The sequence below is a fragment of the Ruegeria jejuensis genome, from assembly GCF_041537905.1.
In the GTDB taxonomy this organism is placed as follows: domain Bacteria; phylum Pseudomonadota; class Alphaproteobacteria; order Rhodobacterales; family Rhodobacteraceae; genus Ruegeria_C.
On the sequence record NZ_JBGRUO010000009.1, the window covers coordinates 1 to 179,053 of the forward strand.

General features: G+C 57.8%; 191 protein-coding genes, 1 tRNA gene, 7 pseudogenes and 1 riboswitch. Of the genes and pseudogenes, 82 read left to right on the top strand and 117 right to left on the bottom strand.

Features of this window, described 5'->3' with window-relative positions; all coding sequences use genetic code 11:
- Nucleotides 1-279 precede the first annotated feature (279 nt).
- Nucleotides 280-510: pseudogene (locus tag AB1E34_RS11935) on the top strand (IS3 family transposase); the annotation flags it as partial.
- 140 nt (nt 511-650) lie between these two features.
- Here AB1E34_RS11935 and AB1E34_RS11940 read toward each other — a convergent pair.
- The 14 genes and pseudogenes from AB1E34_RS11940 to AB1E34_RS12005 all read right to left on the bottom strand — a co-directional run.
- A complete protein-coding gene (locus AB1E34_RS11940; RefSeq protein ID WP_372572573.1) occupies nt 651-2,021 on the bottom strand; it encodes an aspartate aminotransferase family protein in 1,371 nt (456 codons plus the stop codon).
- Complete coding sequence (locus tag AB1E34_RS11945) at nt 2,015-3,514, bottom strand: NAD-dependent succinate-semialdehyde dehydrogenase (protein WP_372572574.1); 1,500 nt, start codon at nt 3,512-3,514, stop codon at nt 2,015-2,017. Before AB1E34_RS11945 ends, AB1E34_RS11940 begins: the two co-directional genes overlap by 7 nt.
- A 111-nt stretch (nt 3,515-3,625) precedes the next feature.
- Nucleotides 3,626-4,108: an Lrp/AsnC family transcriptional regulator gene (locus AB1E34_RS11950; protein WP_372572575.1), complete on the bottom strand. Its 483-nt coding sequence runs from the start codon at nt 4,106-4,108 to the stop codon at nt 3,626-3,628.
- Nucleotides 4,109-4,131: 23 nt separating this feature from the next.
- Nucleotides 4,132-5,124 (bottom strand): N(2)-acetyl-L-2,4-diaminobutanoate deacetylase DoeB, encoded by a 993-nt coding sequence (doeB, locus tag AB1E34_RS11955; protein WP_372572576.1) that lies wholly within the window; start codon nt 5,122-5,124, stop codon nt 4,132-4,134.
- A 5-nt stretch (nt 5,125-5,129) separates the two neighbouring features.
- Complete coding sequence (gene doeA / locus AB1E34_RS11960; RefSeq protein WP_372572577.1) at nt 5,130-6,317, bottom strand: ectoine hydrolase DoeA; 1,188 nt, start codon at nt 6,315-6,317, stop codon at nt 5,130-5,132.
- A gap of 14 nt (nt 6,318-6,331) precedes the next feature.
- Nucleotides 6,332-7,324 (bottom strand): ectoine utilization protein EutC, encoded by a 993-nt coding sequence (eutC, locus tag AB1E34_RS11965; protein ID WP_372572578.1) that lies wholly within the window; start codon nt 7,322-7,324, stop codon nt 6,332-6,334.
- A complete protein-coding gene (eutB, locus tag AB1E34_RS11970; RefSeq protein WP_372572579.1) occupies nt 7,325-8,314 on the bottom strand; it encodes a hydroxyectoine utilization dehydratase EutB in 990 nt (329 codons plus the stop codon).
- Nucleotides 8,315-8,333: 19 nt separating this feature from the next.
- Nucleotides 8,334-9,098, bottom strand: coding sequence for an ectoine utilization protein EutA (gene eutA, locus AB1E34_RS11975; RefSeq protein WP_372572580.1), 765 nt, complete (start codon nt 9,096-9,098; stop codon nt 8,334-8,336).
- Nucleotides 9,099-9,106: 8 nt separating this feature from the next.
- Nucleotides 9,107-9,544, bottom strand: coding sequence for a universal stress protein (locus tag AB1E34_RS11980; RefSeq protein ID WP_372572581.1), 438 nt, complete (start codon nt 9,542-9,544; stop codon nt 9,107-9,109).
- An 11-nt stretch (nt 9,545-9,555) separates the two neighbouring features.
- A complete protein-coding gene (locus AB1E34_RS11985; protein ID WP_372572582.1) occupies nt 9,556-10,842 on the bottom strand; it encodes a TRAP transporter large permease in 1,287 nt (428 codons plus the stop codon).
- 2 nt (nt 10,843-10,844) lie between these two features.
- Complete coding sequence (locus tag AB1E34_RS11990; protein WP_372572583.1) at nt 10,845-11,417, bottom strand: TRAP transporter small permease; 573 nt, start codon at nt 11,415-11,417, stop codon at nt 10,845-10,847.
- A 142-nt stretch (nt 11,418-11,559) separates the two neighbouring features.
- A complete protein-coding gene (gene dctP, locus AB1E34_RS11995) occupies nt 11,560-12,579 on the bottom strand; it encodes a TRAP transporter substrate-binding protein DctP (protein ID WP_372572584.1) in 1,020 nt (339 codons plus the stop codon).
- Between the two features lie 97 nt (nt 12,580-12,676).
- A complete protein-coding gene (gene ehuR, locus AB1E34_RS12000; RefSeq protein ID WP_372572585.1) occupies nt 12,677-14,071 on the bottom strand; it encodes a MocR-like ectoine utilization transcription factor EhuR in 1,395 nt (464 codons plus the stop codon).
- A 401-nt stretch (nt 14,072-14,472) separates the two neighbouring features.
- Nucleotides 14,473-14,676: pseudogene (locus AB1E34_RS12005) on the bottom strand (hypothetical protein); the annotation flags it as partial.
- 342 nt (nt 14,677-15,018) lie between these two features.
- On the opposite strand from AB1E34_RS12005, the pseudogene AB1E34_RS12010 reads away from it, so the two are divergent.
- Nucleotides 15,019-15,195 (top strand): annotated as a pseudogene (locus AB1E34_RS12010) (IS630-like element ISSpo6 family transposase); the annotation flags it as partial.
- A 141-nt stretch (nt 15,196-15,336) separates the two neighbouring features.
- On the opposite strand, the gene AB1E34_RS12015 reads toward AB1E34_RS12010, so the two are convergent.
- From AB1E34_RS12015 to AB1E34_RS12050, 8 genes are all read right to left on the bottom strand, one after another.
- The gene (locus tag AB1E34_RS12015; RefSeq protein ID WP_372572586.1) at nt 15,337-16,317 is read right to left on the bottom strand and encodes a bile acid:sodium symporter family protein; all 981 of its coding nucleotides are present in this window, start codon (nt 16,315-16,317) and stop codon (nt 15,337-15,339) included.
- Nucleotides 16,318-16,887: 570 nt separating this feature from the next.
- Nucleotides 16,888-18,087 (bottom strand): IS256 family transposase, encoded by a 1,200-nt coding sequence (locus AB1E34_RS12020; protein WP_372572587.1) that lies wholly within the window; start codon nt 18,085-18,087, stop codon nt 16,888-16,890.
- Nucleotides 18,088-18,411: 324 nt separating this feature from the next.
- Nucleotides 18,412-19,410, bottom strand: coding sequence for an IS110 family RNA-guided transposase (locus AB1E34_RS12025; RefSeq protein WP_372572755.1), 999 nt, complete (start codon nt 19,408-19,410; stop codon nt 18,412-18,414).
- Between the two features lie 188 nt (nt 19,411-19,598).
- A complete protein-coding gene (locus tag AB1E34_RS12030) occupies nt 19,599-20,255 on the bottom strand; it encodes an SGNH/GDSL hydrolase family protein (RefSeq protein WP_372572588.1) in 657 nt (218 codons plus the stop codon).
- Nucleotides 20,256-20,273: 18 nt separating this feature from the next.
- Nucleotides 20,274-21,212: an ABC transporter permease gene (locus tag AB1E34_RS12035; RefSeq protein WP_372572589.1), complete on the bottom strand. Its 939-nt coding sequence runs from the start codon at nt 21,210-21,212 to the stop codon at nt 20,274-20,276.
- Between the two features lie 3 nt (nt 21,213-21,215).
- On the bottom strand, nt 21,216-22,184 hold the full coding sequence (locus AB1E34_RS12040; RefSeq protein WP_372572590.1) for an ABC transporter permease: 969 nt from the start codon (nt 22,182-22,184) through the stop codon (nt 21,216-21,218).
- A gap of 11 nt (nt 22,185-22,195) precedes the next feature.
- Nucleotides 22,196-23,689: a sugar ABC transporter ATP-binding protein gene (locus AB1E34_RS12045; RefSeq protein ID WP_372572591.1), complete on the bottom strand. Its 1,494-nt coding sequence runs from the start codon at nt 23,687-23,689 to the stop codon at nt 22,196-22,198.
- 78 nt (nt 23,690-23,767) lie between these two features.
- Nucleotides 23,768-24,997: a substrate-binding domain-containing protein gene (locus AB1E34_RS12050; RefSeq protein WP_372572592.1), complete on the bottom strand. Its 1,230-nt coding sequence runs from the start codon at nt 24,995-24,997 to the stop codon at nt 23,768-23,770.
- Between the two features lie 112 nt (nt 24,998-25,109).
- Between AB1E34_RS12050 and AB1E34_RS12055 the strand changes: the two genes are divergently transcribed.
- The 3 genes from AB1E34_RS12055 (at nt 25,110) to tnpA (AB1E34_RS12065) (ending at nt 27,510) form a co-directional block, all read left to right on the top strand.
- Nucleotides 25,110-25,763, top strand: a complete 654-nt coding sequence (locus AB1E34_RS12055) for an SGNH/GDSL hydrolase family protein (RefSeq protein ID WP_372572593.1) — start codon at nt 25,110-25,112, stop codon at nt 25,761-25,763.
- 52 nt (nt 25,764-25,815) lie between these two features.
- Nucleotides 25,816-26,862, top strand: coding sequence for an ROK family transcriptional regulator (locus AB1E34_RS12060; RefSeq protein WP_372572756.1), 1,047 nt, complete (start codon nt 25,816-25,818; stop codon nt 26,860-26,862).
- 231 nt (nt 26,863-27,093) lie between these two features.
- Entirely contained in the window at nt 27,094-27,510 is a 417-nt protein-coding gene (gene tnpA, locus AB1E34_RS12065) for an IS200/IS605 family transposase (RefSeq protein WP_372572594.1), read from the top strand.
- Nucleotides 27,511-27,562: 52 nt separating this feature from the next.
- Here the strand turns inward: tnpA (AB1E34_RS12065) and AB1E34_RS12070 are convergent, their stop codons facing one another.
- The 3 genes from AB1E34_RS12070 to AB1E34_RS12080 all read right to left on the bottom strand — a co-directional run bounded on the left by AB1E34_RS12070 (nt 27,563) and on the right by AB1E34_RS12080 (nt 29,204).
- On the bottom strand, nt 27,563-28,042 hold the full coding sequence (locus AB1E34_RS12070; protein ID WP_372572595.1) for an SRPBCC family protein: 480 nt from the start codon (nt 28,040-28,042) through the stop codon (nt 27,563-27,565).
- 170 nt (nt 28,043-28,212) lie between these two features.
- Entirely contained in the window at nt 28,213-28,434 is a 222-nt protein-coding gene (locus tag AB1E34_RS12075) for a hypothetical protein (protein ID WP_372572596.1), read from the bottom strand.
- A gap of 224 nt (nt 28,435-28,658) precedes the next feature.
- On the bottom strand, nt 28,659-29,204 hold the full coding sequence (locus AB1E34_RS12080; protein WP_372572597.1) for a DUF6841 family protein: 546 nt from the start codon (nt 29,202-29,204) through the stop codon (nt 28,659-28,661).
- A gap of 389 nt (nt 29,205-29,593) precedes the next feature.
- Here AB1E34_RS12080 and AB1E34_RS12085 point away from each other — a divergent pair, with 389 nt between their 5' ends.
- Together AB1E34_RS12085 and AB1E34_RS12090 are read left to right on the top strand one after the other, a co-directional pair.
- Nucleotides 29,594-30,364: a hypothetical protein gene (locus tag AB1E34_RS12085; RefSeq protein WP_372572598.1), complete on the top strand. Its 771-nt coding sequence runs from the start codon at nt 29,594-29,596 to the stop codon at nt 30,362-30,364.
- Between the two features lie 53 nt (nt 30,365-30,417).
- Nucleotides 30,418-31,230: an SDR family NAD(P)-dependent oxidoreductase gene (locus tag AB1E34_RS12090; RefSeq protein ID WP_372572599.1), complete on the top strand. Its 813-nt coding sequence runs from the start codon at nt 30,418-30,420 to the stop codon at nt 31,228-31,230.
- A gap of 77 nt (nt 31,231-31,307) precedes the next feature.
- Here the strand turns inward: AB1E34_RS12090 and AB1E34_RS12095 are convergent, their stop codons facing one another.
- Entirely contained in the window at nt 31,308-31,835 is a 528-nt protein-coding gene (locus AB1E34_RS12095) for a winged helix-turn-helix transcriptional regulator (RefSeq protein ID WP_372572600.1), read from the bottom strand.
- Between the two features lie 438 nt (nt 31,836-32,273).
- On the opposite strand from AB1E34_RS12095, the gene AB1E34_RS12100 reads away from it, so the two are divergent.
- Complete coding sequence (locus AB1E34_RS12100) at nt 32,274-32,882, top strand: 2-hydroxychromene-2-carboxylate isomerase (protein WP_372572601.1); 609 nt, start codon at nt 32,274-32,276, stop codon at nt 32,880-32,882.
- An 11-nt stretch (nt 32,883-32,893) separates the two neighbouring features.
- Nucleotides 32,894-33,595: an SDR family NAD(P)-dependent oxidoreductase gene (locus AB1E34_RS12105; RefSeq protein ID WP_372572602.1), complete on the top strand. Its 702-nt coding sequence runs from the start codon at nt 32,894-32,896 to the stop codon at nt 33,593-33,595.
- 89 nt (nt 33,596-33,684) lie between these two features.
- On the opposite strand, the gene AB1E34_RS12110 is transcribed toward AB1E34_RS12105, so the two are convergent.
- Nucleotides 33,685-34,662 (bottom strand): IS5 family transposase, encoded by a 978-nt coding sequence (locus AB1E34_RS12110; protein ID WP_372572603.1) that lies wholly within the window; start codon nt 34,660-34,662, stop codon nt 33,685-33,687.
- A 116-nt stretch (nt 34,663-34,778) separates the two neighbouring features.
- Nucleotides 34,779-35,285, bottom strand: a complete 507-nt coding sequence (locus tag AB1E34_RS12115) for a hypothetical protein (RefSeq protein WP_372572604.1) — start codon at nt 35,283-35,285, stop codon at nt 34,779-34,781.
- A 14-nt stretch (nt 35,286-35,299) separates the two neighbouring features.
- On the opposite strand from AB1E34_RS12115, the gene tnpA (AB1E34_RS12120) reads away from it, so the two are divergent.
- The 3 genes and pseudogenes from tnpA (AB1E34_RS12120) to tnpC all read left to right on the top strand — a co-directional run.
- Nucleotides 35,300-35,716 (top strand): IS66-like element accessory protein TnpA, encoded by a 417-nt coding sequence (gene tnpA / locus AB1E34_RS12120; protein WP_372572757.1) that lies wholly within the window; start codon nt 35,300-35,302, stop codon nt 35,714-35,716.
- Nucleotides 35,713-36,060: an IS66 family insertion sequence element accessory protein TnpB gene (gene tnpB, locus AB1E34_RS12125; RefSeq protein ID WP_372572605.1), complete on the top strand. Its 348-nt coding sequence runs from the start codon at nt 35,713-35,715 to the stop codon at nt 36,058-36,060. Before tnpA (AB1E34_RS12120) ends, tnpB begins: the two co-directional genes overlap by 4 nt.
- Nucleotides 36,061-36,129: 69 nt before the next feature.
- Nucleotides 36,130-37,443: pseudogene (gene tnpC, locus AB1E34_RS12130) on the top strand (IS66 family transposase); the annotation flags it as partial.
- 315 nt (nt 37,444-37,758) lie between these two features.
- Here the strand turns inward: tnpC and AB1E34_RS12135 are convergent.
- The 3 genes from AB1E34_RS12135 to AB1E34_RS12145 form a co-directional block, all read right to left on the bottom strand.
- The gene (locus AB1E34_RS12135) at nt 37,759-38,778 is read right to left on the bottom strand and encodes an IS110 family RNA-guided transposase (RefSeq protein ID WP_372572607.1); all 1,020 of its coding nucleotides are present in this window, start codon (nt 38,776-38,778) and stop codon (nt 37,759-37,761) included.
- 378 nt (nt 38,779-39,156) lie between these two features.
- A complete protein-coding gene (locus AB1E34_RS12140) occupies nt 39,157-39,480 on the bottom strand; it encodes a hypothetical protein (protein WP_372572608.1) in 324 nt (107 codons plus the stop codon).
- 69 nt (nt 39,481-39,549) lie between these two features.
- On the bottom strand, nt 39,550-39,933 hold the full coding sequence (locus AB1E34_RS12145) for a hypothetical protein (protein ID WP_372572609.1): 384 nt from the start codon (nt 39,931-39,933) through the stop codon (nt 39,550-39,552).
- A 64-nt stretch (nt 39,934-39,997) separates the two neighbouring features.
- Here AB1E34_RS12145 and AB1E34_RS12150 point away from each other — a divergent pair, with 64 nt between their 5' ends.
- Nucleotides 39,998-40,333, top strand: a complete 336-nt coding sequence (locus AB1E34_RS12150; RefSeq protein ID WP_372572610.1) for a hypothetical protein — start codon at nt 39,998-40,000, stop codon at nt 40,331-40,333.
- Between the two features lie 4 nt (nt 40,334-40,337).
- On the opposite strand, the gene AB1E34_RS12155 is transcribed toward AB1E34_RS12150, so the two are convergent.
- The 3 genes from AB1E34_RS12155 to AB1E34_RS12165 all read right to left on the bottom strand — a co-directional run bounded on the left by AB1E34_RS12155 (nt 40,338) and on the right by AB1E34_RS12165 (nt 41,730).
- A complete protein-coding gene (locus AB1E34_RS12155; RefSeq protein ID WP_372572611.1) occupies nt 40,338-40,850 on the bottom strand; it encodes a hypothetical protein in 513 nt (170 codons plus the stop codon).
- Nucleotides 40,851-41,005: 155 nt separating this feature from the next.
- A complete protein-coding gene (locus tag AB1E34_RS12160) occupies nt 41,006-41,257 on the bottom strand; it encodes a DUF1127 domain-containing protein (protein WP_372572612.1) in 252 nt (83 codons plus the stop codon).
- Between the two features lie 224 nt (nt 41,258-41,481).
- A complete protein-coding gene (locus AB1E34_RS12165) occupies nt 41,482-41,730 on the bottom strand; it encodes a ParB N-terminal domain-containing protein (protein WP_372572613.1) in 249 nt (82 codons plus the stop codon).
- Between the two features lie 451 nt (nt 41,731-42,181).
- Between AB1E34_RS12165 and AB1E34_RS12170 the strand changes: the two genes are divergently transcribed.
- Nucleotides 42,182-42,703, top strand: a complete 522-nt coding sequence (locus AB1E34_RS12170) for a hypothetical protein (protein WP_372572614.1) — start codon at nt 42,182-42,184, stop codon at nt 42,701-42,703.
- A 249-nt stretch (nt 42,704-42,952) separates the two neighbouring features.
- On the opposite strand, the gene AB1E34_RS12175 is transcribed toward AB1E34_RS12170, so the two are convergent.
- From AB1E34_RS12175 to AB1E34_RS12205, 7 genes and pseudogenes are all read right to left on the bottom strand, one after another.
- Complete coding sequence (locus tag AB1E34_RS12175; protein ID WP_372572615.1) at nt 42,953-43,273, bottom strand: hypothetical protein; 321 nt, start codon at nt 43,271-43,273, stop codon at nt 42,953-42,955.
- Between the two features lie 133 nt (nt 43,274-43,406).
- Nucleotides 43,407-43,771 (bottom strand): annotated as a pseudogene (locus tag AB1E34_RS12180) (transposase); the annotation flags it as partial.
- Nucleotides 43,772-43,849: 78 nt separating this feature from the next.
- A complete protein-coding gene (locus AB1E34_RS12185) occupies nt 43,850-44,068 on the bottom strand; it encodes a hypothetical protein (protein WP_372572616.1) in 219 nt (72 codons plus the stop codon).
- Entirely contained in the window at nt 44,069-44,884 is an 816-nt protein-coding gene (locus AB1E34_RS12190; RefSeq protein WP_372572617.1) for an outer membrane protein, read from the bottom strand.
- A gap of 25 nt (nt 44,885-44,909) precedes the next feature.
- Nucleotides 44,910-45,608: a hypothetical protein gene (locus AB1E34_RS12195; protein WP_372572618.1), complete on the bottom strand. Its 699-nt coding sequence runs from the start codon at nt 45,606-45,608 to the stop codon at nt 44,910-44,912.
- Nucleotides 45,609-45,722: 114 nt separating this feature from the next.
- A complete protein-coding gene (locus tag AB1E34_RS12200) occupies nt 45,723-47,363 on the bottom strand; it encodes a sulfatase-like hydrolase/transferase (protein ID WP_372572619.1) in 1,641 nt (546 codons plus the stop codon).
- Between the two features lie 24 nt (nt 47,364-47,387).
- Nucleotides 47,388-47,630 (bottom strand): hypothetical protein, encoded by a 243-nt coding sequence (locus tag AB1E34_RS12205; RefSeq protein ID WP_372572620.1) that lies wholly within the window; start codon nt 47,628-47,630, stop codon nt 47,388-47,390.
- A 117-nt stretch (nt 47,631-47,747) separates the two neighbouring features.
- On the opposite strand from AB1E34_RS12205, the gene AB1E34_RS12210 reads away from it, so the two are divergent.
- Nucleotides 47,748-49,091: a tetratricopeptide repeat protein gene (locus AB1E34_RS12210; protein ID WP_372572621.1), complete on the top strand. Its 1,344-nt coding sequence runs from the start codon at nt 47,748-47,750 to the stop codon at nt 49,089-49,091.
- 15 nt (nt 49,092-49,106) lie between these two features.
- On the opposite strand, the gene AB1E34_RS12215 is transcribed toward AB1E34_RS12210, so the two are convergent.
- The 7 genes from AB1E34_RS12215 to AB1E34_RS12245 form a co-directional block, all read right to left on the bottom strand.
- The gene (locus AB1E34_RS12215) at nt 49,107-49,910 is read right to left on the bottom strand and encodes a bestrophin-like domain (protein WP_372572622.1); all 804 of its coding nucleotides are present in this window, start codon (nt 49,908-49,910) and stop codon (nt 49,107-49,109) included.
- A 133-nt stretch (nt 49,911-50,043) separates the two neighbouring features.
- The gene (locus tag AB1E34_RS12220) at nt 50,044-50,376 is read right to left on the bottom strand and encodes an ion channel (RefSeq protein ID WP_372572623.1); all 333 of its coding nucleotides are present in this window, start codon (nt 50,374-50,376) and stop codon (nt 50,044-50,046) included.
- Nucleotides 50,369-53,515, bottom strand: coding sequence for an efflux RND transporter permease subunit (locus AB1E34_RS12225; RefSeq protein ID WP_372572624.1), 3,147 nt, complete (start codon nt 53,513-53,515; stop codon nt 50,369-50,371). Before AB1E34_RS12225 ends, AB1E34_RS12220 begins: the two co-directional genes overlap by 8 nt.
- Nucleotides 53,512-54,858: an efflux RND transporter periplasmic adaptor subunit gene (locus tag AB1E34_RS12230; RefSeq protein ID WP_372572625.1), complete on the bottom strand. Its 1,347-nt coding sequence runs from the start codon at nt 54,856-54,858 to the stop codon at nt 53,512-53,514. Before AB1E34_RS12230 ends, AB1E34_RS12225 begins: the two co-directional genes overlap by 4 nt.
- Nucleotides 54,859-54,911: 53 nt before the next feature.
- Nucleotides 54,912-55,403, bottom strand: coding sequence for an enoyl-CoA hydratase (locus tag AB1E34_RS12235; protein WP_372572626.1), 492 nt, complete (start codon nt 55,401-55,403; stop codon nt 54,912-54,914).
- A gap of 24 nt (nt 55,404-55,427) precedes the next feature.
- Nucleotides 55,428-56,687, bottom strand: a complete 1,260-nt coding sequence (locus tag AB1E34_RS12240) for a ferredoxin reductase family protein (RefSeq protein WP_372572627.1) — start codon at nt 56,685-56,687, stop codon at nt 55,428-55,430.
- Between the two features lie 30 nt (nt 56,688-56,717).
- On the bottom strand, nt 56,718-57,203 hold the full coding sequence (locus tag AB1E34_RS12245; protein ID WP_372572628.1) for an EF-hand domain-containing protein: 486 nt from the start codon (nt 57,201-57,203) through the stop codon (nt 56,718-56,720).
- Nucleotides 57,204-57,353: 150 nt separating this feature from the next.
- On the opposite strand from AB1E34_RS12245, the gene AB1E34_RS12250 reads away from it, so the two are divergent.
- A complete protein-coding gene (locus AB1E34_RS12250) occupies nt 57,354-57,809 on the top strand; it encodes a MarR family winged helix-turn-helix transcriptional regulator (RefSeq protein ID WP_372572629.1) in 456 nt (151 codons plus the stop codon).
- A gap of 266 nt (nt 57,810-58,075) precedes the next feature.
- Here AB1E34_RS12250 and AB1E34_RS12255 read toward each other — a convergent pair whose 3' ends face one another.
- The 3 genes from AB1E34_RS12255 to AB1E34_RS12265 are packed head-to-tail and all read right to left on the bottom strand — an operon-like array spanning nt 58,076 to nt 59,619.
- Nucleotides 58,076-58,288, bottom strand: coding sequence for a hypothetical protein (locus AB1E34_RS12255; protein ID WP_372572630.1), 213 nt, complete (start codon nt 58,286-58,288; stop codon nt 58,076-58,078).
- Nucleotides 58,289-58,312: 24 nt separating this feature from the next.
- On the bottom strand, nt 58,313-58,888 hold the full coding sequence (locus AB1E34_RS12260) for a hypothetical protein (RefSeq protein ID WP_372572631.1): 576 nt from the start codon (nt 58,886-58,888) through the stop codon (nt 58,313-58,315).
- On the bottom strand, nt 58,885-59,619 hold the full coding sequence (locus AB1E34_RS12265; RefSeq protein ID WP_372572632.1) for a hypothetical protein: 735 nt from the start codon (nt 59,617-59,619) through the stop codon (nt 58,885-58,887). Before AB1E34_RS12265 ends, AB1E34_RS12260 begins: the two co-directional genes overlap by 4 nt.
- 162 nt (nt 59,620-59,781) lie before the next feature.
- Here AB1E34_RS12265 and AB1E34_RS12270 point away from each other — a divergent pair, with 162 nt between their 5' ends.
- Nucleotides 59,782-60,027 (top strand): helix-turn-helix domain-containing protein, encoded by a 246-nt coding sequence (locus tag AB1E34_RS12270; RefSeq protein ID WP_372572633.1) that lies wholly within the window; start codon nt 59,782-59,784, stop codon nt 60,025-60,027.
- Between the two features lie 117 nt (nt 60,028-60,144).
- Here the strand turns inward: AB1E34_RS12270 and AB1E34_RS12275 are convergent.
- The 4 genes and pseudogenes from AB1E34_RS12275 to AB1E34_RS12290 all read right to left on the bottom strand — a co-directional run.
- Nucleotides 60,145-60,285: pseudogene (locus AB1E34_RS12275) on the bottom strand (IS6 family transposase); the annotation flags it as partial.
- A gap of 459 nt (nt 60,286-60,744) precedes the next feature.
- Entirely contained in the window at nt 60,745-61,581 is an 837-nt protein-coding gene (locus AB1E34_RS12280) for an ergot alkaloid biosynthesis protein (protein WP_372572634.1), read from the bottom strand.
- Nucleotides 61,574-62,029 carry a nuclear transport factor 2 family protein gene (locus AB1E34_RS12285; protein WP_372572635.1) on the bottom strand — a complete coding sequence of 152 codons (456 nt, stop codon included), beginning with the start codon at nt 62,027-62,029 and terminating at the stop codon, nt 61,574-61,576. The genes AB1E34_RS12280 and AB1E34_RS12285 overlap by 8 nt, the downstream gene beginning before the upstream one ends.
- Before the next feature lie 69 nt (nt 62,030-62,098).
- The gene (locus tag AB1E34_RS12290; RefSeq protein ID WP_372572636.1) at nt 62,099-62,560 is read right to left on the bottom strand and encodes a DMT family transporter; all 462 of its coding nucleotides are present in this window, start codon (nt 62,558-62,560) and stop codon (nt 62,099-62,101) included.
- Nucleotides 62,561-62,666: 106 nt separating this feature from the next.
- On the opposite strand from AB1E34_RS12290, the gene AB1E34_RS12295 reads away from it, so the two are divergent.
- On the top strand, nt 62,667-63,284 hold the full coding sequence (locus tag AB1E34_RS12295; protein WP_372572637.1) for a TetR/AcrR family transcriptional regulator: 618 nt from the start codon (nt 62,667-62,669) through the stop codon (nt 63,282-63,284).
- Between the two features lie 22 nt (nt 63,285-63,306).
- Nucleotides 63,307-63,513: a hypothetical protein gene (locus tag AB1E34_RS12300; protein ID WP_372572638.1), complete on the top strand. Its 207-nt coding sequence runs from the start codon at nt 63,307-63,309 to the stop codon at nt 63,511-63,513.
- 111 nt (nt 63,514-63,624) lie between these two features.
- Here AB1E34_RS12300 and map read toward each other — a convergent pair whose 3' ends face one another.
- Together map and AB1E34_RS12310 are read right to left on the bottom strand one after the other, a co-directional pair.
- A complete protein-coding gene (gene map / locus AB1E34_RS12305; RefSeq protein WP_372572639.1) occupies nt 63,625-64,404 on the bottom strand; it encodes a type I methionyl aminopeptidase in 780 nt (259 codons plus the stop codon).
- A 134-nt stretch (nt 64,405-64,538) separates the two neighbouring features.
- Complete coding sequence (locus tag AB1E34_RS12310) at nt 64,539-65,936, bottom strand: aminotransferase-like domain-containing protein (RefSeq protein WP_372572640.1); 1,398 nt, start codon at nt 65,934-65,936, stop codon at nt 64,539-64,541.
- Nucleotides 65,937-66,068: 132 nt separating this feature from the next.
- Between AB1E34_RS12310 and AB1E34_RS12315 the strand changes: the two genes are divergently transcribed.
- A complete protein-coding gene (locus AB1E34_RS12315) occupies nt 66,069-66,458 on the top strand; it encodes a DUF983 domain-containing protein (RefSeq protein WP_372572641.1) in 390 nt (129 codons plus the stop codon).
- A gap of 131 nt (nt 66,459-66,589) precedes the next feature.
- Here the strand turns inward: AB1E34_RS12315 and AB1E34_RS12320 are convergent, their stop codons facing one another.
- Complete coding sequence (locus AB1E34_RS12320; protein ID WP_372572642.1) at nt 66,590-67,339, bottom strand: SDR family oxidoreductase; 750 nt, start codon at nt 67,337-67,339, stop codon at nt 66,590-66,592.
- Between the two features lie 95 nt (nt 67,340-67,434).
- Here AB1E34_RS12320 and AB1E34_RS12325 point away from each other — a divergent pair, with 95 nt between their 5' ends.
- Nucleotides 67,435-68,349 (top strand): AraC family transcriptional regulator, encoded by a 915-nt coding sequence (locus AB1E34_RS12325; RefSeq protein ID WP_372572643.1) that lies wholly within the window; start codon nt 67,435-67,437, stop codon nt 68,347-68,349.
- On the opposite strand, the gene AB1E34_RS12330 is transcribed toward AB1E34_RS12325, so the two are convergent.
- Nucleotides 68,289-69,431 (bottom strand): helix-turn-helix domain-containing protein, encoded by a 1,143-nt coding sequence (locus AB1E34_RS12330; protein WP_372572644.1) that lies wholly within the window; start codon nt 69,429-69,431, stop codon nt 68,289-68,291. The genes AB1E34_RS12325 and AB1E34_RS12330 overlap by 61 nt on opposite strands.
- A 114-nt stretch (nt 69,432-69,545) precedes the next feature.
- On the opposite strand from AB1E34_RS12330, the gene AB1E34_RS12335 reads away from it, so the two are divergent.
- On the top strand, nt 69,546-70,559 hold the full coding sequence (locus tag AB1E34_RS12335) for an alpha/beta hydrolase family protein (RefSeq protein WP_372572645.1): 1,014 nt from the start codon (nt 69,546-69,548) through the stop codon (nt 70,557-70,559).
- 96 nt (nt 70,560-70,655) lie between these two features.
- Here AB1E34_RS12335 and AB1E34_RS12340 read toward each other — a convergent pair whose 3' ends face one another.
- Complete coding sequence (locus AB1E34_RS12340; protein ID WP_372572646.1) at nt 70,656-70,997, bottom strand: ArsR/SmtB family transcription factor; 342 nt, start codon at nt 70,995-70,997, stop codon at nt 70,656-70,658.
- A gap of 48 nt (nt 70,998-71,045) precedes the next feature.
- On the opposite strand from AB1E34_RS12340, the gene AB1E34_RS12345 reads away from it, so the two are divergent.
- Nucleotides 71,046-71,876, top strand: a complete 831-nt coding sequence (locus AB1E34_RS12345; protein WP_372572647.1) for an alpha/beta fold hydrolase — start codon at nt 71,046-71,048, stop codon at nt 71,874-71,876.
- An 89-nt stretch (nt 71,877-71,965) separates the two neighbouring features.
- Here AB1E34_RS12345 and AB1E34_RS12350 read toward each other — a convergent pair whose 3' ends face one another.
- The 4 genes from AB1E34_RS12350 to AB1E34_RS12365 form a co-directional block, all read right to left on the bottom strand.
- Entirely contained in the window at nt 71,966-74,155 is a 2,190-nt protein-coding gene (locus AB1E34_RS12350) for a xanthine dehydrogenase family protein molybdopterin-binding subunit (protein WP_372572648.1), read from the bottom strand.
- 2 nt (nt 74,156-74,157) lie between these two features.
- Nucleotides 74,158-74,610 (bottom strand): (2Fe-2S)-binding protein, encoded by a 453-nt coding sequence (locus AB1E34_RS12355; RefSeq protein ID WP_372572649.1) that lies wholly within the window; start codon nt 74,608-74,610, stop codon nt 74,158-74,160.
- A gap of 92 nt (nt 74,611-74,702) precedes the next feature.
- Nucleotides 74,703-74,915 (bottom strand): tautomerase family protein, encoded by a 213-nt coding sequence (locus AB1E34_RS12360; RefSeq protein WP_372572650.1) that lies wholly within the window; start codon nt 74,913-74,915, stop codon nt 74,703-74,705.
- 24 nt (nt 74,916-74,939) lie between these two features.
- Nucleotides 74,940-75,677, bottom strand: a complete 738-nt coding sequence (locus tag AB1E34_RS12365) for an SDR family oxidoreductase (RefSeq protein WP_372572651.1) — start codon at nt 75,675-75,677, stop codon at nt 74,940-74,942.
- Between the two features lie 93 nt (nt 75,678-75,770).
- Between AB1E34_RS12365 and AB1E34_RS12370 the strand changes: the two genes are divergently transcribed.
- A complete protein-coding gene (locus tag AB1E34_RS12370) occupies nt 75,771-76,667 on the top strand; it encodes a LysR family transcriptional regulator (RefSeq protein WP_372572652.1) in 897 nt (298 codons plus the stop codon).
- Nucleotides 76,668-76,696: 29 nt separating this feature from the next.
- Here the strand turns inward: AB1E34_RS12370 and AB1E34_RS12375 are convergent, their stop codons facing one another.
- Nucleotides 76,697-77,668, bottom strand: a complete 972-nt coding sequence (locus AB1E34_RS12375; RefSeq protein ID WP_372572653.1) for an AraC family transcriptional regulator — start codon at nt 77,666-77,668, stop codon at nt 76,697-76,699.
- A gap of 187 nt (nt 77,669-77,855) precedes the next feature.
- On the opposite strand from AB1E34_RS12375, the gene AB1E34_RS12380 reads away from it, so the two are divergent.
- On the top strand, nt 77,856-78,851 hold the full coding sequence (locus AB1E34_RS12380; protein WP_372572654.1) for an NAD-dependent epimerase/dehydratase family protein: 996 nt from the start codon (nt 77,856-77,858) through the stop codon (nt 78,849-78,851).
- Here the strand turns inward: AB1E34_RS12380 and AB1E34_RS12385 are convergent.
- Genes AB1E34_RS12385 through AB1E34_RS12400 form a run of 4 tightly spaced genes read right to left on the bottom strand, consistent with a single transcriptional unit; the run spans nt 78,751 to nt 80,065 of the window.
- The gene (locus tag AB1E34_RS12385) at nt 78,751-79,062 is read right to left on the bottom strand and encodes a hypothetical protein (RefSeq protein ID WP_372572655.1); all 312 of its coding nucleotides are present in this window, start codon (nt 79,060-79,062) and stop codon (nt 78,751-78,753) included. The genes AB1E34_RS12380 and AB1E34_RS12385 overlap by 101 nt on opposite strands.
- Complete coding sequence (locus AB1E34_RS12390) at nt 79,059-79,283, bottom strand: hypothetical protein (protein ID WP_372572656.1); 225 nt, start codon at nt 79,281-79,283, stop codon at nt 79,059-79,061. Before AB1E34_RS12390 ends, AB1E34_RS12385 begins: the two co-directional genes overlap by 4 nt.
- Nucleotides 79,276-79,806 carry a hypothetical protein gene (locus tag AB1E34_RS12395; RefSeq protein ID WP_372572657.1) on the bottom strand — a complete coding sequence of 177 codons (531 nt, stop codon included), beginning with the start codon at nt 79,804-79,806 and terminating at the stop codon, nt 79,276-79,278. The genes AB1E34_RS12390 and AB1E34_RS12395 overlap by 8 nt, the downstream gene beginning before the upstream one ends.
- Nucleotides 79,793-80,065 carry a hypothetical protein gene (locus AB1E34_RS12400; protein ID WP_372572658.1) on the bottom strand — a complete coding sequence of 91 codons (273 nt, stop codon included), beginning with the start codon at nt 80,063-80,065 and terminating at the stop codon, nt 79,793-79,795. The genes AB1E34_RS12395 and AB1E34_RS12400 overlap by 14 nt, the downstream gene beginning before the upstream one ends.
- A gap of 578 nt (nt 80,066-80,643) precedes the next feature.
- Here AB1E34_RS12400 and AB1E34_RS12405 point away from each other — a divergent pair.
- On the top strand, nt 80,644-81,039 hold the full coding sequence (locus AB1E34_RS12405) for a hypothetical protein (protein ID WP_372572659.1): 396 nt from the start codon (nt 80,644-80,646) through the stop codon (nt 81,037-81,039).
- A 375-nt stretch (nt 81,040-81,414) separates the two neighbouring features.
- On the opposite strand, the gene AB1E34_RS12410 is transcribed toward AB1E34_RS12405, so the two are convergent.
- Nucleotides 81,415-81,765, bottom strand: a complete 351-nt coding sequence (locus AB1E34_RS12410) for a RidA family protein (RefSeq protein ID WP_372572660.1) — start codon at nt 81,763-81,765, stop codon at nt 81,415-81,417.
- A gap of 545 nt (nt 81,766-82,310) precedes the next feature.
- Here AB1E34_RS12410 and AB1E34_RS12415 point away from each other — a divergent pair.
- Complete coding sequence (locus AB1E34_RS12415; protein WP_372572661.1) at nt 82,311-82,958, top strand: hypothetical protein; 648 nt, start codon at nt 82,311-82,313, stop codon at nt 82,956-82,958.
- A gap of 252 nt (nt 82,959-83,210) precedes the next feature.
- Here AB1E34_RS12415 and AB1E34_RS12420 read toward each other — a convergent pair whose 3' ends face one another.
- Complete coding sequence (locus tag AB1E34_RS12420; RefSeq protein WP_372572662.1) at nt 83,211-83,753, bottom strand: hypothetical protein; 543 nt, start codon at nt 83,751-83,753, stop codon at nt 83,211-83,213.
- Between the two features lie 49 nt (nt 83,754-83,802).
- Nucleotides 83,803-84,144, bottom strand: coding sequence for a hypothetical protein (locus tag AB1E34_RS12425; protein ID WP_372572663.1), 342 nt, complete (start codon nt 84,142-84,144; stop codon nt 83,803-83,805).
- A gap of 64 nt (nt 84,145-84,208) precedes the next feature.
- Here AB1E34_RS12425 and AB1E34_RS12430 point away from each other — a divergent pair, with 64 nt between their 5' ends.
- The 3 genes from AB1E34_RS12430 (at nt 84,209) to AB1E34_RS12440 (ending at nt 85,914) form a co-directional block, all read left to right on the top strand.
- Nucleotides 84,209-84,529: a hypothetical protein gene (locus AB1E34_RS12430; RefSeq protein ID WP_372572664.1), complete on the top strand. Its 321-nt coding sequence runs from the start codon at nt 84,209-84,211 to the stop codon at nt 84,527-84,529.
- Between the two features lie 103 nt (nt 84,530-84,632).
- Nucleotides 84,633-85,181, top strand: a complete 549-nt coding sequence (locus AB1E34_RS12435; RefSeq protein WP_372572665.1) for a hypothetical protein — start codon at nt 84,633-84,635, stop codon at nt 85,179-85,181.
- Between the two features lie 82 nt (nt 85,182-85,263).
- Nucleotides 85,264-85,914 carry an SOS response-associated peptidase gene (locus AB1E34_RS12440; protein ID WP_372572758.1) on the top strand — a complete coding sequence of 217 codons (651 nt, stop codon included), beginning with the start codon at nt 85,264-85,266 and terminating at the stop codon, nt 85,912-85,914.
- Between the two features lie 498 nt (nt 85,915-86,412).
- On the opposite strand, the pseudogene AB1E34_RS12445 reads toward AB1E34_RS12440, so the two are convergent.
- From AB1E34_RS12445 to AB1E34_RS12465, 5 genes and pseudogenes are all read right to left on the bottom strand, one after another.
- A pseudogene (locus AB1E34_RS12445) lies at nt 86,413-86,571 on the bottom strand (hypothetical protein); the annotation flags it as partial.
- A gap of 30 nt (nt 86,572-86,601) precedes the next feature.
- The gene (locus AB1E34_RS12450; RefSeq protein WP_372572666.1) at nt 86,602-87,180 is read right to left on the bottom strand and encodes a hypothetical protein; all 579 of its coding nucleotides are present in this window, start codon (nt 87,178-87,180) and stop codon (nt 86,602-86,604) included.
- A 74-nt stretch (nt 87,181-87,254) separates the two neighbouring features.
- Entirely contained in the window at nt 87,255-87,743 is a 489-nt protein-coding gene (locus tag AB1E34_RS12455) for a hypothetical protein (RefSeq protein WP_372572667.1), read from the bottom strand.
- On the bottom strand, nt 87,743-87,970 hold the full coding sequence (locus tag AB1E34_RS12460; protein ID WP_372572668.1) for a hypothetical protein: 228 nt from the start codon (nt 87,968-87,970) through the stop codon (nt 87,743-87,745). The genes AB1E34_RS12455 and AB1E34_RS12460 overlap by 1 nt, the downstream gene beginning before the upstream one ends.
- A gap of 100 nt (nt 87,971-88,070) precedes the next feature.
- The gene (locus tag AB1E34_RS12465) at nt 88,071-88,214 is read right to left on the bottom strand and encodes a hypothetical protein (RefSeq protein ID WP_372572669.1); all 144 of its coding nucleotides are present in this window, start codon (nt 88,212-88,214) and stop codon (nt 88,071-88,073) included.
- A 55-nt stretch (nt 88,215-88,269) separates the two neighbouring features.
- On the opposite strand from AB1E34_RS12465, the gene AB1E34_RS12470 reads away from it, so the two are divergent.
- The 10 genes from AB1E34_RS12470 (at nt 88,270) to AB1E34_RS12515 (ending at nt 95,814) form a co-directional block, all read left to right on the top strand.
- On the top strand, nt 88,270-88,494 hold the full coding sequence (locus tag AB1E34_RS12470) for a hypothetical protein (protein ID WP_372572670.1): 225 nt from the start codon (nt 88,270-88,272) through the stop codon (nt 88,492-88,494).
- Nucleotides 88,491-88,769, top strand: coding sequence for a hypothetical protein (locus AB1E34_RS12475; protein ID WP_372572671.1), 279 nt, complete (start codon nt 88,491-88,493; stop codon nt 88,767-88,769). The genes AB1E34_RS12470 and AB1E34_RS12475 overlap by 4 nt, the downstream gene beginning before the upstream one ends.
- Nucleotides 88,766-89,035, top strand: a complete 270-nt coding sequence (locus tag AB1E34_RS12480) for a hypothetical protein (RefSeq protein ID WP_372572672.1) — start codon at nt 88,766-88,768, stop codon at nt 89,033-89,035. The genes AB1E34_RS12475 and AB1E34_RS12480 overlap by 4 nt, the downstream gene beginning before the upstream one ends.
- 527 nt (nt 89,036-89,562) lie before the next feature.
- Entirely contained in the window at nt 89,563-90,777 is a 1,215-nt protein-coding gene (locus tag AB1E34_RS12485; RefSeq protein ID WP_372572673.1) for a glycoside hydrolase family 19 protein, read from the top strand.
- 189 nt (nt 90,778-90,966) lie between these two features.
- Nucleotides 90,967-91,389 carry a hypothetical protein gene (locus tag AB1E34_RS12490; protein WP_372572674.1) on the top strand — a complete coding sequence of 141 codons (423 nt, stop codon included), beginning with the start codon at nt 90,967-90,969 and terminating at the stop codon, nt 91,387-91,389.
- Entirely contained in the window at nt 91,380-91,610 is a 231-nt protein-coding gene (locus AB1E34_RS12495; protein ID WP_372572675.1) for an HGGxSTG domain-containing protein, read from the top strand. The genes AB1E34_RS12490 and AB1E34_RS12495 overlap by 10 nt, the downstream gene beginning before the upstream one ends.
- Nucleotides 91,607-93,322: a hypothetical protein gene (locus AB1E34_RS12500; RefSeq protein ID WP_372572676.1), complete on the top strand. Its 1,716-nt coding sequence runs from the start codon at nt 91,607-91,609 to the stop codon at nt 93,320-93,322. Before AB1E34_RS12495 ends, AB1E34_RS12500 begins: the two co-directional genes overlap by 4 nt.
- Nucleotides 93,322-94,974 (top strand): hypothetical protein, encoded by a 1,653-nt coding sequence (locus AB1E34_RS12505; RefSeq protein WP_372572677.1) that lies wholly within the window; start codon nt 93,322-93,324, stop codon nt 94,972-94,974. Before AB1E34_RS12500 ends, AB1E34_RS12505 begins: the two co-directional genes overlap by 1 nt.
- The gene (locus tag AB1E34_RS12510) at nt 94,971-95,240 is read left to right on the top strand and encodes a RidA family protein (protein ID WP_372572759.1); all 270 of its coding nucleotides are present in this window, start codon (nt 94,971-94,973) and stop codon (nt 95,238-95,240) included. Before AB1E34_RS12505 ends, AB1E34_RS12510 begins: the two co-directional genes overlap by 4 nt.
- Nucleotides 95,241-95,424: 184 nt before the next feature.
- Nucleotides 95,425-95,814, top strand: a complete 390-nt coding sequence (locus tag AB1E34_RS12515) for a hypothetical protein (protein ID WP_372572678.1) — start codon at nt 95,425-95,427, stop codon at nt 95,812-95,814.
- Between the two features lie 448 nt (nt 95,815-96,262).
- Here the strand turns inward: AB1E34_RS12515 and AB1E34_RS12525 are convergent, their stop codons facing one another.
- On the bottom strand, nt 96,263-96,502 hold the full coding sequence (locus tag AB1E34_RS12525) for a helix-turn-helix domain-containing protein (RefSeq protein WP_372572679.1): 240 nt from the start codon (nt 96,500-96,502) through the stop codon (nt 96,263-96,265).
- A 73-nt stretch (nt 96,503-96,575) separates the two neighbouring features.
- Here AB1E34_RS12525 and AB1E34_RS12530 point away from each other — a divergent pair, with 73 nt between their 5' ends.
- The 4 genes from AB1E34_RS12530 to AB1E34_RS12545 are packed head-to-tail and all read left to right on the top strand — an operon-like array spanning nt 96,576 to nt 98,097.
- Nucleotides 96,576-96,845, top strand: a complete 270-nt coding sequence (locus tag AB1E34_RS12530) for a hypothetical protein (protein ID WP_372572680.1) — start codon at nt 96,576-96,578, stop codon at nt 96,843-96,845.
- A 14-nt stretch (nt 96,846-96,859) separates the two neighbouring features.
- Nucleotides 96,860-97,285: a hypothetical protein gene (locus tag AB1E34_RS12535; protein WP_372572681.1), complete on the top strand. Its 426-nt coding sequence runs from the start codon at nt 96,860-96,862 to the stop codon at nt 97,283-97,285.
- Nucleotides 97,282-97,545 (top strand): hypothetical protein, encoded by a 264-nt coding sequence (locus AB1E34_RS12540; RefSeq protein WP_372572682.1) that lies wholly within the window; start codon nt 97,282-97,284, stop codon nt 97,543-97,545. Before AB1E34_RS12535 ends, AB1E34_RS12540 begins: the two co-directional genes overlap by 4 nt.
- Before the next feature lie 60 nt (nt 97,546-97,605).
- Nucleotides 97,606-98,097 (top strand): hypothetical protein, encoded by a 492-nt coding sequence (locus AB1E34_RS12545; RefSeq protein WP_372572683.1) that lies wholly within the window; start codon nt 97,606-97,608, stop codon nt 98,095-98,097.
- A gap of 903 nt (nt 98,098-99,000) precedes the next feature.
- On the opposite strand, the gene AB1E34_RS12550 is transcribed toward AB1E34_RS12545, so the two are convergent.
- Nucleotides 99,001-100,122 (bottom strand): linear amide C-N hydrolase, encoded by a 1,122-nt coding sequence (locus AB1E34_RS12550; RefSeq protein WP_372572684.1) that lies wholly within the window; start codon nt 100,120-100,122, stop codon nt 99,001-99,003.
- A 396-nt stretch (nt 100,123-100,518) separates the two neighbouring features.
- Nucleotides 100,519-100,594 (bottom strand) — tRNA-Lys (locus AB1E34_RS12555).
- A 210-nt stretch (nt 100,595-100,804) separates the two neighbouring features.
- Here AB1E34_RS12555 and dapF point away from each other — a divergent pair.
- Together dapF and mtaB are read left to right on the top strand one after the other, a co-directional pair.
- Nucleotides 100,805-101,647, top strand: a complete 843-nt coding sequence (gene dapF / locus AB1E34_RS12560; protein WP_372572685.1) for a diaminopimelate epimerase — start codon at nt 100,805-100,807, stop codon at nt 101,645-101,647.
- A complete protein-coding gene (mtaB, locus tag AB1E34_RS12565; protein WP_372572686.1) occupies nt 101,644-102,897 on the top strand; it encodes a tRNA (N(6)-L-threonylcarbamoyladenosine(37)-C(2))-methylthiotransferase MtaB in 1,254 nt (417 codons plus the stop codon). Before dapF ends, mtaB begins: the two co-directional genes overlap by 4 nt.
- Before the next feature lie 160 nt (nt 102,898-103,057).
- Here mtaB and AB1E34_RS12570 read toward each other — a convergent pair whose 3' ends face one another.
- From AB1E34_RS12570 to AB1E34_RS12590, 5 genes are all read right to left on the bottom strand, one after another.
- Entirely contained in the window at nt 103,058-103,873 is an 816-nt protein-coding gene (locus AB1E34_RS12570; protein WP_372572687.1) for a cytochrome c1, read from the bottom strand.
- A gap of 18 nt (nt 103,874-103,891) precedes the next feature.
- Complete coding sequence (locus AB1E34_RS12575; RefSeq protein ID WP_372572688.1) at nt 103,892-105,238, bottom strand: cytochrome b; 1,347 nt, start codon at nt 105,236-105,238, stop codon at nt 103,892-103,894.
- 11 nt (nt 105,239-105,249) lie between these two features.
- Complete coding sequence (petA, locus tag AB1E34_RS12580; protein WP_372572689.1) at nt 105,250-105,810, bottom strand: ubiquinol-cytochrome c reductase iron-sulfur subunit; 561 nt, start codon at nt 105,808-105,810, stop codon at nt 105,250-105,252.
- A gap of 202 nt (nt 105,811-106,012) precedes the next feature.
- Nucleotides 106,013-106,621, bottom strand: a complete 609-nt coding sequence (locus tag AB1E34_RS12585; protein ID WP_372572690.1) for a glutathione S-transferase — start codon at nt 106,619-106,621, stop codon at nt 106,013-106,015.
- Nucleotides 106,622-106,700: 79 nt separating this feature from the next.
- On the bottom strand, nt 106,701-107,321 hold the full coding sequence (locus AB1E34_RS12590; RefSeq protein ID WP_372572691.1) for an FMN-binding negative transcriptional regulator: 621 nt from the start codon (nt 107,319-107,321) through the stop codon (nt 106,701-106,703).
- A gap of 55 nt (nt 107,322-107,376) precedes the next feature.
- A riboswitch (FMN riboswitch) is annotated at nt 107,377-107,525 on the top strand.
- 72 nt (nt 107,526-107,597) lie between these two features.
- On the opposite strand from AB1E34_RS12590, the gene AB1E34_RS12595 reads away from it, so the two are divergent.
- From AB1E34_RS12595 to AB1E34_RS12630, 8 genes are all read left to right on the top strand, one after another.
- The gene (locus tag AB1E34_RS12595) at nt 107,598-108,038 is read left to right on the top strand and encodes a 6,7-dimethyl-8-ribityllumazine synthase (protein WP_372572692.1); all 441 of its coding nucleotides are present in this window, start codon (nt 107,598-107,600) and stop codon (nt 108,036-108,038) included.
- Between the two features lie 78 nt (nt 108,039-108,116).
- Nucleotides 108,117-109,217, top strand: coding sequence for a chorismate synthase (gene aroC / locus AB1E34_RS12600; RefSeq protein WP_372572693.1), 1,101 nt, complete (start codon nt 108,117-108,119; stop codon nt 109,215-109,217).
- Nucleotides 109,218-109,736: 519 nt separating this feature from the next.
- Nucleotides 109,737-110,579 (top strand): 50S ribosomal protein L2, encoded by an 843-nt coding sequence (rplB, locus tag AB1E34_RS12605; RefSeq protein WP_372572694.1) that lies wholly within the window; start codon nt 109,737-109,739, stop codon nt 110,577-110,579.
- Nucleotides 110,580-110,582: 3 nt separating this feature from the next.
- Complete coding sequence (gene rpsS / locus AB1E34_RS12610) at nt 110,583-110,861, top strand: 30S ribosomal protein S19 (protein WP_008207545.1); 279 nt, start codon at nt 110,583-110,585, stop codon at nt 110,859-110,861.
- Between the two features lie 3 nt (nt 110,862-110,864).
- On the top strand, nt 110,865-111,245 hold the full coding sequence (gene rplV / locus AB1E34_RS12615; RefSeq protein WP_372572695.1) for a 50S ribosomal protein L22: 381 nt from the start codon (nt 110,865-110,867) through the stop codon (nt 111,243-111,245).
- Nucleotides 111,245-111,955: a 30S ribosomal protein S3 gene (gene rpsC, locus AB1E34_RS12620; RefSeq protein WP_372572696.1), complete on the top strand. Its 711-nt coding sequence runs from the start codon at nt 111,245-111,247 to the stop codon at nt 111,953-111,955. The genes rplV and rpsC overlap by 1 nt, the downstream gene beginning before the upstream one ends.
- 12 nt (nt 111,956-111,967) lie before the next feature.
- Complete coding sequence (rplP, locus tag AB1E34_RS12625; RefSeq protein ID WP_249710524.1) at nt 111,968-112,381, top strand: 50S ribosomal protein L16; 414 nt, start codon at nt 111,968-111,970, stop codon at nt 112,379-112,381.
- A gap of 311 nt (nt 112,382-112,692) precedes the next feature.
- A complete protein-coding gene (locus tag AB1E34_RS12630; protein ID WP_372572697.1) occupies nt 112,693-112,836 on the top strand; it encodes a hypothetical protein in 144 nt (47 codons plus the stop codon).
- A gap of 73 nt (nt 112,837-112,909) precedes the next feature.
- Here AB1E34_RS12630 and AB1E34_RS12635 read toward each other — a convergent pair whose 3' ends face one another.
- The gene (locus AB1E34_RS12635) at nt 112,910-114,601 is read right to left on the bottom strand and encodes an acyl-CoA dehydrogenase family protein (protein WP_372572698.1); all 1,692 of its coding nucleotides are present in this window, start codon (nt 114,599-114,601) and stop codon (nt 112,910-112,912) included.
- Nucleotides 114,602-114,744: 143 nt separating this feature from the next.
- Here AB1E34_RS12635 and AB1E34_RS12640 point away from each other — a divergent pair, with 143 nt between their 5' ends.
- Nucleotides 114,745-115,512: a sulfite exporter TauE/SafE family protein gene (locus tag AB1E34_RS12640; RefSeq protein ID WP_372572699.1), complete on the top strand. Its 768-nt coding sequence runs from the start codon at nt 114,745-114,747 to the stop codon at nt 115,510-115,512.
- A gap of 4 nt (nt 115,513-115,516) precedes the next feature.
- Here the strand turns inward: AB1E34_RS12640 and AB1E34_RS12645 are convergent, their stop codons facing one another.
- The 4 genes from AB1E34_RS12645 to AB1E34_RS12660 all read right to left on the bottom strand — a co-directional run bounded on the left by AB1E34_RS12645 (nt 115,517) and on the right by AB1E34_RS12660 (nt 118,744).
- Nucleotides 115,517-116,020: a hypothetical protein gene (locus AB1E34_RS12645; RefSeq protein WP_372572700.1), complete on the bottom strand. Its 504-nt coding sequence runs from the start codon at nt 116,018-116,020 to the stop codon at nt 115,517-115,519.
- A 74-nt stretch (nt 116,021-116,094) separates the two neighbouring features.
- Entirely contained in the window at nt 116,095-116,475 is a 381-nt protein-coding gene (locus tag AB1E34_RS12650) for a hypothetical protein (protein ID WP_372572701.1), read from the bottom strand.
- 252 nt (nt 116,476-116,727) lie between these two features.
- Entirely contained in the window at nt 116,728-117,129 is a 402-nt protein-coding gene (locus AB1E34_RS12655) for a nuclear transport factor 2 family protein (RefSeq protein WP_372572702.1), read from the bottom strand.
- A gap of 16 nt (nt 117,130-117,145) precedes the next feature.
- Nucleotides 117,146-118,744, bottom strand: coding sequence for a phosphoenolpyruvate carboxykinase (locus tag AB1E34_RS12660; RefSeq protein WP_372572703.1), 1,599 nt, complete (start codon nt 118,742-118,744; stop codon nt 117,146-117,148).
- Nucleotides 118,745-119,081: 337 nt separating this feature from the next.
- On the opposite strand from AB1E34_RS12660, the gene AB1E34_RS12665 reads away from it, so the two are divergent.
- The 7 genes from AB1E34_RS12665 to AB1E34_RS12695 are packed head-to-tail and all read left to right on the top strand — an operon-like array spanning nt 119,082 to nt 124,501.
- Nucleotides 119,082-119,786 (top strand): response regulator transcription factor, encoded by a 705-nt coding sequence (locus tag AB1E34_RS12665; protein WP_372572704.1) that lies wholly within the window; start codon nt 119,082-119,084, stop codon nt 119,784-119,786.
- Complete coding sequence (locus AB1E34_RS12670; protein ID WP_372572705.1) at nt 119,783-121,525, top strand: sensor histidine kinase; 1,743 nt, start codon at nt 119,783-119,785, stop codon at nt 121,523-121,525. Before AB1E34_RS12665 ends, AB1E34_RS12670 begins: the two co-directional genes overlap by 4 nt.
- Before the next feature lie 4 nt (nt 121,526-121,529).
- A complete protein-coding gene (locus AB1E34_RS12675) occupies nt 121,530-122,012 on the top strand; it encodes an HPr kinase/phosphorylase (protein ID WP_372572706.1) in 483 nt (160 codons plus the stop codon).
- Nucleotides 121,997-122,893, top strand: a complete 897-nt coding sequence (rapZ, locus tag AB1E34_RS12680; RefSeq protein WP_372572707.1) for an RNase adapter RapZ — start codon at nt 121,997-121,999, stop codon at nt 122,891-122,893. The genes AB1E34_RS12675 and rapZ overlap by 16 nt, the downstream gene beginning before the upstream one ends.
- Nucleotides 122,890-123,282 (top strand): PTS sugar transporter subunit IIA, encoded by a 393-nt coding sequence (locus tag AB1E34_RS12685; protein WP_372572708.1) that lies wholly within the window; start codon nt 122,890-122,892, stop codon nt 123,280-123,282. The genes rapZ and AB1E34_RS12685 overlap by 4 nt, the downstream gene beginning before the upstream one ends.
- A gap of 16 nt (nt 123,283-123,298) precedes the next feature.
- The gene (locus AB1E34_RS12690; protein ID WP_372572709.1) at nt 123,299-123,568 is read left to right on the top strand and encodes an HPr family phosphocarrier protein; all 270 of its coding nucleotides are present in this window, start codon (nt 123,299-123,301) and stop codon (nt 123,566-123,568) included.
- A gap of 39 nt (nt 123,569-123,607) precedes the next feature.
- Nucleotides 123,608-124,501, top strand: coding sequence for a lysophospholipid acyltransferase family protein (locus tag AB1E34_RS12695; protein WP_372572710.1), 894 nt, complete (start codon nt 123,608-123,610; stop codon nt 124,499-124,501).
- Nucleotides 124,502-124,574: 73 nt separating this feature from the next.
- Here the strand turns inward: AB1E34_RS12695 and AB1E34_RS12700 are convergent, their stop codons facing one another.
- Nucleotides 124,575-125,450 carry a 3-hydroxybutyryl-CoA dehydrogenase gene (locus AB1E34_RS12700; RefSeq protein ID WP_372572711.1) on the bottom strand — a complete coding sequence of 292 codons (876 nt, stop codon included), beginning with the start codon at nt 125,448-125,450 and terminating at the stop codon, nt 124,575-124,577.
- Between the two features lie 168 nt (nt 125,451-125,618).
- On the opposite strand from AB1E34_RS12700, the gene AB1E34_RS12705 reads away from it, so the two are divergent.
- Nucleotides 125,619-126,425: a DUF6473 family protein gene (locus AB1E34_RS12705; protein WP_372572712.1), complete on the top strand. Its 807-nt coding sequence runs from the start codon at nt 125,619-125,621 to the stop codon at nt 126,423-126,425.
- A 16-nt stretch (nt 126,426-126,441) separates the two neighbouring features.
- Here the strand turns inward: AB1E34_RS12705 and AB1E34_RS12710 are convergent, their stop codons facing one another.
- Genes AB1E34_RS12710 through AB1E34_RS12720 form a run of 3 tightly spaced genes read right to left on the bottom strand, consistent with a single transcriptional unit; the run spans nt 126,442 to nt 129,075 of the window.
- Nucleotides 126,442-126,846: a hypothetical protein gene (locus AB1E34_RS12710; RefSeq protein ID WP_372572713.1), complete on the bottom strand. Its 405-nt coding sequence runs from the start codon at nt 126,844-126,846 to the stop codon at nt 126,442-126,444.
- Nucleotides 126,847-126,856: 10 nt separating this feature from the next.
- Nucleotides 126,857-127,567, bottom strand: a complete 711-nt coding sequence (locus AB1E34_RS12715; protein WP_372572714.1) for a hypothetical protein — start codon at nt 127,565-127,567, stop codon at nt 126,857-126,859.
- A complete protein-coding gene (locus AB1E34_RS12720) occupies nt 127,537-129,075 on the bottom strand; it encodes a caspase family protein (protein ID WP_372572715.1) in 1,539 nt (512 codons plus the stop codon). Before AB1E34_RS12720 ends, AB1E34_RS12715 begins: the two co-directional genes overlap by 31 nt.
- 322 nt (nt 129,076-129,397) lie before the next feature.
- Between AB1E34_RS12720 and rpmI the strand changes: the two genes are divergently transcribed.
- Together rpmI and rplT are read left to right on the top strand one after the other, a co-directional pair.
- Entirely contained in the window at nt 129,398-129,598 is a 201-nt protein-coding gene (gene rpmI / locus AB1E34_RS12725; RefSeq protein ID WP_010443552.1) for a 50S ribosomal protein L35, read from the top strand.
- A 14-nt stretch (nt 129,599-129,612) separates the two neighbouring features.
- A complete protein-coding gene (rplT, locus tag AB1E34_RS12730) occupies nt 129,613-129,978 on the top strand; it encodes a 50S ribosomal protein L20 (protein WP_306201293.1) in 366 nt (121 codons plus the stop codon).
- Between the two features lie 69 nt (nt 129,979-130,047).
- Here the strand turns inward: rplT and AB1E34_RS12735 are convergent, their stop codons facing one another.
- Nucleotides 130,048-130,593 (bottom strand): winged helix-turn-helix transcriptional regulator, encoded by a 546-nt coding sequence (locus tag AB1E34_RS12735; protein ID WP_372572716.1) that lies wholly within the window; start codon nt 130,591-130,593, stop codon nt 130,048-130,050.
- Nucleotides 130,594-130,632: 39 nt separating this feature from the next.
- Between AB1E34_RS12735 and AB1E34_RS12740 the strand changes: the two genes are divergently transcribed.
- The gene (locus tag AB1E34_RS12740) at nt 130,633-131,010 is read left to right on the top strand and encodes a VOC family protein (protein WP_372572717.1); all 378 of its coding nucleotides are present in this window, start codon (nt 130,633-130,635) and stop codon (nt 131,008-131,010) included.
- A gap of 7 nt (nt 131,011-131,017) precedes the next feature.
- On the opposite strand, the gene AB1E34_RS12745 is transcribed toward AB1E34_RS12740, so the two are convergent.
- Complete coding sequence (locus tag AB1E34_RS12745; protein WP_372572718.1) at nt 131,018-132,199, bottom strand: YbfB/YjiJ family MFS transporter; 1,182 nt, start codon at nt 132,197-132,199, stop codon at nt 131,018-131,020.
- A gap of 119 nt (nt 132,200-132,318) precedes the next feature.
- Between AB1E34_RS12745 and pheS the strand changes: the two genes are divergently transcribed.
- The 6 genes from pheS (at nt 132,319) to AB1E34_RS12775 (ending at nt 138,562) form a co-directional block, all read left to right on the top strand.
- The gene (pheS, locus tag AB1E34_RS12750) at nt 132,319-133,392 is read left to right on the top strand and encodes a phenylalanine--tRNA ligase subunit alpha (RefSeq protein WP_372572719.1); all 1,074 of its coding nucleotides are present in this window, start codon (nt 132,319-132,321) and stop codon (nt 133,390-133,392) included.
- Nucleotides 133,392-133,913 (top strand): hypothetical protein, encoded by a 522-nt coding sequence (locus AB1E34_RS12755; RefSeq protein ID WP_372572720.1) that lies wholly within the window; start codon nt 133,392-133,394, stop codon nt 133,911-133,913. Before pheS ends, AB1E34_RS12755 begins: the two co-directional genes overlap by 1 nt.
- A 329-nt stretch (nt 133,914-134,242) precedes the next feature.
- Nucleotides 134,243-135,034, top strand: coding sequence for a CE1 family esterase (locus AB1E34_RS12760; protein ID WP_372572721.1), 792 nt, complete (start codon nt 134,243-134,245; stop codon nt 135,032-135,034).
- Nucleotides 135,035-135,092: 58 nt separating this feature from the next.
- On the top strand, nt 135,093-135,503 hold the full coding sequence (locus AB1E34_RS12765) for a cupin domain-containing protein (RefSeq protein ID WP_372572722.1): 411 nt from the start codon (nt 135,093-135,095) through the stop codon (nt 135,501-135,503).
- Nucleotides 135,504-135,584: 81 nt separating this feature from the next.
- Nucleotides 135,585-137,981, top strand: a complete 2,397-nt coding sequence (gene pheT / locus AB1E34_RS12770) for a phenylalanine--tRNA ligase subunit beta (RefSeq protein WP_372572723.1) — start codon at nt 135,585-135,587, stop codon at nt 137,979-137,981.
- A 254-nt stretch (nt 137,982-138,235) separates the two neighbouring features.
- Nucleotides 138,236-138,562 (top strand): DUF1330 domain-containing protein, encoded by a 327-nt coding sequence (locus AB1E34_RS12775; RefSeq protein WP_372572724.1) that lies wholly within the window; start codon nt 138,236-138,238, stop codon nt 138,560-138,562.
- A gap of 57 nt (nt 138,563-138,619) precedes the next feature.
- Here the strand turns inward: AB1E34_RS12775 and maiA are convergent, their stop codons facing one another.
- The 6 genes from maiA to hmgA all read right to left on the bottom strand — a co-directional run bounded on the left by maiA (nt 138,620) and on the right by hmgA (nt 144,835).
- Nucleotides 138,620-139,258, bottom strand: a complete 639-nt coding sequence (maiA, locus tag AB1E34_RS12780; RefSeq protein WP_372572725.1) for a maleylacetoacetate isomerase — start codon at nt 139,256-139,258, stop codon at nt 138,620-138,622.
- Nucleotides 139,255-139,452 (bottom strand): DUF2783 domain-containing protein, encoded by a 198-nt coding sequence (locus AB1E34_RS12785; RefSeq protein ID WP_372572726.1) that lies wholly within the window; start codon nt 139,450-139,452, stop codon nt 139,255-139,257. The genes maiA and AB1E34_RS12785 overlap by 4 nt, the downstream gene beginning before the upstream one ends.
- A 4-nt stretch (nt 139,453-139,456) precedes the next feature.
- Nucleotides 139,457-141,067: an FAD-dependent oxidoreductase gene (locus tag AB1E34_RS12790; protein ID WP_372572727.1), complete on the bottom strand. Its 1,611-nt coding sequence runs from the start codon at nt 141,065-141,067 to the stop codon at nt 139,457-139,459.
- Nucleotides 141,068-141,177: 110 nt separating this feature from the next.
- Nucleotides 141,178-142,128 carry an MBL fold metallo-hydrolase gene (locus AB1E34_RS12795; RefSeq protein ID WP_372572728.1) on the bottom strand — a complete coding sequence of 317 codons (951 nt, stop codon included), beginning with the start codon at nt 142,126-142,128 and terminating at the stop codon, nt 141,178-141,180.
- Between the two features lie 4 nt (nt 142,129-142,132).
- Nucleotides 142,133-143,395 carry a fumarylacetoacetase gene (gene fahA, locus AB1E34_RS12800; RefSeq protein ID WP_372572729.1) on the bottom strand — a complete coding sequence of 421 codons (1,263 nt, stop codon included), beginning with the start codon at nt 143,393-143,395 and terminating at the stop codon, nt 142,133-142,135.
- Between the two features lie 78 nt (nt 143,396-143,473).
- Nucleotides 143,474-144,835 (bottom strand): homogentisate 1,2-dioxygenase, encoded by a 1,362-nt coding sequence (hmgA, locus tag AB1E34_RS12805; RefSeq protein ID WP_372572730.1) that lies wholly within the window; start codon nt 144,833-144,835, stop codon nt 143,474-143,476.
- Nucleotides 144,836-144,906: 71 nt separating this feature from the next.
- On the opposite strand from hmgA, the gene AB1E34_RS12810 reads away from it, so the two are divergent.
- Both AB1E34_RS12810 and AB1E34_RS12815 read left to right on the top strand, forming a co-directional pair.
- Nucleotides 144,907-145,347 (top strand): MarR family winged helix-turn-helix transcriptional regulator, encoded by a 441-nt coding sequence (locus AB1E34_RS12810; RefSeq protein WP_372572731.1) that lies wholly within the window; start codon nt 144,907-144,909, stop codon nt 145,345-145,347.
- Nucleotides 145,348-145,413: 66 nt separating this feature from the next.
- Nucleotides 145,414-146,661, top strand: a complete 1,248-nt coding sequence (locus AB1E34_RS12815) for an adenylate/guanylate cyclase domain-containing protein (RefSeq protein ID WP_372572732.1) — start codon at nt 145,414-145,416, stop codon at nt 146,659-146,661.
- Nucleotides 146,662-146,781: 120 nt separating this feature from the next.
- Here the strand turns inward: AB1E34_RS12815 and AB1E34_RS12820 are convergent, their stop codons facing one another.
- From AB1E34_RS12820 to AB1E34_RS12880, 13 genes are all read right to left on the bottom strand, one after another.
- Nucleotides 146,782-149,427 carry a molybdopterin-dependent oxidoreductase gene (locus AB1E34_RS12820; protein WP_372572733.1) on the bottom strand — a complete coding sequence of 882 codons (2,646 nt, stop codon included), beginning with the start codon at nt 149,425-149,427 and terminating at the stop codon, nt 146,782-146,784.
- Nucleotides 149,427-149,759 carry a nitrite reductase small subunit NirD gene (gene nirD, locus AB1E34_RS12825; protein WP_372572734.1) on the bottom strand — a complete coding sequence of 111 codons (333 nt, stop codon included), beginning with the start codon at nt 149,757-149,759 and terminating at the stop codon, nt 149,427-149,429. Before nirD ends, AB1E34_RS12820 begins: the two co-directional genes overlap by 1 nt.
- Nucleotides 149,756-152,191, bottom strand: coding sequence for a nitrite reductase large subunit NirB (nirB, locus tag AB1E34_RS12830; RefSeq protein ID WP_372572735.1), 2,436 nt, complete (start codon nt 152,189-152,191; stop codon nt 149,756-149,758). The genes nirD and nirB overlap by 4 nt, the downstream gene beginning before the upstream one ends.
- A 4-nt stretch (nt 152,192-152,195) precedes the next feature.
- On the bottom strand, nt 152,196-153,875 hold the full coding sequence (locus AB1E34_RS12835) for an ABC transporter ATP-binding protein (RefSeq protein ID WP_372572736.1): 1,680 nt from the start codon (nt 153,873-153,875) through the stop codon (nt 152,196-152,198).
- Nucleotides 153,876-153,880: 5 nt separating this feature from the next.
- On the bottom strand, nt 153,881-154,963 hold the full coding sequence (locus AB1E34_RS12840) for an ABC transporter permease (protein ID WP_372572737.1): 1,083 nt from the start codon (nt 154,961-154,963) through the stop codon (nt 153,881-153,883).
- 79 nt (nt 154,964-155,042) lie between these two features.
- Nucleotides 155,043-156,413 carry a CmpA/NrtA family ABC transporter substrate-binding protein gene (locus AB1E34_RS12845; protein WP_372572738.1) on the bottom strand — a complete coding sequence of 457 codons (1,371 nt, stop codon included), beginning with the start codon at nt 156,411-156,413 and terminating at the stop codon, nt 155,043-155,045.
- Nucleotides 156,414-156,683: 270 nt separating this feature from the next.
- Complete coding sequence (locus AB1E34_RS12850; RefSeq protein WP_372572739.1) at nt 156,684-157,853, bottom strand: CmpA/NrtA family ABC transporter substrate-binding protein; 1,170 nt, start codon at nt 157,851-157,853, stop codon at nt 156,684-156,686.
- Entirely contained in the window at nt 157,850-158,434 is a 585-nt protein-coding gene (locus AB1E34_RS12855; RefSeq protein WP_372572740.1) for an ANTAR domain-containing response regulator, read from the bottom strand. Before AB1E34_RS12855 ends, AB1E34_RS12850 begins: the two co-directional genes overlap by 4 nt.
- A gap of 207 nt (nt 158,435-158,641) precedes the next feature.
- Entirely contained in the window at nt 158,642-159,715 is a 1,074-nt protein-coding gene (locus tag AB1E34_RS12860; protein ID WP_372572741.1) for an ABC transporter ATP-binding protein, read from the bottom strand.
- Nucleotides 159,716-159,727: 12 nt separating this feature from the next.
- Nucleotides 159,728-161,941, bottom strand: a complete 2,214-nt coding sequence (locus tag AB1E34_RS12865) for an ABC transporter permease (protein WP_372572742.1) — start codon at nt 161,939-161,941, stop codon at nt 159,728-159,730.
- 2 nt (nt 161,942-161,943) lie between these two features.
- The gene (locus tag AB1E34_RS12870; protein WP_372572761.1) at nt 161,944-162,963 is read right to left on the bottom strand and encodes an ABC transporter substrate-binding protein; all 1,020 of its coding nucleotides are present in this window, start codon (nt 162,961-162,963) and stop codon (nt 161,944-161,946) included.
- A 189-nt stretch (nt 162,964-163,152) separates the two neighbouring features.
- The gene (locus AB1E34_RS12875) at nt 163,153-164,046 is read right to left on the bottom strand and encodes a DUF5666 domain-containing protein (RefSeq protein ID WP_372572743.1); all 894 of its coding nucleotides are present in this window, start codon (nt 164,044-164,046) and stop codon (nt 163,153-163,155) included.
- Nucleotides 164,043-164,879 (bottom strand): DUF6502 family protein, encoded by an 837-nt coding sequence (locus tag AB1E34_RS12880; protein WP_372572744.1) that lies wholly within the window; start codon nt 164,877-164,879, stop codon nt 164,043-164,045. Before AB1E34_RS12880 ends, AB1E34_RS12875 begins: the two co-directional genes overlap by 4 nt.
- 152 nt (nt 164,880-165,031) lie before the next feature.
- Here AB1E34_RS12880 and AB1E34_RS12885 point away from each other — a divergent pair, with 152 nt between their 5' ends.
- Genes AB1E34_RS12885 through AB1E34_RS12895 form a run of 3 tightly spaced genes read left to right on the top strand, consistent with a single transcriptional unit; the run spans nt 165,032 to nt 168,746 of the window.
- Complete coding sequence (locus tag AB1E34_RS12885) at nt 165,032-166,663, top strand: AMP-binding protein (protein ID WP_372572745.1); 1,632 nt, start codon at nt 165,032-165,034, stop codon at nt 166,661-166,663.
- Entirely contained in the window at nt 166,660-167,973 is a 1,314-nt protein-coding gene (locus tag AB1E34_RS12890; RefSeq protein ID WP_372572746.1) for an FNR domain-containing protein, read from the top strand. The genes AB1E34_RS12885 and AB1E34_RS12890 overlap by 4 nt, the downstream gene beginning before the upstream one ends.
- Nucleotides 167,974-167,975: 2 nt before the next feature.
- Nucleotides 167,976-168,746: an enoyl-CoA hydratase-related protein gene (locus AB1E34_RS12895; protein WP_372572747.1), complete on the top strand. Its 771-nt coding sequence runs from the start codon at nt 167,976-167,978 to the stop codon at nt 168,744-168,746.
- Between the two features lie 99 nt (nt 168,747-168,845).
- Here the strand turns inward: AB1E34_RS12895 and AB1E34_RS12900 are convergent, their stop codons facing one another.
- The gene (locus AB1E34_RS12900; RefSeq protein ID WP_372572748.1) at nt 168,846-169,889 is read right to left on the bottom strand and encodes a LacI family DNA-binding transcriptional regulator; all 1,044 of its coding nucleotides are present in this window, start codon (nt 169,887-169,889) and stop codon (nt 168,846-168,848) included.
- 113 nt (nt 169,890-170,002) lie between these two features.
- Here AB1E34_RS12900 and AB1E34_RS12905 point away from each other — a divergent pair, with 113 nt between their 5' ends.
- The 5 genes from AB1E34_RS12905 to AB1E34_RS12925 are packed head-to-tail and all read left to right on the top strand — an operon-like array spanning nt 170,003 to nt 175,955.
- Nucleotides 170,003-171,514, top strand: a complete 1,512-nt coding sequence (locus AB1E34_RS12905; RefSeq protein ID WP_372572749.1) for a tripartite tricarboxylate transporter permease — start codon at nt 170,003-170,005, stop codon at nt 171,512-171,514.
- On the top strand, nt 171,511-171,966 hold the full coding sequence (locus AB1E34_RS12910; RefSeq protein ID WP_372572750.1) for a tripartite tricarboxylate transporter TctB family protein: 456 nt from the start codon (nt 171,511-171,513) through the stop codon (nt 171,964-171,966). Before AB1E34_RS12905 ends, AB1E34_RS12910 begins: the two co-directional genes overlap by 4 nt.
- 43 nt (nt 171,967-172,009) lie before the next feature.
- Complete coding sequence (locus AB1E34_RS12915) at nt 172,010-172,969, top strand: Bug family tripartite tricarboxylate transporter substrate binding protein (protein ID WP_372572751.1); 960 nt, start codon at nt 172,010-172,012, stop codon at nt 172,967-172,969.
- Between the two features lie 59 nt (nt 172,970-173,028).
- Nucleotides 173,029-174,450 (top strand): acylating sulfoacetaldehyde dehydrogenase, encoded by a 1,422-nt coding sequence (gene sauS, locus AB1E34_RS12920; protein WP_372572752.1) that lies wholly within the window; start codon nt 173,029-173,031, stop codon nt 174,448-174,450.
- Nucleotides 174,447-175,955, top strand: a complete 1,509-nt coding sequence (locus AB1E34_RS12925; protein WP_372572753.1) for an AMP-binding protein — start codon at nt 174,447-174,449, stop codon at nt 175,953-175,955. The genes sauS and AB1E34_RS12925 overlap by 4 nt, the downstream gene beginning before the upstream one ends.
- A gap of 25 nt (nt 175,956-175,980) precedes the next feature.
- On the opposite strand, the gene AB1E34_RS12930 is transcribed toward AB1E34_RS12925, so the two are convergent.
- On the bottom strand, nt 175,981-178,563 hold the full coding sequence (locus AB1E34_RS12930; protein ID WP_372572754.1) for a hypothetical protein: 2,583 nt from the start codon (nt 178,561-178,563) through the stop codon (nt 175,981-175,983).
- Nucleotides 178,564-179,053: the final 490 nt, after the last annotated feature.

A 179,053-nucleotide genomic window follows, 5' to 3' on the forward strand; every position in this document is an offset into this window, starting at 1 on the left:
GCAAGCCCTTCGTACAAATCCCCATAGCACAGCCGACCCAAAAGAACTAACCCCGCGATTTCCCGCCTGAGCGCTTCTCTGACGCCGGGAAACCCATCGCGCAACTCCCCCGCCAGCATGCGGCGTCCGAGAAACCTGCATCTTCGCGGTCACTCTCTGCGTTTTAAACGAAGCGCTGCTTACCGATGTGTTCAGCTAGAAATTCATGAATTTTAGAGTCCCAGAAATTCAAATCTCTAAGTGATTGATTTTGTTGAAACCCTTGTCTCACTATCAAAGAGATCCGACAAAGAGGCCACGGTCAAGCGATACCACTACGACAGCCACGATCAGCTTCGCAGCCATCTCGCCGACTTCCTCGACGCCTACAACTACGCGCGCCGCTTGATAACGCTAAGCGGTCTCACGCCATACGAATACATCTGCAAAATCTGGACTTCAGAGCCAGATCGATTCATTGTCGATCCGATCCACCAGATGCCGGGACTGAACACCTACGAATGTCTTTGACGACTCGTTCAGCCGTCGGTTTGTCGGTTCCAGCTTTCCGTCTCATCTTCTCTCCTTGACGGTTCAGATGAGCCAGAAACCTTCCGTCATGCAAATCCTCTAATCAGGCCCATAGGTGCTGATGTCAGACATCGGCAACACTAACCCAACACTGTTTTTACAGCTCTCAGAGTAGCTGCGATAACGGTATCGGCTTCTTGATGAGTCAGACAAAACGGCGGAGCGAAGCCCAGGATATCGCCCTGGGGCATGGCGCGGCCGATCACGCCGCTGGCGGCCAATGCGCCCGCAATTCGTACGCCCATGGTTTCGCTGGCGTCAAAGAAGCGTCGGCTATCGCGGTCTTGCACGAATTCGACGGCGCAGAGCATGCCTTCGCCGCGAATGTCGCCCACATTCGGGTGATCCCCAAGCGCATCGACCATCGCCTGATTGAGATAGGTGCCTGTGTCGCGGTTGTTGGCAATCAGGTTCAGATCATCCAGCAGCTTCAGGTTGGCGACCCCGGCCGCGGCGCCGATGGGATGGGCGGAATAGGTCCAGCCGTGGCCGATGGGGCCGTTTTCATCTGTGCCCTGCGCGAGCACCTGCCACATCCTGTCGCTGACAATACTGCCGGAGAGTGGCGCATAGGCCGAGGTCAGACCCTTTGCGATGGTGATCAGATCGGCCTCGATCCCGTAGTGATCGCAGCCCATCATCGTGCCTAGACGGCCAAACCCGGTCACAACTTCATCCGCCACCAGCAGAATATCGTGCTTATTCAGAACCGCCTGGATCGCCTGCCAGTAGCCGTCGGGTGGCGGAACGATTCCGCCGGTGCCCAGGACCGGCTCGCCAATGAACGCGGCGATGGTGTCTGCGCCTTCGCGCTCGATCAGCGCCTCAAGCTCGGCGGCGCAATGGGCCACAAATTGCTCTTCGCTCTGGGTCTGATCCTCGCGACGGAAGTAATACGGCGCCTCGGTATGGATAACCTGCGCCAGCGGCAGATCGAACTTCTTGTGAAAGAGCTCAAGCCCGGTCAGAGAGCCGGTCATGAGGCCCGAGCCGTGATAGCCGCGCCAGCGCGAGATGATCTTTTTCTTTTCTGGCCGCCCGAGGATGTTGTTGTAGTACCAGATCAGCTTGATGTTGGTCTCATTCGCGTCCGAGCCGCTAAGCCCGAAATAGACCTTGGACATGTTCGCGGGCGCCCGGTCCAGCACCATCTTGGCCAATGTGATGCTGGCCTCGGTTCCGTGACCGACATAGGCGTGGTAATAGGCCAATTCCTTGGCCTGTTCGGCGATGGCTTCGGCGATCTCGGGGCGGCCATAGCCGACATTTACGCAGTAAAGCCCGGCAAACCCGTCCAGGAGGCGTTTGCCGTTGCGATCTTCGATGTGACAGCCCGATCCGCCGGTGATGACCCGGTTGGGCAACTCGCCGCGCTCAAACTGCGCTAGGTGGGTTGAGGCGTGAAAGAAGTTGTCGCGGTCCCATTCCGCCAGTTGATCGTTTCTTAACATTTCTTAACTCCTTTGGCCCAATCGCGGCAGACGTATTTGATCTCGGTAAACTCTTCCATTCCAAGACGCGCCCCTTCGCGACCCAAACCGGATTGCTTGGTTCCTCCAAAGGGAATTGGCGCGCCGGTGACCTTGGTGCGGTTGACCGCCACCATGCCAAATTGCAGGGCACGCGTAACGCGGTAGATACGGCGCGGGTCATGGCTGTGCAGATAGGCAACCAACCCATATTCAGTGGCGTTGGCGCGGGCGATAACCTCGTCCTCGCTATCAAACGGGGCAATGGCCGCCACCGGGCCAAACGTTTCATCTGACATGATAGCGGCTTCGGCGGGTACGTCAGTCAGTACGGTCGGCTGATAAAAGAGCGGCCCAAGCGCGTCTCGCTTGCCGCCGCAGGCCAGCTTCGCACCTTTGGCCAGCGCGTCGGCGACGTGCATTTCCTGCTTTTGAACCGCTTTTTCATTCATCAGCGGACCGATGTCAGGATCATCCATGCCCATACCCAGCGACAGCTCACCGGTTGCAGTCGCAAAGCGCGAACAGAATTCATCATAGATCGCGCGCTCGACAAATATCCGGTTGGCCCCCAGACAGTCCTGCCCGGACGTGGCAAATTTGGCCTTGATGGTTTCGGCGACTGCAACATCGAGATCGGCGCCTTTGAATACAATCACCGGCGCATGCCCGCCCAGTTCCATTACAAGTTTCTTCACCGTGTCGGCAGACTGACGGTAAAGCAGCCGCCCGATCTCGGTTGACCCGGTAAAGGAGAGCGCCCGCACGCGGGTGTCTTTCGTCCAGGGATCCACCACGGTCGCTGCCTTGCCGGCGATCACGTTGAAGACACCTGCGGGAACGCCTGCTCGTTCGGCCAGCTCCGCCAAGGCGAGGGCCGAGAACGGGGTTTCACTCGAGGGATGAGCCACAACCGTGCAACCCACAGCCATGGCGGCCGCGGCCTTACGAGTCAGCATGGCGGCGGGAAAATTCCACGGGGTAATCAAGGCCGCCACTCCGACCGGCTCCAGCCAGACCTCGACCTCGACCTCGGCATCGGGCAGATGGCTCGTGACGCCTTCGATATTCGGACGCTTGGCCTCTTCGGCATAAAACTCCACGAAAGACGCGGCATAGTCAATTTCACCGCGCGCCTCGGACAGTGGTTTGCCCTGCTCCAGCACCATGATCCGGGCCAGATCTTCCTTATGCTCCAGTATCAGGTCAAACCAGCAGCGCAGAATCGCAGACCTGCCCTGCGGCAGAAGACCCGACCAAGCTGAAAACGCTGTCTGTGCGACATCAACGGCGGCGAGAGAGTCCTCGGCAGACAGGCTGGCAACCTCGCCGATGACATCGCCGGTCGCAGGATCGGAAACCCGGATGGTTTCCCCAGTGGTCGACCCACACCATTTTCCCCCGATATAGGAGAAGCTGCGCAGAAGAGACTTGTCAGAAATCTCGAACCTTGCGGCCAGTGCCGTGTTTATCATGAATGCCCTCCTTCGCTGTCCCGAGGTATCGGGGATAATGGCCGAAGAAAGAGACCAAAGTTCGGGCTGCAAGCAGAGGATTACTCTGCCTTCCGGTCTGCATACGCCGAATTACTCCTGTTCCCCCGCTATGAGCGAAATCGGTGGCGCGCCTCCGCCTTTTACAGGCTTTGTCACAACATAGGTGAAATAGCGCGCGAGGCCGATACGGGCATCCAGCATTTCGTCGATCAGCCGTTGGTAGGCATCAATGTCGCGGGTTACGATCTGGAGGATGTAGTCAAATCCCCCGCCGAGCGCCCAGCAGGCCAGCACCTCGTCAAAGCGCTGCATTGCGGCCTCAAACGCGCGAAAGCTCGCCGCGGTATGATCGGACAATTCAGCGGCGACAAAGATTGTCACATGCGGCCCCAACTTTTGCAGGTTGATCTCGGCCCGAAAACGCTCGATTAGCCCGGCTTTTTCCAGCTTTTTCAGCCGCTCCCAGCAGGGGGTGGGCGACAGTCCGACACGCGCCGCCAGCGCGGACTTGGTAATGCGACCATCTGTGGACAGCACCCGCAGGATTTCCAGATCGCGGGCATCGAGCCGCATGGCATCACCTCCTGAAACCTGCGCTAGTCGACCTGCAAGCCAACCACCGCCGCACAATCCCCTGCCTTGATCAGCCCTGGAAAATGGCGGCTGATCAGAAGGCCGGAGAGCTTGGCATGGTATTCAATCGGATCAACGCCGGTGCGGTCAACCGGCCAGACTCGAGCCACGATGTCTCCCTTGCGAATGTCTTCACCCAGATCGACCATGGGTTCATAAAGGCCATCGCTTTCCGAGAACACAAAGCAATCATCATCTGGCATACCGAGGCGGATTGTTGGGTCGACCTGCATCTCACCTTTCAGAATTCCGGCATGGATCAGCACATTGCGCAGACCCTTTTTGGCAATAGCGATGGATTTTGCCGTGGCGGACCCGCCGCCTCCCAGTTCGGTTGACACCAGAACCTTGCCCATATCTTCAACCGCTGTATCGTACATACCAACACTGTCGATCTCCCGAAGCTGCACGGAATAGGGCGCGTTAAAAGCTTCCATCGCCGCGAAACAGGCGGCCTCGTTGGCCTTGTCCTCAAGGATATGGGCTGCGGCAAAGGGCACAAAATCAAGTGTCTTGCCGCCCGAGTGGAAATCCACCGCCATATCGGCCATCGGCAACAGAAACCGCTGGAAGTAGTCGGCAATCTTCTCGGTGGGGGTGCCATCCGGACGGCCCGGAAAGCTGCGGTTCATATTGCCCTTGTCGATGGGCGAGGTGCGCAGACCCTCTCGAAACGCGGGATAATTGAAAGCGGGGACGATGATTAACCGACCGGTAATGTCTTCGGGTTTTAGCGAGACTGTCAGTTCCTGCAACGCCACCGGGCCTTCATACTCGTCACCATGATTGGCCCCGGTCAGAAGCGCGCTTGGCCCGTCGCCATTCCTGATCACCGTCAACGGGATCATAATCGACCCCCATGCGCTGTCATCCCGGCTGTAGGGTAGCCGCAGAAATCCGTGGTGAACACCGTCCTGATCCAACGGGATTGTCGGAGAAATCGAAGAGGGTTTCATGGGCTTCAGTCCTTCACAACCATTTTTCGTGGTACATCAGCCAGGCATTCCGGGCCGGTCTTACTGATGCGAATGCTTTCGGTGATCTCAAAGCCCCAGTCCTCCATCCAGAGGCCGGTCATGAAATGCAGGGTCATGTTTTCCTGCAGAACGGTCTTGTCGCCGGGGCGCAGCGAGAACGTGCGCTCACCCCAATCCGGAGGATAGCTGACGCCGATCGGATAACCGGTGCGGTTGTCTTTGACGATACCGTGTTTCTTGAGTACGGCGAAAAACGCGTTGGCGATATCTTCGCAGAGGTTGCCTTCTTTTGCAGTCTCCAGCCCGGCTTCCATCCCTTCAAGCACGGCCTTTTCAGCATCAAGGAAGGTTTGCGTGGGCTTGCCCAAAAAGACCGTGCGTGACAGCGGGCAATGGTAGCGTTTGACGACGCCAGCGACTTCAAAGAACGTGCCCTCGCCAGATTTCATCGGCTGATCGTCCCATGTCAGATGAGGCGCTGAGGCCTCCACGCCCGAGGGCAACAACGGCACAAGCGCGGGGTAATCTCCGCCAGCACCGATTTTGGGGTCATAGCGCAGCGCTGCGTCATAGATTTCTGCCACCAGATCGCATTTGCGGATACCCGGCTCGGCTTTTGCAAAGATGCGTTCATGCATCCGGCCAACGATACGGCCTGCGGCACGCATGTAGTCCAGCTCGGTTTCGGACTTTATCGCGCGCTGCCAGTTGACCAGCGCATTGGCATTGGAAAATGTGGCATCCGGCAGATGCTGCTGGAGTGCGGCATAGGCGGCGGCGGTGAACCAGTAATTGTCCATCTCGACCCCGATGCGGCCCCGGTTCAGCTTGCGATCCGCCAGTTGTGCCGAGAGATAATCCATTGGATGGCGTTCGGTCGATTGCACATAGTGGTCGGGGTAGCCGATGATGTTTGCGGAATCCATGAAACAGGTCCTGAGCGCGCCATTGGCGTCCTGCCCTCGGCCGTACCAGATGGGTTCACCAGAAAGCCCCAGGACCACGCATTGATGCACATAGAATGACCAGCCATCATAACCTGTCAGCCAGTTCATATTGCTGGGGTCAGTGACGATCAACAGATCAATTTCGCGCTCATGCATCGCAGCGCGGGTCTTTGCGATGCGTTGGCTGAACTCATCGCGCGAAAAGTGAAGTCTTGGCGTTGGCATGGAGAAGCTCGCGATTAGCTGGTGAATGTGGTGCCTTTGCCGAGGGCTTCGGCACGCTGCCGGGCCAGCGTGGCAATAGCCGTGTCCTGCACGCCGGTGCCGGTCAGATCGGCAATGATGATATCGCTGTCGGATTGACGGCCGGGCGCCTTGCCGCTGGTGACACCGCCCAGTTCTGCAAACGACTGGCCTGCTGGAACCACACCGGATTCCAAGGCGCTGCGGAGCTCCCCTTTGACGGCGCATTGTGATTGGCTGTCGGGCACGTATAGCGTTGCCTTGGCCAGACAACCGGGCTCCAGCTCTGCCTTGTGTTCCTGATCCGATCCCATGGCGATGATCAGCTGCCCGGGTTGCAGCCATTCAGCCTTGACCAACGGTGTGTCCGATGGGGTAGTGGTGATAACAATATCAGCCGTGGACACGGCCTCCGCTATGTCCTGGCTTGCGGTCACCTCGAGCCCCAGCTCATCCTGCAAGGCGGCGGCCGTCGCCTCGGCCTTGGCACCATTCCGCGCCCAGATCACCGCGCTTGTCACAGGGCGCACCAACATCAGCGCTTTAAGCTGCAAACGCGCCTGCACGCCAGCACCAATGACACATACCCGCGCCGCCTGCTTGCGACCGAGGTGACGCGCAGCGACGGCACCGGCAGCAGCAGTGCGCACATCGGTCAGGTAGCCATTGTCCAGAAGCAACCCCTCGAGCGTACCGGTTGTGCTGGAAAACAGCACGATCAGGCCGGAGGTGCTGGGCAGGCCAAGCTTGGGATTGTCGAAGAACCCGGGGCTCATCTTCATCGCGAAACTGTCGATGCCGGGCACATAGGCGGTTTTTACGCAGACCTCGCCATTATGGTCGGGCACCATCAGCGTCATGATCGGCGGCATCTCAACATTCCCCCCGGCCAGCGTGGTAAACCCCTGTTCGACGCAGTCCACCGCGTCAATATCCAGCGGCACCAGATCACGCAGCTCGGCTTCGGTCAGTATCCTGATATCTGGCATTTACCCCTCCGCCGTTACGTCCACATCCTCGCCCGAAACGATGCGATGATGCAGGCCCATGTCAATGTTCTGCCCCGAGATCAGCGCGACGCAACGGCCAGGATTTGTGATCTTGCCCGACAACAGAGCGGCAATACTGACACTGCCGGAGCCTTCGATGATCTGGCGTTCCCGCCAATAGGCATGCCGGATAGCAGCGGCGATCTCGGCCTCGCTCACCAGCAGGGTCTCGTCCACCAGATCGCGGGTCATGGCAAAGGTATGGGCGTTCTCTAGCCCGATCCCGCCGCCCAGAGAATCCGCCAGCGTAGCTTTTTCCTCGACCAGGATGGGTTTGCCGGCTTTCAGGCTTTCATACATGGCTGCCCCCCGCTGCATCGAAATGCCGATCACGCGGATCTCCGGGTTGACCGCCTTCATCACCATCGCAACGCCCGAGATCAGCCCGCCCCCAGAAAGAGGCACCAGCACAGTTTCCAGATCGGGACATTGCTCCAGTATTTCCAGTGCCACGGTGCCCTGGCCGGCAATGATGTCCGGATGATCAAATGGTGGCAGCATAACCATACCGTCTGCGACCAGCTTGTCGACCTCGACCTGGGCGTCGTCTTGACTGCGCCCGACAATCCGCACCTCGGCGCCGTGCGCCCTGATCCCGTCAACCTTGTTCTGTGGCACCAGTTCGGACATTGCGATGATGCAGCGCACCCCGGCCTGGGCACAGGCATAGGCCAGCCCGCGCCCGTGATTGCCGGTCGACACCCCCACAACCCCTGATTCACGCTGCTCCGGGGTCAGCGAAAGCACAGCATTCGTTGCCCCGCGCAGTTTGAAACTGCCGGTGATCTGCCCTTGTTCCAGCTTCAGCCATATATCGCCGCCGCTAAGCTCGCTCAACGATGCCGAGGCGGTTACAGGCGTTTGCCGGATCCGGTCCGCAATCCGCGCGCGAGCGGCAATGCTGTCCTGATGGGTGATCTGACTGTGCATCCTATTGTCCCGATACTTTTTATTTCCCGAATAGCCTGCCACCGGCGGTATAACCCAAAGTAATGCCGAGATACCGCATACAGCGCCACACCATCGCTTGGTTGGACGTAATCACCGGTTTGCCCAACCGTGCCTCAAGCCGTGCGATACAGGTGGCCGCCCGCAACGCGGTGCAGGATATGAAAAGCGCATCGGCATCAGGATCGCATGCGGCCAACCCACTTTCGATGATGCTGTCCTCCGACACGCGCGCCATATGGCGGTCATCACTCAGGCCAAAACAAACGGCGTTCACCACTTCCGGTCCGTGTCGCACGAAATAGGTGACCAGGGAATCCGTCACGTCCTGTGTATAGGGGGTCAGAACGCTCACCTTTTTTACTCCCAATGCACCAAAGGCATCGAAGGCTGCTGAGCTTGGGGTGATACAGGGCGTATCCGGCTTGGCACTGTTCATGTGTTCAGCCACCTTGTCATTGCCCAGCACCACCGAGGCCGCGGTACAACCATAGACCAGCACGTCCAGCCGTTCATCGGGAAGAATATCCGCCGCTGCTGCCGCAAGGCGCGGGCCGGTGCGCAACAAGCTTTCATGGGTTGTTGGGTTCTCAAACCCAATCCGGTTCACATAAACACCGACATCACACCCCTGGAGCATACGTGCAAAATCTATTTCGGTGGTATGATCCGTTGCCAGAGCCACCAACCCGATACGCTTAGCAATCGGGTGCGCATCCAACCGTGCGGGCTCCGATGAAAGCGAAGATTGAACATCCAACGCCATGGCCGCCCTCACACCACAAGAACCGGGCATTCGGAGAGGCTTGTCACTTTGTGGGAAACGCTTCCCAGCAAATACCCTTCAATTGATCCCAATCCTCGGCTGCCCAAAACGACCAAGTCGTTTTCATGCTGTTTTGAGAAGCTGACGATTGTGCGTGCGGTGGGTCCGCCTTTGACGAAGGCGCGGATTTTTTCACATCCCGCCTGCCGTGCGACGGTCGCCCCATGTTCGGCGATTTTCTTGGCATGGTTGCGCATGATGCCATCAATGTTATCGGGCTGTTCGACATCGGTTACATACATCGAACCCTCAAGCACGGAATGATGTCGGTAGAGCGTCAACACCGTCAGGTCTGCGCCGCACAGGTTGGCCAGCTCGATAGCTTTACGAAGGGCAGCTTCCGATCCTTCAGACCCGTCAAAGGCAGCGAGTATAGATTTAAACATGTCAGCTCCCCTTACTTGTTGAAGGCTATGTCGCGCAGGAACAGCGCTACCTGCGGGAAGAAAATCATCATTACCGAAACGCTTAGAAGCATGATCACGAATGGCGGTGTGCCTCTGATCACTTCTAGGTAGGGACGTTTGAACACCGCCACCGCGGTGAAAATATCACAGCCGAACGGGGGCGTGGCCGAGCCGATCGCTGCCTGCAGGGTGATCAAGGTGCCAACCAAAATCGGGTCCAGCCCGGTATTTTCAACCACGGGTGCAAAGATCGGAACAAAGATCAGGATCACCACGATCGGGTCCACGAACATACAGCCGATGAAGAACGCGATGGCGATAGTGAACAACACGCCAATCTGCCCCATCTCATAAATTCCAAGGGCACCCAGAATCTGCTGCGGGATCTGTGCGAATGACAGGACCCAGGCAAAGGCAGCGCCGGCCCCAACAAGGATGAACACCACGGCCGTCACCATGCCGGTTGACAGGGCAACCTGATACAGATCCGTGATCTTCATCGTTTTGAAAATGAGGACTTCCAGGAAGATCGCATAGGCCACGCTGATCGCGGCGGCCTCGGTCGGGCTGAAGATGCCGAAAAAGATGCCACCAATGATAAGAAACGGAAATCCCAGTGGCCATATAGCCCGCTTAACCGCTTTCGCACGCTCGCACCATGTCGCGGCAGGCTCGGTCGGAACATCGTTAATTTTGGCGTAGATCATGCTATAGATCGAGAACATGACTAGGATCAGCAATCCCGGTCCGATGCCGGCGATGAAAAGTTCGGGGATGGAGGCCTTGGCCACCACGCCGTAGATGATCATCCCAATACTGGGTGGAATCAGAAAAGCGATGTCGCTTGAGTTGACGATGAGCGCCAGAACGAAGGAATCATTGTACCCGCCTTTCAGCATACGAGGCCGGAGCGGTGTGCCTACTGCCACAACAGTGGCCTGAGTGGACCCGGATACTGCTCCGAACAGCGCACAGGCCGAGGCAGTACTGACGGCCAGCCCGCCGCGAACATGTCCCACAAAGGCCATGACCATGTCGATCAGCCGCCCTGCGGATTGGCCGCGTGTCATGATGTCAGCCGCCAGGATGAACATTGGAACAGCGATCAGGGATGAAGGCCGGATACCTCCCAGCATCTGCTGCACCATGAACTCGGTTTTGTCGATTGTGCCAAACATTTCCATCAGGCCGATGAAAGCCCCGGCGATCAGCGGCACCATCATCGGAAAGCCAAGCAACAACAGAATTACCATTGCGGAAAACATCATGAGTGCCATGACTAAAGCTCCAATTCCAATTCCTGCGCATCTGCTTCACGCAGATCCGTGGACAGGTAGATTTCCCGCTCCTGAAGGTTCTTGAGAAAGGTCAGCGCATATTGGATGCCCGTCACGAAAAGACCGATCGGCACCCAGAGGTAGCTGATGTAGATGGGGATTCCGAGCGCCGGGTATACCCGCCCCTTGGCATGCAAGCTGATGATGTACTGCACCGCGTACCAGGCCAGCAGCAAAAGCAGCGCGGCCGTAACAGCGGTGATCAGTATCATCAGCAGTTTGCGTGCCCGTTCCGGCAGCGCATCCGAGATCGCAGACATCCGGATATGGCGCCCGTGACGCGCGGCATAGCCAATCCCGGCAAATGTCACCAGCAATATGAATATGCTGTTCAGTTCTTCTGCGAAGATGATGGAGTGGTTGAACACGAACCGGCTGATGACATTGGCGATGGTGTTAATCGCCATCATGATCACGCCGGTCGCCATGATGACTCGTTCCAGCGCAGCAATCCCTTTGTCGATGCCGTTTATGACCCCGGTCAGGCCGGAATTGTTTTGCGGTGCTTCGCTCATGACACCTCCCAAGGCATTCGCTGAGTCAACATTTCCGAATGTCAGATCATTGTGCTGCGGGTCCTGATAAGTCTTCGGGACCCGCAGCATTTTCAGATCAGGCACAAGCGCTGCAACCGCGGCGCTCGCCTATCAGGAACATCTATTGCTGTGCGGCAATCACGTCCTTTTTCATCTGCTCAAGAATGGCAGCTCCACGTTCGCCTGCACGCTCGACAAAGGCCGCTTCGACCGCTTTGGCACGCTCTCTGAAAACGTCGCGCTCTTCTTCGGTCAGTCGGTTGATGATGTAGCCTGGGTTGGTTTCCTTGATTTTCGCCAGACCTTCGGCGTCCAGTTCGACGGCGACATCGAGGATATAGTCCAAAGCTTCTTGCGACGCTTTCTGAACAAGAGCCTTATCGTCATCGCTCAGCCCGTCGTAAAAGTCCGCATTAGCCATCACAGCAGTCGTGTATTGGCCGTGCCCGGTATAGGTCATGACATTGGTCAGGTTGTCCAGATCATAGGCCTCAATCCAGATCGTCGGATTCTCCTGCCCGTCAACCATCTTGGTTTTCAGACCGCCGATCAACTCGCCCCAGGGCATGGCGATCGGCGATGCACCGAAGGCCGTGTAGGTTTCCAGCAACAATGGCGACGTCATGGTGCGGATTTTCATCCCGGCCAAATCTTCGGGGGTGCGGAATTCTTCCATCGTGGTGACGACCATCTCGCCTTCCGGGAACATTGACAGAAGTTCCAGCCCCTGTTCGCGATAGATGCTGTGAAACATCTCATTAACCGCGACACCCTCCTTGAAGAACTTGCGCACCACTTCAGGATCGGTTGGCTGCACGTAGGGAACCAGGAAGGCTTCAGCCTCCGGGATCAGTGCGCCGGTGAAGCCCGGGGACTGATCGATGAACTGAAGCAATCCAGCCTGGGCCTGCTCCATGGCATCGGCTGACTCGCCTAGCGAACCAACCGGATAGATCTGAACCGTATGGTCGGAGTTGGCTTCGATTACTTCTTTGAATTTGGTGGCGTACAGCCCTTGCGGATCTGTCAGCCCCTCTTCCATGGCGTAGCGCCAGTTATCAGCGATCGCCGGACCTGCGGCCAGCAATGCGGCTGCCAATGGCGCAATAATGTGCCGTTTTAAATGCTTGGTTACAGTCATTACATCCTCCCAGATATCACGTTGCTTCGGCGCGGATGACTCACCAACTCCTAAAAATTGTACTGCATGTCAATTTTTTTATTGTCGCACTACAATATCAAAATGCGAATTGCGGCAGCGGTTCTTTTGGGCGTCGCATCAATCCTGCCAGCAATTTAAGGCCCTGGCGAAAACGGTCAGCTTCGCGAATGCTGCCCACTGAAACACGCACTGCATTTTGCGGCGGCGCCTTCGGAGAAAGAAAAGGGCTTTCGGGTGACACAGCCACGTTGAGTTCCCGCGCATGCGCCACGAAACTACTGGAATCCCAGTCCCCGTTTAGTTTCAGCCAAAGGTGCAAACTGGCAGGATGCCCTTTCCATTCAAGCCCGGCCAGTTCCCGAGTGGCTATCTCAAAACGTTCGCCAATTTCCTTGCGCTGCCATTCGCTCAGGTATCTTGCTGTACCATCTTCGACCCAACGCGACGCAAGTTCGCAGATCAGCGGAGTGGCCATCCAGCCAAATACGATCAATCGCGCCGTCATTGCCGGTATCAGATGGTCCGGCACGACTGCGTAACCTGCACGCAAACCACTGACTGTGCACTTCGTGAATGTTGTCAGATAAATGGCCAACTCCGGAACCAACGAGGATATCGGGAGCTGCCGATCAGAAGCAACCGGACCGAACGCATCACATTCGATGATGTATAGCCCATGTTTTCGTGCAACTTCTGCAATTTTCCTGCGCCTGGTTTCAGGCATCATGTGCACTAACGGATTCGCAAGAGATGGCAATATATACAGTGCCTTAGGTGACTTCTCAATGCAAGCTTGCTCTAGCGCATCAGGCCGAATTCCGTGCTCATCCGTTTCAAGACCCAAATGCCTGTAGCCAAAGTATGAGGCACTGGATGCCATGAGATGATGCGTCACCATATCTGACAAAACCACATCGCCGGGCCGCAGGATTGCAGACAATGCTGACGACAAACCGTGCGTGACGCCATTGGTCATCATAATCGAGTCTGCGGTGGTTTGGAGGCCGCAATATGATAGCCATTTCACTCCGGTTTTTCGATGTGACTCATGTCCCAGGTTGGGCCGGGTAGACAGGTACAGTGCGGGATCCAGTTTGGCCTGCATGTCTTTCAGCGTGGAATGCATTGCGTCCACGTGTTGGCTGTTAAACAATGGGCGTGAGATCGACATATCGAACAGGTTTTTCGGCTCGGATTCCAGTTTGAAGGGTTGATCGCCAGACCCGCCTGTATCGATGACATAGCTCCCGCGCCCGATTTGCCCGTCGATCAGGTTTTGGCGCCGCAGAACATCATAAGCCTTGCTGACGGTATTGATGCTCAAGCCCAGTTCATCGGCCAGCTTGCGATGCGTAGGCAGTCGTTCACCAGGTGGCAGCCTTCCATCCTCGATCGCACTCGCAATCGTTGCGGCAAGACTGTCATGCAGGGGCGAACTAAGCGAGTCTCGAGATGGCATCCAATTTGTCATGCGACAATATTAACCAAATAGAAAGCGCACACAAGAAGATCAATTCCAACAGGTTTGTTAGCATAAGGAAGTACTGGCACAGATCAGTGCCTCGCTTGAAGCTCAACAGGTTTTAGTATCCACGCTTTGGAGGAAACCCTCGGACTTCCAGTCGGATCTTCTCCTCCGCCGAATGGTGCTTGCGCGTTTTGCGGCGGATGTCTTTGACGACTCGTTCGACCGTCGGATTGTCAGTGCCAGCTTTCCGTCTCATCTTCACTACTTGACGGTTCAGATGAGCCATAAACCTTCCGTTATGCAAATCCTCTGATCAAGCCCACAGGTGCTGATGCCAGCAATGCGACGGAGCTGAGTGATTCGGTAATCAGTCTTATGGGCAACGACGAATGCACGTTTCGTGTTCATATCTTCGCTGCCCTTGAGGCGAAAAAAGCCGACGCTTTCTGCAGGATTTCATTCTCCAGCGCTAAGCGACTGTTTTCCTTTCGCAGACGATCCAATTCCGTCGCATCCGCCTGCTGCCTGCGCATTGCCGCTATCGATCCTGCCGTTTCAATCTCCAAGCGCCAGGTCTTCAACTGAGAACTCGTCACGCCCAGTTCCTTGGCAACTCCGGTCTGGGTCGCACCAGATTCATAAAGACGGCTAACGGTCGCTGCCTTGAACTAGTCTGTGAACGTCCTTCTTGATATGGGCCGCTCAGGAAACCTGAGTATTTCCAGCTAGATACGTATTCCTGCAGAAGCGTGGATTATCTGCTACTAGAGCGTCCGACCCAAAACCTGAATCACAGGATTCCCTTTGTTGCAGATCTGTGATTCATGCTTTTTGGGAGGATGGATCATGTCAGCACCATTGCCGGAGGCGCTGCGTGCGCGGTTTCAGAAGTTGATTGAATAAGGGTTAAGGGGACGTGCAGCGGCGTCGCGTCTGAAGCTTTCTCCTGCCACAGCCCGGACCTGAACCCGATCGAGATGGCGTTCTCCAAGCTCAAAGCGCACCTACGCAGGATCGGCGCGCGGACTTTCAACGATATGTTCCACGCACTCACGGAAATCTGCGACCTATACACGCCAGACGAATGCCGGAACTACTTCAAGGCTGCCGGATATGCCTCAAGTTAAAGGTCGGATGCTTTAAAAAATATTAACGATGTCAAAGAGTTACGTCAAAGTGACGATCTTCAATCTAGATCATATGTAAACCACGTGTTGAGGTTCTGGAGGGGTGCCTTTGTCACGCTTACGATTAAGCGGCCAGTTCCGCTAACTGTTGAAATTGACAGAGTTCGGGCGAGAGTTGGCCTTCCCAGCGTCTCTCCATGTCCAAAGCGACGCCAGAGCAGGACCTGAGACATTGTGCCAAACACCGAAAATGGCTGCCGCAACGGCGGCGGCTGGCGCGAAATGCAGTGTAGCCAAGGCGACTGCCAATGACGAGTTTTGCATACCTATCTCGAAACAAAAGGACTTCCGTTGCCGCGATGGGAGACCGACCAATCGAGCCACGCCATATCCGCCAAGGTATCCGAGGACATTGTGCGCCATAACGACAAAGAGGATGGTGATACTGACAGACGCGATAACATCTTTGTTGGCGCCTACAGTCGCACCGGTAAGACTCATGATCGAAAAGGTCGTCATGACCGGAAGCAGAACCTTCATCACATCGGTAAGATTTTGTCCGAAGATCATTCGGGCGATCAGTCCCATGCTAATTGGGAAAATGATGATCATCACAATCGAAGAAAGTAGTGACAGGGGTTGGACATCGATGTCCGACCCCGTAAGCAATATGACAATCAGTGGGGTCATGATCGGCGACAACAATGTGGAAACTGACGTGATGGAAACAGAAAGAGCCACGTCGCCCTTGGCCATCAGCGTAATAACGTTGGACGCAATGCCGCCCGGGCAGGCACCAACCAAGATCACGCCAAACGCAATTGTGTCAGGCAGGTCAACCAATTCGACCAATAGAAATGCTAGCAGCGGCATCATGATGTATTGCGCAGCAACTGCAGCAACGACGTGAAGCGGGTGCCTCGCTACATCCTTAAATTCTTCGAAAGTGAGCGTCGAACCGGCACCAAACATGAGTATGCCAAGCAAGAAAGGTATTTTGTCACCCGCCCATGCGAAGGCAGTCGGATTTTGCCAGCTCCACAAAGTGGAAACGACTACAAAAACGACAAAAAACTGGCCGATGAATGAGCTGATACGCTGGATCGGCGTGGGTATCTGCACGGATCGGCCTCCATCGTCTTGCTACCCGCAATGACACCAAGTCCGAGCGGCACGATCTAGTCGTGTCTTGAGCTCAGATTGACTGCTACTCCTAGAAAAAACAATCCATATTCAGTAAATGCGCCCTGCTTTCCAGATGTGGCGTGGCCAATCTGCGTTTGCTCTCAAGACCTTGCAATACAGCGCCAAAAAGTGAGGACCCCTCTTTTGAGCCGACCATTCAAGGTGAGCCCGTTTTATCGACCTCAATGACACCGCATATTTGATGTACACTTCCGTTACACACGCTGATACCTTACGCTACCGTCCTTCTTGGTACGTCCAAGCAAGAGTTTAATGGCCCGCAGTGTTGCATTCGCATGGTCACGATCGTTAGTTACTAATCGATCATATGAGGCCCAACCCGATGTGTTTGATGGTGCGATCCATTCGATGGAATGGAAGAACATATTACGGGACAGGTAGGACACGGCAGCGTTTTCAAAATGAGTCGTAAATAGTGTCGAGTGTGTGGTGTCCCGGTCACGTCCGTCAAGGTGGTGTAATTTGTCGGATGGCCTGAGGTCATGATCAGACGGCTTTGATGCTGAGAATGGGGTCGATCTCCTCGTGGTCGATTTGGGCGAAAGCTTCCACCATCATGTAACGGCTGGCGGTCTGCCATTCGTCGTTCTGTTCGAAGAGCACGGCGCCGATCAGGCGGGTGATCGAGGCTTCGTTCGGGAAGATGCCGACGACATCGGCGCGGCGCTTTACCTCCTTGTTGAGGCGCTCGATCGGGTTGGTGCTGTGCAGCTTGGTGCGGTGCTGGCGCGGAAAGGCCATGTAAGCCAAAACGTCGTGCTCGCTCTCGTCCATCAACTCGGCCAGCTTGGGCCAGCGAGGACGGAGCTGGTCGGCCACGCGGCGCCAGGTTTCGCCGGCAGATGCGCGGTCGGGTTGGTCGAAGGCTTGGCGGATCGCGGCAGCGACGACGGTGTGCTGGCCGCGGGAGACATGCGCGAGGGCATTCCTCATCCAGTGAACGCGGCAGCGCTGCCAGGTGGCCTCAAACACCCGCTCAATCGCGGCTCTGAGGCCGCTGTGGGCGTCGGAGATCACCAGCTTGGTGCCGTCGAGCCCACGCGCCTTCAATCCTCGCAGGAAGTCCATCCAGAAGGTCTCGGCCTCGGACGGTCCGAGTCCCAGGCCGATGATCTCGCGGCGTCCGTCGGTGTTGGCGGCCACGGCGATTATGGCCGCCACCGAGACGATCCGGCCACCCTGGCGCACCTTGAGGTAGGTCGCGTCGAGCCAGACATAGGGCCATTCGCCGGTGAGTGGGCGGTTGAGGAATTCGTTCACCCGCTCGTCGATATCCTTGCATAGCTTGGATACGGTGCTCTTCGAGATGCCGCTCAGGCCCATGGCCTGCGCCAGTTCATCGACACGGCGCGTGGAGACGCCGCCGATCCATGCTTCTTGAATGACGGCGACAAGGGCCTTCTCAGAAGTCTTGCGCGGTTCGAGAAAGCCAGGGAAGTAACTGCCCTGCCGGAGCTTGGGCACCTTCAAATTCAAAGTGCCCAAGCGGGTATCGAGCGCGCTCTCTCGATACCCGTTTCGCCAAGTCGCGCGTTCGGCACTACGTTCGTGCTTGCTGGCACCGATCAGTCCGTCAACGTCAGCCTCCAGAATCAGCTGCAAGACGGCTTCAGCGACAGAGCGTAGAAAGTCGCCGCCGTCCTGCTTGGCCAGAAGCTTGGAAAGGTCCATGGTTGGTTTGGTCATCGGGGTCCTCGCGTGGTTCGTGGTTGAAGTCGTAAAACTCCACCCGACCATACACCTCGATGGCCACCCGGCATTACACCGTTGAAGGCATGGAAATTACACCACGTGCTCGGACACTAACGTGATCAGTGCGGTCATATGTAAGGCCTCATTTTGTGACGCTGATGCGCCTCCGGCCGGTATGGATTGAGCGGGTCGGGTCCCTATCAAAGTCAAGAGCGCGAAGCTCGGTGTTGCACTCGGGTTCTCCCATCCTCTCATTGCCGATTTCTTACTCCCTAAGTCTCTCCAGACTCACACACACCGTAGATCCGGGTTAAGCGATCAAGTTGCTGCCGGAATTCGGTAGTTCTGTTTCCGAGTGACCGTGGCCCAGATCATGCGTGCCATTTTGTTGGCTAGCGCCACGGCCGCCACCAGGCTAGATTTGCGTGCGAGCAGCCTTGCGATCCAAGGGTTTGCATCATCACCCTTTCGGAATTCCCATCGGATCACAGCCATTGCGCCGCTTATGAGCAACTTTCGGATGTCGCGTTGCCCCATTTTGGAGACCTTACCCAACCGCTCTTTGCCGCCCGTCGAGTGTTGCTTTGGTACAAGTCCAAGCCAGGCCGCAAAATCACGACCGCGTCTGAAGCTATCCAGTGATGGCGCGAAAGCTTCTATCGCCGCTGCCGTAGTAGGGCCGACGCCTGGAACAGTTCTCATGTAAGCTGTCTTCTCATCAGCGGCGGTGACCTTTCGCAAGGTCCGGTCCAGAACGGCGATCCGGGCGGTCAATGTTTCGACCATGTCGATGTAATCGTGGGCCAGTTGCCGCTCAAGTTCGGGAAGTTCCGTTTCAGGAGCATCAATGACTGCGGTCAGCTTTTTGAGCTGCGTGATGCCTTGAGGTGCAACAACGCCGAATTCTGTCAAATGACCCCGTAGTGCATTGATCAGTTGCGTGCCTTGCCGAACCAGAATGTCACGCGAGCGATATACCATGGCTTGTGCTTGCTGCGCCAGAGGTTTTACTGAAACAAATCGCATCGTCGGACGTGAAGCCGCCTCGGCGTCGGCTGTGTCATTCTTGTGTCGCTTCATGTATTGCTTGGCATAAACAGGTGGAACCAGCCGCACCTCATGACCAAACTCCGCAATCAACTGACCCCAATGATGGGCGCTACCACAGGCCTCCATCGCAAAAATGCAGCGTGTGTGGCGTTCCATATAGCGACTGAACTGAGCCCGAGACAGCTTCTTGCGCAACACAACCGATCCATCTCTGGTAGCCCCGGGCAAATGAAAAACGCGCTTGGCCAACCTCTCATTGATCGCTATGCGATCAACTGCCGGTCAGTGATCGACCCCAATTAGTGTAACATCGTCTATGGATAACCTCCTCGTTGCTTTGTGATACTTCACCACTCTGGCACATTGCGATGCCTTAGAGCGGGGGTATCCACTCCATCACAATCCTCCCGTGGTTTGCGTATCAAAGCCGCCTCTCCTCGCGGGCGGCTCTGAGATCAGGCAAAGATCTCGGCTACTTTGGTGGCGACAGCCCTGCCGAGATCGCGGTTATTTTCGGGCGTGAAGTGAATGCCATCTACTCCATCGGTCGAAATGAAGTCACTCGCGTTCAGGAAATGAACCTTCATGAAATCGGCCAGATCGCCATAGAGCTTGCCCAACTCGCTCGACTTTTCGGCCCCGCCGCCAAAGAGCGACTGAAAGTAGGGATTCGGCATTGGTGTCAGCGGGGGCGGAGCCATGATTAAGACCTGCGGCGCAGGGTAGGTGGTGCCAACGCCGCCCGTCGATCCCAGGACCTGCCCGACCAGCTTGGTCATACCGGCCGAAATATCGAAGGCGGGCCGGTGGAAATAGGCCTTGGTGTCGTTCGTCCCCAGCATGATGATGACCAGATCCAGTGGGAATTGGCTGGCCAGAGCCGCTGGCAGGTAGGCACTGCCATCCAGTCTTGGGTCGATTGGATCGTCGAGGTTCGTTGTGCGTGCGCTCAGGCCTTCTTCGACGATCTCATACCCGTCGCCCAGCTCGTTCTGCAGCACACCGGTCCACCGGATATCCTTGGCATACCGCGTTGTTGGAACGCCTTCCACGACGGGTATCCAGCCCCAGGTTAAGGAGTCGCCAAAGCACATGATACGTTTCTGGGTCATCTAAGTCCTCCGCTCGAATTACGATTTTCCGGTGTTCAGGCCGTAAAAGATCGCGGCCAAAAGAATGATTGCGCCTCGGGCAATTTGCTTGCCCGGCTCGGGCACGCCAAAGCTGGTCATAACGACAAACAAAAGCGCAAAGCACAAAACGCCAAAGAACGGTCCCCAGGTTCCGCCGTCGCCACGCCCGAAGACAACGCCGCCCAGAATGGTTGCGGCCACTGCGTCGATTGGCATCTCCAGCCCCAGGCGCAGACTGCCCACAGCCACCGAGGATGACTGAACAATCGCCGCGCAGGCCGCCAGAAAGCCCGCCAGCACGTGGCACAGCATGACCGTGCGCGCGACCGGCACGCCCGAGAAATGCGCCGCGGTGGGGTTTTCCCCGATCGATGCAACGAAGCGGCCAAAGACAAACCGCGACATGAAGACAGAGACAACAACCGTGAATGTCACCCACAGGATCACCGGGGCCGGAATGGGGCCCATCCTGATGTTGTAGGCTTCGTTCATGATCTTAGGCATGTTGCCCGGGGGCTTGCCGCTGGCTAGAAATTGGACAAAGCCCATCAGGATGACCGTTACCGCCAATGTTGCAATCACCGCCGACACGCGCCGGTAAGCAACAAGATAGCCATTGAACAGGCCAATCGCGATGCCGATGGCCAGCGCCAGCAGGAGTGTTGGTGCAAGTGGAAGGTCGCCCAGTATTCCCGACGAAATCATGTAATTGACCAGCAACAGAACCCCGGCGCCCGACAGGTCAATGGATCGCACGCGCATCACGAGCATCTGGCCCAAGACAAGGATGCCCAGCGGGGCGACCTGTCGCACAAATACGCCTAGGACGTTGATGTTCATAAGCTGAGGCTTGGTGATCCAAAGCGTTGCAAGAAGCGCGGCAAAAACGAAATAGGCGGGCGGCACGCGGAGGATGCGGGAAACTGCTGTCGTCATTGGTCAGAGCCCCATTTTCTTGCGGGACTGTAGTGCCACGACCAAAAGCAGGATAACGCCCTTGATCGCCCCTTGCAGGAAGGCGGACAGATTTGCGAGATTCATGCCATTGGCCAGCAGGGCCATCAGCAGCGCGCCGAAAATCGTCCCGTGCAGGCTGCCGATGCCACCGGACAACTGGGTGCCACCGATCGCAACTGCGGTTACCGAGTCCAATGCGAATTGCGAACCAACACCGGGATCACCCGATGCAATCCGGCCTGCAATGAAGAAACCGGCCAGCGCGGCGAAAAGCGCGCTCAGCACATAGGCGAGGATGATGTTGCGCTGATCCGATAGTCCGAAGTTATGCGCGGCGTCATCCTGACCGGAAGAAACCCCGCCGCCGATTGCAAAAAGGTGTAGTCCGAACCGCGATCCGTGCAGCAGACGCCACGATATGCCGACCACGACAATGGCCCAGATGACCACTGCGGGTACGCCAAACAGCGATCCCGTCACCAACGTCACCACGATGTCGGGGACCGATCCGCCCGCAACTGGGCGCAATAGCTGTGCGATCCCGACCACCACGAATTGCATGGAAAGGGTCGCGATGATGGGGTGGACATTCAGCTTCACTATGGCAACGCCATTTATTGCACCAACCAGAGCTGCGGCCAGAAAGGCAAGGGGAATCAGGACAAGCGGGGACCCATCCAGCGCCAGAATGGCAGTGGTCATGCTCATCACAGATCCCACGGATAGGTCCATCCCCGCCAGCACAATGACGATCATCTGCCCGATCGCGACAATGATCAAAGGCATGGCCTGCGCAAGCAGGTTGGAGGCGTTCTGGGAGGTCGCAAAATCGGGCGCGGAGAACGCCAGCACAGAGGCAAACACACCGAAGATAATCAGAGGAACGTACCAGTTCCCCTGTCTGGAGTTCTTGCCGATCAGGCGGCTTGCAAACGAAGTTCTGTTGTTCATCACCGGGCCTTCTAGGTATTCAATGCGGCATCTAGGATGGCATGTTCGGTTGCGTCCTTGCCGGCCATTTCGACGGCGATGGCCTTATCATGTACGACCAGCAGACGATCACAGAGCCCGATCAGTTCCACCGTTTCACGGGATAGGACCAGGATCGCTTTGCCTGAGTCAGCCAGCTTGCGCAGCAGCGCATAGATTTCCGCCTTGGCACCGATATCGACACCGCGCGTCGGTTCTTCGATCACCAGCACGTTCATGTCAGCGGCCAGATACCGGCCCAAAAGAACCTTTTGCTGGTTCCCGCCGGACAGAGACGCGACAGGGGCAGAGGCGCTTGTCGCCTTGACCTTCAGCTTCTCCATCGTCTCGGCCACCAGCTTTCTGAGTTTGAGCGTGACGCTCAGAGCGCTGCGCCCGGATTGCGCCCCGATGTCGATATTGTCCCTGATCGATAGTCCGAGCAGCAGGCCCTCTTCCTTACGATCTTCTGGCACAAATCCAACACCCAGCGCCTTTTGCGTCCGGATGCCTTCGTTTTCTGCCAGCGGCAGGGTCGTTGTGTGCGTCCCGATTGTGACGCGCCCGGAGACCGGCGCGTAGTCTCCAAAGAAGGACCGTACGATTTCCCGTTGCCCTTGGCCTTCGAGCCCCGCGAGGCCCAGAATTTCTCCGGCATGAAGATCAAAGCTTACCGGTGCCGCGTTCTCGGACAGTTTGAGATCGACGCAGGACATCAGAACCTCAGCCGGATTTTCCCCACGCGCTGGGAAAAGATCGCTCAGCTCGCGGCCAACCATTAGGGCGATGAGCCCTTCGGGGGTGAGTTCTGCCAACGATCGCGAGGCAACATGCGCACCATCCTTCATCACGGTAACGTCGTCGCAGGTCTCAAAAATCTCTTCCATCCGATGCGAGATATAGACGATGGCCTTGCCAGCCTGTTTCAGCCGCGTGATCTGCCGGTTCAGAACCTCGACATCCGCCGCGTTCAAGGCCGCAGTCGGTTCGTCCAGAACAAAGACATACGCATCCGCCTTGATGCCATGCGCGATTTCGACGAATTGCCGTTGCGCGATCGACAATTCCGACACCAGTGTCGCCGGATTGAGATCGAGACCAAGTTCGGACAGGGCCGATGCGGTCTGCAGCTCCATCTCGTCTCGATCAAGGACACCAAACCGGTTCACGATCTCACGCCCAAGAAACATGTTTTCCGCAATTGTCAGGTTGGGCAGCAGCGACAGTTCCTGAAAAACCGTCGAGACACCGGCCTCGAGCGCCTGTTTCGGGTTGCTGAACGTCACAGGGGCGCCGTTGATCAGCACCTGCCCTTGGTCTGGTATGTGAACGCCCGCGAGCACTTTCATCAGCGTTGATTTCCCGGCACCGTTTTCGCCCATAAGCGCACGGACACGTCCGGCGGGGAGCGAGATGCTCACATCGTTCACAGCGATGTTCGCGCCAAAGGCTTTGGTGATGCCTTTCATTTCAACGACGTTTGTCATGCTCGGGAACTCACGCAGAAAGGACCTAAAAGGCTTCCGCGGGACGCGCCCGCGGAAGCAAGTCTGACGGGGAGTGCGTCAGTTGCCGTAAAGCTCTTGCAGCTTTTCTTCCGGCAGTTCTGTCGGCCACCACACATTGGCGGAAAGGTCAGACCGATAGAATTGTTTAGCCTTCTCTACATCCCAGCCTTCGGGCTCATAGATGTAGTGCTTGTGCAGCTCTTTGCCTTCCAGCAGCGCGACGGCTGCGCGCACACCAGCTGCGGCCTGCGAGGGGCTGTATTCGGCGACGATGGAAGGGTAACCCGTTTCAATCCACTGCCCGAAGAACCCATTGTTGCCTTCACCCGTAATCGGCGGGATGTCGGCGCCGAACTGCACCAGCACATCGACACAGGCACGTGTCATGTCGGCACCAGACGACCAGATGCCATCAACCTGCGGATCGTTGAGATAGAAGGTTTCGCAGAGCTTTTTACCAAGATCGTAGACCCAGCTACCGTGATCTTCCTGCGTGATCTCGATATTGGTGCCCTCAAGCGCCTGCACTAGGCCGTTGTAACGGTTGATGTCTTCGGGATGAGAGGGCAGGCCGCGTAGCACCCAGATTTTGCCCTCACCGCCCAGCTGGTCTACCAGAAAATCGCCCATGACACGGCCGAAATTCTCGGCACCACCCTGGATATCCACGGTGAAGTTCTGGTTCTCGGTCCGGCCGGTGTGAACCACCACAGGGATACCCGCATCAATGGCCTTTTGAATGCCCGTATCCGCAGAAGTGGACGTCACCGGCATCACGATCAGAACGTCGGGATCTTGCGCCAGCAGATCTTCGATATCCGCAACCTGTTTGGCTTGGTCGAAATTCGCGTCCAGCATGATAAAATCCGCGATCCGGTCGTCGCCATCGGCGATGCCCTGCGCCTCATGTGCGGTCTGGACGGTCCAGGTGTTCGCATTGACACCAAAATGGCTCATCGCGATTTTCCACGGACCTTCCTTTTGGAAGGTTCCCGCCTCGACGGTGCTGTTCCCCTCGGGGCGCGGCTCAACGCCATCCATCAGATTCACTTCGTCCGCCCATGATGGGCTTACGAATACGACAGCGACCAGAGCCGCAGCCGCAACTGTTGAGCTGAAACGTGTGATCATTTGGTATCCTCCCTTACACATTCCACGAAGACACAGCTCACCGCCGCCCGACACGCATGGTTTTCGCTTCAGGCTGTTGTGCATCCGGCGATGCAAATCAATGGAATCTGGTCTCCTCTTGCCTTCTATAAACACCGCGATTCCGACGCGCGTCAATACTTATTCATACTGAGTGAATAAGTCCAAAGCTTGCGCTGACAACATCTAGCTGCCATCTCTATGATCAGAGAGTACTCTGAGCGAAGCGTGAAGAGGGAAAAATATACACATGAAAACAGTGCTTTGCTATGGCGACTCCAATACACATGGCCAAGCCCCTGGCGGTACGCCTTTGGATAGATTTGGTCCTGATGAAAGATGGCCGGGCGTCCTCAGATCCGCGCTGGGTCCGGATTGGTATGTCATCGAAGAAGGCCTGAGCGGGCGCACAACGGTCCACAACGATCCTATCGAAGGGGACCTCAAAAATGGCCGAACATATCTCCGGCCTTGCCTCATGAGTCATGCGCCCATTGATCTGGTTATCCTGATGCTGGGTACCAACGACCTCAAGTCTCGGTTTGGCCAGCCCGCAACCGAAGTCGCTATGGGCATTGGCTGCCTGGTTCACGACATCAAAGAGCTTGCGCCGGGCCCCATGGGAAGCGTTCCCGAGATACTTGTTGTAGCCCCACCACCCATGTTGGATGACATCAAGGAATGGGAGGGGATCTTCGCGGGGGCACAACCAAAAAGTCACCAGCTTGCCCACGAGTTCGAAGTGATCGCGGATTCGCTGGAAGTTCATTATTTTGACGCCGGTAAAACGGTGCAGGCTGACCCGGCGGACGGGTTTCACCTAAGCGCCGCCGCCCATAAATCGCTGGGTCTTGCGCTTGCGCGGGAAGTGCAGATCATCGGTTGGGAGGCAGCAAATGCCTGACATGCGATTTGCACCTCCAAACCCGATCCGAATCGCCGACCGCTCGCCTGGAATGAATGCGGTGAGTGTTCGCAGCTATAATGAACGATTGGTTTTGTCCTTGCTGCTGCAGAGCAAAGGGCTGTCCAGAATGGAGATCGGAAAGCGGACCGGGCTGTCCGCACAGACCATTTCCGTCATTGTTCGCTCGCTTGAGCAAGAGGGACTGGTCGCAAAAGGCGAAGCGCAGAAAGGCAGAATGGGGCCGCCGACAATACCGCTGTCACTAAATCCGGACGGTGCCTATGCGGTTGGCGTCAGTCTGGGCCACCGGCATATTGATGTGGCGTTGCTGGATTTTGTCGGCGATGTGAAATTTTTCGCCACCCTGGATATCCCGCCTCAAAAGCCCGGCCAGAACGAGTCGGATCTGATTGACGCGGTCCGCGCAGCCATCGGCGCTCTGCCCTCGAATGCGAGCACGCGGCTGGCGGGGGTCGGTCTGGCCATACCGGAGGACCGGGAGGAACTCGCCCTTGTTCCTGAGGGACTCACGGAACGCTTTGAAAGCATCGGCAAGGAAATAGAAACGGCACTTGGGGTCGAAGTCTATGTACAAAACGATATCACCGCGGCGGCGGCGGGCGAGAGCATGTTTGGCGCGGCAAAGTCTCTGGACGACTATTTGTTCTTCTATCTGGGGGCGCGGCTTCATCACCGGCTGATCCTCAACCATCAGATATTTCAGAGCCCCAGCCAGACCAGCAGTCAAATTGGATTGCTTGATCTTGAAGCCAGACTTCGCAACGACGGTCGGCATCCCCTTGATGCGCTTTGGGCGCGACAGGCTGAATGGCCCGATTTTGGCGAGGTCGCGGAAAGCTGGGTGGATGATTGCATCGGCGAGTTGAGCAGATCGATTTCCTCAGCCTCTCAGTTTTTACCGGTGAATACGGTGATCGTATCTTCTTATGCGCCGGGCGAGATCTGTGAAAAGATCGCGTCCGAGCTTGGCATGAAACATTCAGGGATAGATGCGCGGGCCGGAGCGCTTCGTGCATCCCCCAAGGCCATGGGGGCGGCGTGCCTGCCGTTTAGCTCAAAGTTCACGGTGAGTTAACGACGGGCGTTCCAGACGGCTTCGGTTGTGCCTGACGTCACCATACCGAAAACCGGATCGAAACACGTACGCGCGGCTATCACAGGCCCGACCCTTTAGTATCCACGCTCTGGAGCAAACCCTCCGACTTCCAGTCGGACCCGCTTCAGCGTAAAGAATCGTGTAATGATCTTACCCTCTGGAAAATGAGCCGCAGCCGGGTCGAAGGCTCATTTTCCAGAGGGTAAGATCATGCAATATGACAGCGGCAAGCACTGCGTTTTCTATCATCGCTATCATATCGTCTGGTCGACGAAGTATCGCTACAAGGTGTTGACCGGGGCGTTGCGCTTGCGGGTGCGCGACATCCTTCGGCAGGTCTGTCGGGAGAACGAGGTCGACATCTTGCGCGGTGTGCTGTCGAGTGACCACGTCCACATGTTCGTGTCCGCGCCGCCGAAGATTGCCATTTCCGATCTGGTGCGCAAGATGAAGGGCCGTTCGTCCCACAAGGTGCAACGGGAATTCCCCGCGATCCGCAAGCGCTATTGGGGACGCCGGTTCTGGGGGCGAGGGTATTTCTCAACGACCAACGGCGCCATCACCGAAGACGTCGTGTTGCAATACCTCGAAAACCACATCGCCGATCCTACCGACGTCAGTCGGTAGTCGTTCAGTTGTGATCTGGAAACGACCAAAGCACTTTTGAATGAGCGATCTTTCAGTTGCCCTGGATCGCAATTTCATCAAGGCGCTCCAACCACATCTGGTGTGCATCATGCATCTTGTTGGGGGCGACCAGCTTGCCGATTCTGGGGATCAGGCCGTTCTGCGTTTCTTCCGTCACCACGTGACAGCCGCTTTTGCGCGGTGAAATCAGCCACGCGTGATACACTGACATACCAAAAGATTCAGCGGACCACGCCAGTCGCCGCTGCGGCTCGAACTCTTCGATTGTGCAGGTGATGGTCATCCCAAAGGTCTTCCAACGAAACTGCTCTCCAAGTTCCAGCGTCGAGCCTGACGGGCCCAACAACACGACGTTCGAGCAATTGGAATACCATTGCGGCCAAGCGGCGGCATGGATCAGGTGATGCCAAACCGCCTGGCTATTCGCCCGCATCTGCAGGCTGTTCACAACATGCACAGCGCTGAGTTTCGGGTCGTATTTTTCGGGCCATCTGATCGTATCCCGGGTCATTTTCATCGCTCGTGTCAGGTTTAAGGTTTGGGCCATCAGCGCAGCTTGCTCACTACCAGAACTGGTGGGCCGCACAAATTACAAGCCGCGTGTCGGAACGACATCTGACAAGCAATTCGCCGACAGTCTAGTGGCTTCTTGCACATCCCTGACTAGTTGCAGTTGCCTTGTCATTTTTGTAGCCTGTCACCCGAACAGCCGGTCTGGACAGGGCTTTCTGGATCATGACCTTTTGTGCCCTGCTGTGGCCATGGAAACGGGCGTTGATAGTTGCTTGCAAGAAAAACGTCGATCACGGATACGGGTCGTGAACAATCCCGACCTTTTGCTAAGACCAAGGCTTTGTCGATGGCTTGGATGCTTTCTTCCTCTGGGATGCCTTCAACAAACATCACGTCGGCACATTAAGATGCCTTGAGGCGGAGCGTCCATGCCATCAATAGAGCCCGCCGGTACCCTTATCCGACCAAATCTACTCCATTCACCTTTGCAAGCGGCATAGAAATAGCCTCCGCTCTATTCTGGCTAGAAAACGCGCCAATTGCGAGGCTGTGCTGTCTGCGATCGGGATCTCGTTCTACATTTAGCCGATGCAAGACAGCACAGTGCCGACCGGTTAATCGTCCTGCGCCCAGGCTCCAGCCACAGTGTTGTTGTCTTTCGCGAGGTCGGTCATACGCGTCTGCGTTCCGACAACACGCCATTTGCCACCCATTCGCGCCAACTCGAAGTGAACGACGATCCTGTGTACTTCGGATTCATCCGCCCGGCGCCTCGACCAGATCCCCTCCACGGCCGCACCATTCTTGTTGTATACAAAGACTTTCTCTTCGGGCGTGTAGGTGTGAGTGAAGCCTTCGCTCTTTAGGATGTTGTGCTGCATGGTGAGGAACATCATGACTTCTTCATCGGTCTTGAGCCACGTGGCGATTTCCGGTTCGTCATGCGTGGCGAACATGGGGCGGCCCCAGTATTCCAGAATGAACTCGGGACCTTCATCCCGGGTACCGTTCCCGACTTCCACCCAGCGTGGGTAGTATTCTTCGAAGAACCACTGGCGGACTTCTTCTTCGACCGCCTTGCGGTCAAACGAACTACTGGTTTCACCCGCTTCCATTCGCTTGCGCGCTGTTTTTTCTGCAACCGCACTATCAAATGACATTTTTGCTTTCCTCCGTTATTTCCAGGTGGCCATAGTTCGATGCTCGCCATGGCCTTTCTAAGTCGTGTTCAGCTCAACAAGTTACCGAGGGCATGTCCGCCTTAACGGACATACTCGGATTTCCAGCTGGGCGGCCCCTCTGTGCCCTCATACCCGTCACCTAGATGGCCATTGAACAAGATTTATGGTACAGAAAGTAAACTATATGTATAGGCTAACCTTACGTAATATTGGCGCGGAAAGGCGGTAGTCCAGAAATAAAACACTAAAAACAAAATCTTAACTTCAATCTGTATGCGAGAGACTGAAAGTGGCGTAGGGTCATCTATTGCTACAAAAATATAGTTTACTTATTGTACCATATCGAAGGCCGATTGGGAGGCTTAGCCGTGGATCATCTTTTCGAGAAACTGGAAGGCGGGTACATCCCGTCGTCTTACACCGCGGGACCATTTGGAAACATTCAAGGGGGGGCGGCTGCCTCGATCATGGCAACCGTTGCTATCGAAAATGCGCCAAAGGGGTACATACCGGTATCCCAACGCACAGAGCTTTTGCATTCTACCCCGCTTGCGCATCTCAACGTCGAGCTGTCTACTCTGAAAGAGGGTGCGGCGCACCGGGTGGTCGAAGCGCAAATCTTGAATCGGCAGTCACGTCGTTCAACAGCACGATCAACGATTGCCTTTTACAAGCCGACTCCAATCGCGGAGCTGACGCCGGCCGAAATCAAACCCTGGGGCGGCTTTGCGGACCCAAACACGTTGAGCGACGTGCCTCGCATGGCATCGCCGTCTGGTCAAAAGGAGTGGATGCTCAATGCGACCGTTGTGAGGGCGGATATGAAAGGTACATATTGGTTCCGTTGGAACGGGCCACTGCTGTCTGACGGATCATCTCATTGGTTTGCGCAATTGCTTGGTCCCTCGGATTGGGTGGGCGGGTTCATCGCGCCGGGCTTCCCGTCGTTCAAAGTCGGCCCATGGCCGAACACGGATCTTACAGTTCAGGTGAACCGCCCAATGGCTGGCGAATGGATCGGGCTGCGACCGAAAGGGCTTTACCGGGAAACGGGATTCGGTCTGGGACAAGGTGCGCTCATCGATCAGGACGGTGTTTTTGGCCACGCGATGGCGAGCACAATCTCGCCCGCACGGTGAGGTTTTAAGCCTTTCGAGGCTGCGTGAATGCAACAAATTGGAGGAGCAATCAGATGTTTGAGGGAAAGGTTGTATGGGTTACGGGGGCGTCTTCGGGCATAGGCAAGGCTTTTGCGGAAGCGCTTCATGCTCAAAACGCCAAAGTTGTTCTTTCTGCCTATTCAGAAGAAGAACTTAAACCCGTCCATTCTCAGTTGAGCGGTTCGGTCAGCTTGCCATTTGATTTGGCGGATTTTGATGCGTTCCCTCGTCATGTGGATGAAGCAATCGGTGCCTTTGGTCAGGTTGATCTGCTTATCAACAACGCCGGTATAACGCAGCGGTCGCTTGCGAAGGACACCTCGTTCGATGTGTATCAGCGCATTATCGGCATCGACTTGATGGCACCCATTGCTTTGACCCAAAGCTTGATGCCGCATATGCGCGCGCGTGGAACCGGCCGCGTGATCGCAGTGTCCAGTCTCGCCGGAAAGTATGGCGCGCCTCTGCGTACAGCTTATTGCGCGGCGAAACACGGAATGTTTGGGTATTTTGACGCCTTGCGTACCGAAGTGTCGCATGACGGTATTGATATTCATGTTATCGCTTCCGGTGCTGTGAAGACCAACCTTGCGCGCAATGCGTTGACAGGTGAAGGCGCTAACTTCGGAAGAACCGACGCATTTATCGAAGGTGGGTATGACGCTGATGAATTCGTCAATCGAGCTTTGAAAGCCATTGCCAACGGCAAGCGAGAGATCATTATCGCACGAGGCCTAGAGCTGATGGCCTATCGTTTGCGCCGGTTTCTCCCCGAAAAAGCGTTCGACCGGATTGCCAAGGCGACACCCGACGCGGTGCGGCAGTTGGAGGCGACAGCGTCATAGAATAGACGAGCCCGGTGCCGTTCGGCATGGCTCACGGTCTTTTGCGTTGCCGCTGATGTCACAAGCGGCAAAGCCCCTCAGTTTGACGGTTGGACCCGCTTGGGGAGTTTCTTTTTGCCCTCATGAAATGGGCTCGCTTCGACTCGTTCCCTTGCGAGTCGGTTCGAGCCCGGACCAACTCGGACCAGAATGTCACCCCATTTCATTTCTCGGCCATCCGTTCCCAGCGCTCCTATTTTTGGAAGCAGTTGATTGTGCTTACCATCAATCAGAAAGACGGGTTCTCCACCTTCGCCGTGGATGTGTTCGTTGCTCCACTGAACCATCGTGGCCAGAACCGGGATCAGGGACTTGCCTTTTTCGGTGAGGAAATACTCGTAACGCGGGCCGCTGGTACCCATGTCCTTGCGTTCCAGAAACCCTTCAGCGACCAGTTTGTTCAGCCGCTCGCTGAGCAGGTTTTTTGCGGCCCCCGTGTTGCGCTGAAACTCCCCGAAACGCGTTGCGCCATAGAATGCCTCGCGCACGATAAGCCAGGTCCATGCGTCGCCAAAGATATTCAGAAATGTGGCGACCGGGCAGGTTTGCGCGTGCGGCTTGGTCATATGTGTTCCCCAACGTCATGTGGTTTGCATCGGCAGTTATGGTTGAAAATTTAAACCGTATATACCTATGGTTTATTTATAAAACCAAATACCACGGTTTCCAAGCCCCATGACTAACTCACTTAGTGAAGAAGCAAAGCGCCGGGCCAGCAGAACCGAAAGGTCGCCCGTTTAATTGTGTGGGAGGACGCAATGGATATGTCATCAAGATCATTTCCGGGGTCGGTAACGGCCGAAACGATTCTGATCGGGAAGCATTGGACCGAGGAGCCGTTCGAACTGCGGCTGAAACCATAAATCCCTGACCCCAACCGTCGTGGGTTCAAGACTGTGCAGAAAGGTTTGAACAACACTCCTGCAAGCACGCTAGGGCAGTTCCCGGTGCCACAAAGTGACAACGTGAACACCGATCAACAAAGCTTTTAGGAAACACGAAAGATGACCAACAAAAACGCCAACGAGGTCAAATTCTACCTCGACTTTCGAAGCCCATATGCCTACCTGGCGCAAACCCGGTTCGACGACATCGCCGCTGCAACGGGCGCAGTTTTTGTGCCCAAACCTATCGTTGTGATCGACCTCATGAACCGTGTCGGCAACACGCCCACCAGTGTGGTATGTCCACCGAAAGCCAAATACGTCGGCCAGGATTTGATACGTTGGGCCAAAGCATACAGCGCCCCGTTGAAGTTTAACCCGGCCGCGCGTCAAATCGATGGACCGAGCCTTTTGCGAGGCGTGTTTGCAGCTGAGGTCCATGGGGCCAGGGATGCCTATTGTCGCGCGGTATTCAATGCGATTTGGACTCAGCAGGTCGCTCTTACCGATGACACGTCGCTGCTGGAAGTTCTGCAGAAGGCCGGAATCGATGCTGCTGAACATATTGTGGCCGAACGTGACGATCAGCAGGCGTCACTTGACGCGGTGCTTGAGGAGGCCATCGAAGATGGTGTCTTTGGTGCGCCCAGCTTTGTCTACGATGGGGCGCTTTATTTCGGAAATGATCGCCTGCAGTTTCTTGAGGCCGACCTCAAAGCCGCCGCCTGAAAGGATATCCAATGAACATAGGAACATGCATTATTACCGGGGTCGGCCCTGGAACGGGTACTGCTCTGACCCGCCGCTTTACTCAGGCGGGCTACACAGTTGCGATGATAGCCCGTGACGCGGACCGGCTTGAGGCGCTAAGCACGGAAATGGCTGATGCGCATGCCTACCCATGCGATGTCACTGATTTTGACGCTATCGACAAAACGCTCGCCGCGATCAAACAAACACACGGTCCGACAAAAATCCTGGTTCACAACGCGATCGGCGGGGCCTTCGGCGACTTTATGTCAATAGATCCAGCCATTCTTGATCGCAATTTCCGTATCAATACCTCAGCTCTGCTGCACCTGGCACGTGCCTTGGCGCCCGATATGATCGAAGCTGGCGAAGGCGCGATACTGGCGACAGGCAACACTTCGGCCTATCGCGGAAAGTCGATGTTTGCCGGTTTCGCTCCGACAAAAGCAGCGCAGCGCATTCTGTTGGAAAGTATAGCACGCCACGTGGGTCCACAGGGTGTTCATGCGGCCTATGTTGCGATCGATGCAGTCATCGACGTCCCGTGGACGCGCGAGCGCTTTGCCGACAAACCCGACGATTTTTTCTGCAGGCCCGACGACATCGCAGAAGTCGTCTATCAAACTGCGCATCAGCCACGCTCGGCGTGGTCCTCGGATATCGTGATCAGGCCCTTCGGCGAGATCTGGTGACCTACGGCCGTGTTGGATGGATCAGGATTTAGGGGGCGTTATTGCACAGATCAGTTGCAACTTGGAATACGCCCAACCCGAGACGGAATTCAGGCGGTGCGTTCGAAACTTGGGCGGCCAATTCCGGTCATCCGGTTGAGAACCCGGACGCCAATCCCGGCTTCTGTTTTCTGGTTTTCGAAGCCCCGGGCCTTTAGCTTGGGCGCAATGACAGTCTTCCAGCGACCCATGAGAGTTTCACCTCGGCTGCGTTGATTGTAGCCAGTGGCTTTCTGCCAAGCCATTCGCCCCCGGCTTTCGATCTCGACGATATGGCGGTCTCGTGCCGTTGGATCCTGGGCTGCATTGGGGCTCAGTATTGCATTTTTGGGAGGTGGGATCGTGACCTCAATCATCGATCCGAAACGAACGGCAAGCAAATCAGATGTGGGTTCCCCATCGTAAGCTCCATCTGCCAGAAAGAGAGAAACCGGGCCGTCGACCTGATCCAAGAGCTCTGGTAGCACCGTCGGATCGCCAACCTCATCGTTAGTGAGATCGGAGCAGACGATCTCGCCGCTGACAAGATCAAGACCGAGGTGGAGTTTGCGCCAAGAGCGCCGTTTGCGCTTTGTTTTATGCTTCTCCTCAAGCCACCCGCCCTCGCCGAAGACCTTCATGCCGGTGCTATCGACAACCAGATGGACCGGGTCGGATCGGTCGGTTTTGCGCGTTGCAGGCAAAGTCAGTCCCTTGCCCCGGCGCGAGAGTGTGGAGAAATCCGGCACCGCGATCTCAAACCCAAGCAGCCCTGCAATACTGCGCATCAGGCCTTGGGTTTGCCGCAGTGGTTGTTTGAAAACCATCCCCAATGTCAGGCACAACTCAATCGCCAGATCAGAATAGCGCGGCTGTCCACCACGCGTTGTTCGGCGCGGTGCCGACCACAGGCCAAGCGCGTCTTCGCTGACCCAGACTGTCAGATCACCGCGCTGCCGCAGGCCCTCATTGTACTCAGGCCAGTTGGTCACCCGATGCCTTTGCTTCGGGATCTTGTCACGACGAGCGGCGTTGACCTTATGCGGCATTTACAGCATCCTGAAAGGAACGGACCGCCTCGATATCAGCGCATGGGCGATCCGTGCAACAACGCCCCATAGATGCTATCGATCCTCGTCAAGAGCGATCCGAGAAGAGGCGAGATTCACCCGACAAATTCGCCAGACTCTAGTCCCTTAAGGAGCCTTTCTCCGAAGACTGCTTTTCCTTTGGTCACAGAGCCGTCTAGTGCATCATGAAGTCCTCCATTGTGACAAGAAAGCAGCGTAGTCAGGAGGAAAATAAAGCGCTCTTGCTGGTCGAAGCTTTGAAAGCAATTCATCCCGCTCACAGACGTCTTGGGCAATATGGAGATTACTGAAACCCAAGGATAAGACTCGGCATCAGGCAACTCGAAGTCGCGAAAAATGTGGTCCACAGGCCAAATCTGAGCGCCATCGGCAGTCTTCTCGCCAACATCTGGACTGAATGAAACTCGTTTTGGATCAGACGTTTGGCGCGTCAGGGTCACGAAATCGCCGTCAAAATGAAGTTTGGCGTAGCTATGCCCTTCATAGCCATGCGAATATAGCTGATGAAAGCTAAGATATATGGTATCCGTCCGGTTTCCCCGCTCTGACGGCTGATGGAGTGTGCTGATAGTGTCCACCATCGATAGTGGACATCATGGGGTACTCTATGGCGGGCAAGAAGGGGCAAAAGAAGCGGTTCTGGTCGGATGAGGAGAAGCGTTCGATCTGTGAGCAGACGCGGGCACCCGGAGTTTCGGTTGCGCAAGTTGCGCGTCGTTATTCGATGAACGCCAATCTGATCCACAAATGGCTCCGCGATCCTCGTTTTGCGCCGGAAGGAGAGACCGGTGAGGTACTGGATGCCGCTGAAGTGGGGTTTGTGCCTGTCGAGATTGCGGATGCCATACCGGTACCGTCGCATTGCGCTACTCCGGTTTCCGCCCCAGCATCGAGCGAGCCAGTCTCGGCGCAACGCGTGGATATCACGCTGTCAGATGGACGGCGCATTTTGGTGGAAGGCAGCACGGCGCTGTCGGCTGTTCTGGCCTTGGTCGAAGGGCTTATGCCGTGATCCCGGTTCCGTCGAACACGCGGGTGTGGCTAGCTGCCGGGGTGACGGACATGCGGCGTGGGTTCAATACGCTGGCCGCACAGGCGGAGAAGGTTTTGGAACTCGATCCCTATTCCGGGCATTTGTTTGTGTTTCGGGGGCGGCGCGGTGATCTTCTCAAGATTATCTGGTGGGACAGCCAGGGCGCCTGCCTGTTTAGCAAACGGCTGGAACGCGGGCGCTTTGTTTGGCCCGCTGCCAAGGACGGCAAGATCAGTGTGACAGCGGCGCAGTTGTCGATGTTGCTTGAAGGGATCGACTGGCGGATGCCGAAGAAGACATGGCGGCCCCTGAGCACCGGATAGGTCAATTTACTGGCGCGAACTGGCGTTTCTCGATTCACCTTTTTGCTGCAATGGGTTATATCCAAGGCTTTGTTGGACGCCCTTAAATCCTTGCCAGAAGACCCCGCAGAACTGCGGGCTGTCAGTGAGCGTTTGATGGCAGAGGTGCAATCCCAAGCCTATCAGATCGAGAAGCTGAAGTCCGAGCTTCATGGCCATCGCAAGGCGCGGTTCGGTTCCAAATCCGAGAGCTTGGATCAACTGGTCCTCGATCTGGCGGAAGACGCAGAGATTGAAGTCGCGGCTGAGGCACAGAAGAGCGAACCGACCGAGGCTGACAGCAAGCCACCCAAACGCCAGCACAGTCGCAAACCCTTGCCCGATCATCTGGAACGGCAAGACGAAGTGCTGTCGCCGGGTGAAGAATGCACTGACTGCGGCGGCTCCCTGCGCCAGATCGGCGAGGATATCACCGAGGAACTGGAGTATCTCCCGGGCCGCTTTGTTGTGCGTCGCATTATCCGCCCGCGCATGGCTTGCACCTGTTGTGAGGCTTTTGCCCAGGCAGCACTTCCATCGCGCCCGATTGAACGTGGTCGCCCCGGCCCCGGCCTTCTGGCCCACGTGCTGGTTGGCAAATATTGCGATCATCTACCGCTGGACCGGCAATCCAAAATCTTCGCCCGCGAGAACGTGCATCTGCCACGCTCCACGCTGACCGACTGGGTGGGCCGCAGCACAGCGTTGCTGGAACCATTGGCTTATCATATCGGCAAGCTGGTCAGGGCAGGCCCCGCGCTCTTTGCCGATGACACGCCGGTCAAACTGCAAAGCAAGCTTAAACCCAAGAAGACACAAACCGCGCGGCTCTGGAGCTATGTGCGTGATGAACGCCCTTGGTGTGGGGATGCCCCAGCTTGCGCATGGTATCAGTTCAGCACGGATCGCAAAGGCGAACACCCTGTCAATCATCTCTCGGGCTATACTGGCACCGCGCACGCCGACGGCTTTGCTGGCTTCAATGGCCTCTTCGGTGATGACAAAGCCGCCGAGATGGCCTGCATGGTGCATGTGCGGCGCAAGTTCGTGGATGAGTTCGAACGCACCGGTGCGGATATCGCAAAACACACCATCACGCAGATCGCAGAGCTTTACGTGGTTGAGAAGGAAGCCAAGGGCAAAACCCCTGAAGAGCGTGTTACCCTGCGGCAGGAGAAGGCCAAACCCATCTTTGATAAGTTGGAGGCCTGGCTGCAAGCACAACTCCCCAAGCTCTCGGGCAAAACCAAACTGGCCGGAGCCATTCGCTATGCCTTGGGCCGCATGCCCAAGGCCCGTGCTTATCTCAGCGACGGGCGGCTGGAACTCGACAACAACATTTGCGAGCGCTCAATCCGCCCCATTCTCACGGCGATGACCGCTTTGTCCTGTGTGGATGGCGTCTGCTTTGCAAGGAAAAAATGCGTTGATCGCGCGGCTGGTCAGTACAGTCCTGTGTCCGGCCTTTGATCGCGGCATTCGCTTGAGCCGCTGGCCTTGATGGGTTCCGTGAACCTGGCCCCATTCGGCGACGCGAACCTGAAAGTTCAGGACAAAGCTCGGGTTCCCGGGTTCTCGGATGACCGCACGTGCCATCCGTTGCCCGGCAGGCGATTTGCACAGCAAATCTGCCGAGAGGGGGCATTCGTCTTGCAATTCGGGTTTGTTCAGTTCCTCCGTTTATGCTGCTGCTTGCCGGTAATATGTTTCCTTGGTGAGGATCGCCCAGATGATCCTGGCCGTCTTGTTTGCCATCGCAATGGTCGCGAGGCGCATTGGTTTGCGCTCAAGTAATTGCATGATCCAGGGATGTACTCGCTCTGGGTATCCAAGGGCGCGCTGAACCTGAGAGGTCATGCCAATCACCAGCAGCCTTCGTAAGTATCGATCACCCTTTTTACTGATTCTGCCCAGACGCTCTTTGCCACCGCTCGATCTGTTCAACGGCGTAAGCCCCAACCAGGCGGCAAACTCGCGCCCGTTTTTGAACTGCTTACCGTCGCCGATGGTGGCGACAATGGCCGAGGCGGTGATGGGGCCGACACCGGGAACCGTCCTAATGCGTTTGGCACGTTCATCGATCCGGGAGTGATACTCGATCAGTTTGTCATAAAAACTCACCCGGTCATCGAGATCGATAACCTGGTCGCAGAGCGTTTTGAGCATACTCTTTGCCACGTCAGGGATGTCCGGACAGTCATCCGTCTGGAACGCCTTGACGAAGCGCATCGCGGCGACCGGTCCATTGCCGATCACATGGCCGAACTCACGAAGAAGACCCCGGATCACGTTCAGCATCTGGGCCTTCTGGCGCACGATCAGCTGACGCACCCGGTGCATCGTCAGCAGGGCCTGTTGCTCCTTCGACTTCACAGCAACAAACCGCATGGTGGGTCGTGTGACCGCTTCGCAGATCGCTTCCGCATCAACGGCATCTGTCTTGCCGCGCTTCACATATGGCTTGACGTAGAGCGTTGGCATCAGGCGCACATCGTGCCCGATTGCCAGCAACTCACGCGCCCAATGATGGGCCGACCCACAAGCCTCAATTCCAATAAGACAGCTTGGCAGCGTTTCGAAGAACTTGAGCAATTGTCTGCGCCGGATTGAGCGATTGAAGACAACCGTGCCGTCAGCGGTAATTCCATGGGCCTGAAAAACGTCCTTCCCAAGATCCAATCCTATTGTCGCAACTTCCATGGTGGGGCTCCTTTCCTGTCAGAAGATGACTTCCACAGTTTGCCGCAAAGCGCGACGATTGGGAGCAGACGCCATCCACTCCATCCGCCCTGTGTGAGTTCACGAGCAATGCAGCGAAGGGCAGATAACCAAATCTACTCCCAGGTTTTCTGAAAAGACACCTACGGCCTGATTCCATCTGGAAACACCACATTATGCTGATGTTTTTGGCATGATCGTCATAAGGCGCGGGCATCTGCCGTCTGATATCGGCATAATCAGCAAATCGGCATAATACAGATTGCACATGGATACCCCCGCGAGCAGACTAAGAACCGCTGCGGGGGTTAATCAAGCCATTTGCTTGCGTTCGCTAAGGGCAAAGGAGCTTCCACCCACCTAGTAGTCGATGGTTCCGATGTTGATTTGGACGGTCCGGCGTGCTCCGCTAGCGATGCAGTCCCACGTTGTTCCGCCATGCGCACTTGCCAGGTCATGCTCTGAGATTTCACCTTCAGACGGTGCCGCAGGGATATGCAGGTGCTTCACCTTGTCGGTGTCGCGCACCACTCTGAATTCGAAGCCACTCGGGATCGAACCCAGATACTCACTGATGGCTGCATTGGTGTCGGATTCCAAGAGCGCCATAAACTGTTCATCGTTCCAGGCGCGCTCACAGAGTCCCGCAAACACATTTTCCTGGCCTTCGTTCTGAGTACCCATTTTCTTTTCCGATCCTATTGCTTTTGGTCCTTGCATCGAGTGCGGCAAGTTTTGACCCTGCTGCACAGCCTATCTGGGTCGATTACTCATATGCCGGATGTAGCTGCGATTAATCCTGCTTAATGCTGCCCTCCACTCATCCCCCAGCATCACGGTCTTCCAAGTCTGGATGAGCTTTGCAGGACGGCGCACCGGCAGTTTCCCCAGGTCTTCCTGCTGCGGCAGTCGCGCCCGCGTGTCCACATACTCTCGCCCATGCTTGTGACAGGGCAGCACCGGCTCATGCATCGGCCAGTCTGGACCAACGATGTCAACAAGGTCAGAGGCAAGGAAATGCACCTTGCGGCGGCACAGGTTGCACCGAAGCGTGATGACCTGACCATCAGCCGCAGCATCCCGCAACGTGCGGCACTTGCCGGGGTATGGATGGGCTGGCGGATGTGAAACAGGCATAGAGAGAACATAATGGGAACATTGTAGCTTGCCCAAGCTGAAAATCGCTCCTAGCTTTCCCGTCATGCGAACCAAATCCCGTCCCCGCAAGAAAGCCGCTGACGAACTGTTCTATCCTCTGAGGGTCCGCGTGCTGGTTCCTTTAGATGGGTTCGGGCGGCGGTATGAGGAACTCTACAGGTCGATGGATGAGCGTGCAGGGCGGGGCCTTTGGGGCCACAACGCAGACTGTGTGCCTCGTTACGACCTCAGAGACACAACGGCCTTCTACATGGCCGTTCCGGGGCTAGTAGCGCCGTTTCTTGAGACGTTCGACCTCGAACTGGCACGGGGTGATCCAGAGCGCCCCGGTGAGAGTTCTTACAGGCTGATGGCGCCGAAGTCGGGGCTGTGCAAGTGACGCTTTAGCAGCGTATGTCCAGCAACATCGGTCGATCACGCAAGTGGTCACTTTGGCTTTCGGGTACGGTGATTGACACTGTCCCGCTCGCGCCGGAAAAATCCCCGGTTCCACCTGTGACTATCAATTCGATGATTTGTTGGTCTTCCCCTGAGCGTCCCGTATCCGTCGCATCGCCAAGGTAAACTACTTCGGTGACGAAGAGTTCGCCACTTGGAGCGGCAATGACGCCATCGGCCTGAACGTAGTGACCAAACTCGGCGCTACCGCCAAGGACTGTGGAAACTACGTCGAAGGTTCCAACAAAGCGGCCATCCAGGTCACTCAGAGACCAATACAAGATACGTCGGTCACCTGCCTCGGCGTTCTGTGGGTCCGCCCCGAGAAACTTGATCGATGTGTTGCTGTGAAGTAGTTCGGTTTGCCCACATCCAACGAGCGCCTCATCAGTTTGAGCAGCCGCACCCAATGGCAACACCAGCCCAACAGCGAAGATCCAATGGCGAAGGTTTCTCATGATGCGTCTCCCCAGTTCGTGATCCGTTCCTTGCGCGAAAAGTTTGGTGGTGTATTCGCCGTGCAAATGCCGATGACCCCAGACTTGGGGTCTGCGATGGCCCGGCCTCTGAAAGCCGGGCGTTGAGGCAAAACTCCAAGCCGCACGGTTGTTCTTCAGACGTGCTGCCTAATCACTTCGTCAATTTCGGAGCGATTGACCCCAATGTCTGCCAGTTCGTGATCCGTCATCCGATTCAGACGACTCGCGGCTTCGAGGTAAGCTTTCCGGTTGCTGAGAACGTATCTGGCTTGGTCAAATACCGAGAGCACCTGTGAAAAGTTGCGGCTACCAACGTTTGGCTCAACATATGACATGTGGCTGACCTTTCTATTTGATGTGACGGCTGTGCCACTAACAAAGTTCATCGAGCTTAACCCCTGAATACTGACAGATTAAAATTGCTTCATCGGCGCAATCTTGGCGCCCAAAGAAAGACCCCGCCGAAGCGGGGCCAGGAGAGTGAGTTCGATTGGACAGTGACACCACGCTAGAGGCCGGCCCATGCGATAGCCTGAACAGTGCGTTAAGTCTGGTTCATGTAGCAGAAGTAGCAGATGTAGCAGGGGGTCGGGGGCTGAAACTGAATGTCTCAGTGCAGCCTTGCACGGACTAGGACGCCTTCGATCATTTCTTCACCCAGCGCTCGAATTGCCTCAAGCCGGTGCAGCCCTTCGATCAACACAAACCTGTCACCATCGGCACGCAACTGGATCGGTGTAGTTTGACCGTTTTCCATGATGTCATATGCAATCGCTTCGACCTTCTCGGGATCCAGTGTTTTCGCGCGCTTGCTGGTGACGTATATCTTAGCAATCGGGAAGGAGCTTCTCTCTAACACTGACGAATGCCCTTCTTGTTGCCGGTCTATGGATACCCTTGCCTAGCACGGTTTCGAGGGATGGTTGTAAGAATTCGCAGGCGCAGCGGGGGTCGGTCGATTAGCATGAATAGCGGGATTAGCAGCCCCGTAGGGGATTTCGCGTGTTTTGGTCCACAGGCGCAGCTAAGGGCAAATCAAAACCTGCACCGTCGTCACCTCACGGAGAGCCAGCGCTCTATGGTGGCGGCGAAATTGTCCAAAATGGAACGCGGGAATCCTGATCTGAAATCCGCAAATTTGCGGAATAGGGAAACCTCTCAGGCAGAGGCCGCTGAGCTTCTGAATGTATCCGAGCGCAGCGTTAACACAGCCAAAAAGGTTTAGCGCCAAGGCGCACCTGAACTGGTTGAACTTTGAAGTCAAAAGTGGTTTGCCGGGCTTAGTGCTAATCTATCACTGGTTGGACTGAATGAAGAACAAGGCAAGCTTATCCGTTTGGAAGGCCGGGCTGGCAGGCGTGTTGCTTTCCATTTTCGCAAGCAACAGTGCCGCAGCGAACGTCTACGTGGTTATCGACAAGACATTCGATGTCACGACTCATGGTGCGCAGGTTAAAGAACTTGGGAAAAACTGGCACCAAGTCGTCGCCTTTCATAAAGTTGTAAGAGTGAAGGACAAGGCATACGCCTGCGTCGGATACCTAGGCGACGTCCCGAGAAAGGAATTCTTGCACAAATCTAAGCTCTATTCAGGAGACGCCTTAGTTAAGAAGCAACTCGGCGGGGCAACTTGGCTGGTGAATGAACCTAAGGTCGCCGCCGAGAGGAAGCGGTCGAAGATTGGCCTTCTCGGGGCGGTGGCGGCCCCAGCCGACATAAACTTGGTAACTGGCTCAAAAATCAAATGCCTCAAGGGTGGTAAGTGGCAAGACGGCTTTGCTTCTCAAGCATCGAGGCTTGAAATCCCGGAGTCGGTGATGGTTCGTCAGTGACAATTGAGTGGCCAACTTGGCCACTCTACCCGCATCGCTCTATCCATTGGAGGAAAGCCATACGCTCATCCTCGGGGGTCATTGCCCATGCAGCCCTGAGCTTATCCAGATGAGTTACTTTGGCCCTGCTAGGCTTTCATAGTGCGAGGTCGCGGGAAAACACTTCCCGCTGTTCGTCATGGGGCAATACCTTCATGCGGCCCAAATATTCGCCAATGGCCATAGGGCGCATTGGGCGACAAGAGGTTACTACAGCGGGGTTTTTGTCGCGTACAGCACGCATTTACTACCCGGATTGAGTTCAGCACATTGCGCCAGAGCGCCACTTTTGGCCGCTTCTAGGGATGGCTGGCCGCCAATTCTTCCGCCGCCTCCGCCCGTTTCAGTGACGTACAGAGCGCCATAGGGGTTTACTCGGTCAGTGAACTCTCGGAAGGCCCTTGGCATGGGGCCAACTAGTTCAATCTCACCAAATTTCTGGACCTCGGCGGTGTCTATAGTTTGAGCCTCATCGCAGCCAGCCAAAGCAAATGCGGCCACAAAACCACAGACTACCAAAGCAGTTTTCATTCTTCAGATGCTCCATTTCCGCAATACTGGTGTGCCGAAAGTACCCGACTCTTCGCGGTGGCACATTTACCGAGACAGTTCAGTAGGTCAAGTTGATCCCAATAGGTTAATCCAGCCATCATGCGCGCAGTGGTCTCCCCCATCCCCGAGCATGCTTTTTTTGAGCAGGCGGTTTTCCAGGGTGAGGTCCGCAACCGCCTCCTTCAGCGCTGCCGCCTCGGACCGCAGCTCTTTCACTTCGGGGCTCGTCGCTTGCCTGGCTGTGTCGCCTGCCAGCCGCTTCTTTCCGGCCTCCAGGAACTCTTTCGACCAGGAATAGTACAGGCTCGTCGCAATCCCCTCGCGACGGCAGAGCGCGGCGACGCTCTCCTCGCCACGCAAACCCTCCAGCACAATGCGGATCTTCTCCTCCGCAGAATGGTGCTTGCGCGTCTTGCGGTGAATGTCCTTGACGACCCGTTCAGCCGTCGGTTTGTCGGTTCCAGCTTTCCGTCTCATCTTCACTCCTTAACGGTTCAGATGAGCCAGAAACCTTCCGTTATGCAAATCCTTCAATCAGGCCCAGAGGTGCTGATGTCAGACATTGGATGGCCCGGCACCAGTAATTTGCCCGTTCATGGACGCGTCAAAGGCCAGGCTCATCGCAAAGGATCCAAGCCCCATCTTGGCCAGTGCCATATCGGCTCGCTGCCCGCCTGCACGAATGTCAGCCCGGACGTCGCCCAGCAAGGCGGCGGCCGGGCTGCGCTCAGCCATGAACCGCAGGATAGGGCAGTTCGATTTCGTGTCTTCCAACTAGAAGAAATACTTTAGGCCAAAGTACGGGCCATGCTGATCGACGTCGTAAGCAAAGTCGCCGGAATTCAATGTGTCGCTGTAGTCGATGCTGAAATAGCGATAACCAAATGTAAGTGCCGTTTTCTCCCAAGGTTGGTAGTCAAATCCTACATTCGCACCGATCTGCAAGTCGTTTCCGCCAGCTCCAAACCCGCCAAGTTCCAGAGAAGCAATCCCAGTCCATTTGGGGTTCAGCCGCCACATTCCGCGCACGCCAAGGACAGGTTCTATCCAATCCTGATCACCGCCTAATACAGGTGGATTTCCCGGACCTGGGGTGGTTATGTCGATTTCCTGACGGATGGAATTGTATCTGAGGCCGCCTTGGATATCGACTGCATAACGCAAGTTTTTCACACCATATACAGCATCTGCGACCCGATAAGCCGCCAGAAGACCAAACCATTTTTGACGAACATCGACGTTAACCCCGGCACCCAGAGGGCCGGGCAAAGTTGTATCTTGTTCTATACCGACGTAATTGGCATCGAGAATTATGCCAAAATCCCCTCGCCACGCTTCATATCGACCTGCCGCCGCGAAATCGAGCACATCCAGTACGTCGCCAAGGTCCAGATCCAGGTCGGCGGATTGTCCGGCCACGGTGGATGTGCCTGTGGTTCGCAAGGGTGTGAACAGATAGAACGCAACACCATGACGCCAGCCGGTTTCGTCCTGATCCGGCGCGGGCAGCGATTGAGCAGATGCAATCAAAGGCAGCGTTAGAAGGCTTGTCGCAAGCGCCATGGCGCTGAGAGATGAGGGGTGGGGCATGGCGGTTTCCTCTAGTTAAAAAGACCTAGTAATTGAATCTGAGACCGATCCCGGCTCCTTGGTCATAGGGTCGATCAGCACCAATCCCGATCAGCACATCTGCATAGAGGGCGATACCGGGGCTGAGATTTTTGCCAATCTGAAGCTCAGCGGTCGCGGGCCAGGCATCGTTTTCCCAATCATAGGGCGCTTTGATATCCGCTTTGGCCCAATACCCATCGCCAAACGGTTGAAGCGCAATCAGGCGCATAGCGGTTTGGCTGACATCGGTCGGGCCATTGTAGGACGCGAAATGCTGAACCAGAGGGATCAACGTCAGCCCGGTGTTCGTGTTTGCAAAGGCGAAACCGCCGAACGGGGCGATCTGATCGGACCCGGTACCGATGCCTTCATCGGGGTCGCCAAAGTCCAGGATCCATTCCAGCCCGAGCGCGGATTTGAAGGTCCAAGTGTTATTCAAAGGCTTCTGCGACGGAAAATAGATCAGTTTGAAGCTGGTTTTTTCAAACCCGTTGAACCGCTGGCCAGTCGCGTTTGTCGAATTGTAGTGGAGTTCGTACTTTAGCTTCAGATCAGGGCGCAGCATATATGCGCCATCGATGAACGCATCCTGACGGTCTGCCCCGCCTTCTAGATCAAAATATTGGTAGCGAATGTCCGTATTGTTGACCGCAGCCAAGGGGTTTGACGCGTTTTCCTCTGCTCCGGCAGCGAACCCTGCCATCAGAAACGCGGACGTCAGGATTGATTGGATAGTGAAGTGGCGGGCCATCGTGTACCTGAAAAGACTTCGTGCGATTGATGAGACGGTGGCTTTGCCACCACCGTCCCAGATTTGTTATTGCCAGCTGGAAAAGACTTCTCTGGTCAGTTCGCTTTCCGGGCGAAGGTTTTCGATCCCTTCATACGGAACACCCTTTCCAAGTGGCAGATGCGGGTGTTTGGCAATGGTTTTCTGGTGGCGCTTGACCATGTCCTGGAAGGACGCTCCGGACCACAGCGAATACCCGACAAGGGGATGTTCTTCACGTGGATCGCGGTAGACATTGAACACTGGAGCCGCCGCGCCGGGCTGGCCGGGGGCAGGCAGGTGCATTTTGAACTCCTGCTTGACTACAGAGCGCAAGACCGGCCCTTCGTACACATAAACGTAGTCACGGCGCGAATTGCCTTCGCCTTCGAGCAGCAGTGCTGTCTGGTCAATCCCATCGATCACCCGGTCGCGCGGAATACGGTCAGTCGCGCCTGCGATCCGTGCAAAGGTGGTGAACAGATCTGAGACATGCACGATATCGCCTGCCGCGCTTCCCGGCTCGATTACTCCGGGCCACCGGATAAAGGCATCCGTACGCACGCCGCCTTCCAGGTGCTGGGTCTTGCCGCCGCGATAGATCAGCTGGTTCAGGCCAGATGTCCCCTCGTAGTGATACATCAAGCCATTGTCAGCCATGATCATGACGACGGTGCTGTCTGCCTTGCCGGTCTCATCAAGCTTGGCCAGAACCTCACCAATCCAGCCGTCCAGAACCTGCAATTTGTCGGCATGGAACCCCCCGTTGCGGGAAACGGCCTCATCGGGGTAGGCAAAGTTCAGCGGATAAAGCGGCCAGTATTGCATGAAGAACGGGGCGTCCTGCGAGGCCAGCTGCTCCAGCTGTTCCAATGCCTGACGCTGATAGCGTAGGTTCATTTCTTCGTATTTCGCCTGTGTCCATTCCTCGCCCGGCGCTATGTCGACTTCGCGCGCAAGGCCGCCCGCTTCCCCTTCAACACCCGTTACCAGGCCATAGGGTTTGAACCGCTCATCCAACTGAAACTGGTTGGACTGACCCGACGCATGGTAGCCAAGCATGTTGTTGGCAACCATCGCATCCCGTGTCATGAGACTGAGCTGAACCTGCTGGTGCAAAGGAAAGGCGGCCCAATCAAACCCCTGATTGTGCGGGTAGGATTGTTCAATATCGCCCTGATGCCATTTGCCGACATGCGCGGTGTTGTACCCTTCTTCATTCAGGATCTCGGCAATCGTGACTTCCTCAGACGCAAGACCTTCGCCAACGAGTGCAACCTTGACCTCTTCGACACCCGCGCGCACAGGATGACGACCGGTGAGCATCGCTGTTCGTGTCGGTGTGCAGGAAGGCTCAGTATACATTCTCATCAAAGACAAGCCTTCCGTGGCAAAGTCGTTGATGTTGGGCGTATCGAAACCTGTGACGTAGTTCATCGTGCGGTTGCCCATCTGACCGAAGCTGACATCGTCGATCAGGATATAGAGGATATTGGGTGGCTTGCCGCCATTGGCGTCACGGATCTCTGTAAGCTTCGCTTCGATTTCCGTATCCTGAGCGTCCCATTGCTCGCCAAACTGCGCGCGAAGAAACTCGAATTCTCCATCATGAATGATAGGCGCATCCTGAGCATAGCTCGCGCCTGCCAAAAGCACCATGGCCGAGGCGGTTTTCAAAATTGATCTCATTGGCATCCCTTCCCCATTTTTGAACTACATCTTTCCTGCGCGTCGCAGCGCCTGGGCGATTTCATCCCGAAGACCATCAAGGGTTTCGCGAATGTCGCAGGCGAACTGGTATGATTGGCTTCCCGAAGCAGAGTTCATGGTGAGATACTCGTCGCTGAGAAGCTGATAGTCCCGGCAGATCTCATCGAATACCGTGTCCGCCCGTCGTAGGTCCGCAATCGCGGCTTGATGCTCAGGAAACAGGGTATCAAGACTGTAGCCTTCCAAATTCGATAGCTCGTTCGATGGATCAACAGATTCCCCGACTGTTCATCGAATTCACTTCTCACAAAAGGTTTACCGGGGCATAATACGGTATAATCATCGACGTAACTTGCGGAAAATATGGAATTATCCAAAAGCAGATCACCCCTTTTGAATGAGGGCGGCGATCCCGCCGCCAAGGATGTGCGGGCTGCCCTTCAGCGGCTTGTCAAGTCTTCGACTTTCGCGGGTTCACAGCGATTGCAGGACTTTCTTGTCTATGTGGTTGAGGAAACGCTCAACGGCAGGGCCGATGACATCCGCGCCAAAACCATCGCCATGGATGTCTACGGCGGAACTTTGTCCGAGATGGAACGTCGTGAAAACGTGGTGCGGGTGGACGCTGGTCGTCTACGTCGCAAGCTGGATGAATACTATGCCAAAGATGGGCGCGACGAAGGCACTGTTTTCGATCTGCCAAAGGGAGGTTATGCGCCGGAGATATCATTCAAGTCGCCCGAGCAGCCTGAACCAAAAACCAAGCCGCGCGGCTGGCCTCGCCCGGTCATTGGGATTGCAGGAGTTTTCGTTCTCCTCTGCGGCGCTGCGGCCATCACATTGATATCGATAAAGCGTGAAACTCCGGCCAACTTGTCGGTTGATGGCCTAAGCCTAGATGAGCGCAACGCAATATTTGATGCATCCCCTATGCGACTTCAGGCTGTGAACCTGGCCCACTCGGGCCGCGATTTGATCTTTCCAGCCCTGGAGCCCTCGCGCCTGGACGCAGCTTTGACCATATTCAAGGGTGCAATCGAAAACGACGACAGCTATTTCGGAGGTCATGCAGGGGCCGCGCAGGTTGCCGCAACGATAGCGCTGGTGACACCGAACGCCGATCAGACCGAGAGTTTGCTGCGCTACGCTGACGGAGAAGCCGACAGAGCGATTGAGCTGGCGCCAGAAACGGGTTGGAGCCAATCCGCAAAAGCCTGGGTTGAATTTGCGAAAGGAAATTGGCCAGAAGCTATCGAGCTTGCGAACAGGGCACAGCGTTTGGCACCAAACGACGTCCATGTGTTGGAGTTCGTGTCGCTAATCCTGCTCTATTCGTGTTCGTTTGAACAAGTTGTGGCGATCAGCGAAAAGGCGCTATCAAAAATAGATCTGGATCGAGGTTATGTGTTTCAGAACGCGATGGGCGCTGCGAAATTCCATCTGAAGGATTTCGAAGGCGCTATATCCGCATTTGAGAAGGTGACCGAAAAAGGCGGTCCCGTCGGCCCTGTGTCCGTTGCTTATCTGATGGCAGCTCATCAGATGCTGGGCAACGAAAGTGAAGCTCAGGCCTTGTCGGACAAACTCTCGCGCGAGTGGCCTGACAGCCGGGTGGATGTGCTATTTCAAAGATTGTTCGTTGAACCGGAATATGGGGAAGACCTCGGAGAAGCTATGGAACAAGCCGGTTGGCAACCAAAGGGTTAGCACTGACCGCCACTCTCAATCGCTGTTTGCCGCAGCGAAGCCGTCAACTGCCAGCTCTCGTACTTCAACAGTCAAAAACCGCTCGAAACCGGATGTTGGAGCCCGCCCAGGGGCTTCAAACGGATTGGAGAATGAAACGGTCATGAACAGGATCAGCCCGGAATAGGCTGCAAACATGGAGACCAGTGTCAAATTCAATGCCGTCGCGGGCCATGTAAAAAAGGCTGCTGATATCAGAACAATACCCACAAGAGCTGCCATACTGAACAACGCCCTTGATGCACCGCGCGCTGCATTCTCGCGCCGTTCCCGCAGTTCAGATATCTCTCGAACATCTTCAAGCATGAATTGGTGCAAACGGGTTTGTTCGGATGTTTCAGGGGTCATTTGCAGCAAAAGGACATATCCTTCCTCCCAATGCTGCCAAGCCAGTTCCGAAAGCTCTTTTTTGGTGGCGAGTTGTGGCCATTCTTCTTCCGTGACAACCAAGGCATATCGGGCAAAGCTCTGCCGCAACGCATGTGTTTCGGCATGACCGTACCGTTCGGCATCATGGTAGATGTCGCTGACCAGTGAAGCTTCTCGCGCCGCCGCTTGCGTAACATTGCGGACCCCCGCCAGGTCCTGCGCAAATACAAGCGCCAGAACCAATCCATGCAAGGCACCAATCCGGAACAGGACAGAAACTGCAAGCTCACGTGTTTCCTTCTCCACAATCCTGTTGCGAAAGGCCAAACGCGCCAAGAGATAGCTGACCAGCGCTAAAACTATGATTGAACCAACGAAGGCAAAGGCTGAAAAATACTCGAATGGACCCATTTTGAGCAGCCTTTATATCAATGCGGCATATAAGCAGGGCTTGGAAATGGTTGCGTGGCGCGCTCGTAAATCTCATTCCTTCGAATGCTGCGGCACGCACGCTCGACAGCTTTGGGGGTCACTCTACAACGCATCACTTTCGCACCTTAAAATTTCCGACAAAGATGGTGGCGATGGTTGTGATCGTTGCCACGAAAATCCCGATGCCAGCAATGGTGAAGACCATCGTGAAAACCTTGCCGCCCGGTGTGGTTGGGTAAACGTCCCCGTAGCCAACCGTGGACATCGTGATGACCGAGAAATACGCAGCGTCCAGTACGCTCCAACCCTCAACAAGGACGTAAAACGTGCTGCTCACAAAAACCAGCGAGGCGGACATGGCCAGGAGATGGAGGGATCGGCCGTCGAAGATTGCCGCCGCCAATGCCCGGAACAGGTTGAAATAGTTAAACAGGAAGTTACCCATTGCGCCAACGACCTAGGTCGATGTGCGAAGGGAACTCGGTCGCTTGCCCGTCTTTCTCCTGCCTGCTTTTCAACCATTTCCGGATGTCGGCAAAATCGAAATAGATACCGAGAATGCTGGGAAACACAAAGATCACCAGCAGCGTCGAGGCCAGCAGACCAAAGGCGACCGCAGCTACAAGCGGGACGAGAACCTGGGCCTGTGGGCTGGTCTCGAACAGCATGGGCAAGAGGCCTGCAAAGGTAGTGGCAAAGGACAGGATGACCGGTCGAAACCGATGCCGCACGGCTTCGACCGCAGCGGTCAGATAGTCATCGCCTTCGATCTCGGCCTCGAAGAAGGTCAAAAACAGAATGGCGTTGTTCACGACAATCCCAGCCAGAGACGCAAAGCCGATGAAGCTGGGCATGGAGATGTCAAGGCCCATTGCAAAATGGCCCAGGATCGTGCCGATCAGGGCGAATGGGATGCTCAGCATCACCATGAAAGGCAGCGTGTAGCTGTGGAACTGGAAGGCAAGGATCAGGTAAACGCCTACAAGTCCCATGAGCAGGGCACTGGAAATCGAAGACTGTGTTTTTTGCTGCTCCTCCGTCGCGCCGCCGATCCCGATGTTCACGCTGGGATACTGCGCCTGCAGCTTTGGCCCGATATCGTCGGTGATCAACGCCGAGAGGGCTGTCGAGGTGGTGGCCGATCGGTCAATCTTCCCGATGATGCGGGATACCGCCTGACCATTTTTACGGGTGATCTGCGCATAAGCCCCTGTCAGCTCAATCTCGGCAACAGATGCGAGGGCGACCTGCTGTCCTTCGGCGACAGTGATGGGGAATTGCTCCAAGTCCGAAAGTGTTGGCACGGTGTCCCCCAACTCGACGCGCACGCTAATCTCTGAGTTTTGCTGGCGGAAGCTGTCGGTTTCTGTTCCGGAGAAGGCCGCGCGGAGTTGTCCTGCTACCGCTTGTGGGTTCAGGCCGCTGACATATCCGAACTCGGTCAACGAGAGCCGGATTTCCGTGCGTCCTTTTGCGAAATCCTGATACGCCTCGGTTACATCGTCTCGCAGGACCAGCGTTTCCAGAAGGGCATTGCTGGCCGCTTCCAAGGCCTCCAGATCTCGTGAGGTGAGCTCCACATCCAGATCATCCCCACCCGGGCCTGCTGCGATCTGGGTAAAGTTGATCTGCACGATATCCGGCATCGGGCCGGTTGCCTGTTTCCAATGGGCCAGGACTTCATTGGCGCTGATGTTGCGGAGATCACTTTCCAGCAGATCTGCGGTGACTGTCGCAGTGTAGGGCCCGTTATCCTTGACGTCCTGATTGACCGAATACTGCACAAGCACACGCTCAACCAATGGCTGCCCATCTTCTGTGTTAGGCGTGAGCTCTCTGTCGACTTTTTCGAGACCCGCCATAATCTGGTCAACGGTGTCGCGGGTCCGCTCGATGGGCAGGCCGGAGGACAAAGCAAACCGGACCTCAACGGTATCCCCCTCGGTCTCTGGAAACCCGACCACCTTAACCAAACCGGATGCCAGAAAGCCGATGCTCAGGATCAGGATCGCGAAAACGGAACCCAACGTGGCATAACGCCATCGCAGCAAAGCAGCCGCGGTCGGAATGATGACGCGGTCCCTGATATGATCGAGCCATCTTGGCACGGCCCTCTGGGCGTTTTTCTCAGGATCAGTTTGCGTATGGCTCATATGATTGGGCAAGATGAGGAAGGCCTCAACCAGGCTGGTTATCATGGTCAGCAGCAGCACAATCGGGATGACCTGAAGGACCTTGCCGGTCTCTCCGGACAGAAACATCAGAGGCCCAAAGACACAGGCGGTGGTCAGGAACGATGAAATGACGCCGGGCATCACTTCCGTCGCGCCTTTGACGGCGGCCTCCTTTGGTCCGAGTTTGCGCCGCCACTTTGCGATATTGTCGGCAATGACAATGCTGTCATCCATGATGAGGCCAATCGCCATCAGCAATCCGATCAATGAGATGGTGTTGATCGTGACCCCGACCAAGCTCATCAGGAAAATGCCACCCAGGAAAGAAAAGGGCAGCGAGAAGGAAATCCAGATCGCCTCGGACATGGAAAAGAACAGGCACATGACCAGCACGACCAACAAGAGGCTTTGAACGGCGTTGCTGAGAACGAGGTTGATCCGGGTTTCCACGGTTTCGGTCAGATTTTTCACAACAGAGATGCGAAACGGGTCCGGGAATCGTGCTTCTTCTATGGCGATCCGTTCTACGACCTGCGCAAAGGCTTTGATGGCATCGTCGGTCTTGGTCTTGCTGACCTGAATAATCGCCGTGCGATCGCCGTCGATGTAGGATTGCAGGTCAGGCGTGACCTCTGTCAGGTGCACCTGGGCCACGTCCAGCAAGCGCACCACGCCCCCCTCCGGGTTTTCCAGCAGGATGAGGTTTTCCAGGTCATCAATTGAGCGGCGCGCATCGAAATAGCGCAATGTCACATCGCGCCCGGTGGTGGAGACGGTGCCAAGTGGCGCGCGCAGGCTCCGGGCCTCAACCGCATCCGCAACGTCCTTGGGGCTGATTCCGAAGCGGCGCAGGGCAAGCTGGTCGAAGGAAATCAGATATTCCGCGTCCGAGATACCGGTGACTTCGGCGGTTGCGATCATGGGCAGGGCCGCAAGATCATCCGCAAAGGCATCCGCGTATTGGATCAACGCGCTTTGCGTGTCGATTCCCGAGACGGCGATGGACGCAATGACCTCTGTTTGTCCAAGGATCGAAACAGAGGGAAGTTCCGCCTCATCGGGCAGGTCATTGATGCTGGAGACTTCAGAAGAAATGTCATTGTAGAACTGACCGATGTCGCCGCTTTCTGCCATCGTCAGCGTCGCGGTTGCCAGATTTTCCACGGACAGGCATTCAAAGTCTTCCAGATCGTTCACCGCACCCAGGGCATCATCGAGAACAAGGCAAACCTGTTCATCCACATCGCTGGCCGAGGCACCGGGATATTCGACGGAGACAGCGACTTCGCTCGCCGTGAACTCGGGAAAGCTTTCGCGCTCCATTTGCAGCAGGGATGAGATGCCCACAAAGCAAACCGCCAGCAAAACCAGGTTTGCGGCAATCGGGTGATGCGCAAAATACCGGATCATGAGCCCTGACCTGTCCCGGTGTCCAATGGCTCAAGGAGCATCCCAACAACGGCGGGCCGTGGGTCGGAAAGAACGACCTGATCACCGGGCATTAGCCCGGAAAGAATGACCACAAAGCCATCCTGTACGGAGCCAGTCTCGACAGGGCGTCGCTCAAGCCGCGATTGGTCATCAATGGTGTAGACAAAGCTTCCATCGCTGTTGTTGTGAATGGCCGATCGGGGCAGGCGCAGCGCGGTGACGGGTTCCGGCGCTGATAAGCGCACCTCTACAAACATGCCATTGGTCAATGGCGGGCCGCGCCGTTCGGGATCAGGGCCGCCGGGGTTCTCAATCCGAACCACCAGCCCAACAGTTCCGGTGGTTGGATCTGCGCTGCCGTCAAAACGGACAAGCTCAGCAGGCCAGACATAGTTTTCGCTACCGGTCGACATCACCACCTCTGCCTGTAAGTCAAACCTTTTGAGCAAAGCGAAGGCATCGGCCAGATCAAGGTCGGGATTCGCCTCCAAAGGGCGGATGCCATCCAGAACGGTAAACAGGTTGCCCAGTACCCGGGTCTGGAACTCTGCTGTGACCTCCGAGGCTTCGGTGCTTTCGAGTGTGGCAAGGGTGTCACCGACGCGGATAAACTGCCCCGGTGACACCGATTTGGCGACCACCCGTCCTACGAGGGGAGTGTTGACGGAGGTGTTCGCCAATGCGCGCTGTGCTTCTTCAATCTCCACAATACGCGTATTGATTGTTGCTTCGAGGGAGGCGCGTTGTGCTGGCAACAGCCGTAAAGCGTTTTCGAGATTCAGGACCAGCTTTTCCTGCGACAGCAAATCCCGGATGGCTGTGTCTACAACGGCCTGCGATGCGCTTCCCCGTTCCAACAAGGTTTCCTGCCGTTCCAGTTCGGCCTGCCGTACGTCTTTGATCCGACTTTCGAGCGCGATCGAGGCTTTGGTGTTGGCATCCGTCGCCTCCAGCTCATCCAATGCCGCCTGCGCGGTGTCTCGCGCCGCGCTCGCACGGGACAGATCAATCTCGTAGTCGCGCGGGTCAATGCGAGTGATCTCCGTGCCCACCGGCAAAACGCTGCCCACCGTCAGATTGTCGTCAACAAAAACCGCCCGCCCCTGTACCTGCGAGATGGCCTGCCAGGTGTCTTCGGCGACAACCCGGCCATACCCGGACGCAGAAGGCACGGCTTCGGTGGGTGTCAGTGTCATGGCGCGCACGACGGTCACAGTTTCCGTCGGAGGTGTCTGGGCCGTTTCGTCTGGACGGGTCATCCACATGAAGCCACCCACGCCAAGCGCGATTGGAGGCAGGAAAAGCAAGGGACGAAGATTCATGGCAGACCATTCCTCATGTCAGACGTGTCGGTGCAGGGTGATTGACTGCGGCCTCAAGCAACCCCGGCGGATTGGGCGCGTTCAGCTTTCGAGATCCGCGGCTTAAAGGCCCCCATGAGCATTTCCGTGATCAGCGGGATCACGTTGGACATCCCGACCAGTTTTTCTCTGTTTTCCAGCGTGATGAAGGCCTCGCTGAGCGCGCCTTCCGGGATTGACGCCTGCGCCAGGTCCAGAAGCTGGGGCATCATCGGCACCAGGAAAACAAAAGCGTTGATGGTCAGAAAAGCCGTCATCGCCAGCTTGATCCGCATCCACCAGGCGCGTTCGTTGAACCCAAAGAAGAGGATCAGGTCGATCAGGATCTTCAGACCCAGACCCGGCAGGATCAGGATATAGGCACTCTGCAGCTTGTAATCATAGATGAGCGCAGCCGTTTCGGGCGTCGGGTGTGCGTTGATCGCGCCGATGACAATGTGAGACAGGATACCGCCCACATACATGATGGTCCCGATCTCGGCGATGAAGGAGAGAAGCTTTTTCATGATAGGTCTGCCTGCAACTATGCGTTAACGGAACTCAAACGCCTCGGTGTGGATTTTGTGGCGTGGCACGCCTTCCGCTTTGAGGTCCTTCATGATCCCGTCGACCATGGGTTTGGGGCCGCACATGAAGTATTCATAGCTGTCCAGTGGATCGGGCAGTTTCTGCTTCATCATATCGACGCGGGCAAAATTGCCTTCATCCGAGAAGAGCGGCACCAGAGTGACGTTGCTCAATCGCCCGGCGTGGACCTTGAGCTCATCGAGGAAAATGGCCTCCTGTGCTTCGCGCGCTGCATAAACGAGATGAATCTGACGTTTGTCATCGGGCTCCATCGCCCGAATCTTTGACAGGAACGGCGTCAGGCCGATGCCACCCGCCAACCAGATCTGCTTGTCTCCCGCATTGGACGCATCAAATCGGCCATATGGTCCGCGCACCTTTACATCCACACCAGGTTGCAACTCTTCGCGGACCTTCCTGGTCCAGTCCCCCAGTACCTTCATGGTAAAGCGCAAGCGGTCTTCGCCGGGCGCGCTGGAAATTGTAAAGGGATGAGGTTCACTCCAACCTTTGGCGTCGATTTCGACAAAGGCGAACTGGCCCGGTTTGAAATCCAGAGACTGGCCCGCAGGCTTCAACACAACCTCAGTTGCCCGTTCCAGCGGGTTCACCGCCTCGATGTTGAAGGGAACAGCCGTGCGCCGGTTCATGCCAAACACCGAGTAAAGCATTGAGAGAATGCCCACGATCCCGGCCGCCAGAAGCATAAGGCCAGAGGGGCTGAATTGGGCGACAAAGACGGGCGGCGCCGTGAAGAAGTGACCAAAAACGAGAATGTAGACCAGCCCCATGATCTTGTGCGTGGGCCGCCAGAATGAATAGCGGATCTTACGGTTCAGCGCGATGAAGAGCCCGATCACCAGAAAAATCAGGCTCAACATGCCCAGTGGGGCCGATGGAACCAGAACGTTTACAGCCGGATCAGCGCCGTCGGGCAAAGCCTTTGGGACACCGAAGAAATGCACAAGCGCAAACAAGGCGGCCAAAACCCCCACAATGCGATGCACCTGATACATCCGGTCCAACCCGCCAAACCAATCCTCGAACATGGGCGCGCGCGTGGACAGGACGATCGAGCAAGTCATCAACAGAAAGGCGATACCGCCCAGCAACGTCGTCCCTGTTGTCCTTGAACTGTGGTCCTCGGGCGCAAAGCCCAGATGCAGGACCGCAAACAGCGCAATCAGGCCAATGATCGCAAAAATACCGTGCCGTTTGAGCATTTCATCAACTCCCCCTAACAGTTCAACTCATCAAAGATCGGGATCAAGGGCTGCGCGCAGGGCCACCATCACAGGAAACCCGTCAAGGAACTCCCGCTCTGTCAGGATGGCGTCACCGTTCAGGTCTGCGCGCTGGAAATCAAAATTCATCGACTGGCGATGCTCTGTCTTGCTGATCTCGCCATTTCCGTCCCGGTCGCGGAAGGCAAAGACGATCCTCAGAGCCGTCTCATAAGCATCAACCCGATTGCGATCTTCCGCAACCGAAGCCATTCCGTAGTCCCAAGCCAAATACTCTTCGAGAGAAATCTTGCCGCTGTCATCACTGTCCATCGAGACAAACACATCCGTCCCGAAATTGGTGAACTCGCCCATGTCGATGAACCCGCGATCTGCGCTGTCGACGGAGGCAAAGGCAAGTTCCGCAAGCCTGCGGCCCTCATTTTCATCTGCGGTGGCAGTCATTGGACTGGCGAAGAATATGCAAAGTGACAGGGCGGCCAGTTTTCTGGTCATGGCGAAAGCCTTTCGAAAAGTTCGACTCAAAGGTATGCTTGACTTGTAATCGCAATACTTGCAGATACAAGAATTGTAAATGCAAAACATATGCAACACTTGTACGCTGCAAGCTTCGGGGTTATTGCCATGATCAGGGGTGCATTCCTGATGACGCAGATCAAAAGAACAAAGCACATTCGGGAGGGGAGCTTCGGCTTTCTGATCCAGACGCTTGCCCGCGACATCGATACAAAAATGAAGCTTGCCCTGCAGGAGGTCGATGTTGACGTCAAAATCTTCGCCAACTTGATGCTGTTGGCGGATGAAGACGGTATCAATCAACGATCATTGGGAGAAAAACTGAATTTCCCGGAGTATTTTACCAGTCGAAATGTCGACGCGCTTGTCGAAGCCGGATTTGCAGAGCGTCGCCCAGATCCCAACAGCCGACGTTCGTTTCTGATCTATCTGACGGAAGCCGGGCGCAAGAAGGCGTCGGAGTTGCCTCGGATCGTGAAACAGGTGAATGACGATGTTCTCGCAGACCTGTCGGCAGATGAGCGCAAGCAGGTGATAAAGCTGCTTCAAAAGACCGCAGGGATTGTTCCAAGGGATGAGGGTTGAGCTTCTATGCTCTTTGGCAGCACTCAGGTCATTCAGCGCTGACTCGAGCCACTAGTCGCATTTAACACCGACGTTATGTGCCCCAGTGACGCGAGTTGGACGCGGCCCGAAGGCCTCCGTGCTTTGTTGTACATCTTGCCGGCACTTGTTTTTAGGCAGCGTCTTATCGCGGTGTTCGATTTCGCCGATCTTCATCAAGAAAGTAATCACTTTTCTTCGACGCTAAGAGGCTTTGTGCGGAGTTTACAAAGCCGCACGCAGGCCTTTCACTCACGGTCGGTCAGTGTTTCAATCATATCGGCAACTGCATGAAGCGCCTGCATCTGCTCAGGCGTATTGGCGCGTTTTTGAATCTCGACTGCCAAGTACTGGTACTTTTGAGCGCAATACACATGAGCACCACAGGCTTGCGCCAGTGTTTCTATGGCCAAGGCTTTCTCGTCCCATCCTTCGAATTGAGGCCATCGTTTCTCAGGCATGTGATTTTCCTAACTCTCGACCCACTAGGTTTCCAGCATCGCAGCTCTTTGTGATTGCTCAATCAAGCTGTCGATCTCATGGCGCAGCTTTTCCGTACGATCAGCATACCCTTTTGACCAAACAGTAAGACCAGAAAACACCGATACGCTCAGAACCAAAATGTAAATCTGCAACCCGACAGCCGAGAAGGCACTATCGCTAAGGCCAACTACGTCGAGAAGCGCATACCAAACAAACAGCCCCGGCAAAGCGCCAAGCAAGCTGAACCAGAAGGTATCGAACAAACGCGCTTGGACGGTGGTTTTGACCGTCAGTTCACGATCCTCATGAACAACTCCGGTCGTTAGATTGACAAAGGCAACCGGTTTCCCGCTGCTTTTGCGAACAACCACGGCCACGTCATGACCCGCCCGGGCGGCTTCGAACAGGTTTCCCTGATACCGATGCTCGGTTCCCGATGCGTCTCTCAACCAGAGCTCGAGAATTTTGTTGATCTTACCATAGCCGGTTTTGCGATCTACTCGGACTGAATCCAGCGTGTCACTACGGCTTGTTACGGTACCTCGAACCAGATCGAGTTGCCCACTAACTACCGTCATATCGCAAACACACCCGTAGGTGGGTGGCCAGCCAGTTGCTCTTGTCGAGGCATCAGTTCAACTACTTCATGCGCAAAAGCCAAGCAGGACGCTAGCCAGTCACCCATTTCAACATCATCGCTGAATGTTTCCCTGGCTGTCGCATGGGCAAACGTAGGGGTACAGGGCAACTCCGTCGCCAGCGTCATAAGCGGGGCAAATGCAGCGCGAAGTGCTTCTGAGCCATCTGAGCCGACAACCATACACCTCAACAAATGGTGTCGTTCAAGAAACTCCGGCGGGAGCGTTTCTCGCACCTCAATCGCATCGACTTGATATCGAGCAGGAATAATCAAAAGCGATGATTGCCCAGCGGCTTCAAATACGGATGCGGTTTGATGGGCTGGGGTGTCGACCACTGCGTAGTGCCAGTCCTCGCACCAGAGTTGCTCGATCACAGTCTCAAGATGTGCTGCCGTCGTGGCACGGATGTATTGAACGCGGCCATCGGTGTGATTGCTTCGCGCTATGCGCTCTGAAAACTTGAAGAGTGAGCTTTCCTCTGGTGGTAGTCCTCGGCCTCGTTGCTCGGACAAAATGTGTTCCTGCAACGGTACCGCGTGCCCGGCATCAACCAGAGCGACGTGATATCCTAGGGCCGCTAGCCCATGAGCTAAGGCCGCCGCGCTAGCCGACCGCCCAATGCCGCCCTTGAAGCCAAGAAATGTGATTGTGTGCAGTGTAGCATCCATTCTGCATCATCCTTCACCATCATTGTTTATTCGCAACGGGATGCCCGTCTCAGCGGGCAAAGTCCCAGTTCCCGCATGAAATTCGGGGGCGTCCTTTGTGACTATAGTAAATTGTTACTATAGTCATTAGAGTTATTTGCGCCGTTCCCTGACAGAGTTAGGATGGAACGGAAAAACCAAAACTTGGTGGCGGCTTACGCAAAGATACTTCGCGAGAAACGTAGAGCCGCAGGTCTGTCACAGGAGGAACTCGCATTCCGCACTGACCTATCCATGAGCTACATCTCGTTCTTGGAGACTTGTCGTAGACAACCGACCCTGACGGTGATGGACGCGATCTGTCGGGAGCTGGGCATGTCTTTAGCTGAGTTTATCGTTGAAGTAGAACGTCAAGTGTCAGCGGCTTAAATCAACTTTGGCGCTTCTGGCGTTATGCCAACTCAGCCGCGACTGAATTCGCTTGCCGCCACACCTTCTTCTGCCATTTCGTAAAACAATTCGATTGAGGCCCCGTACCTCGCCCCTCAGCGTCTTGTGATCTACCGCAACGCCACGCTCGGACATGATTTCTTCCAGATCACGGTCCGACACGCCGTATCGGAAAAGGAAAAACACAGCAAAGAAGATCACATCCTTGGGATATTTTGCGCCTTTGAAGGAGATTATGAGCTGGCTTTTGACTAATTGGGGCCAAAAGCCATCCAAGCGGTAAACCCAAGCGCGCCAACAGACAAAGCTTTGTAACAGAGCCCGCAAAGCATGATCAGAAAGGCACGCGAGACCCGGTCAGCGCCGCACATTCTGCGTTCGCAACACGTTGTTTTTCAACAGAATGGGCGGTAAGCAGTCATTTGCTGCGCAGGTGGATACGCATCCTGGTTTCCGTGAAGCAGACCTTCAATTTGGATTGTGAAGGCGTGCTTGCCACGAAAACGCGCCCCAACGTTGTTTCCAAATTTGGAGGTACTTTGAAGCGCGCGCTGTGATCCGTTGAAGCCCTTTTCCTCATTTCCTGTAGGAAAACAACTCGGTCGAAAGCTCGCTTACCTATAAGGATTCGTTGAATCATATAGTCGAAAGTTCAGCCAAGTTGTGTGGAGCACGGTCAGCAATGGGTCGCCTATGTCAATTTCGCCATGCATCCAGATTTTGCTGAACAAATTGATCGATTGAAGTTGGCAGCGCCTCGGTCAATTTAAGCACATTACTGGTTACACGATCTTCCGATCCGCCAGCGATTGCGCCGTCCATTGCCGCAAGCGATTTTGCATACTCTGCCGGCAATCCGTGGCTCTGATGGCGTTCTGCCAGTTCATCCACGGTTAGGCGATGGTGGATAATCTGCCGTCGAAGTTGACTACTTAGCGTCTCAGCAACGACGTCATAGGCAATGGCTTCGGGACCGGTAAGGATATAGTCAGTGTTTTTAATTGCGGGAGTGACCAACAGCGCCGTTGCGCAGGCGGCAATATCGCCCGCATCGATAAAGCCAATACGACCGTCATCTGTCGCTGTGTAGATAGCAGACTCGTCGCGAATGGGGTCTCGGTGGTGAAGTTCCGAGAAGTTCTGCATGAACCATGTTGGCCTCAACACCGCCCATTCTGGTGCATTGGAGCGAAGCCAGGCGTGCACTGCACCCATCATGGGCCCTCCTTCTTCCAGTGATGAGGCACTCAGCAGCACAAAGCGTGTGACGCCTGAATCAAGTGCGACCTCAAGGCCGGATTGCATTGCTCCCAGTGAATCCACGGTGTCTGTGGGAGCGACCAGGTAAACAGCTCTGACGCCTTCGAAAGCGTCGCTGAATGTCGACGTGTCTTTCCAGTCGAAGCGAGCCTCATCTTCACTTTGAGGGGCACGCGTCCCTACACGGGGGGCAAGGCCTTTTGCGCGCAATTGCTTAACTACGCGGCTGCCAGTCTTCCCGGTGCCGCCGGTGACAAGAATGGAGTTAGCCATCGATAAAGTCTCCCAGTTTCGCCTTCAGAACGTCGATCCCTCCAACCGCATTCAGCAGAACCAGAGGGTTCCAGTAGTCCCGGTATCGCACGATGCGTCCGTTTTTGACCTGGACGACCGAGATGTAATTTTGATCGTAGCGCCCAGCTTCGCCTTCACCCTTGCAGGAGAATTCCAACACAAAGGTCTCGCCGTCTTTGGACGCGTGCGTGATTGCGGGGGTCATGGATTCAAAGCTGATGAGAGACCCGACTTTGGGAAGATAGGCTTCCATAGCCGCGCGGCCACGTATCTCTCGCACGGACCCTTCCGGCTTAAATGGGAACTCGAACACAATGTCTTCATCACACATGTCCAGGAAGTTCTCGCCTGCGTCTGCGATGATTGCGTCTCCGAGGGCGCCACGCAGCATCGCGCCAAAGCTTGGTATGGTGTTAGTGTCAGACATGATCTCTCCTAACTTTGTGTGGATCTCTATCGAGGGGGTCAATGTTAGTGGTGTGAGTGACAGCTTGGGTCATGGGGCTTTTCCAAACTGCATGATTAAGACGCCTGCAATTGACAGCATTGCGCCTGTGATGCGGAAGAAGTCAGCGGGTCGAGAGTCGTTCCCCAATAGACCATTCTGATCCAGGATGAGTGCCATCGTCATTTGTCCGGCGACGACTGCGGCAATAAATGCGGCGGCCCCAAAGCGTGGGATCAGAACCATGGTTGCCATCACGTAAATGACACCGATCACACCTCCTACCCAAGCCCAGGGAGGAGCTGCATATAGAGAAGACAAGCTTGGCAATGTCGGGCGAAGCCATGCAAGACCGACCATCAGACACACGAATGATATTCCAAATGACAGCAGAGTTGCCCAAAGGGGGTGGCCGGATGCACGGCTAAGCTCAGCATTCATTCCGGCATGGATCGGTATCAGGGCACCGCAAAGCAGAGGCGCGAACCACAGAAGTGAGATTTTCGTATCCATCTTCGCGTCCTTTCTGCAAATGCCGCAAACGGGTTGCAGTATCGCTCGGATTGCATCAGAGTACGGCGGAACGATGCCGTCTCGTCCTATATAGGGGAGAATCGCGATGGAACGCAAGAGTTCCGACGTAAAAAATGTTGATCGCCCGCGTCGGAAGCCTGCCGGTGCCGCCGTTTTGCAAGACACGGTGACGGAAGCCATCCAGCGCGCCTTGTTCGAGGAGTGGGCGGAGACGGGCTACTCCGCGCTGCGTATGGAGCGCATCGCGGCCCGCGCAGGCGTCGGGAAGGCGGCGCTCTATCGTCGGAGTAAATCCAAGTTTGAACTGGTGACCGAAGCGGTGAAATCAACAGCGACAAGCATCACTCCAATTCCGGACACTGGTTCGTTCGAGAGTGACGTTGCCATGCTGTTGCGCCGGATGGCTGCAACTCTCCGGCACCCGCTTGTGCGTCGTATCCTGCCAGATCTGCATGCAGAACACGCTCGCTCTGAAGAGCTTGCCGAATTGCTTGAGAGTGTGACGCGTGATCGAAGGGCCCAAGCCATGATCATGCTGGGTAGGGCAGTTGAGCGGGGTGAGCTGTCAAAAGATATCGATCGACAGATGGTTCTGGATATGTTTATCGCACCGCTCTACTGGCACGTCATTGTCCAACACAGACCTGTCAGATCCGCTGACATCAGGCGATTTTTAAAACTTGTGTTTTGCGTAGCGAAGTGAGCGCGGCCGGAATCAAGTCTGAATGGCTGTTACCCCTGATGAAATGTATGCGATGATCGAAAGTGCCGGTTGGGGCAATTGGATGGCGGCGCTGACCCGTGACTACGGCAAGGCATATGCTTCTGGTTGGGGTGCATTCACGACAGCAAATGTGGAGAAAGTTACGGGTAAGCCACCGCGCAATTTCCGCGACTTTGCCAATGATGTGTTGCTGTCGAAACTCAAATAGTTACATAGAAACTGCCGCAGCACCGCGCGAATTGACCCAAACCCGATCTTGGATAGTTAAGGAGAGTAGCTGTTCGCAATCTGAAATGATCATGATTGCATGCTGCAATATCTACCCCTGAGCCCGCGCTGCGACGCTCTCGTTTCTGCGCAACGTCAGTACTTCAACTCCGGTCTTTGTTACGGCAACTGTGTGTTCGAACTGGGCTGAGAGTTTCCGGTCTTTTGTAACGACAGTCCACCCATCGTCTTTGGTCACCGTCTTACCACTGCCTTTGTTGATCATTGGTTCAATTGTGAAGACCATTCCCTCTCGAAGCCTCACGCCCGTTCCCGGTCTCCCATAATTTGTGACCTGAGGGTCCTCGTGCATCTTTCGGCCTATTCCATGCCCGCAATACTCGCGCACAACGGAACACCGGTTTTTCTTAGCATATTTTTCAATAGCAAACCCGATATCGCCGATGTAAGCGCCCGGCTTTACCGCTTTGATACCTTGCCACATGGCTTGTTGTGCAATTTGGACCAGTCGCCTGGTGGCTGGAGGTGTATTGCCAACCAAATATGTCTTGCTTGAATCGGCAATGAAGCCGTTCTTTTCGAGAGTGATATCAAAGTTCACGATGTCGCCGTCTCGGATAACGTCGTCAGTTGATGGCACCCCGTGGCAAACGACTTCATTGATTGAAGAGTTCAGAACATACTCAAATCCGTATTGCCCTTTGCTTGCGGGTCGGGCGTCCAGATCTTTGGTAATAAAGCTTTCAACCAGATCGTTGACCTGTAGGGTGGACATGCTCAGGAACTCCTGCTGATCCAGCATCTCAAATACCGAGGCCAGAAGCTTTCCAGATACCCGCATCAGGTCGATTTCTTCTGGGGTTTTAACCATTCTGCTTTGCCTTTTCTGATTGTTGTCGGTGCCATCGGATGTTTGATGGCAGGCTTGAGTTACGATTCGATTGCGTCGTGGGTTTGTGCAAGTCGGAATTGAGTTCAACGCCAGCAGAGAGAAGCCCGGATCACCTAAAGAACCCAATTCTGATGCGTTATTGCGTAGTTGAGCGCCTCGAGATCTTCACTCAGTTGACTGAATGTAATGGGTCCACCAAGGCATATCCTTACAGCTTCGGTAGTTGGGCCTGTAACTGTAAAGGCGTTGCTTGGCATGATCCCGATTTGCCGGTTGACCATATGACTCATCACATCAGCTCGACTGGAGCCGTCGGGTAGCGTCAGCCATATGTTGAAGGCCTCGTCGCTGGCTTGAAAGCTTTGGTTCGCCATTATCTTCGCCGCAAGTTTTTGACGACGCTTCGCTTCTTTGCGGACGAAGGCTTGGATAGCCGTGGCAGTTCCATCTTCAATCCAGCGACTCATGAGTGCTGTCGTTACGGGAGAAGCCATGACATTCGATGTTTGCAGTGCCCGCGTGTAATGACTTTTCGACAGACCTGACGGGACGACAGTAAGTGCCAGTCTCAAGCCGGCGCCCAAGCACTTTGAAAGGCCAGCGATGTACCATCCTAACTCGGGAACCCTCTTAGAAATCGGCGCTGGCGCATCTGAGCAAACAAAACGACAGGCGTCATCTTCAACCAAGGGCAGGCCATGCTTCGCCAATACGGATGCGATTTGATCACGACGGGATTCCGGTATTGTCAGGGTTGCAGGATTTTGCAGCGTCGGGTTCAAATAGAGAGCCGAGGGGGCGTGATCCTGAATGGAAGAGTCCAAATCGTCAGGAATAATTCCGTTGGAATCGGACTTCACTCCGATCAATTTAATGCCGAGTTGAGCCGCGATCGCACGGATACCAGGATAGGTTATGCATTCGCAGAGCACTGTTGCGCCGGGCTTCGTAAGCAATGTCAGGATCGAAAGAAGGCTGGCATGTGCCCCTGGAGTGATTACCAGCTGATCCACCAGAACATCGATGCCATTGATATTCATCCAGCGAGCAGCAGTTTCTCGATCTTGTTGACTACCGATGACAGATTGATAGCGAAGCAGTGGGACAAGGTTCGCCGCAACATGCGTAAGCCCTTGCTCCATGCGCGCCACGAGAGCTGGATCATCCGGCTCTGGGGGCATGTTCATGTTTGGATCTTCTTCAAGCGCTCGGCGCGGATCGGCTTTTTCTGCCGAAGGCTCCGGTGATCGAACAAATGAGCCGCGCCCGACAAAAGTTTCGATATATCCTCGTTTCGCAGCTTCCGAATAGCCGCGCGAAACCGTTGTAAAATCGAGGCCTATTGCCTTGGCAATGCTGCGCTGTGGTGGAAGACGGTCTTCGGGAGAGAGGGCACCTGACTCGACATCATCTCTGATCGCTTCCGCGATCTGAATGTAGAGTGGCTTTCCGTCGTCTCTGAGATTCGGCGTCCATGTTTTCAATGGATAGTTCCAGTCATTGTGGGTCATTGATGCATGTATACTTGCATATAAAGCCACCAATTTTCAAGGTCATGTCACTTTTGGAAGTTGATTGATTGCATATTGATTGCTTCTTGACAGGAGATGTGCTATCTGTGACGGGACAGAAGGAGATCGCAGATGTCCGAGCTTACGATTGCCAGTCATGATGAGAGCGAAGATCGCCCGATCAAGCCTGCGATCCTCAATGGGATGCGCTTGAAGTGTCCGCGGTGCGGTGAAGGCAAGCTGCTGCACAGCTATATCAAGGTGAACGATGAGTGTTCGAGTTGTGGCTTAGATTTGAGCCATCAGCGGGCCGATGATGGACCAGCTTATCTCACGATCCTGATTGTTGGCCACCTGATGGGGTTTGCACTGCACATAGCTTGGGTGACGTGGCGCCCGGAGCCTTGGGTCTTGGCCCTCAGCATGTCCGTGATTGCTGTGGTTGGCGCGCTGGCTCTCCTTCCAGTGATGAAGGGCCTGATCGTTGGCTACCAATGGGCCAAGCGTATGCATGGATTTTAACAAGCGGAAATAATCGAGTAGCACCACCCGCCCCCCAGAGAATGGCCGACCCGAAAGGGCCGGTCATTCTCACTTCTCGAGGGGGTCTTTTCGAGTCTTCGGTTTGGTTTTTCTTCTTGTTGGAGGCAGACTCAGGCCGCCAGGGTGACTGAATCCTTCCCGGCCGGAAGCCGCAGTGGACAAGTTTTGTCAGTTGCTGCTTTCCAGATTGCTTGAACGACATCCTCGGAGAAGGTGAATTCCTTCCCTTCTGCGTTCATGAACGCAGCCATGGTTTGATCGACGAACGGTTTGTAGTCGCCAGGCGTGTCGTTTGATGCAGACATCAAAGCCATAGCGTTTTTGCCGAAGTTTGTGGTCGGCGCCTGACCTGGCAATACGATGTGGGCTCGAATTCCGAGCGGAGCGAGTTCGAGTGCCAGACATTCGGTAAACGCGTTCACGGCAGCCTTGCTGGCTGTGTAAACCGGCGCGAGCGGCAGCGGCTTGAGGGTCACGCTGGAAGAGACGTTCACGATCACACCTGCTCCCTTGGCGCGCATTTGAGGCAGGACAGCTCGGACCATTTCCATGGTGCCAAACGTATTGGTCTCGAAGATTCGGCGCAGGTTTTCTTCAGAGGTGCCCTCGAACGGAGAGAGCCAGCCAACGCCGGCGTTGTTGACCAAGACGTCGATGGGTCCGGCGGCTTCAACGGCCTTCGCTATGCTATCGCTGTCTGAGATATCCAGCGGCAGAATTGTAAGACGATCTGAGGCCGGCAAGAGCGTTTCGTCGGGCTTGCGCATTGTCGCAATAACCGACCATCCATTTTCAAGGAAGAAGCGCGCGGTTTCCAGCCCAAAGCCCGAGGAGCATCCTGTGATCATTACGGTATTCATGGCATTGTCTCCTTTTTGTTGATGTCTATAAGGTAGACAGCTCATGTAGTATTATATATAATCAAAAGTCCTACAGTTTTTACCAAAGGTCCTAAATGGCAGATCCGTTTTCTGAAATCATCTCTCTGCTTCAGCCGAAGGCGTCGTACTCAAAGCTTGTGCATACTTCGGGGCCATTCCGAGTGTGTCGAGATGATGTGAGTGAAGCCTTCTATTGTTCGGTTCTGGAGGGGCGGGCCTGTCTGCAGGTGAACCAGAAGGAGCCGCTGATCTTGAATGCCGGGGACTTTGTTTTGATCCCGGTCGTTGAGTCTTTCACATTCACCAGCATGGATCCTCCGCCGCCGAATGATCTTCAGAGCCATCCGGTAGAAGGCGAGGACGGTATATTCAGGCTCGGCTCGCCTGATGCGGAGCCAGAAGTCCAACAACTTATTGGGCATTGCACTTTTGCCAGCCCAGATGCCGAGCTTTTGGTTTCACTTCTACCGGATTTGATCGTGGTTCGAGGAGAGGGGCGCTTGGCGGCTCTGACAGGGCTTGTTCGCGATGAAGCGCGGGCGGATCGTCCAGCTCGGGATGTGATCGTCGAAAACCTTTTGCAGGTTTTGCTGATTGAAGCCTTCCGATCGGGTGCAGACCAGGCTCCGGCGGCCGGGCTGTTGCGTGGGCTGGCAGACATCCGGATTGGTCCCAGTTTGCGGGCAATGCATTCTGCGCCGGCACATGGCTGGACTATTCAGGCGCTTGCGAAGGAAGCCGGATTGTCCCGCTCAGCGTTTTTCGCACGGTTTGAGAATGTTATGGGACTTCCTCCAATGAGCTATCTGCAAAACTGGAGGATGACACTTGCAAAGCACATGCTGCGTGCGGGTGATCTGAGCATTGCGGAGATCTCCGCCGAGGCTGGATACCAGTCCTCCAGTGCTTTTAGCACAGCGTTTTCCCGCTATGTTGGCTGCCCTCCTGCACGGTATTCGAAGGAAACTATGCTGGGGGCATCGGGATAGGTCGAAGCAGAACCGGTGCGAGCAATTTGTCGCGTATCTGCCCCTTTCACGCGTTTGGCTTGCCCCGACATTGGCGTTACATTCGACTTGGTTTCGGATTTTTGTCGCCACTGGCTTGGCGAAACTCCGGTTTCTCGTAAAAACTCGCGGTTGAAGTTGGATTTGGTGTTAAACCCACTGTCCAACATCGCCTCGGTAATGCTTGCACCTTCCTCGATCCGGCTGCAGGCATGACGAATGCGCCAGGAGTTGATATAGCGAGACACGTTCGAGCCGGTGGCGCGATTGACCGCTACCGATAGTCGTTTTTCGGGCAGATGGAGGCGTCGTGCCAGGCGTGACAAAGTTAAATTCGGATCGACATGAAGCGGTTCTCGCGTCAGAAAGACTTCCAGACTGTTGACGATTTCGATGTCTTCGCTGCTGGTTTCTCGCGGTGGAGAGGGGGCGATTTCCGCCTCCTCAACCGAAGCTCCAGTGGCAGACGGGTTACCGCTGAGCAGACCCAGAAGTAAGAGGGCAAGTGAGGATGAGATTGTTATCAACCAGCCTGCCCAGATCTCATTCCCGGTCAGAAATGCTGCCGCAATCAGCACATCACTGAAGGCTGATGCAATGAGCGCCCATCCCAGAACTTGCCAGATCACCACCGGAACCCGACCGGCCTCCAGTCGAGCCAGCGGCATGTCGGACCCACCGCGCAACTGAAGCAGGATCGCGCCGCCATAAATTGCAAAGACGAAGGGGACGATGAAGTCCACCGTTTCGGGCGCAAAGACGCGACAGAACAATGCAAAGACAGGGCCGGCGACGTGCACGATTGTCGCGCGCAGTGACAGCCGGTTGACCAGTGCATCCTGAAAGGTGACCCAGGCCAGTGGGGGCACGATCGTTGCACTCACTGGGAGGACGGGTCGTAATACATCAACGCCATAACCAACGACCAAGGTGACCAGGAGCGATTGAATGGCGCATGCGGTCAGAAACAACACCAGGAGAGGCCTGCCGTCCGACACGAGAGTGCGGATGGCAAGATAGCCAAGGACAACGGCAACGAAAGCGGGGATCGGAAGCATCGGCATAAGATTTATATTGTCCAAAATCCGGATTGTGACGACCTAAATCACGAATACAGGACGAAAACGAGCGAAGTTTTTTACATATCCATCGAGCAACGCCCAATAATGGAGATTCCTGTGAAACGCATTGCTCTTCTTTCTCTACTCGTCCTGAATACTGCTTTGCCTGCTGTCGCCGATATGTTGCCCGGATATGATCGGTTTGATCTGGAGGCTGATCATCGGGCTCGACCCGTCGCCGCTTCGATCTGGTATCCGGCGGCCAACCCGACCTACCGCGCACCTGTGGGGGATAGCCTGATATTCAATCCCAGCTATGCTTTCATCGGCCCTGCCGTTGCTGCTGGGAGACACCCTTTGGTATTGCTTTCCCACGGCTCTGGGGGCAGCGCCGACACCTTGGGTTGGTTGACCGGAGGGCTTGTTGCCCAAGGAGCTATTGTTCTTGCGGTAAACCATCCCGGCTCAACGACGGGTGATAGTTCCCCGCGCCGATCTGCGGATCTTGGGGCTCGCTCGAATGACCTGTCTTCCGCGTTGGATATGATCCTTGCGGACCCAGCATTCGCGCCATTTATAGACAAAGATAGGATTGGCGTTGTTGGTTTCTCTTTGGGCGGATCGACGGCGCTTACTTTGGTGGGTGTCCGTTTTGATGGTGAAGTTCAGGACACGTATTGTGCTGCAAAACCTGAAGCTGCTGACTGCGCTTTTTACCACCTTGGCGGCGTGAAGTTCGCTGATTATCCCGGTTATGAAAGCGACGCGCGTGACAATCGGATCACCAAAGCGGTGATCCTCGACCCCGGGTTCGGCTATTCCGCTGTTCCTGAAGCTGTGAAGCATGCACTGCCTGGGACAATGCTTATCAATCTGGGAAGGGAGCACAGGTTTGATGCGGCTGATGTCGGTCCAGAAGGCAACAATCTGGCCAATCGACTTCCGGAAGCAACCTATGTTGAGATCGCACCGGCGAACCACTTCACTTTTTTGGGCACTTGCAAAACTGGCGCCGCTCAGATGCTGGAAGACTATGGCGATGATCCGATCTGCACCGACCCGGAGGGCGCAGACCGCGCCGCCGTCCATTCGGAGCTGATTGATGCTATAGCGTCGGGTTTGGATTTGTAAATCTGACCAGGGCCAACGCCCGCTGTGCTGCGCAGGGGGCGTTAAATTTTCGTGGTGAGAGTCTGCATTATGTTGGCTATTTCTCGGGCCGATCGCTCACAGGGTTGGACCCTTTTGGACGGCGTCTGTCTTCAGCAGGATTTCAGTTTTCAGCCAGCTAAAATACTCTTCAAGTGCTGTTTCGTCGCGTTTGCAGTAGGACCACTTCATGTGCCTCTGAACTGTGATGAAACCGGCTCGTTTTAGGATGTCCAGATGCCTGCTTGCCGTCGGCTGGGCGACATTGAGGGCTTCAGCAATCAGCGTCATGCATACTCCGAACTCGATCGGATCAGCTGACCATTGATCGCCAAAGTGGCGTTTCGGCTCCGCCAGCAACTGCAGGACCTTAATTCGGGGTTCGCCCGCGAGGGCCTTGATTTGGATTGATCTGTCCATGAAATTCATCATATAGTTATTTAGCTAATTGTAAATGGGAGTCTTCTTATGCTTGAGCTTCCCAATACCTCATTGATTGAAGGCAATTTGATCCGTTGGGGCAAAACTGGAGATGGTCCACCCCTTGTTGCCATCCATGGAACGCCGTTCTCGTCTCAAGTTTGGCGCAATATCGTTCCACATCTGACGGACCGAAGAACCGTCTATTATTTCGATCTGGCTGGCTATGGGCAGTCCGAGATGCGCGAAGGCCAAGATGTCTCTCTCGCGGTTCAAAACAAGGTTCTCTCAGTCCTCTTTCAGGAATGGGGGTTGGAGCGCCCTGATGTTTTGGCCCATGATTTTGGCGGAGCAACGGTGCTGCGCGCCTACTACTTGAACGGATTGCGTTACCGCTCATTGACAATTTTTGACGCCGTCGCACTGGCCCCTTGGGGGTCGCCGTTGGTTCAGCATGTTCGCCAGCACGAAGCGGCATTCGTGGGAATGCCTGAATACATGCATTTGGCACTGCTGCACGCGTATCTAAAAACAGCTGCCCATCATCCGTTGTCAGAGGAAGCGTTGGAAATCTACAGCAAGCCTTGGACTGGACCAATTGGTCAGCCGGCATTCTATCGTCAGATTGCACAGATGGATCAGAAATTTACGGACGAAATACAAGACCTTTACGGTCCCCTTGATTGCCCCGTTACGGTGCTCTGGGGAGAAAGCGATGAATGGATCCCTTGCGAGAAAGGGACGCAACTTGCGGACCTGATCTCGACCAAGGGCTGCATTCCAGTGCCTGGAGCAGGTCATCTCCTCCAGGAAGATCACCCGGAAGCAATTGTTTCAGCGGTTCTGAAGCAGGTCCTGAACGAACACCCCATCGACTGATACTGCCGATGTTTGTGGGCGGCGCGATCTGCATTCACTGGCAGGAACAGAAAGCCCCGCAATCACCGAAGTGATCGCGGGGATGCCGCTCAGAGGTGGGCGTTGAACGGCATGTTGTGGGGGCGCGAGCCCGTAAGCGCAAAGAGGGCGTTTGCGACGGCACCGCCAGTCATTGGCACGCCGATTTCACCCACTCCAGAAGGGGCAGCGCCAGACTGAATGATCTCCACGAAGATCTCGGGGACCTGGTTGGCGCGCAGAACCTCATAGTCATAGAAGTTGTTCTGGTCGACCTGCCCATCGACTATTGCGATACGCTCACGGTGCAGGCCAGATAGACCGAAAATCACACCGCCTTCAACCTGGGCCTGAACGTTGCGCGGATGAATCGCAATCCCTGGATCGACGGCTGCCCAGAACTTGTGAAAGCGAACCTCGCTTGTGTCGGGATCAAGCGAAATCTCAGCGACGCCTGCGCCGCGCGTCCCTTTATATCCTGCGAAAGACAGGCCATGGGCACGACCTTCTGGCGCGTTGCCGTAGTCTGACATCTCAAGCACTTTTTCGAGCACGGCTGAACCACGACTGCTCTTGGCTAAGAGTTTACGTCGGAAACCCGCAGGGTCACTTCCAGCGGCCGCGGCAAGCTCATCAATGAAGCATTCCCGCGCATAGCAAATTGGACCCCATCCGATGCCACGCCAGGCTGCGATCTTCGATTGGCGTTCAGTAATGATATGTTCCGCGGTTAGATTTGGGCAGTCATAGTCCTGGGCTTGCGCCCCTTCCATAACCAGAAGATCTCGCCCGTTGGATTTCTCCCAGATCTGAGGCAGTGCGAATTGTAGCACAGAAGGTGAAGCCAGGCGGTGATGATACCCAGTGACATTGCCGTCCTGATCAATGGACGCGGAAAGCTGATGGGCAGATGCCGGCCGGAACCAGCCGTTCTTAACATCGTCTTCACGGGTCCACATCAGCTTAACGGGTCGCTGGCTGATTTTGGACAGCAGCAGCGCATCTCGTAGCAGCTCGCGGGCAAAGACAGTCCGGCGGCCAAATGCGCCGCCCATTTGCATGGCGTGGATGCGGATTTTGTCAGGCGTCGTTTGCAGCACACCAGCGGCAACGCCGATGGACACCGTTTGGCTTTGGGTGCCGATCCAGACTTCGGCACCTTTGCCGTCCTCGTCCACAGAAGCAGTTGCGTTCAGAGGTTCCATTTGCGCGTGGTAGAGCTGTTCGGTTGTGTAGACGGACGCAATGGTCTTGGCATCTGCGTCGGACAGAGATGAGGTGGCGTCACCTTTGGTCTCCCAAACAATTGCATCCCGGCCTCGGTCTTCGACAGCTGCTTTCAGGGTTGCAAGTTCCGTCTCGCTGTTGGCAGGCCGGAATGCAGAGTCCTCGCTCCAGGTTACATCCAGTAGATCGCGCGCCAGCAATGCCGCTTCAAAGGTCTCGGCGAGAACGTTTACACTGTTGGTCAGAGGAATGATCTGAACGACACCAGCGACAGCCTTGGCGTCGTCATCGCTAATTTCGATGGGTGTTTCACCCTCGACTGGCGCATTAAGTTGCGCAGCATACAGCATGCCAGGCACACGTACATCTATGGAGTATTCAGTTTCGCCGCGGGTTTTTGCAGGAATGTCCAGGCGATCAACATCTGTTCCGATAATGCGCCAATTGGAGGGACTCTTCAGTTCCTCGGTCGTGACTTCTGGAACGTCCGTGATGAGAGTAAGGGTAGTTGCAGCCTCCCCGAAGCTCATATTCCGGTTTGATCCACCGTGGACAAGCGTGCTTGGCTCGGTGGTGATCTCCTCGACGGGAACATTCCAATGTGCAGCAACGGAATGGATTAGCACGCGGCGGACCTGCGCCCCGGCATGACGAAGACGCTCGAAATATCCTTCGACGGATGTAGAACCAGCCGTATACATGATGCCGTTGATTTTCGGGTTCCCGAAAGTGTCCAGTGGGCCCTTGTCGACTTGTTCTGAACGCACCTGCGACCAGTCAGCATCGAGTTCCTCGGCAAGGATCATTGGCAGAGCGGTTGAGACGCCTTGACCCATCTCGGCCGAAGCAAACCGGATCGTGATGTGATCATCTGCATGAAGTGTGACCCATGCTCCGACGTTCACGCTCTCGATGATCTCGGCCGTGGCCGAGCCTGCCAGAATGCTGACGCCACCTGTAGCTGATAGAGCGAAGGTCGTTGCGCTTGCCATTTTCAGGAAAGAGCGGCGCGATGTGAGAGTGGAAGGTGTCATGATTAAACCTCCTTGGCTGCACGTTCGACCGCGCGGATGATGCGCGGATAGGTGCCGCAGCGGCAGAGATTGGTGCTCATTTCCTCGACAATCTCTTCACGTGACGGATCAGGGTTCTGAGACAGTAAAGCCGCGGCCCGCATGATTTGCCCGGATTGGCAGTACCCGCATTGTGGAGCCTGTTCTGCAATCCAGGCTTTTTGAAGTGGGTGATCACCGTTATCCGGAAGGCCTTCGATAGTTGTGATTTCGGCATCTTCTACGTCGGATGCGTATGTCTGACAGGAAAACATTGCTTCGCCATCAATATGAACGGTGCAGGCCCCGCAGGATCCAACGCCGCAGCCAAACTTGGTTCCGGTCAATCCCAAATGTTCGCGTAGAACCCACAGAAGAGGAGCGTCGGCATCGGCTTCGACCTCGATGTCCGTTCCGTTGACATTCAGTTTAACCATTGTGTCCTCACTTCCAGTTGGGGAGATCCTTGGGTAAGTTTTCTGATTGATGTGGGCAGGAACATGTGCCGCCGCCCACCGCTTGCATGGCTTTATTCCTTGGCCCGATATTCTTCCGGCATCACAAACACCTCGTCTGCACGGCCGTATCCACCGTCTTGAACCTCTTCGATCAGGACCATCGTGGTCGGGCGCACCACCTCTCCAAAGAAGCCGACCATCAGTTCTGTCGTTTTATGGATCAGGTCCTCTTTTTGATCTGTCGTTAGCGAGGCCTGCGGAAGTTTGTAGTTGGCAAATGGCATTGCGATTTCCTTACGTGAGAAGATTTAGACGACACCGCCATTGGCACGCAGTGTTTGACCACTGATCCAACGGCCATCTGGTCCGGCCAGAAGCGAAACAGCAGCAGAGATGTCTTCAGGTGTTCCGAGCCGGCCAAACGGGTTTATCTTCTTGATGTTTTCAATCAGTGCTTCGGGTTTTCCATTGACGAACAAGTCGGTCCCAACAGGCCCAGGCGCGACGGCATTCACGGTGATGTCACGTGAGCCCAGTTCTTTGGCCAGCACATGTGTCATCGCTTCCACCGCAGCTTTTGTTGCCGCATAGACCCCGTATGTCGGCTGATAGAGCCCGACAACACTGGAGGACAGGCTGACAATCGCGCCACCTTTGTTCATGCGGTTGGCAGCCTCACGCATGCCGCGAAAGACACCGCCAATGTTGATTGCGCAGTGAGCCTCGAAGTCAGCATCAGAAGTAGATGCAACTGCACTCAGGCGCATCATACCCGCGTTGTTGACCAGAACATCGACAGAGCCGAACTCCTGTTCAGCCGCATCGAACAATCGTGGCATGCAGGATGGATCAGAAACGTCATCCTGAACTGCGATTGCCTGGCCACCAGCTTTTTTGATAGCTTCTACAACCTCGTTCGCTCCGGCCTCATCGCTTGCATAATTGGCAATGATTGCATGGCCATCCTGAGCCAGGCGGAGTGCGATAGCTGCACCAATCCCTTTGCTGGCGCCGGATACAATTGCAGTTCTAAGTCCGTGTGCCATGTCAATCTCCTTTCTGTTTCCAGCGAAGATAGACAGAGACGTGATCCAGATAATGTGTCTTGAATTGGAATGACAATTCGATAAAAGCGAACAATGATTGATCGACTTGAAACTATGCGCCTGTTTGTTCGAGTGCTGGAGCGTGGGAGTTTTACGAAGGCAGCTGCTGATCTGAGTATTCCCAGGTCCACCGCAAGTGAAGCGATTCAGCGGCTGGAGCGCGACCTGGGTAGCCGACTGCTGGATCGAACGACACGCCACGTGGCACCAACGCCAGACGGGCAGGCGTATTACGAAAGATGCGTGGCTATTCTGGCTGATCTGGAAGAAGCGGAAGGCGCATTGCGCGGGCACGAGCCCTCGGGGCTATTGCGCATTGACGCTCCTGGAACACTGACGCGGGTTTTTTTGTTGCCCCACCTACCTGACTTTCTCGCTAAGTATCCGAAGATTACCCTGCAACTCGGGCAGACTGAGCGACTGGTGGATTTGGTAAGAGAGGGTATCGACTGCGTGATCCGCGCAGGAATTCCTGATGACAGCGGGATGATAATGCGACACTTGGCAAATCTCCCTGAAATCAGCTGTGCCAGCCCGGAGTATCTTGCAAAATTCGGCGTTCCGGAATCCATAGACGATCTGAAGGATCACCGGATGGTTGGCTTTCTATCTTCGCGCACCGGCACCGCAATGCCACTGGAATTTAAGGTCGGAGATCGGATTGAGGAGGTGACGTTGCCAGCGTTGGTAGCTGCAAATGACGCTGATACAGTACACCATTTGACCCGAGATGGGTTCGGGATTGCGCAAGCGCCCAAGTATCGGTTCTTGGTAGACTTGGAACATGGGCGTCTTGTCGAAGTCTTGCCGGATGCACCGCCGTCGCCCACTCCGTTGGCGGCGTTTTATCCGCAAAACCGCCAACTCTCACCACGAGTCCGAGTATTCCTGGATTGGATTGTTAACGTTTTCGACGAAGCCGTGCTTTGATATCTCAATCGATAGAAAAATCCTACTCCTCAAAATCGGCCAGCCCGAACATTGTCCGAGGCTTCGTGATTTTTTTGTACATTTTGCAGGGGTTTTCGTGCGTTTACAAATTGCCGTGGCGGGCTCCCCATGATCCGTTTGAAGGCAGTATTAAACGCGTTTTCGGACTGATACCCAAACTTCTCTGCAACAACGGCGATGGTGTCACCCGATGACAAGAGTTGGTCACATGCTTTAATCATCCTTAGCGCTGAAACGTATTCCATTGGGCTCTGGCCGACTGTTTTTTGGAACCTTCTCGCAAAGACAGATCTGGACATACCCGCGCATTGCGCCAAAGTCGCGATTGTCCATTTTTTCCCCGGCTCACTATGTGCTGCCTTCAGCGCCAGAGATAGGCGCGCATCTGCCAAGGCTGCTAACCAACCCAAGTCGCCATCCCGTGTGGTTTGGTGATGGCGCAGCGTCTGAATGAGAACAATATGTGACAGATGTTGCGCGACCAGTGCGCCGCCTGGGCGAGGTTCAGTCAGTTCTTGAAGGATAAGCTCAACGGAATGCTGGAGACGCATTGCCATGTCGTCCTGAGAAGGGATTACGATAATTGGGGGCAGTATCGAGATCAGCCGCGAGGCATGGGATTGCGATACGGTAAACCGGCAGCTTGCAACGATAGCATAACCACCACCGTTTATGATGGCGGGTTGCTTTGAAAGAGGAACCGATAGATGGCGCTCGATTGGGTCAGGCGTCACAGCCGGGTCAGTCTTGATCGTGAAAGGACGACCCGTTGGGAGCGCGAAGAAATCCCCTTTCTTCAGATGGGTAGGCTGTTCACATCCCTCAATCGTTACCCATGCTTCACCTGATATCATGGTATTGCATTTCAGTGCTCCTGCCTGATCCTGGAAGGCAATTGCTGATGGATGCCCAAGATCAAGCAAGCCGGCGAGATGGCTCTGTGGTTTAAGCATGGATAGGATGTCTGAAAGTGGGTCCATTTGGTTCGCTCACTTAAGGTGACTTATTCCCTAACTAAAAATCTGCGCCTCAAATTCCAACCACTTTTGGGACGATTGCGAAGATATTTGACCCCTTCAATGCCTATTCGTTCCACCTTAATACCGTATATTTGTTCAGAGAAGACTGTCTTAGGTAGCAGGCAGTCGCAAATGCGGGGAGAAAGTAATGCGCGTTTTTGTAACTGGCGCAACAGGCTATGTCGGCACGGCAGTTGTTCGAGAACTTTTAGAACACAGCCATTCAGTCATCGGGCTGGCGCGATCGGAATCCGCTGCTGACGTTCTGGAGCAGGCCGGTGTGGAGTCTCACTATGGCGATCTCGAAGACCTTGCCAGCCTTGCTGATGGTGCTGCAAAGGCAGATGCCGTCATCCACCTCGGCTTCAATCATGATTTCACCAAGTTCGCTGAAAGTTGCGCTCAGGATGCTGAAGTCATTCGCGCCATAGGTGCAGAACTGTCCGGATCCGATCGACTATTTCTGGTAACTTCCGGAACCGCGATTTTGCCCGCTGGCACTGTCTCAACGGAAACTGATCTCGCACCCTCAGGGGAGATAGTGAACCCACGCGCTGCCACCGAATTTGCATGCTCTGAGCTTACGCGCAAAGGCGTGAATGTGGCCGCAGTGCGATTGGCGCCTTCAGTACATGGGCAGGGGGATCATGGCTTTGTTCGGATGCTCGCCGACATAGCAATGCAGAATGGTGAGGCAGCGTATGTGGATGAGGGACAAAACCGATGGTGCGCCGTACACCGGCTCGATGCGGCTCGGCTGTACCTGTGCGCGGATGGTGAACTGGTTGGGGTACAGCATCGAGTAGCCGGGGCGACGGACACGGGCGGCGACGCGCATATCCTTGGCGTCCAGCATAACCAAATCCGTGGCCTGGAAGTGATCCAGAGGATCAGGCGCGGCCTTGAGCAAGTGGCCCCCGACGATGCGCCTAATCTCCGGCAGGAACTGATCGGACCAGCTCCAGTTAACTTGGTAAAAGGTCATGGAAACACTCGTTACAAACAAATGGGCGAAGAGAACGCAACGCCCCGGTTGAAGTTCACTAAGCCGCTTGGGTGCTCTCCCCATTTTCAGCCAACGCCCGGATGCCCTCACCCAGCCGGTCCACGGCAATTGCCAGTTCGTCGCACCAGTTGCTCCTGATGGTGTCGCCCATCTGTTCGTTGAACCACTCGAACTGCGCGGTCAGTTCAGGCCCGGTTAGCGCAGGGGTGCCAGCCAAGAGGCAGGCCAGACGGTGGCATTCGTCACTGGTGGCGACGTGTTCGGGGCTGTAGTCCTCGGTCTTTTCGAACTCGGCCAGGGTGGCCCGCCAGTCAGCGAGCCATTCAGGGTGGCGTTTGAAGGTGGTCATGCGTTACTCCCTTCTGTGAAATCGGCCTGCTCGATATCGTGCAACAGGTCTTTGGTTTTCCCCTCGACGGTCTTGATAAGCGCCCCTACAGCGCTCGCGTTCTGCTCGCCGCCGTCCTCCCATGTCAGGGCATCAAGGGCCAATGTCAGGCCGTGCAGGATAACTGCATCACGGGCGAGGTCGTGCCTGTCCTTGCCTATCTGTTGACTGCGCTCAACCATTGCTCACGGCCTCCGGCTGCATACGCAAATAGTCTAGGCCGCGCTGGATGCTGTGATAGAGAACGCGGCCTTCGCCATCATAAGTCCTGTCCAGTTCAACACCCTCGGATGCTGCGAAACTGATATGCGCGGCGATCCCCTCAATCGTACATGCCGTTGCGCGGCTGACCTCGCCTTCCATGCGCTGCCAAAGGCGGTCGAGATAGCTATCAACCGGGATGTCGCCGCCATAGTTGTTCAGGCCGGTCCTGATGGCCTCGTATTCGCGCATCAGTTGGCAAACCGGGTCACCGCCTTCGGGGTTAATCTCCATGGGCTTGTTGGCCTGCATGGCCCTGTGCATCCCGCGTGTGCAGCCAAGAAAGATGAAATCCAGACTTGCACCGGTGTCATGGGTGAACTGCAACAACTCGTCGGTTGGTGCGCCTTCCGTGTCTGTCAATTCGGCTGGGGCGGAAACGTCCAGCATTTCCGCAATTTCTTTCACGCGGCGCTTGGCCGCCTTCATATCAAGCCTGCTCATCGCTGCCCCCTTTCTCTTCAGGCTCAAAACCCGGCTGCATGTCAAGGATATCGGATGCGAGGCGTGCGATTGTCTCAAGCAATTCGCCGTACCCTTGTTTGACCAAGTCGATATTCAGGGCGCTATCCGACGCGGCCACACCAACCCGCGCAAGGGCGAGTATGTTTGAAGCCTTGTGAAGTGTGTCTGGCCGTTCTGGCCTTTCATAGATGGGTCCGAGCACAGTGGTATTGGTCGCGCTGGCGCGTTGAACATTCATTTCAGTTTCTCCTTGATCGGTCTCTCGTTACCGGTTGCGCTTAGCAGTTTGGGACTGTGCGCGGTTCATAATGAACTGATGGTGAACATGGTATTGGCTCCTATCTTGCCTCACCGGTCCCTACAATCTATATGTAGGTATGAACAATTCATGTGTCAACACATGGGCTGTAAAAAGATACAAAAGGTGTGTAATGGGGCCTATGAGCAAAGAAACCTGTAAAGCCGCGCGAATGTTACTGAACTGGACCGCCGCAAACTTAGCTGATGAATCTGGGATACCACCAGATACTCTCCGCAGCTTTGAGAGTGGTAGAACACGCCATCTTAGCAGCCCCAACGAGCACGCCATCCGATCAGCCCTCGAAGCCCAAGGCATCCAGTTCCTGGACAGCGGCGAAGTAGCTGCGGGGCCGGGGGTGGCTTTGAAGCCCTGAATGGATTGCGTTCCAAGTTGGCGCAGTGTTCATTGTTGCACGCATACTCAAGCCCATCGCATGGACTCTCGCGCGTTCCTACTTGGCAAAACTGAGCATGCCCCTGTAGCCTTGTGCCACGCTGATAGGGAGACCAGTCACCATGAACATCTCTGAGCTATTTGATACCGCGATTGCCAAGCTCGAAGCGCAAGACACAAAGGCCTTCAATCCGAAGTATGGCGTAGGGGCTTATCGCTACAACGGCACAAGTTGCCTATTTGGCGGAATGATCGATGATGCACTCTATGAACCCGAAATGGACTCACACCGTGACGAAAGCGGCAACGTCGTCAAGCGCGCACCATCTAACGGAAGCGCGATCCTGGACGCCATACGCGCCTCGACCGGCGTCAACTTGCTTGATGACCTGAGCGCGGAAGACATCGAGACTATTCACGGCATCCATGAGGTGGAGTGGCAACCCGGACGTTCCTTCAAGGCACTTCTTCCCGCTGAAGTGTCCGCTAAGATTTGGCCCTTAGAGCCAGTGCACTAAAAGTTCAACATCGCCAAGAGGTCACGGGCCTCTTGGCAAATCTGCTCGGCGCGAGCGATTGCCTGATCTATGGTTCGCTTTGACATGCCCGTCGCCTCTTATGTGGACGCAGCTAAGCCCTTCTCATGCTGGGGCTTCTTGGTGGGCGAAGTTTTCCCACCTAGAACCCGTTGTTCCCAAAGCTCTTTTCGCTTAGATAGATGCTCGCTCTGTTGCGTGATCGTCAGTTCAGAACGCATCAGGTTCTCGTCAATCTCCCAAAGCTGGCGCTATCCCCTACCGGGCTGCTATTCCCGCTAATCCTGCTAATCGAGCTGCGGCAGGAAAGGCGCTGTCGTTGCGCCATTCACCCTAAGCTGGCCACTGACGGCAAAGTTAGGCAATTGCAGCAACGCATATGATTTCGACGTCGTAGCCCTCGCCAGCAAGACGGGATTCACCACAAGCTCGCGCTGGCGCACAGCCGTCCGGTATCCATGCGTCCCAAACCGCATTTAGGTCATCGTAGGAGGCGATGTCTGAAAGCCAGATTGTCGCGTTCAGTATCCGGGTTTTGTCAGAACCGGCTTCCAGCAATAGCGCCTCCACCTTCGCAAGGGCATCTTGCGTCTGCTCGGTCACGCTTTGCCCAGCAATGCCGCACTGTCCGGCCAACCAAACCAAACCACCATGTGAGACTGCCTGGCTCATTCGTTCGCCGGGTTTGATGCGCGTAATGTCAGTCATCTCGATCCTCACAATTCCCAATGGGTTTTGGTGTGGATTGCTGCCTATTGACTTGCATGGTCAGCACCCACACATCGGAGCTATGTTAGCAGCGATTGCAATCTCAATCCTATGCGGCCTCGCTTGCGCCTACATTGCGCAGAGCCGAGGCTTGAGCGTTCGGGCACATTCTGCGCTGGGTGTCATTCTGGGGCCTGTGGGGCTGGCTGCGACTCTCTGGTGCGCAAGGGGCAAGCCAGCGGAAGGGTGAGTGCAGCGGCTCCCCCGCCAGGGGAGTGGTCTCGGGACTACGCTGGCAACATCCGAAAAACTCATTTTCAGCCCCGACCCCCTGCTACGTCTGCTACATTTGCTACATGGGTTGCCGGGCGATGACCCAAGTGGCTCGAAGCCCTTGCAACCCAGTTCCTTAACGACGGAGATGTTGCTGCCGAGACAGGTGTGACGCGCAACAATGTCGGTCTTCCCATAATATTTCAGTTGTTGCCTGCGCTATCCCTCTCCGTCAGTGTCCACCTAACGAGTTTTTCAGGTGAGGCATTTGCATGGCCAATGCAGAGACGAATTGGATCGATTTCTATATTTCACTCACTCCAGTCGCGCAAACTGGCATCTGGGCGGGAGTCGCTCTTGCATCTCTCTTGCTCTTACGGAAACCGCTACTTCAGTTGGGAGAGGTACTGACACTCAGGATCAAGGATGGAGATAAAATCTCTACACCTTGGATTACCCTTGAAGGTCGGCAGAACCGCGAGCGAAAGGTAGTTGAGCAAGTTACCGAGAATTTACGAAGAGAGATAAAGTCGTCTGAAGCGAAGCAGTCTGGTTCACTTTCAGCCGCCAAAGAAGGTGAGATTGATGAGTTGCTCGAAAAGGTAAGCAGCCGCTTTATTGATCTAATTTTTCCAGCGTCAAGTTTTGATACTGATAGCCGCGAGGACGTAAAGGTATCACTTTATTTTACCGATTGGGTAAACGCATCCGACTTCCTCAATGAAGTGTACATTTCAGCAGTAGAAGGTGGGATAAGGAGCATGCCGCCTTGGACTTATGGGCGCTATTGGCAGCTAAGAAATAAGCGCACAGGCAGCTACATTAGCAAGAACCGACGGGGCTCAAAAATCGACAATAGGCCGTTCGCCGACCTTGGCGTTCGCCCAGGCGACCTACTCGTCGCAGAACGTATCCGTTAGCGCAACCTTGCCCCAAGTCGGGGGTAGAGACAGTTCGGAGTATTCGAAAACATAGGGCGAGGCTGCGTGTCCCCTTCTTATAGATTGCCGCCCGTCCCCCCGGCGGGTCGACTGCCAGTCCGCGCGGCCTCACGAGTGCAAGACGCATCAGGTTGCTACAGCACTTCCTTCCCGATTGGCTCTCCAAAGTCGACGTCATGGTTTTCAACCAGATGCACCGGGCCAATGAACCGGCAGGCGTCCCCCACGGCTTTAAGACTGATTTGCTTCTGTGTCTGGTTGAGCGCAGTCCGGCGACTGCTGTTCAAGTGAACACGGGTCATCCGAGGCGGTCACTCCCGGCACACCTATTTGGAACCAGGCGATGAACAAAGTGGCGCTAAGCAATCCGGGCCATAGGATTACTCTGTAGGTGATGTTCCATGTCTTCGGTCCGTGTTCTTCGTACCATGTTTCCCAGCCGATGTGTTCCCAGCAGTTATCGGCTCCGAGGCTTGCGACAAGCTGTGCTTCGATCATCGACAAGTATTCAGATATCTTTGCAATATATCGAAGCTGCATCGTTGAGCGGTACCAAGCCAACAAACAAAGTACAGGCGGTATCCATAGGGACTTCACCAACTCGCCTGTATCTGCGGCAGTCTCCCCGAATGAACCAAACAGCCAAGCATAGGTGGCGGCGATACCCAAGAAAACGTAGAGTTCGATTTTATGCAGATTTTCGACGGCGGCAGACACTTTTTGATGGCAGGTCTGGTATTCGAGTCGAAGGTAATCGCTGGGTTCAAATGGCATCTTTCAAAGTCCCAAGGTACTGATTTTGGCTGAGAGCCACCCTATGGCACTACCTCTTGCTTGCAATGATAGATTTCGGCCCCATCAGCCGATATGAACTCTCGCCGGGACGCTCTGGATCACCCTGCGCAAGTTCCAGGTCGAACTCTTCCAGAAACGGCACCAGCAGCCCCGGATCGGCCATATAGAAGGCCGTTGTGTCTCTGAGGTCGCAACGAGGCACACAGTCAGCATTATAGCCCCACAGGCCCCGCCCTGCGCGTTCATCCATCCATCTGTGCAGGTCGTCGTACCGCCGCCCGAACCCATCTAAAGGAACCAGCACGCGGACCCTCAGAGGATAGAACAGCTCGTCAGCGGCTTTCTTTCGGGAGCGGGATTTGGTGCGCATGACGGGAAAGCTAGGGGCGATTTTCAGCTTGGGCAAGCTGCAATGTTCCGTATATGTTCTCTTTATGCCTGTCTCTCATCCGCCAGCCCATCCGTATCCCGGAAAGTTCCGCACGTTGCGGGATGCTGCGGCTAATGGTCAGGTCATCACGCTTCGGTGCAACCTGTGCCGCCGCAATGTCCATTTCCTTGCCTCAGACCTTGCTGACATCGTTGGCCCCGACTGGCCGATGCACGAACCGGTGCTGCCCTGTCACAAGCATGGGCGTGAATATGTCGATATGCGGGCACGGCTGGCACAGCAGGAAGATTTGGGGAAGCTGCCCGTGCGCCGTCCTGCGAAGTTGATCCAAACGTGGAAGACTGTGATGCTGGGGGATGAGTAGCGCGTATTGAGAGCTCAAATGGAAGCCCATGCAATCGCTTCATTCACAGGTCGGCCCATGTTAGATTAGCCGCTCATAGTTAAACCGATTACGAGGAACCCACATGTCCAGTAGTGACATTTCATTACATTTTGCCATCGAAGAATACAAAGCAATGCGCGAAGAAGTCTTGGATCGCAGCAGATTGGACCAGCAGCTCCAGAGAAATGGAAACCTTTTGATTGTTGCCGCGCTTGGCCTTTATTACTCCAATCTATTTGATATGGATAACCCCCTGATAATACTCGCAAGCTCTCTAATTGCCCTCTACGTATTGCTGACACAGGCTAGATTCAAACAGTATGGGCGGCAACTGGGCCTCTACATCAAGATGATCGAAGAGAGAATCTACGAAAGCGGTGCTCAAATCGAGTTGGGTTGGGAGAGGCAATTGGATGCTATCCGAAAACAAGAAGAGCAGATGCACGAGGCATCGCGAGAGCAGCAAGGCACACCGCTTGGCACTCTCAATGCAGTCGTAGAGGTAGTTCGTGGCGGGGGATACGTACTCAGCTCTACCGAACTGGACCGTACCTACTGGAAATTTGTGTCTGCTGGGCTCTTTCTGTTATTTGTTTTGGAGGCCGTCTTGTTCCTGCTTGGCAAGGCCTAAACTTGACTGCCGAGCCGTCCACCTTCAGTCAGATTGCCCGCAATTGGATTAACAGGGGCGGGGGAGGTTAGACATCTGCAATCTGTACTCACACACATCCGCCCGTCAGGCGGTGCTTGACTTCACCAAGGCCATGACAGCTACGCCTGCAGTCGGAAACATGCCCCCGCAGCCCGGCATCTACCCTGACTATACGGCCCCCATTGTCCGCAATCACGATGGCCAACGGGAACTGGCAATGGGCCGGTGGGGTATGCCAAGCCCTGCGTTCGCCCTGAAGGGAAAGAAGGTGGATCGGGGTGTGACGAATGTCCGTAACACGAAAAGCCCCCACTGGCGGCGCTGGTTGGCTGTGGAGCACCGTTGCGTCGTGCCATTCACTTCGTTCTCAGAGCCAGGAAGGAATGCAGAGGGTAAATCCGAGCCGGTCTGGTTTGCGCTCAACGAGGATCGGCCCCTGGCGTTCTTCGCAGGCGTCTGGGTGAACTGGACCAGCGTGCGGAAGGTCAAGGAAGGCGAGGTGAATGCGGACCTCTACGGCTTCCTGACCACTGAGCCCAATGACATTGTGGGCGCGATCCATCCAAAGGCTATGCCGGTGATCCTGCAAACCCCCGAAGAGGTTGAGACGTGGCTGACAGCGCCCTGGAGCGAGGCTGGGGCGCTACAGCGCGCATTGCCTGATGGGGTGCTTGAGATTGTGGCGCGAGGTGGTGCGACGGACGGATCGTGATGACGCCGCCAATTTCGAGCGTCTGAACCAGACTTAATTTCCGCTTTCTGCAAACTTCAGCCGCGATGCGCATCTGACCCCTAAAGCAACTTGATGAGTGCGGAGGAGATACGGATGGCATACGCAGACCCAAGAGCCAGGAGTGGTTTCTTTTCGCACCTGCTTTCCACTTTGGAAGAAAGAAAGGCCGCTCATGTCAAGCGAGCCAAAGACAAACGCAAACAGAAGGAAATCTGGCGCATGTCAGAGCGAGAACTACTCGACCTCGGGCAGCCACAGTTGATTTGGCGGTGCCCACGCTACCGCGTCGGCAGGGTCAATCTGCGCAAAGTCCTCTGCGCTTAGCTTCACACGCTGCGGCCTGTCGGCCTCGTCCTGCGATGGTGATAACATCTGCTCGCCTCAAGTTTTTCTTGTGTCATAGGCTACAGCATTACCCGCTAAAATTCAAACTTTGATAAGTAAAAACGGCTATTTATCGCCGTATCGGAAAGCCAGTCACAATAGTTTTTCTATAGGCGATTTGCTTTGGTCTACCCACCGTGCTACGGGCTGTCCGCATCCTATCGGATTGACCGCAACCGCCGCGCTTATTGCAGGCCCCCGAGCGTCACCACCCGCACTCTCTGCTGTCATCAAGGCGTGCGTTAGCCGTTCAGCAACAGGCCAGTGCCCGGAGGATTGCTGTCATCTTCCATCTTTGCGCCCCCCGGTCTGGACATTGCCAACAATTGCCTGCCCGCCATCCTCAACGTTCACATGCTGAACCGTGACGGTTTGCTTGCCACCGTTCCGGTGTTTTCGAAGAGCTTCCATCTGTGCTGAGAATGTGCGGGTGAGCTTGTTGAAGCCGGTGTAGTGAAGTTGAGCCTGGGGTATCGTATCTGTGTTCGCCAGCCACTTCGCAGAGCGGATTGTGGCGACATGCGTCGCTGCCATTTGTACCGCCAGCATGCGCTCAACTGCGTCGCGTGGTTCGATGTCCCTAACAATCGACAGCATGAAGTTGCGCACGTCGTTTTCTTCGCCAGCGTTACCGGCCTCGTCGCCACGAAGGGCTTTTATGCAGTGCAACAGGAGCGCGTTGGCCTGTGCATGGTTGTCGGTTCCAAACACGTCACATACTGCATCTTCATGCGACATAACCACCTGATGCCCCTCCGACTGTGATCCCTCCATTTTGACGCCGATATTTTGCCCGCCTGCGTTCCGCTCCGGCGCGCCCTTGGTCGGTTCGGTTGTTTGGTTGTCATTGCTGTTCGTCATAGTCGTTCGTCCCTGCCTTATGGCTAGATGTATATATGTCCTGTTTTTTGTGACGGCGGATTTCCAGAAACGGGCTATCCCGTCACAATTTTTAGGACGGGAGGGTCATTTGTGCGGCTGATTTCAGCGTCTCCGTCACAATTTTTGTGCCGCCCCGTCACAATTTTTGTGCGGGGGTTTTTCTTTTCATCCCACCTCATGAATGTCTTTCTTGCTGGCTTTCCATCGTCGGTCGGGAGTTCGTCCAACGCCCAATGCGCGGATTCTCCAATGCCTGATGGACCCAGGCAGTGGCCCCGAACGGCATGGATGAAACCGCGTTCCTCAAGAACGTCGAACCAGCCGCCGACCGTGTTCCGGTGCGTGTTGAGTGCCTTGGCGGCGTCTCTATGGCTGAGAACGATTGAGCCGTTGTTGCTTCCGTTGAACCGACGCTTCAACTCCACGTACAAGGCGCGCGGTCCTGGCTTTAAGGATGCCCACGCAGGACATGCCTGAAGCCACTCCAGCAGTTGAACGTGGCGAGAACCGCCACGCTTGTTTCGTTTGTAAGGCTTACCCATCACGAACTCCCCGGCTTACTTGCGGCGGCGTCCAGTGCAGCCAGCACGCGAGGCAGAAGGGCGGCGTCGAACGCCACCCCCTGATTTGAAGGACGGAAGCCCTTTCGGGTTTTGGTCCAGACTCGGAAATCAACTACGTCATGGCCACGATACGGCTTGCTCTCGACGGGCCTGCGGGTAATGCGGATCTGCTTGTGGCTGTCCAGCCTGATGACATCGGGGATCATTGTCGTGCCTCCCCAAAGTGCAATGCAGCGACAAGACGTGCTGCCGCCTCACTGAGGCCATGTTTTTTGCGAAGAGCAAGAACTTGGAGTTGGAAAGCACTCATGCCGCCACCTCCTGATCCCCGACCGGAGTCACCGTGTCGTCGAGATAGTAGACACCGAAGCGCGCCCGCTCGGTTGCGGCGTCATTGGCGTAGGTCTCAGTGCGAATGTTGAACCCATAGTCACGTTTCAGGAGCAACACGCGGTCGCTGATCCGCACCGGAGACGGGCCTGCTTTGCGGCTGTGTCTCGAACGTTTGGCACCGGTTCGCAAGGACTCGGCCATCTCGTTCGACCTTCCTCGCATTGAGAGCGCCCAGGACGCCTCAGATGCCGCACGCGCGGTTCTACAGGCCGTCTCTCAGGGAGAGGTGACGCCGCTGGAAGGGGCGACCGTCATGGCCCTGGTCGAGCAGTTCCGGCGGGTGCTGGAAACCACTGAACTTGAGAAACGCATCACAGCATTGGAGGCATCTCAATGAACTTGAAATCGAGGATATCGAAGCTTGAGAGCACGTCTGGCGGCTCCGGGTCGGAGGTTGTCGTATTCCAGACCTTGTACGCGGACAGAAACGATGAGGTGGACGAAGCACACTCGAACGCGCGGGCCTACATCATCTGGGGTGTAGGTCAGACAGTCATGTTGGAGCGTTCCGATTTTGAGCGTCGCGCCGAGTTCGATGCGGAGGTCGATAGACTCAGCATACTGCCTTGGGAGCAGGCGCGGACTGGCCGTTTGGCGGAGGTAGGGCAATGAGTATCCGCACGAGGCTAAGAAAGCTGGAGAGTAGCAAGCAAGGTACCAAAGCAGAAGTTCTAATCCGTCGCCTTATCTACGAAGGTCGGCCCGGCGAGCCGGACGAGGAGCCAATCGTCACGGCTTACATTATTTGGGGGTATCTCATGATGACAAACATCACAAAGAGCTCGGATGAAACCGAAGAGGCATTTCACAGCCGTGTCACCGAGATGAGCCAAATGTCGTGGCCAGAAGCAAAGCTGAAGTACGGGCTGGAGGGCTAGGCATTGAGCATTAAGCGAAGACTGGCTGCGCTTGAGCAGAAGAAAGCCGCAGCAAAACACAGCATCATATCGCCAGTTCCGAATGGCCAGCCTTATGAAAAGCCTAGTCCGATTTCCGCTGCAGAATGGCTCAGGCGGCATTGCGGCTCTGAGGGTCGCTTAACCAACAAGGGTGCGCACTGAAAGAATTGTCCCCGCCGTTCGCGGCTGTTCCGCCTTTTGAATGCACAGCACGCTTGGCCGATATGGGCTAGGGAAGGCGAACCCTGCTTACAAGCATAGTGTACGCAACGGAGAAAATATTAAGCCCACGAGATTCATAACTGACCGCTTCACTTGGTAAGATAGCCAATGTTGATGGAATGTGTAACCAGATCAAACGGCTGATGTGTCACTCAAATTAAAGATGTTCTCATCCGAAGCTAGCGCGGTTTGGTAGAATTGCTATGATGTACGAGCGCATTTGAGCTTAATGCGAAACTACAGGCAGGTCTTACTGTAGTGTATTTCTTTTGGATAGGGGCGCTATGGAACTTGAAGAACGAAAGGTGCGACTGGAAGAAACGCGAGAAAAGAACTCCCACGAAATTAAACTCATGGAGTTAGAAATCCTAAAAAGCGAGGCCGCCTCCAAAAGTAAATCGTTAGAGGTCGATTGGGGTAGCAAGGTTTCATTGGCGCAGATTTCCGCTTTGTCCGCCGTTCTTGGTGGTGTTGCGACAATTGTAGTTGCGTACATTGGCGGGGCGTTTTCGTTAAAGGAGAACGAGCAGGCGAAGGCGCAGGCGTTGGAACTAAAGAAGCAGGAGTTTTCTTTAAGTTTGTTAGAAACTGCTTTCCAAGAGCCCGATGACCGAGCACGAGCACGAAGGCTTAAGTTCATAGTTGATGTCGGGCTGTTGGACAAGCTCAAGCCGGACGAAATTCGGAAATATGCTGAAGCGGAGGAGGAAAGGCTGGACAGCGGTGACACCGGTCCAAGCTTAATTCCTTCAAACGAGGGGTTAGTCCCGATTTCTCTTCCGGATACAACGTTGAACGTTGGAAAGGATGACGGATTTGTTGCTGTTTTGTCCAGCTCCTCCGTGATTGCTAGCAAAATTTCCAAACTCTTAAGTGAGCCTGAAGTGATTGAAAAGTTGGGCGAGTTTGGGGCGCTAGACAGCAAAGACAGATTTGCAGCCCTGCTTGCGCAATCCGCCCACGAAACCGGAAGATTTAGATCCATGGTGGAAAATCTTCACTATTCTGGATCTGGGCTGTGGAGGATTTTCCGCAGGCATTTTGCAAGTAGAGAAGATGCCGAGTCTTATGCGCGACAACCCGAGCGCATCGCAAACAAGGTTTATTCCAATAGGCTGGGCAATGGGTCCGAGGAGTCAGGCGATGGATGGAGGTATCGTGGTAGAGGATTTCTACAGCTGCCCGGAAAATCGAATTACGAAGTCTACGGTGCGCTAATAGGTATAGACTTAGTTGCAGAACCTGATTTGATGGCAGAGCCTCAGGTCGCTATTTTGGTTGCTGCAGCATATATGTCCAGAACTAAGAGGTCAGGAAGAACCCTCTTTGAGTGGGCTGACTTGGGCGATGTTATGATGGTTACGAAAGGCATTAACGGGGGGACACATGGCTTGACGGACCGAACAGTGCTTTTCGAGAGAGCGAAAGCTGCTTTAAATTCAGGACTTTTTGACGAGCACCCAATCGTCGCGGAAATCCTACGTCGGCAAAACAACTAGGCAGACAATCTTCGGCAACGCCTTCGTGAGTTTTGTTTTGTGGCTATAGCCCGCATCGCTTCTTAACCGGAAACGGCAGGTTATCTAGTTCATTTGATAATGGCGGAAAATGGCCGCTCTGTTCACGCCTCGTTCTTGCAAATTTGGGGTATTATGATACCCTTTGGGTGGTTGATCAAGGGCAGGAACATGGAAGCAACAGCAGGCAATAACCGGTCGGACCGCAAGCCATCGCGGCTATGTCCGTCGGATGAACTGAGTGCTGAAGGAATCGAGGCGCTGGAAGCTGGCGGGTTCAAATACCTGCTCGGTGACCCTCACCAATATTGGCGCGTCAATCGCACTGTTGGGGTGTTCTGGCCCGGCGGATTTGAGGGCCTATGGATGGTTCAACTGTTCCGGGGCGATGATGAACCGCACGAGACGGTCGCGGACTTCAAGGCCCTGTTGCGGACCTTCTGGGATGCCGAAAACCCCGACTACATCATGTCCAGCATCCCGACCACTTGGGAGGATATCTGGCTGACGCGCGAAACCGGGTTCCAGCAAACCGGCGTCCTGCCGATGCCGTCGGGGCCGCATATCCTCGTGGGGTGGCGCAAATGTCATTGAGTCAGACAGAACAGGTCTGCGGCGCACGTACCCGCGACGGCGGCACATGTCAGGAAGCCCCGATTAACGGCACTGGCCGATGCAGGCTGCATGGCGGTGCCTCCACTGGCCCCAAGACGGCAGAGGGCCGTAAGAGAACATCAGAGGCAAACAAGCAGCGTTGGCGCAAGATAGCCGTGGCCCTGATGCTGCTGGAACAGCGTAAGGGGGCGAGCGGATGACATCGTTCATTTTTGGTGGGAACACCGGTCAGAGCTACGAACAGATTCAGAACAAGAGACGCATTGCGGATGCGCTCACGGCGCAGTCGATGAGCCAGGCACCAAGGGATATCGGCTCAGGTTTGCATGCCGTCGGGCAAGCCCTGATGATCCGCAAAATGCGAAAGGACGCAGACAAAGCCGACGCAAAGGGTCGTGCTGATTACGAGGGCAGCCGGGGGCAGCTAATGTCGGCATTGATGGGGCGGTCACCAGCGGGTTCAATGCCTGCCGTGGCCGCTCCAAAGCCACCCGCTCAGTCGCCGGATGTAGACATCGCCAATGACACGATGCGGGCGCTGGGTCGCGATAACATGGTGCAAGGCCCTGACAATTGGGATGCGATCCGGGCCGGTATCTTCGCAGGCGAAAGCGGCGGGGATTATGATGCCCTGTATGGGTACTCGAACCGTCCCGGCGGCAAGTTTTCGAACGTCAAGCTTACGGACATGACGGTTGATGAGGCGCTGAACTTCGCCGCCCCTTCCGGGGAATACGGGCAGCACGTCAAAGGCCAGATTGGCCGCGTTGCAACGCCCATGGGGGCTTACCAGATTGTCGGAACCACCCTGCGCGGCGCAAAGGAAGCGCTGGGTCTGACGGGCAATGAGCGCATGACGCCAGAGCTTCAGGAGCGCTTGGGGCAGCACATCTATCAAACTCAAGGCACGGGTGCTTGGGAGGGTTACAAGGGGCCGCAGTCAGGCGGCACGGGTGTTCGTGTTGCGCAGAGCGGGCAGATGGACCCCACCGTTCTCATGCAAATTGCAGAACTGGCCAACAGCCCCTACGCCAAGCCCGGCGAGCGAGCGGTTATGAATGCCATGCTTGAGCGCCAATTGCAGGCCAGTGATCCATTGCGGCAAATGCAACTGCAAAAGGCACAGCTTGAGCTTCAGCAAATGCAAAACCCGCAACTTTCCAATGAGGATCGCTACAAGGTTGTAGACGGTCAGTTGGTGGACTTGGGGGCAGACGGCGGTCCATCCGCTGTAGACCTCGGCGGCAGCGGTATCGCGCCCGCCAACCTTGAGGATGAAAGCAAGCTCCGTAAAGAGTTTACAGGCCTGCAACCGGTCAAGGACTTCCAGAAGCAAGCAGGGGCCTATGCCCGCATTGTTGCTTCCGCTGAGGACCCGTCAGCAGCGGGTGACCTTGCCCTTATCTTTAACTACATGAAGCTGCTTGATCCGGGCTCAGTTGTCCGTGAAAGCGAGTTTGCCACAGCCGCCAACGCGACTGGTGTGGATGACCGGGTGCGCAACCTCTACAATCGTCTTCTGAGCGGTGAACGCCTCGCCCCCCAACAGCGCACCGACTTTGTTGGTAGGGCGGCAAAGCTCTATCAGCAGGCATCCAGCCAGCATGAAAGGGTCGCAGAGCAATACGGGCTGTCTGCTGAGGCTTATGGCCTCGATCCCGACCGCACGATCCCAGATTTCCGGTATAAGCCGCAGGGAGCGCCGCCCACGTCTCTACGTCCGAATGCGCGGCCCGGAACGCCCGAAGCTCAAGCGGCAGAACCCCCACAACCTGCTCAAGACTGGCAAGGCCCTTCCGCGAATGAAATCCGTGGGATGGACACTGCATCGATCAACGCAATGCTGAGTGCTTACGATATCCGCCAGATACCGAGCGACGTACTGAGCGCAATTGAGGAAAGGCTTCGCTAATGGGTACCCTAGAAGATGTGCGGGGCGAACTGAGCCGCCGTAGTACGTATGCCGAAGCCGGGCAGCAGGAACACGCTCTTGAGCGTCTCAGCGCTCTTGCCCGCGATGGAAAAGCCACACGGGCAGAGATGGAAGAACTGGTGCGACTTCGGGCGAATTCGGCACAGAACCAGCAGACCATCGGTGAGACTGGTGCGGCCTATCGAGGCTTTCAGCACGATATCACCGCAGGTCAGCTTGATACCCTCGGCGGGGTGAAATCGTTCCTTCAGGGGGATGGTTACGAGGCTGGGCGCGATGCAGTTCGCGACAAGGATCGAGCCGCAATGGAAGCACACCCGGAAGCGTTCGGGCGTGGTCAGGTTGCCGGTTCTGGTGCGCTTGGCGGTGTAAGTCTCGCCGCAGGGGCACCAGCGCTAAAAGGTGCAAATTGGCTGACCAAAACGGTAGCGGGTGGCGGCACTGGTGCAGCTATCGCCCTCAACCAAGCAGTTCAACAGGAGCAGTTGGAGGGCAACCCTCCTCAGTCGATGGCTGACGTTGGGGCCGTAGCCATGGACAACTGGCCCACAATCGCCACCGGTGGCACAATCGGAGGTGCCGCCTATCCACTGGCGGCCACAGCGGGCGCAACGGCCCGTGGCTTTGGGCGACTGACGCAGCAACCGCTTCCCGGCATGGGGCGCAAATCCAGCCACATGATGCGCAGCGTATCCAGCCAGACACCCGAGCCTGGGCGCGGCATTCAGCAATATCTCGATGGTCTGTCGGATGAGGTCATGCTGGCAGACGTTCCCGAGTTCCGTGCAACTGGTCAGGGCCTCGCCTCGCAGGGTGGTGCAGGTGGAAAGGCGCTTGCCCGAGCAGTCAGGGACCGGGCCGAAACTGGCGGACGTCGCATTGCCGACGACCTTGACGCTCATATCGGCCAGCCCGACGCCGCCTTTGACCAGCGCCGCGCAAATGCCGCAGAACGGTCCTCTGTCTGGGGGCCGGAATATGATGCTGCGCTTGGCAGCGGTGAGCAGGTCGGGACCGACCGGATTGCCCAACTGCTCTTGGAGCGCCAGCAGGACGCCGCAGGGGCACCAGCGGCGGCCATGAGGCGTGTTGGCAGGGAACTAGGCGTGCAGCCTGGTCTTATCGGCCCACAGGCCCCCGTGAGCGCGGCCAAGGCCCATAACGTGCGATCCAACTTGAGCGATGACCTGTCAGCCGCAGCGCAGGCCGGTCGCGGTAAGTTCGGGGCACAGGTTGGTCCGGTGTTGAATGAACTGGATACCGCGCTGGATCAGGTGCCGGGATATGCAGCAGCAAGAACCGGATACGCCAATAACCGGGCGATGGATGAGGCCATGGAATTCGGGGCCGATGCCCTCAACGCTGGCAGGAAAACAGCGCAATCCCCCGCAGAGTTCGCCCAGCAGTTCAACGCAATGTCCGAGCCGCAGAAAGACGCTGTGCGCAAGGGTCTGCGCGGTCAGGTTGCCCGGATCAAGGCCGTCATGAGGCGGTACAGGAATGGCACGTGGTGCTGTAACTGGTGTTGCGCACCTTTGCCCGACTACAAGCGCCGTGACGCGCACTATTGCTCTGAGGGGTGCCGGAAGCGAGCGGCCAGATACCGACGCATTGCACGTGGCGCTGGATAACCCGCCTGTCTGTCAGGTTTTCGGCTCATGGGGTGATACAGTTCTGCCCGTTTTCGGAGGCGCTATTGCTGGAGGCCGGTTCTGACAAAACCCGGATACTGAGCGCGACAATCTGGCTTTCGGACATCGCCTCCTACGATGAACTGAACGCGGTTTGGGATGCATGGATACCGGACGGCTGTGCGCCAGCGCGAGCCTGCGGTGAATCCCGTCTTGCTGGCGAGGGCTATGACGTTGAAATCATATGCGTTGCTGCAATTGCCTAACTTCGCCTTCAGTGGTCGGCTTTGTGCGAATAGCGTAAGCACAGCGCCCTTCCTGCCGCCGGTCGATTAGCAGGATTAGCGGGATTAGCAGCCCGGTAGAGGACTTTACCCGTTTTGGGTTTTGATCCGCCAAATCTTCCAGTAAGCCCCAGAGGTAACTACGAATTAGATGTCTGGGAACAAGATGGACGACCGGAGCTTTACGGAACACCAAAACGCCAACCAAATCGCCACGGACATGTCCACCGCTGCAATCAAGGGGGCACTTCTAATCAATGGCGGAGGAGCCATTGCAGTGCTGGGCTTTGCGGCCAGCCTTATCGAGAAGAGCATTGTTGGCACGGGCGCCATTGCAGCAGCTATTATGTACTATGCGTGGGGTGTGGTCCTAGCGGTTTCCGCTCTTGCGACCGGCTATCTAGCCAATTTCGCTCTAGCTGAGAACGTCAAGGGATCTTCGGGCTGGGGAAGGGCACGTGTATGCTTTTTTGCATTGGCAATGGGTTGCTTGTTGGCCTCTTTGGCGTTGTTTGTAACGGGATCATATGCCGTCAAGGCCGCGTTGATTGGATAGATGCATTTTCACCGAAGCCGACGAGATAGACCGCCAGCTTTGGGAGTTGAGAGAGAATAGCGCGCGGAATCCGCGCGAAACTGCTGGTCGGCCAAAAAGGAAAAGGGCTTCGCGACTAGGTCAGTTGCTGTATAGCACCCAGAAGCAAAGACACCGCTATCGCCATATGAAAACCCATTCGATACTTGGAGGCCGTATCAGATTGTGGAGCACGCATGTTCGCGAGGAAGCCGCCTAGCTGCTGCAACCGAACGGCGCAGAACACCACAACCAAGAAGCAAATCACACCAAGAATAAAGGTGATTGAGGGCATCGTTCTCCGGCGCTTTCCTGTCGGGTCTGTGATGGAAGAACGTTTGATGATTTATGCCCCGGTTTCAAGACCCAACGCGCGGCTTGCACTCGGAAGCCCGGAGCATCTGCGGCGAAGACATTAGCTCTTGATAAGTCACTGGTCCCGCTTCAAAGCCACCCCCGGCCCAGCAGCAACTTCCCCGCTGTCAAGGAACTGGATGCCTTGGGCTTCGAGGGCTGATCGAATTTTTGTTATTGCGTCGGCTGATGCTGTCACTTGCCCTGAGCCTTCTGCTCGTTTGACAGTCGGCACGGATACCCCCGCCGAGTCTGCTACCTTTGCCTGAGACCATCCAATTAGGTCTCTAGCTGCCTGAAGTTGCCTGCCTGTCATTGCCCTCTTGATCCCTTCGGATCATGTGCTATATTGATCCCTAAGGATCATACCATAAACGGAGGCCAACACAATGGCAGAACAACGCGCCAGCGCGACCAATACCGTCATGCTCGACGGCAAGAGAGGCACGAGCCAGTCCGATAAGACCCAGGCCATCAAGGATGAGAAGCTGAAAATCGAAGTGGACGCCATAACCTTGAGCGGTCTTACCAAAGCCCTTGATGCACTGACCTGGGAGGACAACGGCGAAGAGAACCCCGAAGCGGTCAGCGCGCTTATCCGCACCATCAACACGCGCTCTGAGGCGCTGATGGAACGCATCGAACAACTGGACGTCTGAAGGAGGAAAGCAAGATGAACGATGAAACCAATAGTGCAAACGAACCAGCAAAAATCAGGGCCTATGAGTTCGAGGATCTGCTGACCATTGACCACCGCATTGACGCTTTCTGCGACTGGAATGACTGCGAGCCACCTGAATTGAGTTTTGATGAGGACGGCTCCCTGCTTATGACTGAAAACATCGTTGATTGGTGCCGGGAACAGGGCGCAAGCATCGACTGGATTTTCTGCGGTGATCCGAAGGGAATGGCAGCCGCCTTCCGCAAGAACAGTGAAGAATTCAGGCCGATCAAGAAGGAATTGGAGGAACTGAACCCAGAGCAGCTCCGCACCGTTACAGTGGCTATGAAGGCTTACATTGCCGGTATCGCCCCGCTTGAACAGACCATGGAGGCGTCAAAGGCAGCTCTGGATGAACTGAAGGAAGAGGCAGCATGACCGCCCTAATGACAAAATCACTGGATGCTAAATTGCTGAAGGCTGATGAAACCGCTGTTCTGTTGCACGGCCTTCTTCAAGGACTTGAAATCCTCGTTGATGAATTGCTGGGCCGCGATGAGCCTGAGATGCGTACACGGAATGCCGTGGCCGCGCTGTCAGGTCACGTGGTTGAAATCGCTGACAGCCTGACCGACAACGTGCAGTCGGCACAGGATTTGGAACGAAAACTGACCAGGGAGAGCGCCCAAGCGGCTTAGTGAACTTCAACCAGGGCGCGGCAGTCACTGCGCCCCTTTTTGTTTGTAACGAGTGCTTTCATGAGTTTTTACCAAGTGAACCGGAGCTGGTCGGATCAGTTCCTGCCGGAGATTAGGCGCATAGTCGGGGGCCACTTGCTCAAGGCCGCGCCTGATCCTCTGGATCACTTCCAGGCCACAGACTTAGTAACGCTGGACGCCAAAGACATGCGGATAGCCGCCCGTGTCCGTCGTCCCGGTTACTCGATGCTCTATCCCAATCAGTTCACCATCCGTGCGCAGGTTCCGTCAGGCGCAGAGACCGAACTATCCAAGATAGTGAACGGCTACGGTGATTGGATGTTCTACGGCCATGCAGGCGTTGACGGGTTGTCGCTGCAAAACTGGTGGCTCATTGACCTGCGAGCATTCAGGGCAGCGCTAATCCGTCACGGGGCCAATGGCAGCTTCATTCGCATGGGCGACAAGCGGAACCCGGACGGGACGTGCTTCAAGTGGTTCGATATCCAGTCATTCCCGGATGATCCGCCGCTGGTGGTGGCGAGGGGGTAGGGGCGGCAGAGATTTTTTGTTCAAACGTGATTCACTTCACAGAAGGTCAGCGGCGTTTGGTTCATGCTGAAATTGTTAATTGGTTACGTCAGTAAGACGTTGGTTCAGTAAATTCCCCAAAAGGTACGGGCACGCCACAGGCCGTGCCCGTTCTTTTTTTGAGTGGCGCATGCCGGGCAAGCAGCGCATCGCAACACTGGCATGAATTCATTGTGACACTGGATAACCGTCGGTGGTGTCGAGGGAATGACAATTGAAGCTAGATTTCGCATTGCTACGCACACTAGATTGGTGTGGTTGATGCAGGTTCTCCGGGGGGATCTAGTGCAAATTCGGCCTTTCTTTATGTGCATCTTGATTGCAACGCTTCAATTGCCCCAAGCCAACGCGCAATCTCAAGCAGACGGGCACGCCCAAGAATACTGCTCACTAGTGGCTGCAACTGTGAAAGATTCGTGCCTAGAAGCAACACCGGCGGGCACTGCGAATAACGCTGTGGGGGAGGCATTTTCAAATTCAGCCGCATTGTGTGCAGAGCATCGGCATCAAATAATTTGCACCGTTCTTATTCCGCCGAGAGAGTTTACTTTGCAGGCCTATGTTGAGCACTTCAGGCGCAACCGCTATCCTACAGTGACCGTTGAATGCACGCTTGAGCGAAATGGTTGGCTTGGAGTGATCGACGGGGCTTTCACTTTCAAAGTCGGAGAAAGCTACTCATTTGCGGTTTGCTAGAAGCATGATCGACTCATCTAAGTAGCGGCTATTGTCAGCTTGGATGTGAAAAACCGTGACACTTAACAAGCCGCAAGAGAAAGAAACCTGACAGGTGTCGTCGGATGACCGCTCTAGAGCCCTTAGCAGTCAGAAGCGCCGACAAAGACAGTTCCAGAAAAAAGAGCGTTAGTTTGATGGCGTCATATTAACGATTGTGGGTTCTCGATCACCGCTTGTCTCAAAGACAATCATTTCGTCGCCCATTGCGTCGAAGTCGATTTGCTTCATATCGACCATGTGTACCGTCCGGTCATACATCGTGTGGTAGTAGTAGGCGAGGTTCTGGGAGTCACTGGCCGTCGTAATCTGCGTCGCACTGTAGAGCAAATCATCCGACTGGACGTCATCCTGTGCTCCCTCAGCAGCATCCGCTGGGATGTTGAAGTTGTCGAGAATCCTGAATGCCTCACGCACCGTATCGTAACCGCCATCTGTCGGTCGCGCAGTTTGCGAGAACGCGACCGCGCGGACAAAGCGTGACGGCGGAGTGAAATCGCCGGGTAGGCCAATCATTCCGCTGCCCGCGCCAAGCGGTGCAAAGGTCACGCCGCTGGCTTCGACCGACGGAAGGCCAAGTGCTGACAGATTGACGTAGTTGTTGAGATTCGTCATGTGCCAGTCGTAATTGGGAGAGTTTGTAATAACACCCAGCGGGGCCTCAAAAACCGTCAGTTCACCGTCAATGTATTCGATTACGATCCGTCCGCCGAAGCGATCCGCTACCAACATGTGGAAGGGAAAGGGAAAGCCAAGGGTTTCATCCACAACGCCGACGACGCGAACGGCTTCAAGACCAGCTTGCGCTTCCTCAACTGTCTCGTATTGCGAAAGGACATACGAAGCCAGTAAATCTCCGGGGATCGTGTTGTCGGCGAGCTCTGGCAGGTACTCTTGGTATTCAGTAAAGCCCGGCAAGTAAAACAAACCAGCAGTCAGTCCAGCCTCATTAATCCCATCGGCTGGCGCGCCGTGGTCCAACATACTGATGCCGACCATGCCGAAGCGGCCAGTCCAAGAGGCGCCTTGTTTCCCGTCGGGCATCGCGCCAGCGCTATAAGTGAAGCCCCTTGGGATAATGTTGATCTTCGTTTCGAGGTCGAAGGGGCCCCACTCTGCAGTTCTTGCGCGAACGATGCTTCCGTCTGTTCCGTTCAGCATAATCCCGGTACACGCCCATGCCATCGATACAGAAGCAATCAAGGCCACGCTGACGCGGGCAGTTGCCTTAAGAATTCTGTAAAATGTCATGTCTCTTCTCCTGACGGCAGTTTCCAAACGGATCATTCCACACAATTGCGATGCTAACATGTTGAATGGCTTCTGCTCAGGTGGCAAATCGCCCATCAGTCGGTCGAAAGAACTTGGCGACACAGTAACGCCAGCAGAAGTAACGGCGGCTTCGCCCGCACTGCCGACCTTCTCAATGTATCACCAGCTCCTCATAAGTGCCCTCAGGGGTCCATTTCCCAATCCTGGTGCCCGTGAGCAGATTTACTTTGGGCCGACTCTGGCTGTGGGGCAGAGTTGCATGCTGTTAGGTGATTCAAGGGGTTAGACCGGGCACATTTGTCCCCCATATGTCCCCCAGTAGGGGAGTTCTGCCTTGAGAATAAGGCTCAATATCCTGTAAGTCATTGATTTCAGTGGTGAGCCGTGCAGGATTCGAACCTGCGACCCACTGATTAAAAGTCAGTTGCTCTACCAACTGAGCTAACGGCCCACTCTCTGTGTTTGGGATCCTCGAACCCCGCGCGACGTCTAGTCATTTCACCGGCAAGGTTCAAGACCAGTTTCGCTTCTCGTTTCGCCAGCATCCCGAAAGAACCGCCGACCCGATAGGCGGCCTAATTATGAGCAGCACCCGGGGTGGTCAAGTCCTTTTTTGGGGAATCTTCTCCGAAGGCTGGATTCGCGTACTTGCCGGCGTTATATGCCTGCCATGGCAGACAAATATGAAACCGCATTGCCCTTCATGAAGATGCACGGGCTAGGCAACGACTTTGTTGTTGTCGATGCACGCACGCAGGCAGTGCCGGTCTCGGCGCGGCTCGCACAAGCTGTGGCGCACCGCCATTTTGGTGTGGGATTTGATCAGCTTGCAGTCATCAAAAAGGGCACAGGGGATGCGCATCTGGTGTTCTATAACGCCGATGGTTCGACCTCGGCCGCCTGCGGCAATGCCACACGCTGTATTGCGCGGCATTTGATCGACGAAAGCGGCAAGACCGAGCTAAACCTGACCACCGATCGCGGCGCACTGGTAGCGCGTGACGCGGGCGGAGGCATGACGTCTGTGAATATGGGTCAGCCACAATTGCACTGGGATGAGATTCCGCTGGCCGAGGAGGTGGATACGCTGGATCTGCCGATCGAGGGCGCCCCGGTCGCCACCGGCATGGGCAATCCACACTGCTCGTTTTTTGTCGAAGATGCCGAGGCGGTGCCGCTAGAGGTATTTGGCGCGCGGTACGAGCATCATCCGCTCTATCCGCAGCGCACCAACGTGCAGGTGGCGCAGGTCGTCAGCTCCGATCACATCCGCATGCGGGTGTGGGAGCGTGGCGTGGGCGTGACGCTGGCATCCGGCTCCTCTTCTTGCGCCACGGCCGTGGCAGCGGCGCGGCGCGGATTGACGGGGCGCGAGGTGCGAATTGATCTGGATGGCGGCACGCTGGACGTCGCGTGGCGCGACGACGGCGTCTGGATGACGGGCCCGAGCATGCATGTCTTCTCCGGCGTGCTGACGCCAGAATTTCTGGAGACTCTGGGATGAGCACCCCCAAATTCACCACCTTGGGCTGCCGCCTGAACGCCTATGAAACCGAGGCGATGAAAGAGCTGTCGGCGCAGGCCGGAATGCGGGACGCGGTGATTGTGAACACCTGCGCCGTGACCTCCGAGGCTGTGCGCAAGGCTCGGCAGGAAATCCGCCGACTGCGGCGCGAAAACCCCGATGCCCGCGTCATCGTCACCGGCTGCGCGGCCCAGACCGAGCCCGAGACCTTTGCCCGGATGGACGAGGTCGACGCCGTGATCGGCAATACCGAGAAGATGCAGCCCGAGACTTGGAAGGGGCTGGCCGCCGACTTCATCGGCAAGACCGAAGCGGTGCAAGTCGACGACATCATGTCAGTCACTGAAACCGCGGGCCACCTGATTGACGGGTTCGGAACTCGCTCGCGGGCCTATGTGCAGGTTCAGAATGGCTGCGACCACCGCTGCACCTTCTGCATCATCCCCTATGGCCGCGGCAACTCTCGCAGCGTTCCCGCGGGCGTCGTGGTGGACCAGATCAAGCGATTGGTGGACAGAGGCTACAACGAGGTTGTGCTGACCGGGGTCGACCTGACCTCCTGGGGGGCTGATCTGCCAGCAGAGCCGAAACTGGGCGATCTGGTGATGCGGATTCTGAAACTGGTGCCCGATCTGCCGCGCCTGCGGATCAGTTCGATCGATTCCATCGAGGTGGACGAGAACCTGATGCAAGCCATCGCGACCGAGTCACGCCTGATGCCGCATTTGCACCTGTCGCTACAACATGGCGACGATCTGATCCTGAAACGGATGAAGCGTCGCCATCTGCGCGATGACGCGATCCGTTTCGCCGAAGAGGCCCGCAGCCTGCGTCCCGAAATGACCTTTGGCGCGGACATCATCGCAGGCTTTCCCACCGAGAGCGACGCGCATTTCGAAAACTCCCTGAAGCTGGTCGAAGAGTGCAACCTGACCTGGCTGCATGTCTTCCCCTATTCGCCTCGCCCCGGCACCCCTGCCGCGCGGATGCCGCAAGTGGACGGCAAGGTGATCAAACACCGCGCCGCCCGCCTGCGCGCCAGCGGCGCGTCACAGGTCGGCAGACACCTTCAGGCGCAGCTCGGCAAGACACATCAGATTCTGATGGAAAACCCGCATATGGGCCGCACAGAGCAGTTTACGGAGGTTGATTTCTCGACCCCCCAACGCGAGGGCGAAATCGTGACCGCCGCGATCCTCGGCCAGAACGGCAATCATCTGACCGCCTGAAGCGAACGCTCCTGCGATCCTGCACCGATCCGCCCTTCATCTGGCCAAGAATATCCCTAGGGAAGCGCGCGCAGCGTGACGGGGATGGAGCCCCCAAAAAAGAAAACCCCCCGCAGTCAAAGACGCGAGGGGTTTGGTCGATCTCTTGTAAAGAAAACGCTTAGTGCTTCTTGCCCTTATGCGGCGCCCAGAGACGCTTGTTGGTGAGATAGAGCAGCGAGGCCAGGATCGTCAGGAACAGAACGCCGACAAAACCTGCCTGCTTGCGAGCCATCATCTTGGGCTCAGCTGCCCACATCAGGAAGGCCGCAACGTCTTCGGCCTCGTGATGCAGGTCGTTGGAGTGACCGTCGGCATACTCGACATCCTCGCCGTAAAGCGGGGGGGCCATGGAAATCCAGCCACCTGGAAACGCGGTGTTCTCATAGAGGATCGTACCTGCTTCTTCCTTTTCTTCGCCGGTATATCCAATCATCAAGGACGCGATGTATTCTGCACCGCCAATGCCTTTGAACAGCTGGTTGATCCCAAGGCCGTAAGGCCCGTGGAACCCAGCACGGGATTTGGCCATCAGGCTCAGATCCGGTGCGCCAGCAGCGTGGTTTGCCGGGAAATGATCGCTGTCGATCAAGGGACGAAACTCGTCCTTTTCCGCATCATAAAGGTATCTGTTGGCTTCTTCATCCAGAACGGCGAAACCCGCGGCATAGGCGCGCACCTGATCCTCGGGCAGGCCCGGCCCACCCTCATCCGCCAGTGTGCGTAGGGGTACATACTGCAAGCCGTGGCAGGCTGCGCAGACCTCGGTATAGACCTGAAGGCCGCGCTGCAGCTGGTTCTGGTCGTATTTGCCGAACGGACCCTCGAACGAGAATGCGAAATCCTCGATATGCTGATCTCCGCCACCGGCCGCGAAAGACGCGGCAGGGGCAAGTGCGAGGGCGAACGCGGCACCGATTGCTAGGTTCTTGAACATCTCAGTCGGTCCCTCTTCTTATTCGGCGGGCGTGGTTTCGGCGGCACCGGAACCATCAGCTTGCTTGCCGTAATGGGCGTTGAAGTCTTCTTCGATCGTTTCGGGCTGCGGCAGCGGTTTCTCGATCACGCCCAGAATGGGCAGGATCACGAAGAAATAACCGAACCAATAGGCCGACGCGATCAGCGAGAAGGAGGCATAGGGCTCTTCCGCGGGCATTGCGCCCAGCCACATCAGCGCCATGAAGTCGACGATCAGCAGGTAGAACCACCATTTGAACATCGGACGATAGCGGCCCGAACGGACGGTCGAGGTGTCCAGCCAGGGCGCCAGCGCCATGGCCAGGATCGCGCCGAACATCGCCGCGACACCGAAGAACTTGGCGTCCACGATGCCACCAGTGATGAAGCTAACAAACTGCACCACCCAGACATCTGCGGTGAAGGCACGCAGGATGGCGTAGAAGGGCAGGAAGTACCATTCCGGCACGATATGGGCAGGCGTCACCAGCGGGTTGGCCTCGATATAGTTATCGGGGTGACCCAGATAGTTAGGCATGAAGCCCACGATGGCCCAGAAGATCACCATCACGATGGCAAGGCCCACGAAATCCTTGATCACGAAATAGGGCCAGAAGGGCAGAGTGTCCTTCTTGACGTCCTCTTTCGATGTGCGACGCACCTCCACACCCGTCGGGTTGTTGTTGCCCGTGGTGTGGAAGGCCCAGATATGCACCACGACCAGCGCAGCGATCACGAAAGGCAGCAGATAGTGCAGCGAGAAGAAGCGGTTCAGCGTAGCGTTATCCACCGCTGGTCCGCCCAGCAGCCAGGTCTGGATCGCCTCACCCACAAACGGGATGGCGCCAAACAGGCCGGTGATCACGGTTGCGCCCCAGAACGACATCTGACCCCAGGGCAGAACATAGCCCATGAAGGCTGTGCCCATCATGCAGAGATAGATGAGCATGCCGATGATCCAGGTGATCTCGCGCGGGGACTTGTAAGAGCCGTAAAACAACCCGCGGAAAATGTGGATGTAAACCGCCACAAAGAACAGCGAGGCGCCGTTTGCGTGCAGATAGCGCAGCATATAACCGCCATTCACGTTGCGCATGATGTGCTCGACGCTGGCAAAGGCCAAATCGACGTTAGGGGTATAGTGCATCACCAGAACGATGCCGGTGACGATCTGCAGCACCAGGCAGAAGGCCAGGACGATCCCCCAAATCCACCACCAGTTCAGGTTCTTGGGGGTGGGGATCATGATTGTGTTGTAGATGAGACCGACAATCGGTAGGCGGCTATCCAGCCACTTTTCGCCGTTTGACTTCGGTTCGTAATGATCGTGCGGAATTCCGGACATGTCGCGCCTCCTTATCCCAGCTTGATGGTGGTTGGGTCGACGAATTCCGCAGTCGGAATCCAGAGATTCTCAGGCGCAGGGCCTTTGCGGATACGGCCCGACGTGTCGTAGTGCGATCCGTGGCAAGGGCAGAACCAGCCGTGGAAATCGCCCGCACCGTCACCCAGCGGCACACAGCCCAGATGGGTGCACACACCCATCATGACCAGCCATTCCCCTGCTTCGTCCATCGAGCGGTTCTCGTCGGCGGCGTCCAGACCGGGCTTGTTGGCGTTGCGGTCATTGTTGTCAGGCAGTTCAGCCAGATCGACCGAACGCGCCTCATCGATCTCTTCGGGTGTGCGGCGACGGATGAAAACCGGCTTGCCCAACCACTTGACCGTGATCTGCGTCCCTTCGGCGACGCCCGACACGTCCACGCGGATCGAGGACAGCGCCTGAACATCTGCGGACGGGTTCATCTGGTTCACCAGAGGCCAAACAGCGGCCCCCGTAACTACGACACCTGCGCCACCCGTGGCGTAGTAGAGGAAATCTCTGCGGGTGCCTTCGTGGTCTTCTGCGTGGGACACGAGCCTTCTCCGATCTCAGCGCCCGCGAACGGGCAAACGTGCATATCTACCGCACGGGGATGCGGTGACTTAACGCGGGTATCTATCGGGGAGAAATCGGTTCGTCCAGCGGTCATAGGCGCGCAGGGCATTTCTTAGGTCGACATTCGGGAACAAAGTTTCAAGTGTGGACAAAAAAACACGCGCAAACTCGCCAAAATTGTCACCCAGTGGGCCGGGTGGCTGCCATGCTCGGACGCGATTCGAAGCCCGCATACCACTCGGCCAGCGCCTCATTCCCGGTGCGCCAGCCGCGATCCGCGTGGCGCAGATCGAGATAGCCCAGCGCGCAGGCCGCCGCGATCTGCCCCATGTCCAGCGGCCCTGACAAATGCGCCATCCAACGCTGGTTCAGCGCGGCACACGCCCGCTCGATCTTGGTCCATTGTGCGTCGGTCCAACTGTCCCATTGCTTGTCCTCGGGGCGCAGCCGCGCCTCATAGGTCATCAGCAACGCAGCATCGACGATGCCATCGGCCAGTGCCTCAAGCGTCATAACCTCCCACCGCCGTGCGCCATCCGGGTAGAACCCCGCCTGTGCCCGCGCATCGAAGAAGGCGCAGATCACCCGGCTGTCAAACAGCGTTGGTTCGTCCGCACGCTCCAACGCGGGAACCTTGGTCAAGGGGTTCTTGCCCACCAGCGGATCAGCGGGCGACAGGGGGTTGCCAGTGACGGATACAACCTCGACATCTGCAAGCTGTTCGGTTTCGTGCAGCAAAACCATGACCTTGCGCACATAGGGCGATGATGGGCTGTGAAAGAGTTTCATGCGGGACCTCCTGCGTTAGGGCGAGCTTTCAGAACGCACACCGAAACAAAAGCCGTCAGATCAAGAGGTCCAGGCAACATCACTCGGTCGCGTCGCGCATTAGCGCGGACAGGGCTTGCGTTTCTGCACCAAACCCGCCCTCGGCTAGCCGATCTGCCGCCCGCAGCCGCACCTCATCGGGCTTGTTCTGGTTCAGCTTCCATGTCCCGTCGATTGCCTGCACCCGCAACCGGCAAGGCACGATCATCCGCATCATCCGCGCCAGCGCGTCATCACTCATTTTGTCTGCCGTCCAGGGCGGTTTCGGCAGCAGGCGCGTCTCGTTGAAATCCGATTGCCGGTCCAGCAGCGCGCGTAGTTCGGACTGCGGGCGAGTCTCCAGCGTGCCGGTCAGATGCACGGCGACATAGTTCCAAGTTGGGACCTGATCAGGGATCTCATACCAGTCGGGCGAGACATAGCCATCCGGGCCGGACACTGCGATCCGAGCCGCAACCGGGCTCTTCAGCAACCGCAGGATCGGATTCGACCGCACCAGATGCAGATCCGCAATGCTGCTATCCTCGGACAACAGAAACGGCACATGGCTCATCAGGGGCGGCCCGTCGCTCGCGGCAGCCAGAATGCCGAAACCCCGCTCGCGCGCGAAACGGATGTTGCGGGCTGTCTCGGTGCCGCGAAAGGCGGGATTTGGGTGCATGGGCGCTCTCCTCAAACTGGGTCTTGCAGTGTGGGCCGCAACTTGGCAAGGTCTGCGACGTTCTCAGGGCGGGGCGAAATTCCCCACCGGCGGTATGCGGGCATGGACCCGCGAGCCCGCGAGCGGCCCCGTTTTCAGGGGTGACAAGCAGATCTGGTGAGAGGCCAGAGCCGACGGTTACAGTCCGGATGAAAGAGAACGTGCAGCGCGTCCGTGGTACGGCGCGACTGCCCGTGATCGCCTTGGGTGACGTGTCTGTTACGAAAGGAGTTCACGATGACACACACCCGATATGCTTTTGTCAAAGCCAACTGGCATTCCGATATCGTCGACCGCGCGATTGACGGGTTTCAGGAGCTGATCCCCGCCGCGCAAATCGATGTCTATGATGTGCCCGGCGCGTTTGAGATGCCGCTGCTGGCCCGCGATCTGGCCCAGACCGGCCAATATGCCGCCATCGCCTGCGCCGCCTTTGTGGTCGATGGCGGAATCTATCGCCATGATTTCGTCGCGCAAGCGGTGGTTGACGGGCTGATGCGGGCCGGGATGGATAGCGGCGTGCCGGTGCTGTCGGTCTCTCTGACCCCGCATCACTATCAGGAAACCGATCACCACAACGCCATATATCGCGCCCATTTCGTCGAAAAAGGCCGCGAAGCGGCGCAAGCCGCGCTGGGCATCGTGCGCACCCGTGCGGCGTTGTCGCAGGCGGCCTGATACCGCAGCGCCTCAGGGGGAATCCCTCTTGAGGCGCACAGCACAGGCCGCTAAGCACGTCGCGCAAAGGAGCAGCTTATGTCGATGAACAGTTTTGGCCATCTCTTCCGCGTCTCGACCTGGGGCGAAAGCCACGGTCCGGCACTGGGCGCCACCGTCGACGGCTGCCCGCCGGGCGTGCCAATTGACGAGGCAATGATCCAGCACTGGCTGGACAAGCGCAAACCGGGCCAGAACAAGTTCACCACCCAGCGACGCGAAGCGGATGAGGTCAAGATCCTGTCGGGCGTGTTCGAGGGCCAGACCACCGGCACGCCCGTGCAGCTGATGATCGAAAACACCGATCAGCGGTCGAAAGACTATGGCGACATCATGGACAAGTTCCGCCCCGGCCACGCCGATATCACCTATTGGCAGAAATACGGCATCCGCGACTATCGCGGCGGCGGGCGCAGCTCGGCTCGCGAAACGGCGGCGCGTGTGGCTGCGGGCGGGTTGGCGCGCGAGGCGATCAAGCAGCTTGCCCCGCATGTGCAGATCACCGGCTATATGGTGCAGATGGGACCGCATAAGATCGACAGAGACCGGTTTGACTGGGACCAGGTCGAACAGAACCCGTTCTGGGCCCCCGATGCCAAGGCTGCCCAGGATTGGGCGGGCTATCTGGACGAGTTGCGCAAGGACGGAAACTCGGTCGGCGCAGTGATCGAAGTGGTTGCGCGCGGCGTCCCGCGCGGGCTGGGCGCGCCGATTTATGCCAAGCTGGACACTGATCTGGCCGCCGCAATGATGTCGATCAACGCAGTGAAGGGCGTCGAGATCGGTGAGGGCATGGCCGCCGCTGAACTGACCGGTGAAGCCAATGCGGATGAAATCTTCATGGGGCCCAACGGCCCGGAATACAGCTCCAACCACGCGGGCGGCGTGCTGGGCGGTATCTCGACCGGGCAGGATGTTGTGGTGCGCTTTGCGGTCAAGCCAACCTCGTCGATCCTGACCACGCGCCGCACCATCACCGTGTCGGGCGAAGAGACGCAGATCATCACCAAGGGCCGCCATGATCCCTGCGTCGGCATCCGCGCGGTGCCAGTGGGCGAAGCGATGATGGCCTGCGTGATCCTCGACCACCTGCTGCTGCATCGCGGCCAGATCGGTGAGAACCGCGGACATATCGGCTGACCTGCGCAAAAATCTGCGAGCAGTTGCCAAAAAATCATCGATTCTGACCGATTGCGGCTTCAGCGCCGACCGGATCGCCGGAACACGCCGCGCGATTAAGGCCAGCTTTTCCGCAGGCATTGCGCGACTATCCCAGCTCGGCGGCCTCGGACAACTGGCCTTTGTTGCAACAAAGGCTCTTTAGGTAAACAAATTGCTTAAACAGGGCCCCGACGTGCTGGCTACGGCCAGGTTGGGCGCAACAGAATAGTGGTTCTGCTTCGGGCCAAGTGTTAGTTAAACGCGCAGTACCGGGCGTTGCTGATCCGCAATAAGAATGTTCACCGGCAGTATAGACACCCACCCCCAACCCTGCTACATCCGCGCAATCTTGCGGCCTCGGATTCGTTCCGGGGCTGTTGATATTTGGAATCGGGGACCTTCGGGGCCCTATATCTCAGGCACCTACGGGGGCCTTCAACATAGCGGGTCCAAAGACAAGAACCTAAGGGCCTGCACGCTAAACGGAAGACAGAAAGCATGGCACTCAAGTCGTATAAGCCGACGACGCCGGGCCAGCGCGGGCTGGTGCTGATCGACCGTTCGGAGCTGTACAAAGGACGTCCCGTCAAATCCCTCACTGAGGGTCTGACGAAATCGGGCGGCCGGAACAACACCGGACGGATTACCTCGCGTCGTCGCGGGGGTGGCGCCAAACGCCTCTACCGGATCGTTGACTTCAAACGGAACAAATATGATGTGGCGGCCACCGTCGAACGGATCGAGTATGACCCGAACCGGACCGCATTCATCGCACTTGTCAAATATGACGATGGCGAGCAGGCCTATATCCTCGCGCCCCAGCGTCTGGCCGTAGGGGACAAGGTTGTCGCCTCCGCCAAGGCCGACATCAAGCCGGGCAACGCGATGCCGTTCTCAGGCATGCCGATCGGTACCATTGTCCACAACATCGAGATGAAGCCCGGCAAGGGTGGTCAGATCGCGCGTGCCGCAGGCACCTACGCCCAGTTCGTGGGTCGCGACGGTGGCTACGCCCAGATCCGCCTCAGTTCGGGTGAACTGCGCATGGTGCGTCAGGAATGCATGGCCACCGTTGGTGCCGTGTCCAACCCCGACAACTCGAACCAGAACTACGGTAAAGCCGGTCGTATGCGCCACAAGGGCGTGCGTCCGTCGGTCCGTGGTGTTGTCATGAACCCGATCGACCACCCCCACGGTGGTGGTGAAGGCCGGACCTCGGGTGGTCGTCACCCGGTGACCCCATGGGGCAAGCCGACCAAGGGCAAGCGCACTCGCAACAAGAACAAAGCGTCGCAGAAGCTGATCATCCGCTCGCGCCACGCCAAGAAGAAGGGGCGTTAATAGATGTCTCGCTCTGTATGGAAAGGTCCTTTCGTCGACAGCTATGTGCTTAAGAAAGCCGAAGCTGCGCGCGAGTCGGGCCGCAATGAAGTGATCAAGATCTGGTCGCGCCGTTCCACCATCCTGCCCCAGTTCGTGGGTCTGACCTTTGGTGTCTATAACGGTCACAAGCACATCCCGGTAAACGTCTCGGAAGACATGATCGGTCAGAAGTTCGGTGAGTACTCGCCGACTCGCACCTATTACGGTCACGCCGCAGACAAAAAAGCGAAGCGGAAGTAAGTCATGGGCAAGGATAAGAACCCCCGCCGCGTGGCAGACAACGAAGCAATGGCGAAAACCCGCATGCTTCGCACCAGCCCGCAGAAACTGAACCTGGTGGCACAGATGATCCGTGGCAAGAAGGTGGAAAAGGCCCTGACGGACCTGACCTTCTCGAACAAGCGGGTCGCGCAGGACGTGAAGAAATGCCTTCAGTCCGCCATCGCCAACGCTGAAAACAACCACAACCTTGACGTGGATGAACTGATCGTCGCCGAAGCCTGGGTTGGCAAGAACCTGGTCATGAAACGCGGTCGCCCGCGCGCCCGTGGACGGTTCGGCAAGATCATGAAGCCGTTCTCGGAGATCACCATCAAGGTGCGTCAGGTAGAGGAGCAAGCCTAATGGGTCATAAAGTAAATCCGGTCGGCATGCGCCTCCAGGTCAACCGCACCTGGGACAGCCGTTGGTACGCCGACACCAAGGACTACGGCGATCTTCTGCTGGAAGATCTGAAAATCCGCGAGTTCATCAAGGATGAGTGCAAGCAGGCCGGTATCGCCCGCGTGATCATCGAACGTCCGCACAAGAAGTGCCGCGTCACGATCCACACCGCGCGTCCCGGTGTCATCATCGGCAAGAAAGGCGCCGATATCGAGGTTCTCCGCAAGAAGATCTCGTCGATGACCGACAGCGAACTGCACCTGAACATCGTCGAAGTGCGCAAGCCCGAGCTTGACGCGCAGCTGGTTGCCGAGTCCATCGCTCAGCAGCTGGAGCGTCGGGTCTCGTTCCGTCGCGCGATGAAGCGCTCGGTTCAGAACGCCATGCGCATGGGCGCCCTGGGTATCCGGGTGAACGTCGCGGGTCGTCTGGGCGGCGCTGAAATCGCACGGACCGAGTGGTACCGCGAAGGCCGTGTGCCTCTGCACACCCTGCGTGCCGACATCGATTACGCACATGCCGAAGCGATGACTCCTTACGGGATCATCGGGATCAAGGTCTGGATCTTCAAAGGTGAGATCATGGAGCACGATCCGCAGGCACGTGACCGTAAAGCACAGGAACTCCAGGACGGCCCTGCACCTCGTGGTGCTGGTGGCGGTCGTCGCTAAGGAGAGAATGAGATGCTTCAACCAAAGCGTACTAAATTCCGCAAGATGCACAAAGGCCGGATCAAGGGTGAAGCCAAGGGCGGCTCTGATCTGAACTTTGGCGCCTATGGTCTGAAAGCGCTGCAGCCCGAGCGTGTGACTGCACGCCAGATCGAAGCTGCACGTCGTGCCATGACCCGCCACATGAAACGCCAGGGCCGCGTCTGGATCCGGATCTTCCCGGATACTCCCGTGACCTCGAAACCGACCGAAGTCCGTATGGGTAAAGGTAAAGGTTCCGTGGATTTCTGGGCGGCCAAGGTCAAGCCCGGTCGCGTGATGTTCGAGATCGACGGCGTCGATGACGATATCGCCCGCGAGGCCCTTCGCCTTGCCGCGATGAAGCTGCCGATCAAGACCCGCGTCGTGGTTCGCGAAGACTGGTAAGATGGTGGGTGCGCGGCACCCATCCTGAACAATGTGACCCCTGCCGGGAAACCGGCGGGGGTTTTCCTTTTATGGCTGAGCTACAACAATACGAAATCGAATATGTGATGAGTGGATTCAAGGTCGTCCAAGGCAAGAGCTATGAGTGATATTCCGTTCCTTGCCATCGCCATAAATGTGCTGCTGTATTTGACGTTGCCTATATCGCTGACACTCTTCTTTCTTGGCGGACAATGGCTACTTAGAGTTTTTGCGCTTCTGTGTGCCGCTTGCCTAATTGGCTTGATTTGGTTCTTTGCCCTAAGCTCAGAATGCTGCCCGACCGGGATGGAGGCTTTGGCATTGGTGATATGGCCTTCATTGTTGTTTGTGACCGGGCTCTGGAGCTGGATTTGTTATGCAGTTTTCTTGAGCTTGGGATTTTTGCCGCATCAGAGAAGCAGAGGTTGCGCTGATGTCTACACATGCGCAGCAAAAAAAGGCCACATCCAATAAATGCGGCCTTGTGCATTTTCTCAAAGCGGCAAATCAGCCTAGCAATCGCCGCGCAATCACCTGCGCCTGAATCTCGGCGGCGCCTTCAAAGATATTCAGGATGCGGGCATCACACAGCACGCGGGAGATCTTGTATTCCAGCGCGAAGCCGTTGCCGCCATGGATCTGCAACCCGTTATCGGCTGCCGCCCAGGCCACACGGGCACCCAGCAGCTTGGCCATGCCGGCCTCAAGATCGCAGCGGTGGCCGTGGTCTTTTTCCCAGGCCGAAAAATAGGTCAGCTGCCGCGCGATCATGATCTCGACCGCCATCATCGCCAGTTTGGCAGACACGCGGGGAAACTCGATCAGCGACTTGCCGAACTGCTTGCGATCCTGAGCGTATTGCATGGCGATGTCCAGCGCGCATTGCGCCACACCGATAGCGCGGGCGGCGGTCTGGATGCGGGCGGACTCAAACGTCTCCATCAGTTGTTTGAAGCCTTTACCTTCTTCACCGCCCAGCAGGTTCTCGCCCTTGACCTCGAACCCGTCAAAGCCGAGCTCGTATTCTTTCATCCCGCGATAGCCCAAGACCTCGATCTCGCCGCCGGTCATGCCGGGGGTGGGGAAGGGGTTGTCATCGGTGCCGGGGGTCTTTTCGGCTAGGAACATGGACAACCCGCGGTGATCCTTGGTGGCAGGGTCGGTGCGTGCCAGCAGGGTCATCACATGGGTGCGCGCCGCGTGGGTGATCCAGGTCTTATTACCGGTAAACTGGTAGTTGCCGCTCTCGTCCTTGACCGCGCGGGTGCGCAGCGAGCCCAGGTCCGATCCGGTATTCGGTTCGGTAAAGACGGCGGTGGGCAGAATCTCGGCGCTTGCGATCTTCGGCAGCCAGTTGGCTTTTTGCGCGTCGGTGCCGCCCGCGATGATCAACTCGGCGGCGATCTCGGACCGGGTGCCCAGCGAGCCGACGCCGATATAGCCGCGCGACAGCTCTTCGGACACCACGCACATCGAGGCTTTGGACAGGCCGAAGCCGCCGAATTCCTCGGGGATGGTCAGGCCAAACACGCCCATTTCGGCGAGTTCCTCGATCACGTCGATCGGGATCAATTCGTCGTTCAGATGCCAGTCATGGGCAAAGGGTTCGACCTTTTCGGCGGCATAACGGCGGAACTGGTCGCGGATCATTTCCAGCTCTTCGTCCAGGCCGGAGGTGCCGAACATGGCAGAGGCGGTTTGATCCTGCATCAGTTCCACCAGCCTTGTGCGGGCTGCTTGCGTGTTGCCGTTCTGGGTCAGCGTCATGACCTCGGGCGCCATCATGGCGCGCATGTCATCTTGGCTGAGGCCCAGATCCTGCAGGCGCACAACCTCGCCCTGGTTCATCTGGATGCCGCCATAGACCTGCCAGAGATATTCCCCGAAAGCGATCTGGTGGAGTAGCTGCTCCAACTCACCGAACTTGCCCTCGCCATCAAGCTTCTCGGCCCATCGCTGCATCTGTGTCAGAGACTGATGGTAGGTCGCCAGCCAGGCCAACCCGTGGGCGGCAGTCTGGTTGGCTTCAATCAGGCCGGACGAGACACGGCCATCGGCGCTGACGGTTGCGCGAACGCGGTCGCGGGCCAGCTCAAATACGGTGTCCACGGGGGCGAGTGCTGCGCGCGTGACCGAAAGGAGGTCGGGGATCAGAACGGTGTTTTGCATCGCTGAAATATCCTGTCCATCATGGGGCATATGTGATTCCTCCTAGCTTCGCACGGTGATATCATTTTGCACGTGCAGCGCAATAAAAATACGCGAAAACCTTATGAATTGTGCGATAGTTGCGCGACATTATTTGCAGTGCAGCGACTGACGGACGTGATATGAGGGGCGGCATGGAGCCGCTTTTTTCGATCTTGTCCGGGTATGAATTCGTGCTTGTTTTGGCGATCGCCATGCTCGCCGGGATGGTCAAGGGTATGGTGGGCTTTGCCATGCCGATGATCTTTGTCTCGGGGCTGAGCACGGTCTTGCCACCCGATTGGGCACTGGCCGGATTGATCCTGCCGACATTGGTGACAAACGGGATGCAGGCGCTGCGGCAGGGCGCTCAGGCTGCGGTTGGATCGATCCGGCAGTTTCGGGTGTTCCTGCTGGTTGGGCTGGCCTGTCTGCTCGCGACCTCGCAATTGGTGACGAGGATACCGGCATCGGTCTTTCTGCTGCTGATCGCGATTCCGGTGGTGGTATTTGCTGCGATGCAGTTACTGGGGGTTCGGTTCAAACTGAGCCAAGCTTCGCCGCGCAGCGAAGCCCTGGTCGGCGCATGCGCGGGCAGTGTTGGCGGGATGTCGGGTGTCTGGGGGCCGCCGACCGTGGCGTACCTGACGGCGCTGAACACACCCAAGCACGACCAGATGCGGATTCAGGGCGTCATCTATGGGCTGGGCGCGGTGGCGTTGACCTTGGCACATCTGGGCTCAGGCGTGCTGCGGGGCGAAACCTTGCCTCTCTCGCTGCTGCTGATAGCACCCGCTGTGATTGGCATGTGGCTGGGTGGGCGGTGGCAGGACCGGATCGATCAGAATACATTCCGCAAGCTCACATTGATCGTGTTGCTGGTGGCAGGTCTGAACCTGCTGCGACGGGCGCTTATGGGATAGGCCCTCAGGCGTTTGGACTGCGATTGCCGAAGAAACGGAAGAAATAGAGCAACCCCAGCATCAAAAAGAACAGCCCGGCCACATCGCCGATCAGAAACGCGATGTATTCAGACAGGGTGCTGCCAAATGCAAAATTGGTCGATCCTGAGATCAGCAGCGATGTTATGGCCCCGACGCCCATGATGCAGATCCAGCATGGCTGCCTGTCTGCGCGTGGAAACACGTCCCAACCCAGCGCTTTTAGGGCGTAGAAAACTGCTGGGGCGGCACAGACGGATACGGTGATGACTGCCAGCCGACTCGGAAGAAAAACGTTCATGCCACCAAGATCGGCGAAGGTCAGGAATACACCCGGAAGGAGTGCCGGTATCGCGCGCCACCCCAGCAGCCACGCCGACAGAACGCGCACGCCATGCGGCAGAAACAGCAGGCTCGCGCGACTGCCGTATTCCGGAAAAAAGCTGTCTTGTAGTGGCATTATCAATCTGAAGGTCACCAGATAGGCCACAAAATACGCCGTTGAAGCCACCAGGGCTTCGCTCAGTCTGGCACGCAACATGAAATGTCCGAGTTTTACGGTGATCAGGTCCTGGGTTGGTGGACCTGGTAGCGGCCCCGGTTCGAGGCACGCCCATGCGACAGGTAGCCCTTGTTCACGAGCGATTTGACCGCCCGGAAAAAGGTCGGGCGTGACACTGTCTGCAGCAGGCTGTGTTCGATCAGAAGGACCGTACGCACCTCTTCATCCGATTTCGAGATCTCGCTTGCCGCATAATAGACATCGCGCTCGACCGGTGAGAGGTCCTGCAAGCCCAGGGACCGTTCCATGCTCTGCAGCAGTTTTCTCAGTTCAGCTAGTTTCGAAATTTCCATCATTGCCTGCGTTGTTACCTGTTTCGTTTCAATGCTGCGCCGGACCTGTCCGTTTTCCAGCCCGGCGGTCTGAAAATCCTCAAGTGTCATGTTGACACCATGCGATATTTTCTTAGAGTTTGCATTCTATAGGCTGCTTTGTGAGTGAGTGGTGGCAGCCAGAATCCCTTTTTTATTGCGTTGCCCGGTGCATTTATGCGCCGGGCTTTTCCCATACTTGCGACAATATGCCCAAAAAGCGCATTTTCAGCAATTAAATTGTTACATAACACGCCCGGATTTCAGGTCTGGTAACGCTTGCCGTTGCGTCAACTTTGGCCCAAAGCGCAAAAATGCTGTGGGTTATTCGTTTTCTTCCAGCACGGAATTGACCAGCGCCGAATCCAGATAGGCCGTCAATCTGCAAATGCGCCCTACGGTATCAAAATGCATGATCCAGCAATATTGATTGTTGTATCTGCGACCGTTCAGGGCGGTGCCGGTGGAGCGAAGCTCGGCAATGGCCACCGGACCATCGACGAATACGTCGCGTACCGACATGGTCACACCGTTGCGCAGCACGTTCAGCAGGCGACCGAAGGCCCGGTCGAACAGGTCGGCCTTGCCATTATAATGCCCGGCCAGCGGGTGGGTTCCCATTACTGTCCAGGCGACATCCTCGTGCACGGCCGCAAAAAAGGCGTCCGGATTACCGGACGCCCATTCCTGAAATAAATTGCGCACATAGGCGTGATCTATCGTCACAGCCTCTCCAGCCGGGTCAGCTGATCGAGACAGCTTTGACGTCATCGTCGATGAACGGCAGGTATTGCTCGAAATTGTCGGCGAACATCTGCACCAATTTGGCCGCCTGCTTGTCGAACGCGGCCTGATCGTCCCAGGTGCGGCGCGGGTCCAGCAAGACCTCGGCCACGCCGGGTGCGGACACCGGCACGTCAAAGCCGAAGTTCGAGTCCTTGCGGAATTCCACCTCGGTCAGCGAGCCGTCAAGCGCGGCGGTCAGCAGGGCGCGGGTGGCGCGGATCGGCATCCGGCTGCCCACACCATAGGCGCCGCCGGTCCAGCCGGTGTTGACCAGCCAGCAGGTGGCGCCGTGCTGGGCGATCTTTTCGCGCAGCAGGTTGCCATAGACCTCGGGGCGGCGCGGCATGAAGGGCGCGCCGAAACAGGTCGAAAAGGTCGGCTGCGGTTCGGTCACGCCGCGCTCGGTGCCCGCCACTTTCGAGGTGAAGCCCGACAGGAAGTGATACATCGCCTGCGCCGGGGTCAGTCGCGCGATGGGCGGCAGAACGCCAAAGGCGTCACAGGTCAACATGATGATATTCTTGGGATGCCCACCCAAAGCGCTGCTGGACGCGTTCGAGATGTATTCCAGCGGATAGGCGCAGCGCATATTCGCGGTCAGCGAGTCGTCGTCGAAATCCAGTTCCTTGGTCTCGGGATCGTACACCATGTTCTCGATCACGGTGCCGAATTTCGAGGTGGTCGCGTAGATCTCGGGCTCGGCCTCGGCGCTCAGGTTGATGGTCTTGGCATAGCAGCCGCCTTCGAAGTTGAAGGTGCCGCGATCGGACCAGCCATGTTCGTCATCCCCGATAAGCGTACGTGCCGGATCGGCAGACAGGGTTGTCTTACCGGTGCCGCTCAGGCCAAAGAACACGGCGGTATCGACCGGGTTGCCATTGGCGTGGTTCGCCGAGCAGTGCATCGGCATGATGCCTTTCTCGGGCAGCATGTAGTTCAGCAGGGTGAAGACGGATTTCTTGTTTTCACCGGCATATTCGGTGCCGCCGATCAGGATCAGCTTCTTGTCGAAATTCATCGCGATCACAGTTTCCGAGCGGCAGTTGTGGCGTTCGGGCGTGGCCTGGAAGCTGGGGCAGTTTATGACAGTGAAATCGGCCACGAACTCGTTCAGGTCCTCGCGGTCGGGACGACGCAGCAGGTGGCGGATGAACAGGTTGTGCCAGGCCAGTTCGGTGACCATGCGCACATTGATCGAATGGGTCGGGTCGGCGCCGCCGACAAGGTCCTGAACGAAATAGTCGCGGCCCTTCATGTGCTCCAGCATGTCGGCGTGCAGCGCGTCGAAGCCTTCGGGGGTCATCGCGGCGTTGTTGTCCCACCAGATGCCCTCGGCGACGCTGTCAGTCTTGACCACGTGCTTGTCCTTGGGCGAGCGGCCGGTGAACTTGCCTGTGGTGACCAGAAAGGCACCGCCTTTGCCCAGCGTGCCTTCGCCCCGCTTGAGCGCCTCTTCGATGAGCGCGGGCTCCATGAAATTGTAATAGACATTGCCCAGACCCTCGATGCCCTGATCTTCGAGGCGGAATTGCGGGTTAACCCGTCCAGATGTCATTCGTTCGGTCTCCTGTGGTGGCCCGTGGGCCCTGCGAGCGCCTGCGCGCTAAGTGGGCGAATTCACCGGTGATTGATCCGGCATGGGCGGTCTTAGCACGGGGCTTTGGGACATGAACAGGTGGCGAACCTGTAGTTAGCGCAACCAAGTTTGAGTTTAGCGCAACCATCTTCGACGTGACTTAACGGCATTGCCTCTGACCGCATCAGAGACCGCTTTTTTGCAACCCCGGAAGCGAAACGCCCGGGTGATTCGCACTTATTGATTGATTCGAACCCCTAAAACGGCCATGAAGGTAAGAAAATAAGGCAATGCAGAGCAGAGTAGGGACAAAACCATGTCGAAAATTGCGCTCGTAGATGATGATCGGAACATTCTGACTTCAGTGTCCATGACGCTTGAAGCGGAAGGGTTCGAGGTCGAGACCTATAATGACGGTCAGGCCGCTTTGGACGCGTTCAACAAGAAACTGCCCGATATGGCCGTGCTGGACATCAAGATGCCGCGGATGGACGGCATGGATTTGTTGCAGCGCCTGCGTCAGAAAACGCAGATGCCGGTGATCTTCCTGACCTCGAAAGATGATGAGATCGACGAGGTTCTGGGTCTGCGCATGGGTGCGGATGACTATGTAAAGAAACCGTTTTCGCAACGTCTTCTGGTCGAACGCATCCGCGCGCTGCTGCGCCGCCAGGAAGCGATCGCTGGTGACGAAGCTGGCGATGCGCCGGTCGAGGCGAAGGTGATGGAGCGCGGTCAGTTGCGGATGGACCCGCTGCGCCACGCGGTCAGTTGGAAGGGCAAGGATGTGTCGCTGACAGTGACCGAGTTCCTGCTGCTTCAGGCGCTCGCGCAACGCCCCGGCTTTGTGAAAAGCCGCGATCAGCTGATGGACGTGGCTTATGACGATCAGGTCTATGTGGATGACCGCACCATCGACAGCCACATCAAGCGGCTGCGCAAGAAGATGCGGACGGCGGATAACGATTTCACGGCGATCGAAACGCTCTACGGCATCGGGTACAGATATAACGAAGAATGACCGTCTTGGCGGTCCGGATACCAGGACTGGGGGGTATCGTGGGCGATTCAGGTGCGCCTGAGCCGAAACTGCGTGGCGACGTCGTACTTGGGGATGACTGGGTCACCCCCAACGATGACCTGTCGCAGGAACTGCGCGTCAAACGCTCGCGCCGCAGTCTGTTTGCCCTGCGCAGTTCGCCGCTGACACGCAAGATCATCACCTTCAACCTTTTGGCGCTGATCATTCTGGTTGCAGGTATTCTATACCTCAACGACTCGCGCAACGGGTTGGTTCTGCAACGCGCCAACGCGCTTGTCGGCGAGGCGCAGTTGGTTGCCGATGTTTTCGAGGTTCAGCTGCCCGAAGGGTCTGCGGTCAATCTTGCCAGCCGCGGCGGGATCGATGTCGATGATACTCTGGCGGGGCTCAGCCTGCGGCCGGGGGTCGAAGTGCTGGTCTATGATGGCACCGAACGACTTGTGGGCCGCGCCAAGGCAGTTGAACTGTCCCCCGAGGCACAGGCGAAGCAGCAGGGCAAAACCGTGATCAGCGACACGCTGGCAGCGGTCTGGGGTATGGTCTCGTCGGTCTTTGCTCAGGCGCCCAAGACCACCGCCCCCGATGTCGAGCGGCAGCTGCGCAAGCTGCTGCCTGCGGCGCTGGCACAGGGAACCCGTGTGGATACGCTGATCGACGCGCAGGGGGGGACGCTGGTGGCTGCGGCCACGCCGGTTCTGCAGGGCACGACGCCGGTGGGGGTTGTGGTGATGCTCAGCCCTGCGGGAGAGATCGACGCGCTGGCGCGGCGGGAACGTGAGCGGGTGCTGCAGATGTTCCTGGTGGCCTTGCTGGTCTCGATCGGTCTCAGCCTCGTGCTGGCCTCGACCATCGCAAACCCACTGGCTGATCTGGCGGCGGCAGCAGAGCTGGGCCGCGACAAGGATACGCGAAAGATAAACCCGGGTCGCATCCGTATCCCCGACCTAACAGCGCGCCCGGACGAGATCGGGCGACTTAGCGGTGCGCTGCGCGGTATGGTGGGCGCGCTTTATAGCCGGATCGACAGCAACGAACAATTTGCGGCAGACGTGGCGCATGAGATCAAGAACCCGCTTGCCAGCCTGCAATCGGCAGTGGGCACGATGCGCATGATCAAGCGTGACGACCAGCGCGCCAAGCTGCTGGATGTGATCGAACATGACGTTCGTCGCCTGGACCGCCTTGTCAGCGATATCTCCAACGCCTCGCGGCTGGACGCTGAACTGGTCAAGGAGGAGGAGCAGCCCTTCGACCTGATGGCCATGCTGGGCAATCTGAGCCAGCATCTGGGCGAGGAGGCGCGCGCAAAGGGTGTCGATTATATCGTCGATCTGCCGTCAGACCCGATCATCGTTATGGGGCTCGAGGCGCGCCTGGCGCAGGTCTTCGTGAACCTGATCACCAACGCGACTTCCTTCTGCGAAGAGGGCGACGCGATCCGCGTCTGGGCGCGGCATCGCTCGAACCGCGTGTTGATCGTGGTCGAGGATACCGGGCCAGGCATCCCGGATGAAGCGTTGAGCAAGATTTTCAAACGGTTCTACTCGCAGCGCCCCGAGGAGCATTTCGGCAACAATTCCGGCCTGGGTCTGGCGATTTCGAAACAGATCGTGGAGGCGCATGGCGGCGTGATCTGGGCCGAAAACATCCGCCCGACCGAGGCTGACATCACTTCCGAACCTCTGGGTGCGCGGTTCGTCGTGGGCCTGCCGGTCTGATCCCGTGTCTAAACCAACCGGCCCGGACGCCCTTGCCCCATTTGCGGATGCGACCCATGCCAATATCCATGCAAGCTGCGTCGCCGTAGATGGCAACGCGCTGCTGATCGTCGGGCGGTCGGGCAGCGGCAAATCGGCCCTGGCACTTGAAATGATGGCGCTTGGCGCCGGCCTCGTGGCCGATGATCGGGTCGATCTGCTGCAAGAGCAGGCACAGGTGCTAGCCTCCGCTCCCAAGCACACCGCGGGCCTTATCGAGGCGCGCGGGATCGGGCTGCTGCATGCCGCGCCCTCTGCACCCCTACCGGTGTGCTACATCCTCGATCTCGACCGGCCCGAGATAACCCGGATGCCCGCGCAGGTCGAAACGATGCTGCTGGGATGCCGATTGCCCTTGCTTGGCACGCCAAATGCCCCACATCTTGCGGCAGCGTTACTGCAACTTCTCAAAGCGGGGCGGGTGCCGCCGGAATGGCCGAACAGATGAACGGAAAGCAACGGATCGTGCTGGTCACCGGCCCGTCGGGCGCCGGGCGCGGCAGCGCCATCAAGGTGCTTGAGGACCTGGGCTATGAGGCCATCGACAACCTGCCGATGCGGTTTCTGAATCGGCTGCTTGACAGCCCGGCCAGTGACCGGCCCATGGCGCTGGGTCTTGACCCGCGCAACCGTGATTTCTCGACCCACGGGTTTCTGGACATGGTTGCGAAACTGTCCCGGACCGATGGGCTGGACTTGACCACGCTTTATCTGGATTGCAGCGAAGAGGTGCTGCTGCGCCGCTTTTCGGAAACCCGGCGCAGGCATCCCATGTCCGACGGGGCCAGCCCGTTGGCCGGGGTGCGCCGGGAAAGTGAATTGCTGCGACCGATCCGCGACATCGCCGATACCTTGATCGACACAACCGCGCTTAACGTCCATCAGATGCGCGATGAGGTCGAACGGTGGTTTGCCAAGGGCGAGGGGCGGGAACTGGCGGTTTCGATCGAGTCTTTTTCCTACAAGCGCGGGCTGCCGCGCGGGGTCGACATGGTGTTCGATTGCCGGTTTCTGGCCAACCCGCATTGGAATCCGGACCTGCGCAGTCAGGACGGGCGCGATCGGCCGGTGGCCGATTATGTGGGGCAGGACCCGCGCTTTGGCCCGTTCTTCGATCAGGTGCGCGATTTGCTGTCGTTTCTGTTGCCCGCCTATCGCGATGAGGGCAAGACACATCTCTCGGTTGCGTTCGGGTGTACCGGGGGGCAACACCGTTCGGTTACCTTGGCGCAAGCCTTGGCAAAGGTCCTTGCAGAGCATGGTCAGCAGGTGTCAATAAGGCATCGCGAACTGGAACGCCGCAATGCGGGTGAGAGGCAGCAGGATTGATCGGGATCGTGATCGTGGCGCATGGGGGGCTGGCCAGGGAATATCTGGCCGCGACTCAGCATGTGGTCGGCACCCAGCCGGGGCTGGTTGCCGTTGCGATCGAGGCCGATCATGACCGCGAGAAGAAGCAGGACGAAATTTGCGCCGCTGCCGATTCCGTCGATACCGGCGATGGCGTTGTCGTGGTGACCGATCTTTTTGGCGGATCGCCCTCCAACCTGAGCCTGCGGGCCTGTGTGCCTGCCAATCGGCGCATTCTATATGGCGCGAACCTCCCCCTGCTGATCAAACTGGCAAAGAGCCGCCATTTACCGATCACCGAAGCGGTCCGCAGCGCGATTGAGGCTGGGCGAAAGTATATAAACGTGCAAAACGTGACCAAAGATTAAAGAAAAATGTGACTGAATGATTCAACGCAGCCTTAAAATCGTGAACGAAAAAGGCCTTCATGCGCGTGCTTCGGCCAAGCTGGTGGAGGTGGTAGAAGGCTTTGACGCCAGTGCCGAGGTCTCGCGCGACGGGCTATCGGCCGCCGGTGACAGCATTATGGGCCTTTTGATGTTGGCAGCGTCGCGCGGAACCACTATTGACGTCGAGACGTCCGGCCCCGATGCTGAGGCGTTGGCAGATGCGCTCGAGGCCCTTGTGGCCGACAAGTTCGGAGAAGGGTTCTGAGCGCCGCCGCGATGGCGCAAAGGACAGGAAGACCAGAACGTGGCCGACACCGCGCACAATGACAAGACGGCAGTTCTGCCGGAGGCCGAAACCTCCGAAGGCGAGATCTACGATCGCCGCACGCTGACCTACGCAAACTCCTTTGATGACCGCTGGACCGCCACGACGATCCGGGCGATCGAATGGGTGACCGGCAAGATCACGATCCTGCGTATGGTCAACAAGTTCGAGAAGCAGAACGAATATTATCGGGGCCAGAAGTTCTGGCGCGGCGCGCTGAATATCATGGGTATCGAATTGCAGACCCCGCCCGAGCAGATCGCGCGTATTCCGACCGAAGGCCCGGTCGTGGTGGTGGCCAACCACCCGCATGGCATGGTTGACGGCATGATCTTTGCCGACCTGATCGGACGCGTGCGGCTGGACTACCGCATTCTGACCCGCTCGGTTCTAACCGGCCTGGACGAGGCGGCGACCTCCTTCATGATCCCGGTGCCTTTCCCGCACGACCCCGAGGCGCAGACCAAGATGCTGGAAATGCGTGGCAAGGCGATGGCGCATCTCAAAGAGGGCGGCGCTGTGGCGCTGTTCCCATCCGGTGTGGTGATGTCATCGGATACATGGTTCGGCCCGGCAATCGAACGTGAGTGGAGCGTCTTCACCGCCAAGATGATCCGCCGCTCCGGCGCACGGGTTGTTCCGATCTTTTTCCCCGGCTCGAACTCACGCTGGTATCAGATCGCCAACCGCATCTCACCGATCCTGCGGCAGGGCCTGCTCTTGAGCGAGATCGTGCGCTCCTGCAACAAACCACAGGCGCCGGTAATCGGCGAACCGCTGACCGACGAACAGATGCAGTTGCTCGAAGAAAATCCGCGCCAGTTCATGTCGTGGTTGCGCGATCATACGCTGGCGCTGGGCAAGCAGGGCTGATCCGCTCTTCATATGGCCGGAAATATCCCGGGGATGAATTGCCCACAGGCCAAGTAGGGGCTGACCCTTTCCTTTATCGTGTCGGCACTGGCACGTCGCCGCGATAGTCGTAGAATCCGCGCTGCGTCTTGCGGCCCAGCCAGCCAGCCTCGACATATTTCGTCAGCAGCGGGCAGGGGCGGTATTTGGTATCCGCCAGCCCGTCATGCAGCACGTTCATGATCGCAAGGCACGTGTCGAGACCAATGAAATCCGCCAGTTCCAGCGGCCCCATCGGGTGGTTGGCCCCCAGCTTCATCGACTGGTCGATCGACTGCACCGAGCCCACCCCTTCATAGAGCGTATAGACCGCCTCGTTGATCATCGGCATCAGGATGCGGTTGACGATGAAGGCGGGGAAGTCTTCAGCGCTGGCAGCCGTTTTGCCCAGCCGGTCGACCACTTCCTTGCAGGCCTTGAAGGTCGCTTCATCGGTGGCAATCCCGCGGATCAATTCGACCAGCTGCATGATCGGGACCGGGTTCATGAAATGGAAGCCCATGAACCGTTCGGGCCGGTCAGTGCCGCTGGCCAGTCGGGTGATCGAGATGGAGGACGTGTTCGAGGTCAGGATCGTGTGTGGCAAAAGGTGCGGCTGCAGGTCTTCAAAGATGGCCTGCTTGATCGTCTCGCGTTCGGTCGCAGCCTCGATCACCAGATCCGTCTCGCCGATCTCGGGCAGGTTCAGCGTTGTGTGGATACGCCCCAGCGCCGCTCTCATGTCGGCCTCGGCGATCTTGCCGCGCGACACTTGCCGCGCCATGTTCGCCTCGATCAGCGCGCGCGCGTCGTCCAGCGCCTGCTGGTTCACATCGGACAGAACCACATCATACTCCGCCAGCGACATCACATGGGCGATCCCGTTGCCCATCTGCCCCGCGCCGATCACCCCAACCTTGCTGATGCTCATGTGGTCTGCCCTTTGCCCGACTCTCGCCCGGACCATATCGGCATTGCCTGTCGGGCGGAAGAGGGCGGGACCATGAGGATTTGCCGCAAATTGGCGCATTAGGCGAATCGCAACCTATCGGCCTGCACAGTGGGTGCCGGGTGAAGACGACACATTTTGGTGGGTGATATGAGCTATCAGGGTCCGGGCGCGAGGTCGCCCGATGAAATGACATGTTTTTATGGCAACTCCCGGTTGCCCGTGCGCGGGCCACGGCGCGATCTGGACACGCGCTATCTGGCCTGCCTCGGCGGGGCCGAGACCTTTGGCCGGTTTGTCCCGGCCCCTTTTGCCGAATTGCTTGAGCGGCGACTCAGGCGCAAGGCAGTCAATCTGGGCAGTGTGAATTGCGGGCTGGATGCCTGGCTGGCCGATCCCGACCTCGTCAGCATCGCCAAGGGGGCTGAGCTATGCGTGCTGCAATTGCCCAGCCTGCATCAGCTCTCAAACCGGTTCTACCGGGTGCATCCGCGTCGCAATGATCGGTTCCTGAAGGCGTCCGAAGGGTTGAGTGCGCTCTATCCTGAAGTGGATTTTACCGAGTTCCACTTTACCGGCCATCTGATAGGGTACTTGAAAGCCGAGGATACGGAGCGATTTGCCGCCGTGCAGGCCGAGCTTGAGCGCGCTTGGCTCAACCGCATGCATGGTCTGATTTCGTGCCTCGATACACAGGTGCTGCTATTGCGGTTGCAGAAGATCGATGACGAGCCGGGCGGCGATCCGGCCCCGGTCAGCACCGAGATGTTGGAGCAGATCGCGCCATACGCGCAGGCTGCGCTTGATATCAAGGTGCGTCCGGCCGGGCAGTCCATGGAGTTGGGTGACATGATCTTCGGCACCATGCAGCAACCGTCAGCCGAACACATGCTGGGCCCCGTCACGCATCAACTTATCGCCGACAAGCTGGCCCGCGCGATCCGCGATCTGGACTGAACACGGACCCCGCAGCCTATCCCGAAAGCCACACCAAATCCGCACTTAGCGCCTTGGCATCGGCGATGCTGCGCTGCAGGGCGGCCAGTTTCGCGGCATCGGTGGACCCGGACGGGCTGGAATTCAGCACCCGGTCGATACGTTGCGCCGTGGCCGGGTCCGTCCCTCCAAGCGCATCGCGCTGTTGTAGAATCTGCAGCTTCAACTGCGCCAGTTCCGATTCCGAGCTGCGGATTTGCGCGGCAAGCGCATCATTGCGCGCCTGCGCGCTGGCCACATCCGCCTCGGCGGCATCGACCCGGTCGTCATATGCGCCTGTGGCAATGCCGGAGACGCCGTTGAAAAACCCGCCTTCGGCCGGGTCGGTGGTGGTCTGGCATCCTGCCAACGCAAGCAAGGGCAGGGCAAGCAGGGCTTTCATCGCATCCTCCTCAGATCGCCGTGGCCAGATCGTTCGCAATCGCGCGCATCTGCCCGATCTGATTCTGCAGCGCGGCCAGATCGCCGTCGATGGGCGCGGCGCTCTCGCCGCGCTTGACGGTCAGACCGCGCGCTTCGGCAAACTCGCCCTGCCGTTTGGTCGCGCCGTCGATGGCGATCTGCATCTGCGCCAGATTGCCATTGGCCTCGGTGATTTCCTGCTGCATCTGCGTGCCCGAGATCTGCCCGGCAGCCGATTGCGCCTTAAGCGCGTCTAACTCAGCCTTTTGCGCGGCAAGCACCTGGTTCATCACGTTGATCGTGGTCTGCATTTCGGCGGCATTGGCATCCAGGTCCTTCTTGATCTGACGCAGGCGGGATTCGCGGCCGATATATTTACGCTGCACGAAAGCCACATAAGACCCGGCAGCCGCGCCTGCGCCCAGCCCGATCGAGATCCCGGTGCCGACATCATCACTGCCACCCAGCCCAAACCCGATGGCACCGCCGGTTGCCCCACCGGCCAGGGCACCTTGCAGCACCGTTTTCTGCAAGGCGGCGGCCTGCTTGGCCAGTTGCTCTTCGGCCTGGCTGTCACCAGTCTGGCCTGCGGCGGGCGCGGTGGATTGCGTGTTGGTCGGCCCATCGCCGCAGGCCGACAGGGCCAGCGCCGACGCCAGCGTTGCTGCGATCACTCTTGGGGTAACAGGTCTGCCAGCCATTGGTAGCTTCCTTTCTTGCTGTCATCTGCCTGAGCGACATGGGCCAGAAACAGCGCCGCGTCCTCGGTCATGTGGTGCCCGGATTGCTGCAGGTCGCGAAACCGGTCGTCGCCGCCAACCCAGGCGGTGGTGGCATCGGGCGGAAAGAACAGAACCGCGCGGTTCAGAACCTCGTCATAATAGCTGCGGCTTTCGTCCAGCCGCCGCAGGATGGTGCCGCGCGAGCGGTGAATGTCATAAACATCGTTATGGGCCTGCCGCAGCACCGGCAGCGCGTCGGCATTGGTTTCGGCGATCTCGGCGATCTGCGCCAGCGCATCCTCGGCGATGGCGAGTGTGCGCTCGACGCTGCGCAGCGCCACCAGATCGGTGCGCAATCGCTGCAGGGTCGTGGCGGCCAGAAACATCGACACTTGTGCGGCATCGCGATAAAGCGCCTCAGCGCTCACGTCACCGCCGTCAGCGAGGTGCCTGCGATATCCGGCCAGCGCCGGGGCCAGATCGGGCTGCACCGTGCGGGCGCGCCCGGTCTCGAGCAGCCCAAGCGCTGCCAGGGCCGCCGCCATCCGCTGCGGATCTGCCGAAGCGAGAAGTGTCTCTGCCGGGGCAGTACTCGCGGCAGGCGCATCGCCTGACAGCCTGTCCAGCCGGTCCTGTGCGATGCTGGCGAACAACCCGTTGGGATAGTCGCGCAGATACGCGTCGAAATCGCTCGGTTCCACGGACGAGGCGATGCTGCGCCAGTGCGCCAGCTCGCTGGCAGTTGCATCATCGGGAGCGTCTTCGTCCAGGGCAGGGGCAAAGGCATGTTCGCTTAGCACCGCCTCTTCGACCCAGGGCACCTGACGCCCGCCTGTCTGCATCACCACCTGCTGGCGTACCCGCCCCAGCATCAGCCGGGTGTCCAGCCCGGAGGTTGCGATATGATCGAGCAGGCCACTGGTAAAGACACTGTTCTCACCGGTGCCGTCATAGGCCACATTGCCGGGATCGGTGGCATAGGCGATCAGCAGACCTGCGCCGCCTTTGGCCCGGACCAGCCCCTGTTCGACCAGCCCCTGATCCGAAAACGGATTGTTGCGGCAGGCATCCAGTAGCAGAATGCCAATCTCGGGCCCCGCGCGCGAGATCGTGTCGCGCACCTGCGCCATGGTGATCGAGCTCTGCCGGAGCGCGGCAACATCGCTACCCGAAAACTCGGTGCCGATCAGGTGGTTTTCGCCGCCGATCTGCACCCCGTGCCCGGCGTAGAAAAACACCGCCATCTCGGCACCCTGTGCGGCCGCGCCAAAGGCTTTCAGGGCGGTCTCCATGCCTGCTGCATCCTGATCGGTGGTTTTTGCCACAACGAATCCCAACTCGCGCAGCGCGCGCGCCAGCGCATCGACATCATTCACCGGGTTTCGCAGGCTCATCTCTGGCGTGGCATAGGCCGAGTTGCCGATCAGCAGCGCCACCCGGTCACCTGCCTGCGCGGCAGAGGCAGCCGCCAGCAAAACAAGGCTCATGCAGAGCCGAAGAATGGTAAAAAGAGGGTATTTCGACCTCATGCGGTGACGTTACCGCACTGGCGGGCGAAGTACAGATGAATTGAACCCGCCCGGATCATCCAGCGCGGCAGCGACATTCATCACCAACTGCATTGAAATACCGGAGCGGCCCGCGCGGCCTCGCCGGGTTGATCGGGGCAGGGGATTTTCACGATAAATCCCCTGAAACCCCCTTGCCACTTGGTCCCGAGTTGCGTACATGGCGGCTCTTATCGCGTGGCCGGCCGGAAGTGGCATGCCGAGTCGCGTGCGAACCGAACCCGAAGAACAGGAGACGGAAATGCCCAAGATGAAGACGAAATCGAGCGCCAAGAAGCGCTTCAAGGTAACCGCGACCGGCAAGGTCCTCGCGGGTCAGGCCGGCAAGCGCCATGGCATGATCAAGCGGACCAAGAAATTCATCCGTGATGCCCGCGGCAACACCACCCTTTCTGCCCCCGACGCCAAGATCGTCAAGGGCTACATGCCCTACGACCGTTAAGAGGAGATACCAGTATGTCCCGCGTTAAAGGTGGAACCACAACCCACGCCCGTCACAAGAAGATCATCAAGGCTGCCAAAGGCTACTATGGTCGCCGCAAAAGCTCCTTCAAGGTGGCAACCCAGGCCGTCGACAAGGCCAACCAGTATGCGACCCGTGACCGCAAGCAGCGCAAGCGGAACTTCCGCGCGCTGTGGATTCAGCGCATCAACGCCGCCGTCCGCAGCCACGACGAAGCGCTGACCTACAGCCGTTTCATCAACGGTCTGAATCTGGCCGGTATCGAAGTGGACCGTAAGGTTCTGGCCGATCTGGCCGTGCACGAGCCCGACGCGTTCGGCGCGATCGTTGCCAAGGCACAGGCCGCACTGGCCGCCTGATCTGGCAACACTCCAGATAGATTGCAAAGGCCGCTCCGTTCGGGGGCGGCCTTTTTTTTGTGCAGTCGGCTAGGGCGCGGCAGAGGCGAGACCGATGGCCTGACTGATCGCGGCCCCGGCATTCACTGTTTGATAGAGTGGGCGCGGGGGATGCTGGCTGGTGTCGATCTCTCGTTCTATCCACTGATGCGCGCGCAGCTGTCGCAGCGACTGGGACAGGGCGCGATCTGTAATCGGCATCAGCGCGCCTTTCATTTCGCTGAAATACCGGGGGTGGTGACCCACCGCCAGGACCGGAACTGACCAGGCGCGACGCAACACTGCGCTTTCTTGCTGGCCGGGAACAATCGCCCTGATCCGCGCGGCAATCGCGGCGATTGCAGTGCCTTTCTGCGTCAAACGAAATTCTGGTCTCAGCGGATGCCCGTGGCCCGGATTGCGCTCAAGCAGGCCGAGCGCTTTCAGATGTGCAAGGCTCTGGGCAAAGGCGGTGCGCCCTGCGCCGGTCTCTGCCAGCAACGGAGCCTGCCGCCCCGGTACGCCCTCATGCAAGAGCGCAAGTATGCTCAGCGACCAGGCGCGGGAGGCTATCTTGACAAGCAGCTCGATGTCCATAAAGTATAGCTACTATATTTTATGGACATAGGAAAGATCATGGCCGTTGCATCGCTTGAAAACACGATAACCCTCGCCATGTCCGTCCGGGACCGTCATGCCAGCGCCGAATGGTATGGCAAGATGCTTGGATTTGACCTCTTGTATCATGCCGACGACGCGGGCTGGAGCGAGCTTGCCACCAAGACCGCAGGCGTGACGCTCGGGCTGGGTGAACAGGCAGAACCGGCACCCGGCAACTCGGTTCCGGTTTTTGGCATCGCTGATATCGATGCGGCGCGCCTGGATCTGGAGGCGGCGGGCGTCAGATTCGATGGCGAAACCGAGGTGATTGAGGGCATGGTCAGCACCGCGACATTCTATGACCCGGACGGCAACGCGCTGATGCTGGCGCAGGATCTGACGGGCGGCAGCTGAAAGCCTGTTAACCTGTCCCCAGCGGGCGCTGCACCACCGCACAGGCCGCCCCGGCCAGGAGCATGGCCGAGGCCACCAGCAACCCGTCCCCGATCTGTCCGGTATGATCCCCGATCCAGCCTGCACCGATTGGCCCCAGAATCTGCGATACCGCAAAGACCACGGTGCAAACACTGATCGCCGCACCCCAATCCGGTTGCGGCAAGTTCTGCCGCACAAAGCTGGTGATCGCGCTGGGCGGCATGAAGAAGGACAGCCCGAAAACCAGCGCGGATAGCAGCAGGCCCACGGTATTGGGCAGCAGCACCGGCAGGGCCGATCCCGCCGCCACCGCCACAAGGATCACCGCCATCGGCAGGCCCGAGGCAAAGCGCGCCAGCAACCCGCGCCACAGGAAGGGCGAGGCCATCACGCTCACCCCCAACGCCACCCAGGTTGCGGCGATCAGACCGGTGCTGATCTGATGCGACACCATCCAGGCCGACAGGAAGGTCGGGTAGACGATATAGCCCAGCCCGAAGAACCCATAGCTGATCATCTGCCTCAGCATTCGGCGCAATGGTGGCTTGCTGCGTGGTGCATCCTCGGCGATAGGCGGTTTGACATGTGCTGCGGCCCAGATTGTGACCGGCACGAAGGCCAGTGCCGCAAACCCCACCAGAAACCATGCCGTATCCCAGGATTGCGGTCCCATGACATCCAGCATCACCGGCAGGACGGCGCCGCACAAGGCCAGCCCCAGCCCACCGCCACCGCCAAAGTAAAGCGCGATCGCAAGCGCGTTTTGGCGCGGACTGTCGGTGAACATCGACGCCGCCAGCGTGCCGCCGCAGATGAAGGACAGCGCCCCGAACACTCCCGCTCCCATGCGGCAGAGCGATTGCGCGGCCAGGCTCTCATCCACCCCGGTCAGGGCAAGGCTGATCGCTGTGCCCAGCGTTCCGATGACAAAAAGCCGCCCCGGAGTGACCCGTCGGATCAGCGCCATGGTGGCTACTGCGCCCGCCAGATACCCGATCGCGTTGGCTGTGTTCAGCCACCCGGCCTGCGTATAGCTCCAATGCAGGCTCTCGCGCATCGCGGGCAGGATCAGCCCGTAGGAAAACCGCCCGAACCCATTTGAAATAGCGACGCTCAGCGCCAGTCCCAGCAGCACAAGCCAGGGTCTGCTCAGATGAAAGGCGCGCATATCGGGTCCCCGGTTCGGTCGGTCCACCCTGCAACGCAGGGGGCAGCAGCGCAATGCCGCCCTCTTGCTTTCGCGCACCTGTGTGGTAGCAGGGCGCAAGCAGAATTCAGGGGACCGTCATGGACGATCTTAAGGCAAAATATCTGGGTCAGATCGCGGATGCGGGTGACGAAGACGCGCTGGAGGCGATCCGCCTCGCCGCCGTGGGCAAGAAAGGCGAGGTTGCGCTGAAAATGCGCGAGCTGGGCAAGATGACCCCAGAGGAGCGTCAGGTCGCAGGCCCCGCGCTGAATGCGCTGAAGGATGAGATCAACTCCGCGCTCACCGCCAAGAAAACCGCGCTGGGGGATGCCGCGCTCGATGAGCGCCTGCGCACCGAATGGCTGGATGTGACTCTGCCCGCGCGCGACCGCCGTCAGGGTTCGATCCACCCGGTCAGCCAGGCCAGCGAGGAACTGACCGCGATCTTTGCCGAGCTGGGCTTCTCGGTCGCCGAAGGCCCGCGGATCGAGACTGACTGGCACAATTTCGACGCGCTGAACATCCCCGGCCATCACCCCGCGCGGGCCGAGATGGATACGTTCTACATGCACCGCGCCGAAGGAGATAACCGCCCGCCGAATGTGCTGCGCACCCATACCTCACCGGTGCAGATCCGCTCGATGGAGCTGCAGGGCGCACCGATCCGCATCATTTGTCCGGGCGGTGTCTACCGCGCTGACTATGACCAGACCCACACTCCGATGTTCCATCAGGTCGAGGGGCTGGCCATCGACAAAGACATCTCGATGGCGAACCTTAAATGGGTGCTGGAGGAGTTCGTGAAGGCCTTCTTCGAGGTGGACGGGGTCGAACTGCGCTTCCGCGCCTCGCATTTCCCCTTCACCGAGCCATCGGCCGAGGTCGATATCCGCTGTTCATGGGACAATGGTCAGCTAAAGATCGGCGAGGGCGACGACTGGCTGGAGGTTCTGGGATCGGGTATGGTCCATCCCAAGGTGATCGCCGCCGGCGGCATCGATCCGGAGGTCTATCAGGGCTTTGCCTTCGGCATCGGCATCGACCGTCTGGCGATGCTGAAATATGGTATTCCCGACCTGCGGGCCTTCTTCGATTCCGACCTGCGCTGGCTGCGCCACTACGGGTTTGCGGCGCTGGATATGCCGAACCTGCATGGTGGTTTGTCGCGCTAATGTGGTGGACATTTGCTGCTGCGTGCCTTGCGTCAATGACGGCTTTAGCTATCGCGTTTGGCGCCTACCCTTGGCAAAAGTCGGCAGATAGAAAACAGCAACTTTTGCACGAGAGGCGAGAGGGCTACCGCCGTTTTTTGGAAGAAGCCAACAGTCTGTTGGCCCGAGTTGTCGTACGCCAACCAAGTCCGAGTGACAAAGAAGAATTTGAGCACTACTTGCGAGTGGTGGCGGTCTCTTCAAACCTGACATTGTACGCTCCAAAAGATGTTATCGAAGCATGCCAAAAATACTCTCAAGAACTGTTCGCATACATGCGTACAGTTGACCAACTAAAGGATAAATATTCGAAAAATTGGTGGTCTAAGCCCGAGAGTATCGAGGCAACTAATCGGGTTCGAGCTCTTAGAAGAAAAGCAACGATTTCAATCCGTCGTGACCTCGAAGAGACGGGCGGCGGCGAGATTGAAGCCGCTGTGGATGCCTTTTTCATTTTGACGCCGGTGGTAGAGCAGACTTAGGGCTAGTTTGGCCGGCGGATAGGCTGGCTCTTAGGATTCATGGATTGCGAACAACGGGCACTAGGCTTCGGTTAGCGTAGGCGTTTGACTCCACCCTAAAAGGCGCAGAATCAAGGCCGGAGGCCGCCGCGCCATCGCCAGACCGCCCGGACGGGCTGGCGATTTGGCTGCCACCAGTGCTCCCTTCGCATGTCATTGGGTTTGGCTGGGATAAAGTGCCCCGTTTAGATGTTGGATCGCCATCCCGCGGTCTGGCGATGGAGCGGCTCAGCGCTGTTCCCACGGGGTTGTGACGTGACATTGAGCGCGGTGCGGATAGGCTCCGCCTCATGATCCGGTTTTTCCTCTGCCTTCTGCTGCTCACCGCTACCCATGCCGCCGCCAATGGCTGTCAGGGCGATATTGCCTGCCCGCTGGGCGACCGTTCCTACCACGTGCTGGCGCCGGAGGATTGGGACGGGCAAACGCCTCTGCCGGTTCTTCTGCATTTCCATGGCTGGGCGCGGCAGGGCGATGTGGTGGTCAATCACGAGCGCATCGCAGGCGCGACCCAAACACGGGGCGTGCTGCTGGTGGCCCCCAATGGCCGCCGCAAGAGCTGGGATTTCTGGACGTCGGACACAGACGATGTGGGTTTTGCCAATGACGTGCTTGCGGATGTGGCCAAACACTATCCCATCGACTCCGACCGCATCTATGTTTCGGGCTACTCCTACGGCTCGGCCATGGCGTGGCGCTATGCCTGCGAATCCGGCGATGGCGTGGCTGCCTTGCTGGCCGTCGCCGGCTCCATCCGCCAGACCGAGGACTGCGCCCAGGCCCCACGCGAGGTGCGCCATGTGCATGGGTTGAAGGACCGGGTGATGGATTTCCCCATGGGACCGGGCGGGGATACGACCTATCCGGTGGCGCTCTGGCGGGCGAAGCTGGGTTGTCATGAGGCCACCCCGCAAGGCGATTGGAGCGTCGTGCCCTTCCTTACCCATTCTCGCACGGTCTGGAGCAACTGTGATGCTGGTCAGGTGACATTGGACCTGCATCCGGGCGGGCATTTCATCCCGCATGGCTGGATCGGCTGGCAATTGGACGAGTTGGCCGGGCGCGAACCGACCTATCCCTGAATTTGACATTGGCTCTGCGCGGGGGCCAACTGGCCCTAGCGCAACAGGATCGGGGCAGATGAAACATTTCCTTCTCGCAAGCACTCTGGTGCTGACCGCCACGCAGGTCGGTGCCAAGGACACCTATCCGCCGCTCGATCTGCTGCTGCAGACCGACACCACCGTGATCGGACAACCTATCGTCTATCCACCAGGGCAGGCCGAGATCACCGTGGCCATCGTCACCATGCAGCCGGGTCAAGCGACGCCCAAACACAAACACGAAGCGCCGCTCATAGGCTATATCCTCGAAGGCGAGATCACCGTCGATTACGGCGCGGACGGCACCCGCACCTATCGCAAGGGCGACGCGCTGGTCGAAGCGTTGGGCAGCGACCATGTGGGCACCAATACCGGGGACGGGATCGCACGTATTCTGTCGGTCTTTGCCGGGGCCAAGGGCACGCAGAACACCGTCATCGAAGACTAGCCCCGCGCGCCCCTTCCACACGCGTGAAATATCCGTTACACGGCGCTGCGACACGACCAAGCAACCGGCGGATCACGACCAATGAAATTCACGCTTTCCTGGCTCAAGGACCATCTGGAGACCGACGCCTCGGTCGATGAGATCACCGAGGCTCTGACCGATCTCGGGCTGGAGGTTGAGGACGTGTTCAACCCCGCCGACCGGCTCAAGGACTTCAAGCTGGGTTACGTGACCCATGCCGAGAAACATCCCGATGCCGACAAGCTGCGGGTCTGCAAGGTCGACACTGACGAGGGCGAGTTGCAGATCATTTGCGGTGCCCCCAACGCCCGCGAAGGCATCACAGTCGTGGTCTGCAAACCGGGCATGTATATTCCCGGCCTCGACCTGACTATCAGCGTTGGCAAGATTCGCGGTGTCGAGAGCTTCGGCATGATGGCCTCGGAACGCGAGTTGGAGCTGAGCGACGAGCATGACGGCATCATCGAGCTGCCCTCGGGCGCGGTGGGCGACAGTTTCGTGGACTGGCTGGCCGAAAACGACCCCGCCAAGGTCGATCCGGTGATCGAGATCGCCATCACCCCCAACCGGCAGGACGCGCTGGGCGTGGTGGGCATTGCCCGCGATCTGGCCGCGCGTGGGCTTGGCACACTGAAACTGCGTGAAGACGTGGCGGTACCGGGTGATTTTGAATGCCCGATCAAGGTCAGCATTGACGAAGATACGCTGGATGGCTGCCCGCTGTTTACCGGTCGTCTGATCCGAGGCGTGAAAAACGGCCCCAGCCCGCAATGGCTGCAGGATCAGTTGACGGCCATCGGGTTGCGTCCGATTTCGGCACTGGTGGATATCACCAACTACATGACCTTCGACCACAATCGCCCGCTGCATGTTTTCGATGCCGACAAGGTGTCGGGCAACCTGCGCATTCACCGAGCCGAGGGCGGCGAGACGCTGAAAGCGTTGGATGAGAAGGATTACGCGTTCGAGTCGGGCATGATGGTGATCTCGGACGATAATGGCCCTGAAAGCATCGCCGGGATCATGGGCGGTGAGGGAACCGGCTGTACCGAAGAGACAGTCAATGTCTTCCTCGAAAGCGCCTATTGGAACCATGTGCAAATCGCACTGGCCGGGCGCAAGCTGCGGATCAACTCCGATGCGCGCTATCGTTTCGAGCGGGGCGTCGATCCGGAATACACACTGCCCGGGCTGGAGCATGCCACCCAGATGATCCTTGATATCTGTGGCGGCGAGGCCTCAAACGTGGTGATCGCGGGCGAGGTGCCCGACCATACCCGCGCCTATAAGCTGGATACCGACCGGGTGCAGTCGCTGGTGGGTATGGAAATCCCCGAGGCCGAGCAGCGCCAGACGTTGACCCGGTTGGGCTTCCGGCTGGAGGGTGACATGGCGCATGTGCCCAGCTGGCGCCCAGATGTGATGGGCGAAGCAGATCTGGTCGAGGAAGTGGCCCGTATCGCCTCGCTGACCAAATTGCAGGGCAAGCCCCTGCCGCGCGTGATCGAGGGGCTGCCGAAACCGGTCATGACCCCGAAACAGCGCCGCGAAGCGATGGCGCGGCGCACCTGCGCGTCGCTGGGCTACAATGAATGTGTGACCTACACCTTCATCGATCAGGCCTCGGCCGCGCTGTTTGGCGGTGGTGATGAGAAAACCATGCTGGAAAACCCAATCTCGTCCGAGATGAGCCATATGCGCCCGGCGCTGCTGCCGGGGCTGTTGCAGGCCGCCGCCCGCAATCAGGCGCGCGGGTTCAGCGATCTGGCGCTGTTCGAGGTTGGACCGACCTTCCACGATGGCGAGCCGGGCGAGCAACAGACGCTGATCTCTGGCCTGTTGGTCGGCCGCACCGGTCCCAAGGATGTGCAGGGCGCCTCGCGCGGTGTTGATGTGTTCGATATCAAGGCCGATGCCGAGGCTGTTCTGGCCGCCATCGGTGCTCCGGCCAAGGTGCAGATTCTGCGCGGCGCCGATACCTGGTGGCATCCCGGTCGCCACGGCAAGATCTGTCTGGGTCCCAAGAAGGTGCTGGGCGTCTTTGGCGAGCTGCACCCGCGCGTCTTGCAGGCGATGGACGTCAAAGGCCCGGCGATGGCCTTCACCATTTGGCCGGACGAGGTGCCGATGCCGCGCAAATCGGGGGCAACCCGCTCGGCGCTGGAACTGCGCGATCTGCAAGCGGTCGAACGCGACTTCGCCTTTGTGGTGGATGCCGATGTCGAGGCTTTGACCCTGGTCAACGCCGCCGCAGGGGCCGACAAGGCACTGATCGATGGTGTGCGGGTGTTCGACGAATTCATCGGTGGCAGCTTGGGAGATGGCAAGAAATCCCTCGCCATCACCGTGCGCCTGCAACCGAGCGAAAAGACGTTGAAGGAAGCCGACATCGAAGCCGTCAGCGCCAAGATCGTTGAGAAGGTGGCCAAGGCCACCGGCGGCGTGCTGCGCGGCTAACATCGCCTGCCACGCCATGGCCCACTCTTAGCGCTGCAATACCAAACTGGCTCATGATAGATCCTGCTGATTGTCTCAGATCAGCAGGACACCACGCGCCGGAGCCCGATGTGCTATCGGCTTTATGTGTCTGCCCTCGTCTAATACCTTAGTATATTTCCGGTTTCGTGACTGGAAGCGTTTCCGGTTTCCGTGGCAGGCTGCTTCCACCATGTGGCGCAAGTTCTGCGGCACCAAGGAACAGGAGAATAGCAATGAGCGTTTATCTGATTGCAGAGATCAAGATAACCGACGATAGCTGGGTCCCGGACTATGCCGCCAATGTCCACAAGCTGGTTGAAAAACACGGCGGTAAGTATCTGGCGCGCAGCGGCAATATCGACACGCTGGAAGGCGAAGAGCGCGACAGTACACTGATTGCACTGCTGGAATTTCCCACACGCGCCGCTTTGGACGGGTTTGCCACAGGTCCCGAATACGCGCCTTACGCGCAGGCGCGCCAGGCCGGGAGCATCTCAAGCTTTCGCGTAATTGACGACACCGACATTGCAGGCGCGATCCCTTATCTGAAGAAAGGCTGATCCCCTCGCGAGCCCAGTCGAACCAGAGGAAGTTATGGCGCGGAGGAACGAACACGGTTATGCGGGGCGCACCGCTTCGGGATGTGCCGCCGCAAAAGCCGGGTGTGCGGTACAGGCGACCTCAACGCCCAGCAGGCGCGGCATGTCCGAGATGTCGACCTCCCACCGGCGCGCATTGTAAAGCTGTGGCATCAGGCAGATATCGGCCAGACCGGGGGTGGTGCCGCAGCAGTAGGGCGTCTGCTCAAATTCGCTCAGCAGCGCCTCGAAGGCCAGCAGACCGGGACGGATGAAATCGCGCATCCAGATGCCGGGCATCCCGTCGGCCCCACCGGAAAGCGCCGTGGCCTTTTTTGCCACTGACAGATTGCAGACCGGGTGGAGGTCAACCGCGATGGCATGGGCCAGTGCCTGCACCTTGGCCCGCTCGGCGGGGCTTTCGGGCAGCAGATGCAAAGTCCGGGTCGAGTCCAGATAGTCGAGAATGGCTAGAGATTGCGTCAAATGCAGATCGTCGATCTCAAGCACCGGCACGAATCCTTGTGGATTGCGGGCCAGATGCGCGGCGCTGCGTTGCTCGCCCTCAACCAGATTGACGGGAACCGCACGATAAGCGATTCCGGCCAGGTTCAGAGCGATACGCACCCGGTAGCTGGCTGATGAGCGCCAGTAATCGTAAAGAACCGTCTCGCTCATGCGCTTTTGAGTGCCGCGGCCTGCAATGCCTGTTGCAACACTTGTTGATCGCCGATGTGATTGGCCAGAACCAGCACCAGACGGGCGTTCAGGGCATCGCTTGCGGGTTTGTCCAGACCTTCATGGGTCTCCAGCAGATCGGCATAGAAATCATCAGCCGTGTCGAAATTCGGTGTCAGGATCAGATCGGACATGGGCTTACTCCTTGCCAGCGGCGCGGCGGATCGCGCTGCGGATCAGGCTATCGTCATAGCTGGGGCGGCGCGCCGCAACATATTGATCCGGCCGGATCAGATAGACTGCGCTGTCATTGCTGCCCAGATAGCGCGCTTTCAGCTGCATGCTGGGATCATCCTTGAAGGACAGCGCCAGCCGGTTCACCGTGATCCCGTCTTCCTCGATCACATCCGGCGCATCGGCGTCGATGGTCAGCAGGGTGAACCCGTCGCCCAGTTTCGACAGCAAAAACGCGTCGCCCAGCGGGGCATCGGGGCAGGGGGCCCCGGGACGAGACCGCGCCGGGCCATCCAGCGCATCTGCCGAATTCAGCGGCGAGCCCTCATAGACCGTCGGCGTCGACAGGCGGCCCGAATTCACCAGCGGTCGCGCGAAATCGTAATGCTCGCTCAAATCCAGAACCGCGTCGCGGAACAGCCGCGAGGTCTCGGATTTCGGGGTGATGAAATCGGTCGAGCGGGTAGAGTTCACGATGTTCTCATCCGCGCCCTGCATCCTCTCGCTGTCATAGCTGTTCAGCAGGCTCTCGGGTGCTGTGCCTTCGATCACCAGCTTCAGCTTCCAGCCCAGGTTGTCGGTGTCCTGAATGCCCGAATTCGCGCCGCGCGCGCCAAAGGGCGATACCTGATGCGCGCTGTCCCCGGCAAAGATCACCCGGCCATGGCGGAACTGCTCCATCCGGCGGCACTGGAACGTATAGATGCTGACCCATTCCAGCTCGAATTTAACATCCTCGCCCAGCATTGCCTTGAGCCGCGGGATGACGTTTTCGGGCCGTTTCTCGCGTTCCTTGTCGATGTCCCAGCCCAGTTGCAGATCGATGCGCCAGACATTGTCAGGCTGCTGGTGCAGTAGTGCCGATTGCCCCTTGTTGAAGGGGGGATCGAACCAGAACCAGCGCTCGGTCGGGAAATCCGCATCCATCACCACATCGGCGATCAGGAAGTTATCCTCGAACACACGGCCCACGAAATCTATGCCCAGCATGGCACGGGTTGAGGAGGCCGCCCCGTCGCAAGCGATCAGCCAATCGGCCTCGATATTGTAGGAGCCTTCGGGTGTGTCGACCTCAAGCGTCACATGTTCGGGATGGGTGCCGATGGCCGAGACCTTGTTGCGGCCCCGGATCTCGATCTTGGCGCCTTCGCCCTGCAGCGCGCGAATGCGTTCGACCAGATATTCCTCGACATAATATTGCTGCAGGTTGATGAACGCGGGGTATTCATGGCCCTCTTCGGGCTGCAAGTTGAATTCATAGACCTTTCGATCATCGAAAAAGACCTTGCCCCGGTTCCACAGCACACCCTTGTCCACCATCGGCCTGCCGCAGCCGAGCCTATCGGCGATCTCAAGCGTGCGTTTGGAAAAGCAGATGGCGCGCGAGCCAAAGCTGACCTTGTCATTGTCGTCCAGCACGACAACCTCAACCCCTTGCTGCGCCAGATCGATCGCGGCGGCAAGGCCAACAGGACCCGCGCCGATCACCACCACCTGATGCCGGACCGGAGCAGGCGTTCCCTGATCGGGGCTGTGCTCATAGGCATAAAGCGGCTTTTCAAAGATCTTGTTCATGGGTCTCCTCCCCATTGAAGCGGTTTCTCAGAAGCTTGGCACCGATTCCCGTTCACCAAAACGATCTGGATCAAGGTCTTTTGCGATTTTGTCCGTGATGCTGAGAGGTCTCAGCCCTGCAGTGCCTCCCACATGTCCAGATCGCGTTGGGCGGTCCAGATGCGCGGCGTGTCGACGCCACGCGCCTCGTCATAGGCGCGCGCCACGTTGAAGGGCAGGCAATGCTCGTAGATCGCGTAGTCTTTGAATTTCGGGTCGCACTCGGCACGCACCGCGTCCCAGGCCTCTTTCAGCGTGCCGTTTCGCGCGGCGACCCGCGCGGCAGGGCGGTAGGTGCTTGAGACGAAATCGCGGGTGTTCTCGATGGCGGCGTTCACCATGTCTTTTCCAATCAACGCATCCCCGCGCCCAGGCGCGATGGCGTCCACATCGAACCATTTGATGGCATCGAGCGTATCGCCCCAATCGCTGAAATGCCCGTCGCCGCAATAACAGGCCGAATGATACTCGACGATATCGCCGGTGAACATCACGTTCTGATCGGGCACGTGGATAACGATATCGCCCGCCGTATGGGCGCGGCCCAGATGCATCAGGTCGATCCGGCGATTGCCCAGATAGACGGTCATCGTGTCGCTGAAGGTGGTGGTGGGCCAGGTCAGGCCGGGGATGCTCTCATGCCCTTCGAAGAGGCGCGGGAAGCGTTGGAATTCGCTGTCCCAATCCTCTTGCCCGCGTTCCACGACCATGGCGCGGGCCATGTCCGACATCAGGATCTGTTGCGCCCCGAAGGCGCTGGCCCCCAGCACGCGCACGGCGTGGTAGTGGGTCAGCGCAACATGGGTGATCGGCTTGTCGGTAACGCCGCGTACGCAGTCGATCACCTTCTGCGCCAGACGCGGGGTTGCCTGTGCCTCGACGATCATCACGGCATCATCCCCGATGATGACACCGGAATTCGGATCGCCCTCTGCGGTAAAGGCATAGAGGCCCTCGCCCACTTCGGTGAAGGAAATCTCTTTCTCGGTCATGTCCCCCTGGGACGCGAATGCCTTGGCCATGGTCTTATCCTTCCCTTTGGTAGGGGTTTTCGAGTGCTGGCAGGACAGTTCCGACACAATCGCCGAATCCGATCACATATCCATCGCCCTGCGCCGAGCCCTTGAGCGTCAGCGTGTCGCCGTCTTCGATAAAGCTGCGGATCTCGCCACTCTCCAGCGTCATAGGCTCCTTGCCGCCCCAGCTTAATTCCAGCAGCGATCCGCGCTCGGGCTTGGTCGGGCCGGAGATGGTGCCGGAGCCCAGCAGATCACCGGCGTGCATAGGGCAGCCTGAACTGGTGTGATGGGCCAGTTGCTGGGCGGCGGAATAGTACATCTCAGAATAGTTGGTGCGGGCGATGGTGCTGGCGGGCTGACCCTCGGGGGCCATGGTCACCTCAAGCTCGATATCATAGAGCATGGGGCCGCAATCTTTCAGGTGATCCAGCAATTCGACCTCGCGCGCGGGGGTGTCGTGGCGAAACGGTTCCAGCGCGGCTTTGGTTACGATCCAGGGTGAGATCGAAGTGGCCGTCGCCTTGGCCTGAAATGGCCCCAGCGGCTGGTATTCCCAAGCCTGAATGTCGCGGGCTGACCAGTCGTTCAGCAGGACGTAGCCGAAGATGTGGTCATCGGCCTCCTGCACGGTGATCGGCCCGTCCGAGGGCGTGCCGACAATGGCCCCCATCTCCAGTTCGATGTCGAAACGGGCGCAGGGTGCAAATCGGGGCTTGTCGTCGTTGGGCCCTTTGAGCTGCCCCCAGGGGCGGCGGATATCCGTGCCGGATACCACGACTGACGATGCCCGGCCATTGTAGCCGATCGGGATATGAAGCCAGTTTGGTGGCAAGGCGTTTTCCGCGCCGCGAAACATAGTGCCGACATTGGTGGCGTGATGACGGCCTGCGTAGAAATCGGTGTATTCGCTGACGGCAAGGGGCATGTGCAACTGCGCCGCCGCCATCGGGGCCAGAAAAGGCTCAACCGTGTCACGCTCTGCCGCGCCCTCTGCCAGCAGAGCCGTCAGCCGCGCGCGCAGTGCAGCCCAGACGGCGGGGCCTTCTTCCATGAGCGGGTTCCAGAAGGGCATGTCGAAGAGCGGATAATCAGCCAGCGCGATCAGGCCGCTTTCCTCGGCGGCTGTCACGTCGAGGATCATATCGCCGATAGCAACGCCACAGCGGGGCGTTTCAACCCCAATGGAAAACACCCCATAGGGCAGGTTGTTGAGCGGAAAGGGGTTGCCTGCGGTGTTGGCCGAAGCGACCCAGGATGTCATCAGGGGCATTCTGTCTCCAAGCGTTACGTTTGCGCCACCCAAGATTTTTCGGAAAATCTTGGCAAGAAAATTCGAATTTTCCTGCGCCTATTTCTTGCCGGGCGTTCCGTCGAATTTCTTTTCGATATCGGCCCAGCAGTCAATGTAATCATCCTGCAACGGCGCCTCGTTGGCGGCAAATGCGGTCAGGTGCTGCGGGAAGCGGGTCTCGAACATGAAGGACATGGTGTTGTCGAGCTTATCAGGCCCCAAATTGGCGTTCGAGGCCTTGTCAAAGGCTTCGCGGTCCGGCCCGTGCGGCAGCATCATGTTGTGCAGGCTGGTGCCGCCTGGGACGAAGCCCTGCGGCTTGGCGTCATACTGGCCATAGATGTTGCCCATCAGTTCCGACATGATGTTCTTGTGATACCAGGGCGGGCGGAACGTGTCTTCCATCACCATCCAGCGTTCGCGGAACAGCACGAAATCGATATTGGCCGTGCCCGGCACGCCCGAAGGCGCGGTTAGCACCGTGAAGATCGACGGGTCGGGGTGGTCGAACAGGATTGCACCGATGGGGCAGTAGTTGCGCAGGTCGTATTTTACCGGCGCGTAATTGCCATGCCAGGCGACCACATCCAGCGGGCTGTGTCCGATCTTGGTCTCGTGGAACTGGCCGCACCATTTGATCGTGACCGTTGACGGCACCTCGCGATCCTCAAAAGCGGCAATCGGGGTCTTGAAGTCTCGCCGGTTGGCCATGCAATTGGCCCCAATCGGGCCGCGGCCCGGCAGTTCGAATTTCTGGCCGTAATTCTCGCAGACAAAGCCGCGCGCGGGGCCTTCCAGTACCTCGACACGATAAAGCAGACCGCGCGGGATGATCGCGATCTCCTTGGGTTCCAGATCGATGATCCCAAGCTCGGTGCAGAACCGCAAACGGCCTTCCTGCGGGACGATCAGCACTTCGCTGTCGGCGGAAAAGAAATAGCTGTCCACCATCGACTCGGTGACGAGGTAAATATGGCAGGCCATGCCCACCTGCGTGTTCACGTCACCGGCGGTGGTCATCGTGCGCATACCGGTCAGCCAGGTCAGACCCTCATCGGTATGAGGCGCCGGATCCCAGCGATACTGGCCCAGCGAAATCACGTGATCCAGAACATGGGGCGCCGATTTCCAATAGGGCAGCTCAATCTTTTCGTAGCGGTGCGAATGTTTCACCGACGGGCGAATGCGATAGCACCATGTGCGTTCATTCTGATGGCTGGGCGCGGTGAAGGCCGTGCCGCTGAGCTGTTCGCCATACAGACCATAGTTACATTTTTGCGGGCTGTTCATGCCCTGTGGCAGCGCGCCGGGCAGCGCTTCGGTTTCAAAGTCATTGCCGAAGCCAGGCATATACCCCTCGGTGGTGCCTGTCGGGCTGTCAGCCTGGGTGAACTGATGCGGCGCGCTTGGACGATTCATGACCTCTCCTCCGGTTGCTGCTTGTGGAATATTAGTTGTTTTTGTAACTAACAAGGCGAGGAGGCGCGAAAATGGCAAAAAATGATGAGTTTGATCTGCAGAATTTCCTGCCCTATCTGCTCAATCAGGCGGCCGAGCAGAGCTCTTTGGAGTTTCAGCGCATCTACAAGGACCGTTATGGCTTGCTGCGCACCGAATGGCGGGTGCTGTTTCATCTCGGCATGTATGGCGACATGACCGCCAAAGAGATCGGAGCGCGCGCCATGACGCATAAGACCAAAATCAGCCGCGCTGTGTCACGACTGGCGCAGCGGCGCTATATTACGCGCACCCGCAGCGAAAATGATCGACGCGCCGAGCTTTTGGCGCTGACGCCAGCCGGGCAGGGGGTCTATCAGGAATTGCGCAGGATCGCCGAGGATTATGACGCCCGGCTCGACCGGCGGTTTTCGCGCGGCGAGGGCGTGTTGCTGCGAATGATGTTGCGGCGTCTCGCAGGGCTTGATGATTGACATGGCAATATGCGCCCTGCGTGCTCATGTGACATACTGCATGCACCGCCGTACCGGAGACCTCTATTGCCCCTGACATCCCCCACCGAACAGAGCGCGGATCATCGCCAGGCCACTTTGACCTCATGGCTGTTGCAGCGCGGGCAGGTCGGAGAAAAGCAGCAACAACTGCTGGAAGGGTATTGTCGCCTGCTGCTCGAATTGGGTGTCCCGCTTTTGCGGCTGCACGTGGCGCAAAGCGCGTTTCACCCAAAATATGGCGGCATCGGCTTTGACTGGCTGTCTGGCGAGGGAATGACGCGCCAGACCTATGAACACAATCCATCACCGGGCGCCGACTGGTTGAACAGCCCGCTCTACCATCTCTTGTCCTCGGGTGAAGGAGAGATACACGAACCGGTCCCGCAGGACGATACTCCGGCGCGGTTCCCGATACTGGAGGAGTTGCGGGCGTTGGGGGCGACCGACTATTTTGCCGTGGCCGTTCATTTGGCAGAACATGCTCCGGGCCAGCCCGTCGATCCGGACAACGCGCCCGAGGGCCTGTTGATCTCATGGACGAGCGACGCACCCGGCGGGTTTTCGGATGCCGATATCGACCTGATCCGCGCGGGGCTGCCCGCATTGGCGTTGGCGCTGAAATCCGCCGCGAACCGGCGGATCGCCGAGAATCTGATGCAGGTCTATCTGGGGCGAGACGCAGGTCGACGTGTGTTGTCGGGCGAGATTCAGCGCGGGTCCTTGCAGGAGATCAATGCGGTCCTGCTCTACTTCGACTTGCAGGAGTTCACCAAACTGTCCGAGCAGGTGCCGGGCGGTGATCTGATTGCATTGCTGAACGCCTATTTCGGCGTGGCGGTGCGCTGCGTTCACGACGCGAAAGGCTCGATCCTGAAGTTCATGGGCGATGGCATGATGGCGATGTTCAATCTGGACACGGCGGCGGCATCGGCACGCGCTGGTCTTGACGCGGTGGTCGCGCTGCGCCGGGAACTGGCCCTGTTGGACGCGAGCCGCACCGCGCAGGGTCTGACCACAACCGGTACCACCCGCGCCCTGCATTCGGGCAAAATTCTCTACGGCAATATCGGGGCCGAGAACCGTCTGGATTTCACCGTGATCGGACCGGCCGTCAACCTTACCGCGCGGCTGTCTGGCATGCATCGTGCTGTGGGGCAGGACGTGATCGTGTCCGATGTAGTGCGGCGCGCTGCGGGGCAGACTGAGCATGATCTGATCAGTCTGGGTCGCTATATGCTGCGCGGGGTCTCCGAGCCGCAGGAGCTGTTCACTATCTATGACGGCGACGGCTGAACGAGCAAACCTTCTTTCCGGCCGGGACTCCGGCAACGGTGTCGTTCCAGTCAATTTGTTTTATGCAGATTAACTGATCCGCCAAAGCGGTGCGATAGCGCGCAACTAGACGTCGAAATTCTATAACTGGTGTTGCACGTCGTTTTTTGCTCTTACGGCATGCTGCTTGACCAACTCGCTGAGTTCAGGGCGACAGGACCCACAGTTTGTACCGGCTTGAAGCAGCTTTCCAAGTTCGTCGGTGCTGACCAATTGTTCTGATTGTATCGTGCGAATGATCGTTTTGATCCCGACTCCGAAACAGGTGCAGATGACCGGACCTGCATCTTCTGACAGCACAGGGGCGCGTCCCGACAGTATTTGTTCCAGCGCAATGTCCGGCAATGTCGAAAGATAGTCCCGCATCAACGCCATGGGCTTCGGGAAGATGAACAATGCCGCCGCGAGGCGATCGCCTTCGGACAGGGCAATGCGAAACGAACCGCGCGCCGGATCGGCGGTCGATATGGCCGTCGCATGCGACAAACCGAACCAATCGCGGGCCGTACCCTCCCAATCCTCGATGCAGTGATATCCGGCAAGCTCTGTCCGGTACCCCTTTTCCGTTCTGGCAGTCGCCCAATAGGCAACCGGGGGCGCAACCGGTGCGGCGGAGACGGCAAAGCCGTACCATGCAGCGTTCATGCGCTGCACGGAGACCACAGACGCCTTGCTTTCGGGTTGACCGGAGACCGGATCGGTCACACTCGGAACCAGTGCATCAACCCGTGCGGAGGGCGCGGTTTCCCCCGTCCAGTGGATTGGAGCAAAGACCTGGCCCGGGGCGACGGCATCCGTGAGGCGCAACCGGAATATGCCGCGGCCCACAGGACTTTCCAGCTCGACAAGATCGGCGGGGGATAAGCCCAGACGCCCGGCATCGTTGGGGTGTATCTCTGCAAACGGTTCGGCAAGATGTGCTGACAAGCGGGGCGACAAACCGGTGCGGGTCATGCTGTGCCATTGATCGCGAATGCGACCGGTATTCAGGATGAAGGGATATCGGTCATCGGTCTTTGCCACAGGTGGCCGGTGGTTGACCTGCACGAACCGGGCCTTGCCATCGGGATGGTAGAACCGTCCGTCATGAAAGAACCGCCCACCAGCCTGTCGTGCCGTTACCGGCCATTGCGTCGGCTCAAGCTCGGCATATTCCACGTCATCGAGATCGGCAAAGCCTGAAATATCAAAGTCTTTGCCGAAGCTGCTCGCGACCGAGGACAGCGCGGCATATTCCCGAAAGATCGCTGCGGGCGAGGGGTAGCTGAATGCCGCTTCCCACCCCATGCGGCGTCCGACTTCGGCCAGAATGTCCCAATCGGGGCGTGCCTGTCCCGGCGCGGGCAAGACCGCGCGCTGGCGGCTGATTGTGCGGTCGGAATTTGTGACGGTCCCGCTTTTTTCGGCCCAGCCCGCCGCAGGCAGCAGCACGTCTGCCACCCGCGCCGTGTCCGTCCGGTCGGTCAAGTCACTGACCACGGTGAACGGGCAGGAGGCAATGGCGCTGCGCACCTTGTCGGCATCAGGCATCGTGACGGCGGGATTGGTATGAATGACCCACAGCGCCTTGATCTGCCCGGTCTCGACCGCGCGAAACAGGTCCACTGCCTTTAGCCCCTGTCGCTCGGGCATCGCCGGAGCCTTCCAGAACTGTTGCACAGCGCTGCGATGGTCGGGATTCTCGATATCCAGATGGCAGGCCAGCGTATTCGCCAACCCGCCGACCTCGCGTCCGCCCATTGCGTTGGGTTGTCCGGTCACGGAAAACGGCCCCATCCCGGCACGGCCGATCCGGCCGGTCGCCAGGTGGCAATTGAGGATCGCGTTGACCTTGTCGGTCCCGCTGGAGGATTGGTTCACGCCCTGGCTGAAGATCGTGACCACGCGCTCCGTCTTGATCCAAAGATCGCAGAACTCATCAAGGGTGTCGCGGCTCAGACCGGTCACGGCCGGGTCATCCTGACGTGCCGCCTGCAGCGCCTCCTCGACGCCCATTGTGTGGGTCAGAAAGTCAGGATCGACATGACCGCCCTCGTGAATCCTCGTCAGCAGCCTGTTGAACAGTGCCACATCACTGCCCGGGGCAAGGGCCAGATGCAGATCGGCCTGATCGCAGCTTGCCGTGCGGCGCGGGTCGATCACCACGATCTTGGTCCCGCGTGCCTGCCGCGCAGCTAGAACACGCTGGTAGAGAACGGGATGGCACCAGGCAAGGTTTGAACCGACGAGGACAACGAGATCGGCTTGATCCAGATCCTCGTAACTGCCGGGGACGGTATCCGTGCCAAAGGCCCGTTTGTGCCCGGCCACGGTCGATGCCATGCAGAGGCGCGAATTGGTGTCGATGTTAGCTGAGCCGATGAAGCCTTTCATCAGCTTGTTGGCCACATAGTAATCTTCGGTCAGCAACTGACCTGAGACATAAAAGGCAACGCTGTCCGGCCCGTGCTCGGCTATGGCCGAGGAAAACCGGTCCGCAACCAGTTGCAAGGCATCGTCCCAGCCTGTGTCTTGCCCAAACGCGCGCGGGGCCAGCAAGCGTTGTTCCAGACCCACGGTTTCCGCCAGCGCCGAGCCTTTCGAGCAGAGCCGACCCCGGTTTGCCGGGTGGTCCGGATCGCCGCGCACCGCCAGCCCGCCAGCGCCGTCCGGGCGCAGCAGCACGCCGCAACCGACCCCGCAATACGCGCAGGTCGAGCGGATTTCGGGCAGACCCGTTCCGTCCATCAGGCGGCGCTCCGCCGGGTGACTGCGTCTGCATCCAGCAGGATGCGCCCTGTTTCCACACGGACCGGATAAGTCGTGATCCGCCCCTCATCCGCGCCTTGGGCCTCACCCGTATTCAGGTCGAACACCCAATTGTGCAGGGGGCAGGTCACCGACTGCCCGTGCACGATGCCTTCCGACAGGGGTCCGCCCTTGTGCGGGCAACTGTTGGAGGCGACAAAAATCTCGGCCTCTGCGGTGCGAAAGACGGCCAGGCAACCCACATGGGTCTTCACCAGCCGGGCACCGCGCAAGGGAACCTCGTCCACTGATCCGATGTCGATCCAGCTCATTCTGCGGCCTCCAGTGTGAAATCTGCAATCGGCGCATATGTCTGCGCCTTGTCCCGCACATGCTCGGCCCAGGGGTCCTTGCGGTAGATGCTTTGCGACAGTTCAAATCGCTCAACCAGTGCGGCGCGGTTGTCGAGATCGTCAACGACATTGGCCTTGACCCAATCCATGCCGACCTTGCCCAGCCATTTGTACAAGCGGTCCAGATACTTGCCGCCTTCGCGATAGGCCTGCGTCACGGCCATGACCACCTCGATGGCTTCCGCCTCGGAGGGGACCTGACAGAGCAACTCGGTTTCCCGCACATCCATGCCCGCCGCGCCGCCGATGCTGATCTGAAACCCCGAGTCGACGCAGACAACACCGATATCCTTGCAGGTCGCCTCGGCGCAGTTCCGCGGGCAGCCCGAGACCGCAAGCTTCAGCTTGTGCGGCGTCCACGAGCCCCAGAGGATTTTCTCAAGCTTGATCCCCAGCCCGGTGCTGTCTTGGGTGCCAAACCGGCAATGATCGGTGCCCACGCAGGTTTTAACCGTGCGCAGCCCCTTGGAATAGGCATGGCCCGAGACCAGCCCCGCCTTGTTCAGATCCGACCAGATTGCGGGCAGATCCTCTCCCTTGACGCCCAGAAGGTCGATGCGTTGGCCGCCGGTGACCTTGACGGTGGGCACATCGTATTTGTCGGCGGCATCCGCGATGGCGCGCAACTCGGCAGGGTTGGTGATCCCGCCCCACATGCGCGGCACAACGCTGAAGGTGCCGTCCTTCTGGATGTTGGCGTGCTTGCGTTCGTTCACGAACCGGCTTTGCGGGTCATCCCTGTAGTCCAGCGGCCAGTCCGCCAGCAGGTAGTAATTGATCGCCGGGCGGCAGACATGGCAGCCATTGGGGGTCGTCCAGCCCAGTTCCTGCCAGACGGCTGCCTGGCTTTTCAGCCCCTGCCCTTTGATCAGGCGGCGCACGTTCTCGTGGGGCAGATCGGTGCAGCCGCAGATCGGCTGGGCCGCAGGCATCTCGAACCCATCGCCCAGAGTGACTTGCAGCAATTGTTCGACCAACCCGGTACAGGTCCCGCAAGATGCGCTGGCCTTGGTCGAAGTGCGAACCGCACCCAGATCATTGGCACCGGCATTGATCGCCTCGACAATGTCGCCTTTGCATACGCCGTTGCAGCCGCAAATCTCCGCCTCAGGCGGCAATGCTGCAACGGCTGAGAGAGGGTCCGCAGTGTCGCCCCCCTGATAGGCCGGACCAAAGATCAGCGTCTCGCGCATCTCGTCGATATCGGTGCCGTCCTTGATCAGGCCGAAGAACCAGCTGCCATCGGCAGTGTCGCCATACATCACTGCCCCGATCAGGCGGTCGTTTTCGATCACGAGGCGCTTGTAGACCCCGCGTGCGGGGTCGCGGAACACGATATCCTCGCGCCCCGGACGGTCAGCAAAATCACCTGCGCTGAACAGATCACATCCGGTGACCTTCAGCTTGGTCGACAGGGTTTTTTGAACAAAGGCCGCCTCGCCGCCCAGCATGGCCTGTGCCGCCACTTTGGCCTGATCATAAAGCGGCGCGACCAGGCCAAAAACGGCCCCGTCATGTTCGACACATTCGCCCACGGCGTAGACGTCCGGGTCCGAGGTCAGCATCTGGTCATCCACGTGAATGCCGCGCCCGGTGGCCAGGCCAGCCTTTTGCGCCAGCGCCGTGCTGGGCCGGATACCAACCGCCATGACCAGCAGATCGCAGGGCAGTTCGGTGCCATCGTCCAGCAGCAAGGCGCGCACCTTGCCGTCCTGACCGAGGATCTCTTTCGAATTCGCCTGCAGCCGGATCTTGATGCCCTTGTCTTCCAGCGACTTCTTCAGCAGATACCCGGCCGCCTCGTCCAATTGACGTTCCATCAGATGGCCCATGATATGGACCACGGTCACATCAACACCATGCGCGGCCATGCCCGCGGCAGCTTCGAGCCCCAGCAAACCGCCGCCGATCACGACGACCTTGTTGTCAGGTCCCATGCCCATCATCTGCTGTGTGTCTTCGAGATCGCGATAGGCGATCACGCCGTCCAGATCATGGCCGGGCAGAGGGATGATGAACGGCTCTGACCCGGTCGCAATCAACAGCTTGTCATAGGGCAGATGGCCGTTTTCGCCCTCGACGACTTTCATTTCGCGGTCGATCCGGGCGACCCTCTCACCAAAGCGACAGGTGATGCCGCGCGTGGCGTACCAGTCATCGTCATGGGTGACAATCTCTTCATAGGTCTTCTCGCCGGACAAAACCGGGCTGAGCATGATGCGATTATAGTTCCCGCGCGGCTCGGCGTTGAGCAGCGTGATGTCGAAGTTTTCGGGCGCCGTCTCGGTCAGGTGTTCCAGCACCCGGCCCGAGGCCATGCCAGCGCCTATCACTACCAGTTTCTGTTTCATTGAGTCACTCCGCTGCAATCGCCGTGGGGGCAGGCGATTTCGGCTTGGCGCCGTGTTCGTATTCTTCAAGGAAGTCGAGGACCTCCTGCCGGTAGGCGTAGTAATCGGGATGTTCCAGCAGTGCCTTGCGGGTGCGAGGGCGTGGCAGGTCGACCTTGGTAATCTTGCCGATCGTGGCCTGCGGGCCGTTGGTCATCATCACCACCCGGTCGGCCAGCAGGATCGCCTCGTCCACATCATGGGTGACGCAAATCGCGGTCACCTTGGTGCGGGACCAGACCTCCATCAGGACTTCCTGCAATTCCCAGCGTGTCAGGCTGTCGAGCATCCCGAAGGGTTCGTCCAACAGCAGCAGCTTGGGCGACAGGGCAAAGGCGCGGGCGATACCGACACGCTGCTTCATGCCGTTCGACAGATCGCTCGCCTGCTTGTCCATCGCGTCAGCCAGTCCGACGCGTTCCAGATAATATTCGACGACATCCTGCCGCTCGGCCTGGCTGGCCCTGGGATAGACCTTGTCGACACCGATCGCGACATTCTCCTTGGCGCTCAGCCAGGGAAACAGGTTGGGCGACTGGAACACCACGGCGCGCTCGGGATCGGCACCTTCGACATGGCGGCCATCCAGCTTGATCGCGCCCTGAGAGATGTCGTTCAGCCCGGCGGCCATGGTCAGAACCGTGGACTTGCCGCAGCCGGAATGCCCGATCAGAGAGATGAACTCGCCCTTGTCGATCTTGAGGTCGAAATCCTCGACCACGGTCAGCGGGCCTTTGGGGGTCGGATAGACCTTGTGCAGTTGCGAGAAATCGAGGAAGCGGTTTTCGATCAGGCCTTTCTGCGCCTTGGCCACCACTGCGGGAACACCGTGGATCGGGGTAACGTCTGGCAGGATACGCGATCCTTCGACCTTGGCCTCGATCCCGACCTCCATGAGATATCGTGTGACATCTGCCCGCAGGCGCTTGAACCCCTCGTCGTTGTTCATCGCGCTCCGGTCGCGCGGGCGTGGGATAGAGACAGGGAACTCCTGCCCCAAAGTGCCATCAGGGTTCAGCGCGATGATCCGATCGGCCAGAATGATTGCCTCGTCCACATCATTGGTGATCAGCACACAGGTCTTTTTGTCTGCTTCCCAGATATGTTCGATCTCATCCGCCAGATTGGCGCGGGTCAGGGCATCCAGCGCGGACAGAGGCTCGTCCAGCAGCAGCACCTCTGGGTTCATCGACAGCGCGCGCGCCACGTTGACCCGTTGGCGCATTCCGCCCGACAGTTCGGCAGGGCGGCGCGTAGCGGCATGGCTGAGGCCGACCATCTTGACGTAATGGGCGATCTTTTCTGCTTTCTCGGCCTTGTTGAGGCCCGGAAAGACCGTATCGACCGCCAGCCCGACATTGCCGCTGACCGTCAGCCACGGCATCAGCGAGTAGTTCTGAAAGATCACCCCGCGTTCCGGGCCCGGCCCCTTGATCGGCGCGCCTTTGAAGGTAACCTCGCCTTTGCTAGGCGTATCCAGCCCCGCCATCAGATTGATCAGCGTGGTTTTCCCGGTGCCGGAGAAGCCGAGGATCACCAGAAACTCCCCCTCTTTTACCTCCAGATCGATGCCCTTGAGCACATCTGTCCGGGCAGTGCCTTCGCCGAAGGATTTCGAGGCGTTTTTGAAGCTCAGAATGCTCATCGCGCTCACCGGTTATTGGTAAAGGTAAAGAGGGATTGCAGCGCGTACATCACCCGGTCCAGCAGGAAGCCGATGATACCGATGGTGAAGACTGCGACCATGATCTTGGCCAGCGAACTGGAGGAACCGTTCTGGAATTCATCCCAGACGAATTTGCCCAGACCGGGGTTCTGCGCCAGCATCTCGGCCGCGATCAGGACCATCCAGCCAACACCCAGGCTGAGGCGCAAACCGGTGAAGATCAGCGGCAGCGCCGAAGGCAGCACCAGCTTGGTGATCTTGGTATAGGTGTTCATTTTCAGAACCTTGGAGACATTCACCAGATCCTTGTCGATCGACGCCACACCCAGCGAAGTGTTGATCAGGGTCGGCCAGAGCGAGCACAGGGTGACGGTGATGGCAGAGATCAGGAAGGATTTGGCGAACCAGCCGTCATTGGTGACATAAACCGCCGAGACGATCATCGTGACGATGGGCAGCCAGGCCAATGGTGAGACCGGTTTGAAAATCTGGATCAACGGGTTCAGCGCGGCATTTGCGGTCGGAGACAGACCAGCGGCGATCCCAAGCGGGACGGCCACGATCGTGGCGATCACAAAGCCGAAGAAGACGGTTTTGATCGAGGTCCAGATCTGCTGGTAGTAAGATGGCGCACCGGTATAGGCGACCTGTTTGACCTCATCCGCGCGGCCTGCGTCGATCAGCTTCTGGTTCCGCTTTTCGACCATCGTCTCGAATTTGGCGCGTTTCTCGGCCTTGGCCTGCGCGTCGGCGTTCAGATTCACCATCTCTTGCCAAACCTGCGCCGGGCCAGGCACGGCCCCCAGCGACGTCTGTACTTTGGGAGCCAGTGTGGCCCAGAGCAGCAGGAAGGCGCAGATCGACAGCAGTGGAACGATCAGCAACCGCCATATCTCGGCCATCTGCGCACGTGGGTTATCGCCGGCGGCGGCCTTCAGAACCGGGGTGGCCCAGCTGAGACCCAGGACCTGAAACCACTTGTCGGCAGTGTTGATATGAGTGAACAGGCGGGCGCGGCGCTTTTCACGGGCGGCGTCTGCGTTGAATTCGGGATCGACGGTTGTCATCTGGGGTGTCCTTGCGGTGGCGGGGCACATTGGTCTGCCGCGCCCGATCAAAATCAGGCGCGGCGATACGTGTCCGGGGTTAGCCCTGTACGTCCGAGCCAACGATCATCTGATCGCCCTTCAGACCGATTGAGAGGCTTTCGAGATAGGCGTTGGGCACGCGTCCGTCATAGGCGATACCATCAATGATATCTTCGGCCGGAGTAGGCGCCTTGTAGCCGTCGCTGTCCCAGGGGAAGTCGGCCTCATTCGCCAGACCCTCATCCACCAGCAGGCGTGCTGCATCCAGGTAAATCTCGGGTTTATAGACCGACTTGGCGACTTCGTCATACCAGCTGTCGGGCTTGGATTCGGCGATCTGGCCCCAGCGGCGCATCTGGGTCAGGTACCAGACAGCGTCCGAGTAGAAGGGATAGGTCGCGTTGTAGCGGAAGAACACGTTGAAGTCGGGCACCTCACGCTTGTCGCCCTTTTCATATTCGAACGTGCCGGTCATCGAGTTGGCGATGACGTCATAATCCGCGCCCACATATTCCGGACGGCTAAGGATTTCGACCGCTTCCGGGCGGTTGGCGTTGTCATTTTCATCCAGCCACATCGCAGCGCGGATCAGGGCCTTGGTCACGGCCAGCGTTGTGTTCGGATACTCCTCGGCAAACTCGGCTGTGATGCCAAAGACTTTCTCGGGGTTGTTCTTCCACAGCTCGTAATCGGTGATCACCGGCACGCCGATACCCTTGAACACAGCCTGCTGGTTCCAAGGCTCGCCCACGCAATAGCCATAGATCGTGCCCGCCTCCAGCGTCGCGGGCATCTGCGGCGGAGGGGTCACCGACAGGAACACATCCGCGCCGATCTGACCGGTCACGTTGTCGGCGCTGTAATAGCCCGGATGCAGACCACCGGCGGCCAGCCAGTAGCGCAACTCGTAATTGTGGGTCGAGACAGGGAAGACCATGCCCATATTGAAGGGTTTGCCTTCGGACTTGTATTTCTCAACCACCGGGGCCAGCGCTTCGGCACTGATCGGGTGCTGCGGGCGACCATCGTCCATCGTGGGAATGTTCGGCTTCATCTGCTCCCAGATTTCGTTGGATACGGTGATGCCGTTGCCGTTCAGGTCCATCGAAAACGGCGTGATGATATGCGCCTCAGTGCCGTATCCGATGGTCGCAGCCAGCGGTTGCCCCGCCAGCATATGCGCGCCATCCAACTGCCCGTCGATCACGCCATCCAGCAGTACTTTCCAGTTGGCCTGCGCTTCAAGCGTCACAAACAGGCCTTCGTCCAGAAAATAACCCTGTTCATAGGCGACAGCCAGCGGTGCCATATCCGTCAGTTTGATAAAGCCAAAGGTCAACTCGTCTTTCTCCAGCTCCAGCAATTCGGCGAATGCCGGAGTGGCTAGCGCTGTTGTTGTTACAGCGAGGCTTAGAAGAAGCTTTTTCATCTCGATCCCTTTCGGTCCTGCCCATTTCCTTTGGGCAAACAAAAAAGCCGCCGACACAGACCGCCGGGAGGATTGGCGGTTGGTCGAGCGGCTTTGCTCTTGTCAGATGCCCTATGCTTTGGGCGAATTCCTGCGGCAGGCTCCGTTGCCTGACGATGGCCCAATCTTAGACATCACTGGTTTTGCAGGTCATCCCAATTCGGTGTTTCGGCGCATTTTTTCTGCATTGCGGCATATCTCGATGCTGCAATGCAAAAAAATTGTGCGCCCTCATTCTGACGGCTCAAATATGCGCCGGTCAAAGAACACATTGGATGGCAGGATCAGACTGCCGCTGGCTGATGCGACGGCGGTTGCCTCGGGAATCGCCCCTTCGAGTTTTTCTGAAGCACCGGGCAGTTCGACTCCGGCCTGCTGCATTTCGCGCCGATAAAGGTCGCTGCGAAACACTTGGGCCGCCTGTTGTTCTGCTCGGACGGGGTCCAAGCCGTTTCGTCTTGCCAGTTGGTGGGCGATCCACTTTGCCTGACTGCGCCAGGGGAACGAGGCCGCGCCGTCGAAGAATTCGACAAATCCGTCAACGTGGCGCTGCTCGCCGCGCGATGAAATCGTGAACTCGCCCAAAAGCGCCCTGTCGATCAGCTCGGCCGAAACATCCAGATAGGATTTGCGCGACAGCATTTCCGAGGCCGTTGTCCGGCTCTCTGGCTGGGACAGCCACCGCCCTGCGCGCCAGAGCGCGCGCATCAGGCCGCCAAGCAGATGTGGTTCGGTTTCGGCCCATTCGGTGCGCACCGCCAATACTTTTTCCGGTGCACAGGTCCAGATCGCACGCCCGGGCAACAAAAGTGCGCCCACCTGATCATCGACCGAAACAGACCCCCAGGGTTCACCGACGCAAAACGCGTCAATCTCACCGGCGGCCAGCGCCTGCGCCATGAGAGGCGGCGGAACCGTTCGGATCTCGACCTGTGTCGAGGCCAGTTCAGTGCCCGCCACCCAATAGCGCAGCAGTTCGACATGCATCGAAAACGGGAAGGGCACACCAAAAACCAGCGGCCCGTCGGCAACTCGCGCAAGTGCCGCGCCCGCGGATTTTGCATCCTGGAAATCGAAGGCGTATCCGCTGGCGCGCAGCCGCTTCTCCAGGTCCTGGCCAACGCCGATGACATTGCCATTGAGCGACAGGACCGACACCGCCGAGAGCGGCGTCGCGATACCGCCCAACCCCAATGCCATGGCGATCGGGACCGGAGACAGCAGATGCGCCGCATCCACATGTCCAAAGGCCAGCATGTCCCGCAAGGACGACCATGACGGTGCGGGTCGAAGATCGAGCGAGACGCCCTCGGCATGGTCAAAGCCCATCTCGCGTGCCGCGATCAATGGCGCCGCATCGACCAGAGGCATATAGGCGACGGGAAGTGAGACGGTTCTCATGACAGCAACTCCGACGCCGTCACCAGGGCCTCGGCCACGTCGGCAACCCGACGGTTCTGGTTCATCGCGGTCTTGCGCAACATGGCATAGGCCTCGTCCTCCTGAATGCCCTTGGCCTTCATCAGCAGCCCCTTGGCCCGGTCGATCACTTTGCGCTCTTCCAGGGCGCGCCGCGTTTCAGCCAGTTCGGTCCGCACCTGGCGCAGGACCTGAAACCGGGCAATCGCGATGTCGATGACGGGTTTGATCCGTTCAGCCTGCAACCCATCAACGACATAAGCCGACACACCGGCCTCGACTGCGGCTTTGGCAAGACCCCCGGCCGCACCGGACACGAACATCGCAACGGGCCGTTCCATCGGGCCCGAGGCGATTGTCAGCTCCTCAAGCATGTCGCGCGAAGGATTATCGATATCGATCAGAACGATATCGGGGCTATGCGTAGCGATCTTGCGTGCAAGCCCCGAGACAGCGCCGATCACAAAAACATCGACCTCCCCGGACTCTTTCAGGGCATCGACAATCGCGATGGCGCGGTCGTGGTTCTGCTCAACAACAACAACGGTCAATTTGCGGCTCATGCCCATCGAACTGGACAAAGTTGCCGGAGGTCACAATGCTAACGTCCCCGGCATCCAGTCAGCCGCACGTAGGATGCTTAAATCTTCGGCAAGATGGTGGTTTTGCATAATTGTTAGGCAATATTGAGGGCTGCAATTCCCAACGAGATGAACAATTTCTGAGTTCTCGGGCGGTCCTGTTTGGTTTCAAGTCTGTAAATCTTGTTGCTACTCCACCAGATCCACAGGCAACAGAACCGGACCGATTTCGTCCAGTCCGACGGTGATCTCTGATCCGACCTCAAGCGGGGCGTCGACGTTTTCGCTGATTGCAAAAATCTGCCCAAATGCCGCCTCCAAGGTATATTCCATGCGGCTTCCCACATAGGTCGCCTTGGCAATCGTCATATCCATCCCATCAGATGCCCCGATCTTCAGACGGGTCGGGCGCACCGCCAACAGCGCCGGGCCAGCTTCCAACCCGCGCGCGGGCAGGGCATGTTCGAATGCGCCGACACGGATGGATGCCACATCGCCACGGATTGCGATGATCTCACAGGGGATGATGTTTGCCTCTCCGATAAAGTCGGCCACGAAGCGGTCTGCGGGGGCATCATAAAGCTCGCGCGGCGTGCCGATCTGGGCGATGCCCGCATTCCGCATCACAACGATATCGTCGGAAACCGCCAGCGCCTCTTCCTGATCATGGGTGACATAGACGACGGTCAGACCCAGATTTTGCTGGATTTCGCGGATTTCCTCGCGCACTTGCCGACGCAGTTTGGCATCGAGATTTGACAGCGGCTCGTCAAACAGCAGCACTTGCGGCTCAAGCACAAGCGCGCGCGCGACCGCCACCCGCTGCTGTTGGCCGCCGGACAGTTCAGATGGCAGTCGGTCCCCGAAGCTGCGCAGACCAACCAGATCGAGCCCCTGCGTGGCGCGGTCCCTGGTCTCGGCCTTATCGAAGCCGGAAAACCCGAGCCCGTATGAAACATTCTCCATCACCGTCATATGCGGAAACAGGGCATAGGACTGGAACACCATCGACACGTCGCGATCCGTTGCCGGCAGCAGCGTCACATCGCGATCACCGATATGGATCGAGCCCCTGCTGGCCATTTCCAGCCCCGCGATCATGCGCAGCGTGGTGGTCTTGCCGCATCCTGAGGGGCCCAGCAAGGTCACCAGTTTCCCGGCCTCGATCTCAAGGTTGATGTCATCGACGGCCACCACATCCTTGCCATAGATCTTGGTGACCTTGCGAAAGCTGACCGGCGCGGCTTTGGAGTTGAGGCTCATATCCTTGCGTCCTTATACGTTGCTGCGCGACTGGGTCATGCGCCGACCGATCTCGGTCCGGCCCACGACGAACTGCATCAGCGCCACAACGCTGAGCATCACGAAAATCAGAGTGGTGGAGTAAGCGATCGCGAGGCCATAGTCGTTATTCTCGACCCGTCCGATGATATAGCTGGTGGCCATGTCATATTCCGCCGAGACCAGAAAGATCACCGCCGAGATCGCCGTCATCGCGCGCACGAAGCTATAGACCAGCGCGGCCAGAATGGCTGGCCTGAGCAAGGGCAGGATGATCCGGCGGAAGGTCTGCCAAGAGTTTGCGCCCAAAGTCAGCGACGACTCGTCCAGCGAATTATCCAGTTGCGACATCGAGGCGATCCCGGCCCGCACGCCCACCGGCATGTTGCGGAATATGAAGCTCACCACGAGGATGATGCCGGTGCCGGTGATCTCGATTGGCGGGACATTGAAAGCGAGGATATAGCTGACGCCGATCACGGTGCCCGGGATGGCGAAGCTGAGCATGGTGCCGAACTCGAACGCGTTTTTGCCCGCAAAGGTTTGCCGTGTCAGCAGGTACGCGGTGATCAGCCCGACGATCGCGGTCAGTGGCGCCGCGATCCCGGCGATCTTGAGCGTGGTCCAGAAACTGTCCCAGGCCGCCCCCGACCAGCGGATGCCACCGTCTTCGAAGCGGAAGGAAAAGGCCGTAACATAATGCTTGAAGGTCAGCGTGTTGTTGACACCCCACAGCTCGACCACCGAGCCGTAAAAGATCATCACATAGACCAGAGCGGTAAACCCGGCCCAGATCATCGCGATGGCCAGCACCGGAACCGACAGCGCGCGTGGCATATGCGGGTGCACGCCACTGTCACCCTTGCCGGACACGGTGGTATAGCTTTTCTTGCCCAGCCAGAACCGCTGCGCATAAAACGCGCCGAGCGTGAAGCACAGCAGCACCATCGCCAGCACCGCCGCCTTGCCCTGATCATATTGGGCACCGACGATGGCGAAGAAGATCTCGGTCGAGAGCACGTCGAAATTGCCGCCCAGAACCAGCGGGTTGCCGAAATCGGCCATGCTTTCGATGAAGCCCAGCAGGAAGGCGTTTGCGAGACCCGGCCGCATTAGCGGCAGCGAGACGGTCTTGAACACCTGCCATTTGCTGGCCCGCAGGGTCTGCGCCGCTTCCTCCATCGATGGCGAGACCCCTTCGACCACGCCGATCAGCACCAGGAAGGCAATCGGCGTAAAGGCAAGGGTCTGCGCGATGAGAACACCGGGCAGGCCATAAAGCCACCGGGTCGGCTGGACGCCAAAAACATCCGCAAAGAACACCGTGACCGAGCCCGAAAGCCCAAAGAGCAGGATCAACGCGAGGCCGATCACAAAAGGCGGCGTGATAATGGGCAGCACCGTCAAGGCGCGCAAGGCGCGCTTGTAGCGAAAGCCGGAACGTGTCACGACCAGCGCAAAAATAAGCCCCAGAACAGTGGTGATGAAGCCGACAAGAACCGCAAGAAACAGCGAATTCAAGGCCGCTCCGCAACGCCCGCCCGACAGGCATCCCAGCCCCCAGAGCCGGTCGTCGAAAAACTTCGATAGGAACACACCCACCGAGTAGCCGCCCTCATCCGTGATGAACGCGGCGGTGAGCATCTTGGCGATCGGGAAGAACACAAAGGCCGTCACGATGACGATCACGCCGCCGATGGCGCTGACGACAAAGACGTCTCCGTTGATAGCCCCGCGCGCCGCGATGCCTTGGGTGAACAGAAACAGAAAGGCCGAGGCGCAGATCAGCGCCCCATAGCCCATTCCGAATTGACGGTCGCCCAGATCGCCGAACAGCGCCGCCGCCCATTCGAAATTCCAGCCGCGTATCCCGATGGCGAAGCCCTGCAGGATCATCCACCCGAACCCGAAAGCCCCCGCCAGGATCAAAACCTTGGCATAGATCGGATCGCTCTTGCGTTTGCTAAGCACCGCCAACGGCGCGACCAGCGCCAGCACCATGGGCGCAAGCCACAGCTTTTCGCCTTGTGCGATCAGAAATCCGGCAGGAGCATAATCAGGGTCGAACGGATAGCCATCAATCAGCCATTCGAACGAAAAAAACGCCTCCACCCCATACCAGGGGAGGAGGAAAAACCCGACCCATCCGGCGATGATCCAGAAGAGCAGAACCGGATGGGTCGTTTTCTCGGATGTCAGTTCGCGCATCTTTATTGCGGCAGGGTCGACACCTCGTCATCCCACTTCTTCAAGAGCCGCTTGCGCTCGTCGGAGGAGCCATATTTCTTGAAATCGTAGTCGATCAGCTTGATCTGCGACATGTCCGGGGCCGAGTCCGAGGTTTCCGCGCCCTTGTTCGATGGCACCTGGAACGCGTTCACTTGCAGCGCAAGATTCTGCGCCTCGGGGCTGAGCGCCCAGTCATAGAACTTCTTGGCTTCTTCCATGTTGCGCGCCCCGTCGATGATCGACATCGACCCGATCTCGTATCCGGTTCCCTCACATGGGGCGACAACCTTGACAGGGAAGCCCGACACAGCCTGCTTGACCGCGTCATGCATGAAGACGATGCCAACCGTGTTTTCGCCACGGCCTGCCGCCTTGATCGGGGCCGAGCCGGATTTGGTGTACTGGTTGATGTTCTTGTGCAGGCCCTTCATGAAGTCGAACCCTTCGTCTTCGCCAAAGAGCTGCATCATCGTGGCCAGTGTCGTGTAGGCGGTGCCCGACGAGTTCGGGTTCGCCATCTGCACATGGCCCTTGTATTCAGGCTTCAGCAGGTCGTTCCAACAGGCGGGTTCCGGCAGGTTGTTTGCGGCCAGCAGGTCTGAGTTGTAGCCATACCCAAGCGCCCCGGAGTATATCCCGATGGTCCGGTTTCCGGCACTTTCGGCTTGCGCGATGGCCCAGGGATGCAGTTGATCGCGCATTGGCGAGATATATTCGGCGGTCAGCCCCTCTTCGGCAGCCTGCAGATGCGGATCACCTGTGCCACCCCACCAAACATCGCCCTTGGGGTTTGCGCTTTCGGCCTTGATCTGGGCAAAGGTCTCGCCCGAGGACTTCCGCGTCATCGCGACGTCAATTCCGGTGGCATCCTGAAAGCTGTTGGCCATCAATTGGCACCAGTCTTCCTGCGCCGAGCAATAAAAGGTCAGCTTGTCGGCCTGTGCCGCTCCGGCCGCCACGAAGGCAAGCGCAGACGCGCCCGCCAGTTTTTTCAACGACATCATGTGAATCCTCCCAAGGACTTCTGTTTTGTAACAGTTTTGTGACAAGAGCCTATGAGGGGACGCCAAATCTGGCAAACAAATTCAGATCGGGCGTTGTTCGGCCTTTGAAATCAGGCAATTGCTGGACACCGACAGCCCACGCCTATTGCGATACCACAGCGGCACCCCTCGGGCGCCGCGCCCGGTTCAGCAGCTCAGCTCGGACAGAAAGCGGGTCTCCAGGCCGGGTTCAGTGAGGTCGTTGGCTTCAATTTCTCCTAAACGCCCCATCTGACCGCATTGAATGACAGTGGTGAGCGTGTCGATCATCTGGGGTTGATCTGTATAGGCGACAAGGCCGCTGCCCAGCACCGTGTAGAGCCCGGTGGCTTGCGGGCGTGAGAGATAGCCCTGCACCTGGATCAGGCCCACCGCCTCGTCGAACAGTCCGGTTGTCAGCGCGTCCGCACGTATCCCTTCGGGCGTGGGCTGGCCGGTCACCCGCACCAGATCGCCGGGTTGCAGATGCCACGGCTCGATCCCCGACAGAACGCTGCCACCGATTACCGTGTCGCCGTTCGGGTTCGGGCCCAGATACGACCCGCTCAGCCGTGCCGGATGATCCGCGCCCTCCAGCGCTTCGATCCGCGAGGCAAGCAGCCTCGGCCCCTGCCACAATCCGCTGACCGCCACCCAGTCGCCGACCTGCAGATCGCCAGACAGGCCGCCGGGATCGACCTGCGTGCCCAGAACGGTCAGGCCCTGCGCGCCAATCCCCGTCACCTGTCCGACCAGCGGCAGAACCTGGCGAACCTGTCTGGCATGCCAGCCATCTTCCCTGCGCTCGGCAACTATTGCCACCGTATGTCCGGGTCGCAGATCGGCCACTGTCATCGCGGGGACGGACCCGGTCACGGGCATTCCGTCTGCGACCTGAACCCGCAGATCGTTCACGAATATGCTGCCGAGATGGGTGACGGTGCCGACAATGCCGGTGCCGATGATGCCGCCTTCGCGCTCTTCGCTGTCCTGTGCGACTGCGGATGAGGACAGCCAGGCCGAGGCCAGAATCGCCGCGAGTGCGCGGGCACGGATGCTCATGTTTCGTCGCCCTCTTCCGGGTCTTTTTCCGCAGTCTTCGCTGGTGATGGCAGCACATAGGCTCCCATCGCGAACCGACCGCCATGGCCGCCACCTTCGTCGCGGTCCTGCAAGGTTCTGGCCAGCGCATTGATGTCCTGCAACAGCGCCTGCGCCCGGTCCTCCGATATCTGCCGCAGCTGCTCAATCGATTCAAGCGACAGGTGGGAGTAGCGCACGGCGCGGTCGAAATTCCGCGCATCGCTGGGCGCCGCAAGCAGGTTTTGGGTCGCCGCCCGCAAATGCGCCGACAGCGTCGCCTGATAGGCCGCCACCTGTTCGGCACCACCGCCCGACGCCAGGAAGGCATGAGTCAAAAGACGCAAATCCCCCGCTTCACGCGCCTCGACGATCTTGTGATCTAGAAGCGTGTTGAGCACCGTTCCCGGTGCCATGTCGATCCGGGCCAGACGCACCAGATCGTCAAATCCCGGCCCGTCCTCACCACCCTTGCGGAACAGATCGCGCGGCGTGCCAGTGGCATCCTGATATTCCGGCGAGGTGGCCCAATGGCTGATGACCAGCGCCGCCGCATTGCTGCTGCGCTTCTCGGGCGCACCATCCGTCAGGCCGCGCAACCGTTTGACATCTTTGCGGTGAAGCCCGGTCAACAGGCTGGCCCGGCTGTCGCTGAGCGGGCTGGCAGAGGTGTTTTCGGCAGCCGAGAGCAGAGCCTTTTTCAGCGCCTCGGTCGCCGTGCCAAGCGTCACCCCATGCGCAACCATTGCCTGCGCCAAAGGCTCAAGCAGAGCGGCCAGGGCGGTTTCCAGAGGGGGCTTGGGTTGCGACGACATTTGGATAACTCTTAAACGCTTTCTACGCATATACTTTTCCGGTTGTTTAGGATTTCAACGGTTTCGTGACCAAAAAGTGACCTATTGTGAAAATTAATGGGATTTTTTCCCATTAAACCTGTGGCGTGACCCTCACATGAAAGGAAAACGCCATGCAAAACTCTGCTGTCACTCCTTTGAAAGGCTTTCATCCCCCGACCCTGATCGATGCCACAAGTGACGATCAGACCCACGCGCTTGCCTGCCTCACCGCCCCGGATCAAACGCGGTTTCGTGCCTTTGGCTGGGGTCCGTGGCAAGCGCCGCGCCACCCAACTATCGCGGCGGCGATCCGCCATCAGATGCACCGCAATCCCGCCGAGATTGCGGTTGAATTTGGGGGCCACAGGCTCAGCTATGCGGCTCTGGATGCGGCGTCGAACCGGCTGGCGGGGGTTCTGCGTGCGCACGATGTCAAACGCGGCGATGCGGTGTGCCTGTTTCTGCACCGCTCTATCGACATGGTGGTCGCCATCGTCGCCGCATTGAAACTCGGGGCTGCCTATGTGCCACAGCATGTGGGCGTGGCGCCGACCGAAACCTTGCGCCATGTGGCCGATGTGACGGGCGCCAAGGTCTTGCTGAGCCTCAGCGAACTGGCCGATCAGGTGCCGGTCGCGCCGCATCAGACCCTGATCGCGATCGACACCGTGATCTACGATCCGATGCTCGATATCTCCGGTCTGGATGGCGCGAACCATCAGGCTCGGCACGATGATCTGGCGATGATCCTGTTCACTTCGGGCACCACCGGCGTACCGAACGGTGTGCAGGTCACCCATGCAAATCTGGCCAATATCCTGCTGACAGCCCCCGGCGATCTGGGCATGCGGCCCGGACTGCGGGTCGGGCAGATCCTGTCCATCTCTTTTGACATGGCCGCGTGGGAGACCTTGGGCGCGCTGTCCAATGGGGCAACGCTGGTCATTCGTGGCAAGTCGATTCAGGAAACGGCGGAACAGGTCGATGTGCTGATCGCCACCCCCTCGATCCTGACCGCGCTGGATCATAGGCGCTGCCGGAACGTCAAGGTCGCCGCCGTTGCCGGAGAACCCTGTCCGCGCCCGCTGGCTGACACTTGGGCCAGTTTCTGCACCTTCTATAATTCCTGCGGCCCGACCGAGACCACGATCATCAACACCGCCGAACCGCATGATCCCGACAAGCCGGTCCTATCGATCGGCCGCCCGACACCCAACAATACGGTCTATATCCTTGACGAGAACCTTCGCCCGCTGCCAATCGGCCATAAAGGCGAGATGTGGGCAGGCGGCGATTGCGTGACCGCAGGCTATCTGGCCAATCCCGGGTTGACCGCCGAGCGCTATCGCCCTGACCCGTTCCGCCCCGGCCGCATGATGTTCCGCACCCGCGATCTGGGCCGCTGGACCACAACGGGAGAGCTTGAGCATTTCGGACGTGTCGACGATCTGGTCAAGGTGCGTGGTTTCCGCGTGGAACTCGACAGTGTATCCGGCGCGCTTGAGGCGTCGCCTTGCTGCCAGCAGGCGGTGACGTTGCAATATGACCTTCGCAATCTGGTCAGCTTCATCTCGCCCGCTTCGGCCTGCCCGAAACGGGCGGCGCAATCGGTGGCCGACCGGCTGCCCTATTACTGCACTCCGAGCATGGTGATGCCGATGGATACCCTGCCGCGCACCCCGCGCGGCAAGCTGGACAAGCGGCTGCTGCTTACCCTCGCGCAAACCCATATCGCCGAAACCGGTGTGGAGCTGAACTTATGACGACGGAAACGACAAATCTGCAATCCCGCGCGCTGAACTGGCGGCGGGTCACCCGGCACCCCGCATTGATGGAGTATCGCCGCCTGGCGATGCTGGTCGCGGTGGTGAATCTGGGCGTGTTCGTGATGGGGCTGCGCGATGGAGGCTGGTTCACCGGGGATGAGTACGCGCTGAGTCCCATCGCGGACATGGCATTGATCAACCTCAGCCTCGGCATCCTGATCCGGCAGCAACGGGTGGTCAACGCGCTGTTCTGGCTGGCCACGCGGGTGCCCGTGTCCTGGCCGCTCTGGATTCGCTGGGGGGCCGGCAAGGTGTTCCATTTCGGTGGGCTGCATTCCGGTGGCACGGTTGCGGGCACGATCTGGTTCGGGTTTTTGCTGTTCGCGATGGTCTCAAACCGGCTGAGCGGCGGGGCGTTACCCTCGGACCTGACGCTGGCGCTGAGTGGGGCGATGGTGGCGCTGATGACACTAATGGTGATCTCGGCACTTGGTCCGATCCGCGCGCGGTTCCACAACATGTTCGAGAAAATCCACCGCTTCGTCGGCTGGACCGTGCTGGGCCTGTTCTGGGCGCAGACCGTGTCAATCACAGGGGATATGGATGGCGAACTGCTGCACAGCCCGGCTTTCTGGATGTTGTGCCTGATCACCCTGTCGATCCTGTCGCCCTGGCTGACGCTGAAGCGGGTGCAGGTCGAGATCGTCAAACCCTCAGACCACGCGGTGATCGCGAAGTTCGATTATGGCGATACGCCGTTCCCCGGCAGTTCCAACGCGATCAGTCACACGCCGTTTGGCGAATATCACTCCTTCGCTAATATCCCCGCGCCGGGTGAGCCGGGTTACCGGCTGGCCATCAGCCGTGCCGGGGATTGGACCGGGCGTTTTATTGACACGCCGCCCGACAAGGTCTGGGTCAAGGGCATCACCACCTCGGGCGTGGCGCGGATCGAGGTGCTGTTCAGGAAGGTCGTCTATGTGGGAACCGGGTCCGGCATCGGGCCGATCCTGCCGCACCTGCTGGCGGGTGATGTGCCAAACCGGCTGATCTGGTCGACCCGCAGCCCTCGCAAGACCTATGGCGACGCGCTGGTGGATGAGATTGAAGCCCATACCGAGGCCCCCCTGATCTGGGACACCGATACCCATGGCAAGCCCAACCTGTCTGCGCTGGCCCTGCAGGCGGTGCGCGACAGCGGGGCCGAGGCGGTCATCGTGATCTCGAACCAGAAACTGACGCGCAAGGTTGTTCACGACATGGAAAGCCTGGGCATCCCCGCCTATGGCGCGATCTGGGACAGTTGAGCATGTATCACTCCATTCTGACCGAGACCGAGGGCCGGGTCGCCACGATCCGCTTTAACCGGCCTGATCAACTCAACGCGCTCAACACGCAGGTGATGGAGGAGGTGCTGGCCGCTGCAACCGCCTTCGATGCCGATCCCGATATCGGCTGCCTGATCCTGACCGGCAATGACCGCGCCTTCGCGGCTGGGGCCGATATCGCTGAGTTGGCGGTGCAGACCTATGCCAGCATGCAGGCCAGTGATTTCTTCGCCGGCTGGGACAGGTTCGCCGCGCTCCGCCTGCCCAAGCTGGCCGCCGTCAGCGGTTATGCGCTGGGCGGTGGCTGCGAGGTGGCCCTGATGTGCGACATCATCCTGGCGTCCGAGACCGCCAGGTTCGGTCAGCCCGAGATCAAGATCGGCTGCATTCCCGGCATCGGGGGCACCCAGCGCCTCACCCGTCTGATCGGACGCGCCCGAGCGATGGACCTGATCCTGACCGGGCGCCTGATCGACGCACAGGAGGCCCTGCAAATGGGTTTGGTCAGCCGGGTTGTTGCTCCCGAGGCCTTGTCTGGGACCGCGATGGACACCGCTCAGATTATCGCTGGCTACGCTGCGGACATCACCCAAATGGCGCGCGCCTGTGTGAACATGGCCGAGCAAAGCACGCTGGACAGCGGGCTGCGCTATGAACGGCAAACGTATCACGCACTTTATGGCCTGCCTGCGCAGAAGGAGGGCATGACGGCCTTTCTTGAAAAACGACCACCTCGATTTCATCAAAACTGATCGCGAGGTGCCCCCGGACAATTCAGTTCTGATTGCTGTCTTGGGGATTGCGCGACATCGTCTGCCTCAACGACCGATCTTGCCTGAAGCCGCCTTTTTTCACGGCGCGTCCGGGGGCGTCGAAATTTCTCCAGTCGTGCCTCGAACGATGCATTTCAACTCACAACAGACCCTGAAATTCGTCGGGTCGTCCGACGTTATGTAGTCTGTAAACCTTTCGCCAGCGAGTGTTCCGATTGCTTCCGCCGGAATTCGGATGGTGGTCAATCCGGGTTCGACATCGGCAGACCCCTTAAAATCTCCGATGCCGATTATTGAGAGATCATCGGGAACATTCAGGCCGAGTTTCTGGGCTGCAAAAAGCGCACCCTGGGCAATGACGTCATTACCGCAGAGCAGCGCGGTTGGGCGTTTGTGCCGGGCCAGCAGGTCCAATGTCGCTTGTTTTGCCTGTGAAACGCTGTAGGGCGCCTCGGTTTTGCGGTGATCGGGCACAGTGATCTTGCGGCTGGCGAGTGCTTCGAGAACAGCGGATAGCCGATGGCTGGCGCGATCATTCCCTGTCGTGTCGGGAAAGATCAGGCCGATGTCGCGGTGACCCAACGCCAGCAGATGCCCTGCCGCCATGTGTCCGGCCTGCCAGTTGTCCGCACCGACGCAGGGCAGCACCGAAGTTTCGGCATAGTTCCAGATTTCCAGGGCGGGAATGCCCTGCTGTTCGATCAATCGGATCGTGGCCTCGGAATGCTGCAGTCCAACCAGGGCCACCCCGTCGACGCGGTGTTCCAGCAATTTTCGGACCATGGCGTATTCACGGTCTAGGTCATAGCCGTGAGAGGCCAGCAGCAGGCTGAACCCGGCCTTGTCGATGGAATCCGAAAACGCCTGTATGACTTCGGCAAAGATGGCGTGGTTGATGGTGGGAACAATCAGCCCGATCGTGCCTGACCGTCTGCCATGGATGGTCTGGGCCGCTCGGTTGCGGATATAGCCGAGTTTCTGCACTGCGCGATTGATTTTCTTGCGAGTCGCGGGGTTCACCAGATCGGGGTGGTTGAAGGTGCGCGATACCGTGGACGCGGACACTTTCGCGGCCTTTGCAACCGCCACGATATCCACCTTACCTTTTTGAAAGTTAGCCATAATATCTTCACTCGCGGCTGATTTTATGAAAACATTTGCAATACTATTTTCATCGCCTAACCTAGTTTGTCAACAAAAGGCAAAGCCGGACTTTGCGGGTTGGGAGGCCTCGGATGGAATTCATATATTACTTCGGAGATGTGTTCTCGCCGCTGTCCTTCCTACTGCTGCTCGGGGGTACGATTGGCGGGCTGATCCTTGGCGCGACACCAGGTCTGTCACCCACGATGGCCGTGGCCTTGTTGATCCCGTTCACATTCCAGCTTGAGGCGGTTCAGGGGCTGATCCTGCTGGGGGCCGCTTACACTTCGACCGTTGCAGGGGGCGCTGTCAGTGCCATTCTGCTCAAGATCCCCGGTGCGCCGGCCAATATCGCCACCACGCTGGACGGGCACACCATGGCCAAGCAGGGGCAGGGTGCGCGGGCGTTGCAACTGTCGTTCCTGGCCTCGGCTGTCGGTGGCATCTTTGGCGTGCTGCTGCTGATCTTTCTGACCCCGGTGCTGGCAAAATGGGCGCTGGCCTTTGGTCCGTCGCACCTGTTCTGGCTGGCGATACTGGGTGTCACGGTGATCGGGACGCTGGATTCGTCCTCGGTGGTCAAGGGGCTGTTGTCGGGATGCATCGGGCTGTGGCTGGCCACCATCGGATTTGACGACATCATGGGCGCGCAGCGGTTCATCTTTCACCCCGCACTCGGGGGCGGGATCAACATCATCGCCGCTCTGATCGGCCTGTTCGCCATTCCGCAGGTCCTGACCATGTTCGCCAAGGGCCGGCGCAATGTCGGGGCCGAGGTGATCGAAGTGCAGCGCCATTCGATCCTGGCCGCCATTCGCGAGTTGTTTAGCCGTACCCGCGCGCTGAGCATCGGCACACTGATCGGATCGGTCATCGGCCTGATCCCCGGTGTCGGAGGTCAGATCGCCGGTTTGGTCGCTTATGATCAGACCAAGAAATTCTCGTCCGAAAAGGACAAGTTTGGTACCGGCCATTCCGAGGGCGTGATCGCGGCAGAATCCGCCAATAATGCCATGGTCGGTCCCTCGCTTGTGCCGCTGCTGACCCTTTCGATCCCGGGCAGCCCCACCGCCGCCGTGCTGTTGGGTGGGTTGCTGATCCATGGGATCTTTCCGGGCTCGGATCTGTTCGACAATCACCCCGATGTCGCCTGGACCTTCATCAATTCGATGCTGATCGGGCAGGTGCTGATGTGCATCTTCGGCCTCTACGTCGCCGGTCTTGCGGCGCGCGTCGCACAGGTGCCGCAATCGGTGATGGCTGCCATCGTTCTGTCGCTGTCGGTATTTGGCGCCTATTCGGTGCAAAGCTCGATGGGGGATGTTTATGTCATGGCCTGCCTCGGCATCGGCATGTTCTTCCTTGAGCGCTTCGGCTTTTCGGCCGCACCGCTGGTGCTGGGCCTGATCCTGGGGCCGATCGCCGAGGCGAATTTCATACAGGGGTCGATGATCGCAGACGCCACCGACGGTCGAAGCGCCTATTTCCTGACCGGCGGATTGAACCTGTTCCTGATCGCCGTGGTGCTGGCCTCCATCGCCTACTCGGTCTGGATGGAGCTTCGCCATCGCCGCTACACCACCAAAGAGGAGGCGCAGGCATGAACCGCTCACAGCATGTATTCGGATCGGGCATTGTGTTTGCCATCGGGCTCTGGGTGACCTGGGTCAGCTATACCCAACAACCGGCCGAGGCCTTTTTGTTCCCGCGTCTTATCGCATCGGTCTTTGTTGTGCTGGCGGGATGGACCTTTGGCAAGGCGGTACTGGGCTTGTCCAAGGTGGGCACCGGTGTGTCGCGGACCATGTTCGTGAACCTGCTGCCGGGGTTGGTCGTCATGCTGATCTATGTCTTCTGGGCGGCCAAGACGCTGGGGTTCTACACCGCAACTGTCATCGCCTTTTTCATCCTGCTGTCTCTCTATGACCCGGCCCCGCATGCCGAGGCCAAAAGCTGGATCAAGCGCGCGATTATCACGGTCGTCTTCGTGGCGGTGATGTACGGGCTCTTTGCCATGCTGCTGAACGTCTACACACCAAAGGAAATTCTGTTCTGACCGTGCGCGACACGGCTGAACTCAATCAGGGAGGAAACAAGAAATGAAACGATTGTTTGCAGGGGTGGCACTGGCGCTCATGGGGTTGACCGGCGCAGCAGTGGCCGAGGATTACCCCGAACGGCCGATCATGATGATGGTAAGTTACGGCGCAGGAGGTGCCACGGATTTCCAGGCGCGGATTGTGACCATGACCTCCGGCAACGAAGATGCGCTTGGCATGCCCATTGCCATCATCAACAAACCCGGCGCGGGCGGGCGCGTGGGCTGGAACTGGTTCGCCACCCAGGCCGAGGCTGACGGCTATACGCTGGCCGCCTATAATGTGCCGCATTTCATTGCCCAGTCGATCAAGGGCGGGGTGCAGTACTCGGCCGACAGCTTTGAGCCGATTGCCAATTGGGGCGCCGATCCGGCGGTGTTTGTGGTGGGTACCGACAGCCCGTTCAACTCGATGGAAGATGTCGTTGCCTTTGCCAAGGAAAACCCCGGCAAGCTGACCGTTTCCGGTGCAGGCCTGTTCGTTGGCCACCACATTGCGGCCTTGCAGATCGATAAGGCCGCCGGGATCAAGATGGCCTATATCCCCACCAAGGGCGGTGGCGCTGCCGCAATGAAAGCGGTGATTGCCGGTGAAGTGATGGGCGGCATCAACAACCTCTCCGACGCTTTCCGCGCGCAAGAGGCGGGCAACGTCAAAATCCTTGGTGTTGCCGATCTGGAGCGTAATGCGTTCCTGCCGGAGGTGCCCACGATGAAGGAACAGGGGCTGGAGGTGGACAATTCCTCGGTCAATTTCCGGGGTGTCATGGTGCCCAAGGGCACCCCGCCTGAGGTAATCGAGAAACTGTCCGTCACCGTGCCCGAAATGTTCGCCAATTCCCGCGTCGCCAATAAGATGGAGGCAGGCGGCTCGCCCATGCACATCATGACACGTGACGAGGTGATCGAGATGTGGGCGCAGCGTCAGCAGACGCTGAACGAATTGCTGGCCGGTCTCTGATCGGCTTACCCCCCTCGGGGCGGAGTCGGTCCGCCCCGGACAACCAATCGAGGACACAGATGAACGCTCAGAACGGGATTGCCCCCGAAATCGCTGAACTGGATCGGATTGTGGCGCGGGCGCGCAAGGCGCAGGCGGCATTCGAGGCCCAGGGCAGTCAGGCGCTTTATGACAAGGCGGCGCTGGCGGCGGGATGGGCCATCATGGAACCGGCCCGCAACCGGGCGCTGGCCGAGACGGCAGTGCAAACCACCGGTCTGGGCAACGTGCCCGACAAGATTACCAAGAACCACCGCAAGACTCTGGGCTTGCTGCGAGACATCACCGGGGTGCAGACCCATGGCACCATCAGCGACGACCCGGCCACCGGGATCACCGAAATCGCAAGGCCCATTGGTGTGATCGGCGCGGTTGTCCCATCGACCAATCCTGCCGCTACACCGGCAAACAACATCATCAATGCGCTCAAGGGCGGCAATTCCATCGTGGTGGCCCCGTCCCCCAAGGGCGTGGCGTCTTGCGAGATGCTGCTGGGCTATATCCATGCCGAGTTTGACAAGTTGGAATTGGATCGCGATCTGGTGCAGATGATCCCCGCCCCCGGTTCGAAAGCCAAGACCCAACGGCTTATGGAAACCGTCGATCGGGTGATCTGCACTGGCAGTCAGAACAACGTGCATCGCGCACAATCCTGCGGCACCCCCGCCGTTGCGGTTGGCGCGGGCAATGTGACGGTGATCGTGGATGAAAGCGCCGATCAGACCGCCGCAGCCGCGAAGATCACGGCATCGAAGTGCTTCGACAACGCGACCTCATGTTCATCCGAGAACTCGGTGATTGTGGTGGATGCAGTCTATGACGCCTTTGTCGCCGCGATGGCCGCAGAAGGCGGCGCTCTGGTGCCTGCCTCTGACGCTGAGGATATCATCGCGCGGCTTTGGCCGGACGGGCATCTCAACCGTTCGGTCATCGCTCAGGATGCCGACAAGATGCTCGATGCGCTTGGCATGGCCGGGAAGGTGCCGGAGGGCACTAAAATCCTCGCGGTTGAAACCGATGGGATTGGCCCGGATCATCCTCTGTCCGGGGAAAAGCTGAGCCGGGTACTGGCGCTGTATCGGGCGAAGGACTTTGCTGAGGCCAAGGCCACGACAACCCGTATCCTGGCGTATCAGGGGGCCGGGCATTCGGTTGGCATCCATACCGGGGATGACGCCCGCGCCGTTGAACTGGGTCGCGATCTGCCGACCTGCCGGGTCATTGTCAATCAGGCCCATACCTTCGCCACCGGGGGCAGTTTCAACAACGGGATGCCGTTTTCCCTGTCAATGGGATGCGGCAGTTGGGGCGGCAATTCCATTGACACCAATCTGCACTGGCGCCATTTCGTCCAGACTACCAAGATCGTGCGCGAGATACCGTCGCGAGAACCCGAACTGGACGAGATTTTTGGCCAGTATTGGGCAGAGGCGGGCCAATGAGGGAACCACCCAACGGAACCGTCCGTGACTGGCTGGACCTGCGCGCGGATCAGGGCGGCGCTGGTTTCGTCTTCCCCGACGGTGCGCCGGACCTGAGCTGGGTCGAGCTGCGAGACGTGGCCTGCCGCATCGCTTGCATGTTGACCGATCTGGGCGTGGCCAAAGGCGAAAGCGTTGCGATCCTCTATCCCAATTGCCGCGAAGCTTTGGCTGTGGTTTTCGGTGTTCTCTATGGCGGGTTCCGCGCCACCATGATCAACTTGGTCGCGGGTGACAGTGCCGTTGCTTATGCGCTGGATCACAGCGACGCGCGTTTTGGCTTTGTGCATCCCGATCAGACCGAGTTGTTCGATCGCACAGCCACCCGCGAGGCGATCATCCCAATGCAGGTCGCACAGGCAGAGGGCGCCACGGGCGATCTGCACGAACTTGCGCCCGAGGACCATGCGCTCCTGATGTATACTTCGGGCACGACCGGCCGCCCGAAAGGGGTGGTGCACACCCATTCCAGCCTTTTGGCAGGTGGCTGGACAACGGCGGTGGCGCATGAGTTGACGGCCAATGATCGCGGGTTCTGCGTCTTGCCGATCTATCACATCAACGGCCTGTGCGTGACGGTGATGGGCACGCTTGTTTCGGGCGGTTCGCTGGCCATGTGCGAGCGCTTCTCGGCCAGCCGGTTCTGGGGCAATCTGGGGCGGGCGCAGGCAACGTGGTTCTCGGTTGTTCCCACCATAATTTCCCATCTTCTGCATTCCGACCTCAACCCCGAGCCTGAGACGTGCAAGCGCCTCCGGTTTGGCCGCTCGGCCTCATCCGCGCTGGCGCCAGACGTGCAGCGCGCGTTCGAGAAACGGTTTTCGGTTCCAATCATCGAAACCATGGGGCTGACCGAAACCGCTGCGCAAATCCTGTCGAATCCCCTGCCGCCGGGCGTGCGCAAGATCGGCTCGCCGGGGGTCGCCTATGGGAATGAGGCGGCGATCTTTGACGCCGACCTGCAGCCCGCCCCGCGCAAGGCCGAAGGGGAGCTGGTCATTCGTGGGCCAAACGTCATGCTCGAATACCTCAAGGATCCCGGCGCGACCGCCGGGACATTCACCCCGGACGGGTGGCTGCGCACTGGAGATCTGGGGCGCATGGATGCGGATGGCTATGTCTATGTCACCGGACGGCTGAAAGAACTGATTATCAAGGGCGGTGAAAACATCGCCCCGCGCGAAATAGACGAGGCGCTTTACTCGCACCCTGACGTTGTCGAGGCCGCCGCCTTTGCGCGGCCCTGCAAAAGCTACGGGGAAACGGTTGCCGCCGCTGTAAGGCTCCGCGATGGGTCGGCCCTGACCGCGCAGGCCCTTCTGGAAATTTGCCAGAGCCGTTTGGGAAAGTTCAAATCGCCTGACGAGATTCACCTGTTGGGCGATCTACCGAAGGGTCCGTCGGGAAAAATTCAGAGAAACAGGATTCTCGCAATCGTAGAAGAACGTACCGGCGCCCCCTCTTAGATGCAGAGGCGCCGGTGTTGGTCTCTTATCCGAGATCCATGCCAAGCGATTGGAGTTGCGCCAGCAGTGCACTGCCCGGATCGTCCACGCTATTCCAATTGTCGGCGGTCAGGTTTGATAGTGTCAGGTCTTCGGCCTGCACGCCTTGCAATGTCGTGAGATTGCCGCCATTTCCGAGAATCTCGATCACCAGATCATCACCCATTTCGGTGACTTGCAGATTTTGCGATCCCAGTGACCGAAAGTCCAAACGATCCTGAGCAGGATCGAAACCTTCGAACGTCGTTTTGGCGCCCCAATCCCAGAACAGCTCGATCGTGTCTGGCCCATCGGTCAGAGCCGTGGCGCCCGCTCCGCCGTTTCCGGTATCCGTGGGGGGTGTCGCTCCCGACCCGTCGCCCTGGTCCTGATCTTCGAGGTCGCCGGTCCGGGTCTGGAACCCATCGGTGGTCGCGCCCGCCGGTGCCTGCGGGGTCAGCAACTCTGCGCGAGAGACCAGCGTGACGGCGTCCTGCTCAAAGCCGAACGGCACCTCAAGATTGTCTTCGATGACCTGATCATGATGAAACTCAACCCGACCCGGTACCAGATCGGCCAGCGTTACACCCGCCAAGGTGAGGCTTTGCCCGGAAGGCAGAGAGGAAATGACCAAGCCGTCCGCCGTATCTTCGACCGACAACCGTTCACGCGTGCCGAAATAGAGAAAGCTCAGCTTCATGCTGTTCGGGTCGAACCCGTTCATCACCTCATGCACGCCATATTCATGGCTGCGGACATAAACAGTGTCCTGCGCGCGCGGGCCCTGGCCGAGTTCCCAACTTAGGACACCACCGATATCCTGCCGGAAGTGCTCGTTGCCGACGATACCGAAACTGTCGATGCTGAGGTCCTGAAAACCGACCCCTTGAACGATCTGCGCCGCATCTGACCAGGGGCTGTCGACGACAATTTCGCCATTGGCCGATTTCGTCAGGATCATACCATGAACCGAGGTGTCGCCGACCGAGAGGATGTCGCGCGCCGGATCGAAACCAGTGATGTCGTCCGCGTTTGAATCCGCCCGCCAGATCGTGCCGCCATTATCCGTGGTGCCCAGAATCTGCGGCGGATTTGACCCATCGGTGTCATAGGACAACACATAGCCGTCGCTGCCCGCCGGTTCGGTGATGACCGTTCCCAATGCCGAGGCGACCTCGTTTTGGGCCGACGCTTCGGCAATCGAGAAATTCGCCATGGTGAGATCGGCAAGCCCCAGTCCTTGCAGGATCGTGGTGGACATTACCGCTCCGGCGTCGTCGCTGACGGCAAGGCGGACGGTCTGGCCCAGCGCGTCGCCGCTTTCTTCGAAGATGTCCAGCCGCGTGCCGGTCACGCCCGCGCCGAGATGCAGCATGTCTTTCGAGGGGTCAAAATCCGCAATGGTTCGCGAGGGCGTATCCAGGGTGATGTCGATCATCATGCCTTCATGCATCCCGCCTGATGATCCCCCCGCATGGTGCCCATCTGTCTCGCCGACGAGCTCGGCAAACACGGCCCGTGCGCTGCCGTCGAGCACGTTGATCCGCGCCGGGTCCAGTTCGGCGGCGGACACACCAGCCAAGGTCACGCTCTGGTTGTTTGACGGAATGGCGATGGTCAGGCCGTTTGTTGACTCAGTCACGCTCAGGGCGTCCGCTCCAATCCAAGCAATAAACAGCGTGTCGCTAGCCGGATCGAATTCAACGGTTTCAGCCCGTCCCCATTGCCAGTCGATGGCAACGCTCGCATTGCCCGCTGAGATTGTATCGTTTGCGAAGTCATCCACACTCGGCGGTGTCGTAGGCATCTCGGGCGCGGGAGGATCGACCGGCGGGGACGGCTCGCCCGGTTCGACAGGGTCGGGCGTGTCGCCCACCTCAATCGGCGCAGAACCCTGATAGACAGCGATCGCCTCTTCAACTGTCGGAGTGGTGTAGCCGCCAAATTGTTCAATATAGCGCAGTATCGACGTGCCGTATTCATCTGTCGAAACGGCGCCATTCTGCAGCAGCGAAAGCGTGCCCCAGGCCCCGCGCAGATGCGCTGCGGCCATGATGCCCGAAAGTGTCAGTGTGACCGTAACCGGTTGCCCCGCATCCACATAGCTGCGCGTGCTGCCAATATAGTCGTCAAGGCTCTCTCCCTGATAACCCAGGCCCGTTTCGATGACCTGCAGATTATACCCGAACGCCTCCTGAATGGCGTGCTCCTGCGCGGCGCCGGTCATGAAATCCTCTAGTGAATGGACCCCGTTCTTGCCGGTCCAGGTGCCATCCCAGGTATTGGTAGCTGCGCCATTGCCGTAGAACAGGTCATCCTGATAATACCCAAGGTCGATCAACAGCGCTTCACCGAATTGATACCCGACAAAACCCAGGCTGTTCATCGACCTGTAGGACATTGCCTGCCATTCGTCGTCTGACAGGTCGCCCCACCGGCTGTGGGTGGGGAAGAAGTCCGTCACTGATCCGTCGGCCCATTGATCGAGTTGCCAGTCTGCGATCGTGCCCGCCTCATAACGATCGCGATCCCAGCCGGATTCGAAATCGCGCAGCGCATCGCGAAATTCTGAGTAACTTCCTGAGGTCATGAGTCCGCTCCCTATTTTGTTCACGCGCAAGTGATAGAGAGGGATAGATGCAACATATTGTTAAGATTGAACATTAACGGAATTCGCGGCGAGTTTCTGCCGCAAGGCTGCCTTTTGAAAGGCGTGAATCTGCTTGTCTGGGAGACAGAAGCAATTCCACTGAACGCGCGTTTTTTGGGTTGAGATCGCCTTTACAGGGTTGGATTGTCTGGCCAAATCGGGCCTGCGCGCGCGATTCCCGCAGCCAGCCTTGCGATCACATTTCTGTTATTCAAGTCACGTACAACGCAGGGGCAAGCGAGTCCATTGAGGACAATCCGGCAGCGTTACAATTCCAGACGCATCCTTCTAGGTTCTGGACCTATTAATTTTGTTGCCGTCATCCCGCCTGCGTGATTCATGCCCGTGAGTTTCAGGGGTATAACATGAGCAATCTATTCTGGCTGACCGATGAGCAGATGGCGCGGCTTCAGCCTTACTTTCCAAAGAG

Coding starts and splice junctions, on each gene's coding strand:
- AB1E34_RS11940 (WP_372572573.1), bottom strand. CDS start 2,021: ATGTTAAGAAACGATCAACTGGCGGAATGGGACCGCGACAACTTCTTT.
- AB1E34_RS11945 (WP_372572574.1), bottom strand. CDS start 3,514: ATGATAAACACGGCACTGGCCGCAAGGTTCGAGATTTCTGACAAGTCT.
- AB1E34_RS11950 (WP_372572575.1), bottom strand. CDS start 4,108: ATGCGGCTCGATGCCCGCGATCTGGAAATCCTGCGGGTGCTGTCCACA.
- doeB (WP_372572576.1), bottom strand. CDS start 5,124: ATGAAACCCTCTTCGATTTCTCCGACAATCCCGTTGGATCAGGACGGT.
- doeA (WP_372572577.1), bottom strand. CDS start 6,317: ATGCCAACGCCAAGACTTCACTTTTCGCGCGATGAGTTCAGCCAACGC.
- eutC (WP_372572578.1), bottom strand. CDS start 7,324: ATGCCAGATATCAGGATACTGACCGAAGCCGAGCTGCGTGATCTGGTG.
- eutB (WP_372572579.1), bottom strand. CDS start 8,314: ATGCACAGTCAGATCACCCATCAGGACAGCATTGCCGCTCGCGCGCGG.
- eutA (WP_372572580.1), bottom strand. CDS start 9,098: ATGGCGTTGGATGTTCAATCTTCGCTTTCATCGGAGCCCGCACGGTTG.
- AB1E34_RS11980 (WP_372572581.1), bottom strand. CDS start 9,544: ATGTTTAAATCTATACTCGCTGCCTTTGACGGGTCTGAAGGATCGGAA.
- AB1E34_RS11985 (WP_372572582.1), bottom strand. CDS start 10,842: ATGGCACTCATGATGTTTTCCGCAATGGTAATTCTGTTGTTGCTTGGC.
- AB1E34_RS11990 (WP_372572583.1), bottom strand. CDS start 11,417: ATGAGCGAAGCACCGCAAAACAATTCCGGCCTGACCGGGGTCATAAAC.
- dctP (WP_372572584.1), bottom strand. CDS start 12,579: ATGACTGTAACCAAGCATTTAAAACGGCACATTATTGCGCCATTGGCA.
- ehuR (WP_372572585.1), bottom strand. CDS start 14,071: ATGACAAATTGGATGCCATCTCGAGACTCGCTTAGTTCGCCCCTGCAT.
- AB1E34_RS12020 (WP_372572587.1), bottom strand. CDS start 18,087: ATGACCAAACCAACCATGGACCTTTCCAAGCTTCTGGCCAAGCAGGAC.
- AB1E34_RS12030 (WP_372572588.1), bottom strand. CDS start 20,255: ATGACCCAGAAACGTATCATGTGCTTTGGCGACTCCTTAACCTGGGGC.
- AB1E34_RS12035 (WP_372572589.1), bottom strand. CDS start 21,212: ATGACGACAGCAGTTTCCCGCATCCTCCGCGTGCCGCCCGCCTATTTC.
- AB1E34_RS12040 (WP_372572590.1), bottom strand. CDS start 22,184: ATGAACAACAGAACTTCGTTTGCAAGCCGCCTGATCGGCAAGAACTCC.
- AB1E34_RS12045 (WP_372572591.1), bottom strand. CDS start 23,689: ATGACAAACGTCGTTGAAATGAAAGGCATCACCAAAGCCTTTGGCGCG.
- AB1E34_RS12055 (WP_372572593.1), top strand. CDS start 25,110: ATGAAAACAGTGCTTTGCTATGGCGACTCCAATACACATGGCCAAGCC.
- AB1E34_RS12060 (WP_372572756.1), top strand. CDS start 25,816: ATGAATGCGGTGAGTGTTCGCAGCTATAATGAACGATTGGTTTTGTCC.
- tnpA (WP_372572594.1), top strand. CDS start 27,094: ATGCAATATGACAGCGGCAAGCACTGCGTTTTCTATCATCGCTATCAT.
- AB1E34_RS12070 (WP_372572595.1), bottom strand. CDS start 28,042: ATGACCCGGGATACGATCAGATGGCCCGAAAAATACGACCCGAAACTC.
- AB1E34_RS12075 (WP_372572596.1), bottom strand. CDS start 28,434: ATGTTTGTTGAAGGCATCCCAGAGGAAGAAAGCATCCAAGCCATCGAC.
- AB1E34_RS12080 (WP_372572597.1), bottom strand. CDS start 29,204: ATGTCATTTGATAGTGCGGTTGCAGAAAAAACAGCGCGCAAGCGAATG.
- AB1E34_RS12090 (WP_372572599.1), top strand. CDS start 30,418: ATGTTTGAGGGAAAGGTTGTATGGGTTACGGGGGCGTCTTCGGGCATA.
- AB1E34_RS12095 (WP_372572600.1), bottom strand. CDS start 31,835: ATGACCAAGCCGCACGCGCAAACCTGCCCGGTCGCCACATTTCTGAAT.
- AB1E34_RS12100 (WP_372572601.1), top strand. CDS start 32,274: ATGACCAACAAAAACGCCAACGAGGTCAAATTCTACCTCGACTTTCGA.
- AB1E34_RS12105 (WP_372572602.1), top strand. CDS start 32,894: ATGAACATAGGAACATGCATTATTACCGGGGTCGGCCCTGGAACGGGT.
- AB1E34_RS12110 (WP_372572603.1), bottom strand. CDS start 34,662: ATGCCGCATAAGGTCAACGCCGCTCGTCGTGACAAGATCCCGAAGCAA.
- AB1E34_RS12115 (WP_372572604.1), bottom strand. CDS start 35,285: ATGGTGGACACTATCAGCACACTCCATCAGCCGTCAGAGCGGGGAAAC.
- tnpA (WP_372572757.1), top strand. CDS start 35,300: ATGGGGTACTCTATGGCGGGCAAGAAGGGGCAAAAGAAGCGGTTCTGG.
- AB1E34_RS12135 (WP_372572607.1), bottom strand. CDS start 38,778: ATGGAAGTTGCGACAATAGGATTGGATCTTGGGAAGGACGTTTTTCAG.
- AB1E34_RS12140 (WP_372572608.1), bottom strand. CDS start 39,480: ATGGGTACTCAGAACGAAGGCCAGGAAAATGTGTTTGCGGGACTCTGT.
- AB1E34_RS12145 (WP_372572609.1), bottom strand. CDS start 39,933: ATGCCTGTTTCACATCCGCCAGCCCATCCATACCCCGGCAAGTGCCGC.
- AB1E34_RS12150 (WP_372572610.1), top strand. CDS start 39,998: ATGCGAACCAAATCCCGTCCCCGCAAGAAAGCCGCTGACGAACTGTTC.
- AB1E34_RS12155 (WP_372572611.1), bottom strand. CDS start 40,850: ATGAGAAACCTTCGCCATTGGATCTTCGCTGTTGGGCTGGTGTTGCCA.
- AB1E34_RS12160 (WP_372572612.1), bottom strand. CDS start 41,257: ATGAACTTTGTTAGTGGCACAGCCGTCACATCAAATAGAAAGGTCAGC.
- AB1E34_RS12170 (WP_372572614.1), top strand. CDS start 42,182: ATGAAGAACAAGGCAAGCTTATCCGTTTGGAAGGCCGGGCTGGCAGGC.
- AB1E34_RS12175 (WP_372572615.1), bottom strand. CDS start 43,273: ATGAAAACTGCTTTGGTAGTCTGTGGTTTTGTGGCCGCATTTGCTTTG.
- AB1E34_RS12190 (WP_372572617.1), bottom strand. CDS start 44,884: ATGCCCCACCCCTCATCTCTCAGCGCCATGGCGCTTGCGACAAGCCTT.
- AB1E34_RS12195 (WP_372572618.1), bottom strand. CDS start 45,608: ATGGCAGGGTTCGCTGCCGGAGCAGAGGAAAACGCGTCAAACCCCTTG.
- AB1E34_RS12200 (WP_372572619.1), bottom strand. CDS start 47,363: ATGAGATCAATTTTGAAAACCGCCTCGGCCATGGTGCTTTTGGCAGGC.
- AB1E34_RS12210 (WP_372572621.1), top strand. CDS start 47,748: ATGGAATTATCCAAAAGCAGATCACCCCTTTTGAATGAGGGCGGCGAT.
- AB1E34_RS12215 (WP_372572622.1), bottom strand. CDS start 49,910: ATGGGTCCATTCGAGTATTTTTCAGCCTTTGCCTTCGTTGGTTCAATC.
- AB1E34_RS12220 (WP_372572623.1), bottom strand. CDS start 50,376: ATGGGTAACTTCCTGTTTAACTATTTCAACCTGTTCCGGGCATTGGCG.
- AB1E34_RS12225 (WP_372572624.1), bottom strand. CDS start 53,515: ATGATCCGGTATTTTGCGCATCACCCGATTGCCGCAAACCTGGTTTTG.
- AB1E34_RS12230 (WP_372572625.1), bottom strand. CDS start 54,858: ATGAATCTTCGTCCCTTGCTTTTCCTGCCTCCAATCGCGCTTGGCGTG.
- AB1E34_RS12235 (WP_372572626.1), bottom strand. CDS start 55,403: ATGAAAAAGCTTCTCTCCTTCATCGCCGAGATCGGGACCATCATGTAT.
- AB1E34_RS12240 (WP_372572627.1), bottom strand. CDS start 56,687: ATGCTCAAACGGCACGGTATTTTTGCGATCATTGGCCTGATTGCGCTG.
- AB1E34_RS12245 (WP_372572628.1), bottom strand. CDS start 57,203: ATGACCAGAAAACTGGCCGCCCTGTCACTTTGCATATTCTTCGCCAGT.
- AB1E34_RS12250 (WP_372572629.1), top strand. CDS start 57,354: ATGACGCAGATCAAAAGAACAAAGCACATTCGGGAGGGGAGCTTCGGC.
- AB1E34_RS12255 (WP_372572630.1), bottom strand. CDS start 58,288: ATGCCTGAGAAACGATGGCCTCAATTCGAAGGATGGGACGAGAAAGCC.
- AB1E34_RS12260 (WP_372572631.1), bottom strand. CDS start 58,888: ATGACGGTAGTTAGTGGGCAACTCGATCTGGTTCGAGGTACCGTAACA.
- AB1E34_RS12265 (WP_372572632.1), bottom strand. CDS start 59,619: ATGGATGCTACACTGCACACAATCACATTTCTTGGCTTCAAGGGCGGC.
- AB1E34_RS12270 (WP_372572633.1), top strand. CDS start 59,782: ATGGAACGGAAAAACCAAAACTTGGTGGCGGCTTACGCAAAGATACTT.
- AB1E34_RS12280 (WP_372572634.1), bottom strand. CDS start 61,581: ATGGCTAACTCCATTCTTGTCACCGGCGGCACCGGGAAGACTGGCAGC.
- AB1E34_RS12285 (WP_372572635.1), bottom strand. CDS start 62,029: ATGTCTGACACTAACACCATACCAAGCTTTGGCGCGATGCTGCGTGGC.
- AB1E34_RS12290 (WP_372572636.1), bottom strand. CDS start 62,560: ATGGATACGAAAATCTCACTTCTGTGGTTCGCGCCTCTGCTTTGCGGT.
- AB1E34_RS12295 (WP_372572637.1), top strand. CDS start 62,667: ATGGAACGCAAGAGTTCCGACGTAAAAAATGTTGATCGCCCGCGTCGG.
- AB1E34_RS12300 (WP_372572638.1), top strand. CDS start 63,307: ATGGCTGTTACCCCTGATGAAATGTATGCGATGATCGAAAGTGCCGGT.
- map (WP_372572639.1), bottom strand. CDS start 64,404: ATGGTTAAAACCCCAGAAGAAATCGACCTGATGCGGGTATCTGGAAAG.
- AB1E34_RS12310 (WP_372572640.1), bottom strand. CDS start 65,936: ATGACCCACAATGACTGGAACTATCCATTGAAAACATGGACGCCGAAT.
- AB1E34_RS12315 (WP_372572641.1), top strand. CDS start 66,069: ATGTCCGAGCTTACGATTGCCAGTCATGATGAGAGCGAAGATCGCCCG.
- AB1E34_RS12320 (WP_372572642.1), bottom strand. CDS start 67,339: ATGAATACCGTAATGATCACAGGATGCTCCTCGGGCTTTGGGCTGGAA.
- AB1E34_RS12325 (WP_372572643.1), top strand. CDS start 67,435: ATGGCAGATCCGTTTTCTGAAATCATCTCTCTGCTTCAGCCGAAGGCG.
- AB1E34_RS12330 (WP_372572644.1), bottom strand. CDS start 69,431: ATGCCGATGCTTCCGATCCCCGCTTTCGTTGCCGTTGTCCTTGGCTAT.
- AB1E34_RS12340 (WP_372572646.1), bottom strand. CDS start 70,997: ATGGACAGATCAATCCAAATCAAGGCCCTCGCGGGCGAACCCCGAATT.
- AB1E34_RS12345 (WP_372572647.1), top strand. CDS start 71,046: ATGCTTGAGCTTCCCAATACCTCATTGATTGAAGGCAATTTGATCCGT.
- AB1E34_RS12350 (WP_372572648.1), bottom strand. CDS start 74,155: ATGACACCTTCCACTCTCACATCGCGCCGCTCTTTCCTGAAAATGGCA.
- AB1E34_RS12355 (WP_372572649.1), bottom strand. CDS start 74,610: ATGGTTAAACTGAATGTCAACGGAACGGACATCGAGGTCGAAGCCGAT.
- AB1E34_RS12360 (WP_372572650.1), bottom strand. CDS start 74,915: ATGCCATTTGCCAACTACAAACTTCCGCAGGCCTCGCTAACGACAGAT.
- AB1E34_RS12365 (WP_372572651.1), bottom strand. CDS start 75,677: ATGGCACACGGACTTAGAACTGCAATTGTATCCGGCGCCAGCAAAGGG.
- AB1E34_RS12370 (WP_372572652.1), top strand. CDS start 75,771: ATGATTGATCGACTTGAAACTATGCGCCTGTTTGTTCGAGTGCTGGAG.
- AB1E34_RS12375 (WP_372572653.1), bottom strand. CDS start 77,668: ATGGACCCACTTTCAGACATCCTATCCATGCTTAAACCACAGAGCCAT.
- AB1E34_RS12380 (WP_372572654.1), top strand. CDS start 77,856: ATGCGCGTTTTTGTAACTGGCGCAACAGGCTATGTCGGCACGGCAGTT.
- AB1E34_RS12385 (WP_372572655.1), bottom strand. CDS start 79,062: ATGACCACCTTCAAACGCCACCCTGAATGGCTCGCTGACTGGCGGGCC.
- AB1E34_RS12390 (WP_372572656.1), bottom strand. CDS start 79,283: ATGGTTGAGCGCAGTCAACAGATAGGCAAGGACAGGCACGACCTCGCC.
- AB1E34_RS12395 (WP_372572657.1), bottom strand. CDS start 79,806: ATGAGCAGGCTTGATATGAAGGCGGCCAAGCGCCGCGTGAAAGAAATT.
- AB1E34_RS12400 (WP_372572658.1), bottom strand. CDS start 80,065: ATGAATGTTCAACGCGCCAGCGCGACCAATACCACTGTGCTCGGACCC.
- AB1E34_RS12405 (WP_372572659.1), top strand. CDS start 80,644: ATGAACATCTCTGAGCTATTTGATACCGCGATTGCCAAGCTCGAAGCG.
- AB1E34_RS12410 (WP_372572660.1), bottom strand. CDS start 81,765: ATGACTGACATTACGCGCATCAAACCCGGCGAACGAATGAGCCAGGCA.
- AB1E34_RS12415 (WP_372572661.1), top strand. CDS start 82,311: ATGGCCAATGCAGAGACGAATTGGATCGATTTCTATATTTCACTCACT.
- AB1E34_RS12420 (WP_372572662.1), bottom strand. CDS start 83,753: ATGCCATTTGAACCCAGCGATTACCTTCGACTCGAATACCAGACCTGC.
- AB1E34_RS12425 (WP_372572663.1), bottom strand. CDS start 84,144: ATGCGCACCAAATCCCGCTCCCGAAAGAAAGCCGCTGACGAGCTGTTC.
- AB1E34_RS12430 (WP_372572664.1), top strand. CDS start 84,209: ATGCCTGTCTCTCATCCGCCAGCCCATCCGTATCCCGGAAAGTTCCGC.
- AB1E34_RS12435 (WP_372572665.1), top strand. CDS start 84,633: ATGTCCAGTAGTGACATTTCATTACATTTTGCCATCGAAGAATACAAA.
- AB1E34_RS12450 (WP_372572666.1), bottom strand. CDS start 87,180: ATGACGAACAGCAATGACAACCAAACAACCGAACCGACCAAGGGCGCG.
- AB1E34_RS12455 (WP_372572667.1), bottom strand. CDS start 87,743: ATGGGTAAGCCTTACAAACGAAACAAGCGTGGCGGTTCTCGCCACGTT.
- AB1E34_RS12460 (WP_372572668.1), bottom strand. CDS start 87,970: ATGATCCCCGATGTCATCAGGCTGGACAGCCACAAGCAGATCCGCATT.
- AB1E34_RS12475 (WP_372572671.1), top strand. CDS start 88,491: ATGAACTTGAAATCGAGGATATCGAAGCTTGAGAGCACGTCTGGCGGC.
- AB1E34_RS12480 (WP_372572672.1), top strand. CDS start 88,766: ATGAGTATCCGCACGAGGCTAAGAAAGCTGGAGAGTAGCAAGCAAGGT.
- AB1E34_RS12485 (WP_372572673.1), top strand. CDS start 89,563: ATGGAACTTGAAGAACGAAAGGTGCGACTGGAAGAAACGCGAGAAAAG.
- AB1E34_RS12490 (WP_372572674.1), top strand. CDS start 90,967: ATGGAAGCAACAGCAGGCAATAACCGGTCGGACCGCAAGCCATCGCGG.
- AB1E34_RS12495 (WP_372572675.1), top strand. CDS start 91,380: ATGTCATTGAGTCAGACAGAACAGGTCTGCGGCGCACGTACCCGCGAC.
- AB1E34_RS12500 (WP_372572676.1), top strand. CDS start 91,607: ATGACATCGTTCATTTTTGGTGGGAACACCGGTCAGAGCTACGAACAG.
- AB1E34_RS12505 (WP_372572677.1), top strand. CDS start 93,322: ATGGGTACCCTAGAAGATGTGCGGGGCGAACTGAGCCGCCGTAGTACG.
- AB1E34_RS12515 (WP_372572678.1), top strand. CDS start 95,425: ATGGACGACCGGAGCTTTACGGAACACCAAAACGCCAACCAAATCGCC.
- AB1E34_RS12525 (WP_372572679.1), bottom strand. CDS start 96,502: ATGACAGGCAGGCAACTTCAGGCAGCTAGAGACCTAATTGGATGGTCT.
- AB1E34_RS12530 (WP_372572680.1), top strand. CDS start 96,576: ATGGCAGAACAACGCGCCAGCGCGACCAATACCGTCATGCTCGACGGC.
- AB1E34_RS12535 (WP_372572681.1), top strand. CDS start 96,860: ATGAACGATGAAACCAATAGTGCAAACGAACCAGCAAAAATCAGGGCC.
- AB1E34_RS12540 (WP_372572682.1), top strand. CDS start 97,282: ATGACCGCCCTAATGACAAAATCACTGGATGCTAAATTGCTGAAGGCT.
- AB1E34_RS12545 (WP_372572683.1), top strand. CDS start 97,606: ATGAGTTTTTACCAAGTGAACCGGAGCTGGTCGGATCAGTTCCTGCCG.
- AB1E34_RS12550 (WP_372572684.1), bottom strand. CDS start 100,122: ATGACATTTTACAGAATTCTTAAGGCAACTGCCCGCGTCAGCGTGGCC.
- dapF (WP_372572685.1), top strand. CDS start 100,805: ATGCCTGCCATGGCAGACAAATATGAAACCGCATTGCCCTTCATGAAG.
- mtaB (WP_372572686.1), top strand. CDS start 101,644: ATGAGCACCCCCAAATTCACCACCTTGGGCTGCCGCCTGAACGCCTAT.
- AB1E34_RS12570 (WP_372572687.1), bottom strand. CDS start 103,873: ATGTTCAAGAACCTAGCAATCGGTGCCGCGTTCGCCCTCGCACTTGCC.
- AB1E34_RS12575 (WP_372572688.1), bottom strand. CDS start 105,238: ATGTCCGGAATTCCGCACGATCATTACGAACCGAAGTCAAACGGCGAA.
- AB1E34_RS12585 (WP_372572690.1), bottom strand. CDS start 106,621: ATGAAACTCTTTCACAGCCCATCATCGCCCTATGTGCGCAAGGTCATG.
- AB1E34_RS12590 (WP_372572691.1), bottom strand. CDS start 107,321: ATGCACCCAAATCCCGCCTTTCGCGGCACCGAGACAGCCCGCAACATC.
- AB1E34_RS12595 (WP_372572692.1), top strand. CDS start 107,598: ATGACACACACCCGATATGCTTTTGTCAAAGCCAACTGGCATTCCGAT.
- aroC (WP_372572693.1), top strand. CDS start 108,117: ATGTCGATGAACAGTTTTGGCCATCTCTTCCGCGTCTCGACCTGGGGC.
- rplB (WP_372572694.1), top strand. CDS start 109,737: ATGGCACTCAAGTCGTATAAGCCGACGACGCCGGGCCAGCGCGGGCTG.
- rpsS (WP_008207545.1), top strand. CDS start 110,583: ATGTCTCGCTCTGTATGGAAAGGTCCTTTCGTCGACAGCTATGTGCTT.
- rplV (WP_372572695.1), top strand. CDS start 110,865: ATGGGCAAGGATAAGAACCCCCGCCGCGTGGCAGACAACGAAGCAATG.
- rpsC (WP_372572696.1), top strand. CDS start 111,245: ATGGGTCATAAAGTAAATCCGGTCGGCATGCGCCTCCAGGTCAACCGC.
- rplP (WP_249710524.1), top strand. CDS start 111,968: ATGCTTCAACCAAAGCGTACTAAATTCCGCAAGATGCACAAAGGCCGG.
- AB1E34_RS12630 (WP_372572697.1), top strand. CDS start 112,693: ATGCTGCCCGACCGGGATGGAGGCTTTGGCATTGGTGATATGGCCTTC.
- AB1E34_RS12635 (WP_372572698.1), bottom strand. CDS start 114,601: ATGCCCCATGATGGACAGGATATTTCAGCGATGCAAAACACCGTTCTG.
- AB1E34_RS12640 (WP_372572699.1), top strand. CDS start 114,745: ATGGAGCCGCTTTTTTCGATCTTGTCCGGGTATGAATTCGTGCTTGTT.
- AB1E34_RS12650 (WP_372572701.1), bottom strand. CDS start 116,475: ATGACACTTGAGGATTTTCAGACCGCCGGGCTGGAAAACGGACAGGTC.
- AB1E34_RS12660 (WP_372572703.1), bottom strand. CDS start 118,744: ATGACATCTGGACGGGTTAACCCGCAATTCCGCCTCGAAGATCAGGGC.
- AB1E34_RS12665 (WP_372572704.1), top strand. CDS start 119,082: ATGTCGAAAATTGCGCTCGTAGATGATGATCGGAACATTCTGACTTCA.
- AB1E34_RS12670 (WP_372572705.1), top strand. CDS start 119,783: ATGACCGTCTTGGCGGTCCGGATACCAGGACTGGGGGGTATCGTGGGC.
- rapZ (WP_372572707.1), top strand. CDS start 121,997: ATGGCCGAACAGATGAACGGAAAGCAACGGATCGTGCTGGTCACCGGC.
- AB1E34_RS12690 (WP_372572709.1), top strand. CDS start 123,299: ATGATTCAACGCAGCCTTAAAATCGTGAACGAAAAAGGCCTTCATGCG.
- AB1E34_RS12700 (WP_372572711.1), bottom strand. CDS start 125,450: ATGAGCATCAGCAAGGTTGGGGTGATCGGCGCGGGGCAGATGGGCAAC.
- AB1E34_RS12705 (WP_372572712.1), top strand. CDS start 125,619: ATGAGCTATCAGGGTCCGGGCGCGAGGTCGCCCGATGAAATGACATGT.
- AB1E34_RS12710 (WP_372572713.1), bottom strand. CDS start 126,846: ATGAAAGCCCTGCTTGCCCTGCCCTTGCTTGCGTTGGCAGGATGCCAG.
- AB1E34_RS12715 (WP_372572714.1), bottom strand. CDS start 127,567: ATGGCTGGCAGACCTGTTACCCCAAGAGTGATCGCAGCAACGCTGGCG.
- AB1E34_RS12720 (WP_372572715.1), bottom strand. CDS start 129,075: ATGAGCCTTGTTTTGCTGGCGGCTGCCTCTGCCGCGCAGGCAGGTGAC.
- rpmI (WP_010443552.1), top strand. CDS start 129,398: ATGCCCAAGATGAAGACGAAATCGAGCGCCAAGAAGCGCTTCAAGGTA.
- rplT (WP_306201293.1), top strand. CDS start 129,613: ATGTCCCGCGTTAAAGGTGGAACCACAACCCACGCCCGTCACAAGAAG.
- AB1E34_RS12735 (WP_372572716.1), bottom strand. CDS start 130,593: ATGGACATCGAGCTGCTTGTCAAGATAGCCTCCCGCGCCTGGTCGCTG.
- AB1E34_RS12740 (WP_372572717.1), top strand. CDS start 130,633: ATGGCCGTTGCATCGCTTGAAAACACGATAACCCTCGCCATGTCCGTC.
- AB1E34_RS12745 (WP_372572718.1), bottom strand. CDS start 132,199: ATGCGCGCCTTTCATCTGAGCAGACCCTGGCTTGTGCTGCTGGGACTG.
- pheS (WP_372572719.1), top strand. CDS start 132,319: ATGGACGATCTTAAGGCAAAATATCTGGGTCAGATCGCGGATGCGGGT.
- AB1E34_RS12755 (WP_372572720.1), top strand. CDS start 133,392: ATGTGGTGGACATTTGCTGCTGCGTGCCTTGCGTCAATGACGGCTTTA.
- AB1E34_RS12760 (WP_372572721.1), top strand. CDS start 134,243: ATGATCCGGTTTTTCCTCTGCCTTCTGCTGCTCACCGCTACCCATGCC.
- AB1E34_RS12765 (WP_372572722.1), top strand. CDS start 135,093: ATGAAACATTTCCTTCTCGCAAGCACTCTGGTGCTGACCGCCACGCAG.
- pheT (WP_372572723.1), top strand. CDS start 135,585: ATGAAATTCACGCTTTCCTGGCTCAAGGACCATCTGGAGACCGACGCC.
- AB1E34_RS12775 (WP_372572724.1), top strand. CDS start 138,236: ATGAGCGTTTATCTGATTGCAGAGATCAAGATAACCGACGATAGCTGG.
- maiA (WP_372572725.1), bottom strand. CDS start 139,258: ATGAGCGAGACGGTTCTTTACGATTACTGGCGCTCATCAGCCAGCTAC.
- AB1E34_RS12785 (WP_372572726.1), bottom strand. CDS start 139,452: ATGTCCGATCTGATCCTGACACCGAATTTCGACACGGCTGATGATTTC.
- AB1E34_RS12790 (WP_372572727.1), bottom strand. CDS start 141,067: ATGAACAAGATCTTTGAAAAGCCGCTTTATGCCTATGAGCACAGCCCC.
- AB1E34_RS12795 (WP_372572728.1), bottom strand. CDS start 142,128: ATGGCCAAGGCATTCGCGTCCCAGGGGGACATGACCGAGAAAGAGATT.
- fahA (WP_372572729.1), bottom strand. CDS start 143,395: ATGCCCCTGATGACATCCTGGGTCGCTTCGGCCAACACCGCAGGCAAC.
- hmgA (WP_372572730.1), bottom strand. CDS start 144,835: ATGAATCGTCCAAGCGCGCCGCATCAGTTCACCCAGGCTGACAGCCCG.
- AB1E34_RS12810 (WP_372572731.1), top strand. CDS start 144,907: ATGGCAAAAAATGATGAGTTTGATCTGCAGAATTTCCTGCCCTATCTG.
- AB1E34_RS12820 (WP_372572733.1), bottom strand. CDS start 149,427: ATGGACGGAACGGGTCTGCCCGAAATCCGCTCGACCTGCGCGTATTGC.
- nirD (WP_372572734.1), bottom strand. CDS start 149,759: ATGAGCTGGATCGACATCGGATCAGTGGACGAGGTTCCCTTGCGCGGT.
- nirB (WP_372572735.1), bottom strand. CDS start 152,191: ATGAAACAGAAACTGGTAGTGATAGGCGCTGGCATGGCCTCGGGCCGG.
- AB1E34_RS12835 (WP_372572736.1), bottom strand. CDS start 153,875: ATGAGCATTCTGAGCTTCAAAAACGCCTCGAAATCCTTCGGCGAAGGC.
- AB1E34_RS12840 (WP_372572737.1), bottom strand. CDS start 154,963: ATGACAACCGTCGATCCCGAATTCAACGCAGACGCCGCCCGTGAAAAG.
- AB1E34_RS12845 (WP_372572738.1), bottom strand. CDS start 156,413: ATGAAAAAGCTTCTTCTAAGCCTCGCTGTAACAACAACAGCGCTAGCC.
- AB1E34_RS12850 (WP_372572739.1), bottom strand. CDS start 157,853: ATGAGAACCGTCTCACTTCCCGTCGCCTATATGCCTCTGGTCGATGCG.
- AB1E34_RS12855 (WP_372572740.1), bottom strand. CDS start 158,434: ATGAGCCGCAAATTGACCGTTGTTGTTGTTGAGCAGAACCACGACCGC.
- AB1E34_RS12860 (WP_372572741.1), bottom strand. CDS start 159,715: ATGAGCCTCAACTCCAAAGCCGCGCCGGTCAGCTTTCGCAAGGTCACC.
- AB1E34_RS12865 (WP_372572742.1), bottom strand. CDS start 161,941: ATGCGCGAACTGACATCCGAGAAAACGACCCATCCGGTTCTGCTCTTC.
- AB1E34_RS12870 (WP_372572761.1), bottom strand. CDS start 162,963: ATGTCGTTGAAAAAACTGGCGGGCGCGTCTGCGCTTGCCTTCGTGGCG.
- AB1E34_RS12875 (WP_372572743.1), bottom strand. CDS start 164,046: ATGAGCATCCGTGCCCGCGCACTCGCGGCGATTCTGGCCTCGGCCTGG.
- AB1E34_RS12880 (WP_372572744.1), bottom strand. CDS start 164,879: ATGTCGTCGCAACCCAAGCCCCCTCTGGAAACCGCCCTGGCCGCTCTG.
- AB1E34_RS12885 (WP_372572745.1), top strand. CDS start 165,032: ATGCAAAACTCTGCTGTCACTCCTTTGAAAGGCTTTCATCCCCCGACC.
- AB1E34_RS12890 (WP_372572746.1), top strand. CDS start 166,660: ATGACGACGGAAACGACAAATCTGCAATCCCGCGCGCTGAACTGGCGG.
- AB1E34_RS12895 (WP_372572747.1), top strand. CDS start 167,976: ATGTATCACTCCATTCTGACCGAGACCGAGGGCCGGGTCGCCACGATC.
- AB1E34_RS12900 (WP_372572748.1), bottom strand. CDS start 169,889: ATGGCTAACTTTCAAAAAGGTAAGGTGGATATCGTGGCGGTTGCAAAG.
- AB1E34_RS12905 (WP_372572749.1), top strand. CDS start 170,003: ATGGAATTCATATATTACTTCGGAGATGTGTTCTCGCCGCTGTCCTTC.
- AB1E34_RS12910 (WP_372572750.1), top strand. CDS start 171,511: ATGAACCGCTCACAGCATGTATTCGGATCGGGCATTGTGTTTGCCATC.
- AB1E34_RS12915 (WP_372572751.1), top strand. CDS start 172,010: ATGAAACGATTGTTTGCAGGGGTGGCACTGGCGCTCATGGGGTTGACC.
- sauS (WP_372572752.1), top strand. CDS start 173,029: ATGAACGCTCAGAACGGGATTGCCCCCGAAATCGCTGAACTGGATCGG.
- AB1E34_RS12925 (WP_372572753.1), top strand. CDS start 174,447: ATGAGGGAACCACCCAACGGAACCGTCCGTGACTGGCTGGACCTGCGC.
- AB1E34_RS12930 (WP_372572754.1), bottom strand. CDS start 178,563: ATGACCTCAGGAAGTTACTCAGAATTTCGCGATGCGCTGCGCGATTTC.